We start from the raw sequence: 229,660 nt of genomic DNA, 5'->3' as shown, positions 1-229,660 counted from the left end.
CAACGTCGGCGTCGGCCATCAGCACGATCTTGTGGTAGCGCAACTTGCTGATGTCGAACTCGTCGTGGATACCGGTGCCGAAGGCGGTGATGATCGACTGCACCTCGGTGTTCTTGAGAACACGGTCGATGCGCGCCTTTTCGACGTTGATGATCTTTCCGCGGATCGGCAGGATCGCCTGGTACATCGAGTCGCGCCCCGACTTGGCGCTGCCGCCGGCCGAGTCGCCCTCCACGATGTAGACCTCGCATTTGCTCGGGTCCTTGCTGCGGCAGTCCGCGAGCTTGCCCGGCAACCCACCGATGTCGTTGGCGCTCTTGCGGCGCACCAACTCTCGTGCCTTGCGGGCGGCCAGCCGGGCGTTCGCCGACTCCACTGCCTTGCGGATGATGATCTTCGCCTCGGCAGGGTTCGACTCGAACCAGTGCGCCAGGTTCTCGTTGCTCACCTTCTGCACAAAGCTCTTGACCTCGGTGTTGCCGAGCTTGGTCTTGGTCTGACCCTCGAACTGCGGGTCGGCGACCTTCACCGAGATGACAGCGGCCAGGCCCTCACGGATGTCTTCACCGGTGAGCTTGTCGCCCTTGTCTTTCACGAGCTTCTTCTCGGTGGCGTACTTGTTGACGGTCGCCGTCAGCGCGGAACGGAAACCCTCCTCGTGGGTGCCGCCCTCATGCGTGTTGATCGTGTTGGCAAACGTGTGCACCGACTCGGCGTATCCGCTGTTCCACTGCATGGCCACCTCGAGCTCGTGGCCGGTGCCCTTGGCCGTGAAGCTGACCACGGAGTTGTGGATGGCGGTCTTGCGGTTGTTCAGGTGACGGACGAAGTCCTCGAGACCACCCGGGTAGTGGTAGATCCGGGTACGGCTTTTCTTCTTGGAGGTCTCCGGCTTGCCGTCGGCGTCGACGACTGCTTCCTCGGCGAGCTCGGTGTTGTCGGCTTCCTCGGCGAGCTCGTCCTCGGACTTGGGGGCCTCGGCCACCTCGACGTCTTCGGCGTCGCCGACCTCGATGGTCGCCGGCCGCTCATCGGTCAGGGTGATGGTCAGGCCCTTGTTGAGGAAGGCCATCTCCTGCAGGCGACGCGCGATGGTGTCGAAGTTGTAGGTGGTGGTCTCGAAGATCTTGTCGTCGGCCCAGTAACGAACCGTGGTACCCGTCTTGCGGGAGGCCTTGCCCTTTTCCAGCGGGCTCGGAACAGCGTGGTTGTACGTCTGGGTCCAGACGAAACCGTCGCGTTCGATCTCCAACTCGACCTTGGTCGACAGTGCGTTGACCACCGAGATACCGACGCCGTGCAGACCACCGGACACCGCATAGGAGTCGGAGTCGAACTTTCCGCCCGCGTGCAGCTGGGTCATGACGACCTCGACCGTGGGGACACCGGTCTTGTGCATCGACACCGGGATACCGCGACCGTCATCGACCACCTGCACTGCGCCGTCGGCACGCAGGGTGACGTCGACACGGGTGGCGTGGCCGGCCATCGCCTCGTCGACAGAGTTGTCGACGACTTCCCAGATCAGGTGGTGCAGACCGCGCTCACCGGTAGAGCCGATGTACATGCCGGGACGCTTACGAACCGCCTCGAGACCCTCGAGAATGCTGATCGAGTCGGCACCGTATTCGCTGTTCCCCTTCTTCTTCGCCGGGGCCTTCTTGTTCGCCTCCGGGTTTGCCGGATCTTCCGGATTCTGGGGTTCGGTGCTGTCGGCCACGAGTGCGTCCGCTCCTTACATCGCCATTGAGTCACACCACGCGGTACGCACCCGGCAGCCATCGCTGTTCTGCTCCCGGGGTTCCCATGCGGCGGTCTACCCCGGTTCGGGGCAACTCTCTACATACTACTGGGTAAGGCGACAAGGAATGGCCCTGCAACACCCCTGACTTGTCCGCAGACGGATTTTCTCGGATGAGACCTAGTCCGACCGACACAGCGGGTACGTCGTCCACGTTCTGACGGGATTCGTGGCCGGTTCGCCGAATCCGTGTCTAGCCGTAGGTGTCGCGGGGTCCCCGACCACGGACATGACGTTCGCCTTTGCGCCAGGACGGGCTCTGCGGACCGGTGATCCGCAGGCTCGTGACCACCCCGTGGCCGGCCGAGGCCGCGATCTTGGCAAGGATCTGGCTCTGGATGAGCCGTAGTTGGGTGGCCCAGGCAGTCGACTCCGCCGTAACGTGTAAAACCTTGTCTCGCAACGCTTTGGGCTGCGCGTGCGCCGCGATCTCGGCGCCGACGATCCGGTCCCACGCACCGAAGACGGTTCCCTCACTGAGCTTGGCGTTCCAGCCGCGACGGCCGGCGAGACCTCCGGCGACACGACCGAGAGGTTGCGGGTCGTAGGGGTCGGGGTGGGCACCGGTCCACGATCTACGGGTGGTTTTGCGCGGTGCGGCCGTCCGTCTGCCAGGAGACGCGCGGCCCTGACCGACGGATTTACCGGCCGCGCGAGCAGCGGCCCGGGCGTCTTCGAGAGCTTTGCGAGCCATGTCGTAGCCGCTGCCCTCGGACCTGCCGCCACCTCCGCCGCCACCGGACTCGCCGCTCGTGCCCGGCTCTTGTCCCTTGCTGGGTTCCTCGGTCATCACCCGACCACCAATTCCGACGTCCGAACGCCTGCCGACTCGATGATATTCACCGCGACGGTCCTGCCGCCGATCTGAGAGGGGATGTCGTCGGCGACCGCTGCGGTGATGAGCACCTGTTCGGCTCCGGCCGCGACGTCGGCGAGCTTCTCGCGGCGCTTGGCATCGAGTTCGGCGAACACGTCGTCGAGCATCAGTACTGGTTCGACGCCGTCGGCACGCACCAATTCGACAGAGCCAAGCCGCAGTGACAGGGCCATGGACCATGACTCGCCGTGACTGGCGAACCCTTTCGCCGGCTCGGTGCCGAGCAGGAGCTCGACGTCGTCTCTGTGCGGCCCGACCAGGGTCACACCACGGTCTATCTCTTTTTGACGCAGTGCCGCGAGGTCGCTGAGCAGTGCCGCTTCGATGTAGTCCACATCGGCCTTCTCCCCGTCCGGCGGGATCACATCGATCGACGCCGACGACCGGTAGCGCATGTTCGCCGGCCGAGAATGGGGCGCGATTGTTGAATACGCCTGTGCCACATGGGGTTCCAGTTGGTTCACCAAATCGATCCGCGCGGCGCTCACCTGGGCGCCGTAGGCGGCGAGCTGGGCGTCCCACACGTCCAGGGTGCTGATCACCGACTCGGCGTCATTGCCACCCCTGCGCAGGGCGGCCGCCGCCGTCTTGAGCAGAGCGGCCCGCTGACGCAATACCCGGTCGTAGTCGGACTTGGCGGCGGCCCACCGAGGACCCCGCATGGCCACCAGTTCGTCGACGAACCGACGTCGCTCCCCCGGATCGCCGCGCACCAGCGACAGGTCCTCGGGGGCGAACATCACCGCGCGCAGGATCCCCAGCACATCGCGTGGCCTTCGGCACGGCGCACCGTTGATGGCGGCCTTGTTGCTGCGAGCTCCGCCGATCACCAGGTCCACCGTCAATTCACGGCCGTCGTTCTCCACCGTCGCGGTGACCCGGGCCTGGTCTGCCCCGGTGCGGATCAGGGGCTGATCAGTACTCACCCGATGCGAACGCAAGCCGGCAACATAGTAAAGCGCCTCGAGCAGGTTGGTCTTGCCGAATCCGTTTCGCCCCACGAAAAGTGTTGTGCCCGGGCTGAGTTCGATGGAGACCTCATCCCAGGAACGGAAGTCGCGCAGCGACAGATTGCGGACGTACACCTGCTCAGATCAACTCCCGGTCAGTCGCCCGACGACTTCGGAACCACCGAGTGTCCGCCGAACTGGTTGCGCAGGGCTGACACCGCTTTGAGGGCGGGTGAGCCGCCTTCTTGGCGTGAGGCGAAGCGTGCAAAGAGCGCCGCGGAGATGACATTGGCGGGTACCGAATGCCTGATGGCTTCTTCCACCGTCCACCGACCCTCGCCGGAATCGGTGGTGTAATCGGAGATCTCGGCGAGGCCGGGATCTTCCTGCAGTGCCTTGACCAGCAGCTCGAGAAGCCAGGACCGGACGACCGTGCCGTTGGTCCAGGCCCGCAGGGTGCCGGTGACGTCTTCGATGAGCGGTTCGGCGTCGAGGATTTCGTAGCCCTCGCCGTAGGCGTGCATCAGTCCGTATTCGATGCCGTTGTGCACCATCTTGGCGTAGTGGCCGGCTCCGACCTGTCCGGCGTGGACAAATCCGTCGGCCCGCTCACCGGGGGGCCGCAGCGCGTCGAAGATCGGCATTGCTCGTTCGACGTCTTCTTTCGCACCGCCGCACATCAGGCCATAACCGTTCTCCAAGCCCCAGATACCGCCGGACACTCCGCAATCGACGTAACGGATTCCCTTGGTGCTCAACAGTTCTGCGTTGATGGCGTCGTCGGTGTACTTGGAGTTGCCGCCATCGATGACAAGATCGCCTGGCGAGAGGATGTCCGAGAGCGTCCGGACGGTGGAACGCGTGGGTTCACCCGAGGGCACCATCACCCAGATGATCCTCGGGGCGTCGAGCGCGGAAGCCAATTCGGCAAGCGATGCGACATCGGTGACCTCGGGACGTGGGTCGTATCCGATGACCTCGATTCCGGCGTTCTTGACCCGGGTTCGCATGAACCCGCCCATCTTTCCCAATCCCACCAAACCCAGCTGCATGGTCTCACCAGTCCTTTGCCAGTCACGGTCCTCGCGGTCAGATGGCCGCGAATCGATTCGAGTCGGATCAACGCTCGGGCAACCAGCGTCAGTCGCTGGTCACCGCACTCATTCTCGGTCAGTGTGGCTCGGCGCGCTGACCTTTCCCACCGACCTGGTCATCTGGCGCGGTGTCGTCGACAGATCAGCCCGGAAGCCGAACCGGCATCAGCAGGTAGGTGTACTCGCTGTTGGGTGCGGCGTATGCGCCGTTCTCGTCGGTCACCGGCTCGGTCTCGGCACCCGGCCGCAACACTGCCGGCCTCGACGGTGTGGTGAACCCGAAGTCGACGGTGGACGAATGCAGCGACGTGAGTCCGTCGAGCAGGTAACCCGGGTTGAACGCGATGGTCAGGGGGTCGCCGTAGAACTTCACATCCAGCTGTTCCTCGGCGCGACCTGCGTCATCGCCACCGGCGGTGAGCAGCACGGTGTCCTCACCGAACTCGAGCCGCACCTGCGCACCGCGCTCGGCGACCAGGGCCACACGCTTGATGGCCTCGGTCAGCGGTGCGATCTCGATGTTGGCCACCGACGTGTGGGTGGGGGGCAGCAGCTGACGGAACTTCGGGAACTCCGCATCCAGCAGTCGGGTGGTGGTGCGACGGCCCGATCCGAGGATGCCCAGCAGCCCATCGGCGCCGATGCTGCCACCTGATCCGAAGGCCAGACCGACGGCCGAGGTCCCATCGGATCCGGCCGTGCGAGCCGCTTCGGCAAGTGTCTTCGCCGGGACAAGAACAGCGGAGGTGGTACCCGCGACTTCCGGCTTCCAGGTGAGTTCACGAACTGCCAACCGGAAACGGTCGGTCGCGGCGAGCACCACGGTCTCGTTGTCGATCTCCAGGCGGATACCGGTGAGCATCGGCAAGGTGTCGTCGCGGCCGGCAGCCACCGCGACCTGGGTGATCGCCTCGGCGAAGACATCGGCCGGGATCGAGCCGGTGTTGTCGGGCACCTCGGGAAGCTGCGGATAGTCCTCCACCGGCATCGTCGGCAACGAGAACTTCGCGCTCCCGCAGACGATCGCGACGCGGGTTCCGTCGAGTTGCACGTCGACGGGCTTGGCTGGGAGAGCGCGCGTGATGTCGGCCAGCAACTTGCCCGACACCAGGACCTGTCCTTCGTCGGCGACCTCGGCCGAGACGTTCACCTGTGCCGAGACCTCGAAGTCGAAACCCGAGACGGACAGTCCGGTCTCGGTCACGGTCAGCAAGACACCGCCGAGGACCGGAACCGGTGGTCGGCTGGGCAGGCTGCGTGCAACCCACGCGACCGAATCTGCGAACTCGTCGCGAGTCACCCGAAACTTCATCGTCTTCAGTTTCCTTCTGGTTGATCGTTCCACTGCGCAAGAGGTCGCCGGCGGGCGGTGAACTCCTCCGAGCGCAGGCGTCAGGGTCTCCACTCTAAAGCGGATGACAAGTATTCGGTGGCGATGGGGTGCGCTCGCGACGACGTCCCGGATGTCTTGTGAGACCTGTGGAGGAGGGTTGTGCACACACCTTCTTTTAAAGAGTGTTGTTAAGAGAGAAATTCTTCTTAGTAATAGGTCCTGTGAAATCTGTGGATGACAGGTCTTGTTGGCTGGTGGCCGGTCTGCGGGCCTGGGGGCGAAACGTTGGCCGATGTCGCGTGAAGTTGAAGTACATGTGAACACAACCCGGCTCCGCGGGAACGGTCCACTGTCTATCCACAGATTTTGGTAGTTATCCACGGGCTTGTACACAGGCAGATCGGGTCGCGCAGATCACCAGGGAATGGGATGACAAGTCTGAAAAGTCTGCGGGAGTGGTCGAGACTTGTCGTTTTCGGCGAAGCACGCCGGGTGGGATGTGGTCTCCGGAGGCGTGCTTTCGGAGGCCGGGGCGCCGGCATGGACGTGGGTGTAAGCGACGCATTGTGATCATCGAGGGTGAGACAGGACGCAGAGATCAGCGAGGAAGCAGCACCGGGCCACGCAGAGGCGTTCTGGGCGTGCGGGAGAAGAACGGCGCCCGGGAAAACAAGGGCGCCCGGGCGAAGATCAGAAGGGGTGAGACGACAGGTGTCAGCGGCGTGAGCGCTGTTTGATCCTGGCGGTGAGTTCCTGGACCTGGTCGTACACGCGCCGACGCTCGGTCATCTCTTTGCGAATCTTCTTGTCCGCGTACATCACAGTGGTGTGATCACGGTCGAATGTCTCCCCGATCTTGGGCAGTGACAGGTCGGTGAGTTCGCGACACAGATACATTGCGATCTGCCGTGCCTGGGCAATCGAGCGGGTCTTGCCGGGCCCACGCAGCTCTTCGATGCTGATGTCGAAGTACTCGGCATTGACCGCAAGGATGGTCGCCGCGGTGATCTCCAGACTGGCCGAATCGGGTAACAGCGCTTGCAGCACCACATCGGCCAGGGCCGTGTCGAGCTCGGAGTGGTTGAGCGACGCGAAAGCGGTCACGCGGATCAGCGCACCTTCGAGTTCGCGGATGTTCCGTTCGATCTTCGACGCGATGAGCTCGAGGACGTCGTCGGGCACGCGGATGTCGTCCATCTGCGCTTTCTTGCGCAAGATGGCGATGCGGGTTTCCAGCTCGGGCGGCTGGACGTCGGTGATGAGACCCCATTCGAAACGGGTTCGCAGCCGATCTTCAAGTGTCGCAAGCTGTTTCGGAGGCCGATCGGACGACACCACGATCTGCTTGTTCGCGTTGTGCAGGGTGTTGAAGGTGTGGAAGAACTCTTCCTGGATGCCTTCTTTGCCCTCGAGGAACTGGATGTCGTCGACGAGTAACACGTCCATGTCCCGGTAGCGGCGCTTGAACGCCACTCGCCTGTCATCACGAAGCGAGTTGATGAAGTCGTTGGTGAACTCTTCGGTCGACACGTACTTCACCCGCATGCCGGGGAACAACCGCTGCGCGTAGTGGCCTGCAGCGTGGAGCAGGTGAGTTTTTCCGAGGCCGGATTCTCCCCAGATGAACAGAGGGTTGTAGGCGCGGGCAGGTGCCTCGGAGATGGCGACGGCCGCGGCGTGCGCAAAGCGGTTCGAGGCACCGATGACAAACGTCTCGAAGGTGTACTTCGAGTTCAGACTGGAGTCGCCGCTGGAGTTGCCCGACGTGCTGCTGCGCGACGAGTCGACGTGGCGCCTGGAACCGGAGTCGGTGTTGAAGTAACTCGGCCAGTCTCCACCGGCGCCGCCGCTGATGTCGCGGTCGCGGTCGGCGAAGGTCTCCGGCGGCGGCGAAGCCATCGAATGGACGTTGCGGGACTCGCCCTCGAGCCGTGGTCCGGCGTCGATGCGGGAGTCCCCGTTCATCCGGGGGCCACCCCCGATGTCGTCGATGCGGTGGGGCCGGCCGTTTGCCGCGACCGACTCGGGCGCGGTGGGAGGTTCGGGCTCGTAGGCGTCGGCTGCGATCGGATCGATGCGCACCGCGAGATCCACCGAATGACCGAGGTGGCGACTGAGGGCCGACACGATCGGTTCCCGCAATCCGCGTTCGATCTGTTCCTGGACCCGCGGGGTGGGAACGGTGAGGAGCGCGAAGCCTTCGGCGAGTGTCAGCGGCCGGACGAGCGAGAGCCACGCCTTCTGCTGTTTGGAGAGGGGATAGCTACCGGGAGACGTGTCGTCATTGAGTTCGGTGACCACGTTGCGCCAGATCACACTGAACGAATCGTGATCCGAATCGGCTGGCATGGTCATCCCTCTTTGTGGTTCGTCACCAATTGTCCACACCGTTATCCACAGGTGTGGAGGAACAGCGAGACTGGCAGCGAACCCAGAAAGGGTTGTCGCGATTCCGCCCCGGGTGGATAGCTTGGGTGAAGTTAACAGAGATTGGCCGGGGCTCACAACTGATCACCACATGTTGCAGGTAAAGGCAAGAATCCGGCCGATCAAGGCGTGTCGTCCGCCGATACCGCAGGTCGCAGCGCGCTTCGTGGTACGGAGGCGGTTTGACCGGCCGTTGGCGAGTCAGTAGTCTCGAACGGTCGCCGAACGTCGATTCCGGCTGAGGTGAACCACTCGCGAGTGGTTCGGGAGCCGAAGCATCGGGGTAGCGACCAGACCACCTATTAACAAGCTGGGCTCAATCATGGACGCGAGCCCGTCACACGAGGAGTTTCACCGTGGCCAAGGGCAAGCGGACCTTTCAGCCGAACAACCGTCGTCGTGCACGCGTGCACGGATTCCGGCTGCGTATGCGTACCCGTGCGGGTCGCGCGATCGTCAACACCCGTCGTCGCAAGGGACGCTCGAGCCTGACGGCCTGAGCCGACACGGTACCGCAGCCCGCGCAGCCGGCCGCAACACACGTGTTGGCCCCACCTAACCGGATCACCCGGCGATCGGACTTCACCCGCACTCTCAAAAATGGGGTGCGGGTTGGTCGGCGTGATGTGGTGGCGCACGTGCTGGTACCCGAGTCCCCAAACTTCGTCACCCACGGTGGTCCACGGATCGGTCTGATCGTCGGCAAGTCGGTGGGCAATTCCGTGGTTCGTCACGCGGTTGCCCGACGGCTTCGTGCGGCTGCACGTCCCCTGGTGGACCGGTGCGACCCGAGCACGCTGGTGGTCGTGCGTGCGCTACCCGGTAGCGCCACGTGCCCCGAACCGGAACTGGAACGACAGCTCACGGCGGCCGTCGCCAAAGCCGAGCGTCGTCTCGAATCGACCGTGTGATGTCTCAGTCGGTGTCGTCCGATCAGGAAGTCCGCTCAGGTGTGAGCGTGCGGACCTGGCCGCGGCGCGCCGTCATCTTCTTGATCGAGCTGTATCGCACGTGGATCTCCCCCATGCGGATGCCGACGTGCCGGTTCGAGCCCTCCTGCAGTACGTATGCGGTCGAGGCGCTCACCGAATACGGAGTGCTGTACGGCGGCTGGTTGTCGGTGGTCCGGCTGCTCAAGTGCGGTCCCTGGCACAAGCCGGGTTACGACCCCATTCCCGAGCGGCGTGGCCACACATCGTCGCCGACGGAACCCAAGCCTGATGAACCCTCGGCCTGTGAGCCGGAATCTGCTGTAACAGTGAGGAACTGACGACGTGCTCGATTTCATCTATTGGCCGGTCTCGGCGATCATGTGGGTGTGGCACTGGCTGTTCAGCCATGTTCTCCCCGACTCCCCCGGGGGCTCCGGCATCGCCTGGGCCCTGTCGGTGGTCTTCCTTGTATTCACCTTGCGCGCGATCCTCTACAAGCCGTTCGTGAAGCAGATCCGCACCACGCGGAAGATGCAAGAGATCCAGCCGCAGATGCAGGCGATCCGCAAGAAGTACGGCAAAGACCGGGTCAAGATGACCGAGGAGATGCAGAAGCTGCAGAAGGAGCACGGGTTCAATCCCCTGCTCGGATGTCTGCCGATGCTGGCACAGATCCCGGTGTTCATCGGTCTGTTCCACGTGCTGCGCTCGTTCAACCGGATGGGCACCGGCTTCGGCCAGCTGGGCATGACGGCCGAGGAAACCCGGTCATACGGCAACTACATCTTCAACCCCGAGCTGGTTCAGAACTTCCTCGACGCGCGGTTGTTCGGTGTGCCGCTCTCGTCGTACATCATTCAGCCCACCTCGGAGTGGGTGGCGTTCAGCGCTGACGGGTCCATCGACTTCACGCGGATGAACATCATCATCCTGGTGATCCCTCTGGTGATCATCTCCTCCATCGCGACGCACATGAACTCCCGTGCGTCCGTTGCCCGGCAGAGTGCGGCGGCAATGGAGAATCCGCAGACGCGCATCATGAACAACCTCGCGCTGTACGTCTTCCCTCTGGGCATCCTGGTGTCGGGCGCGTTCTTCCCGGTCGCCATCCTTCTTTACTGGGTGTCGAACAACTTGTGGACCTACGTTCAGCAGCACATCGTGTTCGGCAACATCGAGAAGGAAGAGGAAGCCGAGAAGGCTGCCAAACTCGAGAAGCGGTCGAACAACGCCCCCAAGCCCGGTGCGAAGCCGGCAGTATCGTCCAAGCCGAAGCCGGGAGCGAAACCGGCAGGCAAGTCGAAGACCGACGCCGCAGGCGATAAGGGCGCAGCCGTGAACATGTCGAAGGACGCGTCGACCGACGATGAGGTGGACCTGTCGAAGACCTCGTCCAACGGTGCGACCGCTTCGGGTACGGACAAGACCAAGAGCGGTTCACCCAAGGGCGGTACTCCGAAGGCCGGCGGCTCCCCTGGATCAAACGGTGCAAAGAAGCCCGCGTCCGGACGGCCGGCCTCCGGGCCAGGCGGTCAACGCGGTGGCAACCAACAACGTCGTAAAAAGAGGCGCTGACCCATGAGCGGTCGGTTCCCGAAAGAGTGCAAAGCGAGGGTAGTTCGATGAGTGCAGAGACGAAGGACGTTGCTGTCGACGATCTGGTCGATCAGCCGGCGTCCAAGGACCATGTGTCCGAGGAGCCCGTGTCGGACGAGGCGGTGTCCGATGAAGACTCCACCAGAGATCCAGACATGACCGACGAGGAGCGTTTGGTCGAAGAGGGCGAGATCGCGGGCGACTACCTCGAGCAGTTGCTTGATGTCCTGGACTTCGATGGCGACATCGATCTGGACGTAGACGGTGACCGTGCTGTGGTGAGCATCGACGGCGGTGCGGATCTGGTGAAGCTCGTCGGAAAGAACGGCGAAATCCTGGACGCGTTGCAGGAGTTGACCCGCCTGGCGGTGCAGCGCACCACGGGCGACCGTAGCCGTCTCATGCTTGATGTCGCACGGTGGCGTGCTGATCGTCGGGAGCGTCTGGCCCGGCTCGGTACTGAAGTCGCTGAACGAGTGCTGGAGAGTGGCGAACGCGAGACGCTCGATCCGATGTCACCGTTCGAGCGCAAGATCGTTCACGACGCGGTCGCCGCTGTCAGTGGCGTCTACTCCGAGAGCGAAGGGGCCGAACCCAATCGTCGGGTTGTTGTCCTGAAGTCCTGATCGAAACCTAGAAAGTGGGCCCCCGGCGGATTCGCCGGGGGCCCACTGCTTTCTCGGGTCCGAATTACACCGATGTTGTTTTGTCGGTATGTGGGTGGCGCGAGAGGATGTGTGAGGAAGTTGTTTCACGTGAAACGGAGGCGCGGGTGACCGCAGAATTTTCTGCTGAGAACGGCGAGCAATTACAGCGAGCCGCAGCAACGGTGTTCGGCGACCAACTGGGTAAGGCAGAGGCCTACTGGGACATGCTGGCGAACGCCGGGGTTGAGCGTGGACTGATCGGGCCTCGCGAAGTCGACCGTCTCTGGGCACGCCACATTCTGAACTGTGCTGTGGTTGCGCAGCTGGTCGCCGATGGGGAGACGGTGGTTGACATCGGCAGTGGCGCGGGTCTACCCGGCATCGCTATTGCCATCGCCAAGCCGTCGCTGCGAGTGTCTCTTGTCGAACCGCTGCTGCGCCGATCGACTTTCCTCGACGAGGTTGTCGAGGCGCTGGAACTGGACGTGCAGGTTGTGCGCGGACGGGCCGAGGAGAAGTCGGTACGCAAAGTGGTGGGTGATTCCGACGTGGCGACATCGCGCGCCGTGGCCCCGCTGGATCGTCTCGGGAAGTGGTGCACTCCCCTACTTCGTCCGGGTGGCCGGCTCTTGGCCGTGAAGGGATCTTCTGCCGCCGACGAAATTGCTACCCACCAAGGCACCCTGAACCGCATTGGTCTTGCCAGGCTTCGGGTCGAAGTGTGCGGGACCGGACTACTTCCCACCCCGACGACGGTAGTGTCTGGCGCGCGGGTTGGTGGTCGTCGGTGACAGAGCGCAGAATGTTCAGCAGGCGTAGCCGAAGGAGCCCAAGCGTGTCCAACGAATCGCACGTTTCACGTGAAACAGTTTCACGTGAAACCAGCGCGTACGAGACCACATCCACTTTCCGCAAGGAGTCCCCGCTGGACACCCCGATTGCGGCTGCTGCTGAACGAGCCAGCCGCGTATTGACCCCGGGAGGCTCGGGTGCACTCCCCCGGCCCAAGCACACCCGGATCATCACGATCGCCAATCAAAAGGGTGGAGTGGGCAAGACGACCACCGCCGTGAACATGGCGGCGGCACTGGCGGTGCATCAGCTTCGCGTCCTCGTGATCGACCTCGATCCTCAGGGCAACGCCAGTACAGCCCTCGGTGTCGACCACCGGTCGGGGATCCCGTCCGTGTACGAACTCCTCATCGGTGAAGTGAGTTTTGCCGACACGATCGTCCAGAGCTCCTCGAACGAGCGGCTGTTCTGTGTGCCGGCGACACTGGATCTGGCCGGCGCAGAGATCGAACTGGTGTCGATGGTCGCGCGCGAGAACCGGCTGCGGAACGCACTCGATCAAGAAACGCTCGACCGGTACGACTTCGATTTTGTCCTGATCGATTGCCCGCCATCACTGGGACTGCTGACCATCAACGCGATGGTCGCAGCGCGGGAGGTGATGATCCCGATTCAGTGTGAGTACTACGCCCTCGAGGGTGTAAGCCAGTTGTTGTCGAATATCAACCTCGTTCAGGCGCACCTCAATCCGAACCTCCACGTGTCCACTGTGGTGCTGACGATGTACGACGGCCGCACGAAGTTGGCCGACCAGGTCGCCGAAAGCGTGCGTGAGCACTTCGGTGACCGTGTGCTCAACACGGTCATTCCACGCAGCGTCAAGGTCTCTGAAGCGCCGGGCTACGGCACCACGATCATCGAGTACGACCCGGGTTCACGTGGAGCCATGAGTTATTTGGATGCGGGCCGCGAGTTGGCGTTGCGGTCGGATCGAGAAGAGGAGAACCGGTAGTGACCGAGTCAGAGCAGGCTGTCGGCCCTTCGAAAACTCCGGGCAAGACCGCGGGCGGCAAGCCAAAGGCACCACAGCGCAAGGGCGGCCTCGGTCGAGGACTGGCGGCACTCATCCCCACCGGGCCCACCGAGGGCCCGCGTATGGGATCCGCGGCGTCTGATGCCGTGTTCGGCCCGGCGAAGGAATCCACCACCTCGTCGGAAACAGCCACCTCTCCGGTGCCCACTCCCCCGACCGTGACGGATCCACGTGGTGTGGACGACACGGTGGGTGCGATCTACCGCGAGATCCCACCGGCTCTGATTCAGCCGAACCCGCAGCAGCCGCGTACGGCGTTCGACGAAGAAGCGCTCGCCGAACTGGTGCACTCAATCCGCGAGTTCGGATTGATGCAGCCCATCGTGGTACGTCGTCTGGCGGAACCAGATGCCGGTGCCGAGTACCAACTCGTCATGGGCGAGCGCCGCTGGCGAGCGAGTCAGGAAGCCGGACTCGAGACGATTCCGGCGATCGTTCGCGAGACTGCCGACGGCGACATGTTGCGCGACGCGCTCCTGGAGAACATCCACCGGGTGCAGCTCAACCCGTTGGAAGAAGCGGCCGCGTATCAGCAGCTGCTCGAGGAGTTCGGGGTTACACACGAGGAGCTGGCAACTCGACTCGGTCGTTCGCGGCCTGTGGTCACGAACATGATCCGTCTGCTGCGGCTGCCGATTCCCGTGCAACGACGTGTCGCAGCCGGCGTTCTGTCGGCCGGACACGCTCGTGCGCTACTCGCCCTCGAAGCGGATTCAGCCGCACAGGAAGCACTCGCCGCACGAATCGTGGCCGAAGGTATGTCGGTGCGAGCCACCGAGGAAGCGGTGCATCTTGCCAACCGAGGCGATGGACCCGCTGCCCCGGCTCAGCAAAAACGCAAACCGATGCAGATGCCCGGGCTCCAAGACGTCGCCGAGCGGCTGTCCGACAAGTTGGATACGCGGGTGACGGTCGCTATGGGTAAGCGTAAAGGCAAGATCACTGTCGAATTCGGGTCCGTCGGCGACCTCGAACGGCTCGTGGAGATCATCGCGCAATGATGAGTTTTGAGCCGCGAATTTCCGAGTACCCCAGTGTCGGGATGAAACGTCACTGTGACGTAGCCCCGTCTCCGGGTGCTCGGAAACCGTGGAACACGCTGTTGCACATGGTCTTTCCGAATTTGGGCGGCTCATCTCTACCGATCACGGATCATCACTTAAACTGGAAAGCGTTCAGGGCAGAATTCGTTCCAATCAGGTGTGTTCAGGAGGCGGCGGGGCCGTGTCGGTAACGATAACGCCGCTCACCATGGACGGGTTCGAGTCACTCTCCACCCACACTCGTCGGTGTGTGTTCTGGGAGATGGACCCAGAGCTCATTCCCGCGAATCCCGGCGGCGGAGAGTTCGACAGCGAGTTCGACAAAGAAGCTTGGGTGTCGATGATGCTCCTCGAGTGGGGCACGTGCGGACAACTCGCGATCAACACCCATACCGGCAAAGTGGTCGGGGCGGCGTTCTACGGTCCCCCACGCAGCGTGCCGCGCTCGTTGATGTTCCCCACGTCCCCGGTGTCGGCTGACGCAGTGATCCTGACGTCGCTCTGGGTCGACCCGGGCTTTGACGGCGCGGCCGACGAATTGGCCACCGCCGTCGTCGTCGATCTCACCCGTCGTGGTGTCCGGGCAATCGAGTCATTCGGGATTGTCCGGTCGGCGCACACCACTTCGGTGGAGGAACCCGATCAGGAATCGATCTGTCCGCATTGCATGATCGATGCGCACTTCCTGAAGGGCGCAGGTTTCGATGTGGTGTCGGCTCACCACCGGTACCCACGACTGCGTCTGGAACTCGACGACGATCTCGGCTGGAAGGCCGGCGTGGAGAGTGCGCTCGAGAAACTTGTGGTGATGGCGGCCATCGACGTTGCGGGACGCGAACGGACAGCAGTGCCAGTCGGCCAGAAGACCGGACTGCGACGGCGGATCGCCGAGCAGTAGCGGCGAACTCTTCCGTTCAATCGTCAGGCGCGGTCACCAGGGAACGGTCAGCGGGCCAGTTCTTCTGAGGCGAGCAACTCGGCGAAGGTGTACGTGCCGGTCGGCTGATCATCGCGGCCCAGAAGGTATAACCGCTTCACGGCGACCAAGATGGCCTCGGCGATGGTGTCGCGCACTGCGGGGTCACTCAGCTCGGTCGCATCATGAAGGTTGCTGATGTAGCCGACGTCGAGCTGCACGGCAGGCATGCGTGTGCGTCGCATGATGTCCCACGTGCGCTCGTGCCACCGGCAGTCGCGCAGATGGGTACGGGCGACGATCTCACGCTGGATGAACCCGGCGAGCGATCGGCCGATGGTGGACGAAGAGCCATGTGGCGTACCGAAATAGAACGTCGCGACGCCACTGGCGCGGTCGTTCGGATAGTGGGCGCAGCGCAGCGCGAGAAGTAGATCGGCACCGATTGCGTTGGCGGTTTCGGCGCGCTCTTCGTCGGAGGGGTCCTCCCCCTGGGCGCGCGAGAAGAAGGTCTCCATGCCAGCGGCGATCATTCTGCCCTCGAGTCTGCGGGCAAGGTCCCACAGGATCTCTTCTTCGATCTTTGCCGTGGCCGGGTCGGTGCCTGGGTGCGATCCGCCGGAGCCCGGGTCGATGACGATCCGCTTGCCGGACAGCTGGGGGCCGAGCCGGCGGACGTGTTCTTCTTCGCGGATCGCATGCGGTGATCCACCGGTGACACGTGTACCCAGTAGCTCGAGCGAACGAAGGGTCGCCGGCCCGCAGATGCCGTCTGAACTGAGTCCGAACTCGGACTGGTAGCTGCACAGTGCGTTGTAGGTGTCCGCACCGAAGAACCCGTCGACCAAGCCGGTGTAATAGCCGAGGTTCTGCAGACGCGCCTGCAACGTGGCGACGTCGTCGCCGTGCATGGGAGCCGAGAGTTGGTACGAGAGCACTCGCGCACCCAGGCGGTAGGACGCCTCGCGGAGCGCACGGAACGTCGCGGGCCCGACAACACCGTCGACGATCAGGCCGCGTTGCTGCTGGAACGCCCGGACCGCGTGGTCGGTTGCGAGGTCGAAAACGGCTTCCGGTTGCGCCCAGCCGTTCGGATCGACCAGCCGGCCGGCCGGTGAAGGTGCGTCGTTCAGCAGACCCTGTCCGGTGAGAATGCCACGAATTTCGGCCACAGCCGAGCCGTGATCTCCCAACCGGAACAACGGCGTCACGAGGCCTTCCCTTCTGGCGTCAACTCGGGCGTCGGCGGCACAGGGGTACCGCGCTCGGCGTGGTTTTCGGAGCGCAGGGCTCCGAGTCAGCTACGAGTGTCTCAGCAATCCGCCGTCAGAGCCAATACGGTCACGTACCAATTTGATGACCGTAATCATCTCAGTACTGGTACGTGACCGCTGGCGAGGGGACTGCTGAACAGGGCCGACTACTTGCCGAGAACCCCATCGAGTTCGCGGAGAAGTGCCGCTTTGCCCTTTGCCCCGACGATGGTCTTGGTGGGCTTGCCATCTTCGAAAAGGATCATCGTGGGGATCGACATGATCTGGAAATCCCTTGCGACATTGGGGTTCTGGTCAACGTCGAGCTTGGCGACGGTGAGCTTGTCGGAGTTCTCCCCGGCGATCTCCTCGAGCACCGGAGCGACCATCTTGCACGGTCCGCACCAGGTGGCCCAGAAGTCGACCAGCACCGGCTTGCCGGCACCGAGCACTTCCTCCTTGAATGTGGCATCTGTCACGGCAACGGTGTTTGCACCCATTTTGATCTCCTTTGGTTCGTCTGTGGGGGGCCGGTTCGGTCGAACCGGTCGGTTCGAGCGGTCAGCCCTGAACGCCGGCTGCTTCGGGGACCTCGAGCGGACTGATGTCGTTCTGGTCCGCGAGCCACCGCTCGGCGTCGATGGCGGCGGCACAGCCCGAGCCGGCGGCCGTGATGGCCTGCCGGTAGGTGTGGTCCACCAGGTCGCCGGCGGCGAATACGCCGGGCAGTGAGGTGTACGTGGTGCGGCCCTGCACCCGCACGTAGCCGTCCGGATCGAGGTCGACCTGGTCCTTGACCAGCGCGCTGCGTGGGTCGTGGCCGATGGCCACGAACATGCCGGTGGAATCGATCTGCGAAGTGGCACCGGTGACGGTGTCCACCAGCTCCAGGCCGGTCACCGACGTCTCGCCGAGAACACGGCCGATGGTCGCGTTGGTCACGAAGCGGATCTTCTCGTTGGCGCGGGCACGCTCGAGCATGATCCGTGAGGCACGGAACTCCTCGCGGCGATGGATGACGGTGACACTGCGTGCGAACTTGGTGAGGAAGGTCGCCTCCTCCATGGCGGAGTCACCGCCGCCGATGACGGCAATGTCCTGGTCACGGAAGAAGAAGCCGTCACAGGTGGCACACGCCGACACTCCTCGGCCGAGCAGATCCTGCTCGCCGGGAATGTCGAGGTAGCGGGCTGCGGCGCCCATGGCGAGGATGACGGCTTTTGCCCGGTGGGTCTCGCCGCCGGCGTCGACCTCTTTGATCTCGCCGGTGAGGCGGACCGCGTCGACGTCTTCCATGCGCAGGTCCGCACCGAAGCGGATGGCCTGCTCACGCATCTCGTCCATGAGTTCGGGACCCTGGATCCCCTTCTGGAATCCCGGGAAGTTCTCCACCTCGGTGGTGGTCATCAACGCACCACCGAACTGGGTGCCCTCGAAGACCACCGGGGAGAGTTCGGCACGTGCGGCATACACGGCTGCTGTGTATCCGGCCGGTCCTGATCCGATGATGATCACGTCGTGGACGGTCTCGGTACCTGCTGAGGTCATCGGTGCTCTACTTCCTTACGGTGGTTCAACCTGGGCTCGTGGCCTGTCGGGGCGAGGCGGTGGGCTCCGCTGTCAGCGAAGCCTTGACGTTTTCTTCACCCGCGATGGACAACACCAGCCTAAAGGGATCTGTTCCCGGAACAGGTGCGCAGACCCTGTGAGAGCTCACAGAAACGTTCGGCACGATGGATCCGTGCTCCTGCGACCCTCGCGACTCTCCACGTGGCCTCCTCTGGCCTGGGCGGCGACTCTGACGATTGCCATGGGCGCCGTTTACCTACTGGCCGTCCGTACCCAGTGGGGTCAATATCTGGACCAGCAGGCCTACCTGACGCTCCGCGGCACCGGGGCGAGTGCTGACCTGCCCCACGTGGTCGGTCTGGGGTCCATCACCGACTACCGACTGTGGATGGTTGCGGCGGTCCTGATCATCGGTCTGGGCATTGTCGCGGGGCGGCGCTGGAGTCTGTTGCCTCTGCTGCTGTTGCCGATCGCCGGGATCCTGGTGGCTCAGTTCCTGCGGGACGAGCTGCTGCTACGCCCAGACTTCGTCGGAGATGGCTGGCTGTCGAACACCTTTCCGAGTGGGCACGCCGCTGCAGCTGCCGGATGTGTGGCGGCCATCGTACGAGCGGCTCCGAGACGGGTGGCCCCGGTGTTGGCCATCCTCGGAGTCGGCTGGTTGACGCTTGTCGGTCAGGACTTGATGGTCTGGGGATGGCACCGGCCCAGCGACCTGATCGGGTCGATTCTGGTGGCGACGGCCCTGGTGCATCTGGTGCCGCCGACCCGGCGACACACCTACGACCTCGGCCCGCGCCCAGTGTCAGGCGTACGGGCAGGAGTCTGGACGGCAGCCGCAGCAGCGACGGGACCGGTGGTGTGGTCGGTGGGAACGGGCCATCTGGCGGTGCTGCCGGTGGGACTCATCGCGGCAGCTGCCGTGGCGTCACTTGTTGCCGATGGTGGTGCGGCTGAGCGTCGCCGGATTGGCCGTGTCGCAGTCGGCTCCGACCACCAGCGCATCGAACCGTCCCGCCGTGCCCGTGCTGAGCAATATCACCACCGCAGGGCCGCCACCGGCCTGAATTGAACTCGTACCCAACACAGCAGTGGCCGGCTGAATTTCGTTGGCAGCCAGACAACGGTCGCGGCGGGCGAGGTCGCCGAACGCGGTGTCGGAGGACTGGCCGAGCGCGCTGAGCAGGGTGGCATCCGAAGGCACGGCGATGGAAGTGGGAGTGGGAACGTTTTGTTCGGCGATTGCGGGTTCGGAGCGGCCGCTGAAGGCAAAGGTGGTCGCGACCGCGATCGCAGCCACGGCTGCAGCTGCGGCAACAGCAGAGAGCAGAACGGCACCACGATGACGGCGCAGCGGGGTGACAGCCTCCGCAGGTGCATCGTGATGGTCAGCGGCCATCATGTGTAGCGCCTGGTCGAGCTTGTGCTGGGCGTAGGCGGGCAACGGCTCCTCGACGAGCGGCGCAGAAGCCAATTCGCCGGTGGTGGCGTCCAGCGCTTTCCAGATGGTCAACGAGTCCGGGTCGTCGAACACCTTTGCGCGCAGGGCATCGGCCACCTCGTCGGGATAGACGCCGGCGTGGAGGTCGGCGATCATGTCCAGCGGGTACGGCGGTTCTGGCAGCTCGCGGTCAGTGTGGTGCCGATTGCCGATACCGAACATCGTTCGAACCCCAGTTTCCCTCGTTTTCTTGATGTGAAAGCTAGGACGCCAGTTTCTTCGCAACGGTTCCCTCGACACACTGTCTTTTTTTACCGACTTTCGTGGACCACACCCGCCTCGACCGCCGCGGCCCGATAGGCCTCCGCAAGGGTGTCGACGGTGTGGTGTGCGTTGAGACCACTCGGGTTGGGAACAACCCACACCACCGTGTCGCCGATCGTACGGTCCTGACGTCCGGCAGTTGCCTTCCGGTCCCCAAAAGCCGTGCGGTAGGCCGTGATTCCCGCGACTGCGATGACCTTTGGGTGCACGCGGGTGACCGTCTCGATCAGCTTGCGGCCGCCCTCGATCAGTTCTTCGGTGGTCAGTTCGTCGGCCCGTGCAGACGCCCTCGGGACGACGTTGGTGATACCGATCCCTCGGTCGAGCAACAGGGCCCGATCGTCATCGCTCATGCCTGCCGACGCATCGATCAATCGATCGACGATCCCAGCCCGCCACAGAGCCGGATAGAAGCGATTGCCGCGCCGGGCGAAGTGTGCGCCGGTCGCCGCCGTCCAGAGTCCGGGATTGATCCCGACGAACAACAATTTGCAGTCGGGCCCGATGAGATCGGGGACGACGGCATCGCGATACGACTCGAGTTCGGCGCGTGTGAAGCCCATCGGACCAGTAGACCGCACGGTCACGGGCGGATGCCACGGACAGCCCGGATCAGCTCTGCGACGCCTGAAACGCGGCTTGAAGACGTGGCTTTGATAGTGGCCTGAAGAGTGACGGGTGGCGACTATCCCTGGGCCTCGTCGGCAGTGTCACGCAGGTGTCCCAGCAGTACCGCCAACTTGGCGCGGCCGCGTGCGCAGCGACTCTTGATGGTCCCGGAGGGAACCCCGAGGAGTTCGGCCGCCTCCGCCACCGAATACCCCTCGACATCGATGGCAACGATCGCCGCACGCTGCTCGGGGGGCAGAGAGTCGAGCGCACGGCCGATCGACATGGACAGGTCGACGGTGCCGGTGCGGTCATGGGGATCGGCGAGTTGTGCGATGTCGAACTCGGGCAGAGGAACGGTCTGCCGAGACTTGTTGCGGCGGATACGATCCAGGCATGCGTTGACGACAATACGATGCAGCCACGATGTGACCTTGGCGTCGGCGCGGAACCGATGGGCCATGCGGTGGGCGTTGAGGAGGGCTTCCTGCAGTGCGTCGGCGGCGTCTTCGTCGGAATGAGAGGTGCGGCGCGCAACGGCCCACAGGTAGCTCTGATGACGGGTGATCAGAACCGCAAACGCATCCCTGTCCCCCTGCACATGCGCTGCAAGCAATTCCCCATCGGTCCGCACGTCACCGCCGGCCCTCCCCCATTTGGCCATGGGAGTGAGACTAATGGACCCCAATGTCGCGTGCGAGACCAGATGCAAGTGCATCTGTTTGTATGACAACCCGTCAAAAAGGGCCGTGACCGGCGCCGATGGCCCACCGTACCGACGAGCGGACGGGGTCCACCGGGGAGAGCATTAGACTTGACCGATCGGCGGGGAATTCTCGGCTGTGCTCCCCGGAAGGATCGCCACATCACTCTGTCGTCTGCGCCACATGAGATCTACCTCGTTCCTCCCGAGCTCGACAAACCGGAGGCCGTCCTTCGTGAGTCACCGGCTTCGGTCGCGCGGCTCCGGGAGCGGCCCGACGTCGTCGGGTTCGAGGGTCGATACGCGCTGACCATCACCTCGACCACACCTCACCAGGCGATGGTCGAGGATCTGCTGTTCATCCGGGACGTCCTCGACGACGCGGAGATCGAATACCTGCTCGTGCGCGGGAACGACGAACGCCCGGTGATCGCGGTGGCATGGACCAACCGCAAAGCGATGACACGAGCTCTTGCGGACGCCTGCGAACGCGAACCGTTCTACTCGAAAACCGTTGACGCAGAACGCGGTAAGGCGGTCTTCGTCGGCGACGGACGCCTGTCAGCGTCGTCCAAGGCGCGAATCTTCCGGCTGTACCGGCCACGGGTGGAACCGGGCAGCGGCCTGCACTACGGCGCATCCACCGCTGTCCAGGTGGAGCTGTGGTCGTTCACGCCGTCGGAAATCATTCTCCCGATCGAGAATTCACTCACCCGGCGCACGATCCGCAAAGAAGAGGCCGTTCGCGGCACGGTGGAGAAGTTCGGCAAGACGTGGCCGACCATCGAGAACATGTTTGCCGGCCATGCCTCCGACATCAACTTCGACATCGACATCGTCTTCTCCTGGGTCGACGGTTCGTCGGCCGAGTTCCAGGCCCAGCGCGCCAAGCGGATGCAGAATTACGTTGTCGGAGAAGGGGATGCGTCAGCCGCGCGGTACCGACAGATCGACGAGCTGAAGTATGCGCTGCGGTCGGTGTACATGTACGCACCCTGGGTACGCCGCATCTTCGTGGCCACCGATTCCGAGCGGCCGTCCTGGCTGGCCGACGACCCGCGGGTCACCTTCGTGCCGAGCGAGGAGTTCTTCGCCGACAAATCGGTTCTGCCGACACACAATTCGCAGGCCGTGGAATGTCAGCTGCACCGTATCCCGGGGTTGTCCGAACACTTCCTGTACTCGAACGACGACATGTTCTTCGGTCGGCCGGTCAGCCCTGAGGCCTTCTTCTCCTCCGGCGGCGTGAGCATGTTCATCGAGGCCACCACACGCATCGGTCTCGGATACAGCGACCAGGACCGCAGCGGGTTCGAGAACGCGGCGAGGGTGAATCGTCGGCTGTTGCAGGATCGGTTCGGGCTCATGACAACTCGGCATCTCGAACATGCCGCCACCCCGCTACGCAAGAGTGTGCTCGAAGAGATGGAGAGGGAGTTCCCCGCTGAGTTCGCCGCCACCGCGGCGAGTGCGTTCCGGTCGAGCAGCAACATCTCGGTGACCAACTCGCTCTACCACTACTACGCGTTGATGACCGGGCGCGCGGTGGTGCAGAAGGACGCGAAGGTGCGCTACATCGACACCACCGAGTACGCCGGGCTCAAGGACATGGAAAAGATGCTGCCCAAGCGGGCGGTGGACTTCTTCTGCCTCAACGACGGCAGCGTTCCGGAGGTCGACCTCGAACTGCGGACGCAGACGGTCACGAGCTTCCTCGACCGCTACTTCCCCATCGTCGCCCCGTGGGAGACTGCCGCGACGACATCGTCTTTCGCGTAGGCGCCCACACGTCCTGTTCAGACGCGACTGACCGAATCGGCTCTGCGGCCGTCGGCGATGACGATGCCTGCCTCGGACAGTCGGCGCGCGGTCTCGGCCGGCGAAACATACTCTCCGACAGTCTCATACGTACCGATCGGCACCGCTGAGTGGACGATGGTGGTGTCGTAGACATGCACCAGGTTGTAGCCCTGGCCTCCGTCGCGGCCGCGCATGGCACCGGCAGGGACATTGAGATCTTGGTTGTAGCAGGTGGCTGCGGCCACCGACACCGGGATGCCCGCGAAGGTGGCGGTGGTGGAGTAGTGCAGGTGCCCGGCGATGATGGACCGTACATCGCTGCCGCGCAACACATCTGCGAGACGATCCTGGTCGTGTAGTTCCACCAGGACAGCCAGGTCGAGCACACAGGGTACCGGTGGGTGGTGCATTGCGAGGATGGTCCCGAAGTCGGCGGGGGTGGCGAGAACCCCTGCCAGCCAATTGAGTTGCTCATCGGCGATCTCGCCATGGTGGAGTCCGGGAACCGTGGTGTCGAGCGTGACGATCCGCAGACCATCGACGTCGTACACGGCGTCGACCGCTGTGGTCGAGGGTTCCTGGTCGAGTAGCTTCACCCGGAAATTCGCGCGGTCGTCGTGATTGCCCATCGCCCAGATCAACCGGGCTCCGAGGTCGTCGGCGACAGGCTGGACCATCGTCCGGAGGGTGTCGTAGGCGCGCGGGTCACCCTTGTCGGCGAGGTCGCCGGTGAACACCAGCGCATCGATCCTCGAACCGGAACCGGTGAGTTCGGTGAGTATCTGACGAAGGCGTGAGGTGCTGTCCACTCCCCCGTAGAGATCGCCGTCCCCGTCGATGAGGTGGGTGTCGCTGACGTGCACGATGCAGTGGTTGGGCCGGGGATACTCGGCCGTCCGAGCCATCATCGGTCTCTCGCTTCCGATCGGATTGGCGCTGGAGGAGACTGCTGGCGTGGAGTGATGCGGTGATCAGGTGACCGCCGCGGTGTCCACAGTAGCCAAACAGTCTGAAACTGCCAGCCGGGGCCCGTGCCGTCGCGGCAGGGTGAACAGCTGCGGTCGTGCGGATGTCGCGGCACCCGGGCGGGTCTGGCACGCTGGGAGCCGCCTGAGAGGTGGAGAACTGTGAAGATCGTTCGCCGGCTGCGTCGCGCCGCCCGCATCATCCTCATCGACGAGGAGGGCCGCACGCTGCTGTTCCGCGGTGTGGATCCACAGAACCCGTCGGCCGGGCCGTGGTGGTTCACCCCCGGCGGCGGCCGAGAAGGCGACGAGAGCGATGAACAGGCGGCGCGCCGTGAGGTGTACGAGGAGACCGGCCTGCAGGTCATCGAGATGTCGGCGCCCGTCTATGCCCGCGAGTTCGACATCGTCTTCGGGGGCGAGCCGATCCATCAGGTGGAGACCTACTTCGTGGCGCACGTGGGAGCGTTCGAGCCCCACTCGGCGGGCTGGACGGAATTGGAGCGCAGCTCGATACTCGGCCATCGGTGGTGGAAGCCCGAAGAGATCGAGGCGAGTGACGAGATGATCTACCCGGCCAATCTTGCGGATCTGGTCCGACGGCATCTGGACAGCCCCACCGATTGACGAACGGCCCGTCAGGACCAGATACCGGAACTGCCGCGCCGGTGCGAGCTCAGCAGATGGGTGTCGACGAGGCCGATGGCCTCCATCAGGGCGAACATCGTGGTGGGCCCGACAAACCGGAAGCCACGTGCGCGCAGGGCCTTCGACATCGCGATGGATTCAGCCGACGTGGTCGGCACGTCGGCCATCTCTTCGGGCTCGGGCGTGCGATCGGGTTTGAACGACCACAGGAAGTCGACCAGGCCACCGTCGGCGCGCAATTGCTGTGTGGCACGGGCGTTTCCGATGGCGGCCTCGATCTTGCCGCGATGGCGGATGATGCGTGCGTCGGCCAGCATCGCCTCGATTTCGCGGTCGCCGAACGCGGCGACGATATCCACGTCGAAGTCGCGGAAGACCTCGCGGAAGGCGGGTCGCTTGCGCAGGATGGTCGCCCATGACAGGCCGGCCTGAAAACCTTCCAGCACAAGTCTTTCGAAGTGGGCGTTCTCGCCGGAGACCGGCATGCCCCACTCGTTGTCGTAGTAGTCGCGCATCAGGCCGGTCTGTGCGGCCCACAGCGGACGGATCAGCCCGTCCTCACATCGCACTGCACCCGCGGGCAGTCCGTCGGTTGTCACCGCTTCGTCGGCCTAGGAACCGGTGAGCGTGACTTGGGCGACCGACCCCTGGTAGCGGCCGCTGTCGTTGCGGGGCAACGATGTCAGCCACACCATCACGTACCGCGAGGGGCCGGCACCGGTGATCGGGATGGTGGTGGTTTCGTTGTCCAGGGTCGCGGCGCCGACCTGTGTGGTGGCCTCGAACGGGGCGCGTGGGTCGTCGGCGGTGCGGATCTGGACCTGGAGGCCCGGCGTGGTGGTCCGGACGACGGCCTCGGTCAGCGTGGCGTCGCGGTCCAGTGTGAACATCAGTCCCAGACCGGGTTTGAGGTTTCCGAACCGCGGTCCGCCGCGGTACTCGTCGGTCTGCCATGCCGGGGCCTGGCCCGAGATGACGTTGTTCAGGTTCGTCCGGCTGTCCGGCTCCTGGTCGGAATAGTCGAGCATCGTCACGCCGGTCAATGCGAGCGGCGCCGACCCGACCGCAGGCGCGGGTGCACCGGGAGACGGAGCGCCGGCCGAGGAGGAGAAGATCTTGTCGATGTCGGGGGTGTCGTTGCCGCCACCCACCGAGTTCGAGATCCAGACCACCATCGCGATGATGAGGAACAACGTGAGCAGCACAGCCCCGGCGATCAGCGCCATCACGCGCACCGACCGTGGCTTCTTACCGTCACTCCCGGTGCCGAGCATGCGCGGCGTCGCGCGCGACGACGAACCGGGTCCGTCGTCGTCGCGGACCTGCGCGATGAGATCGGTCTTCTGATCCAGCACGGTTGCCTGGTCGAGAACGTGCTGAACCGTTGCCGCGGTGCGTATTCCGCTGTTCCCCTCGAGGGCCCGGGCGGCGACCGCCGAGATCTCGAACGGGACGTCGGGACGCTCGGCGCGTGGCTCGCGGGGCAGGTCGCCGGGTCCGGGTGATGCCGGGTGCAGTCCCCCGACGGGCTCGTTCGACGCGCGGTTGGTAGCCAGTTCCCTACCGGTGTCGGCGTCGAGTGGCCAACGGGCGAGCAACAGTGCGTAGAGGACGGCACCGAGACCACGGACGTCGGTGGACTTGTCGGAGTCGGCCAGCGTGCCGGGGAACGCGACGAATGCGTTGCCGTCCTGGCTGATCCGGATGCGTTCGGGATGGTCGATGGACAGCGCGCCGCCGTTGCGGTGCGCTGATTCGGCCGCAGCTGCGAGCGCCCGGACGGCGCGGGCAGCACCGACCGGAGACGGACTGGTCTTGGCGACGTCAGCCAGCGACGAGCTCGGAACCCACTCGGCGACAACGATTCCGCCGGACGATCCGCGCACCACGTCGAGTACTCGAGCGATCCCGGGCGAGTTGATGCGCCCCAGCCGCAGGGTGCGTGAGAGCACCGCCTGCGGACCCTCGTCGCGCGGATCGATACGCACGCCCGGGTCGGGTGGTGGTGCGACCTGCAGAGCGTCGACAAACGTCAGGGCGACGTCGCGGTCCAGGTTGATGTCGCGGGCCTGCCAGAACTGGAGTCCGCGTGCGCCACCGTGGTGCTGCAGCAGACGGTAGCGGCCGCCGGCGACGGCAGCGCCTGGGACCAGCCGCGGTCCGCGTCGTGCCCGTAGGCCCGGCAGTGGCGCCTCGGGAGGACGTGGGGGTCCGTCGCCCGGCGCCGCGGGTGGGCGAGGTCCGGGGGGACCTGATGCGGGACGGTCGCCCGGCGGTTGCGCGGGAGCCGGCTGACGGGCGCCGGCCTGACTGGGCATCGCCTTGGTGGCGGGACCGTCTTCTGGCGAGACGGCGGTGGAACCGGCAGCAGGCGTGGGCGGCCCGGCCGGTTTGCTGTCGGGCTCTGGTTTGTTCAAGGCACCTGCTCCTCTCCTCCGATAGCGAAGATCTTGGGGTTGGCGGACGCCCATTCCGGCGGCACCACCACTGGTGACCGAATACGCCTGCCAACTCGATGTTCCCCGGTCGAAGCGCTGAATGACCTCGACCTGACCAGAATACGGAACCGATTCGTCCCCAGAGATCCGCGGGAATTGAACGGTCATGGTGGCAGCGCCGTCGGTGGCGGGTTCGGCGGTTGGGGCGACAGCCGGGATGAACCGGCCGATGACCCGCCGGACCGCGACCACCACCGCGAGCACGTCGGGAACACGTAGCAGGGTCAGGACCGTGTAGGTGAGGCCGATGGAGACCACCGCGACGAGCAAGAGATAGGCGAGGGAGCCGACCTTGCCGTGGTCGGTGCTGAGCGTGTGGAGCCCGGACACCTCGGCCAGCGCCCACACCAGCGCGCTGCACGCCACCGACACCACGATGGTCCAGATGACCGTGCGGCCGACGTTGGTCATGCGGGCGCCACCGAGCCTGCTGCGCAGCAGATAGTGACCGACCACCGCACCGACGAGGTAGCCGAGACCGTTGGACAGCGCCAGCCACCGGACGATCGCGTCGGGGTCGTCGAACAGGACCGGGCCGAGATAGGACGCCGCCACCTTCACCGCGGTGATCCCGATGACCATGTACGTCGGGGTCCAGGCGTCCTCGCGGGCATAGAACACGCGGAGCTGCACCAGTGTCATCGCGTACGGGATCATCGTGAACGCGCCCCACGAGAGCACGCTGCCGAGCTGTGAGGCGGTGTCGGCGTCGAACTTGCCGAAGTTGAACACGGCCACACCGATGGCCGGCCCGAAGAACGTCATGAACGCGATGACGGGCACCAGCGAGACCATCGTCAACCGGGTGGCCAGCGAGAGATCGTCGACCACCGAGTGGGTGTCGTCGGCGGCGGCATTGCGGGAGAGGCGGGGCATGATCGCGGTCAGGATGGTCACGCCGAGAACGCCGTAGGGCAACTGCAGGAGCTGCCAGTGTGTCGCGTATACGCTGACGCCGTATTCGGTTGCGCTCGAGGCGATGCGATAGGTGACGATCAGACCGACCTGCAGGACTGCGACGTACAGAACGATGGCGAGTGCCATGTTGCCGAACTTGCGCAACCTGTCGTCCAGACCCCACTGCAGTTTCAGCTTCACCCCGCTGCGCCGGATGGCGGGGAGCAGTACCGCGGTCTGGGCGATCACACCGAGGGTGGTGCCGACGCCCAGGATCAGGAGTTTGGTGTCGCCCATGCTGACCGGGTTCAGCGAGATGTCACCCGGGGCGACCGCATAGGCGATCAGGGTGACTATCTGTACGACGTTGTTGAGCACGGGTGCCCAGGCGCCGGGCTTGAAGAAACCCTTCATGTTCAGGATGGCGATGAACAGCGCCGACAACCCATAGAACAGAACGGCGGGCATCAGCAGGAACGCAAGTGCGGTGGCGAGGTCGCGGTTGACCTTGCCGTCACCGAGGTTGAGCATCGTGAGCGCGGGAGCAGCGATCAGGGCCGCGAGGGTGGCCACCCCCAGCACGGTCACCGCGAGGGTGAAGATGCGGTTGATGAATCCCACTCCCCCGTCCGCGTCTTCGGATTCGGCGCGTACCAGGACCGGGATCACGATGGCGGTGAGGACGGCACCGAGGACCACCTCGGCGACCATGTTGGGCAGTACGTAGGCGGCCTGGAACGAGGAAGCGACCGCGGCGCCGAGCAGAGCCAGCACCAGGACCGTGCGTACGAATCCGGTGATGCGCGAGACCAGGGTGGCCAGCGCGATGGATCCGCTGGTGCGCAGGACGCTGTCGTCGGACGGCTGTTCGCGGACGCGGGCACCGGGGTCGATCGCCGTGGACGTCGTCATCTTGCCGGACGCAGCCGAGGCCAGCTCACCGGCTGTCGGGCGTGGCCCGGGTGCGTTGTCGCGTGGTGGGCCGGGCGGGACCCCCACAGACCGTGGCGGGGGCCGTCGGCGCGGAGGTGGCGGCTGCATTCCACCGTTGGTCATGACTTGTCGCCGCCGGTGTCGTGGTCGGGGTGATGTCGGCCGAGGTGATGCTCGCGCTCGGGTGAACTGTGCAACGCGCGGCTCTCCGCCATCAGGCGATCGCGTTCGTCGGGTTCGGGCCGGTCGAGGTCGGCCGGGTCGGGTTCCCCACGGAATCGATGCCACAACCGTCTGCCCGACAAGAACACCAGGAGTGCGCCGGCACAGATTGTGATGATGAAGAGCGGTTTACCATATGCATTGGAATGTACTGACAGGTTGATCGAGTCGCCCAACGGGACTCCGCCTGTGGTCACCAGGCCGATTTCCACCGTCATCGAACGGGAACGGTCAGCGCGGGTCGGGACCTGGATCTGACGGGTGCCCCGGGGCGGGATCTCCAACACACCCATGTCCCCGACGGTCATGCCGCTCGGTGCCGAGACGTTCAATCGCGTTCGCATCGCCACGGGCAGATCGTTGCGGATCACCAGGAGCAACGGGCTGCGTTCGGACGCGAGGGTGAACCGGCCACCGGGATCGAGGATGCCCACACCGTTGCGGATGTTCGACAGCGTGGTCGCGACCGCGGACGTGCGCATCGACGCCGACCGCGCTGCCGCCTGCTGATCCTGCGGCGCCACGGACGCCATCGCCCGCAGCATGTCCTCACGCAGCGGTGCCAGGTAGGCGCCCGGGGTGATCGGCACGTCCGCACGGCGCGTCATCGAGTCCTGTAGGTCGCGCGTCTGCTGCAGGTCTGCGCGTACCGCGGCGATGACCCGGGGATCGGGACCGTTGACGGTGGTCTCGGGTGGGGCGACCAGCTCTGCACCCGCGGGCGCGGAGCTGGTGGCGGTGAGATCAGTCGCGATCCCCGCCAGCGACCGGGGAATCGCGAGGTCCGAACCGAGCAGCAGCGACATCGCCGACAACACGGCCCGGGTGTCGTCTTCGGACGCAGACCACGTGGGTGGGGGCATCAGCACCGCGCCGCGCCCGATGCGTTCGGCGATCGGGTCGGCCACGGCCTGCGCGTCCGGAGATTGCGTGCCCGGGTCGGCGGTCCTGGGGTCGTCGGCGAGGGTGGAAGGTGCGAGCGCAGAGAACATCATCGCCGCGACCGCGTTCTGGCGGCGGACTTCTTCGGTGCCGGCCAGCCAGCCTGCCCGCTGGGCCGTCGGGGTGACCTGCGCCGACCGCGGACCCGGACCGAGTGCCGACAGACCGCTTGCCACCGCCGGGTCGTAGGTCTGCACGGCGAGGTCCTCGCCCAGGGGGTATTCGCCGTTCGTCGAGGTGGGGGTGAGGTTTCTTACGCTCGACGCCGCGACGACGGTGCCCACCGCGCCCTTGTCGCGGATCAGCCCTGCGCCCGCGGTGTCCAGTACCCCCGAGGCAGGGATCGCCAGGCCACGCACACTCTTCACGTTGAGGATGCGGTCGACGATGTCGGCGGGTGCGCGTAACGCGGTATCGGACAGGTCGGAATCGGCGACCTGGGTCAGCGCGGTGGTGTCGACGTGCGCGAATGAGGTGGCCACCACGCACATACCGGCCGCCAGCGCCTGCAGCCGAGCGAGCCAGGCTGCCGCGGCCTCGGATCCGGTGCCTTCCCGAGCCGGACCGGTCGGATCGGCCGGGTCGGTGGTGACCAGATAATTACCGGTCATCGCCTGCACACTGATCAGCAGATCGGGGTCCACCGCCAGACACAGACTGCGCGCCAGCGGCGACTCCAGGTCTTGCGTCCGGGTCTGCTCCATGGTCGCCACGAGTCGATCGAGCCGTCCGCCGGCGGCCAGTGACTGCTCGAGGCCGTTGTCCATCAACCGGACGGTCTCGTCGCCTCCCCCGGTGACGCCGGGCGCGAGCGACGCCGGTGCGGCGATCGGCCAGAGCATGGTCATGCCGACTGGTTGTGAGATGTCCGGGGCCACTGAACCGTCGGCTCCGATGGGCGCGGCGACAGGGTCGCCCGGGGCGTCGTCGTCGGCCTGGGATTGAGCCCGTAGCGGGTTCGGCGGCAGGCCGACCACGGGCAGGAGTACGCGCGCATCGTCGAGCCGCGCCGGGTTGCCGAAGTCGGGTGTGCCGTTGACGTTGACCAGCACCGGATAGATACCCGGCTTGTCGATCTGGAAGCTGGACGCACCAGAAGCGTTGACAGACAGATCAATTCGTAACGAGAAGGGAATCGACCGCCCGGGTCCGAGCTGCTGACTGACGTCGGAGAAGTCGCCGACGGTTTCGAAACTGTTCGCGTCGGCGGACAGGGAGTCGCCGAGACCGGCGCTGGTGGTGATGGCGTCCCCGCGCTGCAGGCGCATGGCGATGTTGCGGACCGGCCGGTCCCCGACGTTGGACAGCGTCCCGCTGGCGGTGACGACGCCGGGACTGGAGGTGGTGACTGTGGAGGGATCGATCGACTCGAGCGAGATCCGCAGGAACTCCCCGGTCTGCGAGGTGTCGTCGGTCAGCGAGGTGTCGTCGTCGGGTGCGGCCACCGCAGACACCGCGAGCGGTCCGAACACCAGGGCGAGAACGCTGACCAGGATCGTCAACGCCCGCATCGATCGGCCGTTCACGTCGCGACGTGCGGGCCGGATTCCGGCGGTGGTGCATGGGCGGCCGGTCCCCCGCTGTTGCCGGCCCCGCGGTTCTCGATTGTGGTCTCGGTGCCGCCACCGCCGCCCCGACGACCCCGGCGACGTCTACGGCGAGGCTTCGCCGGTGCGGGCGGAGGCTCATTGCGCTTCTGGTTCCGCGCGGCCGCCGCCTTCTCGTAGGCGTTCGGTTCGGTGCGCTGCCCCTTGGCCTCTGACTCGGCCATCCGGTCGGGGTCGGCGACGAGCTCGGCGATGACGTCCTCGGCAACGCGCGCCAATCGTCGCTCGTCCGAATAGGTCAGTCGGCGAGGCAGCTCGGCGAGTGGAACCCAGGCGACCTCGGCCACCTCGTAGTCGGCGTCGGAGAGTTCGCCACCGGTGAAGCGCATCAGGTAATGGTGCACCGTCTTGTGGATCCGTTTGCCCTCACTGACAAACCAGTAGTCGATCTTTCCAAGGGGGGCCACCACGTTGCCCTCGATGCCCGTCTCCTCGGCGACCTCACGGATCGCCGTCTGCTCGGCGGTCTCCCCCGTCTCGATGTGACCTTTCGGCAGCGACCACATCATCCGGCCGCGGCGATCGACCCTGCCGATGAGGGCGGCGCACCGCTGCTCGTGCGGGCCGTCGAGACCCGACACCATCAGCCCGCCGGCCGAGGTCTCCCGCACAGTGCGAAGTCGTTGTTTGGCCAGGTTCGCGGGCACCTTGGCAGGGGCTTTGACCTTGCCCACATCCGACGGCTTGACCTGCGCGGTCCGACCTTCGACAACATGGGTTCCGGCGACTCCGGTGGATTCACTACGGGCGGCCTCGACGCTGTGGTCGGCGGGGCGTGACGGCTTTCGGCGACGTCCGCGGCGCGATCGCCGCGATCCGGTGGACGACGCGGTGGCGTCGACTGCCGGGTCGTCGCTGCGTTGCGGTTCCGGACCTGGCTGGGGACTCGGCTGAGGACGGGGCTCCGCTCCACTGTGATGAGAGCTGTCGATCCGGGTGGCTGTCGATCCGCCGCGCCGATTGCCGCGCCTGCGCCGCGGACGTCGAGGGACGTCCCTATTCGGCTCGGTGGGTTCGGCTGACACTCACACGATGCTAGTCGCCGTTAACCCACCGTTTCTGCCAGCGGGGCCGATGGCGGCGCCCTGAGCCCACCGCGGTTTGGTCATGCCGCGCGATCGGGGTTCGGATCGTCGCCGGTCGGTCGGTAGTCTGGCCAGTCGTGACAACTCCCCCTTCTTCCACCGGCACCTCGGCCGCCGATGAGCGACGCACCAGGTTGCTCGCAGCCGCTGCGGTGTCGTTGCGGGGACTCTCGGACACCCTCGATCCCCTCGGCGCTCGATTTGCCGCAGCGGGACACGAGCTGTTCCTCGTGGGCGGCTCGGTGCGTGACGCGGTGCTGGGCCGACTCAGCACCGGCGACCTGGACTTCACCACCGATGCACGTCCCGAGCAGGTGCAGGAGTTGCTGCGCGGGTGGGCCGAGGCGATTTGGGACACCGGGATCGAGTTCGGCACCATCAGCGCGGTCCGGTCGGGAATCCAGATCGAGATCACCACGTTCCGGGCCGATTCCTATGACCGGGTGAGCCGCAATCCCCAGGTGCGGTTCGGTGATCGACTCGAAGACGATCTGGTGCGCCGCGACTTCTCCATGAATGCGATGGCCGTGAAGATCGGTGCCGACGGCAGCCAGGAGTTCATCGACCCGCTCGGCGGGATGGACGCGTTGCTGGCCGGGGTCATCGACACGCCCGCCGCGCCCGAGGATTCGTTCAACGACGATCCGCTCCGCATGTTGCGTGGTGTGCGGTTCGTCTCGCAGCTCGGGTTCTCGCTGTCGCCGCGGGTGTTCGCGGCCACGGTGGAGATGGCCGGCCAGATCGAACGGATCACTGTCGAGCGGATTGCGGCCGAACTCGACAAGCTGATCCTCGGCGAGCATGCGGTCGAGGGTGTCGAGACGTTGTGTGAGACCGGTTTGGCGGAGCTGATCATCCCTGAGATCCCGGGGATGAAGCTCGCCATCGATGAGCACCACCAGCACAAGGATGTCTACACCCACTCCCTCACCGTGCTCGCCCAGGCGATGGACCTCGAGGACGGCGATCCCGATCTTGTCTTGCGGTGGGCGGCGATTCTGCACGACATCGGCAAGCCGGCAACCAGGCGTCACGAACCGAACGGTGGGGTGAGTTTTCATCACCACGAGGTGGTCGGCGCCAAGATGGTCCGAAAGCGCTTGCGCGCCCTGAAGTATCCGAAGGCGGTCATCGAGGACGTCGCGAACCTGGTGTTCCTGCATCTGAGGTTCCACGGCTACGGCGACAATCAATGGACCGATTCAGCGGTACGCCGCTATGTGACCGATGCCGGTCCCCTGCTGCCGAGGCTGCACAAACTGGTGCGGGCCGACTGCACCACTCGCAACAAGCGCCGGGCGCGCAAGTTGCAGCAGAACTACGACAACCTCGAGCAGCGCATCGCCAGGATCGCCGAACAGGAAGACCTGGCGAAGGTCCGGCCCGACCTCGACGGCAACACGATCATGGAGTTGCTCGATCTGCCCCCGGGCCCGATGGTCGGCAAGGCCTGGCGGTATCTCAAGGAACTGCGGCTCGATCGCGGACCCATGTCGCGCGAGGAAGCCGAAGAGGCGTTGCGGCAATGGTGGGCCGCCGAGCAGCAGGGCTGAGCCGGCTGTTCCCTGGCTAGCCGAGTGACACCATCTCGCTGATGTCGTCGTTCGGGAACGGACCGTCGACCACAGCGGTCACCGTTGCCTTGTTCAGGGTGATCGCGCCCCGGTGGTTGTCGAGGAATGCGGTGTCCGCGGCGTCACGGCCGGTGGAGATGCGGACCAATGTCTGGCGAGGCGCCAGGCAGGTGGCGTCGACAACTCGCCACCGGCCATCGACGAATGCCTCGGCGACGGCGTGGAAGTCCATCGGATCGCAACCAGGCGCGTACACGGCGACAAGTCGAGCCGGGACGTTCACCGCCCGCAGGATCGCGACCACCAGGTGTGCGTAGTCGCGGCAGACGCCGGCGCCGGCCAGCAGGGTATCGGCGGCACCGTCGATGGGGTCGCTGGAACCCGGGACGTAGTCCAGATGGGTACCCACCCACGACGCGACCTTGTCGAGCAGCTCAGCGGGGTCGGTCAGATCGCCGAATTGCTTTGCGGCGAAACCGAAGAACTTGTCGGCCTCGGCGTATCGGCTCGGCCGCAGGTACACCGACAGGTCGTGGTCGGACACCGGTGCCGGTTCGGCGGAACCGAGGACGGTGGCGGTGTACTCCACCTGCAGGTTGCCCACCCCGGCGTGCAGCATGTGGATGCGGCTTCCGTGCGCACCGCTGATCTCCTTGGCGAACAGGGGTTTTCCGTCCAGTACAAAGGACAGCGACTCGGTGACCTCTGCCCCGGGATGCGGGGCCACGGTGATCTGGAACTCCAGATCGGTCTCGCCGGTGATGTCGACGTCGAGATGGGCGGATACATCACGTTTGAGCACAGGAACTCCTCGGCAGGACGGGACTCGGCACGACGGACTCGACGGAAGGGAAAGAGTCCCGTGCGGCTTACATGGGTGCCCGACGACGACGGCGGCTATGCCAGGAACGTTACCGCACCCGGCCGTACCTCGATGGTTGCCGGCAACCGCCCGATCCGGTCGCCATCGGCATAGATCGGCGCGGTGGGTACGCAGTCCAGGACAATGCGGGAACCACGGAACTGCTCCACCTCTTTGTGCTCGATGTGCTTGCCGCTGTACATGGTCGGGAACAATCCGAACATCTTCAGACGGGGTCCGTGAGAGATCAGGGTGAGGTCGAGTAGGCCGTCGTCGATGACCGCCGACGGCGTGATCTTCATCCCGCCGCCGTACGAGGGGGTGTTGCCCACTGCCGCCAGGATGAGGTCGCGTTCGAATGTGTTGTCGTCCACGGTGATCCGATAGTGGAACGGCTTCATCCGCGCCAGTTCGGCGACCGCCGCCAGTGGATAGCGTAATTGCCCCTTGGGCCACGACATGTTGTTCGCACGCTCGGTGACCAGTGCGTCGAGTCCGGTGGCCGCGACCGTTCCGAAAACGGCACTGGGGCCCTCGGCCGGCGTGATGACCGCGATGTCGAACGGACGCCGACGCCCGGCGGCGATGATGGCAGCGGCAGCAGCAGGGTCGTCGGTGGGGATCCCCAGAGCGCGTGCGTGGTCATTGCCGGTCCCGGCCGGGATGAGACCCAGCGGGACACCGGTGTCGCCGACGGCCTCCAGGGCCAGGCGCACGCTGCCGTCGCCGCCGACCACCACCAGGGCGTCGATGTCGGATTCGGCCGCCGCGCGCGCGAGTTCACGGGCGTCGTCGGGGTCGCGGCCGACCAGCTCGGTCACCTCCACGCCGCGGTCACGCAGCGCGGCGAGCGCGGTGGCTGCGGCGCGCACGCCGAGGCCATGGCGGGCAGCGGGATTGATCAGAGCGGACACCCTGGCGATCGCAGTGGTCATGGGATGAGTTTGCCCGGGTTGAGGATGCCGGTGGGGTCGAGCGCGGATTTCACCGCGCGCAGCACCCGCACTCCCACGTCGCCGACCTCGTCGGCCAGCCACGGCCGGTGGTCGGCGCCGACGGCGTGATGGTGAGTGATGGTCGCACCGGAGTCGATCATCGCTTGTGATGCAGCGGTTTTCGCATGCATCCACTGTCCGATGGGATCATCGGTGGCCCGGTAGACCACCGTGAAGTACAACGAAGCCCCCGTGGGGTAGGTGTGGGAGATGTGGCAGAGGACTAGGGCGGGTGAGCCGGATTCCTCGATGGCGGTGGTCAGGGCTGTGGTCACGGCAGCCTTCGTATCGGCCAGCTCGGCCCACGTGGTTGCCGTCTCGAGGGTTTCGCAACCGACGCCGATCGCGAGCAGCGCATCACGCAGGTACGGGGCGTTGAACCTGCCGTGCGCCCAGGCGTGTGCGGGTTCGGCGCCCATCGATGTACCGCCGGCGGCCGTGAACAGGGCGGCGGTGAGGTCGCGGCGCGCGGCGGCGACATCGTCTGTGCCCTCGAAGGTTGTGATCGCCAGGCAGCCGCCGGACCGGGCGTCGCGCTGATCACTCGCGCCGATCTCGGCTGGACTGGCCAGGTTCACCCCGGTCTCCGCCTCATCCGACAACCGCATCACCGTAGGACCTCCGCCCTGCTGTGCCACGGAACGCAAAGCGTTTGCGCCGGAAGCAAAGTCGGGGAAGTGCCATGCCTCGCCGATGGTCACCGGCGGAATCCGGCGAACCCGGACGGTGACCTGTGTGATGATCCCGAAAGTGCCTTCCGAACCGAGGAACAGTTGCCGAAGATCAGGGCCCGCAGCGGTTTTCGGCGCACCGCCCAGGTCGAGGGTGCCGGCGGGCGTGACCACCCGCAGGCCGGTCACCATGTCGTCGAAGCGCCCGTACCCGGCTGATGCCTGCCCCGACGATCGGGTGGCCGCGAACCCGCCGATGGTGGCGAACTGGAAACTCTGCGGAAAGTGCCCGAGTGTGAAGCCGTGCTCGGCGAGAAGTTGTTCGGCGGCCGGACCGGTCACCCCTGCGCCAAGGGTGGCCTGCCCGGACACGGTGTCGATCGTGATCAAGTCGTCGAAACGGCGCAGGTCGACCGACAGGGTCGCACGGTGTTCGCCGCTCTCGGGATCGAGGCCGCCGACCACGCTGGTGCCGCCGCCGAAGGGCACCACGGCCACCTCGGAGAGCGCGCACCACTGCAGCAGGGCGTGTACCTCGTCGTCGGACGCGGGGATCGCCACACCGTCCGGTGCGGCCTGCTCTATCTGCTTGCGGCGCAACAGGTCCAGGGTCGATTTACCGCCGGAGCGGATCAGCCGATCACCGTCGGCGGTCGAGACTGCGTCGACGATCGCGCGCAATGCATCGAGGTCGGTGTCGGTCAGGCGGGTGGGGGACAGGCGCACCTGGTCGGCGGTCGGTGCGTCGATCGGTTCGCCGGAGATGCCCAAGATGCCGACAAGAAGGTTCTTGATGTCGGCGGAGAGGTGGGTGGCCGCCGATTCCGCTCCCCACGCATCCCACTTCATCGGGGGAAGCGGTAGTGCGTGTTGTGGGTAATTCACCGTCATGCGTTACAGTTTTACACAATATGTCAATCCGTCACGCCAAGATCGCCGCAGTGGGCGATCGCTCCGTCGCCGACCGCGTTCTCGACGCGGCGCGGACATGTCTTGTGCGCGCAGAAGGCGGCAAGATCACCCTGGCCGAGGTTGCACGACTGGCCGGAGTGAGTCGGCCGACCGTGTACCGGCGCTGGCCCGACGTGCAGTCGGTGACCGCCGACCTCGTCACGAGGGAGATGAGCCGGGTCATCGCCGGCGAGCCGCCACAAGGCACATCGCTGGGGGACAAGGTCGAGAGGATTGTTGCCGTCGCCGACGCCATCCGGCACAACGACCTGTTTGCGGCATTGTGGAGTGAGCCGTCGGCAGCGCTGGCGCCGTACGTGTTCGTCAGATTCGGGCGGAGCCAGCAAGCGGTGCTTGCACTCTTGAACCGCACGATCGCAGACGGTCAGCGCCGCGGCGACATCCGCGACGGCGATCCCGACCAGCTTGCCACCATGGTCCTGCTGATCTGCCAGTCCACGATCCAATCCCACGCGATCGTCGAACCCATTCTCGGTGAGCGATGGTCGCCAGAACTGCGGCACGCACTCATGTCCTATCTGAGGAGTGAGCCATGACCGGCCGACCCCTGTCTTTCTCCGGCGCGTCGTTGAACGCCGACCGCCGCACCAGCGAACTCGCACAACTCGCTTCGCGTACCGATCCGATCGACGTACTGGTCATCGGTGGGGGTGTCACCGGTGCCGGTGCCGCACTCGATGCAGCAGCCCGCGGGCTGTCGGTGGTGTTGGTGGAGGCGCATGACCTGGCCTTCGGAACCAGCCGGTGGAGCAGCAAACTCGTCCATGGCGGTCTGCGGTACCTCGCGACCGGCAACGTCTCGATCGCACGCGAGTCCGCGCTCGAACGTCATCGGGTGATGACGGTGATCGCACCGCATCTCGTCCGGCCGGTCGGCCAGCTGTTGCCTGTCTACTCCGACACCTCGTTGGTCGCCACGGTCGCGGCCCGTGCAGGCATGCTTGCCGGAGATGTGCTGCGGCACAACGCCAAGACCCCTGCCACCGTATTGCCGCGTTCACGCCGTATCTCGGCGCAGCGGGCCGGAGAACTGTGTCCGGGAATCCGGACCGATGGGTTGCGGTCGGCGGTCCTGGGACACGACGGGCAGCTCATCGACGATGCCCGTCTGGTGGTCGCACTCGCGCGAACCGCGGCGGGCCTCGGCGCCCACATCTGCACCTATACCCGTGCGTCCGACGCCACCGGGCACGGCGCCGTGCTCACCGACACCCGAACGGGCCACAGCTTCCCGATCGCAGCCCGGTCGGTGATCAACGCAACCGGGGTGTGGTCCGGCCAGGTCGACGATTCGATACGCCTACGACCAAGTCGCGGAACGCATCTCGTGGTCGACGCCGCTGCTGTGGGCAATCCGACCGCAGCACTCACCGTTCCGATGGCCGGCAGCATCAGCCGGTTCGTCTTCGCGCTGCCGCAGCAGCTGGGCCGGGTGTACATCGGGCTCACCGACGAGGACGCACCTGGCGACATCCCGGACGAGCCCACCCCGTCCAAGAACGAGATCGATCTGCTACTCAACACGATCAACCAGGCACTCAGCCGGGAACTCACCCGGTCAGACATTCGCGGCACCTACTCGGGACTGCGACCGCTGATCGACGACGGCGGCGCGGGGGAGCGGGCCACCGCCGACCTGTCGCGCAATCATCTGGTGCGGGTCAGTCCCACAGGTGTGATCACGGTGGTCGGCGGGAAGCTGACGACCTACCGCCAGATGGCCCAGGACGCCGTCGACGAAGCCGTGCAGCGCGGCGGCATCCGCGCGGCATCGTGCGAGACCGAGTCGCTGGCACTGGTGGGCGCTGTCGGTCGGGCCGGCGACAGCACGTTGCCCGAGTCGCTGGTGGCACGGTTCGGTGCCGAGGCAGAGCGTGTCATCGAGACGGCCACGGTGAGCAATCCGGCCGGCCGAATAGCCGAGGACATCGATGTCACCCGGGCCGAGGTGCAGTACGCGCTGACCGCCGAAGGCGCGCTGACCGTTGACGACATCCTGGCCAGACGCACCCGAATTGCGTTGGTGCCCAGCGATGCCGACGCGGCACGCCCGGCAGTCACCGAGATCGTCAAGGCGACCGTGTCTGCAAGCGCTTGACCCTATCCTGGTGCGATGAGCGAAGTCACCGAGGACGACCTGTCCGACATCCTGGCGGCAACCCGGAGTTTTGTGCGTGAGCAGGTGGTTCCGCGCGAGCAGGAGATCGCCGACGGCGATGCGATTCCCGCCGATCTGCTGCAGGCGGCCAAGGACATGGGCCTCTTCGGGTTCGCGATCCCGCAGCAGTGGGGTGGACTCGGCCTGGACCTCGAACAGGATGTCCGACTGGCACAGGAGTTGGGCTACACGAGTCTGGCCTTCCGGTCGAGCCTGGGCACCAACAACGGCATCGCCGGTCAGGTGCTGGTGGAGTTCGGAACCGATGAACAGAAAGAAGCCTGGCTGAGCCGGATCGCGTCTGGTGAGGTGGTGGCTTCCTTTGCGCTCACCGAGGACGGGGCCGGTTCAAATCCGGCCGGACTACGCACGAAAGCCGTTGCCGACGGCGATGATTGGGTGATCAGCGGCGAGAAGCGCTACATCACCAACGCGCCGTGGGCCGATCTGTTCGTGGTGTTCGCGCGCTACCGGCCTGCCGATGAGACCGGCCCGGGCATCGCAGTCTTCCTGGTGCCTGCCGATACCCCCGGAGTGAGTGTGGGCCCGAAGGATTCGAAGATGGGCCAACAGGGGTCGGTAACCGCCCAGGTCTTCTTCGACGACGTCCGGGTGCCCGGCGCGTCACTTGTCGGCGGTGATCCAGGGGTGGGATACCGGGCGGCCATGACCATTCTCGCCCGTGGCCGCATCCACATCGCCGCAGTCGCAGTCGGTCAGGCACAACGTGCATTGGACGAGTCGGTACAGTACGCCGCGCTGACCACGCAGGGAGGCACGACGATCGGCGACTTCCAGTTGGTGCAGGCAATGCTCGCCGACCAGCAAACCGGTGTGATGGCCGGTCGGGCGCTGGTGGCCGAAGCGGCGCGCAAATGGGTCAGCGGCGAGGACCGGCGAATCGCTCCATCGGTGGCAAAACTGTATTGCACCGAGATGCTCGGCAAGGTCGCGGACCTCGCGGTTCAGGTCCACGGGGGCAGCGGGTACATCAGAGGTGTTGTGGTGGAACGCATTTACCGCGACGCACGGCTCCTGCGCCTGTACGAGGGCACGAGTGAGATACAACGACTGATCATCGGCTCAGGCCTGGTGCGAGCGGAAAAGAAGAGGACTCGGTAAGAGGACTCAGTAACCCATCCCGCGTAGTTCGTTCGCCAGCTGGTCCAGGTGCGACCGCTGCACGTCGAGGTGCGGGCTGATCCGCAACACCGACTGCTCGGCACTGAGCGGCGCACGCCAGCTGTCGGCGCAGGTGACCAGGATGCCGATGGACCGCAACTTGTCTCGTGCCGCCAGGACGTCCGACGGGCCCCAGCCCGGGGGAGGGGCGAGGGTGACGATCGCCGAGGGTTCGTTGATCGGTTCGATCACCTCCCAGCTGCCGATGCCGTGCAACCGTTCCCTGGTGAACTGCCCGATGGCCGCCAGTTCGCGGCTGACCCGTTCGGGGCCGAAGCTCTGCAGCTCCTGGATCGCCACCCCCAGACCGAGACGTCCTGCGACAAAGGCTTCGGAACTCTCGATCTCCGCAGGGCGGACCGAGTCTCCGCGCACGGCGAGGAAACCGACGCCGCGCGGACCGGCCAGCCACTTGCGGCTCGTTCCATAGACCACGTCTGCACCGGAGGCGCAGTTCCTCTGACCGAACGACTGGGCGACATCGACCACCACCGGTACCCCGGCGGTACGCGCCAGCTCGACGATCTTCTCGACCGGCTGCACCACTCCACTGTGAGATCCGATGTGGCACACATGGATGAAGTCGGGCTGCTCGAACTGCAGCATGTTCTCGAGCGCATCGGTGTCGACGTGTCCGTAGACGTCGGCGGACGGGATGGTGTGCACGGCGTATCCGCGGCGCTCGAACTCGTCGAGGTTGGGCCCGAACTCGTTCTTGGCCACCCACACCGACGCCGAGATGGGCAGGTTCCAGAAGGTCAGCAGCGCACGGAGTGCGGCCTTCGCCGACTCGCGGAACGCGAGCTCATGCGCCTGGCGCCCGACGAGCGTGGCGATGTCACGCCGGCACCGGTCCAGCGACTCGGTGATCTGTTCCTGGGCCACGTAGGCGCCGCGCTCGGCTTCCCGCCACAGGTGGGCCGTGATGCTTTCGATGACCTGATTCGAAGCGCGCGATGCCGCGGCCGAATCGAGGTGGATGCTGACGGGCTCTGTTCGGGCCCGATGCCACAGGTCACCGAGCTCGCTGACGTACATCCGAAGGTCCTCCTCGCAGGTCATGCTGGGTGGCGCCGGGCACTGGGGTCGCTCTTACGCTACCGCGAAGGGGCGCGGCGGAACCCGTCACCCACCAGCGCCGTCCAAGTACTCATGGAACCGACGATCGAGTATGTCTTCGGGGCCGGTGACGGGCGCACCAGCACCTGGACCTCGTCGGCAGATCTGACCCTCGGAGGAGGTGCCCCGGATGCGGTCCGGCTCGACTTCGACGGCGACGGACTGTCCGACGACGCATTGTGGGATCGCGATCATGATGGCCGGGCCGACTGCAGCGCGCTCGACCTCGATGACGACGGCGCCGTCGACGCCTGGTTCACCGACGATGGTTCAGGGGTGTGGGGGAAGCGGTCCGAAAGCCCTGGCGGCACCGGACCGGTCGAGCAGCCTGATCCGGCCCCCTCGCCCGCGCCGCCCGACCCGGGAGAGCCGCCGACGCCGTCGGGCGAGCGAACCTTCGACAGCAACGCCGATGGACAGAACGACATCGCGGTGTCGCGCACCGGTGGGCGGCTCTACATCGACACCGACGGCGACGGGAAGTTCGATCAGATTCTGATCGACTCCGATCTGGATGGTGTCGCCGATTCGCGAGCGCATCCCGGGCCGGACGGTTTGACGTTCGACCGTTATGGGTAGGTCCGCTAACAGTCCGCTGCTGGTCGACTTCATCGGAGAATTGGCGGATAGTTCCCAACAGATGGCTGCTCGAATCGAGGCGACGAGTCTCAGGGCGGTTGCCGCCCCTGTCAGCAGCCACCCTGAGAGCCACCCCTCGCTCCACTTGAATGACCGTTACGATCAGAAATGGAAGTAAGGCTCAGTCAACCATGAGGGCAGATGCAGTGCAAGACTTCGAAGCGGCCCAGGAAGACGATGAGCCTGTGGTGTTGTGCGGGTCCACCGCCCGCACTCACCGAGAGTGCTTCGACCGGGCGGGCCGGCTGGCATCAGCGCTGGTCGACTGCGGGGTCGAGTTCGGTGAGAGAGTCGGACTCCTCGCCTTCAACAGCGTCGACTTCCTCGAGATCTCCATTGCCATCGCCTCTGCGGGGGGCAACCCGGTACCCATCAATTGGCACTGGACCGCACCAGAGATCACCTACCTCCTCGACGACTGCGAGCTGCGGATCCTCTTCTGCGACACGATGCATCTACACACCGCCCGTCAGGCCGTTGCCGCGGCCCGCTCGACTGTGCAGATCGTCGAGGTCACCGACGGCGGGGTGAACCGCCGCAACTCGCATGAAGCACTCATCGCGAGTCGGTCAGACGGGCTCGAGTACCGGGAGGAGGCCATGGCGGCCTCTCTTGGCCTGATCTACACCTCGGGTACCACGGGTAGGCCCAAAGGTGTTGTGCGCGAGCACATGAGCGCGGATCAGCTCTTCACCGTGGCCGGCGCCACGGCCGAACGTATGGGACTTCGACAAGGCGGCGAGCTGCTCGTCGCCGGACCGCTGTATCACGCGAGTCCCAATGCCTTTGCTCTCCTCGGCATGCGGATCGGCTCGAACGTCACCCTCATGCCGAGATGGGATGCCGAAGAGTTCCTCGAGTTGATCCACACCAGGCGCATCGAGCAGGCCAAGGTTGTCCCCACGATGCTCTCCCGGTTGCTGTCGTTGCCACCGGAGGTCCGGACCGCCTACGACGTGTCGTCCCTGACGCATCTTGTCCATTCGGCAGCGCCGTGTCCACCGGCCATCAAGCGTGCCGCCATCGAGTGGTTCGGGGACGCGGTCAAGGAGTTCTTCGGCTGCACCGAAGGCGGGATCATCACCTGGATCGACGCGCAGGAGTGGTCGGAGCGGCCAGGATCGGTCGGCCGTCCGGTCAACGGCTCTTCGGTGAGGATCGTCGATGACGCGGGCCGGCCGGTGCCGGCCGGAACCACGGGACGTGTGCAGATCCAGCCGCCGCAGGGCTGGCCGGCCTTCACCTACCTGCGCAGCCCCACGCCGGCCCGGTTCCCTCTGGACGTGGGCGATGTCGGCTACGTCGACGACGACGGATACCTGTACCTGACGGGCCGCAGCACCGAGGTGATCATCTCCGGCGGGGTCAACATCTATCCCGCCGAGATCGAGGCGGCGGCGATGGAACTTGCGTACGTCGAAGACGCTGCCGCCGTCGGCCGACCACACGAGGGTGACCTGGGGGAGCAGGTGGCCCTGTACGTGGTGGCCAGGCCCGGCTACGACGTCCAGCCGGCCCAGTTGCTCGACGCGCTCAGTGAGCGCCTGGCGTCATACAAGCTGCCACGGATCATCGAGGTGCTCGACCATCTCCCGCGCGACGACGACGGCAAGGTCTACAAGTTCAAGATGTGAGGCTGTGTTTCGCGTCGTTTCAGGCGGCGGGATTGTGTCGGCGCAATCGCCGGTCCTCGAGGGCTCGCGCGGTGCGATAGGTGCGGCCGGCACGCCACACCTGGAACGCGGCCTCGAGACTGAGAAGCAGCGACCCGGCAACGCAGAAGCCGAGCGCCAGCAGTCCGAGTGTGACGCTGACCGGGCTTGTCTCGGCTATGGGGATGTCCGCGATCCAGATGAGCGCGGTTCCGACGAACTTCCACGCCGCCCAACCCACACCGAAGAGACCGCCAAGGCCCACGAGGTAACGCAGCGGGCCGAGCTCGGAGCGCACCACGGTCCAGCCGAGAAAGCCCGCCGGAAGACCGATCCAGATGGCGAACACCGCCTCGTACAGAACAACGTTGAAGTGGTCACCGTATTCGGTGAGGAAGTTGGCCGACGGCGGGAAATCCGCGTGCACGAGGGTCATGTTGATCACCGCGACAGACGCTGCGGCACCGAGCACCAGGATCATCACCCGTTGGTGCAGTTCGGGATCGGTCCACTCGTCGCCGTCGGGATCCATGCTGTTTCTCCGGATCGCGATCAACGCACCGACCAGAGCACAACCGGCAAGCACCGCTGATGTTGCGCCCCACATGCGCTCGGCAGTGGTCATCAGATGTCGCACCCCGTCTTCGGGTACGAGCGCTAGGTAGTTCTCTCCGGTGAGGCAGTAAAACGTGATGCACACACCGAAGACGATTGTCGTGGCACGGCGATACCAACCGCCTCGGAGGGCGATCAGGATTCCCAGGGCCACCCCTGTCCAAGCCAGGGCCCCGAGAAGGGTGTTCATGCCACGATGCCAACAGCTCCGAATGCAGCGGTCAGGGCGCGATTGGTCCGGGGCTCGTTGCCACGGCCTTCGGCGAGCGTGCCCACTGTGGTGGCAAAGGCCTCGGCCTTGGCCTCTCGGCGTGAGTTCTGATCGCAACCGTCGTGGCCTGCCAGCAGGTGCCAGGCCTCATGCGCGGCGATGTGGATGCGATGGGCAGTGGAGACGTTGCCCGGGATGACGATGATCGCGGTGCCGTTTGCGGTACGCAACGCCGCCCCCGTCAGTTCGCCTGAGGTCAGGCTGTCCGAGGTGATGCAGCGAACCGCGCAATCGAGTTGGCGGGTGAGGCGGTGTTCGAAGTCTTCCCAGGACCAATCACCTTCGGGGGTGATCGCGGCGGCCAGGCGAAACATCTTCTGTCGGGTCATCATTGTCCGACGCTCTTCTCAGCTTCCAGTACCCGGCTCACCTCGCGGAGCAACGTTGCCAGTTCGGCTCGCCCGGTCGACGACAGCTGGTCGGCGCGAAGTCCGGCCACCTGTAGTCCCGTTTCTTCGATCGCCGCCTGCACCTCTTCGCCTAGAGTGCGGGGGTTGCTCGAAAAGTGGTCTTTGGAGACCCCGAAGAAGGAGCAGATGGCGTCGCGAACGGCGCCGTCGACCTTCATCACGCGACCCTTGCGGATCCGCCACACGAACTGCCGGTCGATGTTGCGACCGGTTTCTGCCGTGACCCAATCAGCGATCTCGGCGTTCGCGGTACGAGACCCACCCGGCCACCGAATGGCACAGAGTTTATTGAGCTCGATTGCGAACTCCGACACCTCATCACGATTGCGCATGCGGTAATAATGCCAGGTCCAATACCATTTTGTCGCCACAGTCTGCAGTCGAGGTCGAGCATGGAAAAAGTCATGATGTCCGTTCGGGCCCCCGTTCCCGACGACAAATGGTGCTCTGAGCTGCAGAAACGTGTCGTGGAATTGACCGCGAAAGCGGATTTTGCGGGGGTCAGCATCAATGTCCGGGATTCGCCTGTGACCGACTCAATCATGACTCTGAGCACGCTTGAACCTCCGATAGTGGCCGTCATCAGCGTGTGGACACAGCAAAACTACGGTCCAGGCGTCTCGGAATTGATCAACACTCTCGAACGCGATTACCGAAACCCCGATTACGGAAACATCGCCGCCTATCTCGTCACCGAATCGATTCCACTACCGGTGCCTGTTGTCGAATCGGGCACCAGAACACCCGGGTTGGCGAACATGGCGTTTCTGCGCCGACCAGAACACATCGACGAGCAGACGTGGCTGCGACGGTGGCATCTCGACCACACCAACGTGGCGATCGAGACCCAGTCGACGTTCGGCTACGTGCAGAACGCGGTGGTCAGGCCGCTCACGGCCGCGTCGCCACCACTCACCGCCATCGTCGAAGAACTGTTCCCGATCGAGGCGGTCCACGATGTGCACGCCTTCTTCGGTGCCGCCGACGACAACGACCTGGCGGACAGGATGGGCCGGATGCTCGCGAGCACCGGCGCCTTCGGTGCCGACCAGAACATCGACACCGTGCCCACGAGCCGCTACGTCTATTCGACCCCGTTCCGCGACTGAGCGTCAGGGCCTGGGCGGGCCGGCCTCAATCCGTTCGAGTTGGTAGGCGAGGGGGTCGGCAGAGGCGGATTCCCAATCGGAGTCGAGCCACCAGGTGATGCCCGCAGCGGCAAGCTCCGCGGCCTGTTCTCGTTCGGCCGCCGGGTCGGACAGGTCGGCAGTGCCTTCGTAGACGATGTCGTAGTTTCCCGTGAAACCAAGTTCGGCCCGTAAGTCGCGGATCTCCCTGGCCACCCCCGCCCAGTGCTCCGCCGAAACCGGTACTGCGCCATGGATTCCGGGGTCACGAGGGAAGTTCGGTAGGAGCCCGTCGCACCGAGCCGCCCGGGCCATCGACTTACGGGCGCCTTGCAGACCGACACACCAGGTGGTGATCCGCGGCTGCTGGACCGGCGGCAGTGGCAGCTCGAAGTCCGTCGGCTGCACCTGATAGTGCTTGCCGTCGTAGGCGAACGGCTGCCCGGTCCAGAGACCGAAGAGCACGTCGAGTCCCTCGTCGAACAGCTCGGCGCGGGTTTTACGGCCCTGGTCGCGCTCGAAGGCCAGCCACCCGGGGTGCAACGCGCCCATGCCGACGCCGAGGATCACCCGACCGTTGCTCAGCCGGTCGAGCGTGGTGGTCGTGGACGCCAGATCCCACGGCTTGCGGCGGGGGAGTGGGGTGAGCATCGTGCCCAGGCGGATGCGCTCGGTGCGCATCGCCGCGGCGGTCAGCGAGATCCAGGGGTCGTTGCCCCACAGTGCCTCCCAGCCGAAGACGGCGTCCCAACCGGCCGCTTCTGCCGCGACCGCCAGATCGGCGAACTCCAGGCCTGCGCCCTTCGGGAACACGATTCCGTACTGCACGCGGCCTCCTGGTCAGATGGTGATCTTCTCCGGTGATGACCGATTGTTGACCACACGTACGACAAAAATCGCCACCACGTAGACCACGGAGCCCGCGATGATCAGATCGGGCGACTTGCCGTTGTCCGCGATCGTCAAGGCCGCCACGAACACGGCACCGACAAATGCGAAATTGAAGAGCGCGTCCTGGAACGAGAACGCCTGCCCGCGACGGGCGTCGTCGACGTCCATCTGCATTGCGGCATCGGCGCACAGCTTGCACACCTGGCCGATCAGTCCGAGCACCACGGCGGCAACACAGATGACGATTCCGTTGAACGTGCACAGAGCGATCTGGGCAAGGGCTCCGACCGCCAGCGCCGACACCACCGCCCGTGTCCTGCCGATGCGGGCGACGAGGAATGGTGTGATCACCGCAGCCAGGAACATCCCGACCGCGATCATCCCGGCCACCAGGCCGAAGCCGGTGAGCCCGCCACCGAGCGACGAATGTTTGGTCAGCACCAGCAGCACCAAGGTGTTGACCCCGAAGACCAGCCGGTGGGCGCCGACCGCCGAGAGGGCCGCGGCCACCGACGGCACCTTCCAGACGGCCCGGGCGCCATGGCCCAGACCCACCGCGACCGCACGCATCGCGGAACCGCCGGGATTTCGTGCCCGCGATCCGCCGACGACGTCGGGATGGTCGGGTCCAAGCTGGAGCGGTTCGAAGCGGTGGGCGATGAAGGCGGCGATCAGAGCGACCACCACCGCGCCCATCGTGGTCGCGGCGCTGCCGGTGTTGTCGGAACCGAAGATCTCGCGCAGGACGAGAGCCCCGCCGGCTCCGGCGGCCAGAGCGCCGGCGCCGATGGTCGTGAAGAAGGAGTTCATTCCGACGAGGTGCTCGCGGGCGGCCACGTGTGGCAGTCCGGCAGAGAGCCCGGATGCCACGAAACGACTTGCGCCGGTCACCGCCAGGGCGGCGATGAGGACGCCGGTGTCGCCGGTTCCGGTGGCGATCACGATCGCCACCAGGCTCACCAGTACCGCGCGCAGGACGTTGGCCCACACGAGCACGGTGCGCCGATCCCAATGGTCGAGGAGGGCGCCGGCGAACGGGCCGATCACCGAATAGGGGAGAAGAAGCACGGCCATCCCGGCGGCGACGGCCATCGGGTCGGCGTGCCGTTCGGGATTGAACAGGATCGCGCCGCCCAGGGCGGCCTGGAAGAGCCCGTCGGTGAACTGGCTGCCCAGACGGACTGCGAGCAGCCGCGAAAGGCCCGGTGAACAACGAAAAGACCTGATGAAGTCCCGCAGAGGTAACCGGTGGTCACCGATGGGGGAGGGCGGCACGGTTGCCGCCGTGGTGGGTTCGACGTTCACCATGTCCAGCGTACAAACACCTCGCCGGTGGCGTGCGATGATGAACGCGTGTCACCGAGTACCGCACAGGTGTCTGCCGGCAGTCTGCTGACGGCCTCAGCCGATCTCGCCGAGCCCACGTTTCGCCGCACGGTCATCTACGTCATCGAACACAATGACGCAGGCACGCTCGGGGTGGTCCTGAACCGGATGAGTCAGACTGCGGTGCACAATCTTCTGCCGGCATGGACCGACACGGCGGCCCGGCCGAAGGCCATCTTCGTCGGCGGGCCGGTCAAGCAGGACTCCGCTCTGTGTCTCGGCGTCGTCAAGCCGGGTATGCCCATCGACCACCTCCCCGCCCTTCGCCCCGTCGAAGGCCGCGTGGTGCTGGTTGACCTCGATGCCGACGCCGATGATCTCGGGTCGGTGCTGACCGGTGTCCGGATCTTCGCCGGCTACGCGGGTTGGGGAATCGGCCAACTGGGTGACGAACTCCGCCAGGGCAGCTGGATCGTCGCGCCATCGCTGCCCGACGATGTCCTGGTGCCCGCGGACGTCGATCTCTGGGCGCAGGTGCTGCGACGTCAACCGTGGCCGCTGCCGCTGTTGTCCACTCACCCGATCGAACTCGAACGAAACTGACAACCCGTCCTGGCCGGGTCACCGAACTGTTACGGTTCGATTCGGAATCGGTGACGGTGAGAGACCAGCGTCGCCGGGTGTGGGGAGTTGGAGGGGTCCAATGTCAGGGTGGGTTCGTAGAAACGGCTTCGGCAAGGTCGCGGTGATGGCCGGTGTCACGACGGTGACGCTGATCGCCGGGCTGATCAATCCCGTTGCGGCGCAGGCGGATCCGACCGCCGGCGCGAATGGACAGCAGTGGACTGCCGGACACGATCAGGGCCTGCGTTACCCGGACGTCAACGTCCAGTGGGACGTGCCGATCACGATGAGCGACGGCACGGTTCTCAAGGCCAACGTCTACCGTCCGGCGGATGCCGGCCGTAATCCCGTCGCCACCAAGACGCCCGTGATCGTGAACATGACCCCGTACACCAAGCTGGTGTCGGCGGTGGCCGACGCGGCGTTGTCGAACCCGGTGCTCGGACCGCTGGCCGACCAGCTCGCTGGGATGATCAATCTGTCGGGTACGCCGATCGATGGCATCAACGACCTCGCGGGCACAATCCGCGGTGGCTTCGCCCGTACTTTCTCCGTCGACCAGAAACTGGTCCGCAGCGGTTACACCCAGGTGGTGGTCGATGTGCGCGGAACCGGCTTCTCCCAGGGTGTCTGGGACGTCTTCCGCGAGCGCGAGCAGAAGGACACCGTCGAGGTGATCAACTGGGCGGCGGCGCAGGGCTGGTCGGACGGCAACGTCGGGATGAGCGGTGTCTCCTATTCGGGGATCAACCAGATCCAGGCCGCCAACAAGAACCCGGAGCCGCTCAAGGCGATCTTCCCGGTGGAGCCGGGCGGCGACCTCATCCGCGACATCGTCGCCCCGGGCGGCGCCCTCGGCGTCGGCTTCCTGCCGGCATGGCTGGCGCTGGTCAACGGGTTGAAGTTCGTCCCCGACGTCCAGTCGATGCTCAACGGCACCTTCGACTGGAAGTGGTTGTCGGACAGGCTCACCGATCCGGCGGTGTTCGCGCCGCAGCTGTTCGACGCGCTCTTGTCGCCGACCATCGAGTCGATCCCGCCGCGCACGATGAACCTGCTCGACAGCGCGTCCGCCGAGCGCGTGGGCTGGCGTGACCTTGCCGAGAACATCCACGTACCCACGATGCTCTACGGCGGCTGGTTCGACCTGTTCACCAACAGCGAGTGGCGGATGATCAACAAGATCCCCCTCTCCGGTGGTGAGAAGCAGCTGATCATGGGCCCCACCTACCACATCACCGGTGGCTCTGGCTTCGGCGATCCCGGCAGCCCGCCGCGGCTCGACGTGCTCCAGAAGGCCTGGTTCGACAAGTGGTTGAAGGGCATCGACAACGGGATCGAGAACTACGGGCCCGCCACGCTGTACCAGCTGGGCAACGGCTGGACGACGGCGTCGGACTTCCCGCGCCCCGGGATGAACTACCAGCGGATGTACCTGTCCGACCGCTCGAGCGGGACCGCGCCGCACGCCGTCCGCGACGGTTCGCTGTCGACTGAGCCCTCGCCCAGTCGGGGCCGGATGACCGTTGCCCCCGGCCTGGCCACCCTGTGTTCTCGCGATGCGGCCCAGCAGACCGCAGGGCTGGTGGGGATCTTCCCGTTCTGTGCCGACGACGCGCGGATCTCGGAGTCCACGGCGCTGGCGTTCACCAGCGCGCCGGTGCAGGTGCCGACCACCATCAGCGGGCCTGTGAACCTGCACCTCAACACGGTGATGGACGCAACCGATGGGTACTGGACGGCAACGCTCAACGATGTCGCGCCCGACGGTACGTCGACCGTCCTCACGTCGGGCCAGGTGATGGCGTCACTGCGTGCCCTCGACGCGGACAAGACGGGTTACGCACCCAACGGCGACGTGGTGGATCCGGTCAACACGCTGACGCTGGAAACCAGGCAACCGGTGCAGCCGGGCAAGGCGGTTCAGCTCGACGTCGGTCTGCTCGCGACGGACGCGTTGATCAAACCGGGCCACCGGCTACGGGTGGACGTGTTCGCGATGAACTTCCCGAAGGGGCTGCCGCTTCGGCCGCTGCTGAACGAGTCTGAGCTCAAACCGGAACACATCCAGCTCGATCCGAATGCCCCGAGCTTCCTGAGCATCCCGGTGTCGATTCCGGCGCCCTGACCTGGGCGCGCGTAGTTGCGCTGACTGCCGGCCGGTGGCTAGTTGGTGCACACCTTCTGCAGTGAGCAGCTGGCGCAGCCACCGCTCTGGCCACAGTCCGATGAGGGCTCTTCGACGGTGGTCGCCGCGCGGATGCCGAACGACCCGATGACGCCGGCGATGACAACTCCGACCACGATCGCGGCGAACGCGAGGATGACACCGGCTCCGCCGCCGAGCGCAAACGCGAGGATGGCGCCCATCGCGAGGATGGCTCCGGCGCAGATCAATCCCGGGCCGGCCACGCGGTTGGCGACGACAAACGCGTCGTCATTGCGCATGGTCTCTGCCGATCGGACACCGAACCACCGGTTGCGAGGCAGCTTGCGAGTGGTGCCGAGGGCACCCACCGTGAGGAAGGTCAGCGCCAGCACCAGCGTGATAGCGGCGAGGATGAAGGCGGCGATGGACACCCCACCACCATACGATTGCTGTGCAAATCGCCCGTCGGAAGGCCTGCGTACGGCGGCTGCGAGCAACGCTTTACGCTGGTCAAGTGACTGGTTCGACGACCTCTGGCCCTGACGACACCCTGCAGCACCGCTATACCGCGGACCTGGCCGGGCAGATCGAGGAGCGCTGGCAGCGGAATTGGGCCGAAGGCCGTACCTTCGAGGCCCCCAATCCGACCGGTGAACTGGCCGGTGACCTCTCGTCGTTCAGCGGACCGGACGCCAAGCTGTTCGTCCAGGACATGTTCCCGTACCCGTCGGGTTCGGGGCTCCACGTCGGCCACCCGCTGGGCTTCATCGCCACCGATGTGTACGCGCGCTATCACCGGATGAACGGCTATAACGTCCTGCACACGATGGGCTTCGACTCCTTCGGGTTGCCCGCAGAGCAGTACGCCGTGCAGACCGGCACGCATCCGCGCACCACCACCGAGGCCAACATCGAGCGGTACCTCGAACAGATCCGCCGGCTGGGCCTCGGTCACGACGAGCGGCGCCGCGTGGCCACCACCGACGTCGAGTTCTATCACTGGACGCAGTGGATCTTCTTGCAGATCTACGACGCCTGGTACGACGCAGAGCAGGGTAAGGCGCGGCGTATCCCCGAACTGATCGCCGAGCTGGAATCGGGCGCCCGCACCCTCGCGGACGGCCGCACCTGGTCGGAGCTGGACCAGGCCGCCCGCAACGACGTGATCGACGAGTACCGACTGGTCTACCAGAGCGATTCACTCGTCAACTGGTGTCCAGGGCTGGGAACCGTGCTGGCCAACGAAGAGGTCACCGCGGACGGTCGCAGCGACCGCGGCAATTTCCCGGTCTTCCGTAAACGCCTGCGCCAGTGGATGATGCGCATCACCGCCTACAGTGACCGGCTCCTCGACGACCTCGACCTGCTGGACTGGCCCGAGAAGGTCAAGACCATGCAGCGCAACTGGATCGGCCGTTCGCGCGGTGCCCAGGTGTCGTTCGGCGTGCCCGGCACCGATCACGAGATCGAGGTGTTCACCACCCGGCCCGACACGCTTTTCGGCGCCACGTACATGGTGCTCGCGCCTGAACACAAGCTGGTCGACGAGCTCACGACTGCAGCCTGGCCTGCAGACGTCAACTCCCTGTGGACCTTTGGCGCGCCGACTCCCGCAGCCGCGATCGCGAAGTACCGGGAGACCATCGCGGCAAAATCCGACCTGGAGCGCCAGGAGAACAAAGAGAAGACCGGTGTTTTCACCGGCAGTTACGCGACGAATCCGGTCAACGGACAACAGATCCCGATCTTCATCGCCGACTACGTGCTCATCGGTTACGGCACCGGCGCCATCATGGCGGTGCCGGCCCACGACCCCCGCGACCACGAGTTCGCGACGTCGTTCGGTCTCCCGATCATCGAGGTGATCGGTTCGGAACAAGGTGTGGTCGAGCAGGCGTACACGGGCGACGGAACGCTGGTGAACTCCGGATTCCTCGATGGGATGACAGTGGATGACGCCAAGGCGGCGATCATCGAGCGGCTCGAGTCCGATGGTGCCGGCAGCGGGACGATCCAGTACAAACTGCGCGATTGGCTATTCGCCCGGCAGCGCTACTGGGGCGAGCCATTCCCCATCGTCTACGACGAGAACGGCGCGCCACATTCGATCCCGGACTCGATGTTGCCGGTCGAGCTGCCCGACGTGATCGATTATGCGCCTGTGTCTTTCGACCCCGACGACGCTGACAGTGAGCCGTCGCCGCCGCTGGCCAAGGCCACCGATTGGGTGCATGTCGAACTCGATCTCGGGGACGGTCTCAAGCACTACACCCGCGACACAAACGTGATGCCGCAGTGGGCGGGCAGCTCCTGGTATCAGCTGCGCTACATCGATCCGGAGAACTCGGAAGAGTTGTGCGCCAAGGAGAACGAGGCCTATTGGATGGGCCCGCGTCCCGAGTTGCACGGACCGCAGGACCCCGGTGGCCTCGACCTGTACGTCGGCGGTGTGGAGCACGCCGTGCTGCACCTGCTGTACTCGCGCTTCTGGCACAAGGTGCTGTTCGACCTCGGGCACGTCACCTCGGCAGAACCGTACCGCCGTCTCTACAACCAGGGAATGATCCAGGCGTACGCGTTCACCGATTCGCGCGGCATCTACGTCCCGGCCGAAGAGGTCACCGAAGAAGGTGGCAAGTTCTTCTACCAGGGTCAGGAAGTCAATCGCGAGTACGGAAAAATGGGCAAGTCGCTCAAGAATTCCGTTGCGCCCGATGACATCTGCCGCGAGTATGGCGCCGACACCCTGCGCGTTTACGAGATGTCGATGGGTCCGCTCGACACCTCCCGCGCCTGGGCGACCAAAGACGTGGTGGGCGCCCAACGATTCCTCCAGAGGGCGTGGCGCCTGGTTGTCGACGAGGCGACCGGCGACATGCGGGTCACCGAAGAACCGCTGGCTGACCAGACCAATCGTCTGCTCAACAAGACCATCGAGGGCGTGCGCGAGGACTACGCGAACCTGCGCGACAACACCGCCGTGGCCAAGCTGATCGAGCTCACCAATCACCTCACCAAGCAGTATCCGAAAGGTGCTCCGCGAGAAGCGGTATCACCGTTGGTGCTGATGCTCGCACCGGTCGCGCCGCACATCGCCGAAGAGCTGTGGGGCAGGCTGGGCGGCAAAGGAACGCTGGCGCACGGGCCGTTCCCGACCCCGGATCCGCAGTGGCTGGTCGAAGACACCATCGAGATCCCGATCCAGGTCAAGGGCAAGGTCCGCAGCCGGATGACGGTGGCCGCCGACGCAGACGAGGCCACTCTGCGGGCAACGGCGTTGGCGGATGAGAAGATCGCGCCGCTGCTCGACGGCGAACCGCGCAAGGTGATCGTGGTGCCCGGCCGAATGGTCAACATCATCCCGTGAGCTGACGAGGACCCGGCGACGAGCCCGCCTCTGTCAGGCGGGCTTGTCCAGTTGGGCCCTCAACGCCGAATCGGTGTGCCGCACAGCCTGTCCCACGACAGGCTCGATCACCGCGCCCAGTGCGCGACCGGCGATGCCTCCGGGGAGGTCGTACGACATCTCGACGTTGACGTCGGTGCCGGTCGCGGTGTCCTCGAAGCGCCACACCGTGGCGGCGGAGAAGCCTTTGACCGATTCGAGGCGGACCATCTCGTTCTCGACGAACTCGGTGACCTCGAGGGTGGCCTTGAGAGCCTTCGGGCCGACGTTCATCACCACGTCGAACGTGGCTCCGAGCCCATAGATGGTCTCCGACACCGGTTCGAACTTCTTGACACCGAACATCCAATCCGGGACGTTCCGGTGGTCGTTGACATAGGCGAAGGCTCGTTCTCGCGTCGCCTTCACCTCTGAACTGTGTCGGACAACTCCCATGAACAATCCCCACCAATCGTCTGCGATTCGCGGACCCACCACCGGGCCACGGCTTTCTGCACCTTATCGCGACCGCTTCCCGGGGCGACGAGTCGAGGCTTCATGCCGATCGCTTGAGTCGCAGGCGGCTGTAGATGAATACCAATAGCAGCAGCGCGATGACCCCGAGCACGCCGTAACTCAGGCCGAGAGTCGCGACATCGTGTTTCCACATCGGTTCGTCCTCGGTGGCGGCACCAGGGGTGGTCCACTGGACCTCCACGGTGGACGCCGCGGCGGCATAACCCCACCGGGCGGGGACAAGCCAGGCAAGTTGCTCGAGGCCCGTCCGATCGTGGAGGGCGAAGAGCCCGCCGCAGAAGACCAGCTGCACCATCACCACCACCACAAGCGGCGGCATCGTCTGTTCCGGGGTGCGGACCGTCGCCGAGATGGCCAGGCCGATGAGCGCGCCGATGCAGGTGAGAAGTGCAAGGTCGATGCCGAGTTCGATTGCGCCGGGCAGGTATACACCCTTGCCCGGAGTGCCCCGACCGGCATAGGTGATCACCAGCATGATGACCGTCTGTGCGATGGCGGCGAGGGCGAACACGATCACCTTGGCGGTGAGGTACGCACCTGGCCGCAGGCCGACGGCACGTTCTCGCTCAAAGATTGACCGCTCGCCGACGAGGTCGCGCACCGTGAGCGCGGAGCCCATGAACGTCGCCCCGATCGAGAGGACCACCAGGATCTGCAGTGTCTCGGTGGTGCCGGGGGCGTTCAAACCGAAACCGGCCGACCCCGGGATCACCAGGGTGAGTGCCCCCAAGACAACGGGAAGCAAGATCAGGAACATCAGATAGCCTCGGTCGGCGAAGATCAGGCGTATCTGACGACGGGCGATCGTACTGACCTGCCGCAACGCGCTGGTCTGGCGGGGTCGTGGCCGCGGCGTCGATGGCGGTGGGGTTTGCGGTGGCCGGCGGCGCGGCGCCGTCGACCGGTAGCGGGTCGCGGCTTCATCGGGTCGGGCCGCGACGTAGGCGAAGATCTCCGCCCAATCACCCGTGCCCATCGCGGCATTCACCGACTCCGGCGGACCACAGAATGCGGTCTTACCACCGGGGGCCAGCAGCAGCACCTGATCGCAGATCGATAGGTGCGCCACGGAGTGGGTGACCACGATGACAACCCGGCCTGCGTCGGCGAGTCTGCGCAGGGTCTGCATCACCTGGCGGTCCAGCGCCGGGTCGAGTCCGGACGTCGGTTCGTCGAGGATGAGAAGCGCCGGGCCCGTCAGCAGTTCCATCGCCACCGATGCCCGTTTGCGTTGTCCCCCTGACAGTTTGTCGATGCGAGTGCCGGTGTGCTCGGTCAGCTGCAGCTCGGCCAGCACTCCGTCGATCACGGCGTCGCGGTCGGCACCGGACATGTCAGGCGGCAGTCGCAGCCGTGCGGCGTAGCGCAGCGCCTGGCGCAGGGTGAGCCGCCCGTGGAGTACGTCGTCCTGCGGGACCATACCGATGCGCGTTCGCAGCGCCTCGTACTCCTCATGAACGCTTCGACCTTCGAAGGTGACCTGGCCGGCGGTGGGATGTCCAGCGCCGGAAACTATTCGGGAGACGGTGGACTTTCCGGCGCCCGACGGCCCGATGATTGCAGTGAGAGTACCTGGCGCAGCGCTGAACTCGATATCGCTGACGAGTTGCTTCCGGTCGACGGTGAGGCTGACCGAGCTGACATGCACACCACCGGCGACCACCGACTGGTCCTGTCCCCGGACGAGTTTGCCGTCCGCGACCACGAAGTCGCTGTTGCCGATGGTCACCACGTCGCCGTCGGTCAGCTGGTGTCGCATCACGCGGCGACCGTTGACGTAGGTGCCGTTGACACTGCGTAGGTCTTCGATCAGCAGACCCTGCGGCCCGCTGATCATCTGGGCGTGACGACGCGAGGCGAGCACGTCGCTGACCACGATGTCGTTGTCGGGTGTACGCCCGATCCGGACCGTGGAACCACGGGCGATGTCCATGGCCTCGCGCTGTGGTGGCGGCGACTGGTTCTGGGCAATGGCCTGCAGGTGAGGCATGTTCGCGGGCGCAATGCTCTCGACCACCCGGATCTGGAGGAGCGGGCCGTTGTGGGGGTCTCCGAGCCGAATCTGCTGACCCCGGCCGACCGGCACCGATTGCACACGCCGGCCGTTGAGGTAGAGGCCGTTGGTGCTGCCCTCGTCGGTGACCACCCAGCCGCCCTGCCAGCTGACCATCGCGTGGCGCCGCGAGATGAGTGGGTGGTCGACGGTGATGTCGCACTCGGGTACCCGGCCGATGGCCAGCTGCGGGGCCGGTCGTACCGAGCGGGGCACACCGTCGACCCACACCTGCAGCTCGGTCCGTGTGGGCGCGGTCATCTCACCACTCGTCACTGTTGTGGGCTGGCGATGGTGAACGGCTTCTGCCAATCAGAGGTGATGATGTCCACCTTTCCGTCATCGACGGTGATGGTCGCCTGGACGAGGTTGTACGGCGCCTCGGCGGCGATCCACAGGGTGATCGGCAGGGTGGGTTGTGTCTTGTCGATCTCGGGGAGGATCGGCTTGAGCTCGGCGCTGGCGATGGTGCCCTCGACCTTGATCGCCTTGACGCCGTTGATCTCCTCGGTGCCGGCAGAGACCGGATCCTGCACCTTGGCGATCACATTCGCCAACCCGAGGTCTTTGTCGAGGATCACTGCGGGGTCGTAGATCCGGTTCGCCGGCCCCATGTTGGTGTACTCGGTTCCGCCGTCACCCTTGGTGTAGAGGTTGCCCTCGGAGACGATGAACTCCGACTGTGACAAGTTGTTGTTGATCCGGAACTGGCCGTCACCCTGCGCTGCGACAGCGGGACGGTTGGTCACGTCGCCGGTCAGATTCTGGATCGGCAGACTGTCGATCGAATCGCTGACATCCAGCACGATGTGTACCGAGTTCATCATTCGTGTCGTCTGAGAACTCTGCTCGACGACCGCGGTCGGATCGGACACCGCCACCGACGGCGGGGCTTCTCGTGAACTCTCCAGAACGGGCGGAATCGACTGTGTAGTAGTGGGATCGGAGTTCGATCCACCACCGCATGCGGTGAGCAACACGGCGGAGAGCGACAGGGCGGCGGCGGCCGCGACAAGGGTGGTTCGCGAACGGACGGTCCGCGCTGGGCTGGGTTGATTCGGCATGGTGACGGACGCTAGTGGACTGCCGACGACCCCGGGAGTCGGTCATTTGAATTCACGTCGATGGGCGGCTCGGGAACATTCCGGCATGGCCCTGCCTCCTATCCCCAACTGAGGCAGAGGCCGTCCCCAGCAGACGGTGTGACACACGAAGGACAGCGCATGACTGACACCCATGTCGGGGATGAGGCCACCGACCTCGACCAGCCGGCGGAGGATCATGATCTCGGCAGGATGCCCGGTCCCGACGGCGGACCCCGGCTCGCGAACGTCTGGGTCTATCGAGGGCGCGCCTACGACCTGACCGACTGGATCTCCAAGCATCCCGGTGGCGAGTTCTTCATCGGACGTACCAAGAACCGCGACATCACCTCCATCATCGGTTCGTACCACCGTGATCCGGAGAAGATCGAGCGGATGCTCCAGAAGTACGCGCTGGATCGTGACGCCGTCGTCGAGGACATTCACCCGAAGGCCAATGCCCCTGACTTCCTTTTCAAAGAGAACTTCGACAGCTGGCGCGACACCCCGCACTTTCGCTTCGACGACAAGAACGATCTCCTCCACAGGATCAAGGCCAGGCTCAAGGAACCCGAGCTGGCCGCCCGCCTGAAGCGCATGGACACGGTGTTCAACGTCGTGGTGATCGGCCTCGTGATCGCCTACTTCGCAGTACAGGCACTCCGGCTGTTCGACACCAGCTGGATGCCGTTGCCCGCCTTTGTGGTTGCCATGGTAATGCTGCGCTGCGGCATCGCCGGCTACGGACACTATGCGATCCACCGCCCCCAAAAGGGTCTGACGAAGGCATTTGTCAGCGCGTTCGACGTCAACTATGTTGCGTTGTCGTTTGTCACCGCGGATGGCCATGCCCTGCTTCATCATCCGCATACGCAGAGCGAAGTGGACATCAAGAAGAACGTCTTCACCTTCATGATGGATCTGCCCAGGTGGTTCCGGGTGCCCATCCACACCGTCCACAAATTCGGCCACACCGCGACGGGCATGGTGGTTCGGTTGCTGGAGATCTGCAAACTCACCCGGCAGGTCGGCATCGCCGACATGTACGGGTCGTGGAAGGGCGGCCTGCCCCACTTCATCGGCGCCTTCGGTGTCAGAGCTCTGTTGATCTCCGAGCTGGTGGTCTTCATCGCGATGGGTGATGTGTGGGCCTGGGTCCTGCAGTTTGTCGCCACCCTCTGGTTCAGCACGTTCCTCATCGTCGCCAGCCATGACTTCGACACCGACGCACACGAACATCCCGACATCGACACCGACGACTGGGCGGTGGATCAGCTCGAGAAGGCCTACGACCTGAAGATCGTCGGCAACCGTTACATCGACTGCTTCTTGTCTGCCGGCCTGAGTTCGCATCGGGTGCACCACGTACTTCCGTTCCAGCGCAGCGGTTTCGCCAACATTGCCACCGAGGACGTGGTGCGCGAGGAGTCGGCGGCGTTCGGGGTCGAGTGGCTGCCCGCGAAGAGTTTCGTCACCGATCGACTGCCCAAACAGTGCCGTGTCTACCTGGGATCGCGGTCGCGGCCGGCCCAAGAACACGGCTGGGGATTCTTCCGCGAACACTTCTCGCCCGCGGCGCTCAAGACCTGCGCCGACTACACCATCAAGGGATTCACCGGCCTCGGAACCGTCTGAATCTCAGCCCACGCTTGCTCTCCAATGTCATTGCACCTGAAAGGAACTCTCATGACCGTCATCCCCGACCACCCGCTCACCGGACCACACTCCACCTACGTGGGCCGTCGCCCGGTGGCACGGCCGACACTTCCTCCCGCTCCGCCGACGACGGTTGCGGTGATCGAAGGTATCGCCACCGGTGCACCCGACCAAGTCTTCACCCAGGACGAGGCTGCCGATGAGGTCGCCGCACTGTTCGACGATCCGAAGCAGCGCGAGCGCATCCGGCGGGTGTACAACAAGACGCGAATCAACGAGCGGCACCTGGCAATCAACCCAACCGATCCCGAGTTCAGGGCCTTCAGCCAGAAACGGGCCACCCTCCGTGAGCGCATGAATCTGTACCTCGAACACGCCGCTCCGTTGGCTGTCGACGTCGCGCGGCGCGCGCTCGGCGCCGTTCCCGGTGAGGTCGAGGTCGGCCTCCTGGTATTCGTCACGAGCACCGGATTCATCGCTCCCGGAGTGGATGTCGCCGTGATCAAGGAACTGGGCCTGCCCCGCACGACCAACCGTGTGGTGGTCAACTTCATGGGCTGCGCCGCAGCGATGAACGGCATCCGGATGGCGACTGACTTCGTGCGAGCCAACCCTGACAAGAAGGCCCTCGTCATCTGCCTGGAGATCTCGTCGGTCAACGCCGTGTTCGCAGACGACATCAACGAGGTGATCACCCACAGTCTGTTCGGCGATGGCTGCGGCGCGGTGGTCGTGGGTGCCAGCGAGGTCCGCCACCCGATCCCGGCCGGAAACATCGTCATCCGCGATACGTTCAGCCACCTGCTGGACGGCGCCGAGGACGGAATCGTGCTGGGCGTCAACCACAACGGGATCACCTGCGAACTGGCCGAGGATCTTCCGGGTTACATCTATCGGGGTGTCGATCCGGTGATCAGCGGGATTCTCAGGTCCCACGGACTCGGTAAGTCCGACATCGACCTGTGGGCCATCCACCCCGGTGGACCGAAGATCATCGATGAATCAGCGCGTTCCCTCGGCATCGACCCGGCTCGTGCCGAAGCGAGCTGGGACATCCTGGCGCGCTACGGAAACATGCTCAGCGTCTCGCTCGTCTTCGTACTCGAGCAGATGGCCAAGCGCACCTCCGACGACAACAACAAGGTCAGTACGGGCGTCGCATTCTCCTTTGCCCCCGGCGTCACGCTCGAAGGGCTCCTCTTCGACATCGTCCGGAAGTAGCGGGCAATCACCATGCAACTCATCCGCTTTCTCGTGTCGGTGTCGTGGAAGGGCATCGCGGTCGCCGTGGTCGCCGGTCTGATAGGCGGCGCAGCCAACGCATACCTGGTCACCCAGATCAACAGCATCATCTCGCCGGACAAGCATCCCGGCCACACCGTCGAGCTGTTCCTGCTCACTGCCGCCGTCGTCCTGGTCACCGGTCTGCTTTCCCAAGTCTTGCTGATCCATCTGGCCCAGAACGCGATCTACCGTTTGCGGGCCAAACTCAGCACCGGAGTGGTGTCGGCGCCGCTCGAGCACCTCGAACGTCTCGGTATGCACCGGTTGATGGCAACACTCACCGAGGACGTACGTGCGCTGTCGCAGGCGGTCTCGGCAATCCCGAGTATCTGCATCGACGCTGCAACCATCGTGGGTTGTCTGGTGTACCTGTCGGTGGTCTCGGGAGTCATCTTCGCCATCACCGTCGGCTCCACCCTTGCCGCCATCGCCTGCGTGGAAACCGTGCTCAAGCGGGTTCGCAAGATCTATCGGCATGCCCGCGAGAACGAGGACGACCTCCTCAGGTCATTCCAGTCGGTGACGCTCGGCATCAAAGAGCTGAAACTGCACCGGGGCCGGCGACGCGACTTCATGGACCGTCACCTCCTCGGTACCGCGGAAGCGTTGCGGGCCAAGAACGTCGAAGCCGGCACCAAGTTCTCTGTGGCCCAGGGCTTCGGGCAGCTGTGTCAGCTCGGCACCATGGCATTCATCCTGTTCGGATTGGCGGTGATCCTCGAACTGCCGCGTGAGGTGATGGTCGGGTATGTCCTCATCACCACGTTCCTCGCCATGCCGATGCAGAACATCATGCATCTGATCCCCGACTTGTTGCGCGGCGATGTGGCCCTGAAGAAGATCCAGGAGATGGACCTGTCGATGTCGTCGATGCACGACGAGTCGAGTCTTCCGTTCACCGACCGGCCGCTGGCCAGGCATGCCCGGCTCGAGCTGTCGGGTATCGGCTACACCTATCGCGGGGAACAGATGGCCGGTCCGCCGCCACCGCCCGGCGCACCCCATCCGGCCGGCCCCCCGGCGGCGGGATTCCATCTCGGACCCGTCGATCTGGTGCTCGACCCCGGCCAGGTCACCTTCATCGTGGGCGGCAACGGCAGTGGGAAATCAACGCTCGCGAAACTGATCACGGGACTCTATGCCCCGCACTCCGGCAGGCTGACGCTCAACGGTGAGCTGATCACCCACGGCAACGTCGAGTGGTTCCGGCAGAACGCATCAGCGGTCTTCACCGACTTCCACCTCTTCGAGGACTACCTCGGGTTCCGGCGGCCCGGCATCGACGACGAGGTGCGGCGCTACCTCGAACAGATGCAGATCTCGCACAAGGTGTCGGTCCGGGACGGCCGGTTGTCCACGCTCGCGTTGTCGCAGGGACAACGTAAACGGCTCACGTTGGTGACCGCGCTGCTCGAGGACCGGCCGATATACGTCTTCGACGAATGGGCCGCTGATCAGGAACCGCAGTTTCGAGAGGTGTTCTACCGCAACATCCTCGCCGACCTCAAGAGGGCTGGGAAGACGGTTGTTGTGATCACCCACGACGACCGCTACTTCGACGTCGCGGATCAATTGGTCAAGCTCGACTTCGGCCGGCTGGAGCAGGGCCGGCCGTTGTCACACGGAGCGATCCTGAGCGAAGCCGCAGGTTGACCCGCCTCGGCCGATACACTCACTTCGAGCCGAGGCCGATCCGTCGGCATCGTGAGGCGGTGTATCGAGGGCGGGAGGCCACGGGTGGCGTCAAAGGTGGACAACGTATCGGCGGACCGTCGGAAGACGGTCAGACGAGGTACGTGGTGGCGTGGTCTGCTGATCGTGCTGGGCATCGTGGTGGTTTACGTGGCGGTTCTCGTCGGTTACGCGTCCGGTGACGACGACGCCGGCGAGGATGGCCGGGTGGCCGCCGACAACAGTGTGCTGGTCTACCTCGACATCGATGCCGTCAACGGGAGTGATTTCTCCATGGCGGCGAATGTATCGGTGTATCCGGGCAAAGACCTGGTGGGCGACAACGGTTATCTGAAGAACGAACTGGTGGTGGACGTTTCACCGATCGCCGCCGATGGGCGGCTGGTGTTCAACAGTGGGACCAGGGTGGGTCCGCTCCCGGTCAAGCTCTATGCGAACGGCGACATCCGTGAGTGGCCTTTCGACGAGTACCGGTCCGACAACGTGGTGGTGCGCGCCTTCAGCCAGGCGTCGTCGCCGGAGGCCGGCACTGTCTCGTTCCCGCTGCCCACGGATGTGGTGGTCACCGACTCTCTGACAGGTTGGGACGTGACGTCCGACGATCAGGATGCCGGTGGGGGACAAGCGTTCACGATCTACGCGGATCGGACGGCCGGATCGCTGGTCTTCGATCTCGCGCTCTGTGCGGTACTGATCGTCCTTCCCGTGTGCGCCCTGTTCGTGTCGATCCAGACCGTGCGGCGGCGCAAGGCCTTTCAGCCGCCCATGGTCACGTGGTTCGCGGTGATGCTCTTCGCGGTGCTCCCTCTGCGAAACATCTTCCCCGGGTCGCCACCGTTCGGTTCCTGGGTGGACTACTCGGTGGTTCTCTGGGTGGTCGCCGGGCTGGTGAGCGCGATGTCGCTGTACGTGATCGCCTGGTGGCGCCAGGCGCCCTGACCACCCGCTACGCCAGTCGCGCTCGGGCGACACCGCGGTCCACCCACGTCTGGAGTTGCTTTCTGGTCTCGACGCCGTCCGTGGCCACACGGATCCACCCGGCAAGCTCCTTCCCGCGCATCACCATCGGCGACACGTGGGCGCGGCCGAGCAGAGTCGTGGATTCGGCTGGGTCGACCCGGACCATCAGCCCACCCTGCCCGCTGACCGCCACGGCCATGTGACCGTCGATCAGGAACGCCAGACCACCGAACATCCGCTTTTCCGAGACGCCCGCCTCGGGACCCATGAGTTCTCGGACGCGGTCCGCCAGGTGCGTGTCATAGGCCACGGATCAAGTGTGCGACAACCGACTTCATTTTGTGGGGTCGTGGCCCCAATTCATCAGCGAGTAACGCCAGGCGGTGTCGGAGACGTCACCGGAGGGTCGCTGAGCCAGATGTCGATGGACGTAGCCGACAACCTTGCGCATGTGTGCGGCATCGTCATCGGTCAGGTCGCTCTTGGTGGCACGCAGGATCTCCACGATTCGCCGGCCTGACTTGTGGCCGGTCGATTCCCCGCCCGAGCTCTTGTCTCCCACGTCTTTCGACTCGGGGGTGTCGAGGAAGGCCTCGAGTTCGCCGGCCGTCATGTTGACTGCCTCTTTCCAGTCATCCCATACCTCGGCCACGGCGTCGTTCGTCTGCGTACTCATCGGGCGGTCCTTCCCTCGGACATCGAGATCGATACTGAGCTCTACCTCGATGCGGTGGTGTCGAAACCTGGTACAGCTACCCGTGACAGAAGTCCGCCCACCCGTTCCCGCGTACTCGCCTCGCCAGAGGCGGCGCAGCGATGTGAGAACAGGTGGGCGGAGATGCCGATCAGGCTGCGACGGTTGCCCTTTGATCGGCGGCGGGCTCGAGCGCCTGGGCGATGATGTCGGCGACGTCGGTCATCGGCAGCACGGTCAATGCCTCCAACACCTCGGCAGGCACGTCATCCAGATCGGGCTCGTTGCGTTGTGGGATGAAGACCGTGGTCATTCCCGACCGCGCGGCGGCCAGCAGCTTTTGCTTCACGCCACCGATGGGCAGCACCCGTCCGTTGAGGGTGACCTCGCCGGTCATCGCGACGTCGGCCCGCACCTTGCGTCCGGTTGCCATCGACACCAGCGCGGTCACCATCGTGACACCCGCGGACGGACCGTCCTTGGGAGTTGCGCCGGCCGGGACGTGCACGTGGATGCTGCGTTCCAGCGACTTGGGGTCGATGCCGAAATCGGCTGCGTGGGAACGCACGTAGCTCAGCGCGATCTGTGCAGACTCCTTCATCACGTCACCGAGTTGGCCGGTGAGGACCAGTCCTTCGCCATCGGTGGACCCGGCTTCGATGTAGAGCACATCGCCGCCCAGTCCGGTGACCGCCAGCCCGGTTGCCACACCCGGCACGGCCGTGCGCTCTTCGGCATCAGGCGTGAAGCGGGGGCGGCCCAGGTACCCGACCAGGTCGGGCTCGTCGACGCGCACCTTGGCGGAACCGTCTGCGCTTTCGGTGCCGGCCAATGCCGTGGTCACCTTGCGCAGCAGTTTGGCCAGGAGCCGTTCGAACTGTCGCACACCGGGTTCCCGGGTGTAGTCGGCTGCGATCTTGCGTAGCGCCGCGTCTGTCACCTCCACCTCGTCGTCGGTGATGGCCGCCCGTTCCTGCTGTCGCGGGAGTAGGTAGTTGCGTGCGATGGCAACCTTGTCGTCTTCGGTGTAGCCGTCGATGGTCACCAGTTCCATGCGGTCGAGCAGTGCCGACGGGATCTGCTCGATCACGTTGGCGGTGGCCAGGAACACCACATCCGACAGGTCGAGGTCCAGGTCCAGGTAGTGGTCGCGGAAGGTGTGGTTCTGCGCCGGGTCGAGCACCTCGAGCAGTGCGGCACTGGGGTCGCCGCGGTAGTCGGCGCCGACCTTGTCGATCTCGTCCAGCAGCACAACGGGATTCATCGATCCCGCTTCGCCGATGGCGCGCACGATACGTCCGGGCAGAGCGCCGACGTAGGTACGCCGGTGTCCACGTATCTCGGCCTCGTCGCGGACGCCACCGAGGGCGACGCGGACGAACTTTCGGCCGAGGGCGCGGGCAACACTCTCACCCAGCGATGTCTTGCCGACTCCGGGAGGTCCGGCCAGCACCATCACCGCACCCGATCCGCGACCGCCGACGACCTGCAGGCCGCGTTCGGCGCGGCGAGCACGGACCGCCAAGTACTCGACGATGCGGTCCTTCACGTCGTCCAAACCGTGGTGATCGGCGTCGAGGATGGCGCGGGCGCCCTTGATGTCGGTGGGGTCGGTGGTGGTCACATTCCACGGGAGTTCCAGCACCGTATCCAACCAGGTTCGGATCCAGCCTGTTTCGGGGCTCTGGTCGCTGGCGCGCTCCAGCTTGCCGACCTCACGCATCGCGGCTTCGCGCACGTTGTCGGGCAGCTCCGCCGCCTCGACGCGGGCACGGTAGTCGTCGCTGCCGTCGGGTTCGTCCTCGCCCAGCTCCTTACGGATCGCGGCCAGTTGCTGACGCAGCAAGAACTCCTTCTGGGTCTTCTCCATGCCGTCGCGGACCTCGCCGGCGATCTTGTCGTTCACCTCGACTTCGGCCAGGTGGTCGCGGGTCCAGGTGATCAGTGTGGTCAGACGTTCTGCCACGTCGGGAGTTTCGAGCATCTGCCGCTTCTGAACGTCGGTGAGGTACGACGCGTAACCGGCGGTGTCGGCGAGTGCCGACGGGTCGCTCAATTTGTTGACCGAGTCGATGACCTGCCAGGCCTCGCGGCGTTGCAGCATGGCCAGCACGAGCTTCTTGTACTCGGCGGCCAGTTCGCGCACCTCGTCGGTGACCGCGGGTTCGGAGACCGGCTCCACCTCGACCCACAGTGCGGCCCCGGGGCCGGTGGTTCCGGACCCGATGTGGGCGCGTGATTCGCCCTTGAGGACCGCCGCCGATTCGCCACCGGCGAGGCGGCCGAGCTGCACGATGGAAGCGACTACGCCGTAGGCGGGATAACGGTCGTCCAATCGAGGGGCGACCAAAAGTTTGCCCGCCTCCGAGGCCTTCGCGGCGTCGACGGCGGCACGTGCGGCATCGTCCAGTTCGACCGGGACCACCATGCCGGGGAGCAAGACGGGGTCGGTCAGGAACAACACCGGCATGCGATTCAGTTCGCTCATGTTTCCTCCAAAGTTAAGTACTTCGGGCTCAACTTTCCGGTGGTGGTCTTTGTTCCCCCAGGTAGTCGGTGTTCTTCGAGAGCGAAATCGCGATGGCGTTCAGCTGCTCCCGGTTATCAACGCTTCCCGGCGCGAAGGGCTCCGATGGCAGCTTTCAGTCCGCGGCGTGGACTCGCCGCTTCCATGATCGCCGTGCGCGTGTCGACGACTCCGAAGCGGTGCTCGCTGCTGGTCTCCGGGGCGTCATCGGACGACCGAGACAGGAAGCTGTCGGGTAGGGCGAGTTTGTGGATGGTGCGCAAGGCCAGCCAGTACTGTCGCGGCAACGACCCCGTCGTATACGGGAGATCGAACTTGTCGCAGAGGGCCTCGACGCGTTCGGCTATCTCCGGGTAGCGATTGCTCGGCAGATCCGGGAACAGATGGTGCTCGATCTGATAGCAGAGGTTCCCACTCATCAGCGCCATCAACGGCCCGGCTTTGAAGTTGGCGCTGCCGAGCATCTGTCGCAGGTACCACTGCTGCCGTGTCTCCGACTCGTACTCGGCCATCGTGAACTTTTCTGCGCCGTCAGGGAAGTGACCGCAGAAGATGACGGCGTACGCCCAGAGGTTGCGGATCAGATTCGCCGACGCGTTGGCCGTGAGCGTGGTCTTCCACGCCCGTCCGGTCAGGGCAGGAAAGAGGACAAAGTCCTTGCCCATCTGCTTGCCGATCTTTCGCCAGAAGGTGCGACTGGCTTCAGACTTGCCGATTCGGGTGATGTCGGTGCCCGGATGGCGCTCGACGTCCATTCGCTTCTGGGCGTCCAGGTCGTGGCGCGCGATGCCCCATTCGAAAGTGGTCGCAAGGACCACGTTGGCCAGCGGCTGAATCAGATTGACCGGGCGCCAGGCGACGTCGCGGGTCATCCGGAGGATGCCGAAGCCGATGTCGTCATCCATGCCGACGATGTTGGTGTAGAGGTGATGCGAGTAGTTATGGGCCCGCTTCCACTGCGACGACGGGCCGACCTGGTCCCATTCCCATGAGTTGGAGTGGATCTCGGGGTCGTTCATCCAGTCCCACTGTCCGTGGCTGATGTTGTGACCGAGTTCCATGTTCTCGAGGACCTTCGAGCAGGCCAGCATCGACGTCCCCAGCACCCACGCGGGCTTCCGCCGAGATCCCATGAGGACCACACGGGCGCCTATCTCGAGCCCACGTTGCAGGGCGATGACGCGATGTATGTACCGCCAATCGCGCTCACCGCGTTGATCTTCGATGTCGCGTCGGATGGTGTCGAGCTCATTGCTGAGCGAGTCGAGGTCGACGTCGGTGAGATGGGCGTATCGAGCTATGTCGGTGATGGCCACGGGGTGCGCTCCGCTCCGGCGAGTCTCTGTCGGTAAGTCTCGTCGGTGGTGTTCGGACGAGGTCAGGCCCTCGGCGATCGAGGGTAGAGCACGTACAACACTTGAATATCCGGGCAGCGAACTTGTGTGGCGATCCCGCGGGCCGTGGGCGGCGGAACCGGCCCCGGGCCGGCTGGTTTTCTCAGCACTGTTCACGTAACCCGTAAATCAGGTACCTGTCAATCAGAGGCCGCGGCTGTTCGCTGCACGCTGAAACTCGACCACTGCACCGACGTGTATCCGACTGCGAGTCAGATGTCGGGTCGGAGAATGTCCACGGCGTCGTCGAGGACTGCTCGCGCGGCGTCGGCCATTGAGATGTTGTCCCTCTCGGCGCGCTGCGACAGGTGAGTGCTCGCCGCCTGCATCGTTGCTCCTCGGGCCAGCAATACGCCGAGAGCCTGGTCGATGGCCGAACGATCTTCGAGGTCCCGCTGCATGTCGACACCGGGATCATCGTCGGATGGCACTGCGGCCGGCAGCTGGGTGTCCACGCCGATCATCGCCGGATCCGAGTTCATCGCAAAGCTGATGTCGGCAACAAGGTCGACGAATGCGCCGGGCGTCCCGGCCAGCAAGACCAGACGAGATTCGGTGTCGGGCCAGGATTGCCGGCGCAGCGGGATGGATACGGACGTGACTGCCACCACGCCCTGACGGACCGGGACGGCGACCGAGAACGGGCGATGGTCCACCATCACCGTCAACGCAACCGAGACCAGTGAGTCGATGGACTCGGTCAGGGCTTCAACCAGCTCGGCCACGCGCTCGTGTAGATCGGCCGAGGGGTCGTCCAGCCCGGCGGTCAGTGACGCGAGCGCAGCAATCAGCTGAGAATTCGACTTCATGTGTATCCGCGGCGGACCCGACCGCCAGTTGAGTATTTCCTGCACACCGCCAGGGAGGAATGTGATGCCCGCGCCTCCAGCGGGTCGGGACCCGCTCCTGCTGACGTCTGGCGGTTCCGACCCTACGCGTCACACATCCGGCGCGGAACCCCAACTCGTTCATGGCGTGGCCCCGGATATCGGGTCGGTTCTATAGGCCGGAGCGCCGGGCCTGAGCTCGTCGTTTGGCATCGTCAAAGATCGCCTGGGCGACATCGGCCAGCTTCTTGTGGTCCTTCTGGCTCATCTCCCGCAACCTCGCGAACGCCTCGGCGCTGGTGCACCCGCTGCGGCTGACCACGATGCCGATGGCGTGGTCGATGACCTTCCGATTGGTCAGGGCCTTCTGCAGTTGCTCGGAGAGTTGCAGCGCATTCGACAACGCTTGCGCGTTCTGCACGGACACTGCGGCTGGGACAGCGAACAATTCACCGAGGGTGACGGCGCGGTCGTCGAACGCATTCTTCGCACGGGCATACACATTCATCGCGCCGAGCACACCGATGTCGGTCTTGAGTGGGAGCGATAGGACACTGTGCACACCGAGCCGGCCGACGCGGGGCCCGAAACGCGGCCACTGCGCATCCCCACCGAGCGAGCCTGAACGTACGGTCCGCGCGCGCTCGGCAGCAGTGATGCAGGGGCCCTCGCCGAGCGAGTACTGGATGCGGTCCACCGCGACCACAAAATCGTCGCTCGCGACAACCGTGTTCGGGCGATCGCCGTCGAGCAGCGTCAAGCCGGCCCCGTCAGCGCCGGGAATGGCATGTACCGCGAATTCGGCTATGTGCGTGAGGGTTTGAGGAAGCGACAGCGAACTCATCGCCAGCTGCGACAGCGAACTCAGACTGTTGCGGAGATCGTCGACGTCGTCGCCGAAGAGCTCGCCCTCGGTCATGTGCGTCCTCACCTCGGTCATGGACGCATGCATCCTCCGAACAAAGAATGAGACCAGCTTATCGGGCATTGCCAGGCGGGGTCGGCAACGTCACGGTTGCAGGCCTGACCACCCCACCCGCTTGACCACCCCACCCGCCCGCTCGAATTCGCGCCGCTTGCCTACGCACGCGCCAGTTGCAACGAGCGCGTATGCCGGTAGGCGGCGCGAACTCTAGGTATCCGGCTGTCCACCAGGGGTTGTCGGAGTCGGTGTGAGGAGATTCCGGATGCTGGAACCAAGGTACCGTCGAAAGACTCTTTCTGGTTCACGCCAGTCGAGATGATGATTGACCTCGAGGGCAACGATGCCGTGAAACGCTCCCCACCATCCGAGAAAGTCGTCGAGGAGATCGCCGTCGGCCTCCAGCTCGACCAGGGAGCATCCACGGGCCTCGGCGTAGTGGATAGCGATCGGTCGCAGAACATCGGTTTGCGCGGGCACTGTCGGACCATCGGGGGGAGCGGCGTACCCGCGGATCTGGTCGAAGAAGATGAGATTGAACTGGCGAGGATGCTCGATCGCCCAGGCCCGGTAGGCAACTGGCCCCGTTTCCAGGCGCTGCTCGAGCGCCGATCCGGCCGACTCGGCCAATGCAGCAGTGATGTTGGCCTCGAGCGACTTATAGCTCTGGACGATCAACTCGGTCAGCAACTCGGACAGGCTCGGGAAGTAGGTGTAGAGCGCGGGTGCGCTCATTCCGACCTCGCGAGCGATCCCGCGGAGCGTGACCGCGCTCAGCCCACCGTCCTCGAGTCGCCGCCGCGCTTCAGCGACGATGTCCTGCTTGAGTTCTCGACGCTGCCTATCGCGTCGGCTTTCCTTTGCCACAGGAAACACGCTACTCTTAACACCGTTAAGATGTCGAGCAGCGTTAAGGAAAGAGTCATTGTGAATCGCACTGTGGGAGTGACGCTCGATTGCGTCGACGTGAAGACTGCGGCCTTGTTCTGGAAAGCCGCTCTCGAATACGACGAACCCACCCCTTGGACAGACGGTGCGCAGTTCCATGCGCTCGTGTCGCCGAACGGAGGCCTGCATCACCTCACGCTGCAACGCGTGGCGGAAGCGAAAGCAGGCAAAAACCGGGTCCACCTGGACATTTTCGTGGATGATCTCGACTCGGAAGTTGCCCGACTGGTTGGCCTCGGTGCGAGAACACTGGAGGAACACGACGACGAAGGCGGGTACCGAACCGTGATTCTGACCGACCCGTTGGGCAACGAATTCTGTCTCGTCCAGCGCTGAGTAGTTCAGGGCAGCACGATGACCTTCCCTGCGATCCGTCCGCCGACTGCTTCCTTGTGGAGGTCGGGCAGTTCGGTGAGGGGTATCCGCCGCGTGACCTCGATGGTGAGTGCGCCGGCGTCGACCAGGGACACGATCTCGATGAGACGCGAGCGGTTCGGTTGGACAAACACGGTGGCGGCCCGCACATTTCGGGAGCTGTCGTCGGGAGTCGCCATGAAAGCGGTGGTGCTGACAACCACGCCACCATCCCGAACGGCCTTGACGAGGGTGGCGAACTGCTCCGGTTCGATGGGGGCGAGGTTGAGCAGTACGTCGACTTGCCCGTCGAGGGCATCGAGTAGTGCGGTGGTCGTGTGATCGATGATGTGGTCGGCGCCCGCGGCGCGGACAGCGTCGATACTGCGTGGACTGGCAGTTGCGATGACGTGCACGCCGGCGCGTTTCGCCAGTTGAACGGCGTACTTACCGACCACGCCTCCGGCCCCAACGATCAGCACGCGCTGTCCGCTGGCTAGCTGTCCGTCGTCGAACAGCGCCTGCCATGCAGTCAGCGCGACAGACGGTAGGGCCGCGGCGTCGTCCAACGGGACGGTGGTGGGGGCGTGCACCAGTGCCTGGGCTGGGGCGGTGACGTACTCGGCTGCGCCACCGTCGTGTTCCATCGGCAGAAACCCGATGACATTGTCGCCGACTGCGAGGTCGTCCACTCCCTCGCCCAGCGCATCCACCGTGCCCGAAACGTCATATCCGGGTATGTGCGGCAACACAATTGGGATGGGCAGGAATCCAGCCCGCATACCGTTGTCCGCTGCGTTGTACGCCGACGCTGCCACACGCACGCGGACCTGTCCCGCGGCCGGCGTCGGCTGCTCGACCTCTCCGTAGTGGAGGACTTCGGGACCGCCGACTTCGTGGAACCGTACTGCCTTCATGGTGACTCCTTCGTTTAGATGCTTCGAATGTGAAGCACTTAGCCAAACGTAGCAGTGCTTTGAAATCGAAGCAACAGGTAAGCTGTCGACGTGACCGAACGCAGAGAACAACAAGGTCTGAGCGCCGTCGAGCTCGGCGCGTACCTCGCGCTGATCGAGACGAGCAGCCTGGTGCGGCATGCAGTGGAGCAGCAGTTGCAGGAGGCGGGCGGCCTCAGCTACGTGCAGTTTCAGTTACTCGCATCGCTTGGCGACGCACCTACGGGCAGTCGCCGGATGACGGAATTGGCCGACGGCGTGGTGTACAGCAGGAGCGGGCTGACCTACCAAGTGGGGCTTCTCGAGCGCGCCGGACTGGTGACGCGTAGCCCCTCTGAGGAAGATGAACGCGGGATCACCGTCACCGTGACCGAGGCCGGCCGCCGAGTACTCGCGGCCGTGTTCCCAGGACACATCGGGATTGTCCGGCAATTACTCTTCGACGCTCTTGATCAGGACGACATCGACTACCTCGCCCGCGTACTCGCCAAAGCCCGTGACCACATGCGAACCATCCCCCCTCGCTCGGCCAAACCCCGCCGCGCGGGCAAGCGTCGGGCAGAGTGAAGCGCGAACCACGCAGGGTCTCTTCACAATGCGAGTTCGCCGGGTAAAACGCTTTGATCGACGAACAGTTTCTCGGGGTCAGGTTGAGGGTAAACCTGGATGTGCTTGCAGCCCACCGTTCGTAGGGTGATTTTCATGCGAACACACACGTCGACGGCACAGACCGACGTCGCCTCGGTAGCCTTCGGCATCGCTGCTGCCGCCGGTCTACTGCACGCGGTGGCGAGTCTGTACTGGGCCGCCGGCGGCCGTTGGCAACTCGAGTCAGTAGGAGAGTGGGCTGTTGAGCTCGCGCGCGAGAACCCGGTCAAAGTCGGTCTGGCCCTGGCTCTCATCGCGCTGGCAAAAGCGGTCGCCGCTGTCGTGCCGATGGTCAATGAGCGGCGAAAGAGCCGGGTCTATCGACCGATTCGATGGTGTGGGTGGTCAGGCGGTGTCGTTCTGGTGGTGTGGGGAGGGGTCTCGTCGTTGTCGGCGTGCGCGGTGCTCGCCGGCCTCGTCTCGCCCAGCAACGGATACAACCGGACCACCATGATCGGACACGCCTTCATATGGGATCCGCTGTTTGTGGTGTGGGGTGCCGCGCTACTGACGGGGCTGTGGCTCACCAGGCCCGCACGCGCTCTGATGAGCTCGGCCGTTTAGCGCAACGAAACCGCGGAAGTCAGCACACGATGTCGGGTCGTTTGTCAGCGATAATCATTCGCGATGAGCGCGATGTTCAGCGACGATGAAACTAGTGGAACCTGATGAAGTACCCGACGATTGGCGCCCAACGGTCGCGGACGGCCCAATCAACCTTGTCGTGGATGGAGAACTGTTCCAGGTAACGATCGCGTCAGACGGTGGTAGCCGATACACCTGGATAAGCGGTCCCAATCCTGGTTATGGGTTCCAGTCCGGCGCACCGAGTGTTGCATGGAGGACCGGCAATCGGCTTCCAACGGCACCGCTCCCGATCCCGTTACCGACCGTTCGCTATCACCGCACGTGTATCAGCGGGTTTCTCGCGGAGATAGATCCTGAGACCGGCTACATGTCCGAGGCGCCTTTTGATGATCCGTGACGAAATCTGTTGCGGCGAAGCTCATCGCGGGCGACTCGGTCGCCGTCAGGATTGACCGCCCACGTGGCTAGCGTGCACGTGATGGCGGCGAAGGGCGAAACCGCACGGCTTCCGGACAGCCGAGCGCGGTGAGGTGTCGGCTTTGGATGGGAGGTGAAACAGAATGTGCCGCGATTGTCTACGCCGGGGAGCTTGATTGTGTCGATTGCAGCTGCTCAGGCCGGCGGTGCGGATTCCGTGTTGCGATACTGGGTTGGTGATGACTCGCGATGAGATGATCGACACGTATGTGGCGTACTTGGACGCGTGTAATCGCCGGGCGTGGAACGAGCTTGGCGCATTCGTCGCGGATTCTGTAATGGTCAACGGTGAAGAGTTGACGCGACGTGAGTACGTAGCGCAGGTCACGGCAACCATCGAGGTCTTTCCGGACTATCGGTGGGAGCTCCGTCGTGCCATCGTCGAGGGTGAGTGGCTTGCTGTTCATCTACTCGATACGGGCACCCGAGCCAAGCCATTCCTCAATGCGCCCGGGGATGGCGCCCGCGTCGCCACCGATGAACTCGACATGTATCGCGTGGTCGAAGGTCTGATCTGCGAAGTCGTGGGGACGGTCGACAATGCTCGACTCGCGCACGTCTCCTGATCAGAACCCCCACAGTCGTCATCGCACTACCAAACCCTGTCACCCGAAAATTGAGGTCAGGGCGGGCGCTACGTCGTGATGGTCTCGGATCACTCGGCATCGTCCGCGGCCGACGATCCCCAAATCACGTCCGAGGTCCAGATCGTGTTCGCCTGAGGTGTCGAGCAGTACGTCGAGCCGCGACAACCGTGCTGCGACACCACGGGGATCTGGCCCGGCGTTGTGTACGCAGTCGCTGAGCAGCAGCACCCTTGCATCAGCCGGTGGCACGCCGGCAAGTTCACGCGCCGCGACCTCCAGTGCGAACGCGACGTTGGTCAGTCCTTGCGCCGGCAGGGTCAGCAGCTGGTCGAGCACGGTCTCGGGACCCACTCGTTCCCCCAGCCGAACCAGAATCGCGGCATCAGACCAAAAGGCCACCACTGCAACGTCATCGCGCGCCAGTTCACTAACCATTGCGCCGACGGTGGCCGCCGCGGTCCTCACTTGCTCACCCTTGGTCGAGCCGGAGATATCGACGACAAGGACGATGGACCGTCGGTTACGGACCCGCTCCCGGACGAGAATGTCGTCGTCGGTCGGCAACGGGTTACCGGCAATCGCTTCCAGGGTTGCGTCGAGATCGAGTTCGTCGGTCCCACCGCGCCAGCGCATGGTGGTGAGGGTGCCTGCACTGGCGCGCCGCGCACGGCGTTGCCGCAGTGGTTGCGTCAGTGCGAGTTTGCGCGCGATCTGCCGTGCGCGTCGGCGCACGGCCTCGTCGACGACGAGGGTGGCGTCCGCAGTCGTGAGGTCACCGTCGTCGTCCGTTTCACCCGGTGCCGACGACCCCGGCAATTGCATCGGCTTTCCCGAGGGACCTCCCTTGGGGATCAGCGTGAATCCGCCACGACCAGCGGCCGCAGGCTTGAGCAGTTCTGGTTCTTCGTCGAGTTGCTTCGGGTTGCGTCGCAACGGCTTCATGTGAGCGCGGTCGTGTCCGGCACCTTTTCTCGGTCTCGACAAAGGGCTGTCGGCCGGTACTGCTCTTCAACCGGGTTCGGCAGCGGCCGGCGAAAGGATGAAGTGGTCCTGCCAGATTTGGTGCAGTACCGCTTCGGGTGTCTCGAATACCGTGTCGTCGAGATGGATTCGACCGGACAGCGCCACCATCATGGCGTCGAGCACCACGCTCGTGTAGTCAGTGGGTAATCCGCGCGGTGGCTTCACCGAATCAGCGGCAGGCAGCTCCACGCCTCGCATCTGAGCGAGCTGCGCCACCATCAGCGCGACGTCGATGGCACCCCGGACGCTACTTCCCTGACGGATGGCGTCGCGCTCTCGCGTCGCCCTGGTCACCGCGACGGCATCGGCTACGACGCGGGACGATTCGACTTCAGTTCGACGGGTGACGATTTCCCGTTCTGCCTCCGCATCCTGGTAGGTGATCACGAGTCGGCACATCCGGTCGTGGACGGACGTCGACAGCCTCGTGGTGCCGATGTTGTCGTAAGGATTCATCGACGCGACAATGCGGAACGTCGGAAGCGCTGTGACGCTACCGACCCGCGGCACGGTGATCACCCGCTCCGCCATCGCGGTGAGGAGCGTGTTCAACGTGTCCTCCGGCGCCCGATTGAACTCCTCGATGTAGAGAAAGCCGCCGGAGCGCATCGCCTCTATCAACGGGCCCTCGACAAAGTTGTCCGCCGTGTAGTCCTCCTTGAGCACCCGGGCCGGATTGTGGTGACCCACAAGTCGGCTCGGGGTCAGGTCCGCATTGCCCTCGACGAACACCAACGGGATGCCCCATTCCGACGTGATTGCACGCAGGAGGGTCGACTTGGATGTACCGGGTGGGCCCTCGAGCATCAGGTCACGCCCGGCGGCTACCGCGGCGAGCAGGAGGTCGGTCTCCCGCTCACGTCCAACCACCTTGTGCGCGATATGCGACCGCACCTGCGACAGTGACGCCGCTTGGACCACCGAGCAGTTGTTCTGCACGCCCTAAAGTCTCCCGCCTGCGTCGACAACATGAGTGGTTCCGGTTACGTATCGGCCGTCATCGGACACCAGATAGAGGATCGCGTTGGAGATGTCGATCGGTTCGACCATCGAGACCGGAAGCCGGTTCATCTGGGAAGCAGCCTCTTCGAAGTCGGCACGGGTCGGATTCTCGAGATCGGGCCGGAACAACCTATAGGTCGGCTCGTTGAGGATCATCGGCGTGGCGACAGTCGTCGGATGAATGCTATTCACCCGAATACTCTGCGGCCCGAGCTCTTTGGCCAGCACACTCATGAGCCCGACAAGTCCGGACTTGGCCGCCGAGTAGTGGGCGATGTTCTCGTTGACGATGACCGACGCCAGTGAACTGGTGATGACGATGGAACCGCCGCGACCCCCGGCAACGATGTGGGGGGCGGCCGCACGAATTGTCTTCCACACTCCGGTGAGGTTGATGTCGATCATGGTCTGCCACATCTCTTCATCCATCTCGAGCGCGGGCGCCATACTGTTGATCCCCGCGTTCGCGATCACGATGTCGAGGCGACCAAGGGCCGCCACCCCGTCGTCGGCAGCCTTTTTCAGGGCCGCGAGGTCGCGGACATCGACCTCCGACGCGACGATCCTGCGATCGAGCGCCTCGACGTCCTTGACCGTCTGCTCCAGATCCGCAGCGGAGGCGGTGTCGTAGGGGACTGTGGCGACCTGTTTGGCGGTGTCCACCGCGATGATGTCCGCGCCCTCCTGCGCAAGGCGGACTGCGTGACTGCGCCCTTGACCTCGCGCGGCGCCGGTGATGAAGGCGACCTTGCCCTCGAGTTTGCCCATGTCGACCACTCCCGTTCCATTGTGACCCAGCTCTCACATCGAGGTTATGTCACCTAGTGCCAGAACGCCAGCATCGACTTCCGCCGGACGTGCACAGCGACGGACGGAGGTGAGACGATAGTCAGATGGCAGACGGGGAGGTCCGCGCCGCGGTGACCGACACAGTTGATCGAGGCGGCCGTCCTGCCGCGACCAGCGCGCACGAGCTGGCAGCTGCGGCCCAGAAGTTATTCATAGCGCAAGGCTTCGAGCAGACCAGCGTGGAGGACATTGCGACGGCAGTAGGGGTCAGTCGCCGCACGTTCTTTCGCTACTTCGCGACGAAGGCCGATGTGCTGTGGGTCGAGTCTGACACCGAGTTCGCCCGCCTCACGGCGTTTCTGGCTGCTGATGACGGTACAGCCGCACCGCGCGACGTCGTAGAGGCCGCGATAGTCTCTGCCCTCGCCTTTCGGCCAGAGGACGAGGAATGGGCGCGCCACCGTGCCCAGTTGGTCTTGACGGTGCCCGCGGTGCAGTCCCATGTTTCGGTGTTGTACCGACAGTGGCGCGAGGCGGTTTCCGATTTCATCCGCTGTCGCGGAATTTGGCGCAGCGACGAACTATTCGCAGTCGCCTTCGCGCACTCCACCACGGCCGCCATCATGACCGGCCATGAGTACTGGGTGTCGCATCCGGAAACGACGCTGCCGCAATGTCTTCGATCGTCAATCCGGCTTCTCGTACCCAGCGGCCCGCCGGCTTCCTGAGAAGATTGCCGCGGCGACGCGATCTCTACCTAACGACCGCGCAATACCTGCTGATCAGTAGCGACGGTAGCCGCCGGGTCACCGACCGCGTCGAGAGACGGGCGTAACGCGAGCGACCGGAGACGGCCAGTTAACCAAACTCGTCGACGCTCGGTCTACAGCGCGAGCATCTCCCGGTTAGCTGAGCGACCGCAATTGCCGACCCACGAGACTCGGCGCCGCTCGGTCTGCAGAGCGCGCAACTGCCAGTACAGCGAGCGACCGAGATAGCCAACCCAACAAACTCGCCCACGCTTGAAACTTCGCGTGTGAGTCCGAACTGGATCGAAGCTGATTCTCGTAAGACCACCGCCTGGCATTTTCCGACGTCCTCAACTTCACACCCTTCTCCCTCGTTTCCCTTTTATGCCTGCTCAACTGGCGTACGGTCAGCTGGACCGACGGCCGAGGGATCCGGTTTCTGCACGCGCGAGTCCGCAGCGAACGCCCACCTGCTCAGGGGATCGAACTGTGCGAATGAGGAGACCGAGATGTCAATCAGAAGCCGTCAGAGACATGCGACGTGTCTGATCGCCGCCGTCAGTGTTGTGGCGCTCGTCGGCTCAGCGTGCGCCGAGTCAACCGGGTCATCCGACTCAACCGAATCGGCCTCGCCGCGCAGCGGGGAGTCGCTGCGCATCGTGCTGGGTTCGAGTCCGCAGGCGTCGCAGATCCCGTTGGTCTACGGCGTGGGCCACAACGCAAGTGACCTCGGGTTGGACATCAGCGTCGAGCAGAACGTCACGATATTGGATACCCACACCGACGCGGTGAAGACCATGCTCGACGGCGATGCCCAGGTCATGGCTACGTCGTTCTCCGCGATCCTCGATGTGCGGGAGCAAGGCGAGGACATGAAGATGTTCTGCCCGTACGTCAGCATGGACGACTTCGTCCTGGCCGGCGCCAACGGTGTGAACACCGCCGGTCAGCTGTTCGAACCGTCGACCCGGGTCGGCATCGACAGCCCGGGTGGCGCTGGAGCCATCGTCCTCAATGCGATGTTGAGTGGCGTCGGCGAGCCCCGCGACGTCCACGAGATCCCCAACCAACAGATCATCGAAAGCTCAAGCGCGCGAACGGAAGCGTGGGTCGCGGGCGAGCTCGATGCAACGGTGATCCACGATACCCAGTACGACAGCGCCCAATCGACGGTGAACCAGCCAGTGCTGATCGCCACGCTCTACAACAACGCGCCCGGCTTCATCAAGGTGGCTCAGGCCGCCCGGGCGGATTGGCTTGTACAGAATCGCGAACTCGCCGCCACCTACTGCGCCACCACACTGCGCGCGATGAAGACGCTGAAAAGCGACTTCGCCTTGTTCCAGGCCGCGGTCGGCGAGTACGTCGAAACACCTCCCTCAGAAGAATCTCTCCGAGAGCTATTCGACCTCATTCAGAGGTACCCGTTCTGGACGGATGCCGGCGGGCTCACGGACGACAGCGTGAAGTTCATGATCGACATCGCGAGCGAGTCGGGCGTGGTGACCCAACAGATGAATGCTGCCGACATCGTCGACCGTGAGACGCTGCGCCGGGCCGTCGAACTCGCGAACATGCCGACCGGATAGTCACTGCCTGGGCCAACTGTCTCCCAGGCTGAAGAGTCGAAACAGCGTAGCCGCCGATCACGCCGATCCGCCCTCAAGACCAGCTGATCTCGCCGTCCCGGTCAACGAATCGACCCGATCCATGGCCGGGCCCCTCGGTGGCGAGACTGACGATCGCGTCGGTGCCTTCGGTGACGGTCTGATGACCGGAGTGGCCGTTGAAATCCGTTGCGGTGTAACCGGGGTCGGCAGCGTTGATGCGGATACCGACAAGCGCTTTTGCGTACTGGGTGGTGAGCATGGTCAGCGCGGCCTTCGAGGCCGTGTAGATCGGGGCCACCACGTGGGACTCCGGACGGCTCGGATCATGCGTCGCGGCAAGCGATCCCATCCCACTGCTCACATTGATGACCACAGGATCATCAGACCGCTTCAGGAGGGGAAGGAAGGCTGTGGTGGTCCGGACGACACCGGCGACGTTCACATCGAGAACGCCGAGTACATCAGAACCGGTCAAGTCACTCGGGTCGCCCATCGGACCCGCGACGCCGGCGTTGTTGATGAGGACGTCGATCGACCCCTCGTGTTGTGCGACATTGTCTGCAGCTGCGGCCACCGATAGTTCATCGGTGACATCTATCTGGACGAAACGGGCTCCGAGCGCTTCAGCAGCCGCAGCACCTGCACGGCTGTCGCGGGCTCCGATCAAAACGGTGTGGCCCTGTTCGATGAGGCGTCGAGCGGTCTCGTGTCCCAAGCCCTTGTTGGCTCCGGTGATGAATGTGATTGTCATGCATTCATCCTGTGCCCGGCTGAGACAGCTCACCAGAGACGGTTTGACGGTAGGACAACGAGTACCACCTTCGACTCGTGCCGGCGGTGCACAATCGAGGACGTGAACACTCACCCGACCGATCTCGGCGTCACTTTGCGCGCCTGGCGCGACCGGATGTCACCGTCCGCGGCCGGGCTACCGGAACGGCATGCCCGCCGTGCCAAAGGGCTACGGCGGGAGGAACTCGCCGACCTGGCTGGCGTGTCCGTCGACTACATCGTGCGCCTCGAGCAGGGCCGGGCGACAACACCGTCTGCGCAAGTAGTCGCATCGCTTGGTCGAGCCCTGCAGTTGACGGATACAGAGCGAGACCATCTGTACAGATTGGCCGGGCATGTCCCTCCCGGCTCCGACGAGATCTCCGACCACATCCCGCCCGGCGTTCACCGCGTCCTGAACCGGCTCGGGGACACGGCGGTCGCGGTCTTTGCCGCGGATTGGCAACTGATCTGGTGGAACAGGGGCTGGGCGGCTCTCGTCGGCGATCCATCGTCAACTCCTCCGGCGCTCCGCAACTTCGCCCGCGACACCTTCCTCGCCGACGCCAACCCGGCGCTGGCGCAATGGCCCGTGACAATACTCGCCGGCGACACCGCGGAAGAGGCCATCGTGTCCGACTTACGCCGAGCCACCGGCCGCTTCCCGAACAACAGCCGACTGATCAAGCTGATCGACTCGCTCACTGCGGGTAGTGCGCGGTTCGCCGACCTCTGGGCCTCCGGCAAGGTTGGCGCACATCGGGAGTCACACAAGATCATCGAACATCCCCAGGTTGGGGCCATCACGGTGGACTGCGACGTCCTCACCGACGGTGATGCAGAGTTGAAGATCGTGATCCTCACCGCTGCAACGGATACCGAAGACGAAACCAAACTTCGGCTGGCGATGCTGTCGGGTGTCTCAGAAGTCGCTCATCGTTGATCCGCCGCGTGACCAATTAGAGGCAGCCGAGGAATAACTCCTGACTCCGTCTGCAAGATTGGCTGACTCCGACCGCACGTTTGCGGGTCGGGCGCCGTGATGGTTCGCCATTGCGCAGCGTCGCTGAACGCGGAACATGTTGTCCTGCAGCGAAACTCTGCCCCATGGTCAAGCGAGTTCAAAGGACAACGTTCTGCCCTCTATCCGTCGGTTGACATCCTCGACACCGCGCTGGGAAGATCTGTGAGGTAAGTCACTTCGATGGCGGAGTTCCTCAGAGTGCGACTCCGAGAGTTCTTGGATTTGCAGCAGCAGACCACGCCGGAGTTGGGAGCACCGTATGAACGGCGTATTCGATCTGGGAGGGACCGATGGTCTCGGTCCGGTCAATCGTCCGGACAGTGAACCGGTCTTCAGGGCCGAGTGGGAAAAGACGGTGTTCGCCATGTACCCGGCCTGCGTCGGCGCCGGGTACTTCGGTATCGACCAGTTTCGACACGGCACCGAGAAGATGGACCCGGCGACGTACCTCAGCTCGCCCTATTACCAACACTGGCTTTACTCCATCGAGGCCCACGTCATCGCGATAGGCGCTATCGAGCCGGACGAACTAGCTCGCCGCACCCGCCACTATCTCGACAACCCCGACGCCCCACTGCCTGAACACAGCCAACGCCAAGAGCTGGTCGACTTCGTTGATATCGCGGTATCCGCGGGCGCTTCCGCTGCTCGAAGAACCAAGAAGGAGCCTCGATTCACCGTCGGTGACAAGGTGCGCACGGCGCACGTCAGCCCGCTCGGACACACCCGGTTGGCGCGGTACATCCGAGGTAAACAGGCTGTGGTTGTCGCTCACCGCGGGTCGTTCATCTACCCCGATTCCGCAGGCAATGGGCTCGGCGATTCACCGGAGCACGTCTACACCATCAAGTTCACCAGTCATGAGTTGTGGGGCGAAGCTTTCGGCGATCCGAATGCGTCGGTGTGCTTCGACGTATGGGACCCGTATGTCGAATTGGTCGATGAAGAGAACGGAGCGACCGCATGAGTGCAGGTGCCTCAGGTCAGGAAGAAACGGCCGCCCGCGTCAAGGCCCTGGAGTCGATGCTCATCGAAAAGGGGGTGTTGACGAGCTCGATGGTCGACCGAATCGTCGACATCTATGAGAATCAGGTCGGGCCGCAGCTGGGAGCGAAGGTCGTCGCGAAAGCGTGGGTTGACAACGACTTTCGGCTGAGACTCCTCGACAACGCTGGCGAAGCCTGCAGAGAACTGGGCATTGGCGGCCTGCAAGGTGAAGACATGGTGGTCCTGGAGGACACCGACGAGGTGCACCATGCCATCGTGTGCACATTGTGCTCGTGCTACCCGTGGCCGGTGCTCGGGTTGCCACCCAACTGGTACAAAGACCCGCAGTATCGGGCCCGCATCGTGCGTGAGCCGCGCAAGGTCCTGGCCGACGACTTCGGATTCGCCATCGCCGACTCCGTCGAGATCCGTATCTGGGACTCGAGTTCGGAGATGCGTTACTGGGTGCTGCCGCAGCGACCCGCCGGTACCGACGGCTGGAGTGAAGAACAACTCGCTGCGCTGGTCACACGGGATTCGATGATCGGCGTCGGCCCGGTCACGGCCGCATCATGAACGACGTACCCACCACCGCACCAGATGCGGACCGCAGAGCGGTGGATGATCTGGTCCGCAGCCTACCCGGCGGGCGGCCCGGAGAAATGTCATTCGATCACCCCTGGGAGATCAGAGCTTTCGCGCTGGCGGTGGCGGCGCACACCGCAGGCGAGTTTGATTGGCAACTGTTCCAGGGCGCGCTCATCTACGCCATCAAGGACTGGGAGTCAACACGCTCCGTCACGTCCGATGAGTCGTGGTCGTACTACGAACACTGGGTGAGCGCACTGGAGGCAGTCATGGCCAGTAGTGGAGCCATCGACCGTGCCGCGCTGACGAATCGGACGGCAGAGGTTCTGGCTGCACCGCCGAACCGCAACCACCACAAAGCCATACTCGAACCAGTCGCGATTGATGACGCGATCAGTGCAGCGCCGAGCTGACTGTACCCGCAGGTCCACCGGCCCCTACTCGTCCCCGACCCACATCACGAACCCAAAACCTCCCTGACCCTGCTCAGCTGCTCCACGAACCGCTGCCGGTAGACCGCGGTGAACCGATGTAGGGGCTGATCGAGGATCGCGCGGGCTGTCTGATCTGAAACCTCGAGCAGCTCAGCTACTTCCGCTGCCGCAACCGACGGATCTGCGCTGTGCTGCACGATGTCGATGAGCTCGGAAGCATTGTCCATTGCCGCGAGATAGCCCACGAAACGGTCCCGGTCAGCCTGCAGCTGCCCGTGCGATTGCTCGGCGTAATCGGGTTCCATCACGGGCTCCGAGGGAAGGAAGCGCCGAGGGTCCACCGCGATGTTGAACTCGATCTGAGTGATCTCCATGAGGTGCGCGTCGCCGTCCGCGTGCTCGTAGACGCGCAGGCATGCTCCGGTGCGCTCATCAAGGGTGGCCTGCAATGGATTGGTCTTGCCGCGCGGTGGGTCGAGAAGGAATTCCCAGGCCGGACGGCCCGCCACCGTGGTCGAAACAGGATCGGCAGCGGGGGAGTGGTAGTTGCGCGGGTCGGCGAAGAGCCAATCGCCGGGATCTCCCAATAAGCGATACGGATGTACGTGCCGCCACTTGGCCGCAGCCGACAATGCCGAGCCGCCTGAAACAGGTTCGAGGCGGCCGCGACCACCCCGTATCCAGCACCGTGCTCCCTGCTGGATGTGTACTTCCCCGTGGTCGTCGCTGACGTGCCAGCGGTCGCCGGGCATGATCGTGAAACTGGCGGTGGCGGCGGTCACCTCACCGTCGACGGTGGTCACTGAGCGCAATTCGCCTACGGCACTGGTGAACCCGACGTCGGCGTACTTGGTCCGCAACTCATCCCACAGGCCGGCCCGGCGCCCACCAGGCTCGCCTGATCCCACGACTGTGGTGTGCATGAATACATATTGCCGAAAACAGCCGTGCTCACGTGGCGAGTTGGCCGATGGCGGAGACTACTGGACCGGACCGGGCCCCATCAGGCAGGCGGGGACGCCCGCTGCAACTCGATGAGCCCGGCGCGGGCCATCCTCGCGACGTCAGAACGGAACTGCGACAACTGCATTGCCGCCACCGCCTCGGCACCACGTTCGGAGACACCCAGCAGTTCGATGATCGCGGCTCGTGCGGCGAACCCGCTGTCGGCGCCGGCGATGGCCTCGAGGACGTCCCGTGGCCGATCCAGAGCTGCCACCGTCGCCGCCATCACCTCGAGGGTCTGCTCGTGTCGTTCGCGTGTGTCCCCGGGCCGGCCGCCCCGGCGTCCGCGGTCGCGGGACTCGGCCTCGACGACGGGTCCGGTCCAGACGAAGAGGTCAGCGGGCAGGTCGTCGTGCTCGCTGACGTTGTACACCTCGAACAGGTTGCCGCGTTCGGGATTGCCGACTCCCACGATGGTGCCGGTGATGTCGTCGAAGGTGATCTCAATCGAGTCGTCAGACCTCGACAGCAGAGTGGTTCTCCACGCAGTCCGGCCAGCTCTGTCGATGCGCACCGGAGGTGCGGCCACGCGCATGTTCTGACTCATCCGTCGCAGCAACGAGTCCCCGCCCAGCAGATCAACAGGGCTGAAGTGCGCTCCCAGGTTGACGACGCGGATGTCACCGCCGAGGCGCCGCATCTCGTCGTCGATGCGGACCAAGGGCTTCTCGCCTGCGTCCTGGATGTAGACGACATCGCCCTCGCGTTCGATCCGCCATTGATCATGAGGTCCGTGCCAGAAGTCGAACACGTGCCCGGGCGTCTCGTTGCCTTCTCTGGCGCGTGTCCGCATCGACCCGGACACGTACACGGTCTCGGCGGCCGCATTGCGACCGGCCAACTCCACCCACGACGGTGTGCTCATGCCTGCGACGGTAGTCAGTACGTCCGCCGTAGGTCAGACCGGTGGCGCGAACCCGCGTTCTGCCAGTGCATCCAGCACACGCTCAGAGCCACGGAACGGGTCACCGTCTCGCGGCCAGTGGATGATCACGTCGGTGAAGCCGAGTTCCCCGGCGCGGCCGACCATGTCATCAAACGTCGCCAGACTGGTCAGCGAGAACTGCGGCGATGCGTCGAGGTTCAGGTAGCGATCGAAGCCATCAGGGGAGCGACCGGCATCGTCCAACGCCTCGTCGAGGTGGTCGCACCCACGCTTGACTCCGTCGAACCACTCATCGAGCGTCTCGGCCTTCTGCCCGGTTGTCATCCAGGCATCACCGTGGCGGACGGCGAAGCGGATCGAACGGGGCCCGTTGCCGGCCAGGATGAACGGGACGCGGTGCCGGACCGAGCCGCCGACCAGACGCATGTCGCGAGCCTGGTAGTAGTCGCCGTCGGCCGAGACATGGTCGTCGGTGAGCAATCGGTCGAGCAAGAGGGTGAACTCTTGGAAGCGGTCGACCTTCTGGCGCGGTGTCATCGCCGGGGCGCCCTGCAGTCCGTCGTCAGGTGTACCTCCGGCGCCCAGCCCCAGCAACACGCGGTCGCCGGCGATGTCGAGCAAGGTCTCGACCTCACGCGAAAAAGACACGGGGTGACGGAAATTGGGCGACACCACAAACGAGCCGATCTTGATCGTGGAGGTCACCATGGCGAGAGCGGTCATCGTCGGAACACTGGAGAACCAACGAGCGTCGGGCAGTCCGCCCCACACCAGGTGGTCGAACACCCAGGCGTGGTCGAAGCCGATCTCTTCGGCTCGTTCCCATTTGGGCCGCGCGTCGTGCCACGAATGATCGGGCAGGATGGAGATTCCGTATCGCATGGGGTCACTGTAGCCGCGGGGGACGACACCACCGTGAAACCCAGTGCATCAACGGCATATTGAGAGTTATCCACAAATCGTGGGGTTATCCACAGATGAGTGTGGAGAAATCGCGCCTTCGAAAGTGGCTGGGGGAGCGAAGAATCAAGCTCAAAGCCAGTCGGTGTTCATTCAGGTGAATCAAGTTGCTAAACAACTGTTCTCACAACGGCCATAGAACGCACGAGAGTCCCGCCGCACGTGGCGACGAGACTCTCGGCTTGCAAAGAGGTTTAGCGGTTGTGCCTGGGAACGTGGCTTCCGTTGTCGCCGGGACCGTTCCCTGTCTGACGGGGGTCCAAATTGTGGCCCGGACCGTTTCCGGTGTGGCGGGGATCGAGGCCGTTGCCGGGGCCGTTTCCGGCCTGGCGGGGATCCATGCGGTTGCCGTTGTCGTGGCGGTTGTCATCGCGGCCGTTCCGGCCGACGTCGGGATCGAGCTTGTCGGCGCGCTGGAACTCGGCGTCGAGTTCTTGGCGCTTGCTGGCAGCCGTGCCCTGATGGGTGCTCGCTTCTGCGGCGAGGCGCTTGGCCTCAGCGGCCTTGGCGTCGGCCTCTGCCTGAGCCCGTCGGGCGTTGGCTGCGTGCTCTTCGGCGATGGCCTCACGCTTACGGACGCCGGCGACGCGCTCGGACGCCTGCTCCCGGATCTCTCCGGCTTGCACCCGACGGCTTTCCTTGCGCTTGCGTGCCAAGAACAGTGCGAGCGCTATGAGAGCCAGCACCACCACTACGGCTATGACGATCCAGACGACGGTATCCACGTTGACTCCTGACGAGACGATTTCCTCCCGGACTACCCAGGGATTTGTGGTCTCAAACACAAGAGTCCGCCGGTCAAGCTACGGCAAGCGGTCGATTTGTGATCTCGATACCGGAATGAGATCTGTGCAACCTCACCGGTCTGCAGGTCACAGGGTCGGGGTACAGCGAACAGCCTTGTCGGCGGCGATGTCTAGAGTGCGGCTATGAGCGACGACGACGGCTACCCGGATGGCTGCCCCACCCTGTCCCGCGACGGCCAGGTGATCGGCTTCTGCCCGTCGCCGAACGGCACCCATCTGCTGGTGTGGTGGCGTGCGGACAGCGAGATCATCGGTGGGTACGAAACCTACGAGGCAGGCGTCACCGCGGCACTACGCGCAATCGCCGCAGATGGTCTCGACCCGGACCCCGATGACGTGCGCGTGGAGGCCGCCAAACTGGAGGCCGATTTTGTGGGAACCGACTGGATGGGCCTCGGCTTCTGAAGTCGGGGCGTCAGCGAATCGACTCATAGAGCACGGGCCACGAGTCGTGCACGTCGTCGCGCCAGTAGTCCCAGGAGTGCGTTCCCTTGTCCTTGAAGTTGTAGGTGGCCGGGATTCCGAGCGCGTCGAGTCGGCTACGCAAGTTCTGGGTGCACTGATTCGTCGCAGCTTCGATCACCCCGCCGGCAGTCAATTGCGCCACCAGCTGGCTGGTCTCACCGTCGACGTTGGGGGCATCGAGGTTGTCGTGCTCACCGGGCAGTCCTGAGCCGGTGGAGATGTAGAGCGCGGTCCCACGCAGCCCCGCAGCGTGGACATAAGGATCGTTCGCCTGCCAGGCGGGGTCGTCCGGCTCACCCCACATGTTGACCGGGTTGCCGCCGAAGTTCGACACCGTGATGTAGACGTACGCGCGTCCGAGTGGATCGCTGGTCTGGGCGCAGCCGCTGAACGAGGCCACGCCTTCATAGAGGTCGGGTTTCTGGATGGACAGGGCCAGCACGGAGGTGGCGGACATCGAGACACCCACGATTGCGTTCTTGCCTGTGGTGTTCAGGGCCGAGTCGACGATGGGTGGGAGTTCCTCGGTGAGGAAGGTGGTCCACTTGTTGCGCCCGAGTTCGGGATCGTCGCGCTGCCAATCGGTGTAGTAGCTCGAGTCTCCGCCGAGGGTGGCGACCACGTTGACGTCTTTCGTCTTGTAGAACGACGCTGCATCGCCCCAACTGAGCAGGCCGTTCTCCTCGCCGGCTCCGCCGACCCCGTCGAGGACGTACACGGTCGGTCGCGGCTCGTCGCCGGGCGCGATCAGCAGCTTGAGGCCGACGTTCTTGTCCATCGCGGCTGAATACACCTCGGCGGTGGCCTCGCGTCCTTCCCCGCGCACGAGACTCACGAGATAGGAGCCGTCGGGCGCCGCGATCGCGCGGTCGAGGATGGGGTCGGCGGAGGACGTGGCTGCAGGCGCCATCGCCACCGCGAGTCCCGCGACTGCCACGGCGACGAGCAGACGGGAGTTCCGGCGGAACTGTGTGACGGGGTTTCTCATGGTGTCCCTAGTGACGTCGTGAGCATGAACATGTGGTGGGTCGAAGAGAGAGATTCAGCAGGGTGCGGGCATCGTGTCGGCATGGTCGGGGTCGAGAGCGGTGTGGATCAGCCACAAGGAGCGCGGGTGGGTGGTCAGCCCCATGTGGTCGACGGCCAATCCGGGGCACCCGTCCTGAACCCACACGTTGCGCACCGTGGCGTCGGGGCCGGCAGTCAGGAACGTCGACTCCGGCGGGGTGACGACCCTGTCGCCGCGCGTTGCCACGGCCACGTAATCCACCCCGGGCACGGTGTCGCCGCCGGCGTTCAGGTGCGTGAGGAAAGTAGACCCGGCCATCTGCTGGGCGTACGCGGGACCGACGGCCGCGGCGAGCACCTCGTCGGCGGGTAGTCCGGCAGCGTCGGTGTGCCTGTATATCTCGGAGTTGGAACCAAGGGGCAGGCCTGTGTTCGATTCGAAGGTCGATCCGTGGTTCGTGCCGCCGACGCTCACCACCGTGTGAATGGTGTTGCGCTCCACGAACTTGAGGTAATGGCGTGCAGTGAGTGCGCCCATCGAATGGGCGACCACGTCGACCTTGTCGGCAGCCGTCGCCGAACGCACCTTGCTGATGAACGCGGCGAGCACGTCCGCAGACTCCTCGATATCGCTTCCACCGGCGAGGTCGAGCAGGTTCTCATCGCTACCGGGCTGATGACGTCCGTAGTCGAGCGCGAACACGCAGAAGCCGGAGTCGGAGAGCCGCTTCGACAACGTCCGCCAGGTGGCGGCCATCCCTGACCCGTTGCCGTGGACCAGCACCACGGGTCGTTGATGTTCGGGTGCCGGTGTGCACGAGGTGAACTGGTTGACGCCAGGGAGAGCGGATTCATCGGCGGGCGCGGCGTACGCCGGGACAGGTACCGAAAACGCCAACATGAGTACCGGAACAGCTGCGGCCAGCGCGGCACCCAGACGTAGGTGACCCATTCGATACCCCTTGGCTTCCACCCGACCATCACGTCCGCATCCGCGCGATATACGAGAGGCTTACCACACCCTGCGGCCCGCGGCGCGGTGAAGACGTTGGTTCGCTGGGGGTTGAGGAGAAAGTGATCGTCAAGGGCACATCCCTGGGCAGATGGATAGTTTCTCTCACGATCTTTGTGACGGGTTGACAAGGCGCCGAATGAGATTCGTCCCGGTGCCGCGAGGCCATGATCTCGAGCCGTCGCGCGTTCCGCTGTGAGTACCCGTGTGGTCTGAGAGACTCGATCGCGTCGGAGGGTCTGTGCGGGCACCGCGTACGAAGAACCAGGAACGGGGGCCATCGTGACGGCTCAGGGCACCGATGCAATCCGAGAGCTGAACGCGGCGATGGCAGATCGGGTCCACGAACCTGGGACGGCCGGTTATCGCGACGCTCTGGGGCGGATCTTCTTTCCCGATGCAGCCCGACGTCATCCGCTGTGCGTGGTGCAGCCGACCTCCGTGGGCGAGGTGGCCGAGGCCGTCGCCATTGCCGAACGGTCAGGGAACACGGTCACTGTGCGAGGAGGCGGACTGAGTTCGAACTGCGTTGCCGATCAGTCGATCATGATCGATCTGTCGGCTCATATGAACGGTGCGCAAGCAGAGGGTGAGACGGTCACCGTCGGTGGGGGAGCGAGCGTGGGCACCATGCTCGATGCGCTCGCCCCGGGCCGCATCGTTCCGGTCGGAATCTCACAGCACGCCGGGTTCGGGTTGGTCACTCGCGGTGGGGTCGGCTACTACACCCGCAGCCTCGGGTTGACCCTTGACCATCTCGCCGCAGTGGAGTTGGTCCTGCCCTCCGGCGAGGTCGTGCAGTTGTCTGCCGGTAGTACCGGCCGCGACGCAGACCTGTGGTGGGCGGTTCGGGGGTGCGCGCCTCCTTTCGGCGTGGTCACCTCGGCCACCTTGAACACCCGTCGCGCGGGCCCGATGTGGGTGCACCGGAGTGTGGTGGGTCTCGACGCGCTCGCCACATACTTCCGCGTCGCACCAGAGGTGCCGCGGCACACGATGATGGGTGCGGTGCTGGGCTACACCGACCTGACGCCGGGAGAACCGATGATGCTGCTGTTCACCACGTGCGCGAGTGATGACGCCGCCGACATCGATGAATCGCGCAGGGCGGCAACGGCTGTCATGGATGCGTCGAAACAGGTGCACTACCGTTCAGAGATGTCGGGCCGCTACCTCTCGGGCCTGCCCGAATACACCCCGCCTGGTGCGGGCGGTGCAGAACCGTCGCCGCTCCTGCTGCCCGAACCCACCGACGCCAGGGGCTCGTTCTTCGGGAAGGCCGTATTCACCGGCCCCTCGCTCGATGCGTCGGTCGCGGACGCGCTCGCCACCCAGATCGCTGCCGCACCTACGCCCGCCTGCCGCATCGATTTCCAGCAGACCGGTGGCGCCCTGGCCGATGTGGGTGACACCGATACGGCGTTCTGGGGACGGTCAGCCGAATGGAACATCCCGCTCAACGCGATCTGGTCAGATCCGTCTGACGAACAACCATGTCTGTCCTGGGCGAGTGACACGCTGGCCGCCTTGTCCGGGCACACCACCGGTGTCTACAGCGTGGAAGTCCGTCCCGGTTTCGCCGAGACGGAAGCGGAGACCGACGCCGCGTTCGGGGGCAACCTCGAGCGACTACGTGGGCTGCGAGACCAGATCGACCCCACCGGAGTCTTCGGCACCTACCCGCTGTGATCGCCGTCGACCCCGCTGTGATGGCCATCGACCCCGCTGTGATGGCCATCGACCCCGCTGTGATGGCCATCGACCCCGCTGTGATGGCCATCGACGAGGTGCGGCGTCGGCCCGTCATGTCCGCTTGCCATACTTGTCGAGCCACATCGGCATCCGAAGGGAGCTCACAATCAACAGGTTTCTGGCGCCCGCGCTGATCTTTTTTGGCGTCGCGGCCGTGACCGCTGCCATTGCCGTCCCGGTCTGGTTGGTCCCCCAGCTCAAGGTGGTGCCGCTTGATCTCGACATCACCACCGTGGCGGTGTCGCAACCGGCCGGAATCACCGACGACGACGAGCTGCCGGCACGGGTATTCGACCGCTGCTCGGTGTCCGGTCCGCGCGCCGAGGTGTTCGACGCGCACCTCACGCAGCAGCGCCGCACCGTGGTCATCGAACCGTCCGACAGCGACCAGGTGACCGTGCAGTCCGGCCAGACCGTGCGGATCGACCGCATCCGCGACGGTGACGAGATCGTGGAGCCGAGTGTTGCCGCTGTCGACAGCGCGCGCACGTGCTCCGACGGTGTGCTCACCGGCAACATCGACGTCGTCTCACTCAGCCGCGAGACGAGCAAGCCGAACGGCGAGATCCACCGCCTGCACACGGTGCAGGCGCCGGCCGGAGTCCGAACCATCGAGGACGAGAGCAACTTCGTGGACGCGCCGCGAGAGGGCTTCCAGTACAAGTTCGGCTTTGATGTCGAGAAGTCGGAGTACCCGTACTACGACGTCAACACCCGCCAGGACGTCCCGGCCAAGTTCGTCGGTGAGACGAAGATCAACGGACTCACCGCGTACGAGTTCGTGAGCGAGGTGCCCGAGATCGATCAGGTGCAGCTCGAGACCCCCAGCGGCGAACCCGCACCGGGCACGTCACTCGAGATGCCCGCGAGCTGGTGGGGCATCGAAGGTGTGCCTGCCGACGAGAAGATCGTGATGGACCGCTTCGCGACCGCCACACGGCATGTGTGGGTGGAACCGAAGACCGGAACCGTCTTGCGTGGACTCGAAGAGCAGCACCAGTACTTCAAGTCGCCGGGTTGGGAAGATCCGGGTCTTGCCCAGCCCATCCGCGACTTCCGGATGGACGTGTTCAAGGCGACGATGGCCTGGGATTCGGCGACCGAAGACCGGCAGTCGGACAAAGCCTCCGGCTATGTCGATCAGCTCCGGTGGGGTGGTGTCATCATCCCGGCGATCGTGGGAACGATCGGTGGCATCTCGCTGATCGCGGGCATCGTGCTGCTGCTCCGCCGTCGTTCTGACAGGCCCACGGGTCGTCAGGACCTCGCCGGCTGAGCAAGGGTTTCAACACGAATCAGGGCGACGCGCATAGTGCGCGTCGCCCTGATGTGTCATGTGCCGGTGATCAGACCGCGGTCACCGGCGCGGTGATCACGCGCTGGCGTTCTCCCGCCGCGGCAACTTCCAGCCCGGACGCACGAAGTGACACGTGTACCCATTCGGAATGCGCTGCAGGTAGTCCTGGTGCTCGGGCTCGGCCTCCCAGAACGGACCCGCTGGAACCACCTCGGTGACGACCTTGCCTGGCCACAGGCCCGACGCGTCGACATCGGCGATGGTGTCGAGAGCGACGCGCTTCTGCTCGTCGTCGGTGTAGAAGATCGCCGAGCGGTAGCTCATCCCGATGTCGTTGCCCTGCCGGTTCTTGGTCGACGGGTCGTGGATCTGGAAAAAGAACTCGAGCAGATCCCGGTAACTCGTCTGTTCGGGGTCGAACTCGATCTCGATGGCCTCGGCGTGGGTGCCGTGGTTGCGGTACGTCGCGTTGGGGACGTCGCCGCCGGTGTAGCCCACGCGAGTGGAGATGACGCCCGGCTGCCTACGAACCAGTTCCTGGACGCCCCAGAAACATCCGCCCGCCAGTATCGCCTTTTCGGTCATCGTGTGGCCTCCTTGCTGTTGAACAGATGTAGGTACTCGCCGTAGCCGGCGCTTTCCATCTCGGCGACCGGGATGAAGCGCAGTGCGGCCGAGTTGATGCAGTAACGCAGACCACCTTCGTCGATCGGTCCGTCGTTGAAGACGTGCCCCAGGTGGCTGTCGCCATGGGTGGACCGGACTTCGGTGCGCACCATGCCATGGGTGCTGTCGGTCTTCTCGACCACGTTTGCCGGTTCGATCGGTGTGGTGAAGCTGGGCCATCCGCAGCCGCTGTCGAACTTCTTCGTCGACGTGAACAGGGGCTCGCCGGACACGATGTCGACGTACAGTCCGGCCTCGTGGTTGTCCCAGAATTCGTTGCGGAAGGCCGGCTCGGTGGCTGACTTCTGGGTGACGGCGAACTGCGCCGGGTTCAACCGGGCGACGGCGTCGGGGTCTTTGCGATATTCATGCGACACGTTGTCCTCCTTGGGGGATTCGTCTCCGCTGGCTGCGGGACGGAGGTGTCACTCGGGTATGACAACACCAAGTGTGTCCCGGGTGTTCCTCCGACGCCAGTGGCGAACCGGCGGTCTTCGGTTGTTACCTAGGCTAGCGATTGCGTACCCCTGAGTGCTCGTGTGCATGTGACCGGTGTGGACTGAGGGCATCGCGGTGACGGCGGGTCCCTCGGTGGATCGCAGATGAGCGAGTACAGCGAAGGAGGAACGGTGCGCGCCTGGGTGGTCTGGTCGGTGGGACTGCTGGCGTACGTCGTCGCCGTTCTGGACCGGACAACTCTGGGTGTTTCCGGCCTCGACGCCGCCGACCGGTTCTCGGCGAGCCCTAGCGTGCTCTCCACCTTCGTGGTGTTGCAGGTGATCGTCTACGCGAGCATGCAGATCCCGGCCGGTCTGCTGCTCGATCGGTACGGCAGCCGGGCGCTGATCGTGACGGGTGCGCTGATCATGGCCGTCGGCCAGATGACGCTGGCCCTCACCGAGGCCCTTCCCGCAGCCATCATCGCCCGCGCCTTGGTCGGGGCGGGCGACGCCTTCACCTTCATCTCGGTTCTGCGGCTGGTGCCGCGGTGGTTCACGCCCAAGCGGGTACCGCTGGTGACACAATTGACCGGCATCCTCGGCCAACTCGGACAGGTGCTGTCGGCGGTCCCGTTCCTTGCCCTGCTGAACGGGCCGGGCTGGACGGCCGCGTACTCCTCGGCTGTCGCGCTCGGCCTTCTCACCGCCGTGCTGGCCCTGGCTTTTGTGCGCGACGCGCCCCCCGGCACCGACACCACCACCGAGTCGGTATCGGTGAGGGAGACACTGCGCAGCATCAAGACGGTCTGGTCGCGCCCGGGAACCAGGCTCGGGTTCTTCAGCCATATGGGCACCCAGTTCTCCATCACCGTCTTCGCGTTGATGTGGGGTATCCCGTATCTGACAACGGGACAAAACCTCTCGGCGGGTGCAGCGGGCGCACTGCTCAGCGCTTCGGTGGTGTCGATCATCGGTGCCGGCATCATCATCGGCCTGCTCACCGGTCGATTCCCGGCTCGACGCTCCTGGCTTGTGCTGGGAATCATGGGTAGCAATGCGGCCATCTGGACTGTGGTGCTGGCATTGCCGGCACCCGCACCCACGTGGCTCTTGGTGATTCTCGTGGTGGTCATCTCGGTGGGCGGGCCGGGATCGGTGGTCGGTTTCGACTTCGCGCGTACCTTCAATCCCAGTAAGAGCCTCGGGACCGCACAGGGCATGGTCAACATGGGTGGCTTCCTGGTGTCGCTGATCGTGATGCAGGTGATGGGCATCATCATCGGGGCGATGGGCGGCTACTCGTTCGACTCGTTCCGGGTGGCGTGGACGGTGCAATACGCCGTCTGGCTGATCGCCACCGTCGGTATCTTGAGCACTCGACGAAAGGCCGTTCGCGAGATGGAACGCGAAAAACGCGCGCAGCTAGAGGAGATTTAGTCGGCGGTTTCGGCCAGTGCGCAACGATCTGCGTGCGCCCATCTACGTTGGGGTCACGACACCGACCGAACATGCTCACTTGGTGAGTCAACGAGAAGGGCCGATGATGACCCGAAACAACCGCCCAGGCGGCCTGCACAGCGTGCCTACCAACGTGCACCGGCAGGGCGTTGCGGCTGTCATCGATGCGCTGCCGATCGGTGCAATTGTTCTGTCACAGGACGGGCTCCTACAACTCGCCAATGACGTGGCAAGCAGCTTGTTCGAGCTCGATGAACGCCAGGTCGACGATATGTCCTTTCCGGCCGGGTTCGGGATATCGTTCCACGACTCCCAGGGGGAACTCGTTGAGTCGCAGACCCTTTCAAACAGCCGAGCCGATCATGACGAGAAAATAGACACTGCAACAGTTTCTTTCGACACCCTCGACGGTCAGAAGGTGTGGCTCGAATTGTCCCGAGCTGACCTACGGATCGACGATCCCGAATACTCGGTGTTGTTGTCTTTCCGCGACATCACGGAACTTCATCTCTCGCGGAAACGTCTGTTCGCCGGTGACGTGAACGATCAGCTGACAGGACTTCCCAGGTTGCCCGCCGTCCTCGAGCACCTCGCCTCGCTGCTCCAGCGTCCGGCCGACGATATCGGCCGCAGCAACGTTGTGATGGTCATCAATTTCGACAAGCTGAGAGAGCTAAACGCCTCGTTGGGCCACCTCCGCGGCGACGAGGCCCTCGCCGAGACCGCTCAACGCCTACGCGACTGCCTTCCCCGCCCCCATCTGCTGGGCAGGGTCGTTGGGGCGGAGTTCATCGCAGTCCTCCAAGGGGTGGATCAGGACTTCGTAGACGACATCTCCGATTCCATCCACCTGGCGTTGACCGAACCGGTGGTCGTCGAGAAGACTGCCGTCCGATTGCGAGCCAGTGTGGGACTCACCCACATATCACCACACGACGAACGCAGCCCAGAGGAAATCGTCAGCTCCGCTGACACCGCAATGTACGTCGCCCGCAACAAGGGTGGCGGCCACACCGTTGACTTCGGCTCCCTGCAAATACGAGACGTCCTAGAGGACTGATCCTTCCACCGTGGAGCTCGGCGGCGGAGGTTACGTCAGTGACCGGCTGTTCGATAAGTCGGTGGAAAGCGGAACCCCATCGCCGCAACCAGGGCGGTGACGCAGACAATCCCGATGTACGGCACCTGTGCCGAGTCTCCAGCAGCCAGAACAAGGGCGACGATGAAGAGCAGCAGCCCGACCACCGCACTGACGTAGGCACTGAACACCACTCGAAACCGTATGACGTCCGGCGCCCTCCGCTCATTGCCACCGGATGCTCTGAGGAATAGCGCGCCAGTGCCAACGATGATCAGCGCCACGATCGCCCCAGCCGGCACCGCCATCATTGCCCCGACGACGGCGCCCACGATCGTCGTCGAAGTGACTGCGCCAACGTAGCCACCGGCGACGGTTGCCAAACAGAGGGAAGAGAGCCACACCGTGCGAAGCCAGTTGGCGGACAGTTGCTGCTTGTCGGTGAGGCCTGAGGCGGGGTGAGTCTCCGACGCCACGTCGGGTGTGTGCCGGGTGCGCCACGCCCTTCTGGTCGTCCATGCGGCCCCTAGCACCGTGAGCACCCATACGGTCAGCAGAAGCCAATCCCACGGGGATCCGTCAGACGCTGCAGTTGCGATGAAAGCTGGACCACCCAAAGCGACCATGACGACGAGGAACATCGTGGTCAGCAATCGATCGCTGGTCACATCCCCCTGGCTCCCCATTCTGCGATCGTTGCACATGTAACAGAGTCTTTGTCTGGCTCATTGCTGCGGCTGTGGTCACCGCCATCCAGAACGTCCGGCCGATGTCTCGCGAGCAGTCAGATGATCAGCCAAGCAGCAATATGCGTTCGTAGTCGAAGTCCGACGTCTCAGCGAAGCACATCAGCCAGAACCGGCTCGCTCAACCCGTACACGCGTGCCGCGGTTCCTGCGAAGATCGCCCGCCGGTCGGACTCGGAACACTGAGCTGTCAAACGTTGATACGCGTTGCACACATGTGCGAAGGGGCCGGATCCGTCAGTGGGGAGGTTGCTTTCGAACATGGTTCGGTCCGCCCCGAAAAGTTCGACCGTTCTCTCCACGTATGGCCGCCACTCCTTGGCAAGGGTTGCGGAACTCGCGGGCGGATCAGCACAGAACGTTGCGGACCCAGACATGAAGGAGCCGAGCCCGCCCATCTTGACGGTGACGTTGTCGCACAACGCGATCGCCGTCATGTCCGAATCCCATCGGGGACGCTCCTCCTCCATTCGACCGGCGTGACGACCGACGCCCAGTGGGTGGCCCAAATGATTCAAGACGATCGATGTCTCCGGGAAGTCGTGAGCCAAATCAAGCACGTCTGACAATTGAGGGGCCAGTACAAACGCGTCGAAGGTCAGGCCGAGTGGCGCAAGATGAGCAAATCCTCGCCGGAATGCGGGATGTGAGTACAACCCCGGACCATGCTCGAAGACGCCCGCCAGGATCGACGGGTCTTCATCCCAGAGTGCCTCCTGGCGAACGCCTTTGAACCTCCTGGGCGCCGCATTCACGTGCGCCTCCAACGTGGCCGACGTTGTGGGGGATCTGAGGTCGATGGTGCCGACGATGCCCTCCGCCACCCGAATGCCGCGATACTTTCCACTGGCTCCCATGGCGCCCTGGCCATTGTGGAACTCGGTTTGTCCGACAACTCGAAGGTGATCGGGGCCGTCCGCGCGGTACATCGATTGCGACTCCACCACAACGGATGCCACTACATTGTGGCCCTCGGATACACGGTCGACGTAGTCCTCGATCAAGAAGCGTGGTCGACGCATGACCCGTTCGACGAGCGCACTGGGGTGGTCATAGAGGTGGTGATGTGCATCGATGATCGGAATATGGGGATCGACCGGAGCTTCTGTCTTCACGGGCAAGAGGCCTCTCGAACGGTCGGCAACCGGACGCCGTGACTACTTGTCTTCATCGTCCCAGTTTCGTGGGGCGACGTACCCGGTCTGACCGGCTTCCGTGCCCAACGCGAGGATCGGACCATCCATATCCTCCTGCCAGACAAGCGATTCCATGCCGATGTGCAGAGGGTGATCCTGCACGGTGTATGCGCTCACGCCGGTCTCGCTCGGGTAGTGCGCGTGTTCGCGCCAAGACGGTGCCGAGAGCAGGAGGTCGCCCGGCTCCCAGTCGATTCGCCGGCCGTCGACGACGGAATATCCCGTGCCCCTGAAGTGATAGTTGATGGCCACCGAACTGTGTCTGTGCCCCCGGCCCTCGGCACGAGGCGTATGCCCAGGGGGGATCTGGGACAGCGTGACAAAGAAGCTGCTCGTCGCTCCTTGTTTCCGCTGCGTGGACGGGTTGTACAGAGCCATGATCGTCCGCTCGCCGTCCCCGGGTCGCTTCGACATGAGTTCGGACATCGCCTGGTGAGGCCAGTGCAGCGGGCGATCGGGAACAGGCTCGATATCAACGAGGAACTCGTACCCTCTCAGCCGGGCTCCCTCAGGAGACACGACGTGATCCGGGGCAACAACGCTGTTGGTCGTGGCAGGTTCCTCCATATCTACTGGGCCATCAACAGGTTTGGTTGGACGCCACTCGTCGGCCACCGGTTCGGCGTAGAGCGTGCCGAGCTGAGCGAGTAGTGGAGAGTTCGAGTAGGCCAGTCGAACCCATGTGTCTTCACCAGAGTTGAAGAACTGGTACGGCTTCATCGACGGAATGGTGCAGACATCATTAACGGCCATGTCGAAATCGGCCTGGTCAGCGTTGACTCGCCCACCGCCGCGGATACAAATATGGACCTGAGTGCAATTGCGCCGGAGGCGCTGCGTGGACTCGCCGGGGAGCAGAACTTCCACAGTGACGTCGATGCCCGGTGCAAACCCGCGACAGGTCGACTCTGGGTGGATCAGCAGGGTGGCCCGCCGACCGTCGGACGGCCGTGGGCCTGCCTCCAGCCGAGAGACTATCAACTCTATGTCTTTGCGCGACACCTTGATCGGGGCCCAGGGAGTGGGGACTGCCTCGCCCGGCGCGCTGGCATCGGACAGATGAACGCCCGAGTCCAAGGTAGTGTCGCGGTTGTTAGATGCTGTAACCGTCATTGGCCGGCCTCCGTGGTGGTGAACGTCACTTTTGTTGTCTCCCTGGACGTTAGGCGCAAGCCAGGCATATCGCTAAGACGTATTGGTGCATCGACACATAAGTTGGGCCTTATCTCGTGAGTGAGCTGCCATACGCTTAATTTGATTGCTGCATGCGGATATTCGTATTGGGCCGGTTGCCCATGGTGCCGATAGCGTGACCTGCACCACATGTGCGAGCGAACAGGCTCAGCGCCGTTGGTTCCAAACGTCCAGCAGTCGACATCGAGGTACAAACATGCAGCCAACCGTTCCGGTGCACCCGGATAAGTCCACCGTCCAGATAGCAGCCCGCTCCGACGACGCGGCCCCGGAGAGGAAGAGGTCGTTGGTCGGCGTGTCTCTGGGGAACGCGCTTGAGGGCTACGACTGGGCGGTCTATGCGGTATTCGCACCGTTCTTCGCCACTCAGGTGTTCAACCCGGCCGACCCGACGTCTGCATTGCTCTCTACGTTCGTGGTGTTCGGCGCGGGGTTTCTGGTGCGCCCTTTCGGAGGCGTGTTGTTCGGCTGGTGGGCCGACAAGTACGGCAGGCGGTCGTCCCTGCTGGCGGCAATCGGGTTCGCGACAGTCGGCATGCTCTTGATCGCTTCGGTGCCGACATACGACGTCGCGGGAATCGGTGCCGGGGCGGTGCTGCTCGTCGCACGACTTCTTCAAGGACTCGCTCATACCGGCGAAGTTGCCTCGGCCTACACGTACGTCGCTGAAGTCGCACCCGCCCGGCGGCGCGGCCTATGGTCGTCTGCCATCTACGTGTCACTCACCGGAGCAATCATCGCTGCGACTTTGATTGCCGCGCTGCTCAACTCCACTCTTCCCTCCGACGCGATGACGTCGTGGGGTTGGCGGGTCCCATTTGTCATCGGGTTCACCTTGGGAGTCGTCACGCTCATACTGCGTCGTCGTATGCCGGAGTCACACGCGTTCGCTGAGATGGTCGAAAATTCGCCCGCCGTGAAGCCGAGCGTATTGAGGAGTCTTTGGAGGCACCGTTCATCCGGAATCCGCGTATTCCTGATCATGGCGTCGTTGTCAGCGCTCTATTACGCGTGGGGGGTTGCAGGTACAACGTGGGCAATAAAGGCCCTGGGCATCGACGCGACGCAGGCGCTCTGGGCCGGCGTCGCGGCGCTGACAGTGAGCATGATTGCGTTCCCCTTCGCCGGCGCGCTGTCCGACCGAATCGGCAGGCGGGGTAACTTCTTCGTCTTCGGTATCGGCGTCGGCGTGCTGGCGTACCCGATGGACTTTCTGGCCCATCAGGGTGCTGTCGGGTTCGCGACGGCTATGACGGTCATGCTCTTGCTCTTCACGCTGGCCGGGTCGATCTTGCCCGCGGTCCTCTCTGAGCTGTTTCCCACCGATGTGCGCGCGACAGGTATTGCGATCCCCTACGCGCTGTCCGCTGTTGTCTTCGCCGGCACAACACCCTATCTGCAACAATGGCTCGCCGAGCACAACCATCCCGAGGTGTTCCCGGTCTACTTGTCGATTGCTGCAGTCGTCGGTGCCGTCGTCATGTACTTCACCCCTGAAACCAAGGGCACATCAATCATGGCGACTGAAGAATCCCGATCATGAAATCACAGAATGCGAAGGTCAGAGTTGATCAAGAGCCGTTCGATGTCACCGATACTGTTGCTGCACAGACCGATTCACCAACTGTCGCCGAATACCCGCTATGTCGGCCTGCGCATTCAGCCCGATTGCTGCGACCACTTGGTCGCGGCGGGTGTAGGTGAACAGGTGCCCACCACCACGAGTCGCCGTTCGCGCGACGGCTGCGCCGCTCACGTCGTCGTCGCCGACAAGCTGCACACGGGAGTCGAATTGGTCAGACCAGACGTAAGGAACAACCGAGGCGACCGAGATCGGCTCTCCGGCAACGATGTTGTTCGCGACCACCACCGCTTGCTCGCGGGCGCTGGTCCAGTTCTCGAGACGCATGTACCGGCCATAGCGCGGGTTGAGCCAACCTGCGACATCGCCAACGGCGTACATCTTCTTGTGACCGACAATCCGCATGGCATGGTCGCAAACCACACCACGAGACGAGGGGAACTCGGTTCCGATCAGTTCCGGGTATCGAGGTCGGGCACCCACTCCCGCCACAACCAGGTCGGTGGTGAGTTCCCGGTCATCTGACAGGCGAAGCCGGACCGAGCCGTCGACCGGAAGTACTTCTGCAACTGTAGTTTGAACGCACACGTCGACGCCGTGTCTGCGGTGGAGATCAGCAACCAGTTGCGCAGGCCCGGCCGGCAGCGCCCGCGAGGCAAGGTGGGTAGAGCCCTCGATCACCGTGACGCTCATTCCGAGCGCACGCGCTGTGGAGGCTACTTCCAGTCCGATGAAGCCGCCACCGATGACAGCCACCGTGTGGGCACGGCTCAACGCCTGCTTGAGCCGGTTCGCCTCGTCGAACGTACGGAGATAGTGCGGGTGCACTGCGTCGAGCGCGTCGAGCCTCCGCGCATCAGAACCGGTGGCTATGACGATATGGGTGGCAGTGAGCGCCCGGCCGTCTGACAGTAGAGCGATGCCGGCTCGCAAATCGATGCTTGCCACTTCGACACCCAGCATGAGGTCCACGTCTAGGTCCGAATCCAGTAGTGACGTAGGGACGTCACCGGTTCTGAGCGCTTCCTTGGACAGCGGCGGTTTGTCGTACGGATCTCGATCTTCGCGGTCCAGCAACAGTATTCGACCACTGAACTCACGGGCTCTGAGCGCCTGTGCGACTCTGACCCCGGCCACGGACGCGCCGACTATGAGAACGTCGGCGTCATGTTCGGTATCAGGTGGGCCAGAGCGATGCTGTTCAGTGTTCATGGATACGAAGCGCTCTGGCCGGGCAGTCGGCGACAGCTTCCCGCACCTCGTCCAGGTCTGCGGCGGTCGGTCGCCCGGGTAGAACGGTAGCGATGTTGTTGTTGTCGAGATCGAATACCTCAGGGGCTGCGACGAGGCAGTTTCCGTACCCGTTGCAGGCTGCTGTGTCGATGTCTATTCGGACAGTCATGGTGTCTCCTTCGTGAAGCGGATCGGGAGGTGGGTAGGGCCGTAGTGCGTGCCGGCCTCCAGAGAACTGAATGTGGCTTCGCCGTCGAGCACGAATGCAGGGTGAGTGCAGAGCTGCTCGAGGACGATGCGAAGCTCGAGGCGAGCGAGTGACGCACCGACGCACTGGTGAATGCCCCATCCGAAGGCCAGATGGCCACGCGTCGATCGGTTTACGTCGAAAGCGTCTGGATTCTCGAAATGCCGCGGGTCTCGATTGGCGGCTGCATTGAGTAGGAGGACCCACTCTCCGCGTGGAATCGTTGTGCCCGCGATATCGGCGTCGCGGGTTGTACGACGAGCGAATGCTTGCGCAGGAGTGCGCAAGCGCAACATCTCCTCGACGTACCCGGGTGCGAGCGAGGTATCCGCGCGGAGCCGACTCTGTTCGCCTTGGTGTGTCGCCAGGAGGTACAACAGTGAGCCCACCGAGTTCATGGTTGTTTCATGGCCGGCGACGGCCAGAGACAGCAGGACTGACACGACTTCGTCCTCGCGAATCGCACGGTCGTCAATCTGCGCTCGCAGCAGCCAGCTGAGGTAATCGTCCGGACGGGTCCGCTGATGTCGACGGATCTCATTCGTCAGCACCTCGGTGAGCGCCGCGCGCCCCCGTAGCTGCCCTTCGGCTGTCCCGTCGGCCCACAACGCCACAGTGAGTTCTCTGAAAGTTGCAACGGTCGAGGCCGAGAAGCCGACGATCTCGGTCAGGACGGTGAGCGGCAATGGCAGAGCCAACTCGGTCACAGCATCGCCACCGCCCCGCTCGACGAACGTGCTGACGAGCTCGCTGATCGTCTGCTGTAGAAAGGGTTCCAGTTCTCGAACGCGGCGAGGGGAGACAGCCTGCACCAGGAGATCGCGGTACGGGCCGTGAGCAGGGGGATCGAAATCGATGGGAATGGTGCCCATTGCATCCACGTACGGAATGCGGTGCCCGTGCGCCGAGGAGAATGTTTCATGGTCGCGTAGAGCACTTTTGACGTCGGCATGGTGACTGACGGTCCAGAAGCCGCCATGTGCACCCGAATGGACCACCGACTCTCGTTCGAGTAGGTCAGCGTAGGCAGTCCACAGTCTGTGCTCATCCCAGTCCCGCCGCAAGTGATCGAAATCGGTTGTGCCATTGCCGGTTGTCTGCTCGCGGTGTGCTACCGGGCACACTTTCGGCGGCGGTGCGTCACTCATCAATCCTCGTTTTCGGTGGTTGTTCAATGCTCGGGGTCATCGGTCTCGAAGCAGGCGACGAAGGATCTTGCCGGAAGCGGATTTTGGAATTTGATCGAGGAATACGACCTCACGCACCTTCTTGTACGGAGAGACTCGCGACGCGACGTAATCGATGATGTGGGGTGCGTCCACGGTGGAGCCGGATCGGCGAACGACGTAGGCGCGAGGGGCCTCGTCGCCACCCTCGCCGAGGGGCACACCGACCACAGCTGCGTCGGCGACATCAGGGTGATCTAGGAGAAGGCCTTCCAGCTCTGCCGGTGCCACCTGGTAGCCCTTGTACTTGATGAGTTCTTTGAGCCGGTCCACCACCGTGACGGTCCCTGCCGCGTCGACGGTCGCCAGATCGCCGGTGTGCAGGAAACCGTCGGCATCGATCGCGTCGGCGGTCGCTTCGGCATTTCCGAGGTATCCAGCCATGACGTTCGGTCCAGCACAGCACAGTTCTCCAGGGGCACTGGTTCCGCTGTGGGGCATGGAGATCGCCTCGCCACCCACTGGGTCGACGATCTTGCAGGTCATATTGGGAACGGTGAAACCGACCGAATTTGGTGCCACCGACGGCCCGGACAGCGGTGCAACATGGCTGACCGGACTCATCTCGCTCATCCCGTACGCCTGGCGCACCTGGCACGAGAGTCGGTCGGCGACGGCCTGTGCCAGCCCCGCATCCAAGGGCGCGGCTCCGGAGACGAGAAGTGTCAGCGCAGAGAGGTCGTAGCGCTCTACTGCGGCCGACTTCACCAAGGTCACGACCACCGGTGGGGCGACGAATAGGTGTGTTGCGCGTTCTCGCTCCATCGTGGAGAGCAGATCCTCGACCTCGAACCGGGGGACGATGACAATTTTGGCGCGGCGCCTGAGCGCGAGGTGAAGAACTACCGTCATGCCGTAGACATGTGAAAACGGCAACAACGCGACCACGGAGGCTTGCTCGTCAATGCCCAGTAGGCCATCGAGCTGGCATACATTCGCCACCAGATTTCGGTGGGTGAGCATGACGCCCTTTGCTGCGCCAGTGGTCCCGGATGAGTAGGGGAGAACAGCCAATTGTGTTGTCGGATCCACGATCGGACGCGCGGGCTCTTCTGCAGGCGTCGCGGACTCCGCTGATGCGACCACATCTGGCAGCAGCCGGACGTCTGACTCCGGCATGCCCGACTCGGAGGCCGCAGAGTGAGCGACGCCTTCACACGATTCCGCGACGACGAAAAGTGTTGCCCGCGAATCACGCAGCTGTTTGACGACCTCGCCTACGGTCGCCAACACATTGATCGTGGTGACCGCGGCTCCGATGCTGAGTGCGGCGAGAAATGCTGTCACCCAATCAGATGAGTTGGGTCCCATCAAAGCGACTACATCACCGGTGTCAACGTCTCGTGACAATCGAGCACCGGTCTGTCCGATCGCGGACTCCAGTTCGCCATACGTCAGCGCTGGGCCGGATCGGTCGACGACTGCTATCCGGCCGCGGTCTTCATCCGTCAGCTCACCGAGGAGGAACTCGGTCAACGAGAGGTCGGGTATGACGACATCGGCGTGCGGACTGCCAAAGACGGCCGGCCCCTGCGTGTTTTCGGGAATTGTCTCGACTTCTGTCATGGTCATCTTTCACGTGAGCGTGCAGGAGTGTGTTCTGTGGTGTCCTGCGTCACGGTAGGTTCCCTCATCGGAATAATGCCAAGATGACTATTGCGATCACGCAATCAGTTTTCCGTTATGTAGTCCGGCCGCCCTCATAAGTCATCTGTGATGCGCCTATCGACAAACTCGATGTTGTCTTATTTCAGCGACGCTCTAACGTGATCAGTGTCACTTATCCAGTGCCGCATAGATTCCGAATGATCTGGAAGGTCGCTATGAAGCTTCAGCCCCCCGACACCTCCGAACTGCACTTCGGCTACTTCTTTCCGTCTGGCAAGACGAACTTTCTGTACTCGGACGAGGCGGCGCGCACGCGACCGGACATGAACAAGAAGAACCTCCTGGCGTTGGCTCAGGCTGCGGAGGGCGTCGGCTTCGATTCATTGTTCATCGCGGACAATTGGTCCGGGCACCAGCGGGCCGCCGAGGCCGGTGGCCATCAGGCGCCGGCATATCACGCACCGCTGCTGGCCATGGCATTGTTCGCTGCCACCGAGCACATCGGCGTGGTCTCCACGTTCCACACCACGCATCACAAGCCGGCGCATGTCGCACGGATGGGCGCCACCCTGGACGCGTTCAGCGACGGACGATGGGGCTGGAACGTGGTCACCGGGTTCAGCGCCGCAGAGGCAGCCTTGTTCGGTGAAGACTTCATCGAACACGACGAGCGTTACCGTATGGCCGGGGAGTTCGTCGAGGTGGTGACCTCGCTCTGGAGCGAGCACGAACCGATCGATTTCCAGGGCGAGTATTACAAGGCGACCGGACGAATCAAGCTGCCGCGACCGGCGCAGAAGCCACGCCCACTTCTGGTCAGCGCGGGTGCGTCCCCTGCCGGCACAGCCTTCGCGTCGCAGTACTGCGATCAGTTGGTTGCCATGGGCAACACACCCGAATTGGTTGCGCAGATCGGGGAGCGACTGACCGGGCTCAGTGCAGACACACAACGGTCGGTCGGATTGTGCCCGTTCTCGATGGCGCTCATCCGCGACGGCAACGGTGAAGCGGAAGAAGTGTTCGAGGGACTGCTCAAGAGTCTCAACGTGGAGGCGACGGCCGAGATCGCGGCGGATGTCCTCGGCTCCATCGAATCCTCGCGGGCAATGTACGAGAAGATGGGCCCCGAAGAGGCCACCAAAGCGTTTGGTGGCGCGGGTTCGATGCTCAAGTTCGTCGGAACTCCAGAAACTGTTGCCGAGCAACTCATCTCGCTCAAGTCGACCACGGGAGCGACCAACCTCCTGATCAACTTTCCACTATGGAGCCCCGACGAGCTCAAATCGTTCAGCCCGGTACTCGACATCCTGAGGGAAGCGGGGATCTGGTCACCGCCGGAAGAGCGGAACCACTCCTGGTGACTCAGCGATCGGTTTCAGGCGCGACTGGTTCATTCCCGAGCGTGAGTCGAATGGCATCCAGAGCGGCTTGTTGCAGCGCAGAGAAGTGCTTGTCGCGGCGGTGGACCAAGACGATCCGCTCTTCCAAATCGAAGTCCGGAACCTGCAACGCGCGTAGCAGGTGATCGCCCGCACCGACCGTGTACGGCGGCGCAATCAAAGCCCAGTCATTCGCGATCGCAGCACTTTTCATCGCCTCGGCGTGGCCGAGCCGGATGACAAAATGCGGCTCTCGATGACCGGCGGCTCGCAACTGGGCAACCAGGTTTCGCTGGTATACGACGTCTTTCGGTGCACCGACAAGCGGCAGACTCAACGCCTCGTCGACGGTCAAGATCGTGCCCGGTGGGACCAGTTGCTCGGTTGCGAACACTGAAAGCGAATACGTAGCAAGTATTTCCGACTGTGTTGACTCCGACAGCTCACGCTCATCCCAGTTGAGGACGGCGAAGTCGAACTCGCCCGTCTCCACTCCGTGCACCACTTCTTCGGGGCGCGAGATCGACACGGTGATCTCCGCGAGCGGTCGTTGCTTACCGAGCCTGGCGACAATCGGGGGAAGCAGGTAGGTGCCCACGGCCATACTGGACGCAACAAGTACGCGCCCCGTTTCACCGGACGCGAGATCGCCCACATCTCTGCGCACCTGAGCCGCACTGGCCAGGACCTCTTTGGCCCACTGGTTGGTTCTTTCGCCGGCTTCGGTCAACACCAGCCTGTTTCCGCGACGCACGAACAGCTTGGCACCGACCCAGGACTCGAGGGCGCGCAGCTGGGCCGACACCGCAGGTTGGGCGATCATCAATATCTCTGCCGCGCGGGTGACGCTTCGTTCGTCGACAACGAGACGGAATATCTCCAGTCGCCTCATCGATAGTTGGCTGTCCACGTACCTCACCTCATAAGCAATTGGGTATGGCTGCATGCAGATCTTGCTAATTGATTTATACCGGTGCCTGGATCACTGTAAGTCAAGTCACATGAATCGCCAATCCCGCCCTAGTGGGCGGTCAACGTACAAGAGGTGCGCAATGCCAACACCCACCGACGCCGCGGACCGCAGCACAGTGGGCTCTATCTCGATTCTCACCGACGACGAGGTCACAGCAGCCGTGGACCAACACGCAGCGATCGCCTCAATTCGCGAGGTTCTGCTGTCGGCGCACCGCGGAACGGCCCATGGGATTGCCAAGACGATGTCTCAGTGGGACAGGTCGAGCACGGCCCACTCACTCGGCGCAGTCGACATGCAGCAGCGCGTCGTCGCGTTCAAGAACTGGGTCAACACCCCGCGAGGTGCATCCGCGCTCTTGTCTCTGTTCGATTCCACCGATGGTCGTCCGCTCGCGGTGATGAGCGCCGGGGCGCTGGGCATGCTGCGCACTGCGGGAACTGCTGCAGCAGCGACTGACATCTTGGCTGCCCCCGATGCTGCTGTCATGGCCGTCCTGGGAAGCGGCCGTCAAGCACTTCAACAGGTGCGCGCGGTACTCGGCGTTCGGCGACTTGAAGTGGTCCGCGTATGGAGCCCTTCAGTACACAGCCGAGAAGCGTTCGCACAACAGGTCAATGACGTACTCGGCGTTGCGGTCGAGGTAGCCGACAACGCCGAACAAGCGGTGCGTGGGGCGTCGATCATCACCACGGTGACCCGATCAAACGAACCCTTCGTGGACGGTGCGTGGCTTGAAGACGGCGCTCACCTCAACGCAATCGGCGCGATCCTCCCCACCGCTGCTGAACTTCTCCCGACCGTGCTCCCACTGAGTGGTCTCACCGTTGTTGACGACCTGGAGAACGCGCGTCGTGCGTCACGAGAACTGCGCGAGTACTTCGGGACTGACCTCACAGGCGTGATGACGTTGGGCGAAGCCATCGATCGTGGCGTCACACGTCCCCCCGATACTCGGCTGACCGTCTTCAAGGGCGTCGGCTCCGGGCTCACCGACTTGGCAATCGCGTGTCTTGTCTGGCGGACGGTCATCGCCTCACGCGCGGAGGCACTCTCATGAAGTACCGCGCCAACCCTGCCCGCTTGACCGGTTCCATTGCGCCACTGATCACCCCGTTCACCGACGAGGGAGCACTCGACGCCCCAAGCCTGCAGAGGCTCGTGGACTGGCAGATCAACGCAGGCAGCCACGGACTATCCATCGGTGGCTCCACCGGCGAGCCGAGCTCGCAGACGGTGGATGAACGGATCCACGCCATCGAGGTGGTGGCCGACGCCATCGACGATCGGGTGCCGTTCATCGCCGGCACCGGATCGGCCAAGCTTGATGAGACGCTGGCACTGACAGCTGCCGCACACCGCGCGGGCGCTGACGCGGCACTCGTGATCACACCGTATTACGCACGGCCGACCCAACAGGCGCTCTACGAGTGGTATTCGCGAATCGCAAACGAGTTCCCCGACCTACCGATCATCTTGTACAACGTTCCGTCGCGCACTGCCGTGGAGCTCTCACCGCATACAGTTGCTCGTCTGCACAGGGACGTCGCCAACATCGTCGGCATCAAGGAAACCACCAAAGACTTCGAACACTTCTCACGCGTGATCGACGCCGCGGACGACGGTCTACTCGTCTGGTCGGGCATCGAATTGCTCTGTCTGCCTTTGTTGGCACTCGGAGGGATCGGCTACATCAGCGCCACCGCGAACATAGCGCCGAGGGCGTCCGCGCGGATGTACGAGTGTTGGATGGCCGGCGACCATGACGAGGCGCGACGTATCCACTACGCACTCCATCCGTTGGTGGACTTGCTCTTCGTGGAGACCAACCCGACCACCGCGAAGTGGGTTCTCGAGAGAGAGGGCCGGATCAGCTCAGCACATGTTCGGCCACCTCTTGTTGAGACAACAACTGAGGGTGTCAGCAAGATCAGCCAATTACTCACTGGCGCAGACGCTCTGATGACGCTTGAAAGGGAGATCACATGAGACTGGGCACCATTGCCCGCGACGGGCGCCAGGTCACGGTCGCGAGCATTGACGGGATCGTCATACACGATATCTCCCGGCTGGCCGGGCCTGGCGGATTGGCGGGCCTGCTCAGCTTGCTCGACTCGGCCGAGATCGCCGGCCTCGACCTCGGGGAGTATCTCACCATCGACCTGACTGGCTCTCAATGGCTCCCCCCGATTCCCCGTCCGGACCGGATCCTCTGTGTCGGACTGAATTACGCGACACACGCTGCCGAGGTGCTCTCCGAGGTCACCGAACATCCGACACTGTTCACCCGATTCCCGTCGACCTTTGTAGGTCACAATCAGCCGTTGATCCGTCCGCACGTGTCCGACACGCTCGACTGGGAAGGCGAGATCGCGGTGATCATCGGTACCGGTGGGCGCCACATCCGCGCTGACAAGGCAATCGATCACGTCGCCGGGTATGCACCGATGGGCGAGAACAGCGTTCGGGAATGGCAATTGCACACGAAACAAGCCACCGCAGGCAAGAACTTCGACGCAACGGGGTCGTGGGGACCGTGGATAGTCACGCGCGACGAGGTGCCAGATCCGGCCGCTCTGGAAGTCATCACCGAACTCAATGGTGAGCAGATGCAGCATGGCCGACTGTCCGACCTCATCTTCGACGTGGGCGCCATCATCGAATACGTGAGCGCTTTCACCGAATTGCTGCCGGGCGACGTGATTGCGACGGGTACTCCCTCGGGTATCGGCCACAGGCACGAACCGCCGCGATATCTCGCTGCGGGCGACAAGCTCTCCATCCGCATTCCGGGACTGGTCGAACTGAACAACGAGGTTTCCGACGAAGACAAGGTGTTGCAATGACAATCGACATCCGGCAACGGGGAGACCTCGCCGCATCCTTGCGTGACGTCATGGCAGACGTGTGCACCCCGGTTGCGATAGTTACGTCCTGCGTGGACCACACTCCGTTCGGTTCCACGGTCAGCGCCTTTTGTTCTCTGTCGATGGAGCCCCCGATGGTGATGGTGGCCCTCAACCGCGGATCCGACACCCTTCGTGCCTTGAAAGTTTCGGGGCGATTCGGCGTCAACGTACTCGGAAGTAGAAATGCTGATCTGGCAATGCAATTCGCGAGGAAGGGCCCAGGCAAATTCGACGGCGTCAGGTGGACGCCGACTCACGGCGTACCGCGCATCGACACCAGTCCTGGGTGGATAGCGTGCGATGTCGCCGGACTCGCCGATGGAGGCGACCACCTCATCATTTCAGGCAACGTCGTCGGCGCAGACCTCCAACACTCCGAACCCCTCACCTACCACCAACGCCGGTTCGGCACGCATGTGCCATTCCCGACAGGGTCGTGAGGACTCGAACGGGCGCCGAGACGGGGTAGGACATCGCCGGTGCCTGTTCGCCCATGCGGTGCACGAAGTGTGTCGCCTCACAAGAAAGTCAAACAGATGAGCATGGAACGATTACTAGTATCGGAATTCGAAGGACGATATGTCGAAAAGGGTGACGACGGTTATGAAGCTGCCCGGATGGCGAGAGTGTTCAGTACTCGCCGCCCTGACCGTTACCCGGCCGCAATTTTGTTTCCTCGTTCAGAAGACGACGTCATCTCAGGACTTCGCCTTGCGAAGAACCGCGGTTGGCAGGTCGGGGTCAGGGCGGGCGCACACAGCTTCCCGGTTTGGGGTGTGCGAGATGACGCGCTCTTGATCGACTTCGCAGACTTCAAGGAGATCGGTTACGACGCCGAGACTCAGGTTGCCTCTGTGACACCTTCCGTGCAGGGCGGCGCCGAGCTCAACGAATACCTTAAGCCGCACGGGAGAATGTTTGCAGGTGGGCGCTGCCCTACAGTCGGGGTTGCGGGTTTCCTGTTGCAAGGCGGAATCGGGTGGAACTTCAGGGGCTGGGGGTGGGCTGTCGAACGACTTGTCGCTGTCGACGTGGTGACCGCTGACGGCGAACTCGTACGCGCCGATGAGTTGCAGAATTCGGACCTGTTCTGGGCGGCCCGTGGATGCGGACCAGGTTTTCCGGGAATCATCACTCGCCTTCACATTCACACACGCGCAATTCCGCACGCCCTCATGTACACCCGCCAGTTCTATCCAGTCGAGCACTATGCGGAGATACTGGAGTGGCTGAGCGCTGCGCAGAAGAACATGCACAAAGATATTGACGTGCTGGCAATGTCGATACAGCCGGAGTTCGAGCTACCAGGCCACTCCGGGGGTTTTGTTTTCGGAGTTTCAGGGGTGGCCTTTTCCGACACCGGCGGAGGAGGGGGCTAAAATGCTGGAGCCTTTCGCGGACAACCCGCTGGTCGAGAAAGCTCTGTTGGTGGAACCGCCCACGTTGACCACCCTCGATGCAGAATATGCCTTCGTTGATTCTGTTCATCCGCCGAATCGGCGCTACCGAGTGGAGTCGGCGTGGGTAGACGGAGATTATGCCGAGATAGCACGGGCCTCGCAGACGCTCGTTCGAGAACGCCCGGTAGGCGAAGCTGGGTACACCTTTTTTCAATATGCTTTGTCGCACGAGGGGCCCGACATGGCACAGTCTCTCAAGACCGACCTGATGGTCGGCGCTTACATCATCTACAACAACGCTGCTGACGACGATTTCTATCGGCAATGGACACTCGATGCGATGGCTCCCCTCGAGCCCTTCACTGTCGGCCAATATTGGGGCGATAGCGATCAAGAACATAGGGCTGTTCGGTGTCTCACCGACTCGGCGTGGGACCGGTTACAAACGGTCCGGCGAGTGTGGGACTCAACGGACTTGTTCGTCGACTACTTGGCGGGTCCGGGCGGCTTCCAGAACGTCAACGGCTGGGGCAGCTCATGATAGGGCCTTCAAGCACTGAGGGCTGCAGCGCGAGCGTCTGTCGGCCAGGAGAACAGCGGTGGACTTGAGCAATAAAGTCGTCGTGATAATCGGCGGTGGCAACGGCATCGGAGCCGCCGGAGCGGTACAGCTGGCGGCGCAAGGCTGCAAAGTCGTCATTGGTGATATTTCTGAGAGTTCTGCATTGCAGTGCGCAGAGATGATCCGAAGGCGTGGGGGTCAAGCAGTCGGAATCAAATGCGACGCATCATCAGAAGACGATCTGGGCGCGGCACACAGGGCAGCGCTCGAGTCCTTTGGGACGGTCGACATGGTGTGGTGTCATGCCGGCCGCCCGATGGCCGGCATTCTGGAACACATCCCGACCAGTCAATGGTTGTCTCTCCTCGAATTCAATTGTCTGTCACCGGTGAGGGCATTCGCCGAGTTTGCGCCGGCAATGATCGCGAGATCAGCGGGACACCTGGTCGTCACCTCGTCGAGCCTCGGCTTGTTTCCTGAACAAGTTCCCATGGCAGCCCCCTACGTGATGAGCAAGGCCGCGCTCGTGGGCTATTCACGAGCGCTACGCGAGTACCTTCGTCCGGCTGGTGTCGGTGTCACGCTGTTATGCCCCGATGCGACGGCGACCTCTCACGCGTCGAACATCTCTCTCATCGGGATGGACACTGACACAAAAGCCCTGGACATTGACACATCCACGATGGACTCACCTGAGTCGGTCGCAGCGGCACTTGTGGATGGTCTTGAGCGCGACTTGTTTCTCGTGTCGTCGACGCTGGAGGTGGAAGCACGTCTGCACGCGGACGTGGACCACCTCACAGGTCGGCAAACGGCCGACGAGACCGGTGGCTCCTCGATAGTCGTCACCGCAGAGCTTGTCGTAGACGGCGACAAACACGACCAGCTCGTCCAGGCGCTTCGCGAACTCACGGAGCAAACAGTCCGAGAAGAAGGCAACGTCCGATATAAGTGGACGTGCGGCCTCGATAGCCCGGGCGTGTTCACCCTGTTCGAAGAGTGGCGCTCAGCCGAAGCAGCCGCCGCTCACGGGGAATCCGCGCACGGAAGAGCATTCCTGGAATTTCTTCGAGGCGTGGGTAAGAGTTCGATTACCGCGACGCGCCTTGATGTACGAAGCTCGGAGCCAATGGCGCCGCCGCGCTGATGTCAAGACTCGGCGCCGGCCGTCCGGATCGTCGACCACGCCGATAGGTCGAACGTTCATTACCTGAGGGCTCGACGCCTTTTCCGAAGTATCACCGGGATAGCCGCGTTCTCAATGGGTTTCGGTACCAGGGCCGAAGGTCTGCCCACCGGTGTGCAGGTCGCGGCCACCCGTCACAAACCGACAGTCTGTCCTCCATCGATGACAAGGGCGTGGCCGGTGGTGAACGCGCCCAGATCCGAGCTCAGCCACAACACTGCGGAGGCGACTTCCTCCGGACGGCCCATCCGTCCCACCGGTTCCTGCGCGATCACGCGTGCGCGGCCTTCGGGAGTGCCGCCGGAGAAGCGGTCCATCATGGGCGTCTCGATGATGCCGGGACAGATCGCGTTAATGCGGATCCCTTGGGCCGCGTAGTCCAGCGCTGCCGACTTCGTCATCCCGATCACCCCGTGTTTGACAGCGGTGTAAGCACTTTGGCCGCGGATGCCGATGACGCCGGCGCCTGAGGACGTGTTGACGATCGACCCGCCGCCATTGGAAAGCAGGTGCGGTATCTGGTGTTTCATGCAGAGGAACACGCTCTTGAGGTTGGTCGCGACAAGGCGGTCCCAGTCGTGTTCGGGGATGTCGACCAGTGGCGCCACCGGCTGTTCGACCCCGGCGTTGTTGAACGCGATGTCCAGACGCCCGAACGAGTCGATCGTCTTGGCGAGTGCGGATTCGATCCCGTCGCCGTTGGTGACGTCACAACCCGTACCCAGCGCTCGGACGCCGTGCTGCTCGATCAACTCGACGGTACGGGCGAGCTCGTCCAGATTGATGTCGGTTACTGCCACGTCGGCACCCGCTGCAGCGAACGCGATTGCGGTGGCGCGGCCTATTCCGCCGGCTGCACCGGTGACGAAAGCGACCTTTCCGGCAAATTCATCGTGAGTCATGGATTTCCAATCGATGTGGGTGGATCAGAGCGTGAGAAGAACTTTGGTGGCGCGGCGTTCGTCCATTGCCCGGTAGGCGTCAGCGGCTTGTTCGAGCGGCAGGGTGAGGTCGAAGACCCTGCCGGGGTCGATGGTTCGATTCCAGATGAGATCGATCAGTTCGGGGAGGAAGCGTCGCACCGGTGCAGGGCCGCCGTGAAGGTGGACGCCCGAGAAGAACAGTTCGAGTCCGGGTAGATCGACGTCGTGGGAGACGCCGACGTAACCGACGTGTCCGCCGGGCCGGGTCGAGCGGATGGCCTGCATCATCGACTCCTGGGTGCCGACGGCCTCGATGACAGAATGTGCTCCGAGCCCACCGGTGAGTTCCTTGATCTTGGCGACACCGTCGTCGCCGCGTTCCTCGACGATGTCGGTGGCGCCGAACTCCCGCGCCAGGGCCTGGCGGTCGGTGTGACGGCTCATGGCGATGATGCGTTCTGCACCAAGTTGTTTCGCGGCCAGGACACCGAGGAGCCCCACCGCACCGTCGCCGACCACGGCAACGGTCTTGCCAGGGCCAGCCTCGGCCGCGACGGCGGCGAACCATCCGGTGCCGAGCACGTCGGAGGCGGCCAGGAGTGACGGGATGAGGTCGGGGCCGGGCTGCCCGGGAGTTGCCACCAATGTGCCGTCCGCCAGGGGGATACGGGCGTACTCGGCCTGGGTGCCGATCTCACCCATGATCTGGGCGTGTACGCACCTCGATTGGTAGCCGGCCTGGCAGATCTCGCAGGTGTTGTCCGAGGCGAAGAACGACCCGACGACGAAGTCGCCCACATCGACGGTCGTGACGGCATCCCCGATGGCGGTGACGGTACCGACGTACTCGTGACCCATGGGTATCTGGTCGGCGGGGTCATCGCCGCGGTATGGCCACAGGTCTGAACCACAGACGCATGATGCGGCGAGGCGGATGATCGCATCCGTCGGCTCGACGATGACAGGGTCGGGGCGGTCGACGATCTGGACGTCGCGGGGCGAGGCGAGAATGACTCCACGCACTGGTGTCTCCTTCGGTGAAGCGGGTATGTGTCCACCACATAACCGTGGATACGTGCGGCGGGGGAGTCACTGACAAGAGGTGTACTGACAGGGAACCCCTGGACGACGCGGCCGCGCCTACCCTGAGTTTCATGAACAACCGGGACGAGGTACGTGAGTTCCTGATGTCGCGACGGGCGAAGGTGACACCAGAGGAGGCAGGGTTGCCTACCGGGCAGAACCGCCGGGTGGCGGGCCTTCGCCGCAGTGAGGTGGCCATGTTGGCCGGGGTGAGTGTGGAGTATTACGCCCGCCTCGAGCGTGGAACCATCGCGGGGGCCTCGGCATCTGTGCTCGACGCCATCGCCCGGGCGCTGCTCCTCGACGACACCGAACGAGCGCATTTGTTCGACCTGGCCCGAGCTGCTGACGGTATCCCGACTTCAGGCCGCCCCCGCCGGCGTGGCAGCAAGCCTGCGATGCCGCGGTTGAGCTTGCAGTGGGCGCTCGATTCGATCACCGAGGGAGTGGCGTTCGTCCGCAATCAGCATCAAGACCTGGTGGCCACCAACGAACTCGGGCGCGCCTTCTACTCGCCGCTGATCGGTGACGGCGGGCGCACCCCGAACCTGGCCCGGTTCCAGTTCCTCGACCCGGCCGCACACGACTTCTATCCTGACTGGGAGTTGTTCGCTCAGATGTGTGTCTCCATCATGCGTGCCGAAGCCGGACGCGACCCGTACGACAAGGGTTTGCAGGATCTGGTCGGCGAATTATCCACCCGCAGTGATGTTTTCCGGACGCTGTGGGGCGCCCACGATGTGCGAACACACGGGTCGGGCACCAAACGATTCAACCACCCGGTGGTCGGAGACATCAGCCTGGCGTACGAAGAACTGGTCATCACCGCCGATCCGGGTTCGGTGTTGATGGTGTACACGGCTGAACCCGGTTCGCCCAGTGCGGAGCGGCTTCGGCTACTCGGATCGTGGGCTGCCGAGCACAATCAGGCCAAGTCGTCGCAGACGTAAAAACATTGTCGATCAATTGATTCGGGAGTTCACATGCAGATAGTCCGCAGTTCGGTTTCGACCACCAAGGGGCCCAACGACTGGTTCACCGGCGATGTCTACATCGATGCCGTGGCCGCTGCGCCGGCACCATCGCGGGTGTCGGCCAACCTGGTGCATTTCATGCCTGGGGCGCGAACACATTGGCACCGTCACCCTTTGAGTCAGACCGTGTTCGTCACCGAGGGAATCGGGCTGTGCCAGCGCCGAGGTGGACCAGTCGAGATCATCAGACCAGGTGACCGGGTCCTCTTCGAGGCCGATGAAGAGCATTGGCACGGTGCCGCGCCGACCCGCCTGATGGTCCACCTCGCCATCAACGAGAGCAGCGAAGAGTACGACGCCGTCCAGTGGCTCGCACCCGTCACAGACGAGGAATACAACCAGGAACCGGCCACCGGGGACCTGCCTGGCTCACGCTGACGAATGTCTCGCAAAGGGCCTGGTCAGTTGAAGGTGCAACCGGTGACGGGCTTGTTCGCAAACCGATCCATCAGGTAGTCGACGGCGCCACCCGTTCCGAGACCGTCGATGAGGTCGGGCCCGAAGTGGTTGGGCAACACCAACCCCGGGGTGATGGGCGGCAGCTGGTTGGTGCGGAACGTGACGTCGGCGCCCTTCTCGCACCACTCGCCTGCGAGCTGCCGCGCCTGCTCGTACGGGATGGTGTCGTCATTGATGCCGCTGGTCACGAACACCGGACTCGCCGGTGTCAGCGTGCCGATACGTTGTTGCTCGAAGATGGGCGCTGCTTCGGGAATGGTGTCGAGGTTCTCGAGTAGAGACTTACCGTCCTTGGTGAGCGAGCTGGTGTGCAAGAACGGTTGCTGGAAGATCACATCACCGATGCACTCGGTTCCCAGCCGATCCAGCATCGCTTGTCCTGCAGGAGTTGTGCGCTCGGCGAGAGGCTCCTTGAGTGCGGGATGACGCGCGACGAAGCCATTGATTGCGTAGCCGATGACTCCGCCGATCAGATTGCCGTCGACCTTCGCCAGAACGTCGAGGAGATCCGCAGGGGGCGCGCCTGACCAGGTGCCCTTGAGGTTGAGCTCAGGGGCGTCGGTCGGCTGCAGTTCGGCCGCGGCCGCTGATGCCCCACCACCTTGGGAGTAGCCCCAGAAAGCTATCGGCGTGCGAGAGCCGGTACCGCTGAGTGTGTTTGCCGCTCGAGCTGCATCGATCATCGCGTGGGCTTCCTCGATGCGGTTGACGTACGTGTGGATGCCCGGAGTGCCCAGCCCCACGTAGTCGGTGACGAACACCCTTGCGCCCAGGGCGTTCCAGCGTGCCGCTGACAACGCTTCTTGATTCGCGGACAAGGAAAGAGGGTCGGTTTGTGCAATCAACCCGGTGGCGAATGCTCGCGACGGTGCGCATTGATCGCCTTGACCCATGGTGCCCGGGCCGATGATGACGGTCGGCCGCTCTCCCTCGCCTTGCCACGGCTGGGTCGAGTCGATGAAGGTGCCGCTGACCGGCGTCGGCTCACCGTTCTCCAGGCGCGAGGTGTAGAGGACGCGGCTTGCTGAACCCGGCCACGGGCCGTTCACACTCGGGATCGACACCAGCAGGGGCATCGATTCGGTTCGGATCACCGAACCCGGAGTGGTCGGGTACTCGGCGGGCGTGCTGTAGAAGTCCGAGGACGGGGTAGCCGACGCCGACGGAGCAGCGCCCACGGCGGCAGCCGTCACCACCGAGACACTCAGCGCCAGTAGCGCGAAGCGAACTCGCCTGGTGGCCCCGCTGCGCGTGAAAAGAGTGTGTAGCAACGTGATTCCTGACTATGAAAGGGATTCGCCGACCGCTGGTGATCGTGGACTCAGATGACCGTACCGACATCGGTGGTGACGAGATGATCGAGTGCCCGTTCGGCTACGGCCGCGATGGTCATCGACGGGTTGCAGGCCGCCGAGTTGCCGGGCATCAGCGCGCCGTCGAGAACGTAGAGACCGCGTTGCCCGTGCACGCGACCCTCGAGGTCGCACACCGAGCCCATGCTGGCTCCACCGAGCGGATGCCAGGTGGAAGGGAAGAACTCGTTGGTGTCGGTGAGGATGCCGCCCGGTCCCGCGATCTTGCGCACAGTGGGGCCGATATGGCGGTTCTGGATCTCTGCGTCACTGTCGGTGGGCCACCGCAGGATCGCGTCGTCACGGTCGGAGTCGTAGTGGAAGCGGCCGCGTCCGGTGCTCACCCCGTAACCCACCATCATCGTGCTGCGGGCATCGAAGGACAGCGGCGGCACCGACGCCTGGATCACGGTGTGCGCGGCGTCCGGGTCGGACCAGTTCTTGCTGCCGTAGATGACCGGCCCACCCTGCGGCGCACCGAACTCGGTCTCCAAATTGGTCCACACGTAGATGCGGTCGGCGTTGCTGCCCCAGTTGCCGCCGAGGTCGTCGGGCATGTCGGGTATCTGTCCCTTTGCCGCGGCGCGCATCAGCAACTTGGAGGTGTTCATACTGCCGGCAGCCATCACGAGTGCGTTGGTGGTCAAGATCTTGTTCTCGAGAACGTTTCCGGCTGAATCGATCCGGTCGACATAGACGCGCCAACGGCCTTCGGGTGTCCGCTCGACATCGGTGACGTGGTGCTGCGTGTGCACGGCCACCCGCCCGGTCGCTTCGGCCGCAGCGATATAGGTGACGTCGACCGAGTGTTTTCCGCCGTTGTTCACACCGAGTGCGCCATCGCCGTTGGTGTACGAGGGTTTCATCTTCCCGCGCAACTCGTCGAGGGCGAAGTTCCAGTCGATCGGCATCGGGATCTTCGACACCGGCAGGCCCGCTTCGCGAACGCTTTGGGCGAACACCCGCGCGGCCCGGTAGTTCGGGGTGCCGATCAGCTCGTCAGGTGCTTCCGCGAGCCGGAGCATCCTGGCGACACGCGGGTAGTGGACCCGATTCATGGTCGCCCAGTCGAGCTCCTGGGGGAAGTGTGTGTTGAACACCGATTCGTCGGGTTGCAGCGTCATGCCCTGATAGACCAGTGACCCGCCGCCGACCCCGGCCGCACACAGCGCGGTCATGTTCTCGCCGGGGACCGCCTCGAGCAGTCCGACGTAGGGCTCGAACACGGCGGGCTTGCCGAATAGTTGGGGGGCAGACCGGTACCACAGGATGCGCTTGTCGGGCGTGGTGGCTCTGGGGAATGTCTCCGAGTTCGGACCTGTCGCCCAGCGCCTTCCGCGTTCGAGCACCGTCACCGGCACACCCGCTTCGGCCAGGCGCAGTGCGGCGACACCGCCACCGAATCCCGAGCCGATGACGATCGCCCGATGGTCTTCACGGACCACCGGGGTGCGCTTTCGCGGCGTGGGATTTCCGTGGGCGATGGCCGGACTCGCGATGGCGGCACCGACCACGGCAGCACCGGTCAGAAACGAACGGCGGTCGAACGCGGACATAGATCCCCCGAATCACGAGCTGGACAAACCCCGAATGCCCTGGCCGACGCATGTGGTGACCGTTCTGCAGGCGTGGTCAAAACTAGACAGTCACTGGCCAATGTGTCAAGAATTACACTCGGGCCATCAAGTGGGCTCCAACGCAGGACGAAGCCACAGGGTGAGGAACTGGCGTAGATCATCGTCGGAGTGGACGGCGTCGCTGTCGAACAGCACCACCGACAAGCCGAGGCGCAGGGCGATCTCGACGATGTTGTCGAGGTTTTCCGCGACGTGGGGATCTCGCGCTGCCAGTGGCGAGAGAAACTCGCGGGCAACCGGTTTCGCTCGCGACATCATGCCGGTGTCGAACACAGGGTTGCCCTGCTGTGCTCGTAGCAGCAGAGCGAGTACAGGGTCAGCGCGTACCGCAGATCGTCCGGCCACGATGAGTTCGACAACGTATGCGATCGAGGTGTCGATGGTGTCCACCCGGGCGTGGATGTCTCCCATCACGTGGACGGTGAGGTCGGCGATTGCCGACGACACCAGTTCCTCGCGGGACCCGAAGATGGAGTAGACCGTCTGGCGTGACACCCCTGCGGCGTGTGCTGCAGCAGCGATGTTGACGCCGTCGAACCCCTGCTCGGCGATGAGCGCACGAGTGGCTTCGAGGATCTTGTGCCGCGACCGCATGCCCGACATTATCGCCCCACGCTGCACAAATCTGTCGGACCCGGCTCCCGGAATCGAAACAGGCTCAGAAGCAAACGGATACGCGGCTAGTCTGGGCGACAACACCGATGTCAGGGCTGCAAGGAGGCTTCAATCGTGTTCACCGAGCTGTTCCCCATCCTGTCCAGCCGAGATCTCGATCGCCTCGTCGCGTTCTATCAACAGGCATGCGATGCCCAACTCGTCTACCGGTTTCCGGAAGAAGGGCCCGCGGGCTATGCGAGTCTGCAGATCGGGAAATCGTCGTTCGGAATCGGATCAGATCCATCGGCGCCGGAGACACCCAGTCGGGGAGCGCTGTGGCTGTACGCAGAGAGCTGTGAAGACGGATTCGACGCGCTGGTGTCTGCAGGTGCCGCGGTTGTCAGTCCGCCCACCGATATGCCCTGGGGCGAGCGGGTCGCGGACGTCACCGACCCCGACGGCAACCTGATCCATGTGGGCCAGCGACCCGAACCCGCCGAGGACCCGGAACCCACTGAGCTACAAGGTCATCCGACCTGATCAGTGGGCTCCGGGTGCGCTCAGATGACTGGTGACACCGGACCGCCGGTGAGCACGCGGTATGCGTAGGTGCTTGCGATGAGCGTGGCCGGGATGGTCACCAGCAGGCCGACCAAGCACAGGATCGCGCCGAGGACGTTGAGCCCGAAACAGGCCAGCGCCAACAGGAGCAGTGACCCGATGTTCTTCGACGTCAGGTCAAAGCTCGACTTGATCGCGGTGAAGGCGTCCTGATTGCGATCGATCGCGAAAGTCAGTGCGTACCAAGTCAAATAGAGGACGATCAGGCCGGGGATGATCAACAGGATGAATCCGACGACGGTCGCTACGCCCACCAGAACCGCGATGATGAAGACCGCGCTGAGATTGCGGAAGTTGAAGAACGCGCCGATCGACGGCCGGTTACCGTCCAGCTCGGCCAGAGCGCCGTTGGTGAACGCGGCACGGAACAGCGTGCTGACGATGAACGACAGCACGGTCCCGATCACGCTGAGGGCGGCCCCGCCCCCGGACAACTCATTCTGGAAATCGAAGCCGGTGAATGCGAACTGGACAAACCAGCTGGCCACCAGGGACAACAGACAGATGGCGATCCAGGCACCGGCATTTGCCTTGTATTTGGACCATCCGTAGCTCAGAGCTGAGCCGACCGATAGCTGCGGTGGACCGAAGCCGGCAGTCCCGGGGTAGCCACCCTGAGTGGAGTATTGATCCACCGGAGGTGGTGGTGGCGGGAAGCCGCCTTGAGGCGAAAAGCCCTGGCCTGGTGGCGGATAGTTCTGGCCGCCGGGTGGGGGATACTGCCCGGCGGGTGGCTCTGGCTGTCCCGAACCCTTCCCGAGGGGGACATGGGGTTCGTTCTCGCGCGGTGGGTACTCGGTCATGGCCTGCTCCTACGTCGGTGCGGCTGGTCGATTTTGCACACTGTTCTGACCAAAGCCCGTATGTAGGTGCGGTGTCAAGTAATACGCGTGGTGTTAGCCGAGCTGTGCCTCAATCGTTCCCGCAGCGACAGCGGCGACCAGTTCACCGTGGTCGCGTTCGGTCTGATCGGCGTAGTTCACCGCGAATGCCGCGATGTCCTTGTCGATCACCTTGCCACCGCCGAAGTAGCCGGCCAGCAGGCGCGGGTCGACCGACCGCGAGTGAGCTCGCGCCAGCAGTCCGCCCGCCAAACGCCCGTAGTCGTCGAGCAGACTGCCCTTGAGGGTGGTGGGGTCGATGTCGCCTTTGAGGTTTCGGAACTGTCGGACGATGAACGGGATCCCACCGATTGTCGTCCAGCCGAGCAGGATATCGGTCTCGGCCTGAACCATCCGTGCGCCGTTGACTATGCGCCGGCCCTCGTGCCGGGGAGTGTCGGCTGCAACGTAGGCGGCCAACGCCGATGGCTTTGCCTGTTTCACCTGCATCACAAGGTCTTCCGAGCGATTACCGTGCAGCAAGGCCACGTAGTTCCGAAGGCCCACGCTGCCGGTGCCGACTATTCGGAAAGCCACATCGGACACCGCGAATCGAGCGATCAGGTTCCGTCGCGACTCCCGCAGCGTGTCGACGTAGTCCGTCAGGCCGTCGATGACCGCATCGGCGGTGGCGGTGTCCACCCGGGTGAGGTTCGGCGGATCGGCGACGAACCGGTGCCGCTGGATACCGGTGGCAGGGTCATCGACCTGTTGCGTCCACTTGGCCACCACCTTCTCGCTCGTGTTCTTCATCGCCTTGTCTGCGGCAGCCTCGAAGCTGTCCAGCAGAGAGTCGGCTTTGACCTGATCCAGAACCGAGACGTCAGGGATCACTGACCACGACCGCAGAAAAGGCGCGTCGGCGAGCTTCTTCATCGTTTTGCGATACGACTTCACGGCGTCCTCCGCGGCTTCGCGACAGCCGGATTCCGAGACCCCGCCCTGCCGGCCCGCGAGCACCAAACTCGCCGAAAGGCGCTTGAGGTCCCACTCCCATGGGCCCGGGATGGTCTCGTCGAAGTCGTTGATATCCATCACGATCTTGCCGTCGGGGGTTCCGTACAACCCGAAATTGGCGGCATGCGCATCGCCGCACAACTGCACGGCCAGCCCGCTGTCGGGTGTTCCGGCCAGGTCGGCCGCCATCAAACCGGCTGCACCGCGGAAGAAGGAGAACGGGGACGCGGTCATCCTCCCGATGCGCAGCGGAATGAGCTCGGGCATCCGGCCTTCGTTGCTCGCAGCGATGTACTCGAGCACGCTGGGTCGATCCGTGGCTGCGGCGCGGTGGGCGTGTGCACCGGGTGCAAGGTTGTCGCGCAATCGACGTCCCTGCTCGAGGACATCGTCTGCGCGCACGAACCGGCGCAGGTCGATCGTCTGTTTGGCCATGCCGGCGCCCTCCGTCGAATCAGTCGGTCACTCGCGGCGAGGTGAATCGGGCGAGGATGGCGTGCGCCGCACGGGATGCGAGGTCGCGGTTGTAACTCTGGACCACGTCGAAGGTGCGATCGAGGTCGGGGACCTGTTCGTGCCGGTCACGCGCGGACAGCAGTGCCGAGGCGTGCGGACCGAGAACCACCACCGTCCACTCGTTGACGAGGTCATCATCCGGGTCGAGCGGGGCGTGCTGGACGTTTCCGTCGAGCATCTGCGGTAGGCCGACGCCGTACACGCCGGCGAAACCGGCTTTGTCGGCCAGGGAACGCCAACGCCGTGCCGTCGCCGGTGTGAACTGCCGAGCCTCCTGAAAGGTGCCCAGCACCAGGGTGCCCGGCCCAGCGGCCGCAGCCTGCGTCTCCAGGGCCTTGCTCATCTCGATCAGCAGGCGTTTGTCGCCGGGGCGGGGAACATGACTCGCACTGACGATGGCGTACGGGGTGGTCGCGGAATCGTCGTGGGCGGAGCCGGTCGCGGTGTCACGCGGCGGAAGTGCAGCCACCGGCTCGTCGGCGAAAAGCGCCGGGCTGTGCGCGGTCGGGAACAGGGCGCCCATGCCGTGGGTGGCGCCGACCGTCTGCGCCGCCACCCGCAGCGCCTCGCTGTCGACACCTTCGGCGATGACCAGAGCACCGGTCCGTTCCGCATGGGCGGCCAGTGCGTGGGCCAGCCCGGCGATCTCCGGATCTTGGGTACGGGCCAGCAACTCCGCAGGGGTGAAGATCACGTCGGGTTCGATCAACCACAGCAGAGTCAACGCGCGATCATCGAGCCCCAATCGGTCCACGCAGATCAGACGACCCGCGGCACGGGCCGCGGCGACCTCGTCCAGGACCGCGCGGGGCCTGCGGAAGGTCTCGCCGGGGTCTACGGAAAGAAGCAGGTGGTGCTCGGGCCGCGCCGCGAACGTGAGGTGAACGGGCGACAGCAGATCAACGGTCGCAAAGATGGGCACGGTGGTCTTGGCCGGGTCCGCGTTGAAGAATGAAAGCTTGCGACCGTCGACGACGTCGGTCTGCTGCATCATCCGCGCAGCACGGCGCAGAGACTTCGGGGTGTTCAGTGCGGTGTCACCGCGTCCACGGACCTGTAGTTCCACAGCGAACAGCGCGTCGTCGGCGAGTCGACGAATGGGTGCGTAGTGCGGTACGAGTTCGAGTTGCTCGAAGATCTCGTCCGACTCAGAGGTCGAGGTCACCGGTTGCCACTGTTGAGCACTTGCGTTCGATCATCAACCAAGCCAACCACACGATAGGCCCAGGTGTACGCACACCCGTTACCGAACCGTTATGAAAAGGTCGCAGTTCGGTCTCGGTGTCACGGTCGGGTTTGAGATCTGGGTCAGCAGGGCAAACTGCGGTCATGACTTTCACCGCGCCTGGCCTCTCTGATGACGCCACAAAGAAACTGGTCACTGTCCTGCAGGAACGTCTCAGCGCGTTCAACGACCTCCATCTGACTCTGAAGCACATCCACTGGAACGTCGTCGGTGCGAACTTCATCGGCGTTCACGAAATGATCGACCCCCAGGTCGAACTCGCCCGCGGCTACGCCGACACGCTCGCCGAGCGCATCGCGACCCTGGGTGGCTCACCTAAAGGCACCGCCAAGGCGATCGAAGAGGATCGGTCCTGGAACGACTACTCGGTCGGCCGCGACACGGTGCAGGCCCACCTCGGCGCCCTCGACCTCGTCTACGTCGGCGTGATCACCTCGCAGCGTGAGGCCATTGCCGTCGCAGGCGAGATCGATCCGGTCACCGAGGACATCCTGATCGGCCAGACCGCTGAACTCGAGAAGTTTCAGTGGTTCGTCCGTGCGCACCTCGAGAATTCCTCGGGAGAGCTGGCCAATGCCGGCGCAAGCACTGAACAGGGCGCCGCCGACCAGAGCCGCTGACCCTCTCACCATCGAAGTCATCTCGAGGTGCTCACCCATTGCGGGTGAGCACCTCTTGGCTTTGGTGGGTGTTTGAACCTTTTCGGGACTCAGCTGGACATCACGGGTAACGTCCTCGAACTAGAACATGTTCTAGTCGATGAGGAGATGCACATGCCGAGTGTCGAGGAAATCAAAAAGGTCGTCGAGTCCTACGTGGACCTGGTGGCGAACGGTAAGCCAGAGCAGGTCGCCGATCTGTACGCAGAGGGCGCGACCGTCGAAGACCCGATCGGCGCCGACGTGCGCAGCACGCGCGAATCGATCGTGGAGTTCTACGGTGTGATCGCTGCGATGGACAAGACCACCGCTGAGCTGCATTGGTCGAAGATCGCCGGCGACACGGCAGTCTTCGAGTTCACCCTCATCACCGAGGCCGGCGGTTCCGCCTTCAAGATCACGCCCGTGGACATCATGGTCTTCGATGACAACTGCAAGATCACCAGCATGCGTGCGGTGTGGAGCCAGGAAGACCTCCAGCAGGTCTAGTCAGTGCCCTACCGCAAACTGACGGTCGACGGGTTCACGTGGAACCTCGTGGACGACGGACACGGTCCGGCCGTGCTGTTGCTCCACGGGTTTCCTGGTCTCGCATTCAGCTGGCGTCACCAGGTCGAGCCCCTGGTGGCTGCCGGCTTCCGCGTCATCGCGCCGGACATGCCCGGATACGGGGCCACCGATTCGCCCGGCGACGTTGCCGAGTACACGTTTGTAGCAGTCGCCAATCGTGTGGTCGCGTTGCTCGACTCGCTTGAGGTTCAACAGGCAATCGTTGTGGGCCACGACTTCGGTGCCCCGACCGCATGGACCATTGCCCTCGAGCATCGCGACCGGGTGGCCGGGCTGGTGCTGCTCGCCATGCCCTATGCCCCCGACCGGCTGCCGATCAGGCCGTCGGACGCCTATTCGGTTCTGGCACAGCAACATTTTTTCCATTTCGAGTACTTCATGCAGCCAGACCTCGCCGAGGCCGAACTGAACGCGGAACCGCGCGAGTTCCTCACGCGGCTGTTCCACGCCTTGTCGGGGGACTTTCGCTACCTCGACATCTGGCAGCATCCGAGCCACCGCGACGGCCGCCGACTGGGGTACCTCGATGTACTGCCCGCAGCACCGCAACTGCCGTGGTCGTGGTTGTCGGAAGGGGACCTCGACGAATACGAGACAGCCTTCCGCAGAACCGGATTCACCGGCGGTCTGAACTGGTACCGCGCCGCGGACCTCAACTGGGAGAGCGCCGTCGACGGTCGTGTGATCGACGTCCCGGCCTGTTTTCTCGCCGGTGGCGAGGACCCGGTGATCACGATGGCGGGCCGCAAAGCCATCGGGCGGATGCGCGAGACGATGCCAAGGCTTCAGACCGTCCGCACCTTCGACGGGGCCGGACACTTCATCCAGATGGAGCGGCCCGATGAGGTGACCGCGGCGTTGATCGGCTTCGCGAGGTCGGTGCAGGACGGCGTTCCGGCTGTGGGCTGCACCTGAGTGAGTTCTCGAGGTGCTGTGTGAACCAATCCGCCGCATCGTCGGCGACGAACTTCCCATGTACACACTCCAGAAGGCGGCGGACATGGCAAGCAGCGTGCGAACAGTCGGTGACGAGGCGCGTTTCTCAGGTGACTCGATGAGGCGTCGGGCCAATGCGGAGACAGGCGTCAGGAGTATCGAGTTGGTCGGCGACGACGGCACGGTGACCACGCTTCTCCAGCGCGCCGACGGGACCATCGAGATCCACACTGCGGCGATGTCGTCGGCCGGGCGCGCGGTTCGGGTGCCGCCGACGGGTTCTGCTGTCGCATACGCCACCAACTCCTGATACCCGACAGGCGGAGATGGTGGCGGTCGACGTCACCCGGAGTCGAGACTCCGTAGGAGTTTCATGAACCGCAACATCATGCCGTTCAACGTCTCCGGGTCGAGATGTTCTGTGAGTAGGGCATCCAACTCTGCGTACGAGGAGTAGCCCACGGCCAGTAGTCTTTTGCCTTCCTCGGTCACGAAGAGTGTTGCTGTGCGGCCTCTTCCGCCACTCGTCGTCCTCTCCACGGCGCCGATCGCCTCCAGCTTGTTCAACGTCGCCTGCATGCTCTGTGGGGTCACAGACGCGCGGCGTGCGAGCTCGCTGTAGGAGATCCCTGGCCTTCGTGACAGGTGGCCCAGAGCCGACAAGTGGCGAATGGCAATACCTTCGGTCGCCAAGCGGGACTCCACCCGCGCGCGCATCCGGTTGCCCAGGGCAATCAGGACGAAGGCTGCACTCGAGGGCGCGATGCCATCCTCGGTGCTCGTCGGAGCCACCTCGGCACCGCGATCGTCCTCCGGCACGTTGACTTCCTCACTCGTCGATTCCGGCCAACAGTAGACCACCGTGGGAGGTGGGTGCGGCCGAGAATGAGGCGCTGCCCCGTTGGTTTGACATACGCGCAGCCTCAGTTACAGTCTGACTGAAACTACCGCAACGAGTGGGCGTGAAGCGAGATCTTCGCCCTGTGGCGGCCGAGGCAAGGGGTGAGCGTGGACGTACTCCGTGACGTCGTGATCTGGATTCATCTGATCGGGTTCGCCGTGACCTTCGGGGGCTGGGCGGCGGAGGCGCTGGCACGCCGTTTCAGGACCACCGCCGCGATGGACTGCGGCTTGCTGGTCTCGTTGATCAGCGGGGTCGTGCTGGCTGCACCCTGGCCTGCCGGTGTGGAGACCAATTGGCCGAAGGTGGGCCTCAAACTCGCCATCCTCATCGTCCTGGGTGGAGTTCTCGGTGCGGGGAACGCGAAGCAGCGACGTACGGGCAGTCCCGTCCCGCGCCCGCTCTTTTGTGCCGTCGGGGTGTTGTCCCTCCTGGCTGCCGGGATCGGAGTCATCTGGTGAGCTTTCGCCACTACCTGCGTCAAGCGCCGAAGGTTTCAGCCCGAGAGGCAATCGAACTCGCACAGGGTGGCGCCTTGGTTGTGGATGTCCGACGGCACTTCGAGTGGAACAGGACCCACATCCCGGGTGCGGTCCACATCCCTCTCGAAGACCTGGAGCGCCGCTCCGATGAGCTGCCGGACGACCGATTGCTACTGACCTTCTGCACAGGCGGGCTGCGGTCCTCCGCCGCTGCAAACCTCCTGAACGACTGGGGATGGGAAGCCCGGAACATCAGCAGGGGATTGATTGATTGGCGAGCTGCCGGAGGGCCGCTGATCGGTGGGCCTGCGGCCGAATGATGTCCCGCGTCGACTGCCGTGAACCGTGGGCAGTGACGAGTTCACTCCTCGTCAAGCAGTTGAAGTCGCAGCGCTCCGAGGGCGATGCGCACCTGCTCCACGTCCGCGCCATCGGCAATCGCCGCGAGCGCCGCGCGCCAGGTGGCTGCGAGTAGTCGTCCGAGCACCGGGGTTGTCGGAACCGCGCGCAGACTGAGCATCTCGGCAAGTCTGTCGTGCTCGGTTCCCGCGGGCGGATCTCCGAGAATGTGAAGAAAGTCTTCCCGCACGGCAAAGTCCAGTCCGACGAGCAGTGCCGACATCGCAGCGCCTGCGCGGTCGGATCCCTCGACGGCCAGTGCTCCCTCTATGCGGTCGAGCAGGCGACGTTCCACGTCGTCCCGGACGAACGTGTACAGACCGAGTTTGCTGCCGAAGTGGTGGTAGAGGGCGCCGGTGGTCACCTGTGCTGCCGACGACAGTTCCGCGACGCCGACCTCATCGAAGGGGCGTGCCCCGAACATCTTGACCGCAGCCAGAACGAGCCTTCCTTTCGGAGAGGTCGATATCGGAATCCACTCACGCATACCTACATAATGCAGTTACGCTCACCGTAATCACGTTACGACACGTCACAACACGGAGGAATTGCCATGAAGCTCGAGTTCTTGTTCATCCCCACCTCGGATCTGCAGGCGTCGGTTGCCCTTTATCGCGACACACTCGGATTCACCGAGTTGTGGCGCGAAGGGGACGCGACCGCTGCCCTGTCCCTGCCGGGCAGCGAGGTGCAGGTCATGCTGGACGCCAACGATCCGACAGCCCCGGCGGGGCCATTGTTCGTGGTCGAGAGCGTCGAAGACTTCCATGCGTCGCGTCCGAGCACGCTTGCGGTCATCGATGAGCCGGACGAGATTCCCGGCGGCTTCCTCGCGACCTACCGCGATCCGGGCGGCGCGACGATCTACGTGATGGATCAATCGACGGATCAAACCGGGGAGTGATCCCGCAGGTCGGCGCCTGTTTTACCGGCAGTTCCGATCATGTGTGATCTAAATCTCGCATCGAACCGAAGTTTGCGGTATCAAGAATCGAGGCCCGACGCAGAAACCGTCGGACAACCGGGGATTCTTCTTACGTCGATCGGGGAGGTGTGTTTGCGATGTCGCTGAAACCACAGCAGCAGCAAATGGTGGAGTTCGAGTCGCACTGGTACCAGTTCGGCGGTGGCCCGTCCGATCAGATCCGTGAGCGGTTCGGCATGCCCGTCCGTGACTTCTTCGCCGAATTGAACAACATCGTCGACGAAGAACCGCCGTCGTCACTCAATCCGCACGATGTCGAACGGATGCGCGGAGTGATCCGACGCCGGCTCTGGCTCGCCAGCTGACCGAATCGGTTACTTCTTCTTGGTCCCTGGGAGGATTCCCGCGTCGATCACCGATTTGACGAATGGCTTTGTTGCCGTGAGCAATTGCTCGGTGTCGCCGTCGGTACACCACGCAGCGGCAGCTGCATCGTCGGTGAGTTCCTCGATGTGGTTGTAGAGGTCGGCGCCGGCTGCAGTGAGGATCTCGCCCGACTCCGCCTGATCGATCAACCCGCGCGCCCGCAGATTGTCCGCGGCCGCACTCCAGTCGTCCTCGGACCAGCCGCGGGTCACCATCACCAGCTTCTTACCGAGCAGGCGGCGCCGCACTGTGGGGTCGGGATGCTGTGCCTCGTGAAGCACCAGCGCTTCGAGCCGGTCGAGGCCTGCGGTGACCAATGCGGCGATGTGGGCGTCACCGCGCCACTCGCGAACGGTTGCGATCGAATGCCACAGCCGAACGTGCGGTTGCGTCGGCGGCTGCGAGTTGGCCCATGCCGCGGCGAGCGTGCGCCCGCCCATGGGCAGGTCTGCAGCCTTCTGGGCGTAGCGATCCGCCAACTCGTCGAGCACGGGATTCCCGACTTGGTCACCGAGCGCCCGGCCCAGCGTCTCGTCGAGCATTTGATAACGGCGGTCGTTCACCACGTCGAGGCCCACGGCCTTGGCGGCATCCCATCCGGGACCGACCACCGTGGGGCTGAAGTTGAAGAACGCCGCAGCGACAACCGAGGCGTCACATGGTCCCAACGGAGCGCCCCGAGCGCCCACATACCAGCCATGGAAGTCCAGTCCGGTGTCGGCGCAAGCGGCTTTGATGTCGGGGCTGAAGTAGGCGACGACGTGAAACGGTTCGAGGGTCTCGTACGCCGCCCGGGCAAGTGCCCGATCAGATTCTGAGTACTTCAACGTCATGTTTTCCCCAACTGCCGATTGAGCGGTGTGCCCGATGACCCTCACCCTACGGTTCGAGAATCCGGCCGCGGGCCGTTGACACCGATCCCGGCTGCATCGTCGAGGTCAGCGACGGCCCGTCGGTTTGAGCACCACCTCATGGGGATGGGCGTCGGCCGGCGTGTGGATGGCTGCCACCACCGCGGACGCCACCGTGTTGGGCAACAAGAACTGCGCGGCGTCGTACTCTCCGCCCTCCATCGCCACCAACTCCTGCTGCATGTCGGTGTCGATGCGCCCGGGGAAGATCGACGTGACCCGCAGCGATGGTTCTTCAGCCCGAACAACATCGGCCAGTGCGCGCAGGCCGAACTTGCTCGCGGCATAGACACCCCACCCCGGATTGGCGTGCCTGCCGGCACCCGAGTTGATGAACACCACGTGCCCCCTCGCGGCACGGAGTGCGGGCAGCAGGAGCCGGGTCAGCTCGGCGGCGGCGATCAGGTTGACCTCGAGCACCCGTCGCCATTCGTCGGCCGGGGTGTCTTCGATCGAACCCCAGCTGATCACGCCGGCGTTGTGCACCAGGACGTCGAGTTCGCTGATCGCCTCGGTGGCGGCCGCGAGTTCGTCGGGGTCGGTGAGTTCGACAGGCCAGGTGGTAGCCCCGTCGAGTTGCAATGCGATGTTGTCCAATTCGGTCGACGGGCGACCGCCGAGCAACAGGTCGTGGGTGGGCGCGAGCAGTCGGGCGATGGAAGCGCCCAGGCCGCGGCTGGCCCCGGTGATCAACGCGGTTGGCATGGTCGCCACCCTAGTCAGCACCCTGGGTTGTCAGAGGGTCCGGACGACGAGATGGGCACGATTGCGCCCGTGGGGCCAGAATGTGACCGTGGGATACGTCGGCTTCACCAACACGCAACTGTCGGCGCGCGCCGCCTATCTGCTGCGTGGCAATGATCTGGGCACCATGACCAGCGCGGCTCCGCGTCTGTACCCGCACATGTGGAGCTGGGATGCGGCGTTTGTCACGGTCGGCCTCGCGCCGCTGAGTGTGGAACGAGCGGTGGTCGAGATGGACACCCTGCTCTCGGCGCAGTGGGGCAACGGGATGATCCCGCACATCGTCTTCGCGAACGGTCGCGACGGGTACTTTCCGGGTCCGGCGCGATGGGAGTGTTCACAGCTCGCGTTCAACGCACCGCGGGCTCCGCACACCTCTGGCATCACCCAGCCGCCCGTCCACGCCATTGCGGTGCAACGCATCCTCGACCATTCCCGCCGTCAGGGCCGCACCACACGCTCGGTCGCCGAGGAGTTCCTCGATCGGAGATGGGGCGATCTCGTCCGGTGGCACCGGTGGCTCGCACATGCCCGGGATCCCCAGGGTCGCGGTCGCATCACGCTCTACCACGGCTGGGAATCGGGGATGGACAACTCGCCCCGCTGGGATGCCGCCTACGAGAACGTGAAGCCGGGAGCCGATCTGCCGCCGTACACCCGTGCCGACCTCTCCCATGGCGCCGACGCCTCGATGCGCCCATCCGACGTCGAGTACGACCGCTATCTGTGGCTGGTCCACGAGATGAAGATGGCGAATTACGACGATGCGGTGCTGCCCGAGGTCATGAGTTTCGCCATCGAAGACGTCTTCGTCAGCGCGATCTTCGCGGTGGCGTGTGACGTGCTCGCGACGATCGGCGAGGACTATTCGAAACCTCGCTCGGATGTCCGTGACCTGCGGGCCTGGGCGGATCGATACCGTGCCGGCGTCGCGGCGGCGACCGCGGAACGCAACGGGGCCGCTCGCGACTTCGATCTGCGTGCGGGCCGCTGGATCAACACCGAGACCATCGCGATGTTCGCACCGCTGTTGTGTGGTGGCCTGCCGCGCGAGCGTGAGCGTGCACTGCTGAAGCTCTTCGAAGGTCCTCGCTTCTGCGGTCACCCCGACCTCAAGTACGCGGTGCCGCCGTCGACCTCACCGATCTCGGCGGACTTCAAATCAAGGGAGTACTGGCGCGGGCCGGTATGGCCGGTGATGACCTGGCTGTTCTCGTGGGCATTCGCCCGTCGCGGATGGACGGAACGCTCGGCGCGGCTGCGTGAAGAAGGGCTGAGGCAGGCGCAAGACGGGTCGTTCGCCGAATATTACGAACCGTTCACCGGGGAGCCGCTGGGTAGCATGCAGCAATCCTGGACCGCTGCAGCCGTTTTGGACTGGCTGGACTAGCTGAACTGATTGGATCAGTACATGCATGAGCCCCCGGCCGGAGCCGAGTCGATCTCACTGACGTTGCCGACCGTTGATCTGCAGGCGTTCGCCTGGGGACCGGCAGACGGAACACTGGCCCTGTGCCTCCACGGTTTCCCTGACACCGCGTACACATGGCGGCACCTCGGACCGCGACTGGCCGAGCAGGGCTACCGGGTGATCGCTCCGTTCGGCAGGGGATACGCGCCTTCCGGACTCGCCCGCGACGGCGATTACCACGTGGGCGCACTGATGTACGACGCCGTGGAGATCCACCGATGCCTGGACGCCGATGATCAGGCCGTGGTGGTCGGGCACGACTGGGGCGCACTCACCTCGAATGGGCTGGCGGCGTTTGAAGGCTCACCGTTCCGCACCGTGGTGTCGATGGCGGTACCTCCGATCGGGGCATTCACCCAGGTGCGTTCCGACCCCGCGGCGATGGCGAAATTGTATGCACGGCAAGCATTTCTGAGCTGGTACACCATGTTCGTCCAATTGCCGCGCCTGTCGGAGCGGACATTGGACAAGCTCATCCCGCTGCTCTGGCGGAGATGGTCACCGGGATTCGACGCCACCGAAGACCTGCGGTACGTCTTCGACTCGTTGCCCAGCGCAGCGCATCGCACCGCGGTCTTGGCGTACTACCGGGCGACGCTGAGACCCACCCGGCCCGCCGAGCGCTACCGGTCGATGCAGAGGGCGATGACGGCCGAAGCCCGCACACCCACCCTCTACCTGCACGGTGCAGACGACGGATGTATGCAGGCCGGCTTCGCCGAACGGGCGGGTGCGGTGTTGCCTGCCGGCAGCGACGTCCGCGTTGTCGAGGCCGCCGGGCATTTCCTGCATCTGGAACAGCCCGAGGTGGTCGGTGACCTGATCGTCGAGTTCCTGGCCTGACGCGTTGACTGTAAAAACAGTCCGTTCGGCATTGTTCCGGCGGTGACCCGGATCTAAACTGCTCGGTGATGAGCACCTCAACCCGGAGGACGCGCGCAGAGAGTCGCGTGGACAAGTTCGGCGAACGGCAGCGAGAGCTTGCCCGGTCGGCGCTGGCGACTCTGGCTGAGCGGGGCTACGCGAACACAAGTCTGCGCGATATCGCCAGCAACTCCGATTTCACCCACGGGGTGCTCCACTACTACTTCGCCGACAAGAACGAACTCATCATCTTCGGCGTACGCGAGTACAAGGCCGAATGTGTCACCCGGTACGACGCCGCGATCGACAGCTCGGAAAGCGTCGAAGACCTCGCCGAACGGTTCTCAGCCGCCATGGCCGCGAGCCTGACGGACGAGGCCGCGATGCATCGGCTCTGGTACGACATGCGTGCTCAGAGCTACTTCGACGATGTCTTCCGGCCGGCCGTCGGTGAGATCGAACAGGGTCTGGAAGCGATGATCTGGCGGATGGTCACGCGCCATTCCGAGTTCACGGGTAAGCCCCCGGTGTTGAGTCCGCCGGTGGCCTACGCGATCTTCGACGGCCTGTTCCAGCAAGCACTGTTCCGGTGGTTCGCCGGTCACCAGGGTTCGGCAGACGCCCTGGCCGCGCAGGTCTCCGCCATCATCGTCGCGATGACAGCCAAGCCCTGACCTCACCTGACCTGCGAATTCGCTCCACTTACGCGCGTCTGCGCCCGTTGCACCGGGAGCAGACGTCGGTAAGCGGAGCGAATCCGGCAGGTGGGGTCAGACGCCGATCTGACCGCCCGACTTCCACACCGAGACCACCGACGGACGTGGCTGCGAATCGCCACCCTCGGGCCAGTTCGAGTAAGGCTTGTCGGCCGAGTACTCGTCTTCTTCACCGGGGTGCTGGACGCACACGATGATCCGGTCTGTGTCGATGATCGGACCGCAGGTCTCGGCACCTCTCGGCACGGTGAGGAACTGCTTCGTCTCGCCGCGGTTGTCGCCCTCGAGTGCAACGGCGAACAGACCGTCGTTGTTCTTCAGCGCGTTGCCGTCGGTGGAGATCCACAGGTTCCCGTGCGGATCGAAGGCCACGTTGTCCGGGCACGAGATGGGGCTGACCTTGGTCTTGTCGAATCCGCCGTAGTAGGTGTCGGCGGCGGCCGGGTCGCCGCACACCAGCAACAGGTCCCAGGTGAATTCGGTACCGGCATGGTCATCGGTGAACTCGATGACCTGCCCGTTCTTGTTCTCGTTCCGGGGATTGGCCTCGTCGACGCCGGCCTTGCCCGCCGTACCGCGCTTGTCGTTGTTGGTCAGCGCGCAGTAGACCTTGCCGGTCTTGGGGTGTGGCTCGATGTCTTCGGGACGGTCCATCTTGGTGGCCCCGACCTTGTCGGCCGCCAGCCGGGTGAACACTGCCACCTCCTGGGCCGTCATGCCCTCGACCTTGGACTCGGCGCCGTCGTCGGTGACAGTGAGCAGCGGGAACCACTTGCCCGTTCCGGCAAACGATCCCGAGGAAGGGAGCTTGCCGCTGCCGTCGATCTGATCGGGCTGGTTACCGGTCAATTGGGCCACGTACAGCGTGCCGTTCGACAGGATGGTCATGTTGTGCTGCATGGCCGCCGCACCCACGCCTGGCTGAATCTTCTTGCTGGACACGAACTTGTAGATGTACTCGAAGCGCTCGTCGTCACCGGTGTAGGCGACCACGGTGCCGTCGTCGGTGACAAAGATGTTGGCGCCCTCGTGCTTGAGGCGACCCATCGAGGAATGCTTGACGGGAGTGGACTTGGGGTCGTGTGGATTGACCTCCACGACGTAGCCGAATCGGTTGGCCTCGTTGGGTTCCTTGGCCAGATCGAACCGGGTCTCGTACTTGCCCCACTGATGGAAGTCGTCTTCATCGTCGAAGCTGTACCGCTCGAGGCGGTCTTTCGCCGTGGAGTCGGTGACGGTGGAGGCGCCGGTGAAGTAACCGTTGAAGTTCTCTTCGCCGGAGATCATGGTTCCCCATGGTGTGAGACCACCGGAGCAGTTGCCGATGGTGCCGAGCACCGTGGTTCCCTGGGGATCGGCGTTGGTCTTCACGAACTCGCTGCCTGCCGCCGGGCCGGTCAGGGTGAACGGACTCATCGCCGTGAGGCGTCGATTCCGTTCGCCGACAACGGGAGTCAACTTGCCTGACCCGTCTTCGCTCTTCACCTCGACAACCGTGATGCCGTGTGCAGCCATGGCGATCCGCGCCTGCTGCTCGGTCGGTTCCTTCGGTTTGTAACCCTTGAACATGAACTCTTCGGTGGTGTACTCCTGGTTGACCACCAGGTAGTAGTGCCCCGCCTGTCCCTCGATGGGGATCAGTCCGGCGAAGTCGTTGTTGAACCCGAACTGCTTTTCCTGCGCCTCAGGGGTCTGGTTGTCAAAATCGAAGGCGGGTGCCCCGGGCACCACCGGGTCGCCCCACATGATCACCACGGCCTGTTCATAGCCATCGGGGATGATCAGTGCGTCCTCGGTGTTCGGTGCGACCGGGACGAAGTTCATCCCGTTGCCGTCGCCGGTGCCGGTGACCTCCACCGCACTCGACGGTTGCGCCGTCGACTTGCTGTCATCACCGCATGCTGCGAGGGCCGAGGTGGCTCCCACAGCGACCACTGCGGCGGCCGAACCACGCAGTACCGAGCGGCGTGAGACCGCGTTGCGGGCGATGTCCCGGAAGTACTCGTTGTCGCTGGTGTTGGGAGGTTCATGCCAGCATGCGTCGCCACATTTGTAGTGGCACGTCACGCGGGAGCGCTTCGAGGCGCCTGCGTGTTTATCAAAAATGGCAAGTGGAACTCTCACCGTGGTGACTCCCTGTGCTGACGAAAGTGATGGGCTGACGAGGTCGCGGGCTTCGACCAACTTGTCGAACGGTAGGCATCGCAGTGAAACCGGCGGGAACCTGAACATGAATCAGCGGTAAAGACTCGCGGTTACGCGATTAAGGTTGGTGTTTGTGAGGGCGGATGGTTACGACGCGGTGGTGGTCGGATCAGGACCGAACGGTTTGTCGGCAGCGGTCACACTCGCCAAGGCCGGCCGCAAGGTTCTGGTGCTCGAATCTCATCCGACGATCGGTGGTGGAACCCGGACCAGCGAGCTGACCGAACCCGGCTTTTGGCACGACATGTGCTCGGTGGTGCACCCGACCGGATTGGCCTCGCCGGCATTCAATTCGATGGATCTCGGACGGTACGGGCTGGAATGGCTCGACCCCGAGGTACAGCTGTCGCAGGTGTTCGGGGACGGCACCGCGCTGCCGCTGTTCCGGGATCTCGCGCGCACCAAGGAGACGCTCGGCCGTGACGCTGCCGCTTGGGGCGCGACCCTCGGATTTGCCGCCAAACATTCGCAGGACCTGATCAGCGACTTCTTCGGGCCGTTCCGGATCCCGCGCCACCTGCTGGTGGCGGCCAGGTTCGGACCGCAGGCGCTGCTGAGTGCAGACGCGTTCAACAAGATCATGTTCCGCGATCCACGTACCCGTACGTTGTTCGCGGCCATCGCAACTCACGTGGTGCGGCCCACAAGCGGGGTGGCCACGGCGTCGTTCGGGTTGATCCTCGGGATGCTCGCGCACGCGGGCGGATGGCCGATCGCGCGAGGCGGGAGTCAGTCGATCGCCGATGCCCTCGCCGGCGCGCTCAGAGCTCACGGTGGCGAGATCCGAACCGACCACCCGGTGCGGAGTTTCGACGACATGCCCGACACCCGCCTGAAGTTCTTCGACATCGACCCGACCCAGTTCAGCAGGATCATGGGCGACCGTCTGCCGACTCGTTACCGCAGCCGCCTGGCCAAATACCGTTATGGCCCAGGGTCGTTCAAGATCGACTACGCATTGAGTGAACCGATCCCCTGGAACGACCCCTACACCGCGAAGTCGGCGACCTTTCACATCGCCTCGGACGACCAGCAGATCAGGCAGAACGAAGAGGACGTGAAGGCAGGACGCCATCCAGAGCGTCCCAATCTCATCGGCGGAACGCCGAGCGTGATCGACCCGTCACGTGCTCCGGACGGCAAACACGTCGCCTGGGCGTATTGCCATGTGCCCCATGACTCTGACGTCGACATGACCGAAGCGGTCGAAGCGCAGATCGAGCGCTGCGCCCCAGGGTTCAAGGACGTGATCATCGCCAGGCACAGCATGACGGCCAAGCAGCTCTCGGTGTACAACCCGAACTACGTAGGCGGCGACATCAATTCGGGTGTGTCCGATTTGCGGCAATTGTTCACTCGGCCCGTGGTTGCGCGCGTGCCGTACGCAACACCCGTGGACGGTGTCTACCTGTGTGCGTCATCGACTCCGCCCGGCGGCGGCGTCCACGGTATGTGTGGCATGCATGCCGCGCAGGCCGCGATTCGTCGGCACGGTTGATGCACACTGGAACTCATGAGCACACCAATTCAGATCGCAGTCCAGTTACAGCCACAGCACGCGGCCGACTACAACAACATCCGTGACGCGGTTCGCCGCGCCGAAGACGCCGGAGTTGATGTCGCGTTCAACTGGGACCACTTCTACCCGCTCTACGGTGAGCCGGACGGCGCGCACTTCGAATGCTGGACGATGCTCGCGGCGTGGGCCGAGCAGACCTCACGCATCCAGCTGGGCGCTCTGGTCACCTGCAACAGCTACCGCAACCCGGATCTGCTGGCCGACATGTCCCGCACCGTCGACCACATCTCGGGTGGCCGGCTGATCCTCGGCATCGGCTCGGGCTGGTTCGAACGCGACTACACCGAATACGGGTACGACTTCGGGACCAAGGGAAGCCGACTGGACGCCCTCGGCGAGGCACTGCCCCGGATCAAGAACCGGTTCGCGAAGCTCAACCCGGCGCCCGTTCGCGAGATCCCCATCCTGATCGGTGGCGGCGGCGAGAAGAAGACGCTCAAGTTCGTCGCCCAGCACGCTCACTACTGGCATTCCTTCGTCGACCTGGAGACCTACCGGCACAAGTCGCAGGTACTGGCCGATCACTGCGCAACAGTCGGTCGCGACCCCGGCGAGATCGCCCACTCGGCGGAGCTGTCGCAGGCAGGCGGCCTCGACGAAGCCGTGAAACTCGCCGACAGCCTCGCCGACGAGGGCGTTTCCCTGTTCACAGTCGGTGTCAACGGCCCCGACTACGACATCTCGCTGGCGACCGAACTGTGCAAGTGGCGTGACCGCCGGAACGGATAGGTAGGCGCGCACCTCCCCACATGCGCGATAATGGCCTCGATCGCGCGCCGATCACGAGATCGCGACATGCGACGAATCAGAAGGCCGCAGGTGGGGAGGTGACTGCGCGATGACGTATTGGTCCTCGACGCAAGCCCGCCTGATGGCCGAGCCCGAGTTCATCTCGACCATCGGCAGGCTCATCCAATCGGTGGCGCCTCTCGGTGCCACCGGAGCCAAAGCCACCTTCAGTTTTGCCGGTACCGCCACCCGCTATGCGCTGACCTACTTCGGGCCGGTGCCGCCGACGCCCATCCCGATGCCGCCGGCTGCGCTCGAAGTGGCCAGAGACCTGAGGGTGGGGCGGTATCAATCCGGGGCCGATGCGTGTCTGCTGCTCGAGATCGTGCTGGGGCCCGGCGCCCCGGTTGTCCGGTTCGACCACGGTGAGCACGGGCCGATCGATCCGGCACTGATCTTCGACGCCGAGGCCTACCGCGACGATCTGCTGAGGTATCCGCGGGACGCCCCGCAGTGGTTGGTCGACTACGTCGGGGGCGTTCCCCTTGCGCACCTGCTGTCGGGCTCGTACTTCCCGTTCCCATCCGCAGGGTCGGTGCCCGCCCGCGCCACCGATGCCGCTGCAGCCGTGACCATCACGCTGGACTTCATCCGCAACCACCGGATCGACCACGCGGGGCACAATTTGTACTCCCTGGCAGCGCAACGGATTCAGGCGGGCTGGCGGGTTTTCACACAAACACCAGCCGACCCGGCGCGATCAGGCGGCCGCATGCGTTTGGTGTTTCTTGTAGCCGACGACGCGGTGGTCGAGATCCCCTCGCCGGCAATGACTCCCGAGTCCAACGAGATGGCGTTCACCCAGCGTGCGTTCGAACGGGCACATGCCCGTTCGCAGGTGCCGTCTACTCCCACCCCCGTGCAGCACGGCGGAGGAGTGGGCGTGGCGATTCGTGGCCCCCAGGAGTCGACACAGGATGTTCCCGGCGCACGTGAGGCGCAGACCGCACGCGACAACATCTGGCGGGGCGTCGGACGAATGTATGAGCAGGTGCTCGCACCGCTACCCGACAACGAGGTGTTGTGGCCGGGCGGTACGAGGGGCTTTCGGGTGGTGGCGCGCGAACGGACCACCGTGGTGGCCACCGATGGTCTGTCGGCGCCGAGTCTTGTCGGTGCGCTGAACGGTTCGATGGTCGGTGTGGGCGCCGAGTTCTTCGTCGAGTCCATCGACCCCGAGCTGCGTGCCGACGAAAGTGCGCGCGAGCATTGGCTTTTCACGATCATCGCCGCGGTCGCGGCCCATGCTGCCTCCGGCGGACAAGATTTCGTGCGCACCATCACCGCTTCCGTCGACCCGGTGTATGTCGAGCTCGCCGGCGTGCGGGCGCCCCGGGAGTGGGCGGTCGGCAGCACCGTGGGTGTACTGCTGAGCAACAAGGGCTGGGGCGCCCCGAGTGGTTTCGACACCCCGCTCGGCCGAGTGGCTCTGGTCTCGGTGACGCTGTTACGAGCGAGCGAGGCAGTCACCACCTCCGCGTGGCCGACGGCCGCAGGTGAGATCTTCCGTCAGCTCTCGGCCCGGCGGATCGGCCACTACTTCGATCCGCACCGGGAAGCCATCTACTGACCCGCCGTACGGCCTCTACCGCCGTCGACGGGTTCGTCGCTAACGGGTGGGAACCACCACGGCCCGACCCCGGACCTTGCCGGCGTGGAGTTGTTCGTAGGCCGTCGGCGCATCGTCCATCGAGAACTCGGACACCGTCACGCTGATCGCACCGCGTCTGGCGAGTTCGATGACCTCCATCAGTTCGCTCCGCGATCCCCAGTTGACCACGCGCACAGACACATCGAACGGCAGGGTGAGGTACCCGGCTCCCACGGTGCCTGTGCCGACACCGATCAGGACGATCTCGCCGGCCGCGGCCACCAACGATTGCGCGAGATCGGCTGTGCTCTGTGCACCGACGAAGTCGAAGACCGCATCGACGCCGCGACCACCGGTGAGCTCCCTGATACGTTCTCCCGCATCGGAATCGGAGATGAAGGAGTGGTGCGCACCCAGTTCGAGTGCTTGATCGACCCGCGATCGATCGAGATCAACAGCGATGACAGTTGCCTGAGTCAGCGCACGGAGCAACTGAACACCTACGTGACCCAGACCGCCGACCCCGATCACCAGTGCGGTGGTGCCGGGCGACAGACGCGACAGTGAGGGCTTGATGGCGTGATACGGTGTGAGCCCGGCGTCGGTCAGTGAGACGCTCGCGACCGGGTCGAGATCACCCAACGGCACGAGATGCCGTGGACTGTCGACGATCATGTACTCGGCCATGGTGCCCGGCCGGTGGATTCCGGGTGCACTGATCCCGTGAACACAGTTGTTCTCACTGCCCTGCGCGCAGGAATGGCACATCCCGCAGCCCCATGGTCCGTACACCAGCACCGCTTGGCCGACCTCGATGCCGGTGGTGCCCGGACCGAGTTCCTCGACGACGCCCGCGCCCTCGTGCCCGAGGGTCAACGGCAGTGGCGCGAACACATACTGGTCGGCGGGCGTCGACATGATGAACTCATCGGAGTGGCAGGCGCCCGATGCGGTCATCTTCAGCAGCACCTCGCCGGGCCCGGGCACCGGTTTGTCGACCGTGACGACCTCCGGACGTGCCCCGAATTCTCGGTACTGCAGCGCTTTCATGGTCGCGGACACGGTCAGTCGACGTCCTCGCCGATCCACTGCGAGAGCAGATGATGAATGTGACGGATCTTCACCTCTTGGTACCGGGCCAGTGGCAGGTACTTCGACTGTGCCGACTTCAGACCCTTGTGCACCTTGGGCATGTTGTACGCGTCCTGGTCGAACACCCGCGCAGAGCTACCCAGAACGGTGGCCTCGATCCACGACTGATCAGGTTCGAGCCATTGGGTTTTCGCCGGTTTGGGCCGCTCGCCTTTGAAGGGGCCGAGCAGGTAGACGTCCATGATCGACGTCTCGTGGTCGTCGCCGTTGGGCCGGAACCGGTAGACGATGCGCTGGTAGGCGCCCCACGGGTGAAAGTTGGGGAACACGGTGTAGTAGATGCTGTCGAGCGACTCGGCATCGGACATGTTGTCTGCCTTGACATCTCCGATGATGTCACGCAGGCCCTCGCGGGCCAGCATCCCGGACATCTCGCGGGCGGTGACGCCGTCGGGCAGCGTCACCATCGGGTCCTCGTCGATGCGGGCGTCGACCATCGAGTCGAACATCTCCTGTTCGGACGGGACGAACTTGATGTGCGGGCTGGGCACACCGTTCGCGGTGATGCCGCGGTTGAAGTTGCCCCAGCTGTCGTACTGACTGTTCGAGTCGCCGGTGCCCACCACTCGCTGCGGATGGGTGGTGATGACGTGGAATGCCTCGGAGAAGGCCTCCTGCGCGATCTTCCAGTTGGCCTGGATGACCTGGGCGACATGGGCCTGGATGTAGCGGTCCTCCAAAGGCCAAGCCTCGAAGTGCTTTCCGAGGTCACCGAGGAAACTCGCGAGCGATTCTGAGGCCGGGTCCATGTTGATGAAGACGAAACCACCCCAGGTGTCGACCTTGACCTGCGGCAGATCCATCTTGCCCTGGTCGACCTGAGGGAAGTCCCAGGCACAGGTCATGGATTTGAGTGATCCATCGAAGTTCCAGGCGAATCCATGGAAAGGACAACGGATCTCGTTACCTGCAGGCCCGTCCTCTTCGCGCAGCGTGCGGCCACGGTGCAGGCACGAGTTGTAGAACGCGCGGATGCCCATGTCCTTGCCCCGCACGATCAGGATCGACTTCTCGCAGATCTCGTAGACGAGGGTGTCACCCGGTTCGGGGATCTCCTCCTCGCGGCATGCCATCTGCCAGACCTTGTACCACATGCGGTCGCGCTCGAGCTCGTGGTACTTGCGGCTGATGTAGCGGGAGACCGGCACGAAGTTCTGGTCTTCGTACTTCTCGTGCGACTCCTCGCGCAGGATGTCGGGTACCGGATGGGTGTCGGTGTCGAGCAGCCGCTGGTACGCGGTTCCGTTCTCGATGAAACCGTCGTCGGCTGCCGACTGTCCGGTGGGGCGCGCTTCGGTGGTCACAGTTTGCCTCCTTGTTCCAGGCTGACGGCGAGAGCATCCTGTGCTGCTTTGTCGGCCTGCATCTTCTCGAGCAATTTCGCGGCGCCCATGAAGCGGCGGTTCTGGGTGATCGGCACCGGCTCGCGCGGTCCGAGACCCACCCACCGGGCCAGTTCGGGATCCACGGCCTTCACCTCGCCGTGCAGGTACCGCCCCTCGGGGTCGAAAGTGCCGGTCTTGCCGTCTTTGGTGGTGACCCGGACGTTGAAATCGTCATCGAATTCGTAGATCGCCCGGCTCATCGGATGCTTGATCTGGCGCATCGCGTGCTCCCTCTTCTGAGACTCGCTGCCTTACTTGGTACCGAATGCACTAACTGTAGCAGCGAAGAGTGATCGCGAGCACAAATTTCTTTAGGTTGTCACCAAAAAGTAGGTCAGCGGCGACGACTCACCCATTCGAGTGCGCCCGACACCAGGGCTCGGTAGTTCGCGTCGCGCAACGTGGGCGCCTTGTCGCCGGGTTGCAGGTAGACCAGCCGGCTTCGGCCATTGGTCTTCGTCCACCCGACCAGGGAGGAACCCTCGCGATGTCGCCAGCCCTCCCGGTCGTCGCGGCGGCCCGCCATGGCCAGCGACGTCGACCAGTGGACGGCGTCGGTCATCTCGGCATCCGTCCGCAATAGTGGCTCGACGTCGTCTTCGAAGACCTCGCACAGGTACGTCTCGTCGGTAAGCCCGAACTCTGCGGGCACCTGCGAGACCACCGGATGAGCCGCGTCGACCACCGAGATCGTCTCTGGCACTGCGTGTCGATAGCCCGAATCCGGGCAGGTCACGCCACGGACCACACCTGGCTGGTAGAGGTAGCGACCCCCGACGAACTCCGCCCAGTCATCCCAGCGCGCCCAGGATGCGAGTGCGTGGTGGAGCACCACGTACCCGTGGCCCGTGTGGGGTGCCGATCGGACGGCCTCGCGGATCGATTCCGGGGGATCAGTCGGCTCCGGAAGGGTCCCGGGCATGTCGTAGTGGAGTGATGCGTCGAACTCGGCGAGTTCCGCGGGGGAGATGTCTGCGTCCGGATGCTCACGCCACGTGATGTCCGCAGGCAGGGAGTCGAGGAACTCGGCGAAGGCCTCCCGGTCGAAGGAATGCCCACCCGTGACAGCCAGAACTCGCATCGAAACGCTCCACTTCGTCGAACTCAACTGGTATTGCTGTCAAGTTACTCGACGGAGTGGCGTGGAGGGGCGGGTCAGCGACCTTCGATCATCCTCGAGCAGACCTCGGTGGTCGCAGTGCGCAGCCGGGGGACGGGGATGTCGGCGAGCGGCCCACCCTCGATACGGAGCGGCTGTATGGCGATGGTCATCGCGATCATCGTGCGCACCCGAAGCGAGCGAGCGGCGTGCTGTGCCGCGGCAGCGCGCTTGTTGGGAGGCACATCGGTGACCGGGAAATAGTCGAATGCGCGGCGGATGTGCCGTTCCTCGTACTCCTTGGTGAGCAGACGTGTTCCGGGAGTCGCGCCGCCCGCCATCTGCAGAAACAGCATGCGTGCCGAGTTCGGGTGCTCCGCGGTCCAGTCCCACACGGCCGAGACGACCTCTTTGAAAGAGTCGGCATCTGCCGAGACGTCATCGGGTCGGGCCGAGTACGCCGCCTTGGAGCTGGCGTCCATCGCGTATCCAAGAGCGCTCTCGAAGAGCTCTTCTTTGCTGGCGAAGTGGTAGTAGACGGCGGTGGGGACCATGCCGGCTTCCTCGGCGATCTCCTGGATGGAGGCCTCGGCGAAACCCTTCTTGGAAAACACTCTGACCGCTGCTTTCACGATCAGGTGGCGCCGGGACGGCCGGTGCGCCGAGCCCTTTGCCGGCGCGGCCTTCTTCACGGGTTCGTCGGGGTCGGAGTCGTCTGCCGGTTCGGGTGTCGGCGACCCGAGGCCACCGCCCGGTTGGTCATCCGCCGCAGGCAGCGAGTCCCAGCCCAGCCAGTTCTCGTCGGTGTCCAGCGTCCGGCTGTCGGTGGTGCGTTCACCGTTCGATGCCGGTGTGGTTGTTTTCCGCCGTGCCACAGTCGTTCCTCCTCGCCCCGGATGACTGCATTGCCCCTTGAGTTACCACATCAGGATGTCACAGCCTCGAGAACTTGTTCCGCCTGTCATCATCTAGTGCATGACAAGCAAGGGTGGGGAGCCAAGGAGGTCCGGCGCTGGTACGTCTGCTGCCGCGACCCCGGTGGGCAAGGGGACCAAAAGAGCAGCACACAGGCCCTCGCGGCGCGAAGTGGTGGTCGAAGCTGCGATGCACCTGTACTCCGTCAGATCGATCGAAGACGTCACCGTCGCCGACATCGCTGCCGAGGCCCATATGACCTCGGCCGCGGTCTACTACCACTACCCGTCCAAAGACGAGGTGTTGCTCGGTGGCCTGCGCCTTTTCGCAGAGCAACTGCTCGATGAGCTGCGGGGCAAAGTGGCCGAGGATCCCGACGCACCGCTCGGCGACATCATCGTGCGTTTGCTGGAATGGACCGACAGCCAGCGGTCGGCGTCGCTGGTCTACTTCGTTCGGTCGCCCGGTTGGAGTCTGTCGATCGAGGCCCTCCGCCGAGAGGTGCGCCTGGAGATGCTCGCGGTGTTCTCAGCCGAGCTGCGAACGCGCAATCGCATTGCGTCGAAGGCGAAGCAGGCTGCCGCCGCAACCGCGCTGTCGAGTCTGCTGGAGGTCTCAGCCGGGTCATGGCTCACCGAAGACGCTGTGCTGGCCAACCTCGGCCGCCGAAAATTCTCCGACGAGGTCCGAGAGTTGGCGGCGGACATCTGCAGTGTGTGATTCACATCGCTGGTCTCGGACTGCACTTCTGAGACTCACTCAGGCCATCTAGCTGGCAATTCGAAAACGTATCTTTAGACCGACGACAGTTTGTGGTTGACTGGCAGAGTGCTCAGTCAGCCGCGTGCCCGCTCCATAGACCTCGACAATCCGTTCGCCCCCCTGGACGGCTTGTGCGAGCTCGTATTGGTGCGTCACGGTGAGCAGCAGCTCACCAAGGAGTTGAGCGCCGGGGAGACCGTGGACCCGCCGCTGTCGGAGACCGGTGAACGCCAGGTCCAGGCAGTTGCCGACCGCCTGGCAGCCACCCGGGTCGACGCCGTGTACAGCTCGCCGTTGCAACGGGCGTTGCGTACCGGTACTGAGATCGGTGCCCGGCACGGTCTGACCCCCGAGGTGCGCGACACCCTCACCGAGTTCGAGCCGTGGCAGAATTTCCCTGCAGACCAGTCGCCGTTCGAGGTGCTGCCTCACGACGAGATCTCGACCATCTTCCGCGAACACATCCGCACCAGGCGGTACGAGGCGTTTCCGTACGCCGAGGACGGGGCCGCATTCCGGGCACGTGTGCTCGGCGAGCTGTCGCGCATCATCGACGCGCATCTCGGTCAGCGGGTGGTCGTCACCGCTCACGGCGGCGTCATCAACGCCGCGCTCGCCGACGCACTGGGCAGTGGATTCGACATGCCGGTGCGGGTGCACCACACATCCATCTCGGTTCTGCGGGGGGCGGACACGCGCCGCGCGGTGCAGTCGATCAACGACTTCTCCCACGTGCTGTCTTTCCAGACACACGTGGGCGCAATGAATCTCTGACCTTCCAGGGGGCCACCCGCCTCCGCCCCATCACAAGGAGTACCAATGGATCTCAATCTCAAGGGCAAGCGCGCAATCGTCAGTGGTGCGAGCCGCGGCATCGGCCTGGCCATCACCCGGACCCTGTTGAACGAGGGCGCCTCCGTCGGAATCTGTGCGCGCGGTCAGGAACACCTCGATGAGGTCGCCGCCGAATTGTCCGAGTACGGAACGGTTTTCCACAAGGCGGTCGACGTCGGCGACAGCGAGTCGGTCAAGTCGTTTGTCGATGCATCCGCAGAAGCGCTCGGCGGCATCGACATCGTGATCGTCAACGCCTCTGCCGCCACCGGCAAAGGCCCGCAGGCGTGGGTGAACAGCTTCAACGTGGACCTGATGAGCCTGGTCAACTTCATCGAATCGACCTCCGGTCATCTCGAGGACAGCGAGGCGGCCGCCGTGGTCGCCATCGCGACCACCTCGGCGCTCGAGGCCGGCCCGATCACCACGGCCAACAGTTACGGCGCACTGAAGGCGGCCGCGTTGCAGCATGCTTCAGCACAGGCAAAAGCGCTCGGACCCAAGGGTATCCGCGTCAACTCGGTGTCGCCGGGACCGATCTTCTTCGAAGGTGGCGCGTGGGACACCATCAAGACCAGCCGCCCGGCGCTCTATGAGGGTGCGCTCGAGGCGGCAGCGATGGGCAAACTGGGTTCGGCCGAGGACGTGGCGAACGCCGTTGTGTTCCTGGCATCTCCCGCTGCCGGTCACATCACCGGAACCAACCTGGTCGTCGACGGCGGATTCACGAACCGCTTCGACTTCTGATCGATCGACATCTCGGCGAGTGGACAACGACATGACCAGTAGCGACAACAATGATCAGCCGGCCGACGTGGTCATCCTCGGCGGCGGATCCGGCGGCTATGCGTGCGCCCTGCGGGCGGCGCAGCTGGGCATGTCGGTGGTCCTCGTCGAAGCCGGAAAGCTCGGCGGCACATGCCTTCACAACGGGTGCATCCCCACCAAGGCGTTGCTGCACGCGGCCGAGGTGGCCGACTCGGTGCGCGAAGCCCACGGCTTCGGCATCAAGGCCACCCTCGACGGCATCGACATGAGTGCCGTCAACAGCTACAAGAACGACGTCATCGCCGGTCTCTATCGTGGACTCCAGGGCTTGGTGGCCTCGCGTGGTATCGAGGTTGTCGCCGGCTACGGCCGAGTGGTCGCCGACCGTACGGTCGAAGTCGAACTCGCTGCGGGTGGGCGTGCCCGATACCGCGGAGAGGCGCTGGTGCTCGCGACAGGTTCGCAGGCCAGGAGCCTCCCCGGACTCGAGCTCGGAGGGCCAGTGATGACCAGCGACAGGGCTCTGGAGCTCGACACCGTTCCCGATCGGGTGGTGGTTCTCGGTGGTGGTGTCATCGGATGCGAGTTCGCCAGTGTCTGGGCATCTCTGGGCACCGAGGTGACCATCGTGGAAGCTGCTCCGCGCCTGCTGCCCACTGAAGACGAGTGGAGCTCCAAGCAGGTCGAGCGCGCCTTTCGCAAACGAGGCATCAAGAGCCTGACGGGTACCGCTTTAGCATCCGTGACCACGGACGCCGACGGCGGCGTCGACGTCGAGTTGGCCGACGGCAGGCACGTCAGCGCAGATCTGCTGCTGGTGTCGGTGGGACGGGGTCCGCGAACTGCCGGGCTGGGGTTCGAAGAGGCCGGCGTCGAAGTCGACCGCGGGTGGGTGATCACCGACGAGTTGTTGCAGACCGGCGCGCCAGGTGTGTTCGCGGTGGGGGACATCGTGCCCGGGCCGCAGTTGGCGCACCGTGGTTTTGCCCAGGGCATCCTGGTGGCCGAGCAACTCGCCGGACTGGACGCGATGCCCATCGCGGACAAGAGTATTCCGAGGGTGACGTACTCGAATCCGGAAGTGGCATCGGTGGGCCTGACGGAGTCGGAGGCAGCCGACATGTACGGCGAGATCTCCACGGCCGTCTACGATCTCGGTGGCAACGGCAAGAGTCGAATACTGCGGACGACAGGCGGGATCAAGCTAGTGCGCGCCGGCGAGAACGGACCCGTTGTCGGTATCCACATGGTTGGTGCCCGCGTCGGGGAGCTCATCGGTGAAGCGCAACTCATCTACAACTGGGAAGCGACTGCCGGCGATGTCGCCCAGCTGATCCACGCTCATCCCACACAGGCCGAAGCGCTCGGTGAGGCCCATCTCGCGTTGGCGGGCAAGGCACTGCACGCACACGGCTGAACGCGCTCCCGGTTCACGCGGAAAGAGGAACACATGTCCGGACCCTCGGGCCGTATCGACGCGGTACTGGTGTGTGGCGGCCAATGGCACGACTTCAACTACGCTCGGCTGCAACTTCTTTCGGCCTTGGCGGACTACGAGCACGTGCGTACCCGCGTCTTCGAGAACTACGACTGTCTCGAAGCGATCGACTCGGCGGACATGCTGATCACCTATACGTGCAATGTGGTTCCCGACGCCGGCCAGCAACAAGCACTGATCGACTTCGTCGGAGGCGGCGGTAGATGGCTCGCCCTGCACGGGACCAACTCGGCGATCGAGCCGACGGCGCCGGGAAGCCCGAGTAAGTACGTGACCCCCAGGTCGATGGGTGAACTGCCAGCTGTCATCGGAAGCCAGTTCCTGGGACATCCGCCGATAGCGCCGTACCTCGTCGAGATCACCGATCCGGACCATCCGTTCGTCGCCGACGTTGAACCGTTCGAGGTGACCGACGAGTTGTACATCAGCGAACTGCATCCGCCCATCCAGGTGCTCGCGCACACCCGGTTCGTCGGTGCGTCAACGGGTTTCGAGGAGGGGCACACCAATGTGGACGAGCCCCGTCCCGTCTTGTACCTCAAGGACCACGGCGAGGGAACGGTCTGCTACTTCACCCTCGGTCACTGCCGGGGGCGGTTCGACGTGCAGGACCTGGGCATCGACGACCTCGGCAAGGTGGACCGGGGCAGCTGGGTGGTTCCGCAATTCGACACCATCCTGGCGCGGTGCCTCGAATGGGCCATCACCGGACTGATCAGCCCGGAGCCCGTCTAGCCTGCGAAAGCTCTTCTCAGCGCATCACATTGCGATCCGAAGTAGGTTCTGGACACCTCTGCCCGCCGCGCCACCAGATCGAACCCGTGAAAGGCGCCCGGTACGGTGACGAACTCACACGGTACGCCGGCCTCTTCGAGACGCTCGGCGTACCTCTTGTCCTCGTCGAAGAACAGATCGAGTGTGCCGACCCCGATCCATGCCGGCGCGACGCCGCTGAGGTTTTCGCGACGCGCAGGGACCGCCGTCAAGGGATCGGCGTCGCCGAGGTAGCTCTGCCAGCCGAAACGATTGCTCTGTGCGTCCCACAGCCGATGATGTCGATCAGGTGTCTTCGAGCGGTCGTCGAGCATCGGATACGACAGGAGCTGCAGCACCGGATTTATCCCGCCGCGGTCGGCAGCACGCAACGCCAGTGCCGCCGCCAGCCCGCCCCCTGCGCTGGCACCACCGATTGCGATGTTGGCAGGGTCGATGTCCGGCTGAGTGGCCATCCATTGCAGCGTGGCGTCGCAGTCGTCGAGTGCGGCGGGGTAAGGGTTGTCCGGGGCCAGCCGGTAGTCCACGGAAACCACTGTCGCGGAGAGCTTCTCGGCGAAGGCGCGGCAGAGGGCGTCATCTTGCGCGGCCGCACCGATGACGTATCCGCCACCGTGTATCCACAGGAGTGCAGGCGATGGCGCGGTGGTGCCCGGATGCCTGAACACCCGTGCAGAGGCGCCTGTCTCGAGCTGGTGAACTTCCACGTCTTCGCCGGAGGGAAGGATGGTTCTCAATTTCCGCATGACCGGCAGGGTCCGACGGCTGACCAGTCGAGGTGGCAACAGCATCGATGCCAAGCGCAGATCGGGATGGAACTCGGCGCGGTCTCGGATGCGGCTGATCATCGGTGGCCGACAGGCGCCGTGGGTGTGTCCATGATGAGCAATCGTAGGTGACGCCGCAGAGGTGGCGCGGGTCTATCGGACAGTGGACCCAGGTGCCGGAGAAATCCGGTGAAATCAGTAGGACGCGGTGCCGCCGTCGACGCTGAGCAGCGCTCCGGTGATTCCGGCGCCCGCGTCCGAGGCAAGCAGCATCGCCATTGCGGCAACTTCTTCAACTGTGTTGGGCCGCTTGATCGCCGACTCCTCGGCGAACAGTGCAACCATCTCCTCGAACGACATACCCATCGCCTCGGCGGTGGCGGGGCCGTTGTCCTTGATGATGTCGGTGATCACCAGGCCCGGGCAGATCGCGTTCACGGTGATGCCTTCGGTGCCCACCTCCCGCGCGATCGACTTGGTCATCCCGTTGATCGCGTGCTTGGCGGCGACGTAGGCGGTGAACACGGGCTTGCCCTGCTTGCCCTCCACCGACGAGATGTTGATGATGCGTCCGTACTTGTTGGGGAGCATGTGCTGCAGCGCGCGGCGGGTGGCCCAGAAGTTGGCGTTGAGGTTCCAGTTCATCACCAGGTTCCACTCGTCATCGGTGAGCTTGGCGGTGGGCTGAAGGTCTTTGGCGCCACCGGCATTGTTGACCAGCACGTCGATGCGTCCGAACGTGGCGACTGTCTGCTCGATGAAGTCCTCGACGTCCGCCTGTACGGTCACGTCGCCCGGGAAGAATGCGGCTCGCTCGCCGACTCCGAGATCGGCCAGTGCCTTCTCGCCCTTCTCGGCCGACCGTCCGTTGAGCGCCACCTTGGCGCCCTCGGCGAGAGCCGCCTCGGCGATCCCTCGTCCAATGCCCTGGGTACCGCCGGTGATGGCGACGACCTTGTCTTGCAGCTTCATCAAATCTCCCTTGAACCAACGGTCGGTTGAGTGCAGACAAGTTACTTGTATTCGTCTACAGTCTCAGTACAGTGTTACATGTCACACACAGTACTGCACCCAAAATATAGAAACTATCCCAGAGTCGAGATGAGATGACCGAAGAACGTTGGCTGGTCGATACCGATCCCAGCAACCGCCTGCCCGTGTACACCCGGCTGAATGCCAGCGACGTGCTGTCCGATCCGATCACCCCGCTGGGCGCCGATCTCGGATGGATCCAGAACATCTTGCCCGGTTGGAACTTCGGTTACGCCAGCTTGGGCAGCTATTCGCTGGCCGAGAAGCCAGATGTCGCCGCATCATCGGGCATCTTCTACGGCCACCTGTACATCAACCTCTCGATGTCGCGGCTCGTCGGGATCCGCGGTGGACTGCCGGTGGAGTTGGTAGACCAGCTCTGGTACGGCGGCGATCCCGACATCCCCGCTTACGTGGGCCATCCGGACGACGAGAACGCAGACGCCAGCCGCCGGCTGGCCGACCGCAACGCATGGGCGCTCTCTACAGAAACCTTCCCGGAGTTGGAGGAAGATCGCACGCTCGCGGACCGACTGCGCACCGAGCGGCCCGACCTCGCGTCGTTGACCCCCGCGGCCCTCGTCGCGCGCGCACGTTCGGTGATGCCGCTGGAGCGGGTCGCCTGGCGTGGCGAGGTGGTGGCCACCAACTGCGCCGCTGTCGGCCCCGCCGTGCTCGGCCAACTGCTGGGTGCCGATCATCAGGACCTCATCGTCACGCTTGTCGGTTCGGCCGGCGACGTCGATTCGGCCCTGCCGTCGTATGCGTTGTGGGAGCTCGGTCGCCTTGTCCGCGCCGACGAGCAGCTGATGGCGGCTTTCGACGGTGGCGTCGCCGGGGTGGGTGCGCGGATCGCCGGAATCGATCCCAAGTTCGACGCGTCGCTCGAGCAGTTCCTCCTCGACTTCGGATACCGAGGGCCGAACGAGTGGGACCTCGGTTCGGTGTCCTGGGAGACCAAGCCCGACCTGGTGTTCTCGCTGATCGATCGGCTCCGGCTGCAAGACGATTCGGCATCACCCGCTGCCCGGTTGTCAGAACACGCGTCCGCCACCGACGACGCGCTGGCGCGTGCCCGGGCCATCGTGGGTGACGACGCCGAGGCACTCGCGACCCTCGACGCCGCGGTCGCATCGGCCCGGCGGTTCGCAGCCTGGCGTGAACGGGCAAAGACCAACTGCATCAAGGTGTTGCACGAGGCACGTGTCCCGCTGGTCGAGTTGGGCCGACGGCTGCACGCGCAGGGTCATCTCGAGTCACCCGACCACGTCTTCATGGCAATCGACGACGAGCTCGACGCCCTGGCCAGCGCCCCCGAGTCGATGACACGAACACTGGCCGGCAGGCACCGGCAATGGCGCGAGCTGTTCGGACTGGAACTGCCGACGTTCCTCGACACCCGCGAGCCGATGCCCCCGCTGTCGGGTCTCAAGCGCAAGGGCGAATCGGCCGTCGAGGGTGTGAAAGTCGGTGACGTGCTGCAGGGTTCGGGTGCTTCACCGGGTATCACCACCGGGCGCACCCGCGTCATCACCTCGATGGATGCGCTCGACACGTTCGAGGTCGGCGAGATCCTCGTCGCACCGCAAACCGATCCGTCGTGGACTCCGCTGTTCATGGTGTCCGCCGGCGCGATCACCGACGTCGGTGCCATGGGTTCGCACGCGATGATCGTCAGCCGCGAGCTCGGAATCGCTTGCACAGCGGGCGTTCCCGCTGCGACCCGACGGATCCCGGACGGCGCGCTCGTCGAGGTCGATGGCTCCAAGGGCACGGTAACAATTCTGGAGCTGCCGTGAGCAGCGGTGTCATCACCACCACGCGCGCGGTCTTCCTGAAGGAGCGACCGGCAGACGGGGAGCCCCTTCCAGAGCACTTCGAAGTTCGTGAGACGGCCGTACCTGAGATCTCGGGCGATCAGGTGCTGGTGCAGAACCTGTTCATGAGTGTCGACCCGTCGATGCGGGGGCGTCTGGGCACTTCGGAGATGCACTACACCACCAACTTCCAGGTCGACGCCCCGCTGGACGGCTCGGCGCTGGGCGTGGTGGTTGCCGGGAACAGCCTGATCCCGAACGGGTCGTACGTGCGCCACCGGTTGGGCTGGCGCGAACACGCCGTGGTCGACGGTTCCGCCGCGGCGGTCATCGACCCCCGGGGGCTCGAACTGCACCACTGGCTCGGGGTGCTGGGGCAAACAGGTTTCACCGCTTACGCAGGTCTGGTCCGCGCGGGCGAGTTACGTCCGGGCGACGACGTCTTCGTCTCGGCTGCCGCCGGTGCGGTCGGCAGCACAGCTGGGCAGTTCGCCCGATTGATGGGTGCGCGCACAGTGATCGGCAGCGCGGGAGGCCCGGCGAAGGCGGGGAAGCTCATAGAGGATCTCGGCTTCGACGCGGGCATCGACTATCGCAGCGAGCCGATCGGATCCGCCCTGCGGACCGCCGCTCCGGACGGCATCGACCTTTACTTCGACAACGTCGGCGGCGACCATCTTGTCGCCGCGCTGTCGTCTCTGAAGGTCGGAGGCCGAGTTGCGCTGTGCGGGATGATCTCCAACGGTGGGCCTGACCGTCCGGCAATCGACGTGTTGATGAACGCGATCCTGAAGCGAATCACGCTGCGTGGCTTCATCGTCCGTGACCACGAAGATCTGAGGGCCGAGTTCGAAGATCGGGTTGTCGGCTGGCTTGCGGCGGGCGAACTGGTCGCCGAATCCACCATCTACGACGGTCTGGACAACGCCGTGGACGCTTTCCTGTCGATGCTCGGCGGCGGGAACGTCGGCAAGATGTTGGTCAGCCTCGGCTGAGTTCGCCGGCGTCGGCCATGTCGAGGACAAACCGGTAACGCACATCGTTGCGAGACAACCGGTCCAACGCCTCGTTCACCTGGCGCGAGGGCAGCACTTCGACATCTGCGGTGATGTTGTGCTCACCGCAGAAGTCGAGCAGATCCTGCGTGTGTCTGCGGCCGCCGCTGCCCGCAGAGGAGAGGCTCTTGCGGCCGATCAGTAGGTCGACGGTGTCGACCGTCATCGGCCCGAGATGCCCCACCACGCAGAGGGTTCCGTCCAGAGCGAGGCAGCGGAGATATGGGGCAGGGTCATGCTCCACCGGGACGCAGTCGATGATGAGGTCGAGCTTTCCGGTCATCTCCGCCATCGAGGCGGAATCGGTCGAGATCACCACGCGGTGGGCCCCGAGCCGAGAGGCGTCCTCGGCCTTTCCGGTCGACGTGGTGAACACCGTGACCTCGGCGCCGAGCGCATTCGCCAACTTGACGGCCAAGTGGCCGAGGCCGCCGGCTCCCACCACACCGACCGACATGCCCGGACCGACAGAGTTGCTGCGCAACGGCTCCCACACCGTGATTCCCGCGCACATCAGAGGCGCCACTGCTGCGGGGTCGAGGACCGAGGGGCGGTGGTAGACAAAACGGTCGCGCACAACGTACTCGGTGGAGTACGCACCCAAGGTTGTCGAACCGTCACGTCGGTCGGTGCCGCCATAGGTCAACGTCGGATAGTTTCGGCAGAAGTTCTCCTGACCCACCCCGCACATGTCGCAGTCTCCGCACGAGTCGACGATGTTGCCCACCGCCACCTCGTCGCCCACTCCGAATGCGGTGACCGCCCCTCCTAGCGCGGTAACCGTCCCGACGAACTCGTGACCGGGGACCATCGGCGGCGAGTCCGGGCCGGGCGCGAAACTGCGAACTGCGTGCAGATCGGTATGACAGACCCCGCAGAACGTGACCTGCACGGCGACATCGTCATCCCGGAGCTCGCGCCTTTCGAACTGGAAGGGTTCGAGACCTGACGTTCTGGTGCTCGCTTGATAGCCCGTGACAGTTCGCATGTGTCCTCATCTCAATAACCAACCAACCAGTTGGATTCGACAGTAGGTGGTCGCCGGCGTTGTGGCAACCAACGAGTTGGTTTTGGGTAGAGTGGGCGTTCATGGGCGACTCATCAGAGACCAGGAGGCGAATACTGGCCGCGGCCACCGCGGAGTTCGCGGCCTACGGGATCGCCGGCGCTCGGGTCGACCGAATCGCTGCCACCACGCCGATCAACAAGTCGCAGATCTACAGCTACTTCGGCAGCAAGGACAAGTTGTTCAACGCCGTCTTTTCAGCGCGTGTTGATGCCGATGTGGACACCGTGCCGTTTGATGCGGACGATCTCCCCGGCTACGCCGTGCGTCTCTACGACATGTATCTCGACGACCCGTGTCTTGTTCGGTTGTTGTCATGGGCGAGGTTGGAGCGCACGCCCACAGGCGCCCTCTTCGCGCACCTACCGAACCGCGATGCCGATGTGCTCCAAGCGATTTCGAACGGTCAGGCGCGCGGGATCCTCGTCGACGATGTAGATACGGAAGACGTGTGGTCCATGTTGATCGCGTTGGCGAGCACCTGGGCCCAGAATGCAATCGTCTACACGGCGACCGGTGACGACAGCCCGGAGGATCACAACCGACGACGGGCGGCCCTACGCGTGGCGGTCGGCCGCGCTTTCTGCCGCGACCGGTGAATGTGGGGCGTCAGACCAGGCCAACACCAGGCTCGCACCTACGATGCCGAGCAACGTGCCGATGATGAAGCCGCCGAAGTTGGCTGCCGGGAGTGCAACCAGCGCGATGATCATGGCGCTGATGCCGGCGGGCAATTTCGTCGAGGGTCGCAACAAAGATGTGGCGCCGCAGAGCAACATCAGTGCACCGAGCAGTAGCGTCGACACCCCGGAGATGGTGCTGATGGTGACGAGAACATCGCCGACGTGAAACGTTGTGTAGGCGGGCAGCAGCAAGCACATACCCGACACGATGATCAGGACGGCGCCCCAGAACGGCCGTTGTATCCGCCAGATCCGGAATCGCGCGCGTCGGGTCTGAGTACCTTCCGCAGTCAGCACGTCGTGGATCCCTTTTCCACGTCGATGGTGAAGTTCTTCATCGACACTGCGCTTGCGTTCAGCGAGATGACGTCGATGCGTGCCTGCGTCATCGTGGCGTTCGTCGCGGTTTTCCCAGCCGTCAGAACCCCCTCGGCCTGACCCGTGGCCGAGACGTCGAGTCCGAGTTGCGCCGGCCCGGTCTTGATCGACCCTCCCAAGGACGAGGCATCGACCACAAGGTTGTCCACCGTGGTGTTGTTGCCCGGAACACGGATGTACATCGTCACATCGCCGATGAACGGGAGCCCGTGAGCGACAGTCGAGAGACAGACGTCGGTCAGTTGAGCGGATTCCAGACTGATGGCCGCGCTCGGCAGGTTGCCCTTGGTGGTGGTCTCAACCTCCCGGGCGAACACCGTGACATTCTGTGCGGTGCCAGAAGAGATCGTCGCCAGCGACGACTGGCCAGAGATCGACAGGTTCATGGGTAGATCGCCGTGGGCGATACCCCCGCCGATGAGCGCGGCGCCGACAATGCCGACGGATGTGTACGTGGCGAAGCGGCGTTTCCGAATGGATCCCATGTGCGAGCCCTAAAGGTGGTGGGTGAGAGACAGACGTGGCGTCAGATCACCGGGCACATGGGCAGAACCCGGCTGATCACGCTCGCTGTACCCATCGTCGCGCACGGGCAAACCGTTTCGGACCCCAGGGAGTCGGCCGTCACACGATGTTGATGGTGTTCAAAACGGTCGAGGCGTAGTCGGAGTCGCCGTCGACGGACACGTGATCACGCCATGAAGTGCGAGTTGTGCCCCACATCACAAAAGACGTTGCAGTGGACGCGATCACGGTGTCTGCGTCGATGATTCCGGCCTCGACAGTGAGGAGCTCGGAGCCGGGTCGCAGGGTCCACTCGCCGCCACCGGGTCCTGAAAGCCGCACGCCCAACGAGCGGTCGAGCACCGAACTGACCGGCTTGCACATCTGCGGCAGTCCGTCCCACATCCAGCCGATCGCAGCGCTCAGCACCTCGTTGTCGGGTTCGGCGACCGGGCGGGTGACCGGGCCCTCGGGTGCCAGTAGATCCACATACATATGGCACCACATGTCGAACGCAAAGGCGTCCGAAAGTTGGTGGCTCTGATACGTTCCCAGGTCTGACATGGTCATCGGGGTTCTTGCCACACCGTCTTGTTGCATCATTTCCAGCACACCCATGGCGCCGTCGGCGCTGTTCAGGAACTCGTCGGCGACCTGGGTGCTGGTCCAGTCGCGGCGCTGCGCCACGAGCAGTTCCTGCATCTCCTCGGCAGTGGCGGGAGTCGGTGCTCCGGGATCCTCGGCCGGGGGATCGACCATCACCTTGAAGTTCGAACCTGTGTGTGCCACCAGGTCTTTCACCGACCAACCGGCACAGCGGCTTGGTGCTTCCCACTCGTCGGCCGTGAGGCTGCGGACAACGTCTGCGTACCTCTCGGCGAGTTTCTTGCTCGCGACCAACCCAGCTGTGCTCATAGGGGACTCCCTCGGCGAACGTTGCGCACACTGTGATGCGCGTCTCAATATCGACAGTCAACCAACAAACAGGTGGCGTTGTCAAGTAACTCAGAAGGGTGGAGGAGCGAGCTCGTCCGACTCCTGACTTCGTCGGCGGTTTCGTTCCCTTTCCTGTTGACGGCGTGCATGTTTGGCAGCAGTACGCGTCTTCTGTCGGGTGTCTGAGATTGGTGGCGAATGTGACGATGGGTGCCTGCGGGGGACCGGGCCGGCGTCCCAGACGAGACGCGCGAGTACCGGGAACAGGTCTTCGCCGGTCCAGGCTGGGCCGCGATAGGTCCGCCCTTCCGGCGTGATGAAGACGAGCCGGGTGCGACCGTTGCGCGTGTCCGGGTACTGGTCATCGAGCCAGTCGGAATAGGTCTTGAGCAGATGGTGGAAGCGGCAGAGAACCTTCATGTGGCCCGGGTGGGTATGTCCTCCGGCGGCCGGGTCGTTGTGGTTGTACTCGTGGGTGTGGTCGAGGTCGGCGCCCCAGGCTTTGCGGTCGCAGCCAGGCCACGTGCAGTAGCAGTCGCGGATGCGAATGTAGCTGTCCGCGACTGCGGATGGCCTGTACGGGTCGCCTGGTTGTACGGCAGGCAGTGGAACGGCCTGCACAAAAGGCGGTTCGACGGCGTCCCGCGTACCTCCGACGCCGACGCTCGGAATGCTCTGTGGTGCCCGGCGATACAACGTTCGCTGCGTGAGATCACCGTCGGATGTTGTGTGTTCTTCGGGCACCTGCTCGGGATCTTCGCGGTCGCGAACGGAACTGGGGGCTTCTGCGGACCGGGGGTCGTCCAGATGCGACGTGGGGGCGGTGTCTGCGACAGACTCGTCCCGTTGCACCTCCCGGTAGTCGTTTCCCATGGGACGGGCGACGACTTCCGGCCTGGTGGCGATGTCGCGGACGTGGTCAGCGCTGATCACCCCATGCCCGTCGAGGTATCCGGGACTGTCTGCGCTGCCGTCGACGGTGGCTCGATCAGCGATCACGTGGAGGATGATCTTCACGTCGATGCCCGACACCACTGCCTCGTGGGTTGGGACCGTGCGAATGTCGGCTGCGCAGGGGTGCTTCGGGTCGTTGGGGCACTGGCAATAAAACTCGCGAGCCATCACCACTGCGAACAGAGCGTCGGCCATCCGGTCGGACTTGCGCCGCGGATCGGCCTTGCAGACCGACATCGCCAGCTTCTCGAGGCGCGCCATGATCATGGCGGTCTCTTCGGCACTCGCGACCGCATCGATGGCGGACATTCCGTGCTCGATGTTGTTCGACCACACGCCGCGCTTGTTCTTCGCGTCTTCCCTATCGTGACGGACGAGGTCAGGGTCGCGGCGAAATATCGTGGAGTCGACCATGTCTCGCATGCGGTTCTTCGACCACGATCCGTTTCGTTGCAGGTGGCCTGCTATCTCGTGGTCGATGTCGGCCATGAACGCTGACCCGTCGATCAGGTCGGTCCTCGAGACGATCGTCGCGATGTGATGAGCTGCAACCCGTCCCTGCCGCAGTTGTTCGTTGACGGCCGGTAGCCGGTCTCGCAGAGCCAGTGCTCGCGACAGGTGGTGCTCGGCACCCTGCTGAGTGATCTGCTGCGCAGCTGCCAACCGAGCAGCGCAGACGGCGAACGGGTCGAGCGCCCTCAGCGCAACCGCGGTGTCCTCATGTGGCTCGACCAGTTGCCGGTGCAGCTGTGCGGCAGCGTCGTAACGCGCCCATTCCAGGTAGGCCTGGCCTGCAACCGCTGCCTCTGCATTGCGCAGCAACTCGTTGGGCCGCAACACCGCCGCCGCCCCGATTCCGGTCGCCCGTTCCTGCTCTGATCTTGTTCCCCCGAACATGTGTTCGAGTATATCGGAGGGGTCTGACAAACGTGCGGTCTCGCCGCACATGTGTGGAACTGAGGATCGGGTGGACACAGGTTTGTCTGGACATGACTTCGGCGTCGGCTCGACGCAGTATCACCGAACCCCGGTGTTCAGCTCCGATCGATCCGGAAGACGGGGATAAGCCTGTGCCACACCGGCGAACTCGCTCAGCGGTGCCTGATGGGAAACCGGGAGTGCGGGCGGGCCCCGGGAGCGATCTGCAGGTAGCAGCGCAGGATCGACGCGCGTTCACCGATGGGAATCTCGACGAGGTGCACCGGGCGCTGATTGAGCTCGGCATCGCCGCCGGCTTCGCGCACGTTGTGCACCCAGTTCGCGTCGTCTCCGAGCGTCGAGACCAGGTAGCGCGAGCCATCGTGTTCAGCGATCACCACCGGCAGCGATACCGGCCTGCCGGAGCGTCTGCCGCGCACCGTCAGCGTGGCACCGCCGCTCCGTTTGAATAGGCCGCGGGAATACAGCCGTGACGACAGCGAATTGATGAAACGGGCCAGGCTGTGGGGCCTACCGTCGCGGTACATCCATCTCTTCGGGGCATACCACCACGGACCGCCGGCGGTCGATGATTTTGCTGGGTTCGTGTCGTTACGCTGACACATCGCCACCCAGCGTGCCTCAACGCAGGTGCGCGGTCTCATTCACGGACTGGATGACAAACCTGCCCGACCGCATCACCGCGACGCGGGTCATCGAGGTGTAGCCGGGGTTGAAGAAGAACGGTGAGGGGGCCTGCAGGATGTCGGTCAGCAGAGTGTTGATCACACCGCCGTGGGACACGATGACGGTCAACTGGCCGGGTGCCCGCTCGGCTGCTTCGGCCACCGCCGCTCGCATGCGGGCCGCTGTCGCGACCTTGTCGTAGTCGGGGATGAACTCGTCGTATCGGCCCTCCGCGAAGGCCTTTCCCCGTGGCGTGGCCGCGATGGCCTCGGGTGTGGCGTAGGTGGTGCGATCGCTGTCCCATTCGCGAAGCCGCTTGTCCACGTGCACTTCCAGTGCGTGCGGCTGCGCTGCCAGCAGCGCGGTTTCGTGTGCTCGGGCGTAGTGGCTGGAGACGAACTGGGCCACCGGCTCCGCCCTGAGCCATTCGGCGAGACGACGGGCCTGAGCGACACCCTCGGCGCCCAGTGAAGGGTCGGCCACAGCGGGGCCTCCAGGTAGTCCATGGCGGACCAGGATGATCTGACTGGCTGTGGCGATGGTGTCGGGGGCGGTGGTGTCCGCGGTGGCGGTGACCGCGTTGTCGACCTGTGTCATGGGTTCACCGTGCCACGCAAGTGAGCGGTGTCGTTGATGGCATCAACAACGGTGACACCGGAATCGAGTCGGCGCAGCCGGGCCACGGAGGTGTAGGCGGGGTTGTGCCAGAACGTCTTGGGCATCTCGAGTACGTCCGCGATGGCTGCGTTGAGGATGCCGCCGTGGGCGACCACCACAACCCGTCCCGATCCGTAACGCTCGATCACCTGCTCCATCGCACTCCTGGCGCGGGCACGGAACTTCGGTAGATCAAGTTGCGGCACATAGTCTTCGAACCGCCCGGCCGCCACGGCGAGTAGTCGAGGATCGTCCGGTTCCATGTCTTCCAAAGCGACATAGTCTTCGGGGCTGATGTCGTCGTCCCATTCGCGAAGATCTTCGAGGACAAGGTCCACCTCGCGGCCCAACCCCGCTGCGATGGTGTCAGCGGTTTCACGCGCGCGGGCCAGGGGACTGGAGACGACCGCATCGACCGTCTCGTGTCGCAACCACTCGGCGAGTTTGCCCGCGTCGGCGATCCCCTCGGGCGCCAGGACGGGATCACGAACCCCCGACACGGGTTGGCCATGCCGGACGAACAGGATCTCGATCATCGGTGCCTTTCGAAGAGCATCAGGTCATACGGACGAACGGGTGATTCAGCCCGCTATCGTGCGGCCGGTGGCCCAATAGGGGGCGCGTAGGGCCTTCTTGTCGAGTTTGCCCATCGCGTTGCGGGCCAGTTCGTCGACGACCACGTATTGCTTGGGGCACTTGTACGAGGCCATCGACTCCTTGGCGAACGAGGCGAGCGCGTCGACGTCCAGCGAAGTGCCCTGTGCGGGAACAACAAGCGCGAGAAGCGCTTCGCCGAGATCACCATCCGGTACGCCGATCACGGCGACCTCGGCGACATCCGGATGGGTCAGCAGCACGCGCTCACTCTCGGCCGGGTAGAGGTTCACCCCGCCGGACACCACCATGTCGGCCACCCGGTCGGTGATGAAGACGTACCCCTCGTCGTCCACGTAGCCGACGTCCCCAAGAGTCGCGACCCCGGGCAAAATGTAAGCGGCAGCCGTCTTTTCGGGATCAGCGTGGTAGACCACACCGCGTTCGGGTGGGGTGCGAAATCCCAGTACGCCGACGGAGCCGCGCTCGAGTTCGGTGCCCTCGTCGCCCACGACCACAGCTTCGAACGGCGGTACTGCCCGGCCGACGGAGCGTGGATGCTCCAGCCATTCTGCCGAGTCGATCTTGCACACGGTTCCGATCTCGCTGCCGCCGTACGACTCGATGAGTACCGGTCCGAACCAGTCGATCATCGCGCGCTTCACGTCCGGTGGGCAGGCCGAGCCGGTATGCGCCACGTATTCCAGGCTCGACACGTCGTACCGGGCTCTCACGGCATCGGGCAAGGCCAGCAGGCGTTGGAAGTGTGTGGGCACCATCAACGTGGAGGTCACCCGATGCGTCTCGATCAGTTCGAGGGTCCGCTCCGGATCGAAACGGCCGAGGATCACCACCGGCTGGCCGGAGAGCAGATGGCGAATCGACGTCAGCGGTCCGTTGTGTTGCAGGGGCCCGACCACCAGGTGGGTGCCCGCCGGGTACCCCGATCGGCCTGCGACTGCCGTCGCGAAATCCGCGGCGTTGGCGGCGGGCGTCGGCAGCCAGTGCACCTCAGTTCCGCGAGCGCGCCCGGTTGTGCCCGATGTGTAGACCAGCGGGGGCCGGGCGGGTCGCTGATCGGGAGCCGCTGTGGCGGCCGAGGTGGTGGGAGAGTCCAGAAAGTCGGCCCAGGTGACAGCACCGTCGGCGGCGGGAGCGTGGTGTGCGATCACGGCCCGTAAGTTCGCCTTGCCGGCGGCTTCTGTCGCCGATTGGAGGCCAAGGGGTCCGGTGACCACCGCCACGGATCCGGAGTCGATCAACTGGTCGGCCATCTCGCCTGCTTTGAGCTGCCGGGATACCGCAACCGGCCCCACGCCGCGGCCGATGGCTGCAGCGTGCGCGAGCAGGGTTTCCACGTTGTTCTCGCCGATCACTGCGATGCGCTCGTCAGGATCGCCGGCCACACCGATGAGCCGCTCGCCGAGGGAGTCCAGAACGCCCAGGACCTCGTGCCAGGTCATGACCGTGCGGTCGTCCACCAGGGCTGTGCCGGTGGGATCGGTCATCGCCCGATCGCGGATTCGGTCGAGCATCGACTCAGTCCTTCCAATACGTCCGTGTAGGCGCCCATCGTGCGATTTACTGGATACCAAGTCAAGTAAGACGCTGGGCCGCGGATCTGCTGTAGTAACTTTATAGTGATTCTACTTACATTCGGCTACAGTAGTGGTCGATACTGCAGAAGAAGTAAACAAAGTCGCCCCCGGCGTCCATGACTGCAAGGTTCGAAACGAGAGAAGAGGTGCTCGTGGTGACTTCGACCGCGACCAACGCAACCCGCGAGGCCATCGAGCCCGTCGGATCCAATGACCCCACTCCGAGCAAAGAAGTGCTGCTCGACCTCCATCGCCGCATGGTTCGGATCCGGCAGTTCGAGACGGAGGCGGGCCGCCTCATGGAGGGCGGCAAGCTGCCCGGCTTCTTGCATCTGTATGTCGGACAGGAAGCGGTGGCCGCCGGCGCCATGAGCAATCTGCGCGACACCGATCAGATCTCGTCGACGCACCGCGGGCACGGTCACGCCGTGGCCAAGGGTGCGCAGTTCCGGCAGATGTTCGCCGAACTGTTCGGCCGGGTCGACGGCTATTGCAAGGGCCGTGGCGGCTCGATGCACATCAACGACCTCTCGATCGGCATGCTCGGCGCCAACGGCATTGTCGGAGGCGGCATCCCGATCGCCGTCGGAGCTGCGTTCGCGGCCAAGTACCGCGGCGAGGACACCGTTGCCATCCCGTTCTTCGGCGACGGCGCAAGCAACATCGGCGCCTTCCACGAAGCGGCGAACATGGCCGGGATCCTCAACCTGCCGGTGGTGTTCGTCTGCGAGAACAACGGCTACGCCGAGTTCACCGCACTGCGCGACCACATGAAGCTGGAGAACGTCGCCGACCGCGCGCCTGCCTACGGCTTCCCCAGCGAGATCTGCGACGGCATGGATGCCATCGCCGTGCGTGCCGCGGTGGGGCGCGCTGTTGAACGTGCTCGTGATGGTGGCGGTCCGACGCTGGTGGAGGCCAAGACGTATCGGTACTACGACCACCAGGGTGTGAAGGGTCTGCGCAAGACCTACCGAACCGTCGAAGAGGTCGAGGCCTGGAAAGAGCGCGACGCCATCAAGCTGCTCGAGGCCCGCGCGGTCTCCGAAGGTGTGGTGACCGAGGCCGAGTTCGCGCAGATCTGGGCCGAGGTCGACGCCGACATCACCGAATCCGTGAAGTTCGCCGAGAACAGCCCATTCCCGGACCTGGCCGACTTCGCCCTGAACGTCTACAGCGACTGAACCCGAGAAGGCTGAACACATGTCTACTGCAACAGAATTGACGACGACCGAGACCGCTCCGGCCGCGCGTCAGACAACCTACGTCAAGGCGTACAACGAGGCCATCGCGCAGATCATGCGCGAAGACGAGGACGTTTTTGTCATCGGCGAGGACGTCGCGGCATATGGCGGCGTCTTCCACATGTACGACGGTTTGCTCGCCGAGTTCGGTGATCGTCGGATGGTCGACACCCCCATCGCCGAGATGGGCCTCATCGGGCTCGGCGTCGGCGCCGCTGCACGGGGTTTGCGTCCGATCGTCGACATCATGTTCATGGACTTCCTGGCGGTTGCGCTCGACCAGGTGGTGAACCAGGCGGCCAAGATGAAGTTCATGTACGGCGGGGAGGTCAAGGTCCCCATGGTGATCGCGGTGGCCTACGGCGCCGGCGTCAGCGCGGGCGCGCAACACTCGCAGAGCCTGGAGAGCTGGCTGGCGCACACCCCGGGTCTGAAGGTGGTCATGCCATCAAACGCGTATGACGCCAAGGGCCTCATGGTGTCTGCGGTGCGCGACGACAACCCCGTTGTCTTCATGCTGAACAAAGTGCTACTCGGCGCGCGCGGAGAGGTACCCGAGGAGATCTACGAGGTGCCGCTGGGCCAGGCAGCGATCCCGCGGGAAGGCGATGACGTCACCATCGTCGCGTTCGGCCGAATGGTTGTCGAAGCGCTCAAGGCGGCCGACATCCTCGAGCAGTCCGGCGTCTCCGTGGAGGTGGTCGACCCCCGATCGGTCCAGCCGCTCGACACCGCCACCATCGTGAAGTCCGCATCCAAGACGAACCGCATCCTGGTGGTCCACGAGGCGGTGACCTTCGGTGGGATCGGCGCGGAAGTGGCCGCCCAGATCCAGGAAGAGGCATTCGACTACCTCGACGCCCCGGTCCTGCGGATCGGAGCACCGTTCACGCCGGTGCCGTTCAGCACTCCGCTCGAAAAGGCTTATGTCCCAGACGCGGACCGCATCGTCGCAGGAGCGCGCCGACTGCTCGAAAGGAACTGATCGTGGCTCAGCAGATCGTGCTGCCGAAGTTGGGGCTCACGATGCAGGAGGGCGTCATCGGTGAGTGGCTGGCCGGTGAAGGCCAGCACATCGCGGTGGGCGACCTGCTGCTGCGGCTAGAGACCGACAAGGTCGAGGTGGACGTGGAGGCCGAAGCCGAGGGCATTCTCGCCACCGGCGCATCGGCCGGCGACGTACTGCCGGTCGGGGCGGTGATCGGCTGGCTGTTGGGCGAGGGCGAGTCGGCCCCCGACGGAACGGCTGCAGTGGTCGAGCAGGAACCCGTCGCCGAGACGCACACCGCTCCCGCCACAGTGGTCGTGGGCGGCCCCGATGACGGCGGACGGATCAAGTCCTCTCCGAATGCGCGGCGGGTCGCGGTTGCTGCGAACGTGGACCTCTCGACCATCCGTGGCACGGGGCCCGGCGGCCGGATCGTGTCCGAGGACGTCGAGGAACATCTCGCCGCAGCTCCAGTCCAGGCGCCCGAACCGACCTCAGCGACTCCGGCGACAGGCAAGCTCGCCCAGACCGTCGGCGCAGCAAGCCAATTCGTCGGACCACTTGTTCGTCGTCGCGCGGACGAACTGGGCGTCGATCTCGCGGAGGTCGCGGGAACGGGTATCGGAGGCCGCATCACCAAGGCAGATGTCGAGGCGGCTGCGGGCACGGTGGCAGCTCCGGCTTCCATCGTCGGATCGCCCACAACGGGTCCCCAAGCGGGTGAGGTCATCCCGCTGACAGGCATGCGAGGTGCCATCGCGCGCAACATGATCGACAGTCTGCAGACGATGGCGCAGTTGACTCATGGCTACGAGGTGGACGTCACCGCCTTGGTGGCCGTCCGCGAGCAACTCAAGGCCGAGGCAGCACAATCCGGTTCAAAGGTGCCCAGTCTCAACGACTTCGTTGTCAAGGCAGCGGCCCTCGCGCTGCGTGAGCACCCGCTGCTCAACGCGGGCATCGCCGACGACAAGATCACGCTGTTCGAAGAGATCAACGTCGGTGTGGCGGTTGCGGTAGACGGTGGTCTGATCGTGCCCGTGGTGCGCGACGCAGACAGTCTGTCGGTGGCCGAGGTCGCCGACCGCATTCGGACTCTTGCGTCAGGGGCGCGGACCGGCAAACTGGGCCTGTCGGACATGGAGGGCGCAACGTTCTCGGTGAGCACGCTCGGCGCGTACGGTGTCGACTTCTTCACCCCCGTCATCAACCCGGGCAACGTCGCGATCCTGGGCGTCGGCCGAGTGAAAGACGGCTTCCGTTGGGAGGGTGAGACTCCCGTCCGCACGCAGGTGTTGACGTTGAGCCTGACCTTTGACCACCGTGCAGTCGACGGGGCACCGGCCGCCGAATACCTCAAGACGCTGAGTGCCATCTTGGGTCGTCCGCTCTCACTGCTGGCCGGGCGCTAGTCAGGGCTCTGGCATGGAAGGAAGCGTTGTAGACGAGACGTTGTTCGCCCAAGTGGACCCGCCTGTGCTGTCCGGGTCAGGTTGCGCGGGGTGCGGCGTGGTGGTGTTCCCGGCCGCGACCCGTTGTCCCGCGTGTGCGAGTGCAGCGATGGAGCAACGGTCACTCCCGACACGCGGGAGGGTGTGGACCTGGACGACGCAGTCATTCGCGCCGAAACCGCCCTACGAGGTACCCGATTCGGGTTTCGAGCCGTTTGTGGTCGGTTACATCGATCTGGGTTCGGTACTGGTGGAATCGAGGATTCTCGGACCGGTGGTCATCGGTGACGAGGTGGAACTACGTCTTCTGCCATTGGCCGGGGGCGACATCTCCTTTGCGTTCGAGAAGGTCGCCGAATGAGCGCCGGGGACGTCTACATCGTGGGTGCAGGCATGCACGCCTTCGGTCGGCACCCCGGGGTGACCGGTATGGACATGGGTGAGCACGCATTGCGGGCTGCTCTCGTCGATGCAGGACTCGTATGGTCCGACATCGATGCCGCCGTCGGTGGGAGCAATGTGTCCGGCAAGCCGGATTCGCTTGTATCGCGGCTCGGTTTGACCGGCATACCGTTCACCACCGTCAAGAACGGCTGTGCAACAGGCGGAGTGGCTTTGTCGACCGCGGCCGACATGCTCACGGCCGGACGCGCGAATGTGGTTGCGGTCGTGGGGTTCGACAAACACGAGCGGGGTGCGTTCGGCTCGGATCCCGCCGCGTACGGTCTCGGTCAGTGGTACGCTCGGACCGGGATGATGGTCACCACCCAGTACTTCGCGATGAAAACCCAGCGGTATCTGCATCAACACGGCATCGACAGGACAGCGCTGGCGGCAGTCGCGGAACGTGCTTTCGCGAATGGTGCGGCGCATCCGATGGCGTGGCGTCGCACACCGCTCACCACACACCAGGTGCTCGACGCCGCGACGGTCAACGATCCGCTGACCCAGTACATGTTCTGCTCGCCCGGCGAAGGTGGTGTGGCATTGGTCCTCGCTCGCGGCGACCGTGCTCATGACATGTGCGACAAACCGATTCGGCTCGCGGCGGTCGAGGTCCGAACCCGGCGCTTCGGGTCCTTCGAGGTGTTCTCACCCTGGCTGCACACCGATCCGGTGAACAGCCCCAGCATCGACGCCGCCGCGGCCGCGTTCGATGCCGCAGGCGTGCGCCCGGCTGATGTCGGCGTTGCGCAGTTGCAGGACACCGACAGCGGCTCAGAATTGATCCACATGGCCGAGACCGGACTGTGCCAGCACGGCGAGCAAGCAGAACTGCTCGACTCGGGTGCCACCCGTCATGACGGAGGGCTGCCCATCAACACCGACGGCGGCTGTCTGGCCGGCGGCGAGCCCATCGGTGCGTCCGGGTTACGCCAGGTACACGAGGTGGTCCGCCAGTTGCAGGGGCGCGCCGAAGGCCACCAGGTGCCAGATCAGCCGGAGATCGGTTTCACCCACGTTTACGGTGCCCCGGGCCTGTCGGCATGCACGGTCTTGACCGTCTGAGCACGAAAGGACCATCGTGACCGAAACTCTCGATACCGTGCCGGCTCTCGCCGACTTCCAGGAGGAGGTGCGCCGCTGGCTGGCGTCCATCGTGGACCCGCGGCCGGCGCCGAGTCCGACGGACAAGCCCGACCTCGCGGTGTTCCGTAACCTGTCCGACGAAGACGAACTCGATTTGCTCGATGCCGTCCGGGCGTATCGCCGACAGCGTTTCGATGCCGGCTACGGTGCCGTCACGCTCGCCGCGGAACACGGAGGCCGTGGACTGCCTGCCTCTTTCGCATCGGCGATCGCCCAGGCCGAGCGTGAGTTCGACGTCCCACCGTCCACTGAGTTGATCAGCGTCACCACCGGACTTGTCGGCCCCGCCGTTGCCATGTTCGGCACCGCCGAGCAACGGGCAAAGTACGCGAACCCGTTGCTGCGTACCGATCTTCTGGCGTGCCAACTGTTCAGTGAGCCCGGTGCCGGTTCGGATCTGGCCGCTCTGAGTTGTCGAGGTGTTCGGGAGGGCGACGATTGGATCTTCAACGGCCAGAAGGTGTGGTCGTCGGGTGCCAGATTCGCCGATCTGGGCATGCTGCTGGCGAGAACCGACCCCGATGCACCAAAACACAAGGGAATCACCGCGTTCCTGATCCCTCTTGACGCGGAGGGCGTCGACATCCGGCCGATTCGGCAGATGAGTGGTGGCGCCTCGTTCAACGAGGTGTTCCTGCAGAACGTTCGGGTGTCGGACAGCATGCGACTCGGTGCGGTCGGGCAGGGCTGGAAGGTCGCCAGTGCCACATTGGCATTCGAACGTACGGCGTCCGGATCGGTCACCCGGAAGAAGGGCGGTTCGGTCGCCGAACTCGTCGCTTTGGCCCGGTCATCGGGTCTTGTGGACGATCCCCTGGTACGTCAAGATCTGGCGGACGCCTACATACGATCGGAACTGCGTGCCGCGACCGCCGACCGGGTCGCTCGTGCCGCTGCAGCCGGACGCTCGCCCGGCCCGGCTGCGTCGGTGGGCAAACTGATGGCTTCCGATGTGCTCGGACGTATCGGTGAGATTGCTGCAGACCTGCTGGGAAACAACATCACTGCGGCCGTGAACCCTGACCAATTCGCATGGACGGAGCATCTCCTGGGCAGTCCGGGCTACCGGTTGGCGGGTGGCACCGACCAGATCCAGCGCAACATCATCGGCGAGCGGGTGCTCGGCCTTCCGCCTGAGCCGCGTGAGGACCGCGACAAGCCGTGGTCGCAACGCGACAAGCGCTGACCGGCCGCCGCGAGGGCAGTCACGACCGTTCCTGGCCCGGACGAGGTATGTCGGCCTCCCAGCGTGCGCGCCGTTCGTCATCTGTCTGTTCCCACCACGGCGTACCGCGTTCGCCGAGAGCAACTTTCGTGGCCTGAACACCCGCTCGTGACTCCGGGGCGCCGCCGGTGCGCTTCACCTCGCGACGCCAGGCCATCAGTATCGAGCGCAACTCGGCACTTCGATCCTCAGGAATCGCGGGATCAGTGGCTCGCCAGCGGCGGCCGCCCACCACGATGTAGCGACCGTCATCGGTGTGTTCGACTTCCTTGGCCATGCAATCAGGCTGCCACAAGCGGTCACGATTGAGCGTGGGCGAACGTGCCGATGAGTTCATCGGCCACCCAGTGGGCCACGCCGACCGGGTACGGAGCGGGCAGACCCAGCACGATGTGACCGAACCCGGCATCGACCACTTGGCCGATCGCGTCCCGGGTGCGCTCCGCCTCTTCATAGGAGACCGGCACATGGATCGACCGAGTGATCGAAGCGGGATCTCGACCGATCTCAGCGCAGTAGCGGTCGAGCAATGCACTGCGCGCGATGACATCGTCGATGTCACCCCCGGGAATGTTCCAGATGTCTGCGTGCTCGGCTACGATGCGCAGCACTGCGGCCGAACGCCCGGCGATCAATAGCGGGATGTTGACGCTGAACAGGTTTCGGATTCTGAAACGCCCCGGTCAGTTGTACGTACTCGCCGTCGAAGTCGAACGGTGTGGCCTCGGTCCACAGGCGTTTGATCACGACGCAGGCCTCGGCGAGACTGCCCACCGCATGAGCGACATCATGGAACGGCAAGCCGTGCGCGGGGTATTCGCGTCGAGCTTCTGGAGGGTTCGGCCGCGAGCCCGCTCCGATCCCGAAGTCCAACCGACCGTCGGAGATGATGTCGACGGTGGTGGCGATCTTCGCGAGCATCGCCGGCGGTCGAAAGCGGTTGCTGGTGACCAGGAGGCCGATGCGTAGGCGCTCGGTCTCTGCGGCGAGGGCCGAGAGCAGCGTCCAGCCTTCGAAGATGGGCCCGTTGGGGTCGCCGCCGATCGGCATGAGGTGGTCGAACAGCCAGGCATGTTCGATCTCGGGGATCGCGTCCGCCTCGAGCCACACGTTTAGTACGTCGCGGTATTCGACTTGTTGTTGGGCGGTGAGGATTCCGAAACTGGGGGTGGCCATGAGTATGTGTCCTCGAATGGTGGGGTGGCGAGCATTCGGCGATAGATGTCAGCGACGTCGCAATGACGGGTCGAGGAGGGAAGGAGGGGTGTCCACTTTCTCGTCCGGGGCTAGATCTGTTCCGGGGGAGACGATCTCGTCGATCGCATCGAGGGTGTCTGACGAAAGCGCCGTGTCGGCGGCCGCAGTCTGGGAATGCAGATGTTGCAGGGTGCGGGGGCCGATGATGGCACTGGTCACGCCGGGATGAGCGGTGACGAAGCCGAGCGCGAGTTGGATCATGGTCAGGCCCGCCTGGTCGGCGACAGCCGCCAACTGCTCCACCGCTTCCATCTTGGCGCGGTTCACCGGGATCGTGGTGTCGAACCGGGCCGGCATCAGACCAGAACGGCTGGTTGCGATCTCACGACCTTCGCGGATCGCGCCAGACAGCCAACCCGACGCCAGTGGGCTCCACGCCAGAACGCCCAGTCCGTACTCTTGGGCCACCGGCAGCACGTGGGTCTCGATGCCCCGTTGCAGGATCGAGTAGCTGGGCTGTTCGGTCACGTACCGGCTGAGGTGGCGTTCACTGGCTGCCCACTGCGCCTGGACGATGCGATAAGCGGGGAAGGTTGACGATCCGAAATAGCGGATCTTGCCCGCCCGCTGGAGGTCGGTGAGGGCCGACAGCGTCTCTTCGTCGCTGGTGGTCGGGTCCCACCGGTGGATCTGATAAAGATCGACGTGGTCTACCCCGAGCCGGCGGAGGCTGTTGTCGAGCTCCATGGTGAGCCAACGGCGGGAACTGCCTTGATGATTCAGTTCTTCGCCCATCGGCATGTTTGCCTTCGTCGCCAGGATGAGGTCGTCGCGGCGACCGGAGATCGCGCGGCCGACCATCTCTTCGGACTCTCCCTGGCCGTACATGTCGGCTGTGTCGATGACATTGATCCCAGCGTCGAGAGCGGCATCGACGATGGCGATCGCTTCCTCCTGGGTGGTGCGACCGATGGCGCCGAAGTTCATCGCTCCGAGCGCCAATGTGCTGACCTGGACGCCGGTACGACCCAGGGTGCGGTACTTCATGGTGTCTCCTCTGAAGGTGTGACGCGAGAGCTTGTGCGGCTCTGGCATACTGAACAAAGCGGAACAACGTTCCGGAAACGACGATACGGAACAATGTTCCGTTTGCCAAGTGGGAGGGCCGAGAGCTCTGTGGTGAACAAACAGACGTCTGCGGCACAGGACGGTCCGGGAGGAACGAAGAGCGAGGGCTCGCCACCTCGGAAACGGTCAGATGCGCGACGGAACGAGAAGACATTGCTCGACGCGGCCGCTGCGGCCTTTGTCAGCACCGGCGTCGACGCGCCGGTGCGCGACATCGCCGCCAGGGCGGGGGTTGGCGTCGGCACGATCTATCGTCACTTTCCCACCCGAGCGGACCTCATCGTTGCCGTCTACCGGCACCAGGTCGAGGAGTGCGGGCAGGCCGGCCCTGTACTCCTGGAATCAGGCGTTGCCCCGCACGCGGCGTTGACTCAATGGATCAACCTGTTCGTCGACTTCCTGGTGACAAAGCACGGTCTTGCCGAGGCGCTGCAATCGGACGACGCAGGGTTCCAGACCTTGCACAGCTACTTTCTCGAGCGGCTCGTGCCCGTGTGTGCGTCTTTGCTCGAAGCCGGCGCGGCAGCCGGCGAAACCCGTTCAGACGTAGCCGCATTGGAGCTGATGAGGGGCGTCGGCAACTTGTGCATCGGATCGGGTGACGACTCGAGCTACGACGCACGACGGATGGTCGGGCTGCTCATGGACGGGTTGCGCGTTCGCTGACGCAGGCATCGGCTGCCGACCACCCACCACTACAGTCAAAAGATGCCCACAGCCAAGCGCCTCATGCAGGTCGCCGACAGCATCGACATCGCTGCAGACCCCGGCCGTCTGTACGAGATGGTCAGTGACCCGACCCGAATGGGTGAATGGAGCCCGGAGAACGTCGGTGCAACAGTGGTGAACCCAGCGTCCGACGGTGCAGCGTTTGTCGGGATGGAGTTTCACGGGCGGAACAGACGCGGGAGCGTCAACTGGGTCACGCGTTGCACGGTCACCGCCGCCGAGCCCGGTGCGCATTTCGCATTCCGCGTTGATGCGATCGGCCCGAAGGCGCCGCGTCTCAAGACCCCGATTGCCACCTGGGAGTACAGGTTCGACACCGTGGGGGGCGGTCGCACTCGCGTCACCGAAACGTGGTCCGACGACAGGATCAAGTGGCCCGATGCGGTAGCGGCCGTCTTTGACCGGGTCGCCACGCGAGGCACGACGTTCTCACAGTTCCAACGCCGAAACATCGCGAAAACGCTTGAAGCACTGCGCACAGCTGTGGAAAGTCGGTAGCGCGAACGTTCGGTGATGTAAGACTGTGCCGATGACCTGGCACCGCGTATCTCCGATCGCCCGCATCACCGGCCATGTCGCCTGGTGGGTGTTCGTGGTGGTGACGTTGTTTGCAGGCGGCGTCACCTGGACGGGGGCAACTGAGTACCTCGGCCCGACTTTCGACACGGGGTGGTCGGGAAATCAGCAGGCCTACAGCGAGATCAAAGCTCCCGTGGCCATCGCCAACTTCACCGGCGCGTCGTCTTCGAACACGACCCGTGGACCCAACTCGAGGTGCTGTCGCTGATTGCGTTCGCAGTGGTGATCATCGCGGCTGTGATCGAGGCGATCACATCGCGTCAGCTGGTGCCGGGGATCGTGACGGTTGCGGCGCCGTGCGTTGCCTTCGGGTTGCTGCTGTTGGCAACTCCCGGCGTCCTCGACAGTGTTCGGTTCGGGACGATGCAGACGTTGGGCGTGGTGCTGGTCGCGGTTGCGGTGCGGGAGGTGTGGGCTCGCGGGTTTGCCCCGCGTCCGGGGAGCGGTGCTTCAGACAAGCCGTGACAAACGGCGATGCCGGCCCCGTGAACGGGACCGGCATCGGCGTGATCTGTTCTGTCAGTTGATCAAACGATCACTTCAGGTCGAAGCGATCATTGTTCATGACCTTCACCCATGCGGCGACGAAGTCGTTGACGAACTTGTCCTTGGCGTCGTCCTGCGCGTAGACCTCCACGAGCGCACGCAGCTGGGAGTGCGATCCGAACACCAGATCGACATCCGTCGCGGTCCACTTGGGAGCACCCGTCGACCGATCGGTGCCCTGGTAGATGCCGGCATCGGAGTCGGATGCCTTCCACTCGGTGCCGATGTCGAGCAGGTTGACGAAGAAGTCGTTCGTCAGTGTGCCCGGGCGGTCGGTGAAGACGCCGTGCTTGGTGCCGCCATGGTTTGCACCCAAGGCGCGCAGACCACCGACAAGAGCGGTGAGCTCCGGTGCGGTCACGTCCAGCATGTAGGCGCGATCGAGCAGCAGCACCTCCGCCGGTGTCTTCTCTCCGGTGCGAACGAAGTTGCGGAATCCGTCGGCCCGCAGTTCGAGCACCTTGAACGACTCCGCGTCGGTCTCCTCCTGCGAGGCATCGGTGCGGCCGGGGGTGAACGGCACCGTGACGCCGTGGCCGGCATCCTGGGCAGCCTTTTCCACGGCAGCGGATCCGGCGAGCACGATCAGGTCGGCCAGTGAGATCTTCTTGCCACCCGAGCCGTTGAAGTCCTGCTGGATCTGCTCGAGAACGGTGAGCACCTTTGCCAACTCGGCAGGTTCGTTGGCCTCCCAGTTCTTCTGTGGCTCAAGGCGGATACGTGCACCGTTCGCACCACCGCGCATGTCGGTGCTGCGGTAGCTGCTGGCTGACGACCATGCGGTGTTGACCAGCTGGGCAACGGACAGACCGGACTCGAGCACCTTGCTCTTGAGCGAGGCGATGTCCTGGTCATCAACCAGTTCGTGGTCGACTGCCGGAACCGGGTCCTGCCACAGCTGTGCCTCGGGGACCCAGGGGCCCAGGAAGCGGGTGACGGGTCCCATGTCGCGATGCAGGAGCTTGTACCAAGCCTTTGCAAAGGCCTCGGCGAGCTGCTCGGGATGGTCCAGCCAACGGCGGGTGATCTCGCCGTAGATGGGGTCCTCACGCAGGGCGACGTCGGTGACCAGCATGGTGGGGGCGCGGCCCGGTCCATCGAACGGGTCGGGGATGGTGCCCGCTCCGGCACCGTCCTTGGCAACGAACTGCCATGCGCCGGCGGGGCTCTTGGTCAGTTCCCACTCGAAGCCGTAGAGGTTCTGCAGGAATCCATTGCCCCACTGGGTGGGGGTGGAGGTCCACACGACCTCGAGGCCGCTGGTGACGGTGTCCTCGGCCTTGCCCTTGCCGTAGCCGTTCTTCCAGCCCAGACCCTGCTGCTCCTTCGGCGCGCCTTCGGGCTCGGGACCGATCTTGTCGGCGTTGTGGGCGCCGTGGGTCTTGCCGAAGCTGTGTCCACCGATGATCAGCGCAGCGGTTTCCTCGTCGTTCATGGCCATGCGGCCGAACGTCTCGCGGATGTCCTTGGCTGCCGCGATGGGGTCGGGCTTGCCTTCTGGCCCTTCGGGATTGACGTAGATCAGGCCCATGGTGGTGGCGCCGAGCTGCTCGTTCAGCTCACGTTCGCCCTCGTAACGCTTGTCGGTGCCCAGCCATTCGTCCTCAGGACCCCAGAACACCTCTTCGGGCTCCCAGATGTCTGCCCGGCCGAACGCGAAACCGAAGGTCTGGAAACCCATCGACTCGAGTGCGCAGTTGCCGGCGAAGACCAGGAGATCGGCCCACGAGATCTTGCTGCCGTACTTCTGCTTGACCGGCCACAGCAGGCGGCGGGCCTTGTCGAGGTTGGCGTTGTCGGGCCAGCTGTTGAGCGGGGCGAAACGCTGTGCGCCCTGACCGCCGCCACCGCGGCCGTCGAACACGCGGTAGGTGCCTGCCGAGTGCCAGCTCATGCGGATGAACAGGCCGCCGTAGTGGCCGTAGTCGGCCGGCCACCAGTCTTGCGAGGTGGTCATCAGGTCGATGACGTCGGCCTTGAGTGCCTCCACGTCGAGCTTGGCGAACTCCGATGCGTAGTCGAAGTCCTCGCCCAGCGGGTTCGACTTCGAGGTGTGTGCGTGCAGGATCGACAGGTCGATCTGTTCCGGCCACCAGTCCTTGTTGGTGAGCGGGGCATGCCCCTTGGGCTTCGGCGACGGGATCGCCGGGTTCTCGCTCTCACTGGCGGTAGCGGTTCCGGCGTCTGAATGGGGCGGGCGACTATCGGAGGTCACTGCGTTCCTTTCGCGGTTAGGTTGATCGGGCTGTGATCACGGGCTGTGATCAAACTCTGGTCGCGTCGGCACAATCGGGGCACAGACCCCAATAAGTGACCTCGGCTTCGTCGAGCAGGAATCCGTGCGAGTCCGAAGCGCTGAGACACGGCGCTTCTCCGACCGCGCAGTCGGCATCGGCGATCACGCCGCACGCGCGGCACACCACGTGGTGGTGGTTGTCGCCGACTCGGGATTCGTACCGTGCGACGTGGCCGGCCGGTTGTATCCGGCGCACGAGCCGTGCAGCTGTCAGCGCGCCCAGCACGTCATAGACGGCTTGGCGCGAGACGGAGGGCAGCACTGCGCGCACGAGACCGAAAACGGTGTCGGTGTCGGCGTGCGGATGACTGTCCACGGCTTCCAGAACGGCCACCCTGGGTTGGGTGACGCGGAGGTCTGCGGCGCGTAGCCGTTCCGCGTTGTCCGGTGTGGTGGCCATGGTGACCACGATAAGCAAAGTGTCGGCCCGATGGGAAGGTTTTTCTGGAATCAGTCAAAAAAAGATTTTCCGCGGAGGGGTCAGGCGTCGGGGGTCAGGCGTCGAGGGCGTCCAGTGCCGCGACAACAGAAGCCATGACAGCCCGCCAGTGGGTGCGCTGTAGTTCTCGCTCGCCTGCATCGAGCAGGCGGTCCTGGTGGAAGCGGATCATCGTCTTGCCGGGTCCGCCGGCCCTCACCGCGAGCTGCACGGTGCTGTCGTGTTCCCAGTGGGGTGGCTGCCACGTCAGTCGGATCCGGTCATGCCGGTGGAATGTCCTTGTCTCGCCGACGATTCCGTCTCGGGTCTGGTATGCCCGACCCTTCTCGTCCAACACCGACACGCCGTGCCCGAGCCACAGTGCCGTCCCCTCGGCCGAGGTGAGGAAGTCCCAGACCACATCGAGCGGACATTCCACCGTCTTCGAGACGCCGATCTGCCACCCAGCGTCCTTGGTGTGACCGGTCTCGCGCGAGCTCATCGCATGACGGCGGCGATCGCGGACAGTTCGACGAGTGCGCCGGGGACCGCCATTGATGAGACCATCGCAGCTGCGATCAACGGCGGATCGCCTGTCGGGTCGAGAGCTTGTGCTGCAACGGCATAACCAGCGGTGAGGTCGATGCCGTCGACGGCGAACAGCGTCATGCTCACCACATCCGACATCGTCGCCCCGGCGGCGGCCAACGCGGTCTGCACGTTCTTCATGACCTGTGCGGTCTGGGCTCCGACGTCGTCGCCACCGACGATCGCCCCGGTGGCATCGACCGCGTTCTGGCCGCCGATGTAGATGGTGGTGGCGCCAGGCGGGACAACGGCAACGTGACTGAACGCCGGGCTGCGTACCAGCCCTTCGGGTCTGAGCAATGTGATTGTGTCCATGAAGGCGAAGCTAGACCAATACCCTGCCAAGAACTGTCAGGGTTTGGCATCATCATCAACGTAATGTCCACACCGACCGGTCGTCGCCTGCAGATGCTGGCGATCTTGCAGTCGAACCCGGGTATCAGCGCGGGTCGGTTGGCCGAACGCCTCGATGTCACGGAGCGCACGGCGCGACGCGATGTGGAACACCTCCGAGATCTGGGCTATCGGATCGACGCCGAACCCGGCCGTTTCGGGGGGTACACGCTCGCCGCCGGATCGGTGACTCCACCTCTTGTCCTCGACGCCGACGAGGCTCTCGCGGTCGCGCTCGGGTTGCACGGGTCGGTGGGGGTCGGCGGATTGGCTCCCGCCGCGGTCACGGCACTCGCCAAGTTGACCGAGACCATCCCGTCGCGACTGCGCGGGCGGTTCGAGGCGGTGGCGGCGGCCGAGGCGCTCGAAGGCGGCGAGATGGTGTCTGCGGATGCGGGTGTGCTTGTCACCTTGGCGCTTGCGTGTCGATCAGGGGAGGCCGTCCGCTTCCGGCATCGTCGACGCACAGATCACCGTGGTGAGCCGCGCGATGTCCAGCCCCTCAACCTTGTTCGGGCGAGTGGGCGGTGGTATCTGGTGGGCAACCAGCGTGGATCGCAGCAGTGGCTGACCTACGCCCTCGACCGGATCAGCGATGTGAGGCCGCTGGGCACGAAGTTCGGAACCCCGCCCGCACCCCCCGATGCCGCGGCCTTCGTGGCAGACGCCTTCGCTCACGGCTGGCGCCACCACATCCGGGTGCGCCTGTACATGTCGGGCGACGAAGCAAGACAAATAGTCCGGCCGGTGGTCGGCTCGGTCACCGACGACGGCGACGATTGCGTACTGACGCTTGGTGCCGACGACCTGGACTGGGCTGCGCGCTGGCTGGTCTACCAGAACTTCGACTTCGACGTACTGGAGCCGCCGGCACTGAACGACAGGCTGCATGCGCTGGGGACCTGGATCGCACACCGGTACGGCGAGTCGTCAGGCCTCGAGTCGGGAACGGACAGCAGCGAGTCGCTGACGTAGCTCAGCCTCGTCGATCACGCCACGGTCCAGGAGCAAGTGTGCAAGCGAGATCAACTGGCTCTCGGGGTAGGGCACATCCGCATAGATCGTCGATGACAAGCGGTCTTCGTCATCCCTACGGTCGGTGACACTCGGCGCTTGTGCAGACGCGGCTCGATCGAGCGCGTCACAGACGCCATCAAGACTGGTCTTCCACGGCGGTACCGGATTCTCGACGCCGTACTTCTGCGCCATCGCCGGCCACACCTGCCCCCGTTCGACGATCTCGGCGAGAGGTGCGTAGTCGCTCGTGTGGCCGGAAGTGTTGTCACCCATGTCAATTGTCCTGTGCCGGGTGGATCGCGGGCCGTGTTTCGGTGATGACGTTGGTGGTCACGCCGGGTTTCGGTAGCGCCACCCCGATGAGGCTGTCGCGGGTGATGATCTCGGCCAGCTCGTCTTCGATCCAACCCTCGGTGCCGGGCGGTTGCATGGGCATCACCATGAATCGGTGCTTCTGATTCGAATCTTGCACCCGCACAGCAACATCGTCGGGTAGGTAGAGGCCGAACTCGGCGAGTACCTGACGGGGCCACCGAACCATGCGGCGCCGGTAATTGGGGGTGCGGTACCACTCGGGCGAGTTACCGAGGATGGGTCGCGGATAGCAGGAGCACAGCGCGCAGACGATGACGTTGTGAACGGTGGGGGTGTCTTCCAGAATTGAGAAGGCGGTGAAGTCGCTCGGGGTTCCGAAGCCGGTGGGTTCGAGCCAGTCGACGCCGACCTCCTTGCTTGCCGTCATCGGTTCACTCAGGGCGAGCTGTTTGAACTCGGGATCGAGCCAGGCGCGAGCAACGAGGCGCGCCGCGGGCGTCGGACCGATCTGTTCGGCGAACTCGGTGAAGAGACGGTGCTCTTCTGCGGTGAACAACCCTTTCTCGATACAGAGTTCGCGGAACGCGATCTCGAGCACCTCGAAATCGGTCACCTCGTCGACCATCGGTGCGACAGTCCGGTCGTGGTCGTGGTCGTGGTCGTGGTCGTGGTTGTGCTCGGTCATTCCCCCTGTCCTTCCCCTACGCCGATGCAAGCCACCGTTGCGGTATCTCGGTGCGCAGGATGTCATCTGGTGTGCCGGTATAGCCCTCCCACAGCTCCGCCATCTCGAAGCCGACGACGTAGAACCACTCCGGTTTCGCGTCCTCGCGACCCCATGTCTCGTCTTCGGGTGCGGGACTCTCGTAGGCGACGGATTCGATCCGCCCATGGGCTCCGCGCACATACTCGGGTGTGCGGGTGTAGAGCAGCACCGGGAGTTCGCGGACGAGGACACGATCGCCAACTGCGAACGCGGGCTCGCCGGCCTGCCCCGCGTAGATCTGCGGATCCCCGACTCCCACCGCGTGCCGATGATGGGTGTTGCGTGTGACGCTCGACCCGTCGCCCTCGTAGCGCGGTGTGGCCTCCAGTCTGTTGCCGGACAGCCCGTTCGGGTAGCGGTTCTGGACTTCCAACATTCGCTCGGCGAGTTCTCCGAGGCCTATGTGGTGCTTCTCCACGAGTATCCGCGCAACGGCGTAAAGCCAACGGCCGTAATACGGTATCCCGAGGTACACCGCCCGGCCGACGTCGACGTTGCCGATACGCCGGCGTTCTTCGGACAGCCAGATTCCCCGCCACGCGAGAACCTCGCACATCACGTATGTCATGTGCTCCCAGTACTCGTACGCCTTGTTCTCGTACTTCAACGGCGCATCGGGTTCGCCGCCGACATCGTGAACGGGCTTCATGTACGCGACAAACCGTTTGTGGTCGAGAAGGTCGGGTGTCGGTGCGTCGGGAAGTTCGGGATAGGACGACTGAAGACGGGCAATCAGGTCGAGTTGCTCGGCGCGTTCTTGTGAGGTGCTCATACGCCCTCCTCAGGAGTCGCACCTTCGGCGTGTTTGAGCAGTGAATGTACTCCGCGTTCTTATCGGGCGAACCGGAATTCGGAAAGTTCGGTGGGAACGGCCTCGAGGATCAGATGACGCGCAATCCCAACGGCGCCGCCGGAACACGTAATTCGTTGTCCTTTAACGTGTATCACCGATCCAGAATGACCTCCTGTGCCAGCCGTGAGAGCTTTTCGGGATTACGCACGATGTAGAGCCCCGTGATCTTGCCTTCGTCGAACCTGAACGACACTGCATTGTCGATCTGTCCGTCGATGCTGACGATGAGAGCGGTGGAGCCGTTGATCAGGACTCGCTCGGTGGACACCGATCCCTCGATTCGTGGCAGGCCGCCGGCGAGGAGTCGTGCCACGCGGTCGGACCCGACGATGGGGCGCACAACGGCCTTCTTGACTCCGCCTCCGTCGCCGAGGAGCACCACATCAGGTGCGAGCAGGTCGACCAGCTCTTGCAGATCACCCGTTTCGACGGCGTGCTGAAAAGCTTGCAGGGCAACCCGCGATTCGTCCGGACTCACAGTGCCTCGCGGTCGGCGAGCGGCAACATGAGCGCGGGCTCGGTGAGCAATCTGTCTGACGGCGGCGGAGGTCTTGTCGACGGCGATCGCGATCTCGTCATACGGAAGGTCGAAAACCTCCCGCAGTACGAACACCGCCCTCTCGGTGGGTGCAAGAGTCTCCATCACGAGCAGCATCGCCATCGACACGCTCTCGGCCAGCTCGACGTCATCCGCCACATCGGGTGCTGTCAGCAATGGTTCCGGCAGCCATGGGCCGACATAGGACTCACGTTGACGTCCCAGCGTCCGCAACCGTGACAGTGCCTGGTGGGTGGCGATTGTGACCAGATACGCGCGCTCGTTACGCACGTCGTCGAGGTCGACGCCCGCCCAGCGCATCCAGGTCTCTTGCAACGCATCCTCGGCGTCGGCAGCAGAACCGAGGATCTCGTAGGCAATCGTGAACAGCAGATTGCGATGAGCGAGGAACGCGTCGGTCGCGGCATCAGAATGTCCGCCGGGGGTGTGGGCTGCGGTCAGGGGTTCGTCGGTCATCGGTGCCTTCCTCGCGTTGGTCGCTTGTTCCCATGAGACGCCCGTGTCGGCGAATGTGTGACACCTGGCTGGGGTGTCACAACCGGAGGCTCGCCGACATCTCGTGGTTGTCGCATACCGCGACAGACACCATCTCAAGTGAGGACATGATCAATGGTTGCCCGATTCGACATGCTCGACAATGACGTCGCCGCGAAGTTCAGCAAGCGGTTCCTCAACGCAGGCCTGGTGATCGACGATTCGCCACTGCCGAGATCGACCCAGGAACTGGTCAAGATTCGCGCCAGTCAAATCAACGGGTGTGGATTCTGCACGGACATGCACACCAAGGAGGCGGCTGCGGCCGGGGAAACATCGACGCGGCTCAATTTGATTGCCGTGTGGCGTGAGGCAACCGTGTTCACAGACGCCGAGCGTGCTGCGTTGGCCCTCACCGAAGAAGCCACCCGACTCGCCGATCATCACCGTGGCGTCCCCGATGAAACCTGGGCGGAGGTTCGCAAACACCATGACGACGATCAGGTCGGCGCCCTGATTTGTCTCATCGCGTTGATCAACGCAGCCAATCGGATCAACGTGATCGTGCGAACGCCGGCAGGCGCCTATGAGCCAGGCATGTTCGCCCAGATGGCGAACTGATCGGTGGGGGTGCGGCCGGGCGACGCACTCAGCGGCAGCAGGAGGGGTCGAGAACCTGCCGCAGGGCCTGCAACGCGGCGGTGTGGGCGCGGTAGTAGACGTTCATGCCGCGGCGTTCCGGCCGTACCATCCCCGCCTTCTTGAGCTGTCCGAGATGGTGACTGACCGTCGGTTCGGACAACTTCAACGCAGCGGCGAGGTCGCAGGTGCACACCTCACCCGCCTCGGCCGTGAGAAGAATCGACATGAGCTTGATTCGCACCGGGTCGGCAAGTGCCTTGAGCCGCAACGCAACTTCCAGTGCTGCCGCATCATCCATGGGTGACGCCGAGACCGGCGCGCAACAGATGGGTGCCGTCATGTCGATCACAGGAAGAGTCTTGGGCATGCCTGAACTCTACCGACTTCCTTGACATATGTCGAAAAGGTGGCCAGTGTGGTGTTGCAAGTAGTTCGACGTATGTCTCACAGGTGGAGGTCAAACCATGTCCCGTATGCAGCTGGCACTCAATGTTGACGATCTGGATAAGGCGGTCGCGTTCTACTCGAAGTTGTTCGACGTCCCGCCGGCCAAACTCAAGCCCGGATATGCAAACTTCGCGGTGACGGAACCGCCACTGAAGTTGGTCCTGCTGGAGAACCCGGGCAAGGGTGGAACGATCAACCACCTGGGGGTCGAGGTGGAGTCGAGCGAGAAGGTTCACGGCGAGATCGCCAGACTCAGCGGCGAGGGCCTCTTCACCGAAGAAGAGATCAACTCGACGTGCTGCTTTGCCACCCAAGACAAGGTGTGGGTGACCGGCCCAGCGGGTGAGAAGTGGGAGGTGTACACCGTCCTTGCGGATTCAGACACGTTCGGCACCAGTCCGAAGGTGCTGTCGGACAACAGTGTTGAGGAGGGTTCGACCGATTCGGTTTGTTGCGGTTCGGGTGTGGGGGACGACCTCAGCAAGTCCTGCTGCTAGTTGGTTCGCTATTGGTACGCCACGCTCGGGGTTTTGGCTGTTGCTCGGTCTGTAGTGCGAGCTTTTGCGAGTTTTGAGAGCTGGCCACCAACCCCGCTCGGTGTCCTCGCTGTTGCTCGGTCTGTAGCGCGAGCTGTTGCGGGTTTCGCGAGCTCCCCGGAAACCCTGCTCGCTGTCCCCGCCGTTGCTCACCCCGCAGACCGAGCGTGTGGGAGTTTCGTGAGTCGGCCCGCGATCCGGCTCGGGTTCTGGTTGTTACGCGCCGCAGCCCGAGCGTGTGCGAGTTTCGTGAACTGGCCCGCGATCCGGCTCGGTGTTCTGGCCGTTGCTCGGTCTGTAGTGCGAGCGTTTGCGAGGTTTGCGCGCGGACCACCAACCCGGCTCGGGGTTCTGGCTGTTGTTCGGTCTGTAGTGCGAGCGTTTGCGAGGTTTGCGCGCTGACCACCAACCCGGCTCGGGGTTCTGGCTGTTGTTCGGTCTGTAGCGCGAGCGTTTGCGAGTTTCGTGACCTGGCCCGCTACCCGGCTCGGGATCCTGGCGGTTGCTCGGTCTGTAGACCGAGCTTCTCCGGGTTTCGTGAGCTGCCCACCGAGTCCGCTCGAACAGCTCAGGTCAACCGGGCGATGAGGTCGGTGACCCGGTTTGCGATGTCGTCGCGAATCACACGCATCCGGTCGATGCCCTCGATCCCCCTCAACGATGGTTCATCGGTGTCCCACACCTCGAGTGTGGCTCCGTCGGGAGGACTCACCTGCGCGGCCGACCCGACGACCACGGTCACGTCAACGGCGCGCATCAAGTCGTCGGTGAGTTGGCGGGGACGGTGATCGGAGACATCCACCCCGACCTCGGCGAGAGTCTGGGCGGACAGCTCGTTCACCCGGCCATCAACCTTCGCTTCGGTGCCCGCTGAGCCTGCGGACAGGGTGGCGCCGGCGATCTTCTGGGCCAGGCCCTGCGCCATCACCGACTTGCCCCTGTTGCTCACGCATACGAACAGCACGCTGGGAACCCCTTTGGCCGTGGGCTTTTCGTCAGACATTGCGCGTCACACCCTCTGACCGGGAGGACGGTTGCGGGGTGAAGCGTCGACGCAGAGCGAGCGATACGTACACCAATGCGACGAGGACCGGCACCTCGATCAAGGGCCCGACAACACCGGCCAGCGCTTGCCCCGACGTGGCTCCGTAGGTGGCGATGGCGACAGCGATGGCGAGTTCGAAGTTGTTGCCCGCGGCGGTGAATGCGAGTGTGGTGGTGCGTGCGTAGCCCAACCCCATCGCTGCCCCGAACGCGTATCCGCCACCCCACATGACCGCGAAGTACACCAGCAGCGGGAGCGCGATCCGGACCACGTCGAGAGGCTGCGACGTGATCTGATCACCCTGCAACGCAAAGAGAATGACGATCGTGAACAACAGCCCGTACAGCGCCCAAGGGCCGATTCGCGGTAGGAAAGTCGTCTCGTACCAATCGCGGCCTTTGCGCTTCTCGCCGAAATAACGGGATAGGAAACCGGCGATCAGCGGAATCCCCAAGAAGATCAGCACGGATTGCGCGATCTGCCAGGGCGACGCCTCGATGGTGGTCTGCTCCAGGCCCAGCCACCCCGGGAGTACCGAGAGGTAGAACCAACCGAGCACGGCGAACATGACCACTTGGAACACCGAGTTGATCGCGACAAGCACGGCGGCAGCTTCGCGATCACCGCACGCGAGGTCGTTCCAGATGATCACCATCGCGATGCACCGTGCCAGCCCGACGATGATGAGGCCGGTCCGGTATTCGGGCAGATCTGGCAGGAACAGCCACGCCAGGGCGAACATCAGCGCGGGGCCGATCAGCCAGTTCAACACCAACGAGGCGACCAGCAGCCGTTTGTCGCCGGTCACGGAGTCGAGACGGTCGTAGCGGACCTTGGCGAGCACCGGGTACATCATGATCAGCAACCCGATCGCAATGGGCAGCGAGACGCCGTCGACCGAAATGGCGGAAAGGGTGTTGTTCAGTCCGGGGATCAGGCGGCCGAGCGCCAGGCCGACCACCATCGCGACGCCGATCCACACCGGCAGAAAGCGGTCGAGCGTGGACAGCTTCGCGACAACTGCCGGCCTGTCGGCCGCGTCCGTCGCCGTGCTCATGAGGTCACCAAAACTTCGTCGACGGTGTGCGAGAGACCGGAGATGTCGAGTGTTGCCGAAAGCTGCTGCAACGCAGCGGGTATCACCCGGTAGTAGACCCAGGTTCCGCGGCGCTCGCAGTCCAGCAGGCCCGCCTGCCGAAGCACTTTCAGATGATGCGAGATCGTCGGCTGGGACAGGTCGAACGAATCCGATATGTCGCAGACGCATGCTTCGCCGCCGAGGTGACTGGCAACCAGGCTCAAGAGCCGTAGTCGTACCGGGTCTCCCAGCGCCTTGAACATGCGAGCCAGTTGGACGGTGCGGTCCAGGCTGAGCGGCTCGTGTACCAAGGGCGAGCAACAGGCTTCATCGCCGGACGGGTTCGGACTTTGATTCGACACCGGTCTATATTGACAGCTGTCGATGCAGTGCGCCAAATGAACAATGCATCAATGAACCCTGGGCGAACGCCTCGGCCGCGCAACTCCTTGTGGTCAACCGCTCACCAGGCCAGGGCTGTGGCCAGTCGCTCGCGATGCATCGCACTACCGCCGAGCAGTTGGGCGTCGGCGCGCGCTCGCCGAAAATAGAGATGGCAGTCATGTTCCCACGTGAAGCCGATGCCGCCGTGTAGTTGCACGGCTTCGGCACTCACCGTTCGGTAGGCGTCTGAACACCACGCCCTTGCGACGGCCCCGGCCTCTGTCCGGTCATCGGACTCGACTGCACGACTCACCGCCGAGCGACTCGACTCGACGAGGACAAGCAGATCCGCCAGGGTGTGTTTGACGGCCTGGAAGCTGCCGATCACCCGACCGAACTGCCGGCGCTCTTTCACATAGTCGACCGTGTGATCGAGGCTGGCCTGAGAACCGCCGAGTTGCTCGGCTGCCAACACAATGCATGCTGTATCGAGGGCCGGAAGCACTGCAGCAGAAGCATTCCCACCGGTGGTTAGCCGGATCGCCGGGACGGCGGTGAGCTGGACTGAGGCCTGAGCGCGCGTGAGGTCCAGGGTTTCGACAGGTCGGACGCCCACGCCGGCTGTGGATGCCGCGACGACAAAGATGTCGGGACCGTCTTCGGTGTTCGCGGCTACGACAATCCATGTCGCTCCAGCGGCGCCGAGTGCGGCCGGGGCGTGGCCGTCGATCACCCAGCCGCCGTCGGCTTCGGTTGCAGCGAAGGGCAACTCGTCAGCTGACCACCACCCCCGTCGGTTGAGACCTGCGAATGCCGCAGGCGCTCCCTCGGCGATCTCCGTCAGGACGTCGTCGGGAGGCGTGGGTGTGCCCAGTAGCACCTGGCCGGCGATGACGGTGGAGAGAAAGGGGACCGGCAGCAGTGCGGCTCCGAGCTCTTCGGCCACCACCGCCAGTTCGGGGAGACCGCCGAGACCGCCCAGGTCTTCGGGCAAGCCCAGTGCGCCGACGCCGATCTGTTCGGCCAGCACCGACCACGCTCTGGCATCCCAGCCAGGGCCGTCGGCGTCCAGCCGACGGCACAGCGCCGGCCCGCCGAGGTCGGCAGCGGCATCCCGGACTGCAGTACGCAGGTCATCGAGTTCGGTACTCACCGACCCTCACCTGCTTTCGAGTGCTGCGTGCGCAGCAGCCAGCCGGGCCACCGGGACACGACGCGGCGAACACGAAACATAGTGTAATCCAACAGAATCGAGGAAGGCGATCGACGCGGGATCGCCGCCGTGTTCACCACACACGCCGAGCTTCACCTCGGGCCGTGCCTGCTGCGCACTGCGGACGGCCATCGAGATCAATGCCCCGACACCATCGGTGTCCAGTACGGCGAAAGGACTGTCGTCGAGCAACCCGTGTTCGAGATAGTGGGTGAGCATGGTCTTCTCGACGTCGTCCCGGGAGAACCCATAGGTCAGCTGCGTCAGGTCGTTGGTACCGAACGAGAGGAACTGCGCGTCTTCGGCCAACGATTCGGCCAGCAAGGCGGCGCGGGGTGTCTCGACCATGCTGCCCACGAGATACGGAATCGTCACGCCGGTGTCCTGCTCAACATCCGCCGCGGCCGAATGCACCTGCTCGATTGCCTTGGACAGCTCGCCGGGCAGTGACACCAGCGGGATCATCACCTCGAGTTGTGGTTGCAGCCCTTCGCCGTTCACGGTCACCCATGCCCGGAACAGCGCCTCGGCCTGCGCCGGATAGAGCTTCTGTTGCACCATCGCGAACCGCACACCCCGCAATCCGAGCATCGGATTCGATTCATGGGTGTCGGCGGCGCGCTGGGCTTGCGCCTCGTCGCGGTACTCGCCGTCGGCAGGCAGGAACTCGTGGAGTGGGGCGTCGAGAAGTCGAACCGTGATCGGCCGGTTCCCGACCACTCGCAGCAGGTCGGTGAAGTCGCTCTGCTGGGCGGTGGTGAGAGCGGCGATCGCCTCGTTCTCTTCAACCTCCGACTCTGCGAGCACAAGGCGCTGCACGAGAGGAAGTTGATCGCCGAGGAACTGATGTTCCGTGCGGCAGAGGCCGATTCCCTCGGCACCGAGTCGGAACGCCGTTGCGGCGTCCTCGGCGTTGTCTGCATTGGTCCGCACCCTCAGGCGCCGGATCTCGTCGGCCCATCCGAGCAGTACCTCGAGTTCGTCCGATGGCTCGGCGGGGCGGATCGTCACGGTGCCGCAGTAGACGTCGCCGGTGCGTCCATTGACCGACACGGTGTCGCCTTCACGGAGCGTCACCTCACCGGCGGTTACCGTGCCGGCGTTCGCGTCGATGCGCAGCGTCGTCGCTCCGCAGACAGCCGGGCGTCCGGCCCCCCGTGCGACGACCGCGGCATGCGATGCCAGCCCCCCGTTCGATGTGACCACCGCGGTGGCCGCGAGCAGGGCCGGGACGTCGGCCGGGCTCGTCTCGGACGCCACGAGGATGACGTTCTTGCCCTGGCCTGCAAGCTGTATCGCGCGGTCGCTCGACAGGGCGATCTCACCGATTGCAGCGCCGGGGGAGGCCGGAAGCCCGCGTGCGAGCAACTGCTCAGACCCGGTCAGCTTGAGCTGGGCGTGCAGGAGGTCTTGCATCAGGTCTGGTTCGAGCATACGAACGGCTTCGCTGCGGTTGATGGAGCCTGCGGTCGCGAGATCCACCGCGAGGTGTGTGATCGCACGCGGCCCGGGGTGTTCGACCGCCTGGGCACTCAGCAACGCCAGCTGTCGGTCTCGCACCTCGAACTCGACCTCTGCGACGCCACGCAGGTGCGGCTCGAGGGTTGCGAAGATCTGGTCCAGGATCTGGACACCGCCAGGTGTCTGGTCGAGGGGGTCACCGGGACCCGGATTCGGGTCGGCCCGGCGAACGCCGAGATGAAAGACGCCGTGGGGTGCGAAACGGCCGGTCTCGAGGTCGCGGCTGATGGCCGATCCGTAGCCGGATTCGTTCCACGAGCCCAGACGCAGCGCACGGACATGCAGGGCGATCCCGAGATCGTCGGGGAGCGACAGCGCTCTACGCGCCCGCTGGCCTCGAGGTGACGCCCACCGCGCCAGCATCGCCTTGGCCGCCAGGCCGAGTTGTTCAGCCGGGTCGGCGGGAAAGGGTGCGCCTGTCGATTCTTCGATCAGCTCGAGGAGCGCGGGCACCTGGGCCCTGCTGTCGGGATGGTCGTCCGCGAGGTCGTCGAGGTCGTCGACATCCACGTCGAGCGCGTTCTCGGCGACGAACCGCAGATTCGCGGCCCAGGAGTCGTAGATGTCGCGTTCGCGTCCGATCACTTCCACCAGAGCGTCGATGTTCCGGCTGGACAAGCCGATGACCGAGATGGCGGGCGGTAGAGCCGACACGGGGGCGGGCGCGCTGCAGCGTAGATGCATGAGCATGGGTCGCCGCTCTGTCCGCACAGCCGGCCAGATGCCCCGAACCGCGAGCTTTTCGAGCAGATCGATCGCCGTGGTGGCGGTCTCGTGATCCTGCAGGCCGGACCCGGCGCCGATCGGCACCGTCAATCCTGGGACCACGGGCAGGCCGAGGGCGACGAGGTTGTCCATCTCGACGCCGTGCACCCCGAGCACGTCTGCGCCGAGTCCGCGGGCACGTCCCTGGCCGTACGGGACGGCGGCGCGGGTCGTTGCCGGGAACGTGTTCTCCGACAACGTCATCGGGATGAACCCGAAACGAGCTCCTCCTCGAGTGCCTCGTCCTCGGCGCGGGTGACACCGAGCATCATCAGAACGTGCTGGTGCAGCCACATCCAGACGGTGTGGTAACCGTCGGTGAGGGGTGAGGTGAGGGATGCGGTGTCGCCGTCGTCGAAGCGTTCGAGCGCGACTCCGAGACGGTCGCGGTAGTCGGTGAGTTCTGGGGCCTGTTTGCCTGCCCGCCGCAGCATCTTCGAGACCGCCGAGTGGATGTCGTCGAGACGATCCCGGATGGAGGCGTCGTACTGGGCGTCCGAGTGGTCGTTGGCCGAGCCGTCCGGTCGGCACTGCCACGCGGTGCACAGTTCACGCAGCTGCCGGTTGACGGGAAGAAAGGCGTGGAGGAAGTCCCGCACGGCCTGCTCCTGCGCGCTGCCCTCCGGCAGACGGACCAGGCGGCCTGCCTCAGCGATACCCGCGGGGGTCGGCATCACCATCGGACCCTTGGCGATGGCATGCCCGGCGTCGACGACTATCTGCAGCTCAGGGGCGATCGGCCCACGGGACATGCCCTTCACAACAAGATTGACCAGCTCGGCTGACGCGGTGGCCGGTGCAGAGTTGTTGATCGCGAGGTCGTTCATGGTGCTCCTCGAACGGGTCCCGGCTGCGGGACGGCGGATGGCGAGAGTGGTCGGTGCCCCGCGCTCGGAGACTGTGACCGTGCTCATAACGTACCCAAATAGTAGTGGAAGTCAAGAAAGAACGCACAAACTATGTACAGACTTGAAACCGAAGAGTTACTTGACACCGAATCCGCAAAGTAGTTTACGCTTGCTGTGATGGTCGCCACTCGGTGTTCATCGCACGACGAAGTGGAGGCGCCCCGAATGGACGATCGCACCGAGCTCTATATCGACGGCACGTGGGTGCCGTCGGACGGTGGAGGCACGATCGATGTCTTCGAGGCGGCCACCGGCGGCCTGCTGGCCCGCGTACCTGCAGGCACAGAAGCCGATGTCGACGCTGCGGTGGCAGCGGCCAAAAGGGCGTTCCCGTCGTGGTCGCAATCGCCGGTGGCCGACCGCGTTGCGCTGCTCCGACGCTTCGCCGACGAACTCCAGCAGCGCGAGGACGAGTTGGCCGAGACGATGGCGCGAGAGGTCGGAACCCCCATCGCACGGTCACGGAGCGTGCAGGTGGGCCTGGGCGTGACGATCTTCCGCTCGATGGCCGACGTCCTCGAGACACTTCCGATGGAAGAACGGCGCGGAACGTCGTTGATCCTCAAGGTTCCCGCAGGTGTGGTCGGTGCGATCACTCCGTGGAACTACCCCCTGTACCAACTGGCGGCAAAAGTCGCCCCGGCGATCGCGGCAGGATGCACCACCGTGGTCAAGCCCAGCAGCGTTGCTCCGCTTGCTGCCTTTGTGGTCGCCGACATCGCCGACGCCATCGGATTGCCGCGCGGCGTGCTCAACGTGGTGTCGGGTTCCGGCGGCCGCGTGGGCGAACGACTCGCCGGGCACCCGGACGTGGATCTGGTGAGTCTCACCGGGTCGACATCTGCAGGAGCTCGAGTCGGCCAATTGGCTGCAGCCGGAATCAAGAAAGTGACTCTCGAGTTGGGAGGGAAATCGGCGTTCATCGTGGCCCCGGATGCGGACATGGACGCGGCGCTGAACGCCGCTGTTCGTAGCTGTTACGTCAACAACGGCCAGACCTGTACGGCCACCACCCGGTTGCTCGTCCCGGCCGACCGACTCGACGAGGTGGAGCGGCGACTGGTGGAATTGGTCGGCTCTCAGACGATCGGCGACCCCCTCGACGAAACGGTGGATGTGGGACCGATGGCCTCGCAGGACCAGCAGCAGTCGGTGCTCAAACATCTCGCGGACGTGCCGGCGGACGCGAAGTTCCTGGTGGGCGGTCCGGGCGACGTGGACGGGCTCGATGAACGACTGCGGTCGGGCTACTTCGTGCGTCCGACCGTGGTCAGTCGCGTGGACAACAACACCGCCATCGCCAGGGACGAAGTGTTCGGCCCGGTGCTCGCCGTCCTCACCTATCGGGACATCGACGACGCCGTCGCGATCACCAACGACTCGGAGTACGGGTTGTCCGGTGCGGTGTTCGCAGCCGATGACGACCAGGCCATCGCGATCGCCCGGCGCCTGCGCACAGGGCAGGTCTCGATCAACGGCGGGCGGTTCAACGCCATGGCCCCGTTCGGCGGCATGAAGAAATCGGGCATTGGACGTGAACTCGGCCCCGATGGGCTCGATGAGTACTTCGAGAAGATCTCGCTACAGCTGCGCAGCTGACCCGCTCCCCGCACCGACCTGATGCACTGACTGAACCAGGACAAGGAACCAACCATGACCGATACCGCACATGTGGAGATCACCCGCTTGATGGCAAGGTTCGCGCGGGGTATCGACCTGCGGGACTGGGATCTGTACCGCTCTGTGTTCACCGATGAGATCGACATCGACTACACGAGTTATCGCGCCGGGAACGAAGGCCGGTTTCGCGCCGAGGACTGGGTGCAACGCGGACGAATGCTGTTCCCGGGTCTGGCCGCATCCCAGCACTTCCTGTCGAACCTCGACATCGACATCGACGGCGAGGAGGGCACCGTGACCTCCTACGTACGGGCTGAGCACGTACTGCCCAACACCGCCGGCGACGCGATGTTCACGATCGGTGGCTACTACACCGACGGGGTGGTGCGGGTTGGCGGAGAGTGGAAGATCCGGAGCAAAAAGCTCACGGTGCTGTGGAACTCGGGGAATCCGCAGGTTCTCGCACTCGCCCGCGACCGGGCCGCCGAACTGCTGGCGGCCGCCTGATCACATCTGGCGAACGGGGTCTGTGCCGTCCCAGTCAACGGCGGCACCGGCGACCGTCCGATACAGGCGCAGGATGGACGGTCTGGGTTCGTAGATCTCCACCAGGTGGCCCAGTTGCGGACGGGCGTCGTGAAAGGCGAAGTCATTGCCGTTCGGGGTGGTTGCAGAAAGCAGTGCCGGCCAACCTGATTCGGCATACACACGCTGTTGCTCGGCGAACGACTCCACCATGACCGCCACGTGATGCACTCCGTCCCGGATGGAGGTGGTGGCCGCGAACGCTGCGGGCTCTGCGGTGTGGGTCTGCACCAGTTCGATCTGCAATCGACCCCATTGGCCGTAGGCGGACGAGTGGTCGAAAGCGCCCGGCTCGCCATCGGGGCCCAGTGCGCCGGTGATGCGGTTGCGCCGAACGAAAAATGGCCCGGCGCCGAGTCGTGATGCGAACTCCTCGGCTGCGCCGGCGACATCGTCGACCATGTAGGCGATTTGTACGACGGTGCCCAGTTCGACGGTGCCCAATTCGACGTCGATCACAGAAGGCCACTCTCCTCTACCACTCGGTAACTTCTATCTGACTGTAGATACCTGTTGTCGTAACGGTGCCGGGTTGCCGACGGTGACGCGGCACACCTGTCGCGGTGTGCATGAATCTCCCGGTCAGAGCGGAGAATAACAAATTCAGCAAACGCTGGACATATCCATGTACATACTTCACTATGATTCAGGTAACACAAGTGATGTTCAAGTAACTCTCCTCACGTAGGTAGGCCAACATGACAGACGCGCTCAGCATCAGCGGCCTCTCGAAGACCTTCGGCGGCCAACGGGCCCTCGATGGTGTCGATCTCTCGCTCGCCCCCGGGGAGATCCGTGGACTGGTGGGGCAGAACGGGTGCGGTAAGTCGACACTGATCAAAGTTCTTGCCGGATACCATGATCCGGACCACGGTGCGAAGATCACCGTGGCGGGAAATGAGCTGAACCTCGGAGTCCCCGGAGGTGGGGAGGCGGCCGGGCTGCGTTTTGTCCACCAAGAACTGGGCCTCGTCGAGAGTCTGGATGTCGTCGACAACCTTGCGCTGGGCCACGGTTACAAGCGAACTGCGGTCGGTACCATCGACAACCGCGCAGAACGGGCCCAGGCCAAGGAAGCGCTCGCCGAACTCGGTTTCGACCTGAACCTCAAGAAGCTCGCCGGTGCACTCACCATGAGCGAGCGGACCATGCTGGCCGTCGCACGCGCGGTCCAGGGCCGCAGCGGTGACACCCACATTCTCGTGCTCGACGAACCGACCGCCAATCTGCCTGCGGCCGAGGCGGTTCGCTTGTTCGAGCTGGTTCGCAAGATCCGGGACCGCGGGGTGGCCGTACTGTTCGTCTCGCACCACCTCGGAGAGGTGTTCTCGCTGTGCGACAGCGTGACCGTGATGCGCGACGGCAGAGTCGTGACCACGCGACCCCTCGAGGGACTCGATGAACCCGGTCTGGTGGAACTGATGATCGGCCGCCGAGTCGAGGAGTTCCTCGCCGAGCCCGAAGAGACAACACATGCCGGAGCGCCGGCGCTCGAGGTCGATGCACTCACCTGTGGTGCCGCCCGTGAGCTCAGCTTTGCGATCCATCCCGGAGAGGTCCTCGGAATCGCCGGGATCACCGGATCGGGCCGCGAACACATCGTCCCGGCGCTGTTCGGCGGCGAGAGCCGCGCAGGCGTGGTGACGATCGATGGCAAGGTCATCGAGCAGGGCCGCCCCGATCTCGCGATGGCGGCGGGGATGGGTTGTGTTCCCGCAGAACGTCTCAGCAACGCCGCGTTCGCGACCGCATCGCTGCGCGAGAACGTGTCCGTTGCCGGCCCGTGGGCGTACACCAGCGGTGGCTGGCTCCGTGCGGGACGTGAGAAGTCCGATGTGGCAACGTGGCTCGAGCGTCTCGGGGTGCGTCCGACCGGTGACACCGAGCGGGCCCTCGGCACCCTCAGCGGTGGCAACCAGCAGAAGGTCATGCTGGCACGCTGGCTGCGGCGCAATCCGCGGGTACTCCTACTCGACGAGCCCACCCAAGGGGTCGACATCGGCGCCAAAGCCGACATCCACGCGCTGATCGACGACGCCGCGGAGAAGGGTGCCGCCGTCCTGGTGGTCTCCACCGACCACGGTGAACTGACGAGGCTGTGCGACCGCGTGATCGTCCTGTCTGCCGGACGAGTCGTGGACGATCTGCGCCGGCCCCGCATCGACCCCGATCGACTGACCGCCTCCACTCTCAAGAAGCCCGCACTCGCCGAGTCCTGAGCCCTCCGCGGCCGCCGTCTCGCGGCATCGCAGCGGACCCGATGCCCGATCCGCCGCAGCGACACCTCCTCTACCTCCGGGCACCACTTCGGTGAAAGGAACACCATGACAACACAATCCCCTGAAGAGACGGCGACATCACCGAAGGGTCCACCGCCCACGGGCGGTCATCAAGCGGGGCGCGGCAGGCGCAAGATCAACCTGGGTCTCGACCGGTTCAGCGGAATCTATGTGTGGGTTGCCATCATCGTGCTGTTCGCGATCTGGATCCCCGACACGTTCATGACCGAGGGCAACTTCCGGATCATCGCCGGCGACCAGGCGATCACCGCGATGTTGGCGATCGGATTGATCGTTCCCCTGGCGGCGGGAGTGTTCGACCTCTCGATCGCCGGCGTGATGGGCTTCTCGGTGGCGATGGTCTCGTACCAGCTGTCCAAGGGGATCAGTGCACCGATCGCGATCATCACCACGTTGCTCTGCGGGGCCCTGATCGGTGCGGTCAACGGGTTCGTCGTGGTCAAACTCAACGTCGACTCCTTCATCGCGACCCTTGGTATGTCGAGCATCCTTCTGGCAGGCACATATTGGGTCACCGACGGAAAGCAGATCACCGAGGGCTTCACCGACGGCTTCCTCGATCTGGGCAGCAAGCCCTTCCTCGGACTGCCCCTTCCGTTCTTCTACATGATCGCCGTCGCCGCAGTGATGTACGTGATCTTGGAAAAGACTCCCCTCGGCCGGTACCTGTACGCCACCGGAGGCAATCGCCAGGCGGCCAGGCTCGCCGGACTGCGGGTGGAACGAATCATGTTCGGCGCGTTGGTCACCTCGGCGACCGTCGCGGCCCTCACCGGCGTCATCCTGGCCGCCAAACTGGGGACCGCCGCGCCTGACATCGGACCCTCGTACCTGTTGCCGGCGTTCTCCGCGGTGTTCCTCGGTTCCACACAGATCCGGGCCGGAAGGGTCAACGTGCTCGGCACGCTGATCGCCATCTACCTCCTGGCGACGGGCGTCAAGGGGTTGCAGCTCGCAGGCGCGCCCAGCTACGTCAACGACCTCTTCAACGGGCTCGCCCTCATCGTCGCCGTCGCCCTCGCGGCCCGCACCGCCCGTCGCGCCTGACGGCCCGGTCTCGAAACGTCTTCTCCACCCGGCCTATCGGCCACCCCTCGAAAGGAATCCATGTGAAAACGACAACCTGGACAAAGGCGTTCGTTGCCGTTGTCTCCGCGAGTCTGTTCGCCACCGCGTGTAGCAGCGGCGACGACGGCGGCTCCAGCCAGCCGGCAGACATCGCCGCCGCGCAGGCGGTGACCGATCAGTACGAGGCCGCGCCCGCCAACCTCGTTCTCGACACCCCGCTGAGCAAAGCCCCCGAAGCGGGCAAGTACGTCATCAGCATCGAGACCCCGCAACCGATCTCGAGTGCCAAGGACGACGCCATCCAGCAGGCTGCCGATCTGCTCGGCTGGCGGTACCAGCGGATCATCATGGGGACCGACGCAGAAGCCGCACCCAAGGCGATGGATCAGGCCATTGCGCTGAAGCCGGATGCCATCCATTTCTCGGGCACCCCGGTGTCGATGCTGAGCAAGCAGATCGAGTCCGCGAAAGCGGCCGGGATCACCGTGATCGCCGACAGTGTCGGTGACGAGCCGATCCCCGGCGTGATCTCCACATCCCTGGATGGGACTGCGCAGGTGCAGGAGTGGGGAAAGATGGTGGCCAGTCAGGTTGTCGTCGACAGTGAGGGCGATGCGAACGTCGCGGTCTTCACGATCACCGACTACCCGATCCTCAACGTCTTCACCGACGCCTTCACCGCGCAGATGAAGGCGCAGTGCCCGGGCTGCAAGGTGGAGATGGTCAATCAGCAGGTCACCGACCTCGGTACCAAGACCCCGCAGAGCGTGGTCAGCACGCTTCAGAGAGACCCGAACATCAACTACGCGGTCTTCTCGTTCGGTGACCTCGTGCTCGGTGTGGACGCGGCACTGCGAGGTGCCGGCCTGCAAGACCAGGTGACCTTTGCCGGTCAGACCCCCACACCGGACAACCTGAAGTCGCTGGAAGACGGTGACAACAGCGTGTGGGTCGGTTTCCCTGTGCAGATCCTTGGGTGGCGCGTGCTGGACATGCTGGCCCGCTCGTTCAACGGTGACGACCTGGGGCCTGCGGACGATGCATTCCTGCCGACCCAGCTCCTCAACAAGGACAACATCGGATCGGCGGTGATCGACGACAAGACCGGCTTCTATGTCGGAGTCGCCGACTACCAGGACCAGTTCAAGGCCCTCTGGAAGAAGTGATCTCTGTGTAGGTGAGGAACTGCCCGGGGCGAGCACCATGCCCCGGGCACTTCCGCGCCATCGGTGAGACGCCCCGAACGATCGGAACCCGTATGAAACAGCCTCCACAGCAACGAATCCTGTCGTTGTCGCACCTCTCGGCGATCCAGGTGCCGCCGCCCCAGTTCATCGAGAACGCCGCCGCGGCGGGATTCAACGCAGTCGGACTCCGGGTGGCACAGACACCACGAGACCGCGGGTTCCAGTTGCTGGAGGGTTCGGGTCTTCTGCGCGACACAAGGCAGGCGTTGCACGACAACGGGATGCGCGTTCTCGACGCCGAGGTGATCAAACTGCATCCGGGCAGCTCGCGCGAGGACTGGATGCATGTGCTCGAGGCCGGACAGGCGCTGTCGGCGTCGTACCTGCTCGTGACCGTTCTCGACGACGACTACCAGCGCGCGACCACGCTGTTCGGTGAACTCGCGGCTGCCGCAGCCGATCACGGTCTGCGGTGCTGCCTCGAACCGATGATCTTCAGTGCCGTCCGCGACATGGATGCCGCGGCTCGCTTCTTGGCCGACGCGGGTGACGGCGGCTCGGGCATCCTGCTCGACGCGTTGCACGTCGCCCGGGCCGGCACGCCGATCGACGACATCGCAAGGCAGTCGCCGGACCTGTTCCCCTATTGCCAATTGTGCGACGCACTTTCGGCCGAACCGGCCACGGATGAGAACGCAGCGATCACCGAAGCGCGCCAGCACCGACTGGCGCCCGGTCAGGGTGTGCTGCCGTTGGCCGATCTGGTCCGCGCATTGCCGCCGACGGCCGCGATCAGTGTCGAGGCACCGTCTGACCGCGGCTCCGCCGATCCCCGTGGGTGGGCGGCCGAGCTGGGTGCCGCTGCTCGTGAACTCTTCGAGTACCTGGACCGAGACCTGGACCGCGACCGAAGGGCAGCTGCGGGTCACTGACCCGAACCGACCGCGGACCGATCAGGCCAACAAATCCAACAAGCCCATCCGCACATCTGGGCGACAAAGACACACAACAGGACGAAAGTGGAAGTCATGACACATCAGGCCCGCCCGTTTCGATTCGCTGCGCAGGTCTACCGCGCGAACACCGGCAAGGAGTGGCGCGATGTGGCCCACAAGGTCGAAGACATGGGCTATTCGGCGCTACACGTCTCAGATCACTACATCGGACCAGGCGCTGCCCTGGACCCCACCGGCCATCGGCCGGTGACGATGGCCCCGATCACGAGTATGGCCGTGGCGGCCGAGGTGACCGAAACCCTGAAGGTGGGGTGCCGAATGTTCTGCACCAGCTATCACGAACCGGTTGTGCTCGCCAAAGAGGCTGCAACGCTTGCGATGTTTGCGCCCGACCGGATCGAGATCGGGTTGGGAGCGGGATGGCTCGGGGCCGAGTACGAAGCCATGGGTATCGATTTCCCTTCGGCGGGGTCCCGGGTGGACCGTCTCGAGGAGACGATCGAACTCATCACCCAGCAGTTCCGTGGCGAACAGATCGACGTGGACGGCAAGATCGTCAAGGCTGCGGGGTTCGCTCCGCTGCCCGTACCCGAGACCGCCCCGCCGATCATGGTCGGAGGCGGCGCTCGCCGGGTGCTGACGCTCGCCGGTAGAACCGCCGACATCGTCAGCATCAACTTCAACAACCGTTCGGGTGTCCTGGGTTCGGACAGTGTGCTCACCTCCACCGTCGACGAGACCCACAAGAAGATGGGCTGGGTTCGGGACGGCGCCGGCGACCGGTTCGCAGACATCGAGATCGAGACCGGCGCGTATTTCGTGGCGATCGAGGGCAAGACCGACGTCACCGAAGAGTCCCTGATCGACCGCACCGGCTTCAGCCGAACCGAGCTCCGGGCATTTCCGCACACTCTCGTCGGGTCCATCGATGACATCTGCGAGCAGCTCGAACAGCGTCGCGAGGAGTTCGGATTCTCCTACTTTACGATCGGTGATAGGGCCTACGAACAGTTTGCGCCCGTGGTCGAGCGCATGAGCGGGAAGTGAAGAGCATGGTTACCGACGGACAGAACAAGTACGTACACATGGTGGCGCCGCAGACAGCAGAAACCGCGCTGGAGGCAGACCCGGTCCCTGCGCCGAACGGCGTGGTCGTGGACATCGGCTATTGCGGCATCTGCGCCACCGATACCCACGGCTACGCATCCGCCGGCTTGCCGCCTGCCGTCTTCGGACACGAATGGATGGGAACGATCAGCGCGGTCGGTGACGAGGTCACCGGACTCTCGGTCGGACAACGTGTGGTCGCCGGTGTCGGTCCGGCATGTGGCCGTTGCGCTCAATGTCGCGCCGGGCATGCCGCTCACTGCGACCTCGCGTTCGCCGAAGCCAACGGGATCACCGATGACGCCCCCGTGCACGGCGGGTTCGCGACCAAGATCAAAGTGTCTGCGCGCAGGGCCATTCCGATCCCAGACACGATCTCGGACGAGGAAGCGGCCCTGATGGAGCCGGCCACCGTCACCTTCCACGCGGTCAAGCGCGCCGGCATCCGTCTCGGTGCCGCAGTGGTTGTGCAGGGAGCGGGACCGATCGGTCTGCTCACCGCCCAGCATGCGAGGGTCGCGGGTGCCGGCAGAATCATCGTGAGCGAGCCTTCGCCCGCTCGACGCTCGGCAGCCGTCGATCTGGGGTTCACCGAGGTGGTCGAGCCGGGCGACCTGAAGGCACTGCTCGCCGAGGCCACCGATGGACTGGGCGCGGATGTGCTCTTCGAATGCACAGGCGTGGCCGAATTGCTCCAGCCCTCGGCCGAACTGGTCCGTCGAGGCGGAACCCTCGCATTGCTGGGCTACCCGGGTACCAATTCGTCGGTGAGCTACGGAGACTGGCAGAGCCGGGAGCTGACGGTGATCGGTTCCCTGGCGTATTCGCACGAGGACTTCCTCGGCGCCATGACACTCATCGCCGCCGGCCGGGTGGATGTGCGGTCCCTGCACACGGGAACCATCGGCCTCGATGAGCTGGTACCCATGTTCGCAGAACTGGATTCGGGAAAGAGCCGGCACGCAAAGGTTCTGGTGGACCCCCGCCGCTGACGATGTGACCTCATCAAGCCTGCGGGGGCCCAGCCGATGTCTTCAGACCGGGGCGGGCACGGGAACGGTCTGGCCGCTCCCGCAGGTGGCACCGCCGTCGACCGGGATCGCGGTTCCCGTCACGAACGACGCCAGCGGTGAGGCGAGGAAGGCGATCACCTCGGCGACCTCGCGCGCGGTACCCCAACGGTGCAGCGGCACCATGGCTTTGAGCGACTCGTACCGCTCCGGCGTGTTCTCTTCGATGCGTTTGGTCATGCCCGTGCTGATGGGCCCCGGGCAGACGCAATTGATCCGGATCGAGTCGTTGGCCAGGTCCAGTGCCAATGACTTGGCGAGATTGACGACACCGGCCTTGGCCGCGGCATAGGGCCATCGGTTGGGCTCTCCGCCCATGGCGGTGGCGGACGAGGTGATCACCACGGAACCGCCGCCTGCCTGGCGGAAGAACGGGATCGATTCGCGGATACCGAGGGCCACCGCACGGAGATTGACGTCGATCGACCGGTCGAAGACATCCATGTCGAGAGTTTCGATCGAACCTGACGCGGGGACTCCGGCATTCAGGATCAGCGCATCGAGAGTCCCGAATGACTCGACGGCCACCGACATCGCGTCCCGGTTGTCGACGCTCAGCGTGACGTCGCCGACGAAGGGCATCGCGTGGTCGTCGCCGCTCAGCCAATCCAGGCTGTCGGCGGTCCGATCGAATGCGACAACGCGACCCCCGCGTTCGAGGATCAGCTCGGCGGCGGCCCGGCCGATCCCGGAGGCAGCGCCTGTCACGACTGCGACGAGTCCGGTTGCGGTCGAACCATTCTCGGCCTGGGTCATGACGGCATCTCGATGATGGCACGTCCCACGATCTCGCCGCGCGCGAGAGCCTTGTATGCCTCGTCCGCCTGGTCGAGCGTGTACCGGCGGGTGATGACGCGCTCGGGCTCGACGATGCCGCCCGAAACCAACCGAAGCAGGGCCGGCATGTCCCGCCGTGCCTTGGCTCCATACGAACCGTGGATCTCCAGCTTGCGGCGAACCAGCCGGGCGAGGTCGATCTCTCCTGAGGAGCCGGCGGGGGCGATGCCGACCACCACGGCGCGACCACCGTCGTCGAGGATCTCCATCGCCGTGGCGAAGGTGTGTTTGTTGCCCAACGCCTCGAAGGCCACGTCCACACCGTGGCCGTCGGTCAGTGCCCGAACCTCGGCGACCACGTCGGTGGTGCTGGAATTGATGGTATGGGTGGCACCGAGTGCGGCAACGGCTTTGAGCTTCTCATCGTTGACGTCGATGGCGATGATCTGCGCCACTCCGGCGGCCGCCGCGAACTGTACGATCGACGACCCCACGCCTCCGGCAGCGATCACTGCGATGCGGTCACCGAGTTCCAGCTCTGCGTTGTTGACCGCGCCCAGCGCGGTGAACGAGCTGCATCCCAGAATCGACACCTCGCCGAGGCCCACACCATCGGGAACCTTGAAGGCGTCAGAAGCCGGGACCACGCAGAACTCGGCCAGCCCGCCCATCGAGTACATCGCAAGGGACGTACCGTCCTCGCGCGCCAGCCTGGTCTCGCCGTCGTAGAGAGTGCCGTTCAGTCGGTTGTGCGCAAAGAACTTCTCGCACAGGTCTTCCAGTCCGCGCACGCAGTGACGACAGTCGCCACAGGGCATGATGAAGCTGCAGACAACCCGGTCGCCGACGGCGACGTTGTCCACGCCATCGCCGATCTGCTCCACCACGCCGGAGACCTCGTGTCCGAGTACGGCGGGCGACGGGAACTTCACCTCTGACTTGAGCACGTGCAGGTCGGTGTGGCACACGCCGCAGGCGGTGACCTTGAGGAGGATCTCGCCACGGCGTGGCTCGGGTCGGGGGATGTCTTCGATCGCGAGGTCGGGGCCGTCGCCTGCCCACACCGCTGCCTTCACTTACACACTCTCCTTCGCGAATTCTGCTGCTGCCGACTCTTCTTCGGCGGTCTCGAGCAAGGTGGCCAGCCGGGCGGGTGCCTGTGCCCAGTCTCGGGCGGACCGCATCTCGTCCCAGAAATTGATCTCGACGATGAACTGTTCGGCGCCGGCAGCGACTGCCGTCCGGATGTCGCGGCGGACGCCGTCGACACCCTGGCCACCGGAACCGACCGCATCAGTTGGCCGCTGCAGGTACGAGCGCAAGAACAGGCGTACGGGGGCGAGCTGATCCGGCCGGACCTCGCGCATGGTCTGCAGTTGATCGAGCAACGCCTCTGAGGTCCCGCTGCTGGGGTTCCAGATGTCGAACAGTGCTGCGGTACGGGCCAATCCGGCGGCCGAACGCAGCCCGGACAACAGCGGCGGGTGTGGCTGCTGCACCGGCTTGGGCCGAACCACCGACCTGGGGATTATGAAGAAGTCGCCCGAGAACTCGACCGGGTCGGGGCCCCAGCATGCCTGGACCGCCGCGACCAACTCGCTCATCCGTCGTCCGCGGGTGCGCGGATCCACATCCATCTGTCCGTGCTCTTCGTCCGACCAGCCCGCGCCGAGCCCGGCGACCAATCGGCCGCCCGACAGCACATCGAGCGTCGAAAGACGCTGAGCCAGTTCGATGGGGCGGTGATACCCGGCCACCAGGATGCTGCTGCCGATCATCGCCTTCTGTGTGCACGCGGCAACAAACGCCATGAGTTCGGTGGCGCCGAGCACCGAGCGGTAGGCCGGGTGCACGGTGGTGGTGTGCCGGCCGCCGTAGATCGATTCGTTCTGCTCTGGGTAGAAGAGGTGCTCCTGAACCCAAAGGCTGCTGAAACCCAGTTCCTCTGCGGCGACGGCGAAGTCGCGTACCGCCGTCGCATCGACGTGTTCTCCGAGCTGGGGGAGGGTGAGACCGACCTTCAGGGTCACAGTACGGTCACTGTCCCGGTGTTGCCGTCCACCTCGATCATCGCGCCGTCTGGGATGCGTGCGGTCGCGTCCTGGACCGAGACCGCACAGGGAATGCCCAGTTCGCGACAGACGATCGAGGAGTGGGTGATGGTTGCCCCGACGTTCACCACCACGCCACCGGCGAAGACGAACAACGGGGTCCAGGCCGGGTCCGTCTGCGGTGCGACGATGATGTCGCCCTCGGCGAGATCGCCTGCGTCATAAGGATCGTGAAGCACCCGGGCGCGGCCACGGCTCACGCCCGGAGCACCACCCACGCCGCTCAGAGTGTCACCCGGCAGGGCGGGTTCCGATTTGTGTTCGGTCCGGCGCGGCCACTGTGACAGGGGGACCGGCTCGAAGAGGAAGAACGGCGGTTCCAGGTCGAACAGCTGGAGGTATTGCTCGCGGCGCTCGGCGATGGTGGCCGAGAACGACTCGGGGTCGGCAGCGAAGTCGTCGAGCTCGGTGTCGAGCAGCATGGTGATGTCGTGGTGGTCGTTCATCACTCCGCGCGCGACCATGCGGTGCCCCAATTCATAGAGGGCCGCCCTCATCTCGCCCATCACCTTGACGCACGAAGTCTTGGTTCGTTCGCGCCATGGCATGAACTTGGTGATCGATTTGGCTGCGTCGAGGAAGCTCTGGCGGGTGTCTGCATCGGGCATCTTGTCGGCGAGTTCGGCGGTGAGTGCGATGCGCTTGGCCTGGTTGCGCTCGAGGATCAGCTGCGGATCGGCATCGTCGGGACTCAGGCGCATGCCGTTGATCGCCATCAGTGCGAGAACGGGTTTGGTCTCCCAGCTGTCCGAACGGATGTCCCATTCGTTGGGTGCCCGGGAGCCGTACTTGTACAGGAAGTCGTCGAAGTCGATGCGGAACTGTTTGGCTTCGGGGGAATCACTGGCGTCGACCGCGTCGAGCACGGTGGCGAGACCACCGTCGAAGATGGCGGTCAGTTCGTTGGAGGCAGCGACCAGGCGGCCCATCTTCCACATCGCGAAAGACGGAGCAGCGGAGTCGACACCGCCCAATCCGCTCAGCAGGTCGCCGAGTTTGTCGCTCTCACCGATGGACTCGAGCAGAGCGCCTGCCACTGCCGGCCCCATCGTGGACAGTGTGGTGGTGACCGGGTGGTAGGCGTAGCAGAAGACCAGGTCGGGAACGAATGATCGTGCGTGGTCGACCAATTCCTGATCGCTCAGGGCGCTGAGGTCAGGACGCTGCTCGCGCGCGAGGTCGGCGCGGCGCTTGGTCTCTTCGGCCTCGGGATATGTGTCGGTGGTCAATGCCCACGCGGTCTTCTCGGCCAGTCCCGCGGTCAGTTCAGCGTTCTCGTGGCCCGGTTTCGGCTCGTACTCCGGCAGGTCGGGATGATCGCCCACCCAGAGGCGGTTCCACACCGGGACAGTCAGGCCCGGTAGGCGAGCGCCGTTGAGTTCGGTCATCGAGAAGTTGGTGTAGTGGTAGCCGCCGAAGTTGCCGATGATCTCGGGCATCGTCTCGTCGATCTCGGAGGCCAGGTGGGTTCCGAGGTGCTCGACGTAGCCTTCGCGCCACCCGATGTTGAGACCCTTGTTCCACACGAGTGTCACGTTCAGCGGACTCGACGGGTCGGGCAGGACCTCTCCCGCGTTGGCCCGCGTGTAGACGGGGTAGCGCTCACTGAACTCCCAATCGGTGATCCAGTGGTCGGCGCGTGGCGCGTTGGTCATCGAGTCCTCCTGAAGGCGGCTGACGGACTGTATTTCAAGTCACACTATAGAAACATCGCCCAAATAGAAACATGTACAGAGATATTGCGCAGCAAGTTGAGCAACATTCTCAGCCGACTGCCGATTCTGACTAACTTGACTGTCCATCTAGTAAGTGATGGTAAAACGTGAGAGACTCAGCTCACACACCTCGCCACACCGCGCCTGCCCGCGCGGTGTACTTCGCCGTTCCCGGCATCGTCCCGACAGAGAGGAACGCCCATGTTCACAAAGGTCCTGGTCGCCAACCGTGGCGAGATCGCGGTCCGCGCATTTCGTGCCGCCGTTGAACTGGGTGCGTCCACGGTTGCCGTCTACCCGTACGAAGACCGCAACTCGGCCCATCGCGCCAAAGGTTTCGAGGCGTATCAGATCGGTGAACCCGGCCATCCCGTTCGCGCCTACCTCTCTGTCGACGAGATCATCTCGGCCGCACAACGCGCCGGTGCCGACGCGATCTACCCCGGGTACGGGTTCCTCTCCGAGAATCCGGACCTCGCCGCTGCTTGTGCAGCTGCGGGGATCACCTTCGTCGGGCCGTCCGCCGACATACTCCGGCTGACCGGAGACAAGTCGCACGCTGTTGCCGCCGCCCGAGCCGCCGGGCTGCCCGTGCTGGCCTCTTGTGCGCCATCCGACGATGTCGACGAGCTGGTCGCCGCAGCGGAGGGAATGCGTTTCCCCGTGTTCGTCAAGGCGGTCGCCGGCGGCGGTGGCCGAGGCATGCGACGTGTCGCCAACCCGGAGTCACTCCGGTCTTCCATCGAAGCAGCGTCGAGAGAGGCGCACACGGCGTTCGGTGACGGAACCGTTTTTCTCGAACAGGCGGTGGTCAACCCCCGGCACATCGAGGTCCAGATCCTGGGTGACAGCAGCGGCGAGGTCATCCACCTCTTCGAGCGGGACTGCTCGTTGCAGCGGCGACACCAGAAGGTTGTCGAGGTGGCTCCCGCGCCAGGCCTCGATCCCGAACTGCGCGAACGCATCTGCGCCGACGCGGTGAAGTTCGCTCGGCACATCGGATACACCTGTGCCGGCACCGTGGAGTTCCTCCTGGACCCGTACGGCAATCACGTCTTCATCGAGATGAACCCTCGGATCCAGGTGGAACACACCGTGACCGAAGAGATCACCGACGTCGATCTGGTTGCGGCGCAATTGCGTATCGCGTCGGGTGAGTTGCTGGCAGACCTGGGCCTGACGCAGGACTCCATCGAGATCCGCGGCGCCGCGATGCAGTGCCGGATCACCACCGAAGATCCCACCGACGGGTTTCGCCCCGACACCGGCCGGGTCACGGCCTATCGCACACCTGGCGGCTCCGGTGTCCGATTGGACGGCAGTGTCGGACTCGGGTCGGAGATCGGGTCGCATTTCGACTCGATGCTGGTCAAACTCACCTGCCGAGGACGCGACTTCGCCACCGCGGCGGCCCGCGCCCGACGGGCGATCGCCGAGTTCCGTGTACGTGGCGTCGCGACCAACATCCCTTTCCTGCAGGCAGTCCTGGACAATCCAGACTTCCTGGCCTGGAGAGTCGACACCTCTTTCATCGAGAATCATCCAGAACTGCTGACCCAGAACGTCTCCGCGGACCGGGGCACTCGCATCCTCCGCTACCTCGCAGACGTCACCGTCAACCGGCCACACGGCGAGCGCCCGTCCACCGTCTATGCCGTGGACAAGCTGCCGGCGGTGGACGTCGGCAACCCACCTCCGGCCGGGTCTCGGGATCGGCTGCTGCGCCTCGGACCGACGGGGTTCGCTGCAGACCTCCGTAGCTCAACGGCCCTGGCCGTCACGGACACCACGTTCCGGGATGCCCATCAGTCTTTGCTGGCAACGCGCGTACGAACCCGTGATCTCGTCACCGTTGCGCCCTACGTTGCTCGGATGACCCCCCAGCTGCTGTCGGTGGAGGCGTGGGGAGGGGCGACATACGATGTGGCGCTGCGGTTTCTGCACGAGGACCCGTGGGAGCGATTGTCCGCGCTACGTGAGGCGATGCCGAACATCTGCATACAGATGCTGCTGCGAGGCCGGAACACGGTGGGATACACGCCGTACCCCGACGAGGTGACCCATGCGTTCGTTCGTGAAGCGGCAGACACAGGTGTCGACATCTTCAGGATCTTCGATGCGCTCAACAATGTCGACCAGATGCGGCCGGCCATCGATGCGGTTCGCGACACGGGCACAGCTGTTGCCGAAGTGGCGATGTCGTACACCGGCGATCTGACCGATCCAGATGAGGATCTGTACACGCTCGACTACTACCTGCGACTCGCCGAACAACTGGTGGAGGCCGGCGCGCACATTCTCGTGATCAAGGACATGGCCGGTCTGCTGCGCCCCCCGGCCGCCGCAACCCTTGTCACAGCGCTGCGTTCACGTTTTGATCTACCGGTTCATCTTCACACCCATGACACCCCGGGCGGTCAGTTGGCCACGTACCTTGCGGCGTGGGGCGCCGGTGTCGACGCCGTCGACGGTGCCAGTGCCGCACTGGCCGGCACCACCAGTCAGCCGGCGCTGTCGGCGATCGTGGCCGCGACCGAGCACACTGCACGTGACACCGGACTCGATCTCAGCGCCGTGTGCGACCTCGAACCATATTGGGCCGCAATCCGTTCGAACTACGCGCCATTCGAGTCAGGACTGCCCGCGCCCACCGGGCGTGTGTACACCCACGAGATCCCGGGCGGTCAGCTGTCCAATCTGCGCCAGCAGGCCGCGGCGCTCGGCTTGGCCGATCGGTTCGAGGACATCGAGTCGGCCTATGCCGGTGCCGACCGGATTCTGGGCCGATTGGTCAAGGTGACCCCGTCGTCGAAGGTGGTCGGCGACCTGGCGTTGGCGCTTGTCGGCGCCGATGCGACAGCGGACGACTTCGCAGCCGAACCGTCCTCCTACGACATCCCGTCGTCGGTCATCGACTTCCTCCGCGGCGACCTCGGCGATCCCGCCGGTGGCTGGCCCGAGCCGTTGCGGTCTCGGGCGCTGGCCGGTCGGGCCGAGCCCCGCGCGATCGTCCCCCTGACCGACGCAGACAACACCGCGCTCGGCGCAGACTCATGCAAGCGGCGAGAAGCCCTGAACCGGTTGCTTTTCCCGGGCCCGACCGCGGAGTTCGAGGCGCATCGGGACAGCTACGGCGACACCTCACAATTGTCGACGAACCAGTACTTCTACGGCCTGCGGCAAGGCGAGGAGCACCGGGTGCAACTCGAACCCGGCGTGGAGTTGCTGATCGGTCTGGAAGCCATCTCCGAACCCGACGCCCACGGCATGCGCAACGTGCTGTGCATACTCAACGGTCAGCTCCGGCCGGTACAGGTGCGTGACCGCAGCGTCGAGACGACCACTCGCGAAGCCGAAAAGGCCGATCGCACCGATCCGGGACAGGTGCCGGCGCCCTTCACCGGTGTTGTCACGTTGTCGGTCAAAGAGGGCGATTCCATCGAGCAGGGTGAATTGGTGGGAAGCATCGAGGCGATGAAGATGGAGGCCGCGATCACCGCGCCCCGCTCCGGCACCGTCAGCCGAGTGCCCATCAGTGGTGCAGCACAAGTCGATGGTGGGGACCTGCTCCTGGTGATCGCCTGACGAAGGACCGCAAAAGGTCTGTGCGGGAGTGTAACTCGTGACAGCGGAGTGCCGGCCTTGTGGAGTAGCGGCGGCGGCGAATGCGGCTCACGTCAATCGAACATGCGTTCGACAATGCGGTATTTGAACGGTAGGCTCTGAGAAAGTAGTTCATCGGGGCTGGGGGGCTTCATGAGTGGTTCGGTGACGGTAGATCCGCCGTCGGTTCCGTTGTTGGTGGCCAAGTATCGGCAGTTGCTGGACGTAGTTGAGGAGATCGCGGCGGCGTCCTCAACGGATGTGGATGATGTGCACGTCTCTGATCTGGCGCGGATGAACGAGAAGATTGTTCGCGCACTGACGTTTCAGGGTTTGAAGCGATTGCAGGACGTGAATGACCGTGGGTTGTTTCGTAAGGCCGGTCATCCCACGTTGCACCGGTTCGTGATGAGTGAGTTGCGGGTTACCCGCGGTGACGCCTCATCACGAATGAAAGCGCTTGAAGCGGCTGGTCAGATGTTGTCGATGCAGGGCGAGAAGCTACCGCCCAAATGTCCCGCCGCCGCAGAAGCATTGGCTGCCGGTGCAATCGGCTTGGCGCATATGGACGTGATGCTCAAGGTGCGTGACCGGATCCCGCACAAGTCGGCGCCGGAGGTGTATGACGTGGTCGATGCGTGGCTGACTGACCACGCCCGCACCGTGAACCCCACTGAACTCGAGGTCTGTGGCCGAGAAGTCCTTGCCCGCGTCGATCCGGATGGCACTCTCACCGACGATACGGACCGTAAACGTAACCGCGGCCTCTCTGATGGTGATCAAGGGTTGGACATGATGGCCAAGATCACCGGCAATCTCGACCCACAGACGTTGGCGTTGTTTCGGACGGTGATGGACGTGTGGGCCGCACCGGGTATGAACAATCCGGATGACCCGAACTCGCCGACTGGTGCCGTGGACGACCCGAGTATGGATCCAGCGGTAGTGGAGGCCGCAGCGGGGCGCGATACCCGTTCACGCGCTCAACGTCAGCACGATGCTTTCAAGGCAATCCTGAAAACCATTCTCGAGTACAAACTGTTGGGTGCCTCCCATCGTGGGTTGCCGGTGCAGGTCATCATCACGATGACCAAACAGCAGCTTGATGAGGCTGCCGGTATTGCCCACACCGCCTCCGGTGTCGACTTGCCGGTGAAAGATGCCCTGGAGTTGGCGGCGCATTCGGATTGGTCGTTGGCAGTGTTCGCGAACCATTCCGCGGACGTCCTCTACCTCGCCCGGGCCAAACGCGTCGCGCAACAGGGTCAGCGGATGGCGTTGTTCGCCAAAGACCGAGGATGCACCAGTCCGGGCTGTCGTAACCCCATCTCGTGGACGGAAATCCATCACACCACTGCATGGGCCGACGGCGGCTTGACTGACATCGATGTGCTCGCGCCGGCGTGCATTCCGCATCACGCGATGATCGGGCCAGGCGAGGATCAATGGCAGACAGTCATGCTCACCGACGGGCCCGACGCCGGCCGTGTTGCCTGGATCCCGCCGAGATACATCGACCCCGAACAACAACCACGAGTCAACCGCGCCCACCACGTCGATGCCACCGTCGAAGCCACCTGGCAACGCGTGATCAACGAACGGCGGGTCGCACTCGATGAACGCGAGAAATCGACGGGATCACGACAACTCGACGCTCCACCGCCAGCGGTAAGCGATCACGCAGACCGCGAGGATTCGTCCGAGCACCTTGAGTAAGAGTTATCAACCGGCGAGTACGCAAGCTACCCGCGGGTGGCTCGTCCTCGTATAGGTGGGTCGTCTGACTCAGGACACCAGCGCGGCGGCAACTGTCTCGGCGTGCACGGCGGTGTTGCCGAACAACAATTCGCTCGTCTTGGCCCGGCGGAAGTACCTGTGCAACGGATGTTCCCAGGTGAATCCGATGCCGCCGTGGATCTGCACGGACTCCTCAGCTGCGAAAGTCGCTGCCCTGGAGGCGAGTACTCGGGCCGTCGCAGCAGCGACGAACAACTCGCCGTTGCTGCGGGAATCGGCGTCGGCCGCGTCGAGAACGGCTGCCTCGGCAAGTTCGATCGCCACCAGCATGTCGGTGAGTCGATGTTTGATCGACTGGAACGACCCGATGGCGCGTCCGAACTGTTGCCGGGTCTTGGCGTAATCGACAGACATCTCCAGGCAGGCGCGTGCAGCCCCCACCTGTTCGGCGGCGAGCGCGGTGATGGCGATGGCCTGCGCCTTGTCGAGACCCGCTACGAAGTCGTTGCCGCCGGCACGCTGTGCTGACGCCCCGGTGAACTCGATCCGCGCGAGTGGCCTGGTGAAATCGAGGGATTCACGTGCGGTGCGGATTACGCCGTTCGCATCACCGTCGATGATCGCCAACTCCAGACCAGAGGGTCCCTCGGCGACGACAACGAGCAGATCAGCATCGGCTCCGGCGACCACGGCCTCCTGAGCGCCGTCGAGAACGATTGTGTTGTCGGCACCCTCGGACGCCCTGATCGACGTGGACGCAAACGGGTATCCGGTCACGAGTGCGGCGGTCACGCTGCCATCCGCGATGGTCGGAAGATGTTGCGTCCTGGCTGCATCCGACCCTGCGTGCAGCAGCGTGAAACCTGCCAGGATGACCGAGGAGAAATACGGAGCGGCACCGAGCGACCGGCCCAGCTCGGCCATCACCACAGCGGTGTCCTTCAGGGTGAACCCAGCTCCGCCGTAGTTCTCCGGGAACGGAACCTCGGTCAGGCCCATCTCCAGCAGCGAGTCCCAGACGTTTTCGCCGGCCGCGGTACGGGCCAGCGACGACCGGAGACTTGATTCGAGATCGCGCTGTTCGAGAGTCAACTCGAGAGGCATTGCCGATCTCCTAACGTGGTTCGCGGGGCAGTCCGAGCCCGCGTTCGCCGATGATGTTCCGCTGGATCTCGTCGGAGCCGCCCGCAATGCGATAGCCGGGTGCGCCCAGGAGGTGTTCGGTCCAGACGAAGGTGTTCGATTCTCCGGTGTCCGCGAGGATCTTCGGGCCGAGGAACGATGCGGCGGCGTCACCGATCCGCTTGAGGTTCTGGGTCCAGACGAGTTTGCCGATCGAACCCTCCACTCCCGGAACGGCCCCCGATTGCTCACGTTCGGCGTAACGAGCCACCATCAGTGCCGAGGCGCGCTCGTAGATCGCAGCGTCTGCCAATTGCTGGCGTACCAGGGGGTCGTCGGTGATGCCCAGACTCTTGGCCAGACGCACCAGATCGGCGCTGTTGCCGCCGGCGCTGACGATACCCGCGCTCGAATTGCGTTCGAAGCCAAGCGTGGTGAGCGCGACCTTCCAGCCGTCACCTTCGGCACCGATGCGCAGCGAGTCAGGGATTTCGACGTCGGTGAGGAAGACCTCGTTGAAGGTTGATCCACCGGAGCTCTGTCGAATGGGTCGTACATCGACGCCGGGTGCATCCATCGGCACCATGAACGCCGTCATGCCACGGTGTTTGGCCACGGTGGTGTCGGTGCGGGCGATGAGCAGGCCCCACTCGGAGAATTGCGCTCCCGAGCTCCACACCTTCTGCCCATTGATCCGCCAACCATCGCCGGTGGCAACAGCTTTGGTGGACAACCCAGCCAGATCGGAACCGGCACCGGGCTCGGAGAAGAGTTGGCAGCACAGTTCGTCGGTGCGAAGAAATGGCCTGACGAACCGTTGTCGCTGCTCCTCGGTGCCGAGCGCATGAAGTGTGGGCGCCACCAATTCGACGGTGACGAGCACGGTCTCGTGACGGTCCGGCGTGGTGTACTGCCGCTCGAGGCCGACGTACACGCGTTCGTGGCTGGCAGTCAGTCCTGCGCCACCCCATTCCGAGCCCCAGGTGATGGCACCGAAGCCGGCATCGACCCTTTTCCGTTGCCAGTCCCGGGCAGCGTCGATCAGGGCGCGTTCCTCGTCGTGGGTGTGGTTGTGGAAAATTGCGTAGTTCGGGTCTGCGGCCACCGCCGGGCCCGTCTCCCGCCGGTCGAGGTGCTCGTCGAGCCACGCAACGCACTTGTCGGAGAACGCGTCGACGTCGATCACTTGTGCGTCGACCGATCCGCTCGATCCCGGAATCGGCGTCATGACTTCTTTCCTTTCGACATCTCCGCGATCCGCGCCTCGACTGCCTTCTTGGAGTCGGGATGCTCGGACAGCCGCACCGTGAAGGTCTGTTCGAGTTCGTAACCGCGTTTGAGATCGACGTCTTCGCACCCGTTCAAAGACTGCTTTGCCAGAGTCAGTGCGTATCGGCTCTTGGCGGCGATGACGCGCGCCCGCGACATCGCGACCTCGATGAGCTCGTCATGCGGTACCACGTCGATGGGCGCCCCCCAGCTGCGCAACGTCTCCGCATCGACGGGCTCCGCGGTGAAGAACATCCGTCGCATCGCCTGCTGCGGAAGCATTCTGGCGGTGAACCGGCCTCCACCGAGCACGCCGACACCCATCTCCGGAAGACCGAAGGTCGCCCGGTCGGAGGCGACCACGATGTCGCTGAGCGAGGCCAACGCAAGACCACTGCCGAGAGCGGGACCGTTGATGGCAGCGACGACGGGTAACGTGCAGTCGTACAGCCCGAACAGTGCCCGTCTCACGCTGCGCATCTCGACGTCGCCGCTGACCGCATCCATCACCCGGAAGTTGCCGAGATCATTACCCGCGCAGAAGATCCTGCCGCGGCCGGTGAGGACGATGACGCGGATGTCCTGGTTGTCGGACAACATGTCGAAGACTCGTGCGATCTCGTTGTACATCTGGGTGTCGATCGCATTCACCTTGCCGCGGGCCAGTTCGACGAGTGCGATACCCGGTTCCGGCTCGGTGACGACGAGGTGTTCGATCCCAGGCGTCTGAACGGTCATTCGGCCCCTATTTCTCGTGTGTTGCGGCGAACTTCATCGCCGTCATCTGGGGTGGAAGCGCATCCCGATCACGGGTCCAGTCGCGCAGCGCAAACTTCTGCACCTTGCCACTGGCCGTCTTCGGCAGCGAATCGACCACGAAGACGCTCTCCGGGATCTTCTGCACCGCGATCTCTCGTTCGAGAAGAAATCGGTGCACCTCGGGCAGTGTGAGATCGCACTTATCTCGGGTCACCACAAACGCGCACCCGCGCTCACCGGTCCGGGCGTCCGGCCCGGCGACAACGGCCACCTCGACAACAGCCGGATGCTCGCTGAGTTGGTTCTCGACGTCGTGTGCGCTGATTTTTTCGCCCGAGCGATTGATGACATCTTTGATACGTCCGACGATGTGGATGCCGCCGCTGCTGTCGAAACGACCCAGGTCACCGGTACGGAAGAAGCCGTCGTCGGTGAAGGCGGTCTCGTTCAGGCGCTCATCGAGGTATCCGAGAAAGGTGTCCGGCCCGCGCCAGAGTATTTCGCCCACCGCCCCTGTGGCAACGGGCGTGCCATCGTCGTCGGCGACGATCACCTCCGTGGGCGAGATCGGCCGTCCGTCGGTCTTGGTGCGCAGGTAGATGGGGTCCCACCGGTCGGATGCCGTGACAGACGGGCCCTCGGTGGCGCCGTACATCCTCGTGACCGTACCCAGCCGCGCGGTTGCGGTCGCGGTCAGTGAGTCGGGGATATCGGCTCCACCACAGGCGATGTAGCGGATGGAAGGGGTATCGAGTTCCGCCGCGGTGGCTGCGTCGAGCAGTCCCCGGAGGAAGGGCGTCGAGAAGATCATGAAGCTGGCGTGCGCGGACCGGATGAGATCCAAGGCGGCTTCGGCGTCCCAGACATCCTGCAGCACAACGGCTGCGCCCAGTAGGCACGGAAGCGTCAGCGCGCAGTTCACCCCGGTCACATGGGTGACCGGTGATGGGTTGAAGATGACGTCGCGCTCGTTCAATCCGAACCAGGCGATCATCGACCGGTTCTCGTAGACAAGCGTGTTGTGGCTGTGCAGAACGCCTTTGGGGTCGGCGGTGGTACCAGAGGTGTACAGCAACAGGCAGATACTGTCGGGGTCGGCCGGTGGCAGATTACGTACAGCCGAAATGGCCTGCGGTGTTGCAGATTCCGTCAATTCGTCGAACGTGGCGCCGACCGTTGCGTTGACGGGGCTGCCTTCGATGGAGACGACGAGCTGCAGATCCGGAAGGTCGGTCACCAGATCCCGGTACATTGCCCCGAAATCGAACCCACGGTGCGTTCCCGGGATGAGCACCACCTTTGCGCGAGCCTGTCCGAGGATGAAGCGGAGTTCCCGGGCTCGGTAGATGGGCACGATCGGGTTGGCGATCGCGCCGAGCTTCATGATGGCCTGGAACGCGATGACTGCCTCGGCGCAATTGGGCAGCTGGAACGCCACGACGTCGCCGGATCGCACACCGCGACCCCGCAGTGCTGCCGCGAGCCGTGCCGACGCGTCGTCGAGTTCACCGAAGGTGATGCGACGCGCACCGTCGATCACCGCAACAGCGTCTGGATATCGAGCGGAGGCTCGGTCGAGGAAGTGGGCAACGGGCTGATCGCGCCAGTGCCCGGCATTCCTATGGGCCTGCGTCAGAGCAGCATTCGGTGGCCGTGTGGGATACATGCCCACCTCCTCGCCCCAGTGAGTACTTTTCTGACACGGACTACAGTATCTAATCCCGCTAACTATGTACAGACTTGGCGCACATCACACTGTCCGTAGGTATGGTTAGCACTGCGAGACGAACTTGGAGGCGGGGGAGAAACACATGACCATCGAGGAAAACGTTCCGCGGGCGCGCGCGCCGAAGATCTCCGCGCGAGTGGCCAACGTGATCGCGGATCAGATCCTCGGAGGCGGGATCGTCGTCGGACAGCGGCTGCCCACCGAGAAAGAAATGGTCGCCGAGCACGGGGTGGCGCGTACGACCGTCCGCGAGGCGCTGCGTCTTCTCGAAAGCCGCGACCTCGTGACGATCAAGTCCGGCATCGGTGGCGGCCCGGTGGCAAAGCGGCCCGAGCTCGAGTCGCTCGGAAACACGATGAAGCTGTTCCTGCAGATCAACGGCGCCAACATCAGCGACGTCATCGACGTGCGGCTGATGATGGAGCCCATCGTCGCCCGTCAAGCCGCGGCGAACGTCACCGACGATCAGCTCGAGACCATGCAACTGGCGCTCGACCGCATGCGCGAGGACCCCGGTGACTACGCCAACTTCCAGGAGAACAACGCCGTCTTCCAGCGAGGGGTGTACGAAGCCGCCGGGAATCCAGCGCTGCGCATCGTGATGGAAACACTGTGGCTGCTGGTGCGCGACGCCGAACCCAGCGAGCACCCGATGGCGACCCGGCTTGCTGCGGTCGAGATGCAGCAGGACGTTCTCGACGCCATGCGCGAGCGCGACCAGGACGCGTCCGCCACCGCGATGAGCGCGTTCGTGGAAGAGACGGCCAAGTACTACCGGCGCCGATTGAACGAGATCATCTCGCGGCCGGTGCACTGGCAGATGTAGAGCCGCTCTTCCCTCGACCGTGGGCTGTTTCCGGCGCCGGAAGATCGCGGGAACTTTTGTGCATCGCGACGTCTCCTATCTCTGACTGCTTCACCGAGACAGAGAACACCACGACCCACAGCACCGAGTCACAGGAGACATCATGGCCACCGAGTACTACGACACCAACGCAGACGGCATCATCGACACCGCTCTCACCGACACCGACGGTGACGGCATCGCCAATTACGAGGAGTACGACACCGACGGTGACGGATTCGCCGACGAGATGCACGAGGACGCGAACAACGACGGCTACATCGACACCGTGCACGTCGACACCGACGGCGACGGCTATTACGACACCACGGTGGTCGGCTGATCCACAGACATCCCCGATGCAACCGACGAAGACCCACCGAGTATTCGGTGGGTCTTTCGTCGTTTCGCCCTGACAGCCGCGCGGTTCAGGACTTCGTGAACGTTCCCAGACCGTTGTCGTCGAAGTACTCGAGTACCACCGTGCTGCCGTTGAACGTTGCCTGCGACACCGTGCCCGGGTTCGGCATCTCGCCGGTGGGGATGAACGTCCAGGTGTCTCCGCTCCACGGCGTCAACGTGTACTGCACCCGATCCGGTCCGATGGTCAGTTGCAGGTTGCCGTCGGGCATCGGTGCCACGGTCGCCTCGCCCCAATACGGGTTGGCGTATGTGCCGGCGTACCGCGGCAGCGGTCCGGGCGGGGCCGCGTCGGCGGGTCGTTGCTTGCCCGCGAGTTCACCCTCGGCCGGCTCGGCGGTGAGTTGTGCATAACCCGCGACCCAATCCCGGGTGATCTTCCCGTATTGGACGAGGTCGACGAACTCGGCGGTCAACGCCTCGACTGCACCGATCGGTCCGGCGTTGCTCAGGGCCACGATGCCCACGTTCAGGGACGGGATCACCACGTAGTTGGTCGCCGCCCCCATGTTGAACGCACCGGAGTGGCTGTTGATCACGCGTCCGGACGATGTGGTGCTGACGTTCACCCCGTATCCGGACGTGCCCGATCGGAACGACGTGTCCTGGCCGGGGCCGTGTGCGAACTCGCTGGTGAATGCCGCGACCAGCGGCTCCTTCTCGACCAAAGGCTGCCCGTTGTGTTCCCCACCGGCGAGAACCAGGTTCATCCACTTTGCGAGATCGTTGGCCGTCGACGAGACGCCGCCGGCGGGGGTCTGGGCGTCGGGGTCACGCTGGAACTTGGGCTGGTACTTGTCGCCGACCAGCGTGTGGGGGATGGCGCGATCGGTGTGCGCCATGTAGTCGGCGAAGCGGGAACTGGTGTTGGTCATACCCAACGGCCCGTAGAGCGAGTTCTGGCTCAGGGTCGCCCAGTCGGTTCCGGCTGCGACGGAGACGGATTCGGCGGCCGCGGTGATGCCGAAGTTGGTGTACGCGTCGTGGACCCGAAAGTTGGCCGCCTCGATCGGCTCTTGTGCCAGCTTGCTCAGGATCTCCTGCTGCCCGTAGCCGAGGTCTTCGAGGACGTCTCCCGCGTGAAGCGGCAGCCCCGACCGGTGGGTGTACATGTCGGCGATGGTCACGTGGTCACTGATCCAGGGATCGCTCATCGTGAACGACGGCAGGTTCTGACGGACGGGGGTTTCCCATTCCACAACGCCCTTGCCGACCTGCTCGGCGATGACGGTCGCCCCGACCGATTTGGACAGCGAGGCGATCTGAAAAACGGTGTCGGCGTCCACTTTGCTGTCCTTGCCGACCTCTTTGACCCCGAAACCTTCGGCGAAGGCCACCTCCCCGCCCCGGACAACTGCCACCGCGAGGCCGGGGATCTTCGTCTTCGACATGATGCCCTCGGCGAGCTCGGGCACCCGGTCGATGGCGTCATCGATCTGCTGCTCGCTCACCGCCACAGCCGAATTGGCAGGCGGTGGACCCGAGAAGTCGCCTTCCGGACTCGACGATTCGCTGTCGTCCCCGCAGGCGGAGATCATGAGGACTGTCGAGAGTGCCGTGACGGCGAGCTGCAACCGGCGAGAGGTGGCCCATCTGGTCATAGTCGACATCTTTGGCCATGAAGGCCCGTTGTGCACCGGGAATGCCAAGAGCCGCACACCTTCTACAAGGTGTGCGGCTCTCGGGTGGAGCTTGTCAGATCAGATCAGGCGTCGGCACCGATGATGAAGGCTTCGAGCTGCTTGCGCGCGACGTCGTCGGCGAGCTGCTCGGGCGGGCTCTTCATGAGGTAGGCCGAGGCCGGGAGGATGGGTCCTCCGATGCCGCGGTCCTTGGCGATCTTCGCTGCACGGACGGCGTCGATGATGATGCCGGCCGAGTTGGGGGAGTCCCAGACCTCGAGCTTGTACTCGAGGCTCAGCGGCACGTCGCCGAAGGCGCGGCCTTCGAGGCGGACGTAGGCCCACTTGCGGTCATCCAGCCACGCAACGTGGTCGGACGGTCCGATGTGAACGTTCTTGTCATCGATCTTGCCCGCCAGCGAACCGGTGAGGTTCGAGGTGACGGCCTGGGTCTTCGAGACCTTCTTGGACTCGAGACGCTCACGCTCGAGCATGTTCTTGAAGTCCATGTTGCCGCCGACATTCAGCTGGTACGTGCGGTCCAGCGTGACACCGCGGTCCTCGAACAGCTTCGCCATCACGCGGTGGGTGATGGTGGCACCGACCTGGCTCTTGATGTCGTCGCCCACGATCGGCACACCGGCATCTTCGAACTTCTTGGCCCACACGGGGTCGCTGGCGATGAAGACCGGGAGGGCGTTGACAAACGCGACGTTCGCGTCGATGGCGCACTGTGCGTAGAACTTGTCGGCCTGCTCGGAACCGACGGGCAGGTACGACACGAGCACGTCGACCTTGGCGTCCTTCAGGGTCTGGACGACATCGCCGCCCTCGCCGTCGGCCTCGGTGATGGTCTCGCGGTAGTACTTGCCGAGCCCGTCGAGGGTGTGGCCCCGCTGCACGGTGACGCCGGTGGGCGGCACGTCGGCGATCTTGATGGTGTTGTTCTCACTGGAGAAGATGGCATCCGAGAGGTCGAAGCCGACCTTCTTGGCGTCCACGTCGAATGCGGCGACGAACTCGACGTCGCGGACGTGGTACTTGCCGAACTTCACGTGCATGAGGCCCGGAACGGAAGCGTTCTCGTCGGCATCTTTGTAGTACTGCACGCCCTGGACCAGGGATGAGGCGCAGTTACCCACGCCAACAATTGCCACGCGTACTGTGTTGTCACCCATGGTCGGGTTCCCCTTCTTTGTGTGGTGTAACCGAAGTTGTTTCGGGTTCTGTCGTAACCGCCTCGGTCGGCAACGGTCCGGGATTCCTCGACGTCTTGGTCGACTCCCCGGCCCATTCCGAACTCTCGGCGGCGATGAGTTCGTTGAGCCAGCGAACTTCACGCTCACTGGATTCGAGACTCAGCTGATGGAGTTGCTTGGTGTAGCGATCCACTGTGCGGTTCGAACGTCCGACGGCCTCTCGGAGACCTTCGCGCCGCTCTTCCACCTGCCGGCGACGACCCTCGAGGATGCGCATGCGCGCCTCCGCGGGAGTCCGGCTGAAGAATGCGAGATGCACCCCGAAGCCGTCGTCGGTGTAGTTCTGCGGTCCGGTGTCGGCGACCAGTTCGGCGAACCGTTCGCGTCCCTTCGGGGTGAGCGCATAAACGCGGCGAGCGCGTCGTTTGAGCGTTCCCGGAGGGCCCGAATCCTCAGCGATCAAACCGTCGGCCTGCATGCGGCGCAGTGACGGGTACAGCGATCCATACGAAAACGCGCGGAACGCCCCGAGCAGTCCGGTGAGCCGTTTACGCAGCTCATAGCCATGCATCGGGGATTCGAGGAGCAAACCGAGTACCGCGAGTTCGAGCATCTCCGATCGCACCTCCGTTCAACGTGTTGCAGAAACCTGTACCGCAGATGCTACACACATATGTATCGCGCCGATATAACCGGGATGGAAACTGCGTCTGAACTGGGCTTATCCGCAACATGCACGCGTCGAGAACGGTCGGTGCCGCAAAAATTGGGCCGTCAGCAGCGACGATCGGAGCCCTTTTGCGGTCCTGGCAGCGCCGAACCGCCAAATCTTCCGAGTCGGCGGCACGTACTCTTGATTCGTGCGATTGCAGCGACAGGTGGTGGACTACGCGTTACAGCGCAAGTCCCGGCTGGCCGAGGTCTACTCCGGACGTACCGGGGTTGCCGAGGTGTGCGATGCCAGCCCCTACCTGCTGCGTGCAGCGAAGTTTCACGGCCGTCCCAGTTCGGTGCGATGCCCGATCTGCCGGAAAGAACAGGTCACCATCGTGTCCTGGGTTTTCGGCGACAAGCTCGGGCAGGTGTCGGGGTCGGCGCGAACCACCGAGGAGATCCTCCGCCTGGCCGTGAGCCAGGAGGAGTTCTCGGTGCATGTGGTCGAGGTGTGCCGGACCTGCAGCTGGAACCACCTGGTCCAGTCGTACGTGTCCGGCTTGCCTCCGCGTCCACGGGTACGGCGAACCCGGCGGGTAGCGGGGGGTCGAATGGCGAACAGTTCAGCCGATGCAGCCACTGACGTGGGTGCCGGCGGTGGCCCAGAGGGAATGGGCTCAAAAGGGATCGGCACTGAAGGTATGGAGAAGTACTTGTGAGCAATGGCCCTGACGGACCCAACCGGTCCGGTTGGACCTCGGAGCATGGCGGCAGCGGCCGCGCTCCCTCCAGCAGCAACCCGGTCGAGAAGAAGCGACGGTGGCAGAAGGCAGTCGCCTGGATCGTCGGTCTCGGCGGCGCGTTGCTCCCCGCTTTCGCGCTGGTGATGGCAGCGGTGTTCCTGGTGACCTACGCCGGCGCCGAGGTGCCCGCACCCGGCGACATCAAGCAGAGTCAGATCGCCACGGTGGTCGACACCCGCGGCGGCGAACTCGCGCGAATCGTGCCGCCGGAGGGCAACCGCACCGATGTGCCGATCACCGAGATCCCGCAGGTGCTGCAGCAGGCCGTGATCGCAGCCGAGGACCGCGAGTTCGCGAGCAACTCGGGCTTCTCGATCCGCGGTTACTCTCGCGCGGCGTGGGGCAAGGTGACCGGTCGCGAGGACGCGGGTGGTGGCTCGACCATCACCCAGCAGTACGTGAAGAACGTACTGACCGGCGACGAAGCCAGCTACCAGCGCAAGTTCCGTGAACTTGCGATCTCCACGAAGATGTCCAGCGAGTGGACCAAGGAAGAGATCCTCGCGGCGTACCTCAACACCATCTACTTCGGTCGCGGCGCCTACGGTGTCTCGGCAGCGGCCAAGGCGTACTTCAACAAGAACCTCGCCGACATCACGCTGTCGGAGGCGGCTGTGCTCGCGTCGTCGATCCGCTCTCCCTCCTATTACGACCCTGCAACCAACCTCCAGGCTGCCGAAGGGCGCTGGGAGTACGTGCTCGACGGCATGGTCACGATCGGCGCGATCAACAGGGAAGAGGCCGACGCGCAGGAGTACCCGAAGGTCGTCGATACCCAGGCCGTTGCCGGCGACCCGGCGAGCGACGGACCCAACGGGCTGATCAAGCAGCAGGTACTGGCCGAGCTCGGCACACTCAACATCTCCGAGGAGGAGATCCGGACCGGCGGTCTTCGCATCACCACCACCATCGATCCCCAGGTTCAGCGGGCGAACTTCACCGCGGCGAACGACCTCCGAGAGGGTGAGCCGCCCGAGCTGCGGACGTCTGTGGTGTCGATCGATCCACGGACCGGTGCGGTCCGGGGCTACTTCGGTGGCAACGACGGCAACGGATTCGACTACGCGCAGGCCAATCTGCAGACGGGCTCGTCGTTCAAGGTGTTCGCTCTGGTGGCAGCACTCGAGCAGGGCATCCCGCTGTCGAAGACCTACAGCTCGGCGCCATTTGAGGGACCCGGCGGCCTCACCGTCACCAACTCGGACGGCGAATCCTGCGGGTCGTGCAACCTGGCGACGGCCATGAAGATGTCGCTGAACACCGTCTACTACCGCCTGATGATGGACCTCAACGGTGGACCCACCGCGGTCGCGGATGCGGCTCACCGCGCGGGCATCCCCGAGGTGGCGGCCGACGGCGCCAAGACACTGCAGAACCCCGACGGCGGAGTCGAGGGTGGTGTTGTGCTCGGGCAGTACGCATCTCGCGTCATCGACATGGCGTCGTCGTACGCGACCCTCGCGGCGTCGGGCATGTACCACGCCCCGCACTTCGTCCAGAAGGTCGAGAACTCGCAGGGCCAAGTGCTCTACGAGCGCACCGACAATGCGGGTGAACGTCGGCTGCCGGCCGAGGTGGCCGACAACACCACGGCTGCGCTGGAACCGATCGCCTCGTACTCGAACGGCAACGCTCTCGACGGGGGTGAGCGGCCCTCTGCCGCCAAGACAGGCACCACCCAGCTCGGCGACACCGGGCTGAACAAGGACGCCTGGATGGTGGGGTACACGCCGCAGCTGTCGACGGCAGTGTGGGTTGGTACCGACAAGGGCACCGCGCTCAAGAACTACACCGGCGCAACGATCTACGGGTCAGGCCTGCCGGCGCAGATCTGGCGAACAGCGATGAACCGGGCTCTCGACGGCCAGCCGATCGAGGAGTTCCCGGAGCCGGGCGAGATCGGCGGAGTCGCAGGCGTTCCCTATGAGCCGCCGCCGCAGACCTACACCCCCACGCGCACGGTGCCGACCACCACGACGCCGCCGACCACCACCACTCGGCCGGGCGTGACGATCGGCCCCGGCGTGGTGATCCCACTTCCGGGTGGCGGTCCCGACCCTGACACCGAGACGGAGACAGAGCCGGTACTCCCACCCGAAGAGGGTGGACCGTCCACAGGTACCCGCTGAGCGAGCGGGGTGATGACCGACGGGGGAGCGACCGAACCGACGTCGCACGACGTGCGCGACGATGACGGTTCGGCAGCGACGGAACACTTGAACGTCTTCGAGTCGCCTGCGTTGCCGGCGGCCGATCGTCGGGAGGCGACGACACGCGTCTTGCCGAGCCGTACCGATCCGATCGCTTCTCCGGGCAGCATGGTGATCGGTGGCCCGGTCGGTCTGCACGCGGTGGTCGGGCGCAGTCCCGGCTGGACGCCGATCCGGGTGATGCTCCTGATCGCGCTCGTGTTCATGGCGTTGGGCTGGTACGCGAAAGCCGGCTGCCTGCAACAGGCTCCGGACAAGACGACCGGCGAACAGACACTCGATTGGTCGGACCACCGCCAGTACACCGCGATGTGTTACGCCGACACCATCCCGCTCTACAGCGCCGAACGACTCAACGAAGGCGCACTCCCGTACAAGACGTTCTGGTACGAGGACAACGGCGCCGGAGGACAGAAGCAGCGGTTCATGGAGTACCCGGTACTGACCGGGATGTTCATGTACGGCGCAGCTCAGGCCACCGAGGCCTGGCAATGGGCACACGACAATTGGGGCTTACCCAGCGCGCTGGACGTGGTGGTCTTCTTCAACCTCGTGGCGCTGGGACTGGCATTGTGCTGGCTGGTGACCATCTGGGCCACCGCGCTCACCGCAGGGCGCAGGGTGTGGGCCGTGACGCTCGCAGCTGTCTCTCCTCTGGTCGTGGTCCACATCTTCACCAACTTCGATGCCATCGCCACTGCGGCGCTCGCCCTGGCGATGTTGGCGTGGGCCCGACGAAATCCGTGGATGACGGGGGTGTTCCTCGGAATCGGCATCGCGGCCAAGCTCTACCCCGGGTTGCTGTTGGTCCCGTTGCTGGTGCTCTGTCTCCGTGCGGGTAAGGTCCGCGACTTCGCCGTCACCGCTCTGATGACCGCCGCGACCTGGTTGATCATCAACCTGCCGATCATGGTCCTGCACTTTCGCGGCTGGACCGAGTTCTTCCGCCACAACTCTTCTCGGGGTACCGATCCCGACACGATCTACAACGTGGTGTCGGCTGTCACCGACTACCAGTGGGGCAACCAACCGGGGCAGCCGCCGTCTCTGCTGAACGCGGTGAGCATGGCGTTGTTCGTGGTGGTCTGTATCGGCATCGCGTTCATCGGCTTCCACGCACCGCTTCGGCCGCGGTTGGCCCAGTTGGCCTTTCTGACCGTCGCCGGGTTCCTGTTGGTCAACAAGGTGTGGAGTCCGCAATACTCGCTGTGGCTGGTGCCTCTCGCGGTTCTGGCCCTGCCGCACACGCGAATCCTGTTGACGTGGATGCTGATCGACGCACTCGTCTGGGTGCCGCGAATGATGTGGTACCTGTTCCAGGAAACGGACGACGGCTTGCCCGAGCAGTGGTTCCTGTCCGCTGTTGTGGTCCGGGACTTCGCGGTGCTGGCACTGTGCGCGTTGGTGATCTGGCAGATCTATCACCCGACCGACGATCTGGTTCGGCGTGGCACCGGATGGCAGAGCCTGGCCGTGGACGACCCCGGCGGTGGGGTGCTCGACAGGGCTCCGGACCGGCTGCCGTGGCCGAGGCGGATCAAGGTGAGAACCCGTCCGGCGCCAGATGATCCGACCACCGACTCGATGGCGGTCTCCTCGCGCACGTGACCTGTCGCACCTGAACGGGTAGTGACGAGGCGGTCCCTCAGGCCGGTCTCATCGTTCCAGTCTCTTGGAGAGGGCTTCTCGCACGGCGGGCCAGTCGTCGTCCGTCATCGCGTATTGCGCTGTGGTGCGCCATGTTCCATCGGGAAGTGGACGGTGCTTGCGCAGCAGACCCTCGAACGTGGCACCGAGTTTGGCGATGCCGGCCCGTGATTGCGCGTTGCGTTCATCGGTATGCCACACCACTCTGACGGCTGACAGGTCCTCGAAGGCGCGGCGCAGCAGCAGCAGCTTGGCCTCCGGGTTCACCGCGGTGCCGTGTACGGCTGCCGAGTACCAGGTGTGGCCGATGGCCAGCGCGCGGTAGTCGGGAGTGATGTCGTAGTAGCTCGTGGAGCCGACCACGCGACCACTGTCTTGTTCGACCACCGCGAAGGCGACACGGTCCGGGGTGTCGAGGGCGGTCTGGATGTAACGCTCGGCGGAGGCAACGTCGCCGGGCACCGTTGTCCATCGGAATGCCTCAGGTCGGTCCACCGCGGCAGCGAGGGCGGGCGCATCGTCGGGTACCAACTCGCGCAACAGGATTCGGGCGCCGGAGAGCGTGGGGGCGGTGTACCAGGTCATGCGGGTACGGTAGCGGCCGTCGAGGCCGGGGGCGAGACCTTTTTCGGTGGGACTCGCAGGGGCCGGCCGACGAAGTGGTAGATCAGGATCGCCAGGCAGAACACGTGGGACCACACTCCGAACTGGACGCCGGCATCAACCCACCACACCGTCGGCTCGCCGCGGGTGAGGTACCCGAACATCCGGAAGATGGTGAGGTCGAGGGCGAGGTCGCCGACCAAATACAGGGCGACCAGACGCCAATCGACCTTGAGCAGCACGAAGAACGGGAGTATCCACAGCGTGTACTGCGGCGAATGTACCTTGTGGAACAGCATGAACCCGGCCAGCATCGCGGCGCTCACCCCGATCCACGGAAAGACGTTGCCGCGCTGCCAATGTCTGAGCCCCAGCCACACGGCCACACCCAGCGCGACGATGATCAGCAGTGGTGAGGCCACCCCGACGACCGAGTTGTACAGGCTCGGATGGTCGTCGGGACCCGAGCCGGTGAGATGCCGCACGCCCCAATACCAGATGGAGTTGGTGTCGATCGCGGCCTTGCGTTTGCCTTGGAACGACAGGGACGCCTGCCAGCCCTTGAACCCGGCGATCATGAACGGCAGTTGCACGGCGATCACGGTGATGACCGCGACCGCGACGACGCCGGCGGCACCGGTCCAATCCAGGGACCGGCGGGTCAGCCGGGTGCGCAGCGACGCAGACCCACTCGCCTCGGAGTCGGGCGCCATCGCGCGGGTCAGCACAAAGATGGCCAACGGCAGCACGAACAAGCCGGGGTAGATCTTGAGACAGAAGCCGATCGAGAGGATGAAGGACGCCCAGAGCGCGCTGGTCCGCAACGACAACCACGGCTTGCCGGTCCGCGGATTGATCCGTGCGCCGAGGATCATCACCGCGATGGCGCCCACCGACGTCGCGACCACTGGCAGTTCCCAATTGTGGAACGCGTAGAGGATCAGCGGGGGAGTGGCCGCCCAGAGCATCACGTACCAGCGGGCCAGCAGGGCGAGCAGGATGACGATCAGGATCCCGAAGGGTACGAGCAGGATCGCGGACTGGGTCAGGAACTCGGTGTCGGTGTGGGCGCCGCTGGCGCCGAAGTACATGAGCAGTCCCGACAGCACCGGATACTCGACCACGCCTCCGAAGAGCACCCCGTTGTCGGTGATGCCGCCGTGGATGTACGGGAACACGTGATTGTTGATGTCACGTCCGATCCACAGGAACTGCAGGTCGGAATAGCAGGGCATGATGATCTCGCTCGAACCGACCGGCCAGAGCGCACTGCGGCCGGACTCGTCGAACGGAGGGCCGCCGCAGGTGGCCTTGCCCAGGTAACCGAGCCACATGAACAGCGAGCTGACCAACAGTGCGAGCGTCAGGATGAGCAGCAGTTCGCCGCGCCCGGCGCTGATCCGGGCTCGCCAGCCCGGTCGCGATGTCGTCGTCAATTCCCAGGTAGGTGCAGGGGACGGCGAAGGCATGGCCTACAGGGTAGGGGGTGCGGATGGGCCGAGGCGCGCCCGGTCCGTGAGCCCGTGGTCGGTGCCGGTCAGGATTTCGCTGGTCAAGCAGTGTTGAGGTAGTCTGGGCCGGTTGCCGACGCAGGCGACCCTCCTGCCACGGATCGTCCGTGGCCGACCTAGTCCATAGGAGGTGATGAGGTCTTATGCGTCACTACGAATTGATGGTCATTCTTGACCCCAACCTGGATGAGCGAACTGTAGCTCCATCGTTGGATACTTTCCTCAATGTGATTCGCCAGGATGGCGGAAATGTTGCGGGCGTCGATGTCTGGGGCAAGCGCCGTCTTGCCTACGAAATCCTCAAGCACACTGAGGGGATCTATGCAGTCGTCGATCTCAATGCCGAGCCCAAGACGGTCACCGAGCTCGATCGCCAGCTGAAGCTGAACGAGTCCGTGCTGCGCACCAAGGTGATGCGCGTGGACGAGCGTGCCAAGGTGCGCCGCGCCAAGGTTGCTGCGAAGCACGCTGCCAAGGCTGCGGCCAAGCCGGCCAAGTAGCTCGTGATGTTCGAGTGGTCCGATCGGGCTCGCTCGAACGTCCAATGCGTGTCGGTGCCGAGCTCTAGGCTCGGTGCACATCGACCCACACCACTGCGCAACCGCAACTGAACTCGGGAGATACACATGGCAGGCGATACCGTCATCACCGTTGTCGGAAACCTGACGGCAGATCCGGAACTCCGGTTCACGCCGTCCGGTGCAGCCGTCGCGAACTTCACCGTGGCGTCCACGCCACGCACGTTCGATCGGCAGTCCAACGAATGGAAAGACGGCGAAGCGCTGTTCATGCGGTGCAACATCTGGCGCGATGCCGCCGAGAATGTTGCCGAATCTCTCACCAAGGGTTCACGAGTGATCGTGTCCGGCCGGCTCAAGCAGCGGTCGTACGAAACCCGCGAGGGTGAGAAGCGCACCGTGGTGGAGCTCGAGGTCGACGAGATCGGTCCCTCGCTCCGCTACGCCACCGCAAAGGTCAATCGGGCCTCGCGCGGCGGCGGTGGCGGAGGCGGCGGCAACTTCGGTTCCGGCGGAAGCGGCGGTGGAAACCGCGGCGCTGCTGCGAACTCGGGTGCGGCCGCACAGAACGACGATCCGTGGGGCAGCGCGCCTGCCAGCGGCTCGTTCGGTGGCGGGGACGACGAACCACCGTTCTGACGAACATCTGAGTCTGC

Annotated in this window: 220 protein-coding genes and 3 pseudogenes (1 of these 223 cut by a window edge); 105 read left to right on the top strand and 118 right to left on the bottom strand. The window is 64.4% G+C overall.

What is annotated here, in order from left to right; genetic code table 11:
- The 6 genes from gyrB to dnaA form a co-directional block, all read right to left on the bottom strand.
- Positions 1-1,612 carry the 5' portion of a DNA topoisomerase (ATP-hydrolyzing) subunit B gene (gyrB, locus tag KXR83_RS01960; RefSeq protein WP_437423596.1) on the bottom strand. Its footprint begins 425 nt before the window's first position, so 1,612 of the gene's 2,037 nt are visible here — the first part of the coding sequence; the start codon lies at positions 1,610-1,612; the stop codon falls past the left edge of the window.
- Between the two features lie 382 nt (positions 1,613-1,994).
- Entirely contained in the window at positions 1,995-2,591 is a 597-nt protein-coding gene (locus KXR83_RS01955; RefSeq protein WP_437423351.1) for a DUF721 family protein, read from the bottom strand.
- Entirely contained in the window at positions 2,591-3,763 is a 1,173-nt protein-coding gene (recF, locus tag KXR83_RS01950) for a DNA replication/repair protein RecF (protein WP_437423350.1), read from the bottom strand. Before recF ends, KXR83_RS01955 begins: the two co-directional genes overlap by 1 nt.
- A 20-nt stretch (positions 3,764-3,783) precedes the next feature.
- Complete coding sequence (gene gnd, locus KXR83_RS01945) at positions 3,784-4,680, bottom strand: phosphogluconate dehydrogenase (NAD(+)-dependent, decarboxylating) (protein ID WP_116916346.1); 897 nt, start codon at positions 4,678-4,680, stop codon at positions 3,784-3,786.
- 184 nt (positions 4,681-4,864) lie between these two features.
- Positions 4,865-6,034, bottom strand: a complete 1,170-nt coding sequence (gene dnaN, locus KXR83_RS01940; protein WP_099382810.1) for a DNA polymerase III subunit beta — start codon at positions 6,032-6,034, stop codon at positions 4,865-4,867.
- A 735-nt stretch (positions 6,035-6,769) separates the two neighbouring features.
- On the bottom strand, positions 6,770-8,404 hold the full coding sequence (gene dnaA, locus KXR83_RS01935; protein ID WP_437423349.1) for a chromosomal replication initiator protein DnaA: 1,635 nt from the start codon (positions 8,402-8,404) through the stop codon (positions 6,770-6,772).
- A 434-nt stretch (positions 8,405-8,838) separates the two neighbouring features.
- Between dnaA and rpmH the strand changes: the two genes are divergently transcribed.
- The 9 genes from rpmH to KXR83_RS01890 all read left to right on the top strand — a co-directional run bounded on the left by rpmH (position 8,839) and on the right by KXR83_RS01890 (position 15,483).
- Positions 8,839-8,982 carry a 50S ribosomal protein L34 gene (gene rpmH / locus KXR83_RS01930; protein WP_081729590.1) on the top strand — a complete coding sequence of 48 codons (144 nt, stop codon included), beginning with the start codon at positions 8,839-8,841 and terminating at the stop codon, positions 8,980-8,982.
- A gap of 42 nt (positions 8,983-9,024) precedes the next feature.
- Complete coding sequence (gene rnpA / locus KXR83_RS01925) at positions 9,025-9,393, top strand: ribonuclease P protein component (RefSeq protein WP_437423348.1); 369 nt, start codon at positions 9,025-9,027, stop codon at positions 9,391-9,393.
- The gene (yidD, locus tag KXR83_RS01920) at positions 9,393-9,752 is read left to right on the top strand and encodes a membrane protein insertion efficiency factor YidD (protein ID WP_437423347.1); all 360 of its coding nucleotides are present in this window, start codon (positions 9,393-9,395) and stop codon (positions 9,750-9,752) included. Before rnpA ends, yidD begins: the two co-directional genes overlap by 1 nt.
- A 4-nt stretch (positions 9,753-9,756) precedes the next feature.
- The gene (gene yidC, locus KXR83_RS01915; protein ID WP_437423346.1) at positions 9,757-10,989 is read left to right on the top strand and encodes a membrane protein insertase YidC; all 1,233 of its coding nucleotides are present in this window, start codon (positions 9,757-9,759) and stop codon (positions 10,987-10,989) included.
- Between the two features lie 47 nt (positions 10,990-11,036).
- On the top strand, positions 11,037-11,636 hold the full coding sequence (locus KXR83_RS01910) for a protein jag (protein WP_437423345.1): 600 nt from the start codon (positions 11,037-11,039) through the stop codon (positions 11,634-11,636).
- A gap of 245 nt (positions 11,637-11,881) precedes the next feature.
- Entirely contained in the window at positions 11,882-12,448 is a 567-nt protein-coding gene (gene rsmG / locus KXR83_RS01905) for a 16S rRNA (guanine(527)-N(7))-methyltransferase RsmG (protein ID WP_437423595.1), read from the top strand.
- An 11-nt stretch (positions 12,449-12,459) separates the two neighbouring features.
- The gene (locus KXR83_RS01900; RefSeq protein ID WP_081906721.1) at positions 12,460-13,461 is read left to right on the top strand and encodes a ParA family protein; all 1,002 of its coding nucleotides are present in this window, start codon (positions 12,460-12,462) and stop codon (positions 13,459-13,461) included.
- A gap of 101 nt (positions 13,462-13,562) precedes the next feature.
- Positions 13,563-14,543 (top strand): ParB/RepB/Spo0J family partition protein, encoded by a 981-nt coding sequence (locus tag KXR83_RS01895; RefSeq protein WP_437423594.1) that lies wholly within the window; start codon positions 13,563-13,565, stop codon positions 14,541-14,543.
- A gap of 223 nt (positions 14,544-14,766) precedes the next feature.
- A complete protein-coding gene (locus KXR83_RS01890; protein WP_437423344.1) occupies positions 14,767-15,483 on the top strand; it encodes a hypothetical protein in 717 nt (238 codons plus the stop codon).
- Between the two features lie 47 nt (positions 15,484-15,530).
- Here the strand turns inward: KXR83_RS01890 and KXR83_RS01885 are convergent, their stop codons facing one another.
- The 3 genes from KXR83_RS01885 to trxB form a co-directional block, all read right to left on the bottom strand.
- A complete protein-coding gene (locus KXR83_RS01885) occupies positions 15,531-16,712 on the bottom strand; it encodes an N-acetylmuramoyl-L-alanine amidase (RefSeq protein ID WP_437423343.1) in 1,182 nt (393 codons plus the stop codon).
- Positions 16,713-16,921: 209 nt separating this feature from the next.
- Positions 16,922-17,254, bottom strand: a complete 333-nt coding sequence (trxA, locus tag KXR83_RS01880; protein WP_023954118.1) for a thioredoxin — start codon at positions 17,252-17,254, stop codon at positions 16,922-16,924.
- A 61-nt stretch (positions 17,255-17,315) separates the two neighbouring features.
- Positions 17,316-18,302: a thioredoxin-disulfide reductase gene (trxB, locus tag KXR83_RS01875; protein ID WP_437423342.1), complete on the bottom strand. Its 987-nt coding sequence runs from the start codon at positions 18,300-18,302 to the stop codon at positions 17,316-17,318.
- Between the two features lie 193 nt (positions 18,303-18,495).
- Here trxB and KXR83_RS01870 point away from each other — a divergent pair, with 193 nt between their 5' ends.
- A complete protein-coding gene (locus KXR83_RS01870) occupies positions 18,496-19,395 on the top strand; it encodes a phosphatase PAP2 family protein (RefSeq protein ID WP_437423341.1) in 900 nt (299 codons plus the stop codon).
- Between the two features lie 680 nt (positions 19,396-20,075).
- Here KXR83_RS01870 and mug read toward each other — a convergent pair.
- Together mug and sigM are read right to left on the bottom strand one after the other, a co-directional pair.
- Entirely contained in the window at positions 20,076-20,651 is a 576-nt protein-coding gene (gene mug / locus KXR83_RS01865) for a G/U mismatch-specific DNA glycosylase (protein ID WP_437423340.1), read from the bottom strand.
- A 122-nt stretch (positions 20,652-20,773) separates the two neighbouring features.
- The gene (sigM, locus tag KXR83_RS01860; protein WP_247206718.1) at positions 20,774-21,361 is read right to left on the bottom strand and encodes an RNA polymerase sigma factor SigM; all 588 of its coding nucleotides are present in this window, start codon (positions 21,359-21,361) and stop codon (positions 20,774-20,776) included.
- Between the two features lie 378 nt (positions 21,362-21,739).
- On the opposite strand from sigM, the gene KXR83_RS01855 reads away from it, so the two are divergent.
- Positions 21,740-23,179: a stealth family protein gene (locus tag KXR83_RS01855; RefSeq protein WP_437423593.1), complete on the top strand. Its 1,440-nt coding sequence runs from the start codon at positions 21,740-21,742 to the stop codon at positions 23,177-23,179.
- A 17-nt stretch (positions 23,180-23,196) separates the two neighbouring features.
- On the opposite strand, the gene KXR83_RS01850 is transcribed toward KXR83_RS01855, so the two are convergent.
- On the bottom strand, positions 23,197-24,108 hold the full coding sequence (locus KXR83_RS01850) for a phosphodiesterase (protein WP_437423339.1): 912 nt from the start codon (positions 24,106-24,108) through the stop codon (positions 23,197-23,199).
- Positions 24,109-24,327: 219 nt separating this feature from the next.
- Here KXR83_RS01850 and KXR83_RS01845 point away from each other — a divergent pair, with 219 nt between their 5' ends.
- Positions 24,328-24,792: an NUDIX hydrolase gene (locus KXR83_RS01845; protein ID WP_437423338.1), complete on the top strand. Its 465-nt coding sequence runs from the start codon at positions 24,328-24,330 to the stop codon at positions 24,790-24,792.
- Positions 24,793-24,803: 11 nt separating this feature from the next.
- Here KXR83_RS01845 and KXR83_RS01840 read toward each other — a convergent pair whose 3' ends face one another.
- The 4 genes from KXR83_RS01840 to KXR83_RS01825 are packed head-to-tail and all read right to left on the bottom strand — an operon-like array spanning position 24,804 to position 32,937.
- Positions 24,804-25,412 carry a DNA-3-methyladenine glycosylase I gene (locus KXR83_RS01840; protein ID WP_437423337.1) on the bottom strand — a complete coding sequence of 203 codons (609 nt, stop codon included), beginning with the start codon at positions 25,410-25,412 and terminating at the stop codon, positions 24,804-24,806.
- 12 nt (positions 25,413-25,424) lie between these two features.
- Positions 25,425-29,264: a murein biosynthesis integral membrane protein MurJ gene (gene murJ / locus KXR83_RS01835; RefSeq protein ID WP_437423336.1), complete on the bottom strand. Its 3,840-nt coding sequence runs from the start codon at positions 29,262-29,264 to the stop codon at positions 25,425-25,427.
- Positions 29,261-31,831: a hypothetical protein gene (locus tag KXR83_RS01830; RefSeq protein ID WP_437423335.1), complete on the bottom strand. Its 2,571-nt coding sequence runs from the start codon at positions 31,829-31,831 to the stop codon at positions 29,261-29,263. Before KXR83_RS01830 ends, murJ begins: the two co-directional genes overlap by 4 nt.
- On the bottom strand, positions 31,828-32,937 hold the full coding sequence (locus KXR83_RS01825; protein WP_437423334.1) for an NUDIX hydrolase: 1,110 nt from the start codon (positions 32,935-32,937) through the stop codon (positions 31,828-31,830). The genes KXR83_RS01830 and KXR83_RS01825 overlap by 4 nt, the downstream gene beginning before the upstream one ends.
- A gap of 137 nt (positions 32,938-33,074) precedes the next feature.
- Between KXR83_RS01825 and KXR83_RS01820 the strand changes: the two genes are divergently transcribed.
- Positions 33,075-34,550 (top strand): CCA tRNA nucleotidyltransferase, encoded by a 1,476-nt coding sequence (locus KXR83_RS01820; RefSeq protein WP_437423333.1) that lies wholly within the window; start codon positions 33,075-33,077, stop codon positions 34,548-34,550.
- Positions 34,551-34,566: 16 nt separating this feature from the next.
- On the opposite strand, the gene KXR83_RS01815 is transcribed toward KXR83_RS01820, so the two are convergent.
- From KXR83_RS01815 to KXR83_RS01805, 3 genes are all read right to left on the bottom strand, one after another.
- Entirely contained in the window at positions 34,567-35,373 is an 807-nt protein-coding gene (locus tag KXR83_RS01815) for a transglutaminase-like domain-containing protein (RefSeq protein ID WP_437423332.1), read from the bottom strand.
- Between the two features lie 95 nt (positions 35,374-35,468).
- Positions 35,469-36,368: a diacylglycerol kinase gene (locus KXR83_RS01810; RefSeq protein ID WP_437423331.1), complete on the bottom strand. Its 900-nt coding sequence runs from the start codon at positions 36,366-36,368 to the stop codon at positions 35,469-35,471.
- The gene (locus KXR83_RS01805; protein ID WP_437423330.1) at positions 36,365-37,990 is read right to left on the bottom strand and encodes an FAD-binding oxidoreductase; all 1,626 of its coding nucleotides are present in this window, start codon (positions 37,988-37,990) and stop codon (positions 36,365-36,367) included. Before KXR83_RS01805 ends, KXR83_RS01810 begins: the two co-directional genes overlap by 4 nt.
- Before the next feature lie 20 nt (positions 37,991-38,010).
- Between KXR83_RS01805 and KXR83_RS01800 the strand changes: the two genes are divergently transcribed.
- Genes KXR83_RS01800 through KXR83_RS01790 form a run of 3 tightly spaced genes read left to right on the top strand, consistent with a single transcriptional unit; the run spans position 38,011 to position 41,351 of the window.
- Entirely contained in the window at positions 38,011-38,607 is a 597-nt protein-coding gene (locus KXR83_RS01800) for a TetR/AcrR family transcriptional regulator (protein WP_437423329.1), read from the top strand.
- Positions 38,604-40,169 carry a glycerol-3-phosphate dehydrogenase/oxidase gene (locus tag KXR83_RS01795; protein WP_437423328.1) on the top strand — a complete coding sequence of 522 codons (1,566 nt, stop codon included), beginning with the start codon at positions 38,604-38,606 and terminating at the stop codon, positions 40,167-40,169. Before KXR83_RS01800 ends, KXR83_RS01795 begins: the two co-directional genes overlap by 4 nt.
- Positions 40,170-40,184: 15 nt before the next feature.
- Positions 40,185-41,351, top strand: coding sequence for an acyl-CoA dehydrogenase family protein (locus KXR83_RS01790; protein ID WP_437423327.1), 1,167 nt, complete (start codon positions 40,185-40,187; stop codon positions 41,349-41,351).
- A 6-nt stretch (positions 41,352-41,357) separates the two neighbouring features.
- Here KXR83_RS01790 and KXR83_RS01785 read toward each other — a convergent pair whose 3' ends face one another.
- The gene (locus tag KXR83_RS01785) at positions 41,358-42,449 is read right to left on the bottom strand and encodes an aminotransferase class V-fold PLP-dependent enzyme (RefSeq protein ID WP_437423326.1); all 1,092 of its coding nucleotides are present in this window, start codon (positions 42,447-42,449) and stop codon (positions 41,358-41,360) included.
- 114 nt (positions 42,450-42,563) lie between these two features.
- Here KXR83_RS01785 and KXR83_RS01780 point away from each other — a divergent pair, with 114 nt between their 5' ends.
- On the top strand, positions 42,564-43,109 hold the full coding sequence (locus tag KXR83_RS01780; RefSeq protein ID WP_437423325.1) for a hypothetical protein: 546 nt from the start codon (positions 42,564-42,566) through the stop codon (positions 43,107-43,109).
- A gap of 191 nt (positions 43,110-43,300) precedes the next feature.
- Positions 43,301-44,803: an AMP-binding protein gene (locus KXR83_RS01775; protein ID WP_437423324.1), complete on the top strand. Its 1,503-nt coding sequence runs from the start codon at positions 43,301-43,303 to the stop codon at positions 44,801-44,803.
- Positions 44,804-44,822: 19 nt separating this feature from the next.
- On the opposite strand, the gene KXR83_RS01770 is transcribed toward KXR83_RS01775, so the two are convergent.
- From KXR83_RS01770 to KXR83_RS01760, 3 genes are read right to left on the bottom strand one after another with little or no spacing between them, the layout of a single operon-like run.
- On the bottom strand, positions 44,823-45,626 hold the full coding sequence (locus KXR83_RS01770) for a hypothetical protein (protein ID WP_437423323.1): 804 nt from the start codon (positions 45,624-45,626) through the stop codon (positions 44,823-44,825).
- A complete protein-coding gene (locus KXR83_RS01765; protein WP_030166927.1) occupies positions 45,623-46,039 on the bottom strand; it encodes a hypothetical protein in 417 nt (138 codons plus the stop codon). The genes KXR83_RS01770 and KXR83_RS01765 overlap by 4 nt, the downstream gene beginning before the upstream one ends.
- Entirely contained in the window at positions 46,036-46,449 is a 414-nt protein-coding gene (locus KXR83_RS01760) for a hypothetical protein (RefSeq protein WP_030166924.1), read from the bottom strand. Before KXR83_RS01760 ends, KXR83_RS01765 begins: the two co-directional genes overlap by 4 nt.
- Positions 46,450-46,509: 60 nt before the next feature.
- Here KXR83_RS01760 and KXR83_RS01755 point away from each other — a divergent pair, with 60 nt between their 5' ends.
- Entirely contained in the window at positions 46,510-47,226 is a 717-nt protein-coding gene (locus KXR83_RS01755) for an EthD domain-containing protein (protein ID WP_437423322.1), read from the top strand.
- Positions 47,227-47,229: 3 nt separating this feature from the next.
- Here KXR83_RS01755 and KXR83_RS01750 read toward each other — a convergent pair whose 3' ends face one another.
- Entirely contained in the window at positions 47,230-48,072 is an 843-nt protein-coding gene (locus tag KXR83_RS01750) for an LLM class flavin-dependent oxidoreductase (protein ID WP_437423321.1), read from the bottom strand.
- Between the two features lie 12 nt (positions 48,073-48,084).
- Complete coding sequence (locus KXR83_RS01745) at positions 48,085-49,443, bottom strand: MFS transporter (protein ID WP_437423320.1); 1,359 nt, start codon at positions 49,441-49,443, stop codon at positions 48,085-48,087.
- Positions 49,444-49,467: 24 nt separating this feature from the next.
- Here KXR83_RS01745 and KXR83_RS01740 point away from each other — a divergent pair, with 24 nt between their 5' ends.
- Positions 49,468-50,064: a YqgE/AlgH family protein gene (locus KXR83_RS01740; RefSeq protein ID WP_437423319.1), complete on the top strand. Its 597-nt coding sequence runs from the start codon at positions 49,468-49,470 to the stop codon at positions 50,062-50,064.
- A 100-nt stretch (positions 50,065-50,164) separates the two neighbouring features.
- Positions 50,165-52,213: a CocE/NonD family hydrolase gene (locus KXR83_RS01735; protein WP_437423318.1), complete on the top strand. Its 2,049-nt coding sequence runs from the start codon at positions 50,165-50,167 to the stop codon at positions 52,211-52,213.
- Positions 52,214-52,251: 38 nt separating this feature from the next.
- Here the strand turns inward: KXR83_RS01735 and KXR83_RS01730 are convergent, their stop codons facing one another.
- A complete protein-coding gene (locus KXR83_RS01730; RefSeq protein ID WP_437423317.1) occupies positions 52,252-52,665 on the bottom strand; it encodes an SdpI family protein in 414 nt (137 codons plus the stop codon).
- 83 nt (positions 52,666-52,748) lie between these two features.
- Here KXR83_RS01730 and leuS point away from each other — a divergent pair, with 83 nt between their 5' ends.
- Positions 52,749-55,601 carry a leucine--tRNA ligase gene (gene leuS / locus KXR83_RS01725; RefSeq protein ID WP_437423316.1) on the top strand — a complete coding sequence of 951 codons (2,853 nt, stop codon included), beginning with the start codon at positions 52,749-52,751 and terminating at the stop codon, positions 55,599-55,601.
- A 33-nt stretch (positions 55,602-55,634) separates the two neighbouring features.
- Here the strand turns inward: leuS and KXR83_RS01720 are convergent, their stop codons facing one another.
- The 3 genes from KXR83_RS01720 to KXR83_RS01710 form a co-directional block, all read right to left on the bottom strand.
- On the bottom strand, positions 55,635-56,075 hold the full coding sequence (locus KXR83_RS01720; RefSeq protein ID WP_437423315.1) for an SRPBCC family protein: 441 nt from the start codon (positions 56,073-56,075) through the stop codon (positions 55,635-55,637).
- A 100-nt stretch (positions 56,076-56,175) separates the two neighbouring features.
- Positions 56,176-58,470, bottom strand: a complete 2,295-nt coding sequence (locus KXR83_RS01715; RefSeq protein WP_437423314.1) for an FHA domain-containing protein — start codon at positions 58,468-58,470, stop codon at positions 56,176-56,178.
- Positions 58,471-58,481: 11 nt separating this feature from the next.
- On the bottom strand, positions 58,482-59,273 hold the full coding sequence (locus tag KXR83_RS01710) for an LppX_LprAFG lipoprotein (RefSeq protein ID WP_437423313.1): 792 nt from the start codon (positions 59,271-59,273) through the stop codon (positions 58,482-58,484).
- 159 nt (positions 59,274-59,432) lie between these two features.
- Here KXR83_RS01710 and KXR83_RS01705 point away from each other — a divergent pair, with 159 nt between their 5' ends.
- The 4 genes from KXR83_RS01705 to KXR83_RS01690 all read left to right on the top strand — a co-directional run bounded on the left by KXR83_RS01705 (position 59,433) and on the right by KXR83_RS01690 (position 64,862).
- Positions 59,433-60,926: a cytochrome b5 domain-containing protein gene (locus KXR83_RS01705; protein ID WP_437423312.1), complete on the top strand. Its 1,494-nt coding sequence runs from the start codon at positions 59,433-59,435 to the stop codon at positions 60,924-60,926.
- 51 nt (positions 60,927-60,977) lie between these two features.
- Entirely contained in the window at positions 60,978-62,168 is a 1,191-nt protein-coding gene (locus KXR83_RS01700) for a type III polyketide synthase (protein ID WP_437423311.1), read from the top strand.
- A 12-nt stretch (positions 62,169-62,180) separates the two neighbouring features.
- Positions 62,181-63,884: a cyclic peptide export ABC transporter gene (locus tag KXR83_RS01695; protein ID WP_437423310.1), complete on the top strand. Its 1,704-nt coding sequence runs from the start codon at positions 62,181-62,183 to the stop codon at positions 63,882-63,884.
- A gap of 84 nt (positions 63,885-63,968) precedes the next feature.
- Positions 63,969-64,862 carry a DUF4436 family protein gene (locus KXR83_RS01690; RefSeq protein ID WP_437423309.1) on the top strand — a complete coding sequence of 298 codons (894 nt, stop codon included), beginning with the start codon at positions 63,969-63,971 and terminating at the stop codon, positions 64,860-64,862.
- Positions 64,863-64,869: 7 nt separating this feature from the next.
- On the opposite strand, the gene KXR83_RS01685 is transcribed toward KXR83_RS01690, so the two are convergent.
- The 7 genes from KXR83_RS01685 to KXR83_RS01655 form a co-directional block, all read right to left on the bottom strand.
- On the bottom strand, positions 64,870-65,193 hold the full coding sequence (locus KXR83_RS01685) for a TfoX/Sxy family protein (RefSeq protein WP_437423308.1): 324 nt from the start codon (positions 65,191-65,193) through the stop codon (positions 64,870-64,872).
- A 24-nt stretch (positions 65,194-65,217) separates the two neighbouring features.
- Positions 65,218-65,559, bottom strand: a complete 342-nt coding sequence (locus KXR83_RS01680; protein ID WP_437423307.1) for a DUF3140 domain-containing protein — start codon at positions 65,557-65,559, stop codon at positions 65,218-65,220.
- 169 nt (positions 65,560-65,728) lie between these two features.
- The gene (lon, locus tag KXR83_RS01675; RefSeq protein WP_437423306.1) at positions 65,729-68,065 is read right to left on the bottom strand and encodes an endopeptidase La; all 2,337 of its coding nucleotides are present in this window, start codon (positions 68,063-68,065) and stop codon (positions 65,729-65,731) included.
- 116 nt (positions 68,066-68,181) lie between these two features.
- A complete protein-coding gene (locus KXR83_RS01670; RefSeq protein ID WP_437423305.1) occupies positions 68,182-69,420 on the bottom strand; it encodes a fatty acid desaturase family protein in 1,239 nt (412 codons plus the stop codon).
- Positions 69,421-69,710: 290 nt separating this feature from the next.
- The gene (locus tag KXR83_RS01665) at positions 69,711-70,307 is read right to left on the bottom strand and encodes an ANTAR domain-containing protein (RefSeq protein ID WP_437423304.1); all 597 of its coding nucleotides are present in this window, start codon (positions 70,305-70,307) and stop codon (positions 69,711-69,713) included.
- 190 nt (positions 70,308-70,497) lie between these two features.
- Positions 70,498-71,265: an ANTAR domain-containing protein gene (locus tag KXR83_RS01660; RefSeq protein ID WP_437423303.1), complete on the bottom strand. Its 768-nt coding sequence runs from the start codon at positions 71,263-71,265 to the stop codon at positions 70,498-70,500.
- Between the two features lie 192 nt (positions 71,266-71,457).
- On the bottom strand, positions 71,458-72,114 hold the full coding sequence (locus KXR83_RS01655; RefSeq protein WP_437423302.1) for a TetR/AcrR family transcriptional regulator: 657 nt from the start codon (positions 72,112-72,114) through the stop codon (positions 71,458-71,460).
- Positions 72,115-72,174: 60 nt separating this feature from the next.
- Here KXR83_RS01655 and KXR83_RS01650 point away from each other — a divergent pair, with 60 nt between their 5' ends.
- Entirely contained in the window at positions 72,175-72,531 is a 357-nt protein-coding gene (locus KXR83_RS01650) for a VOC family protein (protein WP_437423301.1), read from the top strand.
- 5 nt (positions 72,532-72,536) lie between these two features.
- Here KXR83_RS01650 and KXR83_RS01645 read toward each other — a convergent pair whose 3' ends face one another.
- Positions 72,537-73,466 (bottom strand): NADP-dependent oxidoreductase, encoded by a 930-nt coding sequence (locus tag KXR83_RS01645; RefSeq protein WP_437423300.1) that lies wholly within the window; start codon positions 73,464-73,466, stop codon positions 72,537-72,539.
- Between the two features lie 90 nt (positions 73,467-73,556).
- On the opposite strand from KXR83_RS01645, the gene KXR83_RS01640 reads away from it, so the two are divergent.
- The 3 genes from KXR83_RS01640 (at position 73,557) to KXR83_RS01630 (ending at position 75,784) form a co-directional block, all read left to right on the top strand.
- The gene (locus KXR83_RS01640) at positions 73,557-74,072 is read left to right on the top strand and encodes a MarR family winged helix-turn-helix transcriptional regulator (RefSeq protein ID WP_437423299.1); all 516 of its coding nucleotides are present in this window, start codon (positions 73,557-73,559) and stop codon (positions 74,070-74,072) included.
- Positions 74,073-74,207: 135 nt separating this feature from the next.
- Positions 74,208-74,717, top strand: a complete 510-nt coding sequence (locus KXR83_RS01635; protein ID WP_437423298.1) for a DUF3995 domain-containing protein — start codon at positions 74,208-74,210, stop codon at positions 74,715-74,717.
- Between the two features lie 680 nt (positions 74,718-75,397).
- The gene (locus tag KXR83_RS01630; protein WP_437423592.1) at positions 75,398-75,784 is read left to right on the top strand and encodes an ester cyclase; all 387 of its coding nucleotides are present in this window, start codon (positions 75,398-75,400) and stop codon (positions 75,782-75,784) included.
- 39 nt (positions 75,785-75,823) lie between these two features.
- Here KXR83_RS01630 and KXR83_RS01625 read toward each other — a convergent pair whose 3' ends face one another.
- The 3 genes from KXR83_RS01625 to KXR83_RS01615 form a co-directional block, all read right to left on the bottom strand.
- Entirely contained in the window at positions 75,824-76,747 is a 924-nt protein-coding gene (locus tag KXR83_RS01625) for a vWA domain-containing protein (protein WP_437423297.1), read from the bottom strand.
- A gap of 66 nt (positions 76,748-76,813) precedes the next feature.
- The gene (locus KXR83_RS01620; protein WP_437423591.1) at positions 76,814-77,749 is read right to left on the bottom strand and encodes an AAA family ATPase; all 936 of its coding nucleotides are present in this window, start codon (positions 77,747-77,749) and stop codon (positions 76,814-76,816) included.
- A gap of 21 nt (positions 77,750-77,770) precedes the next feature.
- Positions 77,771-78,598 (bottom strand): mycofactocin-coupled SDR family oxidoreductase, encoded by an 828-nt coding sequence (locus KXR83_RS01615; RefSeq protein ID WP_437423296.1) that lies wholly within the window; start codon positions 78,596-78,598, stop codon positions 77,771-77,773.
- A gap of 125 nt (positions 78,599-78,723) precedes the next feature.
- Between KXR83_RS01615 and KXR83_RS01610 the strand changes: the two genes are divergently transcribed.
- Both KXR83_RS01610 and KXR83_RS01605 read left to right on the top strand, forming a co-directional pair.
- On the top strand, positions 78,724-79,347 hold the full coding sequence (locus KXR83_RS01610; RefSeq protein ID WP_437423295.1) for an acyl-CoA-like ligand-binding transcription factor: 624 nt from the start codon (positions 78,724-78,726) through the stop codon (positions 79,345-79,347).
- 530 nt (positions 79,348-79,877) lie between these two features.
- Positions 79,878-80,957: an ABC transporter substrate-binding protein gene (locus KXR83_RS01605; RefSeq protein WP_437423294.1), complete on the top strand. Its 1,080-nt coding sequence runs from the start codon at positions 79,878-79,880 to the stop codon at positions 80,955-80,957.
- A 73-nt stretch (positions 80,958-81,030) separates the two neighbouring features.
- On the opposite strand, the gene KXR83_RS01600 is transcribed toward KXR83_RS01605, so the two are convergent.
- Positions 81,031-81,729 (bottom strand): SDR family NAD(P)-dependent oxidoreductase, encoded by a 699-nt coding sequence (locus KXR83_RS01600; RefSeq protein ID WP_437423293.1) that lies wholly within the window; start codon positions 81,727-81,729, stop codon positions 81,031-81,033.
- 102 nt (positions 81,730-81,831) lie between these two features.
- Between KXR83_RS01600 and KXR83_RS01595 the strand changes: the two genes are divergently transcribed.
- The 4 genes from KXR83_RS01595 (at position 81,832) to KXR83_RS01580 (ending at position 84,761) form a co-directional block, all read left to right on the top strand.
- Complete coding sequence (locus KXR83_RS01595; protein WP_437423292.1) at positions 81,832-82,692, top strand: helix-turn-helix transcriptional regulator; 861 nt, start codon at positions 81,832-81,834, stop codon at positions 82,690-82,692.
- Between the two features lie 340 nt (positions 82,693-83,032).
- Positions 83,033-83,740 carry a nitrile hydratase subunit beta gene (nthB, locus tag KXR83_RS01590; protein WP_437423291.1) on the top strand — a complete coding sequence of 236 codons (708 nt, stop codon included), beginning with the start codon at positions 83,033-83,035 and terminating at the stop codon, positions 83,738-83,740.
- Positions 83,737-84,336, top strand: coding sequence for a nitrile hydratase subunit alpha (gene nthA, locus KXR83_RS01585; protein WP_437423290.1), 600 nt, complete (start codon positions 83,737-83,739; stop codon positions 84,334-84,336). Before nthB ends, nthA begins: the two co-directional genes overlap by 4 nt.
- Positions 84,333-84,761, top strand: a complete 429-nt coding sequence (locus KXR83_RS01580) for a nitrile hydratase accessory protein (protein ID WP_437423289.1) — start codon at positions 84,333-84,335, stop codon at positions 84,759-84,761. The genes nthA and KXR83_RS01580 overlap by 4 nt, the downstream gene beginning before the upstream one ends.
- A 44-nt stretch (positions 84,762-84,805) precedes the next feature.
- Here KXR83_RS01580 and KXR83_RS01575 read toward each other — a convergent pair whose 3' ends face one another.
- The 4 genes from KXR83_RS01575 to KXR83_RS01560 all read right to left on the bottom strand — a co-directional run bounded on the left by KXR83_RS01575 (position 84,806) and on the right by KXR83_RS01560 (position 88,358).
- Positions 84,806-85,705, bottom strand: coding sequence for a hypothetical protein (locus tag KXR83_RS01575; RefSeq protein ID WP_437423288.1), 900 nt, complete (start codon positions 85,703-85,705; stop codon positions 84,806-84,808).
- 80 nt (positions 85,706-85,785) lie between these two features.
- Complete coding sequence (locus KXR83_RS01570) at positions 85,786-86,652, bottom strand: hypothetical protein (protein ID WP_437423287.1); 867 nt, start codon at positions 86,650-86,652, stop codon at positions 85,786-85,788.
- Between the two features lie 33 nt (positions 86,653-86,685).
- Positions 86,686-87,555: an LLM class flavin-dependent oxidoreductase gene (locus tag KXR83_RS01565; protein WP_437423286.1), complete on the bottom strand. Its 870-nt coding sequence runs from the start codon at positions 87,553-87,555 to the stop codon at positions 86,686-86,688.
- Between the two features lie 272 nt (positions 87,556-87,827).
- Positions 87,828-88,358 carry a hypothetical protein gene (locus tag KXR83_RS01560; RefSeq protein WP_062796170.1) on the bottom strand — a complete coding sequence of 177 codons (531 nt, stop codon included), beginning with the start codon at positions 88,356-88,358 and terminating at the stop codon, positions 87,828-87,830.
- Positions 88,359-88,562: 204 nt separating this feature from the next.
- On the opposite strand from KXR83_RS01560, the gene KXR83_RS01555 reads away from it, so the two are divergent.
- Positions 88,563-88,844, top strand: a complete 282-nt coding sequence (locus KXR83_RS01555) for a hypothetical protein (protein ID WP_437423285.1) — start codon at positions 88,563-88,565, stop codon at positions 88,842-88,844.
- Positions 88,845-88,854: 10 nt separating this feature from the next.
- Here KXR83_RS01555 and KXR83_RS01550 read toward each other — a convergent pair whose 3' ends face one another.
- Together KXR83_RS01550 and KXR83_RS01545 are read right to left on the bottom strand one after the other, a co-directional pair.
- Positions 88,855-89,892 carry an alpha/beta hydrolase gene (locus tag KXR83_RS01550; protein ID WP_437423284.1) on the bottom strand — a complete coding sequence of 346 codons (1,038 nt, stop codon included), beginning with the start codon at positions 89,890-89,892 and terminating at the stop codon, positions 88,855-88,857.
- 54 nt (positions 89,893-89,946) lie between these two features.
- Positions 89,947-90,864, bottom strand: a complete 918-nt coding sequence (locus tag KXR83_RS01545; protein ID WP_437423283.1) for an esterase/lipase family protein — start codon at positions 90,862-90,864, stop codon at positions 89,947-89,949.
- 342 nt (positions 90,865-91,206) lie between these two features.
- On the opposite strand from KXR83_RS01545, the gene KXR83_RS01540 reads away from it, so the two are divergent.
- Together KXR83_RS01540 and KXR83_RS01535 are read left to right on the top strand one after the other, a co-directional pair.
- Positions 91,207-92,613 (top strand): FAD-binding oxidoreductase, encoded by a 1,407-nt coding sequence (locus KXR83_RS01540; protein ID WP_437423282.1) that lies wholly within the window; start codon positions 91,207-91,209, stop codon positions 92,611-92,613.
- Entirely contained in the window at positions 92,558-93,952 is a 1,395-nt protein-coding gene (locus tag KXR83_RS01535) for a DUF3068 domain-containing protein (RefSeq protein WP_437423281.1), read from the top strand. The genes KXR83_RS01540 and KXR83_RS01535 overlap by 56 nt, the downstream gene beginning before the upstream one ends.
- A 96-nt stretch (positions 93,953-94,048) precedes the next feature.
- Here the strand turns inward: KXR83_RS01535 and msrA are convergent, their stop codons facing one another.
- Together msrA and msrB are read right to left on the bottom strand one after the other, a co-directional pair.
- Positions 94,049-94,558: a peptide-methionine (S)-S-oxide reductase MsrA gene (gene msrA / locus KXR83_RS01530; protein ID WP_030166721.1), complete on the bottom strand. Its 510-nt coding sequence runs from the start codon at positions 94,556-94,558 to the stop codon at positions 94,049-94,051.
- Positions 94,555-95,016 carry a peptide-methionine (R)-S-oxide reductase MsrB gene (gene msrB, locus KXR83_RS01525; protein WP_023958441.1) on the bottom strand — a complete coding sequence of 154 codons (462 nt, stop codon included), beginning with the start codon at positions 95,014-95,016 and terminating at the stop codon, positions 94,555-94,557. Before msrB ends, msrA begins: the two co-directional genes overlap by 4 nt.
- A gap of 252 nt (positions 95,017-95,268) precedes the next feature.
- Here msrB and KXR83_RS01520 point away from each other — a divergent pair, with 252 nt between their 5' ends.
- Positions 95,269-96,516, top strand: a complete 1,248-nt coding sequence (locus tag KXR83_RS01520; protein ID WP_437423590.1) for an MFS transporter — start codon at positions 95,269-95,271, stop codon at positions 96,514-96,516.
- A 103-nt stretch (positions 96,517-96,619) separates the two neighbouring features.
- A complete protein-coding gene (locus tag KXR83_RS01515; RefSeq protein ID WP_437423280.1) occupies positions 96,620-97,597 on the top strand; it encodes a diguanylate cyclase domain-containing protein in 978 nt (325 codons plus the stop codon).
- 35 nt (positions 97,598-97,632) lie between these two features.
- Here KXR83_RS01515 and KXR83_RS01510 read toward each other — a convergent pair whose 3' ends face one another.
- The 3 genes from KXR83_RS01510 to KXR83_RS01500 form a co-directional block, all read right to left on the bottom strand.
- Entirely contained in the window at positions 97,633-98,301 is a 669-nt protein-coding gene (locus tag KXR83_RS01510; protein WP_437423279.1) for a hypothetical protein, read from the bottom strand.
- 149 nt (positions 98,302-98,450) lie between these two features.
- The gene (locus tag KXR83_RS01505) at positions 98,451-99,476 is read right to left on the bottom strand and encodes an amidohydrolase family protein (RefSeq protein WP_437423278.1); all 1,026 of its coding nucleotides are present in this window, start codon (positions 99,474-99,476) and stop codon (positions 98,451-98,453) included.
- A 42-nt stretch (positions 99,477-99,518) separates the two neighbouring features.
- On the bottom strand, positions 99,519-100,670 hold the full coding sequence (locus tag KXR83_RS01500) for a hypothetical protein (RefSeq protein WP_437423277.1): 1,152 nt from the start codon (positions 100,668-100,670) through the stop codon (positions 99,519-99,521).
- Between the two features lie 277 nt (positions 100,671-100,947).
- Here KXR83_RS01500 and KXR83_RS01495 point away from each other — a divergent pair, with 277 nt between their 5' ends.
- A complete protein-coding gene (locus KXR83_RS01495; protein ID WP_437423276.1) occupies positions 100,948-102,294 on the top strand; it encodes an MFS transporter in 1,347 nt (448 codons plus the stop codon).
- 45 nt (positions 102,295-102,339) lie between these two features.
- Here the strand turns inward: KXR83_RS01495 and KXR83_RS01490 are convergent, their stop codons facing one another.
- From KXR83_RS01490 to KXR83_RS01475, 4 genes are read right to left on the bottom strand one after another with little or no spacing between them, the layout of a single operon-like run.
- A complete protein-coding gene (locus KXR83_RS01490; protein ID WP_437423275.1) occupies positions 102,340-103,545 on the bottom strand; it encodes an NAD(P)/FAD-dependent oxidoreductase in 1,206 nt (401 codons plus the stop codon).
- The gene (locus tag KXR83_RS01485; protein ID WP_437423274.1) at positions 103,535-103,735 is read right to left on the bottom strand and encodes a ferredoxin; all 201 of its coding nucleotides are present in this window, start codon (positions 103,733-103,735) and stop codon (positions 103,535-103,537) included. The genes KXR83_RS01490 and KXR83_RS01485 overlap by 11 nt, the downstream gene beginning before the upstream one ends.
- Positions 103,732-104,961, bottom strand: a complete 1,230-nt coding sequence (locus KXR83_RS01480; protein ID WP_437423273.1) for a cytochrome P450 — start codon at positions 104,959-104,961, stop codon at positions 103,732-103,734. Before KXR83_RS01480 ends, KXR83_RS01485 begins: the two co-directional genes overlap by 4 nt.
- Before the next feature lie 36 nt (positions 104,962-104,997).
- Positions 104,998-106,605, bottom strand: coding sequence for an AMP-binding protein (locus tag KXR83_RS01475; protein ID WP_437423272.1), 1,608 nt, complete (start codon positions 106,603-106,605; stop codon positions 104,998-105,000).
- A gap of 257 nt (positions 106,606-106,862) precedes the next feature.
- On the opposite strand from KXR83_RS01475, the gene KXR83_RS01470 reads away from it, so the two are divergent.
- Complete coding sequence (locus tag KXR83_RS01470) at positions 106,863-108,008, top strand: LLM class flavin-dependent oxidoreductase (protein ID WP_437423271.1); 1,146 nt, start codon at positions 106,863-106,865, stop codon at positions 108,006-108,008.
- A gap of 1 nt (position 108,009) precedes the next feature.
- Here the strand turns inward: KXR83_RS01470 and KXR83_RS01465 are convergent, their stop codons facing one another.
- Positions 108,010-108,936 (bottom strand): LysR family transcriptional regulator, encoded by a 927-nt coding sequence (locus KXR83_RS01465; RefSeq protein WP_437423270.1) that lies wholly within the window; start codon positions 108,934-108,936, stop codon positions 108,010-108,012.
- Between the two features lie 142 nt (positions 108,937-109,078).
- Here KXR83_RS01465 and KXR83_RS01460 point away from each other — a divergent pair, with 142 nt between their 5' ends.
- From KXR83_RS01460 to KXR83_RS01430, 7 genes are all read left to right on the top strand, one after another.
- On the top strand, positions 109,079-110,059 hold the full coding sequence (locus KXR83_RS01460) for an ornithine cyclodeaminase family protein (protein ID WP_437423269.1): 981 nt from the start codon (positions 109,079-109,081) through the stop codon (positions 110,057-110,059).
- Entirely contained in the window at positions 110,056-110,988 is a 933-nt protein-coding gene (gene dapA / locus KXR83_RS01455) for a 4-hydroxy-tetrahydrodipicolinate synthase (RefSeq protein ID WP_437423268.1), read from the top strand. Before KXR83_RS01460 ends, dapA begins: the two co-directional genes overlap by 4 nt.
- Complete coding sequence (locus KXR83_RS01450; RefSeq protein ID WP_437423267.1) at positions 110,985-111,845, top strand: fumarylacetoacetate hydrolase family protein; 861 nt, start codon at positions 110,985-110,987, stop codon at positions 111,843-111,845. The genes dapA and KXR83_RS01450 overlap by 4 nt, the downstream gene beginning before the upstream one ends.
- On the top strand, positions 111,842-112,348 hold the full coding sequence (locus KXR83_RS01445; protein ID WP_437423266.1) for a flavin reductase family protein: 507 nt from the start codon (positions 111,842-111,844) through the stop codon (positions 112,346-112,348). The genes KXR83_RS01450 and KXR83_RS01445 overlap by 4 nt, the downstream gene beginning before the upstream one ends.
- Before the next feature lie 96 nt (positions 112,349-112,444).
- Positions 112,445-113,287, top strand: a complete 843-nt coding sequence (locus KXR83_RS01440; RefSeq protein ID WP_437423265.1) for an FAD-binding oxidoreductase — start codon at positions 112,445-112,447, stop codon at positions 113,285-113,287.
- Between the two features lies 1 nt (position 113,288).
- Positions 113,289-113,849, top strand: coding sequence for a hypothetical protein (locus KXR83_RS01435; protein WP_437423264.1), 561 nt, complete (start codon positions 113,289-113,291; stop codon positions 113,847-113,849).
- A gap of 58 nt (positions 113,850-113,907) precedes the next feature.
- Positions 113,908-115,017 (top strand): SDR family NAD(P)-dependent oxidoreductase, encoded by a 1,110-nt coding sequence (locus tag KXR83_RS01430; protein ID WP_437423263.1) that lies wholly within the window; start codon positions 113,908-113,910, stop codon positions 115,015-115,017.
- A 173-nt stretch (positions 115,018-115,190) separates the two neighbouring features.
- On the opposite strand, the gene KXR83_RS01425 is transcribed toward KXR83_RS01430, so the two are convergent.
- On the bottom strand, positions 115,191-115,958 hold the full coding sequence (locus KXR83_RS01425) for a glucose 1-dehydrogenase (protein WP_437423262.1): 768 nt from the start codon (positions 115,956-115,958) through the stop codon (positions 115,191-115,193).
- Between the two features lie 24 nt (positions 115,959-115,982).
- Positions 115,983-117,002, bottom strand: a complete 1,020-nt coding sequence (locus KXR83_RS01420) for a zinc-dependent alcohol dehydrogenase family protein (protein ID WP_437423261.1) — start codon at positions 117,000-117,002, stop codon at positions 115,983-115,985.
- A gap of 131 nt (positions 117,003-117,133) precedes the next feature.
- On the opposite strand from KXR83_RS01420, the gene KXR83_RS01415 reads away from it, so the two are divergent.
- Positions 117,134-118,012 carry a helix-turn-helix transcriptional regulator gene (locus KXR83_RS01415; protein ID WP_437423260.1) on the top strand — a complete coding sequence of 293 codons (879 nt, stop codon included), beginning with the start codon at positions 117,134-117,136 and terminating at the stop codon, positions 118,010-118,012.
- A 33-nt stretch (positions 118,013-118,045) separates the two neighbouring features.
- Entirely contained in the window at positions 118,046-118,474 is a 429-nt protein-coding gene (locus KXR83_RS01410) for a (R)-mandelonitrile lyase (protein WP_437423259.1), read from the top strand.
- Between the two features lie 23 nt (positions 118,475-118,497).
- Here the strand turns inward: KXR83_RS01410 and KXR83_RS01405 are convergent, their stop codons facing one another.
- The 3 genes from KXR83_RS01405 to KXR83_RS01395 all read right to left on the bottom strand — a co-directional run bounded on the left by KXR83_RS01405 (position 118,498) and on the right by KXR83_RS01395 (position 122,138).
- Positions 118,498-119,826: a lipase family protein gene (locus KXR83_RS01405; RefSeq protein ID WP_437423258.1), complete on the bottom strand. Its 1,329-nt coding sequence runs from the start codon at positions 119,824-119,826 to the stop codon at positions 118,498-118,500.
- A gap of 50 nt (positions 119,827-119,876) precedes the next feature.
- Complete coding sequence (locus KXR83_RS01400; RefSeq protein ID WP_437423257.1) at positions 119,877-121,463, bottom strand: GMC oxidoreductase; 1,587 nt, start codon at positions 121,461-121,463, stop codon at positions 119,877-119,879.
- A gap of 126 nt (positions 121,464-121,589) precedes the next feature.
- On the bottom strand, positions 121,590-122,138 hold the full coding sequence (locus KXR83_RS01395; RefSeq protein ID WP_437423256.1) for a TetR/AcrR family transcriptional regulator: 549 nt from the start codon (positions 122,136-122,138) through the stop codon (positions 121,590-121,592).
- 135 nt (positions 122,139-122,273) lie between these two features.
- Here KXR83_RS01395 and KXR83_RS01390 point away from each other — a divergent pair, with 135 nt between their 5' ends.
- Positions 122,274-122,681 (top strand): VOC family protein, encoded by a 408-nt coding sequence (locus KXR83_RS01390; RefSeq protein WP_437423255.1) that lies wholly within the window; start codon positions 122,274-122,276, stop codon positions 122,679-122,681.
- A gap of 20 nt (positions 122,682-122,701) precedes the next feature.
- Here KXR83_RS01390 and KXR83_RS01385 read toward each other — a convergent pair whose 3' ends face one another.
- The 3 genes from KXR83_RS01385 to KXR83_RS01375 form a co-directional block, all read right to left on the bottom strand.
- Complete coding sequence (locus KXR83_RS01385) at positions 122,702-123,565, bottom strand: hypothetical protein (RefSeq protein ID WP_437423254.1); 864 nt, start codon at positions 123,563-123,565, stop codon at positions 122,702-122,704.
- 93 nt (positions 123,566-123,658) lie between these two features.
- Positions 123,659-125,035 (bottom strand): DUF2252 domain-containing protein, encoded by a 1,377-nt coding sequence (locus KXR83_RS01380; RefSeq protein ID WP_437423253.1) that lies wholly within the window; start codon positions 125,033-125,035, stop codon positions 123,659-123,661.
- Between the two features lie 19 nt (positions 125,036-125,054).
- Positions 125,055-126,281: an EAL domain-containing protein gene (locus KXR83_RS01375; RefSeq protein ID WP_437423252.1), complete on the bottom strand. Its 1,227-nt coding sequence runs from the start codon at positions 126,279-126,281 to the stop codon at positions 125,055-125,057.
- Positions 126,282-126,445: 164 nt separating this feature from the next.
- Between KXR83_RS01375 and dps the strand changes: the two genes are divergently transcribed.
- The 4 genes from dps (at position 126,446) to KXR83_RS01355 (ending at position 128,837) form a co-directional block, all read left to right on the top strand.
- Positions 126,446-126,982, top strand: a complete 537-nt coding sequence (dps, locus tag KXR83_RS01370; protein ID WP_437423251.1) for a DNA starvation/stationary phase protection protein Dps — start codon at positions 126,446-126,448, stop codon at positions 126,980-126,982.
- A 153-nt stretch (positions 126,983-127,135) separates the two neighbouring features.
- Positions 127,136-127,510: a nuclear transport factor 2 family protein gene (locus KXR83_RS01365; RefSeq protein ID WP_081729770.1), complete on the top strand. Its 375-nt coding sequence runs from the start codon at positions 127,136-127,138 to the stop codon at positions 127,508-127,510.
- Positions 127,511-127,513: 3 nt separating this feature from the next.
- Positions 127,514-128,506, top strand: coding sequence for an alpha/beta fold hydrolase (locus tag KXR83_RS01360; RefSeq protein ID WP_437423250.1), 993 nt, complete (start codon positions 127,514-127,516; stop codon positions 128,504-128,506).
- An 85-nt stretch (positions 128,507-128,591) separates the two neighbouring features.
- Positions 128,592-128,837, top strand: a complete 246-nt coding sequence (locus KXR83_RS01355) for a hypothetical protein (protein ID WP_437423249.1) — start codon at positions 128,592-128,594, stop codon at positions 128,835-128,837.
- A 32-nt stretch (positions 128,838-128,869) separates the two neighbouring features.
- Here KXR83_RS01355 and KXR83_RS01350 read toward each other — a convergent pair whose 3' ends face one another.
- Positions 128,870-129,346, bottom strand: coding sequence for a MarR family winged helix-turn-helix transcriptional regulator (locus KXR83_RS01350; protein WP_437423248.1), 477 nt, complete (start codon positions 129,344-129,346; stop codon positions 128,870-128,872).
- A 189-nt stretch (positions 129,347-129,535) separates the two neighbouring features.
- On the opposite strand from KXR83_RS01350, the gene KXR83_RS01345 reads away from it, so the two are divergent.
- Positions 129,536-129,889: a Fe-S protein gene (locus KXR83_RS01345; protein ID WP_437423247.1), complete on the top strand. Its 354-nt coding sequence runs from the start codon at positions 129,536-129,538 to the stop codon at positions 129,887-129,889.
- Positions 129,886-130,230 carry a rhodanese-like domain-containing protein gene (locus tag KXR83_RS01340; RefSeq protein WP_437423246.1) on the top strand — a complete coding sequence of 115 codons (345 nt, stop codon included), beginning with the start codon at positions 129,886-129,888 and terminating at the stop codon, positions 130,228-130,230. Before KXR83_RS01345 ends, KXR83_RS01340 begins: the two co-directional genes overlap by 4 nt.
- 41 nt (positions 130,231-130,271) lie before the next feature.
- Here the strand turns inward: KXR83_RS01340 and KXR83_RS01335 are convergent, their stop codons facing one another.
- Positions 130,272-130,796 (bottom strand): TetR/AcrR family transcriptional regulator, encoded by a 525-nt coding sequence (locus tag KXR83_RS01335; RefSeq protein WP_437423245.1) that lies wholly within the window; start codon positions 130,794-130,796, stop codon positions 130,272-130,274.
- A gap of 66 nt (positions 130,797-130,862) precedes the next feature.
- Between KXR83_RS01335 and KXR83_RS01330 the strand changes: the two genes are divergently transcribed.
- Together KXR83_RS01330 and KXR83_RS01325 are read left to right on the top strand one after the other, a co-directional pair.
- Positions 130,863-131,213, top strand: coding sequence for a VOC family protein (locus tag KXR83_RS01330; protein ID WP_437423244.1), 351 nt, complete (start codon positions 130,863-130,865; stop codon positions 131,211-131,213).
- Positions 131,214-131,371: 158 nt separating this feature from the next.
- On the top strand, positions 131,372-131,599 hold the full coding sequence (locus KXR83_RS01325; RefSeq protein WP_031332404.1) for a DUF3263 domain-containing protein: 228 nt from the start codon (positions 131,372-131,374) through the stop codon (positions 131,597-131,599).
- A gap of 9 nt (positions 131,600-131,608) precedes the next feature.
- Here KXR83_RS01325 and KXR83_RS01320 read toward each other — a convergent pair whose 3' ends face one another.
- Positions 131,609-132,493, bottom strand: coding sequence for an SCO6745 family protein (locus KXR83_RS01320; RefSeq protein ID WP_437423243.1), 885 nt, complete (start codon positions 132,491-132,493; stop codon positions 131,609-131,611).
- A 105-nt stretch (positions 132,494-132,598) separates the two neighbouring features.
- Positions 132,599-133,276, bottom strand: coding sequence for an SDR family oxidoreductase (locus tag KXR83_RS01315; RefSeq protein WP_437423242.1), 678 nt, complete (start codon positions 133,274-133,276; stop codon positions 132,599-132,601).
- Between the two features lie 88 nt (positions 133,277-133,364).
- Between KXR83_RS01315 and ggh the strand changes: the two genes are divergently transcribed.
- The 3 genes from ggh to KXR83_RS01300 all read left to right on the top strand — a co-directional run bounded on the left by ggh (position 133,365) and on the right by KXR83_RS01300 (position 136,324).
- Positions 133,365-134,705, top strand: coding sequence for a glucosylglycerate hydrolase (gene ggh / locus KXR83_RS01310; RefSeq protein WP_437423241.1), 1,341 nt, complete (start codon positions 133,365-133,367; stop codon positions 134,703-134,705).
- Positions 134,706-134,726: 21 nt separating this feature from the next.
- Positions 134,727-135,629 (top strand): alpha/beta hydrolase, encoded by a 903-nt coding sequence (locus tag KXR83_RS01305; protein WP_437423240.1) that lies wholly within the window; start codon positions 134,727-134,729, stop codon positions 135,627-135,629.
- 68 nt (positions 135,630-135,697) lie between these two features.
- Complete coding sequence (locus KXR83_RS01300) at positions 135,698-136,324, top strand: TetR/AcrR family transcriptional regulator (RefSeq protein WP_437423239.1); 627 nt, start codon at positions 135,698-135,700, stop codon at positions 136,322-136,324.
- 96 nt (positions 136,325-136,420) lie between these two features.
- Here the strand turns inward: KXR83_RS01300 and KXR83_RS01295 are convergent, their stop codons facing one another.
- Positions 136,421-138,490 carry a PhoX family protein gene (locus KXR83_RS01295; RefSeq protein ID WP_437423238.1) on the bottom strand — a complete coding sequence of 690 codons (2,070 nt, stop codon included), beginning with the start codon at positions 138,488-138,490 and terminating at the stop codon, positions 136,421-136,423.
- A gap of 154 nt (positions 138,491-138,644) precedes the next feature.
- Here KXR83_RS01295 and KXR83_RS01290 point away from each other — a divergent pair, with 154 nt between their 5' ends.
- The 3 genes from KXR83_RS01290 to KXR83_RS01280 all read left to right on the top strand — a co-directional run bounded on the left by KXR83_RS01290 (position 138,645) and on the right by KXR83_RS01280 (position 142,509).
- Positions 138,645-140,069: a phytoene desaturase family protein gene (locus tag KXR83_RS01290; protein WP_437423237.1), complete on the top strand. Its 1,425-nt coding sequence runs from the start codon at positions 138,645-138,647 to the stop codon at positions 140,067-140,069.
- Positions 140,070-140,084: 15 nt separating this feature from the next.
- Positions 140,085-140,879 (top strand): LLM class F420-dependent oxidoreductase, encoded by a 795-nt coding sequence (locus tag KXR83_RS01285; RefSeq protein WP_062796226.1) that lies wholly within the window; start codon positions 140,085-140,087, stop codon positions 140,877-140,879.
- Between the two features lie 109 nt (positions 140,880-140,988).
- Positions 140,989-142,509: a hypothetical protein gene (locus KXR83_RS01280; RefSeq protein ID WP_437423236.1), complete on the top strand. Its 1,521-nt coding sequence runs from the start codon at positions 140,989-140,991 to the stop codon at positions 142,507-142,509.
- Positions 142,510-142,548: 39 nt separating this feature from the next.
- On the opposite strand, the gene KXR83_RS01275 is transcribed toward KXR83_RS01280, so the two are convergent.
- The 5 genes from KXR83_RS01275 to KXR83_RS01255 all read right to left on the bottom strand — a co-directional run bounded on the left by KXR83_RS01275 (position 142,549) and on the right by KXR83_RS01255 (position 147,041).
- Entirely contained in the window at positions 142,549-143,580 is a 1,032-nt protein-coding gene (locus KXR83_RS01275) for an NAD(P)-dependent alcohol dehydrogenase (RefSeq protein ID WP_437423589.1), read from the bottom strand.
- Between the two features lie 14 nt (positions 143,581-143,594).
- On the bottom strand, positions 143,595-144,986 hold the full coding sequence (locus KXR83_RS01270) for an aromatic ring-hydroxylating oxygenase subunit alpha (RefSeq protein WP_437423235.1): 1,392 nt from the start codon (positions 144,984-144,986) through the stop codon (positions 143,595-143,597).
- Positions 144,983-145,288 (bottom strand): hypothetical protein, encoded by a 306-nt coding sequence (locus KXR83_RS01265; RefSeq protein WP_116916272.1) that lies wholly within the window; start codon positions 145,286-145,288, stop codon positions 144,983-144,985. Before KXR83_RS01265 ends, KXR83_RS01270 begins: the two co-directional genes overlap by 4 nt.
- 113 nt (positions 145,289-145,401) lie before the next feature.
- Complete coding sequence (locus KXR83_RS01260) at positions 145,402-146,148, bottom strand: ThuA domain-containing protein (RefSeq protein WP_437423234.1); 747 nt, start codon at positions 146,146-146,148, stop codon at positions 145,402-145,404.
- A 74-nt stretch (positions 146,149-146,222) separates the two neighbouring features.
- Positions 146,223-147,041: a TetR/AcrR family transcriptional regulator gene (locus KXR83_RS01255; protein ID WP_437423233.1), complete on the bottom strand. Its 819-nt coding sequence runs from the start codon at positions 147,039-147,041 to the stop codon at positions 146,223-146,225.
- Positions 147,042-147,141: 100 nt separating this feature from the next.
- Between KXR83_RS01255 and KXR83_RS01250 the strand changes: the two genes are divergently transcribed.
- The 5 genes from KXR83_RS01250 (at position 147,142) to KXR83_RS01230 (ending at position 151,678) form a co-directional block, all read left to right on the top strand.
- Positions 147,142-147,801 carry a TetR/AcrR family transcriptional regulator gene (locus tag KXR83_RS01250; RefSeq protein WP_437423232.1) on the top strand — a complete coding sequence of 220 codons (660 nt, stop codon included), beginning with the start codon at positions 147,142-147,144 and terminating at the stop codon, positions 147,799-147,801.
- A 96-nt stretch (positions 147,802-147,897) separates the two neighbouring features.
- Entirely contained in the window at positions 147,898-148,617 is a 720-nt protein-coding gene (locus KXR83_RS01245) for a histidine phosphatase family protein (protein ID WP_437423231.1), read from the top strand.
- Between the two features lie 45 nt (positions 148,618-148,662).
- A complete protein-coding gene (locus tag KXR83_RS01240) occupies positions 148,663-149,424 on the top strand; it encodes an SDR family NAD(P)-dependent oxidoreductase (RefSeq protein WP_437423230.1) in 762 nt (253 codons plus the stop codon).
- A gap of 31 nt (positions 149,425-149,455) precedes the next feature.
- Positions 149,456-150,862, top strand: a complete 1,407-nt coding sequence (gene lpdA / locus KXR83_RS01235; protein WP_437423229.1) for a dihydrolipoyl dehydrogenase — start codon at positions 149,456-149,458, stop codon at positions 150,860-150,862.
- 33 nt (positions 150,863-150,895) lie between these two features.
- Positions 150,896-151,678 (top strand): ThuA domain-containing protein, encoded by a 783-nt coding sequence (locus KXR83_RS01230; RefSeq protein WP_437423228.1) that lies wholly within the window; start codon positions 150,896-150,898, stop codon positions 151,676-151,678.
- On the opposite strand, the gene KXR83_RS01225 is transcribed toward KXR83_RS01230, so the two are convergent.
- On the bottom strand, positions 151,675-152,565 hold the full coding sequence (locus KXR83_RS01225; RefSeq protein WP_437423227.1) for an alpha/beta hydrolase: 891 nt from the start codon (positions 152,563-152,565) through the stop codon (positions 151,675-151,677). The genes KXR83_RS01230 and KXR83_RS01225 overlap by 4 nt on opposite strands.
- Positions 152,566-152,679: 114 nt before the next feature.
- Entirely contained in the window at positions 152,680-153,456 is a 777-nt protein-coding gene (locus KXR83_RS01220; RefSeq protein ID WP_031332414.1) for an SDR family NAD(P)-dependent oxidoreductase, read from the bottom strand.
- 134 nt (positions 153,457-153,590) lie between these two features.
- Here KXR83_RS01220 and KXR83_RS01215 point away from each other — a divergent pair, with 134 nt between their 5' ends.
- Both KXR83_RS01215 and KXR83_RS01210 read left to right on the top strand, forming a co-directional pair.
- Entirely contained in the window at positions 153,591-155,315 is a 1,725-nt protein-coding gene (locus KXR83_RS01215; protein WP_437423226.1) for a PEP-utilizing enzyme, read from the top strand.
- Complete coding sequence (locus KXR83_RS01210; RefSeq protein WP_437423225.1) at positions 155,312-156,328, top strand: NADP-dependent oxidoreductase; 1,017 nt, start codon at positions 155,312-155,314, stop codon at positions 156,326-156,328. The genes KXR83_RS01215 and KXR83_RS01210 overlap by 4 nt, the downstream gene beginning before the upstream one ends.
- Here the strand turns inward: KXR83_RS01210 and KXR83_RS01205 are convergent.
- On the bottom strand, positions 156,315-157,376 hold the full coding sequence (locus KXR83_RS01205; RefSeq protein WP_437423224.1) for an NAD(P)-dependent alcohol dehydrogenase: 1,062 nt from the start codon (positions 157,374-157,376) through the stop codon (positions 156,315-156,317). The two genes, KXR83_RS01210 and KXR83_RS01205, sit on opposite strands and share 14 nt — an antisense overlap.
- 101 nt (positions 157,377-157,477) lie before the next feature.
- Here KXR83_RS01205 and KXR83_RS01200 point away from each other — a divergent pair, with 101 nt between their 5' ends.
- Positions 157,478-158,053, top strand: a complete 576-nt coding sequence (locus tag KXR83_RS01200; RefSeq protein ID WP_437423223.1) for a TetR family transcriptional regulator — start codon at positions 157,478-157,480, stop codon at positions 158,051-158,053.
- Here KXR83_RS01200 and KXR83_RS01195 read toward each other — a convergent pair.
- From KXR83_RS01195 to KXR83_RS01160, 8 genes are all read right to left on the bottom strand, one after another.
- Positions 158,012-158,434 (bottom strand): DUF6114 domain-containing protein, encoded by a 423-nt coding sequence (locus KXR83_RS01195; RefSeq protein WP_437423222.1) that lies wholly within the window; start codon positions 158,432-158,434, stop codon positions 158,012-158,014. The genes KXR83_RS01200 and KXR83_RS01195 overlap by 42 nt on opposite strands.
- Complete coding sequence (locus KXR83_RS01190; RefSeq protein ID WP_437423221.1) at positions 158,428-159,000, bottom strand: DUF6230 family protein; 573 nt, start codon at positions 158,998-159,000, stop codon at positions 158,428-158,430. Before KXR83_RS01190 ends, KXR83_RS01195 begins: the two co-directional genes overlap by 7 nt.
- 139 nt (positions 159,001-159,139) lie before the next feature.
- Positions 159,140-159,934: a maleylpyruvate isomerase family mycothiol-dependent enzyme gene (locus KXR83_RS01185; protein ID WP_437423220.1), complete on the bottom strand. Its 795-nt coding sequence runs from the start codon at positions 159,932-159,934 to the stop codon at positions 159,140-159,142.
- A gap of 90 nt (positions 159,935-160,024) precedes the next feature.
- Complete coding sequence (locus tag KXR83_RS01180) at positions 160,025-161,806, bottom strand: DUF222 domain-containing protein (RefSeq protein WP_437423219.1); 1,782 nt, start codon at positions 161,804-161,806, stop codon at positions 160,025-160,027.
- A 194-nt stretch (positions 161,807-162,000) separates the two neighbouring features.
- Positions 162,001-162,375, bottom strand: a complete 375-nt coding sequence (locus KXR83_RS01175; protein WP_437423218.1) for a nitroreductase/quinone reductase family protein — start codon at positions 162,373-162,375, stop codon at positions 162,001-162,003.
- A 94-nt stretch (positions 162,376-162,469) separates the two neighbouring features.
- The gene (locus KXR83_RS01170; protein ID WP_437423217.1) at positions 162,470-163,111 is read right to left on the bottom strand and encodes a histidine phosphatase family protein; all 642 of its coding nucleotides are present in this window, start codon (positions 163,109-163,111) and stop codon (positions 162,470-162,472) included.
- Positions 163,108-163,707, bottom strand: coding sequence for a histidine phosphatase family protein (locus KXR83_RS01165; RefSeq protein ID WP_437423216.1), 600 nt, complete (start codon positions 163,705-163,707; stop codon positions 163,108-163,110). The genes KXR83_RS01170 and KXR83_RS01165 overlap by 4 nt, the downstream gene beginning before the upstream one ends.
- 45 nt (positions 163,708-163,752) lie before the next feature.
- A complete protein-coding gene (locus tag KXR83_RS01160) occupies positions 163,753-165,300 on the bottom strand; it encodes an AMP-binding protein (RefSeq protein ID WP_437423215.1) in 1,548 nt (515 codons plus the stop codon).
- Positions 165,301-165,518: 218 nt separating this feature from the next.
- Between KXR83_RS01160 and KXR83_RS01155 the strand changes: the two genes are divergently transcribed.
- Genes KXR83_RS01155 through KXR83_RS01130 form a run of 6 tightly spaced genes read left to right on the top strand, consistent with a single transcriptional unit; the run spans position 165,519 to position 171,822 of the window.
- Positions 165,519-166,547, top strand: a complete 1,029-nt coding sequence (locus tag KXR83_RS01155; protein WP_437423214.1) for a thiamine pyrophosphate-dependent dehydrogenase E1 component subunit alpha — start codon at positions 165,519-165,521, stop codon at positions 166,545-166,547.
- 19 nt (positions 166,548-166,566) lie between these two features.
- On the top strand, positions 166,567-167,592 hold the full coding sequence (locus KXR83_RS01150; protein ID WP_437423213.1) for an alpha-ketoacid dehydrogenase subunit beta: 1,026 nt from the start codon (positions 166,567-166,569) through the stop codon (positions 167,590-167,592).
- Between the two features lie 2 nt (positions 167,593-167,594).
- Entirely contained in the window at positions 167,595-169,007 is a 1,413-nt protein-coding gene (locus KXR83_RS01145; protein WP_437423212.1) for a 2-oxo acid dehydrogenase subunit E2, read from the top strand.
- A 13-nt stretch (positions 169,008-169,020) separates the two neighbouring features.
- Positions 169,021-169,407, top strand: a complete 387-nt coding sequence (locus KXR83_RS01140; RefSeq protein ID WP_437423211.1) for a Zn-ribbon domain-containing OB-fold protein — start codon at positions 169,021-169,023, stop codon at positions 169,405-169,407.
- Complete coding sequence (locus tag KXR83_RS01135) at positions 169,404-170,555, top strand: thiolase family protein (protein ID WP_437423210.1); 1,152 nt, start codon at positions 169,404-169,406, stop codon at positions 170,553-170,555. Before KXR83_RS01140 ends, KXR83_RS01135 begins: the two co-directional genes overlap by 4 nt.
- A gap of 16 nt (positions 170,556-170,571) precedes the next feature.
- Positions 170,572-171,822, top strand: coding sequence for an acyl-CoA dehydrogenase family protein (locus KXR83_RS01130; RefSeq protein ID WP_437423209.1), 1,251 nt, complete (start codon positions 170,572-170,574; stop codon positions 171,820-171,822).
- A gap of 19 nt (positions 171,823-171,841) precedes the next feature.
- Here KXR83_RS01130 and KXR83_RS01125 read toward each other — a convergent pair whose 3' ends face one another.
- From KXR83_RS01125 to KXR83_RS01115, 3 genes and pseudogenes are all read right to left on the bottom strand, one after another.
- Positions 171,842-172,138, bottom strand: a complete 297-nt coding sequence (locus KXR83_RS01125) for a hypothetical protein (protein ID WP_437423208.1) — start codon at positions 172,136-172,138, stop codon at positions 171,842-171,844.
- 22 nt (positions 172,139-172,160) lie between these two features.
- Positions 172,161-173,037, bottom strand: a pseudogene (locus KXR83_RS01120) (LLM class flavin-dependent oxidoreductase).
- Positions 173,038-173,085: 48 nt separating this feature from the next.
- Complete coding sequence (locus tag KXR83_RS01115) at positions 173,086-174,105, bottom strand: aldo/keto reductase (protein ID WP_437423207.1); 1,020 nt, start codon at positions 174,103-174,105, stop codon at positions 173,086-173,088.
- 234 nt (positions 174,106-174,339) lie between these two features.
- Between KXR83_RS01115 and KXR83_RS01110 the strand changes: the two genes are divergently transcribed.
- Genes KXR83_RS01110 through KXR83_RS01095 form a run of 4 tightly spaced genes read left to right on the top strand, consistent with a single transcriptional unit; the run spans position 174,340 to position 175,959 of the window.
- A complete protein-coding gene (locus tag KXR83_RS01110) occupies positions 174,340-174,852 on the top strand; it encodes a TetR/AcrR family transcriptional regulator (protein ID WP_437423206.1) in 513 nt (170 codons plus the stop codon).
- A gap of 42 nt (positions 174,853-174,894) precedes the next feature.
- The gene (locus tag KXR83_RS01105) at positions 174,895-175,413 is read left to right on the top strand and encodes an SRPBCC family protein (RefSeq protein WP_437423205.1); all 519 of its coding nucleotides are present in this window, start codon (positions 174,895-174,897) and stop codon (positions 175,411-175,413) included.
- 31 nt (positions 175,414-175,444) lie between these two features.
- Entirely contained in the window at positions 175,445-175,702 is a 258-nt protein-coding gene (locus KXR83_RS01100) for a hypothetical protein (RefSeq protein ID WP_437423204.1), read from the top strand.
- A complete protein-coding gene (locus tag KXR83_RS01095) occupies positions 175,690-175,959 on the top strand; it encodes a hypothetical protein (protein WP_437423203.1) in 270 nt (89 codons plus the stop codon). Before KXR83_RS01100 ends, KXR83_RS01095 begins: the two co-directional genes overlap by 13 nt.
- Before the next feature lie 70 nt (positions 175,960-176,029).
- Here the strand turns inward: KXR83_RS01095 and katG are convergent, their stop codons facing one another.
- The 4 genes from katG to KXR83_RS01075 form a co-directional block, all read right to left on the bottom strand.
- Positions 176,030-178,255 carry a catalase/peroxidase HPI gene (gene katG / locus KXR83_RS01090; RefSeq protein ID WP_437423202.1) on the bottom strand — a complete coding sequence of 742 codons (2,226 nt, stop codon included), beginning with the start codon at positions 178,253-178,255 and terminating at the stop codon, positions 176,030-176,032.
- Between the two features lie 49 nt (positions 178,256-178,304).
- Positions 178,305-178,736 carry a Fur family transcriptional regulator gene (locus KXR83_RS01085; protein ID WP_437423201.1) on the bottom strand — a complete coding sequence of 144 codons (432 nt, stop codon included), beginning with the start codon at positions 178,734-178,736 and terminating at the stop codon, positions 178,305-178,307.
- Between the two features lie 94 nt (positions 178,737-178,830).
- Complete coding sequence (locus KXR83_RS01080; protein WP_437423200.1) at positions 178,831-179,256, bottom strand: SRPBCC domain-containing protein; 426 nt, start codon at positions 179,254-179,256, stop codon at positions 178,831-178,833.
- Positions 179,253-179,657: a RidA family protein gene (locus KXR83_RS01075; protein ID WP_437423199.1), complete on the bottom strand. Its 405-nt coding sequence runs from the start codon at positions 179,655-179,657 to the stop codon at positions 179,253-179,255. The genes KXR83_RS01080 and KXR83_RS01075 overlap by 4 nt, the downstream gene beginning before the upstream one ends.
- Before the next feature lie 63 nt (positions 179,658-179,720).
- Here KXR83_RS01075 and KXR83_RS01070 point away from each other — a divergent pair, with 63 nt between their 5' ends.
- Positions 179,721-180,710, top strand: coding sequence for a helix-turn-helix transcriptional regulator (locus KXR83_RS01070; RefSeq protein ID WP_437423198.1), 990 nt, complete (start codon positions 179,721-179,723; stop codon positions 180,708-180,710).
- Here KXR83_RS01070 and KXR83_RS01065 read toward each other — a convergent pair.
- The 4 genes from KXR83_RS01065 to KXR83_RS01050 all read right to left on the bottom strand — a co-directional run bounded on the left by KXR83_RS01065 (position 180,666) and on the right by KXR83_RS01050 (position 183,701).
- Positions 180,666-181,025, bottom strand: a complete 360-nt coding sequence (locus tag KXR83_RS01065; protein WP_437423197.1) for a thiocyanate hydrolase — start codon at positions 181,023-181,025, stop codon at positions 180,666-180,668. The genes KXR83_RS01070 and KXR83_RS01065 overlap by 45 nt on opposite strands.
- Position 181,026: 1 nt before the next feature.
- On the bottom strand, positions 181,027-181,752 hold the full coding sequence (scnC, locus tag KXR83_RS01060; protein ID WP_437423196.1) for a thiocyanate hydrolase subunit gamma: 726 nt from the start codon (positions 181,750-181,752) through the stop codon (positions 181,027-181,029).
- A 16-nt stretch (positions 181,753-181,768) separates the two neighbouring features.
- Positions 181,769-182,605 (bottom strand): SH3-like domain-containing protein, encoded by an 837-nt coding sequence (locus KXR83_RS01055; protein WP_437423195.1) that lies wholly within the window; start codon positions 182,603-182,605, stop codon positions 181,769-181,771.
- Between the two features lie 172 nt (positions 182,606-182,777).
- Entirely contained in the window at positions 182,778-183,701 is a 924-nt protein-coding gene (locus tag KXR83_RS01050; RefSeq protein WP_437423194.1) for an RNA polymerase sigma-70 factor, read from the bottom strand.
- A gap of 153 nt (positions 183,702-183,854) precedes the next feature.
- Here KXR83_RS01050 and KXR83_RS01045 point away from each other — a divergent pair, with 153 nt between their 5' ends.
- Complete coding sequence (locus tag KXR83_RS01045) at positions 183,855-184,340, top strand: carboxymuconolactone decarboxylase family protein (RefSeq protein ID WP_437423193.1); 486 nt, start codon at positions 183,855-183,857, stop codon at positions 184,338-184,340.
- Positions 184,341-184,368: 28 nt separating this feature from the next.
- Here KXR83_RS01045 and KXR83_RS01040 read toward each other — a convergent pair whose 3' ends face one another.
- Positions 184,369-184,728: an Rv2640c family ArsR-like transcriptional regulator gene (locus tag KXR83_RS01040; protein WP_437423192.1), complete on the bottom strand. Its 360-nt coding sequence runs from the start codon at positions 184,726-184,728 to the stop codon at positions 184,369-184,371.
- Positions 184,729-184,825: 97 nt separating this feature from the next.
- Here KXR83_RS01040 and KXR83_RS01035 point away from each other — a divergent pair, with 97 nt between their 5' ends.
- Positions 184,826-185,305 carry an ArsI/CadI family heavy metal resistance metalloenzyme gene (locus KXR83_RS01035; RefSeq protein WP_437423191.1) on the top strand — a complete coding sequence of 160 codons (480 nt, stop codon included), beginning with the start codon at positions 184,826-184,828 and terminating at the stop codon, positions 185,303-185,305.
- Positions 185,306-185,912: 607 nt separating this feature from the next.
- On the opposite strand, the gene KXR83_RS01030 is transcribed toward KXR83_RS01035, so the two are convergent.
- The 6 genes from KXR83_RS01030 to KXR83_RS01005 form a co-directional block, all read right to left on the bottom strand.
- Positions 185,913-186,347, bottom strand: coding sequence for a low molecular weight phosphatase family protein (locus KXR83_RS01030; RefSeq protein ID WP_437423190.1), 435 nt, complete (start codon positions 186,345-186,347; stop codon positions 185,913-185,915).
- Positions 186,340-187,446, bottom strand: coding sequence for an ACR3 family arsenite efflux transporter (gene arsB, locus KXR83_RS01025; protein WP_437423189.1), 1,107 nt, complete (start codon positions 187,444-187,446; stop codon positions 186,340-186,342). The genes KXR83_RS01030 and arsB overlap by 8 nt, the downstream gene beginning before the upstream one ends.
- Complete coding sequence (locus tag KXR83_RS01020; protein ID WP_437423188.1) at positions 187,443-187,829, bottom strand: ArsR/SmtB family transcription factor; 387 nt, start codon at positions 187,827-187,829, stop codon at positions 187,443-187,445. The genes arsB and KXR83_RS01020 overlap by 4 nt, the downstream gene beginning before the upstream one ends.
- A gap of 101 nt (positions 187,830-187,930) precedes the next feature.
- Positions 187,931-189,004: an acyl-CoA dehydrogenase family protein gene (locus tag KXR83_RS01015; protein ID WP_437423187.1), complete on the bottom strand. Its 1,074-nt coding sequence runs from the start codon at positions 189,002-189,004 to the stop codon at positions 187,931-187,933.
- 6 nt (positions 189,005-189,010) lie between these two features.
- Positions 189,011-191,554 (bottom strand): putative PEP-binding protein, encoded by a 2,544-nt coding sequence (locus KXR83_RS01010; RefSeq protein ID WP_437423186.1) that lies wholly within the window; start codon positions 191,552-191,554, stop codon positions 189,011-189,013.
- The gene (locus tag KXR83_RS01005; RefSeq protein ID WP_437423185.1) at positions 191,551-192,264 is read right to left on the bottom strand and encodes a hypothetical protein; all 714 of its coding nucleotides are present in this window, start codon (positions 192,262-192,264) and stop codon (positions 191,551-191,553) included. Before KXR83_RS01005 ends, KXR83_RS01010 begins: the two co-directional genes overlap by 4 nt.
- 159 nt (positions 192,265-192,423) lie before the next feature.
- On the opposite strand from KXR83_RS01005, the gene KXR83_RS01000 reads away from it, so the two are divergent.
- Together KXR83_RS01000 and KXR83_RS00995 are read left to right on the top strand one after the other, a co-directional pair.
- Complete coding sequence (locus tag KXR83_RS01000) at positions 192,424-193,857, top strand: aldehyde dehydrogenase family protein (RefSeq protein WP_437423184.1); 1,434 nt, start codon at positions 192,424-192,426, stop codon at positions 193,855-193,857.
- A 54-nt stretch (positions 193,858-193,911) separates the two neighbouring features.
- Complete coding sequence (locus KXR83_RS00995) at positions 193,912-194,385, top strand: nuclear transport factor 2 family protein (RefSeq protein WP_437423183.1); 474 nt, start codon at positions 193,912-193,914, stop codon at positions 194,383-194,385.
- On the opposite strand, the gene KXR83_RS00990 is transcribed toward KXR83_RS00995, so the two are convergent.
- The gene (locus tag KXR83_RS00990; RefSeq protein WP_437423182.1) at positions 194,386-194,922 is read right to left on the bottom strand and encodes a VOC family protein; all 537 of its coding nucleotides are present in this window, start codon (positions 194,920-194,922) and stop codon (positions 194,386-194,388) included.
- A gap of 239 nt (positions 194,923-195,161) precedes the next feature.
- Between KXR83_RS00990 and KXR83_RS00985 the strand changes: the two genes are divergently transcribed.
- From KXR83_RS00985 to KXR83_RS00960, 6 genes are all read left to right on the top strand, one after another.
- Complete coding sequence (locus tag KXR83_RS00985; RefSeq protein WP_437423181.1) at positions 195,162-196,682, top strand: sugar ABC transporter ATP-binding protein; 1,521 nt, start codon at positions 195,162-195,164, stop codon at positions 196,680-196,682.
- A 105-nt stretch (positions 196,683-196,787) separates the two neighbouring features.
- Positions 196,788-197,810: an ABC transporter permease gene (locus KXR83_RS00980; protein WP_051721164.1), complete on the top strand. Its 1,023-nt coding sequence runs from the start codon at positions 196,788-196,790 to the stop codon at positions 197,808-197,810.
- A 62-nt stretch (positions 197,811-197,872) separates the two neighbouring features.
- Positions 197,873-198,997 carry a sugar ABC transporter substrate-binding protein gene (locus KXR83_RS00975; protein WP_437423180.1) on the top strand — a complete coding sequence of 375 codons (1,125 nt, stop codon included), beginning with the start codon at positions 197,873-197,875 and terminating at the stop codon, positions 198,995-198,997.
- Between the two features lie 92 nt (positions 198,998-199,089).
- Positions 199,090-199,950: a sugar phosphate isomerase/epimerase family protein gene (locus tag KXR83_RS00970; protein WP_437423179.1), complete on the top strand. Its 861-nt coding sequence runs from the start codon at positions 199,090-199,092 to the stop codon at positions 199,948-199,950.
- A 96-nt stretch (positions 199,951-200,046) separates the two neighbouring features.
- Positions 200,047-201,021 carry a TIGR03621 family F420-dependent LLM class oxidoreductase gene (locus KXR83_RS00965; protein ID WP_437423178.1) on the top strand — a complete coding sequence of 325 codons (975 nt, stop codon included), beginning with the start codon at positions 200,047-200,049 and terminating at the stop codon, positions 201,019-201,021.
- A gap of 5 nt (positions 201,022-201,026) precedes the next feature.
- Positions 201,027-202,073 carry a zinc-dependent alcohol dehydrogenase gene (locus tag KXR83_RS00960; protein ID WP_437423588.1) on the top strand — a complete coding sequence of 349 codons (1,047 nt, stop codon included), beginning with the start codon at positions 201,027-201,029 and terminating at the stop codon, positions 202,071-202,073.
- Between the two features lie 42 nt (positions 202,074-202,115).
- Here KXR83_RS00960 and KXR83_RS00955 read toward each other — a convergent pair whose 3' ends face one another.
- From KXR83_RS00955 to KXR83_RS00940, 4 genes are read right to left on the bottom strand one after another with little or no spacing between them, the layout of a single operon-like run.
- On the bottom strand, positions 202,116-202,907 hold the full coding sequence (locus KXR83_RS00955; protein WP_437423177.1) for an SDR family NAD(P)-dependent oxidoreductase: 792 nt from the start codon (positions 202,905-202,907) through the stop codon (positions 202,116-202,118).
- Positions 202,904-204,004, bottom strand: coding sequence for a zinc-binding dehydrogenase (locus KXR83_RS00950; protein ID WP_437423176.1), 1,101 nt, complete (start codon positions 204,002-204,004; stop codon positions 202,904-202,906). Before KXR83_RS00950 ends, KXR83_RS00955 begins: the two co-directional genes overlap by 4 nt.
- The gene (locus tag KXR83_RS00945; protein WP_437423175.1) at positions 204,005-204,958 is read right to left on the bottom strand and encodes a TIGR03619 family F420-dependent LLM class oxidoreductase; all 954 of its coding nucleotides are present in this window, start codon (positions 204,956-204,958) and stop codon (positions 204,005-204,007) included.
- The gene (locus KXR83_RS00940; protein WP_437423174.1) at positions 204,955-206,694 is read right to left on the bottom strand and encodes a PEP-utilizing enzyme; all 1,740 of its coding nucleotides are present in this window, start codon (positions 206,692-206,694) and stop codon (positions 204,955-204,957) included. The genes KXR83_RS00945 and KXR83_RS00940 overlap by 4 nt, the downstream gene beginning before the upstream one ends.
- Positions 206,695-206,955: 261 nt before the next feature.
- Here KXR83_RS00940 and KXR83_RS00935 point away from each other — a divergent pair, with 261 nt between their 5' ends.
- Both KXR83_RS00935 and KXR83_RS00930 read left to right on the top strand, forming a co-directional pair.
- Entirely contained in the window at positions 206,956-210,339 is a 3,384-nt protein-coding gene (locus tag KXR83_RS00935; RefSeq protein ID WP_437423173.1) for a pyruvate carboxylase, read from the top strand.
- Positions 210,340-210,522: 183 nt separating this feature from the next.
- Positions 210,523-212,073 carry a DUF222 domain-containing protein gene (locus tag KXR83_RS00930; RefSeq protein WP_437423172.1) on the top strand — a complete coding sequence of 517 codons (1,551 nt, stop codon included), beginning with the start codon at positions 210,523-210,525 and terminating at the stop codon, positions 212,071-212,073.
- Between the two features lie 69 nt (positions 212,074-212,142).
- Here the strand turns inward: KXR83_RS00930 and KXR83_RS00925 are convergent, their stop codons facing one another.
- From KXR83_RS00925 to KXR83_RS00910, 4 genes are read right to left on the bottom strand one after another with little or no spacing between them, the layout of a single operon-like run.
- The gene (locus KXR83_RS00925; RefSeq protein WP_437423171.1) at positions 212,143-213,198 is read right to left on the bottom strand and encodes an acyl-CoA dehydrogenase family protein; all 1,056 of its coding nucleotides are present in this window, start codon (positions 213,196-213,198) and stop codon (positions 212,143-212,145) included.
- Positions 213,199-213,208: 10 nt separating this feature from the next.
- A complete protein-coding gene (locus KXR83_RS00920) occupies positions 213,209-214,444 on the bottom strand; it encodes an acyl-CoA dehydrogenase family protein (protein WP_437423170.1) in 1,236 nt (411 codons plus the stop codon).
- Positions 214,441-215,223, bottom strand: a complete 783-nt coding sequence (locus KXR83_RS00915; RefSeq protein ID WP_437423169.1) for an enoyl-CoA hydratase-related protein — start codon at positions 215,221-215,223, stop codon at positions 214,441-214,443. The genes KXR83_RS00920 and KXR83_RS00915 overlap by 4 nt, the downstream gene beginning before the upstream one ends.
- A 7-nt stretch (positions 215,224-215,230) precedes the next feature.
- Positions 215,231-216,910 (bottom strand): AMP-binding protein, encoded by a 1,680-nt coding sequence (locus KXR83_RS00910; protein WP_437423168.1) that lies wholly within the window; start codon positions 216,908-216,910, stop codon positions 215,231-215,233.
- A 145-nt stretch (positions 216,911-217,055) separates the two neighbouring features.
- On the opposite strand from KXR83_RS00910, the gene KXR83_RS00905 reads away from it, so the two are divergent.
- Both KXR83_RS00905 and KXR83_RS00900 read left to right on the top strand, forming a co-directional pair.
- The gene (locus KXR83_RS00905; RefSeq protein ID WP_437423167.1) at positions 217,056-217,799 is read left to right on the top strand and encodes a FadR/GntR family transcriptional regulator; all 744 of its coding nucleotides are present in this window, start codon (positions 217,056-217,058) and stop codon (positions 217,797-217,799) included.
- 142 nt (positions 217,800-217,941) lie between these two features.
- Complete coding sequence (locus KXR83_RS00900; protein WP_023958664.1) at positions 217,942-218,160, top strand: hypothetical protein; 219 nt, start codon at positions 217,942-217,944, stop codon at positions 218,158-218,160.
- Between the two features lie 85 nt (positions 218,161-218,245).
- Here the strand turns inward: KXR83_RS00900 and KXR83_RS00895 are convergent, their stop codons facing one another.
- From KXR83_RS00895 to KXR83_RS00885, 3 genes are all read right to left on the bottom strand, one after another.
- Complete coding sequence (locus KXR83_RS00895) at positions 218,246-219,838, bottom strand: serine hydrolase (protein WP_437423166.1); 1,593 nt, start codon at positions 219,836-219,838, stop codon at positions 218,246-218,248.
- A 104-nt stretch (positions 219,839-219,942) separates the two neighbouring features.
- Entirely contained in the window at positions 219,943-221,037 is a 1,095-nt protein-coding gene (locus KXR83_RS00890; RefSeq protein ID WP_062796329.1) for an inositol-3-phosphate synthase, read from the bottom strand.
- Positions 221,030-221,671 carry a PadR family transcriptional regulator gene (locus KXR83_RS00885; RefSeq protein ID WP_038253268.1) on the bottom strand — a complete coding sequence of 214 codons (642 nt, stop codon included), beginning with the start codon at positions 221,669-221,671 and terminating at the stop codon, positions 221,030-221,032. Before KXR83_RS00885 ends, KXR83_RS00890 begins: the two co-directional genes overlap by 8 nt.
- A gap of 253 nt (positions 221,672-221,924) precedes the next feature.
- Between KXR83_RS00885 and KXR83_RS00880 the strand changes: the two are divergent.
- The 3 genes and pseudogenes from KXR83_RS00880 to KXR83_RS00870 all read left to right on the top strand — a co-directional run.
- Positions 221,925-222,314: pseudogene (locus tag KXR83_RS00880) on the top strand (DUF5318 family protein); the annotation flags it as partial.
- A 284-nt stretch (positions 222,315-222,598) separates the two neighbouring features.
- Positions 222,599-224,644 carry a transglycosylase domain-containing protein gene (locus tag KXR83_RS00875; RefSeq protein WP_437423587.1) on the top strand — a complete coding sequence of 682 codons (2,046 nt, stop codon included), beginning with the start codon at positions 222,599-222,601 and terminating at the stop codon, positions 224,642-224,644.
- A 12-nt stretch (positions 224,645-224,656) separates the two neighbouring features.
- Positions 224,657-226,333: a glycosyltransferase family 87 protein gene (locus KXR83_RS00870; RefSeq protein ID WP_437423165.1), complete on the top strand. Its 1,677-nt coding sequence runs from the start codon at positions 224,657-224,659 to the stop codon at positions 226,331-226,333.
- Between the two features lie 48 nt (positions 226,334-226,381).
- Here the strand turns inward: KXR83_RS00870 and KXR83_RS00865 are convergent, their stop codons facing one another.
- Together KXR83_RS00865 and KXR83_RS00860 are read right to left on the bottom strand one after the other, a co-directional pair.
- Complete coding sequence (locus tag KXR83_RS00865; RefSeq protein WP_437423164.1) at positions 226,382-226,957, bottom strand: GNAT family N-acetyltransferase; 576 nt, start codon at positions 226,955-226,957, stop codon at positions 226,382-226,384.
- Entirely contained in the window at positions 226,954-228,444 is a 1,491-nt protein-coding gene (locus KXR83_RS00860) for a hypothetical protein (RefSeq protein WP_437423163.1), read from the bottom strand. Before KXR83_RS00860 ends, KXR83_RS00865 begins: the two co-directional genes overlap by 4 nt.
- Positions 228,445-228,629: 185 nt before the next feature.
- On the opposite strand from KXR83_RS00860, the pseudogene rpsF reads away from it, so the two are divergent.
- Positions 228,630-228,905: pseudogene (gene rpsF / locus KXR83_RS00855) on the top strand (30S ribosomal protein S6); the annotation flags it as partial.
- 207 nt (positions 228,906-229,112) lie between these two features.
- Positions 229,113-229,643, top strand: a complete 531-nt coding sequence (locus KXR83_RS00850) for a single-stranded DNA-binding protein (protein ID WP_023958684.1) — start codon at positions 229,113-229,115, stop codon at positions 229,641-229,643.
- Positions 229,644-229,660: the final 17 nt, after the last annotated feature.

Origin of the sequence: Williamsia muralis (genome assembly GCF_051487485.1) — a bacterium.
Classification (GTDB): domain Bacteria; phylum Actinomycetota; class Actinomycetes; order Mycobacteriales; family Mycobacteriaceae; genus Williamsia; species Williamsia muralis_B.
This window is presented reverse-complemented; position numbering and strand designations above follow the sequence as displayed.

Coding starts and splice junctions, on each gene's coding strand:
- KXR83_RS01795 (WP_437423328.1), top strand. CDS start 38,604: ATGACCGGCCGACCCCTGTCTTTCTCCGGCGCGTCGTTGAACGCCGAC.
- KXR83_RS01175 (WP_437423218.1), bottom strand. CDS start 162,375: ATGTACCGCGACGGTAGGCCCCACAGCCTGGCCCGTTTCATCAATTCG.
- KXR83_RS01765 (WP_030166927.1), bottom strand. CDS start 46,039: ATGATGACCCGACAGAAGATGTTTCGCCTGGCCGCCGCGATCACCCCC.
- KXR83_RS00860 (WP_437423163.1), bottom strand. CDS start 228,444: ATGCCTTCGCCGTCCCCTGCACCTACCTGGGAATTGACGACGACATCG.
- KXR83_RS00905 (WP_437423167.1), top strand. CDS start 217,056: ATGACCATCGAGGAAAACGTTCCGCGGGCGCGCGCGCCGAAGATCTCC.
- KXR83_RS01410 (WP_437423259.1), top strand. CDS start 118,046: ATGCAGATAGTCCGCAGTTCGGTTTCGACCACCAAGGGGCCCAACGAC.
- KXR83_RS00875 (WP_437423587.1), top strand. CDS start 222,599: ATGGCAGCGGTGTTCCTGGTGACCTACGCCGGCGCCGAGGTGCCCGCA.
- murJ (WP_437423336.1), bottom strand. CDS start 29,264: ATGACCAACGGTGGAATGCAGCCGCCACCTCCGCGCCGACGGCCCCCG.
- KXR83_RS01770 (WP_437423323.1), bottom strand. CDS start 45,626: ATGAACACCCTTCTCGGGGCCCTGGCTTGGACAGGGGTGGCCCTGGGA.
- KXR83_RS01570 (WP_437423287.1), bottom strand. CDS start 86,652: ATGAGCACACCGTCGTGGGTGGAGTTGGCCGGTCGCAATGCGGCCGCC.
- KXR83_RS01030 (WP_437423190.1), bottom strand. CDS start 186,347: ATGTCTGACGAAAAGCCCACGGCCAAAGGGGTTCCCAGCGTGCTGTTC.
- KXR83_RS00995 (WP_437423183.1), top strand. CDS start 193,912: ATGACCGATACCGCACATGTGGAGATCACCCGCTTGATGGCAAGGTTC.
- KXR83_RS01720 (WP_437423315.1), bottom strand. CDS start 56,075: ATGGGAGTTGTCCGACACAGTTCAGAGGTGAAGGCGACGCGAGAACGA.
- KXR83_RS01140 (WP_437423211.1), top strand. CDS start 169,021: ATGGAAGGAAGCGTTGTAGACGAGACGTTGTTCGCCCAAGTGGACCCG.
- KXR83_RS01355 (WP_437423249.1), top strand. CDS start 128,592: ATGGCAAGCAGCGTGCGAACAGTCGGTGACGAGGCGCGTTTCTCAGGT.
- mug (WP_437423340.1), bottom strand. CDS start 20,651: ATGGGCTTCACACGCGCCGAACTCGAGTCGTATCGCGATGCCGTCGTC.
- KXR83_RS01205 (WP_437423224.1), bottom strand. CDS start 157,376: ATGCGAACTGTCACGGGCTATCAAGCGAGCACCAGAACGTCAGGTCTC.
- KXR83_RS01850 (WP_437423339.1), bottom strand. CDS start 24,108: ATGATGGCTCGGACGGCCGAGTATCCCCGGCCCAACCACTGCATCGTG.
- KXR83_RS01160 (WP_437423215.1), bottom strand. CDS start 165,300: ATGCTCGACCGAATCCGCGATCGGGCGATGACCGATCCCACCGGCACA.
- KXR83_RS01695 (WP_437423310.1), top strand. CDS start 62,181: ATGCAACTCATCCGCTTTCTCGTGTCGGTGTCGTGGAAGGGCATCGCG.
- KXR83_RS01280 (WP_437423236.1), top strand. CDS start 140,989: ATGACGTATTGGTCCTCGACGCAAGCCCGCCTGATGGCCGAGCCCGAG.
- KXR83_RS00920 (WP_437423170.1), bottom strand. CDS start 214,444: ATGACGCCGATTCCGGGATCGAGCGGATCGGTCGACGCACAAGTGATC.
- KXR83_RS01035 (WP_437423191.1), top strand. CDS start 184,826: ATGTCCCGTATGCAGCTGGCACTCAATGTTGACGATCTGGATAAGGCG.
- KXR83_RS01510 (WP_437423279.1), bottom strand. CDS start 98,301: ATGGGGAGCCAGGGGGATGTGACCAGCGATCGATTGCTGACCACGATG.
- trxA (WP_023954118.1), bottom strand. CDS start 17,254: ATGGGTGCAAACACCGTTGCCGTGACAGATGCCACATTCAAGGAGGAA.
- KXR83_RS01470 (WP_437423271.1), top strand. CDS start 106,863: ATGAAGCTTCAGCCCCCCGACACCTCCGAACTGCACTTCGGCTACTTC.
- KXR83_RS01000 (WP_437423184.1), top strand. CDS start 192,424: ATGGACGATCGCACCGAGCTCTATATCGACGGCACGTGGGTGCCGTCG.
- lpdA (WP_437423229.1), top strand. CDS start 149,456: ATGACCAGTAGCGACAACAATGATCAGCCGGCCGACGTGGTCATCCTC.
- KXR83_RS01215 (WP_437423226.1), top strand. CDS start 153,591: ATGACCGAAGAACGTTGGCTGGTCGATACCGATCCCAGCAACCGCCTG.
- KXR83_RS01440 (WP_437423265.1), top strand. CDS start 112,445: ATGAGCATGGAACGATTACTAGTATCGGAATTCGAAGGACGATATGTC.
- KXR83_RS01325 (WP_031332404.1), top strand. CDS start 131,372: ATGTCGCTGAAACCACAGCAGCAGCAAATGGTGGAGTTCGAGTCGCAC.
- KXR83_RS00900 (WP_023958664.1), top strand. CDS start 217,942: ATGGCCACCGAGTACTACGACACCAACGCAGACGGCATCATCGACACC.
- KXR83_RS01805 (WP_437423330.1), bottom strand. CDS start 37,990: ATGACGGTGAATTACCCACAACACGCACTACCGCTTCCCCCGATGAAG.
- KXR83_RS01425 (WP_437423262.1), bottom strand. CDS start 115,958: ATGACTCACGATGAATTTGCCGGAAAGGTCGCTTTCGTCACCGGTGCA.
- KXR83_RS00850 (WP_023958684.1), top strand. CDS start 229,113: ATGGCAGGCGATACCGTCATCACCGTTGTCGGAAACCTGACGGCAGAT.
- KXR83_RS01335 (WP_437423245.1), bottom strand. CDS start 130,796: ATGCGTGAGTGGATTCCGATATCGACCTCTCCGAAAGGAAGGCTCGTT.
- KXR83_RS01240 (WP_437423230.1), top strand. CDS start 148,663: ATGGATCTCAATCTCAAGGGCAAGCGCGCAATCGTCAGTGGTGCGAGC.
- KXR83_RS01040 (WP_437423192.1), bottom strand. CDS start 184,728: ATGCCCAAGACTCTTCCTGTGATCGACATGACGGCACCCATCTGTTGC.
- KXR83_RS01955 (WP_437423351.1), bottom strand. CDS start 2,591: ATGACCGAGGAACCCAGCAAGGGACAAGAGCCGGGCACGAGCGGCGAG.
- arsB (WP_437423189.1), bottom strand. CDS start 187,446: ATGAGCACGGCGACGGACGCGGCCGACAGGCCGGCAGTTGTCGCGAAG.
- KXR83_RS01625 (WP_437423297.1), bottom strand. CDS start 76,747: ATGAAGCCGTTGCGACGCAACCCGAAGCAACTCGACGAAGAACCAGAA.
- KXR83_RS01855 (WP_437423593.1), top strand. CDS start 21,740: ATGGTCGAGGATCTGCTGTTCATCCGGGACGTCCTCGACGACGCGGAG.
- KXR83_RS01365 (WP_081729770.1), top strand. CDS start 127,136: ATGCCGAGTGTCGAGGAAATCAAAAAGGTCGTCGAGTCCTACGTGGAC.
- KXR83_RS01705 (WP_437423312.1), top strand. CDS start 59,433: ATGACTGACACCCATGTCGGGGATGAGGCCACCGACCTCGACCAGCCG.
- KXR83_RS01665 (WP_437423304.1), bottom strand. CDS start 70,307: ATGAAGTCGAATTCTCAGCTGATTGCTGCGCTCGCGTCACTGACCGCC.
- KXR83_RS01565 (WP_437423286.1), bottom strand. CDS start 87,555: ATGCGATACGGAATCTCCATCCTGCCCGATCATTCGTGGCACGACGCG.
- KXR83_RS00955 (WP_437423177.1), bottom strand. CDS start 202,907: ATGACCCAGGCCGAGAATGGTTCGACCGCAACCGGACTCGTCGCAGTC.
- KXR83_RS01400 (WP_437423257.1), bottom strand. CDS start 121,463: ATGTCCGCGTTCGACCGCCGTTCGTTTCTGACCGGTGCTGCCGTGGTC.
- KXR83_RS01810 (WP_437423331.1), bottom strand. CDS start 36,368: ATGACCACTGCGATCGCCAGGGTGTCCGCTCTGATCAATCCCGCTGCC.
- KXR83_RS01080 (WP_437423200.1), bottom strand. CDS start 179,256: ATGAGCTCGCGCGAGACCGGTCACACCAAGGACGCTGGGTGGCAGATC.
- KXR83_RS01515 (WP_437423280.1), top strand. CDS start 96,620: ATGATGACCCGAAACAACCGCCCAGGCGGCCTGCACAGCGTGCCTACC.
- KXR83_RS01010 (WP_437423186.1), bottom strand. CDS start 191,554: ATGACGTTGTCGGAGAACACGTTCCCGGCAACGACCCGCGCCGCCGTC.
- KXR83_RS01710 (WP_437423313.1), bottom strand. CDS start 59,273: ATGCCGAATCAACCCAGCCCAGCGCGGACCGTCCGTTCGCGAACCACC.
- KXR83_RS01050 (WP_437423194.1), bottom strand. CDS start 183,701: ATGACCGACGAACCCCTGACCGCAGCCCACACCCCCGGCGGACATTCT.
- KXR83_RS01150 (WP_437423213.1), top strand. CDS start 166,567: ATGTCTACTGCAACAGAATTGACGACGACCGAGACCGCTCCGGCCGCG.
- KXR83_RS01285 (WP_062796226.1), top strand. CDS start 140,085: ATGAGCACACCAATTCAGATCGCAGTCCAGTTACAGCCACAGCACGCG.
- KXR83_RS01495 (WP_437423276.1), top strand. CDS start 100,948: ATGCAGCCAACCGTTCCGGTGCACCCGGATAAGTCCACCGTCCAGATA.
- yidD (WP_437423347.1), top strand. CDS start 9,393: ATGTCTCAGTCGGTGTCGTCCGATCAGGAAGTCCGCTCAGGTGTGAGC.
- KXR83_RS01185 (WP_437423220.1), bottom strand. CDS start 159,934: ATGAGCACAGCTGGGTTGGTCGCGAGCAAGAAACTCGCCGAGAGGTAC.
- KXR83_RS01615 (WP_437423296.1), bottom strand. CDS start 78,598: ATGGGCAAACTCGAGGGCAAGGTCGCCTTCATCACCGGCGCCGCGCGA.
- KXR83_RS01580 (WP_437423289.1), top strand. CDS start 84,333: ATGAACGACGTACCCACCACCGCACCAGATGCGGACCGCAGAGCGGTG.
- KXR83_RS01800 (WP_437423329.1), top strand. CDS start 38,011: ATGTCAATCCGTCACGCCAAGATCGCCGCAGTGGGCGATCGCTCCGTC.
- KXR83_RS01790 (WP_437423327.1), top strand. CDS start 40,185: ATGAGCGAAGTCACCGAGGACGACCTGTCCGACATCCTGGCGGCAACC.
- KXR83_RS01605 (WP_437423294.1), top strand. CDS start 79,878: ATGTCAATCAGAAGCCGTCAGAGACATGCGACGTGTCTGATCGCCGCC.
- KXR83_RS01380 (WP_437423253.1), bottom strand. CDS start 125,035: ATGGCCAAACAGACGATCGACCTGCGCCGGTTCGTGCGCGCAGACGAT.
- KXR83_RS01190 (WP_437423221.1), bottom strand. CDS start 159,000: ATGGGATCCATTCGGAAACGCCGCTTCGCCACGTACACATCCGTCGGC.
- nthB (WP_437423291.1), top strand. CDS start 83,033: ATGAACGGCGTATTCGATCTGGGAGGGACCGATGGTCTCGGTCCGGTC.
- KXR83_RS00870 (WP_437423165.1), top strand. CDS start 224,657: ATGACCGACGGGGGAGCGACCGAACCGACGTCGCACGACGTGCGCGAC.
- KXR83_RS01260 (WP_437423234.1), bottom strand. CDS start 146,148: ATGCGAGTTCTGGCTGTCACGGGTGGGCATTCCTTCGACCGGGAGGCC.
- KXR83_RS01735 (WP_437423318.1), top strand. CDS start 50,165: ATGTCAGGGTGGGTTCGTAGAAACGGCTTCGGCAAGGTCGCGGTGATG.
- gnd (WP_116916346.1), bottom strand. CDS start 4,680: ATGCAGCTGGGTTTGGTGGGATTGGGAAAGATGGGCGGGTTCATGCGA.
- KXR83_RS01055 (WP_437423195.1), bottom strand. CDS start 182,605: ATGAGCACCTCACAAGAACGCGCCGAGCAACTCGACCTGATTGCCCGT.
- KXR83_RS01485 (WP_437423274.1), bottom strand. CDS start 103,735: ATGACTGTCCGAATAGACATCGACACAGCAGCCTGCAACGGGTACGGA.
- KXR83_RS01200 (WP_437423223.1), top strand. CDS start 157,478: ATGGGCGACTCATCAGAGACCAGGAGGCGAATACTGGCCGCGGCCACC.
- KXR83_RS01125 (WP_437423208.1), bottom strand. CDS start 172,138: ATGGCCAAGGAAGTCGAACACACCGATGACGGTCGCTACATCGTGGTG.
- KXR83_RS00935 (WP_437423173.1), top strand. CDS start 206,956: ATGTTCACAAAGGTCCTGGTCGCCAACCGTGGCGAGATCGCGGTCCGC.
- KXR83_RS01385 (WP_437423254.1), bottom strand. CDS start 123,565: ATGACCGAGTACCCACCGCGCGAGAACGAACCCCATGTCCCCCTCGGG.
- KXR83_RS01600 (WP_437423293.1), bottom strand. CDS start 81,729: ATGACAATCACATTCATCACCGGAGCCAACAAGGGCTTGGGACACGAG.
- KXR83_RS01555 (WP_437423285.1), top strand. CDS start 88,563: ATGAGCGACGACGACGGCTACCCGGATGGCTGCCCCACCCTGTCCCGC.
- KXR83_RS00970 (WP_437423179.1), top strand. CDS start 199,090: ATGAAACAGCCTCCACAGCAACGAATCCTGTCGTTGTCGCACCTCTCG.
- trxB (WP_437423342.1), bottom strand. CDS start 18,302: ATGACCTCAGCAGGTACCGAGACCGTCCACGACGTGATCATCATCGGA.
- KXR83_RS01085 (WP_437423201.1), bottom strand. CDS start 178,736: ATGGCCACCACACCGGACAACGCGGAACGGCTACGCGCCGCAGACCTC.
- lon (WP_437423306.1), bottom strand. CDS start 68,065: ATGAGCGAACTGAATCGCATGCCGGTGTTGTTCCTGACCGACCCCGTC.
- KXR83_RS01475 (WP_437423272.1), bottom strand. CDS start 106,605: ATGACAGAAGTCGAGACAATTCCCGAAAACACGCAGGGGCCGGCCGTC.
- KXR83_RS01900 (WP_081906721.1), top strand. CDS start 12,460: ATGTTCAGCAGGCGTAGCCGAAGGAGCCCAAGCGTGTCCAACGAATCG.
- KXR83_RS01700 (WP_437423311.1), top strand. CDS start 60,978: ATGACCGTCATCCCCGACCACCCGCTCACCGGACCACACTCCACCTAC.
- KXR83_RS01105 (WP_437423205.1), top strand. CDS start 174,895: ATGCCCACAGCCAAGCGCCTCATGCAGGTCGCCGACAGCATCGACATC.
- KXR83_RS01100 (WP_437423204.1), top strand. CDS start 175,445: ATGACCTGGCACCGCGTATCTCCGATCGCCCGCATCACCGGCCATGTC.
- dapA (WP_437423268.1), top strand. CDS start 110,056: ATGAAGTACCGCGCCAACCCTGCCCGCTTGACCGGTTCCATTGCGCCA.
- KXR83_RS01135 (WP_437423210.1), top strand. CDS start 169,404: ATGAGCGCCGGGGACGTCTACATCGTGGGTGCAGGCATGCACGCCTTC.
- KXR83_RS01320 (WP_437423243.1), bottom strand. CDS start 132,493: ATGACGTTGAAGTACTCAGAATCTGATCGGGCACTTGCCCGGGCGGCG.
- KXR83_RS01545 (WP_437423283.1), bottom strand. CDS start 90,864: ATGGGTCACCTACGTCTGGGTGCCGCGCTGGCCGCAGCTGTTCCGGTA.
- KXR83_RS01460 (WP_437423269.1), top strand. CDS start 109,079: ATGCCAACACCCACCGACGCCGCGGACCGCAGCACAGTGGGCTCTATC.
- KXR83_RS01415 (WP_437423260.1), top strand. CDS start 117,134: ATGAACAACCGGGACGAGGTACGTGAGTTCCTGATGTCGCGACGGGCG.
- KXR83_RS01500 (WP_437423277.1), bottom strand. CDS start 100,670: ATGACGGTTACAGCATCTAACAACCGCGACACTACCTTGGACTCGGGC.
- KXR83_RS00980 (WP_051721164.1), top strand. CDS start 196,788: ATGACAACACAATCCCCTGAAGAGACGGCGACATCACCGAAGGGTCCA.
- KXR83_RS01435 (WP_437423264.1), top strand. CDS start 113,289: ATGCTGGAGCCTTTCGCGGACAACCCGCTGGTCGAGAAAGCTCTGTTG.
- dnaA (WP_437423349.1), bottom strand. CDS start 8,404: ATGCCAGCCGATTCGGATCACGATTCGTTCAGTGTGATCTGGCGCAAC.
- KXR83_RS00895 (WP_437423166.1), bottom strand. CDS start 219,838: ATGACCAGATGGGCCACCTCTCGCCGGTTGCAGCTCGCCGTCACGGCA.
- KXR83_RS01745 (WP_437423320.1), bottom strand. CDS start 49,443: ATGGTGAACGTCGAACCCACCACGGCGGCAACCGTGCCGCCCTCCCCC.
- KXR83_RS00960 (WP_437423588.1), top strand. CDS start 201,027: ATGGTTACCGACGGACAGAACAAGTACGTACACATGGTGGCGCCGCAG.
- dps (WP_437423251.1), top strand. CDS start 126,446: ATGACTTTCACCGCGCCTGGCCTCTCTGATGACGCCACAAAGAAACTG.
- KXR83_RS00965 (WP_437423178.1), top strand. CDS start 200,047: ATGACACATCAGGCCCGCCCGTTTCGATTCGCTGCGCAGGTCTACCGC.
- KXR83_RS01610 (WP_437423295.1), top strand. CDS start 78,724: ATGGCAGACGGGGAGGTCCGCGCCGCGGTGACCGACACAGTTGATCGA.
- KXR83_RS01910 (WP_437423345.1), top strand. CDS start 11,037: ATGAGTGCAGAGACGAAGGACGTTGCTGTCGACGATCTGGTCGATCAG.
- KXR83_RS01165 (WP_437423216.1), bottom strand. CDS start 163,707: ATGATCGAGATCCTGTTCGTCCGGCATGGCCAACCCGTGTCGGGGGTT.
- KXR83_RS01760 (WP_030166924.1), bottom strand. CDS start 46,449: ATGCGCAATCGTGATGAGGTGTCGGAGTTCGCAATCGAGCTCAATAAA.
- KXR83_RS00885 (WP_038253268.1), bottom strand. CDS start 221,671: ATGCTCGAACTCGCGGTACTCGGTTTGCTCCTCGAATCCCCGATGCAT.
- KXR83_RS01330 (WP_437423244.1), top strand. CDS start 130,863: ATGAAGCTCGAGTTCTTGTTCATCCCCACCTCGGATCTGCAGGCGTCG.
- KXR83_RS01225 (WP_437423227.1), bottom strand. CDS start 152,565: ATGATCAGCCGCATCCGAGACCGCGCCGAGTTCCATCCCGATCTGCGC.
- KXR83_RS01265 (WP_116916272.1), bottom strand. CDS start 145,288: ATGCGCCAGATCAAGCATCCGATGAGCCGGGCGATCTACGAATTCGAT.
- KXR83_RS00985 (WP_437423181.1), top strand. CDS start 195,162: ATGACAGACGCGCTCAGCATCAGCGGCCTCTCGAAGACCTTCGGCGGC.
- KXR83_RS00910 (WP_437423168.1), bottom strand. CDS start 216,910: ATGTATCCCACACGGCCACCGAATGCTGCTCTGACGCAGGCCCATAGG.
- KXR83_RS01755 (WP_437423322.1), top strand. CDS start 46,510: ATGGAAAAAGTCATGATGTCCGTTCGGGCCCCCGTTCCCGACGACAAA.
- KXR83_RS01445 (WP_437423266.1), top strand. CDS start 111,842: ATGACAATCGACATCCGGCAACGGGGAGACCTCGCCGCATCCTTGCGT.
- KXR83_RS01480 (WP_437423273.1), bottom strand. CDS start 104,961: ATGAGTGACGCACCGCCGCCGAAAGTGTGCCCGGTAGCACACCGCGAG.
- KXR83_RS01005 (WP_437423185.1), bottom strand. CDS start 192,264: ATGAGCACGGTCACAGTCTCCGAGCGCGGGGCACCGACCACTCTCGCC.
- KXR83_RS00890 (WP_062796329.1), bottom strand. CDS start 221,037: ATGGGTGACAACACAGTACGCGTGGCAATTGTTGGCGTGGGTAACTGC.
- KXR83_RS01780 (WP_437423325.1), top strand. CDS start 42,564: ATGGAACCGACGATCGAGTATGTCTTCGGGGCCGGTGACGGGCGCACC.
- KXR83_RS01660 (WP_437423303.1), bottom strand. CDS start 71,265: ATGACCGAGGTGAGGACGCACATGACCGAGGGCGAGCTCTTCGGCGAC.
- msrA (WP_030166721.1), bottom strand. CDS start 94,558: ATGACCGAAAAGGCGATACTGGCGGGCGGATGTTTCTGGGGCGTCCAG.
- dnaN (WP_099382810.1), bottom strand. CDS start 6,034: ATGAAGTTTCGGGTGACTCGCGACGAGTTCGCAGATTCGGTCGCGTGG.
- KXR83_RS00915 (WP_437423169.1), bottom strand. CDS start 215,223: ATGACCGTTCAGACGCCTGGGATCGAACACCTCGTCGTCACCGAGCCG.
- KXR83_RS01230 (WP_437423228.1), top strand. CDS start 150,896: ATGTCCGGACCCTCGGGCCGTATCGACGCGGTACTGGTGTGTGGCGGC.
- KXR83_RS01315 (WP_437423242.1), bottom strand. CDS start 133,276: ATGCCAACCGCGTTGATCACCGGGGCCAGCCGCGGCCTGGGCGCTTCC.
- KXR83_RS01680 (WP_437423307.1), bottom strand. CDS start 65,559: ATGAGTACGCAGACGAACGACGCCGTGGCCGAGGTATGGGATGACTGG.
- KXR83_RS01635 (WP_437423298.1), top strand. CDS start 74,208: ATGCGAACACACACGTCGACGGCACAGACCGACGTCGCCTCGGTAGCC.
- rsmG (WP_437423595.1), top strand. CDS start 11,882: ATGCTGGCGAACGCCGGGGTTGAGCGTGGACTGATCGGGCCTCGCGAA.
- KXR83_RS01070 (WP_437423198.1), top strand. CDS start 179,721: ATGTCCACACCGACCGGTCGTCGCCTGCAGATGCTGGCGATCTTGCAG.
- KXR83_RS01300 (WP_437423239.1), top strand. CDS start 135,698: ATGAGCACCTCAACCCGGAGGACGCGCGCAGAGAGTCGCGTGGACAAG.
- scnC (WP_437423196.1), bottom strand. CDS start 181,752: ATGACCGAGCACAACCACGACCACGACCACGACCACGACCACGACCGG.
- KXR83_RS00925 (WP_437423171.1), bottom strand. CDS start 213,198: ATGCCTCTCGAGTTGACTCTCGAACAGCGCGATCTCGAATCAAGTCTC.
- KXR83_RS01065 (WP_437423197.1), bottom strand. CDS start 181,025: ATGGGTGACAACACTTCCGGCCACACGAGCGACTACGCACCTCTCGCC.
- KXR83_RS01395 (WP_437423256.1), bottom strand. CDS start 122,138: ATGCGGTCGCGGCACAAGATCCTCGAAGCCACTCGTGCGCTCATCGCC.
- KXR83_RS01715 (WP_437423314.1), bottom strand. CDS start 58,470: ATGACCGCGCCCACACGGACCGAGCTGCAGGTGTGGGTCGACGGTGTG.
- KXR83_RS01450 (WP_437423267.1), top strand. CDS start 110,985: ATGAGACTGGGCACCATTGCCCGCGACGGGCGCCAGGTCACGGTCGCG.
- KXR83_RS00865 (WP_437423164.1), bottom strand. CDS start 226,957: ATGACCTGGTACACCGCCCCCACGCTCTCCGGCGCCCGAATCCTGTTG.
- KXR83_RS01490 (WP_437423275.1), bottom strand. CDS start 103,545: ATGAACACTGAACAGCATCGCTCTGGCCCACCTGATACCGAACATGAC.
- KXR83_RS01170 (WP_437423217.1), bottom strand. CDS start 163,111: ATGACACAGGTCGACAACGCGGTCACCGCCACCGCGGACACCACCGCC.
- KXR83_RS01785 (WP_437423326.1), bottom strand. CDS start 42,449: ATGTACGTCAGCGAGCTCGGTGACCTGTGGCATCGGGCCCGAACAGAG.
- sigM (WP_247206718.1), bottom strand. CDS start 21,361: ATGGCCAAATGGGGGAGGGCCGGCGGTGACGTGCGGACCGATGGGGAA.
- KXR83_RS01575 (WP_437423288.1), bottom strand. CDS start 85,705: ATGCACACCACAGTCGTGGGATCAGGCGAGCCTGGTGGGCGCCGGGCC.
- KXR83_RS01250 (WP_437423232.1), top strand. CDS start 147,142: ATGACAAGCAAGGGTGGGGAGCCAAGGAGGTCCGGCGCTGGTACGTCT.
- KXR83_RS01275 (WP_437423589.1), bottom strand. CDS start 143,580: ATGAAAGCGCTGCAGTACCGAGAATTCGGGGCACGTCCGGAGGTCGTC.
- KXR83_RS01045 (WP_437423193.1), top strand. CDS start 183,855: ATGGTTGCCCGATTCGACATGCTCGACAATGACGTCGCCGCGAAGTTC.
- KXR83_RS01305 (WP_437423240.1), top strand. CDS start 134,727: ATGCATGAGCCCCCGGCCGGAGCCGAGTCGATCTCACTGACGTTGCCG.
- KXR83_RS01180 (WP_437423219.1), bottom strand. CDS start 161,806: ATGTTCGGGGGAACAAGATCAGAGCAGGAACGGGCGACCGGAATCGGG.
- nthA (WP_437423290.1), top strand. CDS start 83,737: ATGAGTGCAGGTGCCTCAGGTCAGGAAGAAACGGCCGCCCGCGTCAAG.
- KXR83_RS01630 (WP_437423592.1), top strand. CDS start 75,398: ATGACTCGCGATGAGATGATCGACACGTATGTGGCGTACTTGGACGCG.
- KXR83_RS00940 (WP_437423174.1), bottom strand. CDS start 206,694: ATGACCAACGCGCCACGCGCCGACCACTGGATCACCGATTGGGAGTTC.
- KXR83_RS01075 (WP_437423199.1), bottom strand. CDS start 179,657: ATGGACACAATCACATTGCTCAGACCCGAAGGGCTGGTACGCAGCCCG.
- KXR83_RS01220 (WP_031332414.1), bottom strand. CDS start 153,456: ATGAAGCTGCAAGACAAGGTCGTCGCCATCACCGGCGGTACCCAGGGC.
- KXR83_RS01115 (WP_437423207.1), bottom strand. CDS start 174,105: ATGAAGTACCGCACCCTGGGTCGTACCGGCGTCCAGGTCAGCACATTG.
- KXR83_RS01775 (WP_437423324.1), top strand. CDS start 43,301: ATGAGGGCAGATGCAGTGCAAGACTTCGAAGCGGCCCAGGAAGACGAT.
- KXR83_RS01645 (WP_437423300.1), bottom strand. CDS start 73,466: ATGAAGGCAGTACGGTTCCACGAAGTCGGCGGTCCCGAAGTCCTCCAC.
- KXR83_RS01550 (WP_437423284.1), bottom strand. CDS start 89,892: ATGAGAAACCCCGTCACACAGTTCCGCCGGAACTCCCGTCTGCTCGTC.